Origin of the sequence: Seohaeicola saemankumensis (assembly GCF_021021435.1) — a bacterium.
GTDB lineage: Bacteria > Pseudomonadota > Alphaproteobacteria > Rhodobacterales > Rhodobacteraceae > Seohaeicola.
The window spans coordinates 1-227,245 of record NZ_JAINWI010000013.1; the positions used below are offsets into that span (position 1 = coordinate 1).

213 protein-coding genes, 2 tRNA genes and 1 pseudogene (1 of these 216 cut by a window edge) are annotated in these 227,245 nt (G+C 60.0%); 117 read left to right on the plus strand and 99 right to left on the minus strand.

Translation table 11 applies throughout. The features are described 5' to 3' along the window. Nucleotides 1–160: 160 nt before the first annotated feature. From K7H22_RS11210 to K7H22_RS11230, 5 genes are all read right to left on the minus strand, one after another. A complete protein-coding gene (locus K7H22_RS11210) occupies nt 161–1,186 on the minus strand; it encodes a DUF2793 domain-containing protein (RefSeq protein WP_230800914.1) in 1,026 nt (341 codons plus the stop codon). Between the two features lie 168 nt (nt 1,187–1,354). Next, complete coding sequence (locus K7H22_RS11215; protein ID WP_230800915.1) at nt 1,355–4,069, minus strand: calcium-binding protein; 2,715 nt, start codon at nt 4,067–4,069, stop codon at nt 1,355–1,357. A 132-nt stretch (nt 4,070–4,201) separates the two neighbouring features. Further along, on the minus strand, nt 4,202–4,810 hold the full coding sequence (locus K7H22_RS11220) for a sugar transferase (protein WP_230800916.1): 609 nt from the start codon (nt 4,808–4,810) through the stop codon (nt 4,202–4,204). Continuing rightward, complete coding sequence (locus tag K7H22_RS11225) at nt 4,807–5,715, minus strand: NAD-dependent epimerase/dehydratase family protein (protein ID WP_230800917.1); 909 nt, start codon at nt 5,713–5,715, stop codon at nt 4,807–4,809. The genes K7H22_RS11220 and K7H22_RS11225 overlap by 4 nt, the downstream gene beginning before the upstream one ends. Before the next feature lie 143 nt (nt 5,716–5,858). After that, nucleotides 5,859–5,935, minus strand: a tRNA-Pro gene (locus K7H22_RS11230). Between the two features lie 168 nt (nt 5,936–6,103). Here K7H22_RS11230 and K7H22_RS20245 point away from each other — a divergent pair. After that, a pseudogene (locus tag K7H22_RS20245) lies at nt 6,104–6,304 on the plus strand (Na/Pi cotransporter family protein); the annotation flags it as partial. A 217-nt stretch (nt 6,305–6,521) separates the two neighbouring features. Here the strand turns inward: K7H22_RS20245 and leuB are convergent. Both leuB and K7H22_RS11240 read right to left on the minus strand, forming a co-directional pair. Beyond that, nucleotides 6,522–7,628: a 3-isopropylmalate dehydrogenase gene (leuB, locus tag K7H22_RS11235; protein WP_230800918.1), complete on the minus strand. Its 1,107-nt coding sequence runs from the start codon at nt 7,626–7,628 to the stop codon at nt 6,522–6,524. 84 nt (nt 7,629–7,712) lie between these two features. After that, complete coding sequence (locus K7H22_RS11240) at nt 7,713–8,615, minus strand: LysR family transcriptional regulator (RefSeq protein ID WP_230800919.1); 903 nt, start codon at nt 8,613–8,615, stop codon at nt 7,713–7,715. A 97-nt stretch (nt 8,616–8,712) separates the two neighbouring features. Between K7H22_RS11240 and K7H22_RS11245 the strand changes: the two genes are divergently transcribed. Together K7H22_RS11245 and K7H22_RS11250 are read left to right on the plus strand one after the other, a co-directional pair. Next, nucleotides 8,713–8,901 carry a hypothetical protein gene (locus K7H22_RS11245; protein ID WP_230800920.1) on the plus strand — a complete coding sequence of 63 codons (189 nt, stop codon included), beginning with the start codon at nt 8,713–8,715 and terminating at the stop codon, nt 8,899–8,901. Continuing rightward, nucleotides 8,898–9,611, plus strand: a complete 714-nt coding sequence (locus tag K7H22_RS11250) for an epimerase (RefSeq protein WP_230800921.1) — start codon at nt 8,898–8,900, stop codon at nt 9,609–9,611. Before K7H22_RS11245 ends, K7H22_RS11250 begins: the two co-directional genes overlap by 4 nt. Before the next feature lie 9 nt (nt 9,612–9,620). Here K7H22_RS11250 and K7H22_RS11255 read toward each other — a convergent pair whose 3' ends face one another. The 5 genes from K7H22_RS11255 to K7H22_RS11275 all read right to left on the minus strand — a co-directional run bounded on the left by K7H22_RS11255 (nt 9,621) and on the right by K7H22_RS11275 (nt 14,227). Next, nucleotides 9,621–10,583, minus strand: coding sequence for an endonuclease/exonuclease/phosphatase family protein (locus K7H22_RS11255; protein WP_230800922.1), 963 nt, complete (start codon nt 10,581–10,583; stop codon nt 9,621–9,623). Between the two features lie 170 nt (nt 10,584–10,753). Then, complete coding sequence (locus K7H22_RS11260; RefSeq protein WP_230800923.1) at nt 10,754–11,587, minus strand: hypothetical protein; 834 nt, start codon at nt 11,585–11,587, stop codon at nt 10,754–10,756. A 331-nt stretch (nt 11,588–11,918) separates the two neighbouring features. Then, nucleotides 11,919–12,524 (minus strand): 3-isopropylmalate dehydratase small subunit, encoded by a 606-nt coding sequence (gene leuD / locus K7H22_RS11265; RefSeq protein WP_230800924.1) that lies wholly within the window; start codon nt 12,522–12,524, stop codon nt 11,919–11,921. A gap of 89 nt (nt 12,525–12,613) precedes the next feature. After that, the gene (gene leuC / locus K7H22_RS11270) at nt 12,614–14,017 is read right to left on the minus strand and encodes a 3-isopropylmalate dehydratase large subunit (protein ID WP_230800925.1); all 1,404 of its coding nucleotides are present in this window, start codon (nt 14,015–14,017) and stop codon (nt 12,614–12,616) included. Between the two features lie 63 nt (nt 14,018–14,080). After that, nucleotides 14,081–14,227, minus strand: a complete 147-nt coding sequence (locus K7H22_RS11275) for a hypothetical protein (RefSeq protein WP_230800926.1) — start codon at nt 14,225–14,227, stop codon at nt 14,081–14,083. A gap of 56 nt (nt 14,228–14,283) precedes the next feature. On the opposite strand from K7H22_RS11275, the gene K7H22_RS11280 reads away from it, so the two are divergent. The 3 genes from K7H22_RS11280 (at nt 14,284) to rlmH (ending at nt 16,636) form a co-directional block, all read left to right on the plus strand. Then, nucleotides 14,284–15,618 (plus strand): mechanosensitive ion channel family protein, encoded by a 1,335-nt coding sequence (locus K7H22_RS11280; RefSeq protein WP_230800927.1) that lies wholly within the window; start codon nt 14,284–14,286, stop codon nt 15,616–15,618. A 74-nt stretch (nt 15,619–15,692) separates the two neighbouring features. Next, complete coding sequence (rsfS, locus tag K7H22_RS11285; RefSeq protein WP_419248174.1) at nt 15,693–16,166, plus strand: ribosome silencing factor; 474 nt, start codon at nt 15,693–15,695, stop codon at nt 16,164–16,166. Continuing rightward, entirely contained in the window at nt 16,166–16,636 is a 471-nt protein-coding gene (gene rlmH / locus K7H22_RS11290) for a 23S rRNA (pseudouridine(1915)-N(3))-methyltransferase RlmH (protein WP_230801168.1), read from the plus strand. The genes rsfS and rlmH overlap by 1 nt, the downstream gene beginning before the upstream one ends. Before the next feature lie 17 nt (nt 16,637–16,653). On the opposite strand, the gene K7H22_RS11295 is transcribed toward rlmH, so the two are convergent. Beyond that, nucleotides 16,654–19,005 (minus strand): aldehyde dehydrogenase family protein, encoded by a 2,352-nt coding sequence (locus K7H22_RS11295; RefSeq protein WP_230800928.1) that lies wholly within the window; start codon nt 19,003–19,005, stop codon nt 16,654–16,656. Nucleotides 19,006–19,051: 46 nt separating this feature from the next. After that, complete coding sequence (gene deoC, locus K7H22_RS11300) at nt 19,052–20,050, minus strand: deoxyribose-phosphate aldolase (protein WP_230800929.1); 999 nt, start codon at nt 20,048–20,050, stop codon at nt 19,052–19,054. 188 nt (nt 20,051–20,238) lie between these two features. On the opposite strand from deoC, the gene K7H22_RS11305 reads away from it, so the two are divergent. From K7H22_RS11305 to K7H22_RS11320, 4 genes are read left to right on the plus strand one after another with little or no spacing between them, the layout of a single operon-like run. Beyond that, nucleotides 20,239–21,201, plus strand: coding sequence for a metal ABC transporter solute-binding protein, Zn/Mn family (locus K7H22_RS11305; RefSeq protein ID WP_230800930.1), 963 nt, complete (start codon nt 20,239–20,241; stop codon nt 21,199–21,201). Continuing rightward, a complete protein-coding gene (locus K7H22_RS11310) occupies nt 21,201–22,052 on the plus strand; it encodes a metal ABC transporter ATP-binding protein (RefSeq protein ID WP_419248175.1) in 852 nt (283 codons plus the stop codon). Before K7H22_RS11305 ends, K7H22_RS11310 begins: the two co-directional genes overlap by 1 nt. Beyond that, a complete protein-coding gene (locus tag K7H22_RS11315) occupies nt 22,049–23,251 on the plus strand; it encodes a metal ABC transporter permease (RefSeq protein ID WP_230800931.1) in 1,203 nt (400 codons plus the stop codon). The genes K7H22_RS11310 and K7H22_RS11315 overlap by 4 nt, the downstream gene beginning before the upstream one ends. Beyond that, nucleotides 23,248–24,177 (plus strand): metal ABC transporter permease, encoded by a 930-nt coding sequence (locus K7H22_RS11320; RefSeq protein ID WP_230800932.1) that lies wholly within the window; start codon nt 23,248–23,250, stop codon nt 24,175–24,177. Before K7H22_RS11315 ends, K7H22_RS11320 begins: the two co-directional genes overlap by 4 nt. 66 nt (nt 24,178–24,243) lie before the next feature. Here K7H22_RS11320 and K7H22_RS11325 read toward each other — a convergent pair whose 3' ends face one another. Together K7H22_RS11325 and K7H22_RS11330 are read right to left on the minus strand one after the other, a co-directional pair. After that, nucleotides 24,244–24,951 (minus strand): 2-dehydro-3-deoxygalactonokinase, encoded by a 708-nt coding sequence (locus K7H22_RS11325; protein ID WP_230800933.1) that lies wholly within the window; start codon nt 24,949–24,951, stop codon nt 24,244–24,246. A 62-nt stretch (nt 24,952–25,013) separates the two neighbouring features. After that, nucleotides 25,014–26,780, minus strand: a complete 1,767-nt coding sequence (locus K7H22_RS11330; RefSeq protein WP_230800934.1) for a SulP family inorganic anion transporter — start codon at nt 26,778–26,780, stop codon at nt 25,014–25,016. 364 nt (nt 26,781–27,144) lie between these two features. Between K7H22_RS11330 and K7H22_RS11335 the strand changes: the two genes are divergently transcribed. Then, complete coding sequence (locus K7H22_RS11335; protein WP_230800935.1) at nt 27,145–27,579, plus strand: universal stress protein; 435 nt, start codon at nt 27,145–27,147, stop codon at nt 27,577–27,579. A gap of 19 nt (nt 27,580–27,598) precedes the next feature. Beyond that, nucleotides 27,599–29,143, plus strand: a complete 1,545-nt coding sequence (locus tag K7H22_RS11340; RefSeq protein ID WP_419248176.1) for an alanine/glycine:cation symporter family protein — start codon at nt 27,599–27,601, stop codon at nt 29,141–29,143. A gap of 90 nt (nt 29,144–29,233) precedes the next feature. Here the strand turns inward: K7H22_RS11340 and K7H22_RS11345 are convergent, their stop codons facing one another. The 6 genes from K7H22_RS11345 to K7H22_RS11365 form a co-directional block, all read right to left on the minus strand. Then, nucleotides 29,234–30,085, minus strand: coding sequence for an ABC transporter permease (locus K7H22_RS11345; protein WP_230800936.1), 852 nt, complete (start codon nt 30,083–30,085; stop codon nt 29,234–29,236). Between the two features lie 8 nt (nt 30,086–30,093). Continuing rightward, nucleotides 30,094–30,951 carry an ABC transporter permease gene (locus tag K7H22_RS11350; protein ID WP_230801171.1) on the minus strand — a complete coding sequence of 286 codons (858 nt, stop codon included), beginning with the start codon at nt 30,949–30,951 and terminating at the stop codon, nt 30,094–30,096. Between the two features lie 5 nt (nt 30,952–30,956). Beyond that, on the minus strand, nt 30,957–32,066 hold the full coding sequence (locus K7H22_RS11355) for an ABC transporter ATP-binding protein (RefSeq protein WP_230800937.1): 1,110 nt from the start codon (nt 32,064–32,066) through the stop codon (nt 30,957–30,959). Nucleotides 32,067–32,147: 81 nt separating this feature from the next. Further along, nucleotides 32,148–33,218, minus strand: coding sequence for an extracellular solute-binding protein (locus K7H22_RS11360; protein ID WP_230800938.1), 1,071 nt, complete (start codon nt 33,216–33,218; stop codon nt 32,148–32,150). A 28-nt stretch (nt 33,219–33,246) separates the two neighbouring features. After that, nucleotides 33,247–33,381, minus strand: coding sequence for a hypothetical protein (locus K7H22_RS20070; RefSeq protein WP_269063095.1), 135 nt, complete (start codon nt 33,379–33,381; stop codon nt 33,247–33,249). Further along, nucleotides 33,378–34,250, minus strand: coding sequence for a MurR/RpiR family transcriptional regulator (locus tag K7H22_RS11365; RefSeq protein WP_230800939.1), 873 nt, complete (start codon nt 34,248–34,250; stop codon nt 33,378–33,380). Before K7H22_RS11365 ends, K7H22_RS20070 begins: the two co-directional genes overlap by 4 nt. A 178-nt stretch (nt 34,251–34,428) precedes the next feature. On the opposite strand from K7H22_RS11365, the gene K7H22_RS11370 reads away from it, so the two are divergent. The 6 genes from K7H22_RS11370 to K7H22_RS11395 all read left to right on the plus strand — a co-directional run bounded on the left by K7H22_RS11370 (nt 34,429) and on the right by K7H22_RS11395 (nt 41,453). Beyond that, nucleotides 34,429–35,025 (plus strand): TRAP transporter small permease subunit, encoded by a 597-nt coding sequence (locus K7H22_RS11370; RefSeq protein WP_230800940.1) that lies wholly within the window; start codon nt 34,429–34,431, stop codon nt 35,023–35,025. Then, nucleotides 35,025–36,347: a TRAP transporter large permease gene (locus K7H22_RS11375; RefSeq protein WP_230800941.1), complete on the plus strand. Its 1,323-nt coding sequence runs from the start codon at nt 35,025–35,027 to the stop codon at nt 36,345–36,347. The genes K7H22_RS11370 and K7H22_RS11375 overlap by 1 nt, the downstream gene beginning before the upstream one ends. A 75-nt stretch (nt 36,348–36,422) precedes the next feature. Then, complete coding sequence (locus tag K7H22_RS11380; protein WP_230800942.1) at nt 36,423–37,454, plus strand: TRAP transporter substrate-binding protein; 1,032 nt, start codon at nt 36,423–36,425, stop codon at nt 37,452–37,454. Between the two features lie 103 nt (nt 37,455–37,557). Then, the gene (locus K7H22_RS11385; protein ID WP_230800943.1) at nt 37,558–38,922 is read left to right on the plus strand and encodes a glutamine synthetase family protein; all 1,365 of its coding nucleotides are present in this window, start codon (nt 37,558–37,560) and stop codon (nt 38,920–38,922) included. A gap of 15 nt (nt 38,923–38,937) precedes the next feature. Continuing rightward, complete coding sequence (locus K7H22_RS11390; protein WP_419248182.1) at nt 38,938–40,311, plus strand: aldehyde dehydrogenase family protein; 1,374 nt, start codon at nt 38,938–38,940, stop codon at nt 40,309–40,311. Beyond that, complete coding sequence (locus K7H22_RS11395) at nt 40,308–41,453, plus strand: iron-containing alcohol dehydrogenase (RefSeq protein ID WP_230800945.1); 1,146 nt, start codon at nt 40,308–40,310, stop codon at nt 41,451–41,453. Before K7H22_RS11390 ends, K7H22_RS11395 begins: the two co-directional genes overlap by 4 nt. A 66-nt stretch (nt 41,454–41,519) precedes the next feature. Here the strand turns inward: K7H22_RS11395 and K7H22_RS11400 are convergent, their stop codons facing one another. The 4 genes from K7H22_RS11400 to puuE form a co-directional block, all read right to left on the minus strand. Further along, nucleotides 41,520–42,869, minus strand: coding sequence for a uracil-xanthine permease family protein (locus K7H22_RS11400; RefSeq protein WP_230800946.1), 1,350 nt, complete (start codon nt 42,867–42,869; stop codon nt 41,520–41,522). Between the two features lie 56 nt (nt 42,870–42,925). Further along, complete coding sequence (locus tag K7H22_RS11405) at nt 42,926–43,414, minus strand: ureidoglycolate lyase (RefSeq protein ID WP_230800947.1); 489 nt, start codon at nt 43,412–43,414, stop codon at nt 42,926–42,928. 61 nt (nt 43,415–43,475) lie between these two features. Then, a complete protein-coding gene (locus tag K7H22_RS11410; RefSeq protein WP_230800948.1) occupies nt 43,476–44,288 on the minus strand; it encodes a bifunctional allantoicase/(S)-ureidoglycine aminohydrolase in 813 nt (270 codons plus the stop codon). After that, nucleotides 44,285–45,697, minus strand: coding sequence for an allantoinase PuuE (puuE, locus tag K7H22_RS11415; protein ID WP_230800949.1), 1,413 nt, complete (start codon nt 45,695–45,697; stop codon nt 44,285–44,287). Before puuE ends, K7H22_RS11410 begins: the two co-directional genes overlap by 4 nt. Nucleotides 45,698–45,863: 166 nt before the next feature. Between puuE and uraH the strand changes: the two genes are divergently transcribed. From uraH to K7H22_RS11435, 4 genes are all read left to right on the plus strand, one after another. Continuing rightward, nucleotides 45,864–46,223 (plus strand): hydroxyisourate hydrolase, encoded by a 360-nt coding sequence (gene uraH, locus K7H22_RS11420; RefSeq protein WP_230800950.1) that lies wholly within the window; start codon nt 45,864–45,866, stop codon nt 46,221–46,223. Nucleotides 46,224–46,277: 54 nt separating this feature from the next. Next, nucleotides 46,278–46,751 (plus strand): SsrA-binding protein SmpB, encoded by a 474-nt coding sequence (smpB, locus tag K7H22_RS11425; protein ID WP_230800951.1) that lies wholly within the window; start codon nt 46,278–46,280, stop codon nt 46,749–46,751. Nucleotides 46,752–46,855: 104 nt separating this feature from the next. Beyond that, a complete protein-coding gene (sseA, locus tag K7H22_RS11430; protein ID WP_230800952.1) occupies nt 46,856–47,713 on the plus strand; it encodes a 3-mercaptopyruvate sulfurtransferase in 858 nt (285 codons plus the stop codon). A 7-nt stretch (nt 47,714–47,720) separates the two neighbouring features. Continuing rightward, nucleotides 47,721–48,905, plus strand: coding sequence for an aromatic amino acid transaminase (locus K7H22_RS11435; RefSeq protein WP_230800953.1), 1,185 nt, complete (start codon nt 47,721–47,723; stop codon nt 48,903–48,905). A 70-nt stretch (nt 48,906–48,975) separates the two neighbouring features. Here the strand turns inward: K7H22_RS11435 and K7H22_RS11440 are convergent, their stop codons facing one another. Then, nucleotides 48,976–49,125, minus strand: coding sequence for a hypothetical protein (locus K7H22_RS11440; protein ID WP_230800954.1), 150 nt, complete (start codon nt 49,123–49,125; stop codon nt 48,976–48,978). 112 nt (nt 49,126–49,237) lie between these two features. Beyond that, entirely contained in the window at nt 49,238–50,113 is an 876-nt protein-coding gene (gene dapA, locus K7H22_RS11445) for a 4-hydroxy-tetrahydrodipicolinate synthase (protein WP_230800955.1), read from the minus strand. A 146-nt stretch (nt 50,114–50,259) separates the two neighbouring features. Between dapA and K7H22_RS11450 the strand changes: the two genes are divergently transcribed. Beyond that, nucleotides 50,260–52,224, plus strand: a complete 1,965-nt coding sequence (locus K7H22_RS11450; protein WP_230800956.1) for a lytic transglycosylase domain-containing protein — start codon at nt 50,260–50,262, stop codon at nt 52,222–52,224. Here K7H22_RS11450 and K7H22_RS11455 read toward each other — a convergent pair. After that, nucleotides 52,198–53,064: a DMT family transporter gene (locus K7H22_RS11455; protein WP_230800957.1), complete on the minus strand. Its 867-nt coding sequence runs from the start codon at nt 53,062–53,064 to the stop codon at nt 52,198–52,200. The genes K7H22_RS11450 and K7H22_RS11455 overlap by 27 nt on opposite strands. Next, nucleotides 53,061–53,738 (minus strand): tRNA (5-methylaminomethyl-2-thiouridine)(34)-methyltransferase MnmD, encoded by a 678-nt coding sequence (gene mnmD / locus K7H22_RS11460; protein WP_230800958.1) that lies wholly within the window; start codon nt 53,736–53,738, stop codon nt 53,061–53,063. Before mnmD ends, K7H22_RS11455 begins: the two co-directional genes overlap by 4 nt. 65 nt (nt 53,739–53,803) lie before the next feature. On the opposite strand from mnmD, the gene K7H22_RS11465 reads away from it, so the two are divergent. After that, a complete protein-coding gene (locus K7H22_RS11465; protein ID WP_230801172.1) occupies nt 53,804–54,838 on the plus strand; it encodes an NAD(P)/FAD-dependent oxidoreductase in 1,035 nt (344 codons plus the stop codon). Between the two features lie 3 nt (nt 54,839–54,841). Here K7H22_RS11465 and K7H22_RS11470 read toward each other — a convergent pair whose 3' ends face one another. Then, on the minus strand, nt 54,842–55,606 hold the full coding sequence (locus tag K7H22_RS11470; protein WP_230801173.1) for an FAS1-like dehydratase domain-containing protein: 765 nt from the start codon (nt 55,604–55,606) through the stop codon (nt 54,842–54,844). 90 nt (nt 55,607–55,696) lie between these two features. Between K7H22_RS11470 and K7H22_RS11475 the strand changes: the two genes are divergently transcribed. Continuing rightward, on the plus strand, nt 55,697–56,128 hold the full coding sequence (locus K7H22_RS11475) for a VOC family protein (protein WP_230800959.1): 432 nt from the start codon (nt 55,697–55,699) through the stop codon (nt 56,126–56,128). Here the strand turns inward: K7H22_RS11475 and K7H22_RS11480 are convergent. The 3 genes from K7H22_RS11480 to K7H22_RS11490 all read right to left on the minus strand — a co-directional run bounded on the left by K7H22_RS11480 (nt 56,113) and on the right by K7H22_RS11490 (nt 60,107). Beyond that, entirely contained in the window at nt 56,113–57,003 is an 891-nt protein-coding gene (locus tag K7H22_RS11480) for an acyl-CoA thioesterase (protein ID WP_230800960.1), read from the minus strand. The two genes, K7H22_RS11475 and K7H22_RS11480, sit on opposite strands and share 16 nt — an antisense overlap. Before the next feature lie 22 nt (nt 57,004–57,025). After that, on the minus strand, nt 57,026–59,830 hold the full coding sequence (polA, locus tag K7H22_RS11485) for a DNA polymerase I (RefSeq protein ID WP_230800961.1): 2,805 nt from the start codon (nt 59,828–59,830) through the stop codon (nt 57,026–57,028). Nucleotides 59,831–59,927: 97 nt separating this feature from the next. After that, nucleotides 59,928–60,107 (minus strand): zinc-finger domain-containing protein, encoded by a 180-nt coding sequence (locus K7H22_RS11490; RefSeq protein WP_230800962.1) that lies wholly within the window; start codon nt 60,105–60,107, stop codon nt 59,928–59,930. Between the two features lie 75 nt (nt 60,108–60,182). Between K7H22_RS11490 and K7H22_RS11495 the strand changes: the two genes are divergently transcribed. After that, nucleotides 60,183–61,112, plus strand: coding sequence for an ABC transporter ATP-binding protein (locus K7H22_RS11495; protein ID WP_230800963.1), 930 nt, complete (start codon nt 60,183–60,185; stop codon nt 61,110–61,112). A 57-nt stretch (nt 61,113–61,169) separates the two neighbouring features. On the opposite strand, the gene K7H22_RS11500 is transcribed toward K7H22_RS11495, so the two are convergent. Further along, a complete protein-coding gene (locus K7H22_RS11500) occupies nt 61,170–61,553 on the minus strand; it encodes an HIT domain-containing protein (protein WP_230800964.1) in 384 nt (127 codons plus the stop codon). Nucleotides 61,554–61,561: 8 nt separating this feature from the next. Continuing rightward, nucleotides 61,562–63,139, minus strand: coding sequence for a DUF5928 domain-containing protein (locus K7H22_RS11505; protein ID WP_230800965.1), 1,578 nt, complete (start codon nt 63,137–63,139; stop codon nt 61,562–61,564). Between the two features lie 142 nt (nt 63,140–63,281). On the opposite strand from K7H22_RS11505, the gene K7H22_RS11510 reads away from it, so the two are divergent. After that, nucleotides 63,282–64,100, plus strand: a complete 819-nt coding sequence (locus K7H22_RS11510) for a sulfotransferase family protein (protein WP_230800966.1) — start codon at nt 63,282–63,284, stop codon at nt 64,098–64,100. An 8-nt stretch (nt 64,101–64,108) separates the two neighbouring features. Here K7H22_RS11510 and K7H22_RS11515 read toward each other — a convergent pair whose 3' ends face one another. After that, a complete protein-coding gene (locus K7H22_RS11515) occupies nt 64,109–65,329 on the minus strand; it encodes a UbiH/UbiF/VisC/COQ6 family ubiquinone biosynthesis hydroxylase (protein ID WP_230800967.1) in 1,221 nt (406 codons plus the stop codon). 88 nt (nt 65,330–65,417) lie between these two features. Between K7H22_RS11515 and K7H22_RS11520 the strand changes: the two genes are divergently transcribed. From K7H22_RS11520 to K7H22_RS11535, 4 genes are all read left to right on the plus strand, one after another. After that, nucleotides 65,418–66,746 (plus strand): amidase, encoded by a 1,329-nt coding sequence (locus K7H22_RS11520; protein ID WP_230800968.1) that lies wholly within the window; start codon nt 65,418–65,420, stop codon nt 66,744–66,746. A 157-nt stretch (nt 66,747–66,903) separates the two neighbouring features. Further along, a complete protein-coding gene (locus K7H22_RS11525) occupies nt 66,904–68,082 on the plus strand; it encodes an aminotransferase class I/II-fold pyridoxal phosphate-dependent enzyme (protein WP_230800969.1) in 1,179 nt (392 codons plus the stop codon). Between the two features lie 16 nt (nt 68,083–68,098). Continuing rightward, complete coding sequence (locus tag K7H22_RS11530; protein ID WP_230800970.1) at nt 68,099–71,218, plus strand: DNA translocase FtsK; 3,120 nt, start codon at nt 68,099–68,101, stop codon at nt 71,216–71,218. Nucleotides 71,219–71,313: 95 nt separating this feature from the next. Then, nucleotides 71,314–71,922, plus strand: coding sequence for a LolA family protein (locus tag K7H22_RS11535; RefSeq protein ID WP_419248177.1), 609 nt, complete (start codon nt 71,314–71,316; stop codon nt 71,920–71,922). A gap of 15 nt (nt 71,923–71,937) precedes the next feature. Here the strand turns inward: K7H22_RS11535 and K7H22_RS11540 are convergent, their stop codons facing one another. From K7H22_RS11540 to K7H22_RS11555, 4 genes are all read right to left on the minus strand, one after another. Then, a complete protein-coding gene (locus K7H22_RS11540) occupies nt 71,938–72,483 on the minus strand; it encodes an NADPH-dependent FMN reductase (protein ID WP_230800971.1) in 546 nt (181 codons plus the stop codon). Between the two features lie 179 nt (nt 72,484–72,662). Continuing rightward, a complete protein-coding gene (locus K7H22_RS11545; protein WP_230800972.1) occupies nt 72,663–73,325 on the minus strand; it encodes an OmpA family protein in 663 nt (220 codons plus the stop codon). A gap of 161 nt (nt 73,326–73,486) precedes the next feature. Then, nucleotides 73,487–74,347 (minus strand): methylated-DNA--[protein]-cysteine S-methyltransferase, encoded by an 861-nt coding sequence (locus K7H22_RS11550; RefSeq protein WP_230800973.1) that lies wholly within the window; start codon nt 74,345–74,347, stop codon nt 73,487–73,489. 194 nt (nt 74,348–74,541) lie between these two features. Continuing rightward, nucleotides 74,542–75,198 carry a Hint domain-containing protein gene (locus K7H22_RS11555; protein ID WP_230800974.1) on the minus strand — a complete coding sequence of 219 codons (657 nt, stop codon included), beginning with the start codon at nt 75,196–75,198 and terminating at the stop codon, nt 74,542–74,544. 157 nt (nt 75,199–75,355) lie between these two features. Here K7H22_RS11555 and nth point away from each other — a divergent pair, with 157 nt between their 5' ends. Together nth and K7H22_RS11565 are read left to right on the plus strand one after the other, a co-directional pair. Further along, complete coding sequence (nth, locus tag K7H22_RS11560; protein WP_230800975.1) at nt 75,356–76,000, plus strand: endonuclease III; 645 nt, start codon at nt 75,356–75,358, stop codon at nt 75,998–76,000. Further along, nucleotides 75,997–76,983 carry an adenosine kinase gene (locus tag K7H22_RS11565; RefSeq protein WP_230800976.1) on the plus strand — a complete coding sequence of 329 codons (987 nt, stop codon included), beginning with the start codon at nt 75,997–75,999 and terminating at the stop codon, nt 76,981–76,983. Before nth ends, K7H22_RS11565 begins: the two co-directional genes overlap by 4 nt. 18 nt (nt 76,984–77,001) lie before the next feature. On the opposite strand, the gene K7H22_RS11570 is transcribed toward K7H22_RS11565, so the two are convergent. The 4 genes from K7H22_RS11570 to K7H22_RS11585 form a co-directional block, all read right to left on the minus strand. Beyond that, a complete protein-coding gene (locus K7H22_RS11570) occupies nt 77,002–77,670 on the minus strand; it encodes an RluA family pseudouridine synthase (RefSeq protein ID WP_230800977.1) in 669 nt (222 codons plus the stop codon). Between the two features lie 10 nt (nt 77,671–77,680). Continuing rightward, nucleotides 77,681–78,310 carry a LysE family translocator gene (locus K7H22_RS11575; protein WP_230800978.1) on the minus strand — a complete coding sequence of 210 codons (630 nt, stop codon included), beginning with the start codon at nt 78,308–78,310 and terminating at the stop codon, nt 77,681–77,683. A gap of 24 nt (nt 78,311–78,334) precedes the next feature. Then, the gene (locus K7H22_RS11580) at nt 78,335–78,793 is read right to left on the minus strand and encodes a GAF domain-containing protein (protein ID WP_230800979.1); all 459 of its coding nucleotides are present in this window, start codon (nt 78,791–78,793) and stop codon (nt 78,335–78,337) included. Nucleotides 78,794–78,891: 98 nt separating this feature from the next. After that, on the minus strand, nt 78,892–80,064 hold the full coding sequence (locus K7H22_RS11585; RefSeq protein ID WP_230800980.1) for a thiolase family protein: 1,173 nt from the start codon (nt 80,062–80,064) through the stop codon (nt 78,892–78,894). Between the two features lie 95 nt (nt 80,065–80,159). On the opposite strand from K7H22_RS11585, the gene K7H22_RS11590 reads away from it, so the two are divergent. The 3 genes from K7H22_RS11590 (at nt 80,160) to K7H22_RS11600 (ending at nt 82,788) form a co-directional block, all read left to right on the plus strand. Then, nucleotides 80,160–80,498 (plus strand): STAS domain-containing protein, encoded by a 339-nt coding sequence (locus K7H22_RS11590; RefSeq protein ID WP_230800981.1) that lies wholly within the window; start codon nt 80,160–80,162, stop codon nt 80,496–80,498. Beyond that, nucleotides 80,488–81,033, plus strand: a complete 546-nt coding sequence (locus tag K7H22_RS11595; RefSeq protein WP_269063107.1) for an ATP-binding protein — start codon at nt 80,488–80,490, stop codon at nt 81,031–81,033. Before K7H22_RS11590 ends, K7H22_RS11595 begins: the two co-directional genes overlap by 11 nt. 177 nt (nt 81,034–81,210) lie before the next feature. Next, complete coding sequence (locus K7H22_RS11600) at nt 81,211–82,788, plus strand: gamma-glutamyltransferase family protein (protein ID WP_230800983.1); 1,578 nt, start codon at nt 81,211–81,213, stop codon at nt 82,786–82,788. Between the two features lie 46 nt (nt 82,789–82,834). On the opposite strand, the gene hspQ is transcribed toward K7H22_RS11600, so the two are convergent. Then, a complete protein-coding gene (hspQ, locus tag K7H22_RS11605) occupies nt 82,835–83,161 on the minus strand; it encodes a heat shock protein HspQ (protein WP_230800984.1) in 327 nt (108 codons plus the stop codon). A gap of 273 nt (nt 83,162–83,434) precedes the next feature. Between hspQ and K7H22_RS11610 the strand changes: the two genes are divergently transcribed. The 11 genes from K7H22_RS11610 (at nt 83,435) to K7H22_RS11660 (ending at nt 94,323) form a co-directional block, all read left to right on the plus strand. Continuing rightward, on the plus strand, nt 83,435–84,025 hold the full coding sequence (locus K7H22_RS11610; protein WP_230800985.1) for a lytic transglycosylase: 591 nt from the start codon (nt 83,435–83,437) through the stop codon (nt 84,023–84,025). A gap of 89 nt (nt 84,026–84,114) precedes the next feature. Beyond that, nucleotides 84,115–85,245, plus strand: coding sequence for a M24 family metallopeptidase (locus K7H22_RS11615; protein WP_230800986.1), 1,131 nt, complete (start codon nt 84,115–84,117; stop codon nt 85,243–85,245). A gap of 140 nt (nt 85,246–85,385) precedes the next feature. After that, entirely contained in the window at nt 85,386–86,534 is a 1,149-nt protein-coding gene (locus K7H22_RS11620; RefSeq protein WP_230800987.1) for an NADH:flavin oxidoreductase/NADH oxidase, read from the plus strand. A 143-nt stretch (nt 86,535–86,677) separates the two neighbouring features. Continuing rightward, nucleotides 86,678–87,466, plus strand: coding sequence for a putative hydro-lyase (locus K7H22_RS11625; RefSeq protein ID WP_230800988.1), 789 nt, complete (start codon nt 86,678–86,680; stop codon nt 87,464–87,466). A gap of 59 nt (nt 87,467–87,525) precedes the next feature. Continuing rightward, the gene (locus tag K7H22_RS11630) at nt 87,526–88,584 is read left to right on the plus strand and encodes a TRAP transporter substrate-binding protein (RefSeq protein WP_230800989.1); all 1,059 of its coding nucleotides are present in this window, start codon (nt 87,526–87,528) and stop codon (nt 88,582–88,584) included. A 37-nt stretch (nt 88,585–88,621) separates the two neighbouring features. Next, nucleotides 88,622–89,200 carry a TRAP transporter small permease subunit gene (locus K7H22_RS11635; RefSeq protein WP_230800990.1) on the plus strand — a complete coding sequence of 193 codons (579 nt, stop codon included), beginning with the start codon at nt 88,622–88,624 and terminating at the stop codon, nt 89,198–89,200. After that, nucleotides 89,197–90,474 (plus strand): TRAP transporter large permease, encoded by a 1,278-nt coding sequence (locus K7H22_RS11640; RefSeq protein ID WP_230800991.1) that lies wholly within the window; start codon nt 89,197–89,199, stop codon nt 90,472–90,474. Before K7H22_RS11635 ends, K7H22_RS11640 begins: the two co-directional genes overlap by 4 nt. 44 nt (nt 90,475–90,518) lie before the next feature. Further along, complete coding sequence (locus tag K7H22_RS11645) at nt 90,519–91,211, plus strand: DUF2848 domain-containing protein (RefSeq protein ID WP_230800992.1); 693 nt, start codon at nt 90,519–90,521, stop codon at nt 91,209–91,211. A gap of 14 nt (nt 91,212–91,225) precedes the next feature. Continuing rightward, entirely contained in the window at nt 91,226–92,536 is a 1,311-nt protein-coding gene (locus tag K7H22_RS11650) for an amidase family protein (protein WP_230800993.1), read from the plus strand. Next, complete coding sequence (locus tag K7H22_RS11655) at nt 92,533–93,342, plus strand: hypothetical protein (protein ID WP_230800994.1); 810 nt, start codon at nt 92,533–92,535, stop codon at nt 93,340–93,342. Before K7H22_RS11650 ends, K7H22_RS11655 begins: the two co-directional genes overlap by 4 nt. A 57-nt stretch (nt 93,343–93,399) precedes the next feature. Next, a complete protein-coding gene (locus tag K7H22_RS11660) occupies nt 93,400–94,323 on the plus strand; it encodes a LysR family transcriptional regulator (protein WP_230800995.1) in 924 nt (307 codons plus the stop codon). Between the two features lie 22 nt (nt 94,324–94,345). On the opposite strand, the gene K7H22_RS11665 is transcribed toward K7H22_RS11660, so the two are convergent. Next, nucleotides 94,346–94,422, minus strand: a tRNA-Arg gene (locus K7H22_RS11665). Nucleotides 94,423–94,513: 91 nt separating this feature from the next. Between K7H22_RS11665 and K7H22_RS11670 the strand changes: the two genes are divergently transcribed. Next, on the plus strand, nt 94,514–95,533 hold the full coding sequence (locus tag K7H22_RS11670) for a LacI family DNA-binding transcriptional regulator (protein ID WP_230800996.1): 1,020 nt from the start codon (nt 94,514–94,516) through the stop codon (nt 95,531–95,533). Between the two features lie 3 nt (nt 95,534–95,536). After that, nucleotides 95,537–96,742, plus strand: coding sequence for a winged helix-turn-helix domain-containing protein (locus K7H22_RS11675; protein WP_230800997.1), 1,206 nt, complete (start codon nt 95,537–95,539; stop codon nt 96,740–96,742). A gap of 15 nt (nt 96,743–96,757) precedes the next feature. Here the strand turns inward: K7H22_RS11675 and K7H22_RS11680 are convergent, their stop codons facing one another. Further along, nucleotides 96,758–97,462 carry a winged helix-turn-helix domain-containing protein gene (locus tag K7H22_RS11680; RefSeq protein WP_230800998.1) on the minus strand — a complete coding sequence of 235 codons (705 nt, stop codon included), beginning with the start codon at nt 97,460–97,462 and terminating at the stop codon, nt 96,758–96,760. After that, complete coding sequence (locus K7H22_RS11685) at nt 97,434–97,724, minus strand: hypothetical protein (RefSeq protein WP_230800999.1); 291 nt, start codon at nt 97,722–97,724, stop codon at nt 97,434–97,436. Before K7H22_RS11685 ends, K7H22_RS11680 begins: the two co-directional genes overlap by 29 nt. A gap of 192 nt (nt 97,725–97,916) precedes the next feature. On the opposite strand from K7H22_RS11685, the gene K7H22_RS11690 reads away from it, so the two are divergent. From K7H22_RS11690 to K7H22_RS11700, 3 genes are all read left to right on the plus strand, one after another. Further along, nucleotides 97,917–98,417 (plus strand): hypothetical protein, encoded by a 501-nt coding sequence (locus K7H22_RS11690; protein ID WP_230801000.1) that lies wholly within the window; start codon nt 97,917–97,919, stop codon nt 98,415–98,417. A 106-nt stretch (nt 98,418–98,523) separates the two neighbouring features. Further along, nucleotides 98,524–99,156: a ribonuclease HII gene (locus K7H22_RS11695; RefSeq protein ID WP_230801175.1), complete on the plus strand. Its 633-nt coding sequence runs from the start codon at nt 98,524–98,526 to the stop codon at nt 99,154–99,156. Between the two features lie 88 nt (nt 99,157–99,244). Then, a complete protein-coding gene (locus tag K7H22_RS11700) occupies nt 99,245–100,360 on the plus strand; it encodes a site-specific DNA-methyltransferase (protein WP_230801001.1) in 1,116 nt (371 codons plus the stop codon). A 170-nt stretch (nt 100,361–100,530) separates the two neighbouring features. Here K7H22_RS11700 and K7H22_RS11705 read toward each other — a convergent pair whose 3' ends face one another. Both K7H22_RS11705 and mutY read right to left on the minus strand, forming a co-directional pair. Further along, nucleotides 100,531–101,673: an alkane 1-monooxygenase gene (locus K7H22_RS11705; RefSeq protein ID WP_419248178.1), complete on the minus strand. Its 1,143-nt coding sequence runs from the start codon at nt 101,671–101,673 to the stop codon at nt 100,531–100,533. A gap of 27 nt (nt 101,674–101,700) precedes the next feature. After that, nucleotides 101,701–102,789, minus strand: coding sequence for an A/G-specific adenine glycosylase (gene mutY / locus K7H22_RS11710; RefSeq protein WP_230801002.1), 1,089 nt, complete (start codon nt 102,787–102,789; stop codon nt 101,701–101,703). Between the two features lie 82 nt (nt 102,790–102,871). Between mutY and K7H22_RS11715 the strand changes: the two genes are divergently transcribed. Genes K7H22_RS11715 through K7H22_RS11725 form a run of 3 tightly spaced genes read left to right on the plus strand, consistent with a single transcriptional unit; the run spans nt 102,872 to nt 105,211 of the window. Beyond that, on the plus strand, nt 102,872–103,381 hold the full coding sequence (locus tag K7H22_RS11715) for a DUF721 domain-containing protein (RefSeq protein WP_230801003.1): 510 nt from the start codon (nt 102,872–102,874) through the stop codon (nt 103,379–103,381). A gap of 49 nt (nt 103,382–103,430) precedes the next feature. Next, the gene (locus tag K7H22_RS11720; protein WP_230801004.1) at nt 103,431–104,093 is read left to right on the plus strand and encodes a DsbA family protein; all 663 of its coding nucleotides are present in this window, start codon (nt 103,431–103,433) and stop codon (nt 104,091–104,093) included. After that, nucleotides 104,093–105,211: a CaiB/BaiF CoA transferase family protein gene (locus K7H22_RS11725; RefSeq protein ID WP_230801177.1), complete on the plus strand. Its 1,119-nt coding sequence runs from the start codon at nt 104,093–104,095 to the stop codon at nt 105,209–105,211. The genes K7H22_RS11720 and K7H22_RS11725 overlap by 1 nt, the downstream gene beginning before the upstream one ends. 187 nt (nt 105,212–105,398) lie before the next feature. On the opposite strand, the gene lpxK is transcribed toward K7H22_RS11725, so the two are convergent. From lpxK to K7H22_RS11755, 6 genes are all read right to left on the minus strand, one after another. Next, nucleotides 105,399–106,400, minus strand: coding sequence for a tetraacyldisaccharide 4'-kinase (gene lpxK / locus K7H22_RS11730; protein ID WP_230801005.1), 1,002 nt, complete (start codon nt 106,398–106,400; stop codon nt 105,399–105,401). Next, a complete protein-coding gene (locus K7H22_RS11735) occupies nt 106,400–107,635 on the minus strand; it encodes a 3-deoxy-D-manno-octulosonic acid transferase (RefSeq protein WP_230801006.1) in 1,236 nt (411 codons plus the stop codon). Before K7H22_RS11735 ends, lpxK begins: the two co-directional genes overlap by 1 nt. Nucleotides 107,636–107,641: 6 nt before the next feature. Beyond that, a complete protein-coding gene (locus K7H22_RS11740; protein WP_230801007.1) occupies nt 107,642–107,884 on the minus strand; it encodes a DUF4170 domain-containing protein in 243 nt (80 codons plus the stop codon). Between the two features lie 103 nt (nt 107,885–107,987). Further along, a complete protein-coding gene (locus K7H22_RS11745) occupies nt 107,988–108,767 on the minus strand; it encodes an inositol monophosphatase family protein (protein ID WP_230801008.1) in 780 nt (259 codons plus the stop codon). Beyond that, the gene (locus K7H22_RS11750) at nt 108,754–110,103 is read right to left on the minus strand and encodes a TldD/PmbA family protein (protein WP_230801009.1); all 1,350 of its coding nucleotides are present in this window, start codon (nt 110,101–110,103) and stop codon (nt 108,754–108,756) included. The genes K7H22_RS11745 and K7H22_RS11750 overlap by 14 nt, the downstream gene beginning before the upstream one ends. A 152-nt stretch (nt 110,104–110,255) precedes the next feature. Next, nucleotides 110,256–111,779 carry a DUF2125 domain-containing protein gene (locus tag K7H22_RS11755; protein WP_230801010.1) on the minus strand — a complete coding sequence of 508 codons (1,524 nt, stop codon included), beginning with the start codon at nt 111,777–111,779 and terminating at the stop codon, nt 110,256–110,258. A 123-nt stretch (nt 111,780–111,902) separates the two neighbouring features. Here K7H22_RS11755 and K7H22_RS11760 point away from each other — a divergent pair, with 123 nt between their 5' ends. Both K7H22_RS11760 and K7H22_RS11765 read left to right on the plus strand, forming a co-directional pair. After that, nucleotides 111,903–112,655, plus strand: coding sequence for an SDR family oxidoreductase (locus tag K7H22_RS11760; RefSeq protein ID WP_230801011.1), 753 nt, complete (start codon nt 111,903–111,905; stop codon nt 112,653–112,655). Continuing rightward, nucleotides 112,652–113,260 (plus strand): enoyl-CoA hydratase/isomerase family protein, encoded by a 609-nt coding sequence (locus K7H22_RS11765; RefSeq protein ID WP_230801012.1) that lies wholly within the window; start codon nt 112,652–112,654, stop codon nt 113,258–113,260. Before K7H22_RS11760 ends, K7H22_RS11765 begins: the two co-directional genes overlap by 4 nt. Nucleotides 113,261–113,309: 49 nt before the next feature. Here the strand turns inward: K7H22_RS11765 and K7H22_RS11770 are convergent, their stop codons facing one another. Then, nucleotides 113,310–113,612, minus strand: a complete 303-nt coding sequence (locus K7H22_RS11770) for an HNH endonuclease (protein WP_230801013.1) — start codon at nt 113,610–113,612, stop codon at nt 113,310–113,312. Between the two features lie 44 nt (nt 113,613–113,656). On the opposite strand from K7H22_RS11770, the gene K7H22_RS11775 reads away from it, so the two are divergent. Further along, nucleotides 113,657–114,844 (plus strand): TIGR03862 family flavoprotein, encoded by a 1,188-nt coding sequence (locus tag K7H22_RS11775; protein ID WP_230801014.1) that lies wholly within the window; start codon nt 113,657–113,659, stop codon nt 114,842–114,844. 24 nt (nt 114,845–114,868) lie between these two features. On the opposite strand, the gene K7H22_RS11780 is transcribed toward K7H22_RS11775, so the two are convergent. The 4 genes from K7H22_RS11780 to leuS form a co-directional block, all read right to left on the minus strand. After that, complete coding sequence (locus K7H22_RS11780) at nt 114,869–115,453, minus strand: glutathione S-transferase family protein (RefSeq protein ID WP_230801015.1); 585 nt, start codon at nt 115,451–115,453, stop codon at nt 114,869–114,871. Between the two features lie 126 nt (nt 115,454–115,579). Next, on the minus strand, nt 115,580–116,605 hold the full coding sequence (holA, locus tag K7H22_RS11785) for a DNA polymerase III subunit delta (protein WP_230801016.1): 1,026 nt from the start codon (nt 116,603–116,605) through the stop codon (nt 115,580–115,582). Then, on the minus strand, nt 116,602–117,102 hold the full coding sequence (gene lptE, locus K7H22_RS11790; RefSeq protein WP_230801017.1) for an LPS assembly lipoprotein LptE: 501 nt from the start codon (nt 117,100–117,102) through the stop codon (nt 116,602–116,604). The genes holA and lptE overlap by 4 nt, the downstream gene beginning before the upstream one ends. Then, nucleotides 117,089–119,641, minus strand: coding sequence for a leucine--tRNA ligase (leuS, locus tag K7H22_RS11795; protein ID WP_230801018.1), 2,553 nt, complete (start codon nt 119,639–119,641; stop codon nt 117,089–117,091). Before leuS ends, lptE begins: the two co-directional genes overlap by 14 nt. A gap of 169 nt (nt 119,642–119,810) precedes the next feature. Here leuS and K7H22_RS11800 point away from each other — a divergent pair, with 169 nt between their 5' ends. Continuing rightward, on the plus strand, nt 119,811–121,070 hold the full coding sequence (locus K7H22_RS11800) for a glycosyltransferase family 4 protein (protein ID WP_230801019.1): 1,260 nt from the start codon (nt 119,811–119,813) through the stop codon (nt 121,068–121,070). Between the two features lie 4 nt (nt 121,071–121,074). On the opposite strand, the gene K7H22_RS11805 is transcribed toward K7H22_RS11800, so the two are convergent. Then, entirely contained in the window at nt 121,075–121,557 is a 483-nt protein-coding gene (locus K7H22_RS11805) for a DUF3576 domain-containing protein (protein ID WP_230801020.1), read from the minus strand. Nucleotides 121,558–121,842: 285 nt separating this feature from the next. Here K7H22_RS11805 and K7H22_RS11810 point away from each other — a divergent pair, with 285 nt between their 5' ends. The 3 genes from K7H22_RS11810 (at nt 121,843) to K7H22_RS11820 (ending at nt 124,009) form a co-directional block, all read left to right on the plus strand. Then, complete coding sequence (locus K7H22_RS11810; protein WP_230801021.1) at nt 121,843–122,802, plus strand: porin; 960 nt, start codon at nt 121,843–121,845, stop codon at nt 122,800–122,802. Nucleotides 122,803–122,910: 108 nt separating this feature from the next. Further along, nucleotides 122,911–123,564, plus strand: coding sequence for a YggS family pyridoxal phosphate-dependent enzyme (locus K7H22_RS11815; RefSeq protein WP_230801022.1), 654 nt, complete (start codon nt 122,911–122,913; stop codon nt 123,562–123,564). A 55-nt stretch (nt 123,565–123,619) separates the two neighbouring features. Next, a complete protein-coding gene (locus K7H22_RS11820) occupies nt 123,620–124,009 on the plus strand; it encodes a hypothetical protein (protein WP_230801023.1) in 390 nt (129 codons plus the stop codon). 1 nt (nt 124,010) lies between these two features. Here K7H22_RS11820 and K7H22_RS11825 read toward each other — a convergent pair whose 3' ends face one another. Further along, nucleotides 124,011–124,490, minus strand: coding sequence for a L,D-transpeptidase family protein (locus K7H22_RS11825; RefSeq protein WP_230801178.1), 480 nt, complete (start codon nt 124,488–124,490; stop codon nt 124,011–124,013). Between the two features lie 20 nt (nt 124,491–124,510). Further along, on the minus strand, nt 124,511–125,602 hold the full coding sequence (gene ribA, locus K7H22_RS11830; RefSeq protein WP_230801024.1) for a GTP cyclohydrolase II: 1,092 nt from the start codon (nt 125,600–125,602) through the stop codon (nt 124,511–124,513). Between the two features lie 159 nt (nt 125,603–125,761). Between ribA and K7H22_RS11835 the strand changes: the two genes are divergently transcribed. From K7H22_RS11835 to K7H22_RS11885, 11 genes are all read left to right on the plus strand, one after another. Further along, entirely contained in the window at nt 125,762–126,448 is a 687-nt protein-coding gene (locus K7H22_RS11835; protein WP_230801025.1) for a response regulator transcription factor, read from the plus strand. Between the two features lie 561 nt (nt 126,449–127,009). Continuing rightward, the gene (gene urtA / locus K7H22_RS11840) at nt 127,010–128,293 is read left to right on the plus strand and encodes an urea ABC transporter substrate-binding protein (RefSeq protein ID WP_230801026.1); all 1,284 of its coding nucleotides are present in this window, start codon (nt 127,010–127,012) and stop codon (nt 128,291–128,293) included. A 76-nt stretch (nt 128,294–128,369) separates the two neighbouring features. Further along, nucleotides 128,370–130,328, plus strand: a complete 1,959-nt coding sequence (gene urtB / locus K7H22_RS11845) for an urea ABC transporter permease subunit UrtB (RefSeq protein WP_230801027.1) — start codon at nt 128,370–128,372, stop codon at nt 130,326–130,328. 4 nt (nt 130,329–130,332) lie between these two features. After that, complete coding sequence (gene urtC / locus K7H22_RS11850) at nt 130,333–131,562, plus strand: urea ABC transporter permease subunit UrtC (RefSeq protein WP_230801028.1); 1,230 nt, start codon at nt 130,333–130,335, stop codon at nt 131,560–131,562. Next, the gene (gene urtD / locus K7H22_RS11855) at nt 131,559–132,299 is read left to right on the plus strand and encodes an urea ABC transporter ATP-binding protein UrtD (protein ID WP_230801030.1); all 741 of its coding nucleotides are present in this window, start codon (nt 131,559–131,561) and stop codon (nt 132,297–132,299) included. Before urtC ends, urtD begins: the two co-directional genes overlap by 4 nt. Nucleotide 132,300: 1 nt before the next feature. Then, the gene (gene urtE / locus K7H22_RS11860) at nt 132,301–132,996 is read left to right on the plus strand and encodes an urea ABC transporter ATP-binding subunit UrtE (protein WP_230801033.1); all 696 of its coding nucleotides are present in this window, start codon (nt 132,301–132,303) and stop codon (nt 132,994–132,996) included. 131 nt (nt 132,997–133,127) lie between these two features. After that, nucleotides 133,128–133,904 carry a transglutaminase-like domain-containing protein gene (locus K7H22_RS11865; protein ID WP_230801035.1) on the plus strand — a complete coding sequence of 259 codons (777 nt, stop codon included), beginning with the start codon at nt 133,128–133,130 and terminating at the stop codon, nt 133,902–133,904. Nucleotides 133,905–134,008: 104 nt separating this feature from the next. After that, nucleotides 134,009–134,797 (plus strand): exodeoxyribonuclease III, encoded by a 789-nt coding sequence (locus K7H22_RS11870; protein WP_230801037.1) that lies wholly within the window; start codon nt 134,009–134,011, stop codon nt 134,795–134,797. A 76-nt stretch (nt 134,798–134,873) separates the two neighbouring features. Then, nucleotides 134,874–135,785 (plus strand): thioredoxin family protein, encoded by a 912-nt coding sequence (locus tag K7H22_RS11875; RefSeq protein WP_230801038.1) that lies wholly within the window; start codon nt 134,874–134,876, stop codon nt 135,783–135,785. Nucleotides 135,786–135,811: 26 nt separating this feature from the next. Next, nucleotides 135,812–136,456: an LON peptidase substrate-binding domain-containing protein gene (locus tag K7H22_RS11880; RefSeq protein ID WP_230801039.1), complete on the plus strand. Its 645-nt coding sequence runs from the start codon at nt 135,812–135,814 to the stop codon at nt 136,454–136,456. Then, nucleotides 136,453–136,635 (plus strand): Trm112 family protein, encoded by a 183-nt coding sequence (locus K7H22_RS11885; protein ID WP_230801040.1) that lies wholly within the window; start codon nt 136,453–136,455, stop codon nt 136,633–136,635. The genes K7H22_RS11880 and K7H22_RS11885 overlap by 4 nt, the downstream gene beginning before the upstream one ends. A 90-nt stretch (nt 136,636–136,725) precedes the next feature. On the opposite strand, the gene K7H22_RS11890 is transcribed toward K7H22_RS11885, so the two are convergent. Continuing rightward, nucleotides 136,726–138,165 (minus strand): aldehyde dehydrogenase family protein, encoded by a 1,440-nt coding sequence (locus K7H22_RS11890; protein WP_230801041.1) that lies wholly within the window; start codon nt 138,163–138,165, stop codon nt 136,726–136,728. 240 nt (nt 138,166–138,405) lie between these two features. On the opposite strand from K7H22_RS11890, the gene K7H22_RS11895 reads away from it, so the two are divergent. The 4 genes from K7H22_RS11895 (at nt 138,406) to K7H22_RS11910 (ending at nt 141,740) form a co-directional block, all read left to right on the plus strand. Continuing rightward, nucleotides 138,406–139,053, plus strand: coding sequence for a peroxiredoxin (locus K7H22_RS11895; protein WP_230801042.1), 648 nt, complete (start codon nt 138,406–138,408; stop codon nt 139,051–139,053). A 177-nt stretch (nt 139,054–139,230) separates the two neighbouring features. Next, the gene (locus K7H22_RS11900) at nt 139,231–139,743 is read left to right on the plus strand and encodes an ATP-dependent zinc protease (RefSeq protein WP_230801043.1); all 513 of its coding nucleotides are present in this window, start codon (nt 139,231–139,233) and stop codon (nt 139,741–139,743) included. A gap of 48 nt (nt 139,744–139,791) precedes the next feature. Next, nucleotides 139,792–140,697, plus strand: coding sequence for a 30S ribosomal protein S6--L-glutamate ligase (rimK, locus tag K7H22_RS11905; protein ID WP_230801044.1), 906 nt, complete (start codon nt 139,792–139,794; stop codon nt 140,695–140,697). After that, complete coding sequence (locus K7H22_RS11910; RefSeq protein ID WP_230801047.1) at nt 140,697–141,740, plus strand: succinylglutamate desuccinylase/aspartoacylase family protein; 1,044 nt, start codon at nt 140,697–140,699, stop codon at nt 141,738–141,740. The genes rimK and K7H22_RS11910 overlap by 1 nt, the downstream gene beginning before the upstream one ends. 27 nt (nt 141,741–141,767) lie before the next feature. On the opposite strand, the gene K7H22_RS11915 is transcribed toward K7H22_RS11910, so the two are convergent. The 10 genes from K7H22_RS11915 to rbfA form a co-directional block, all read right to left on the minus strand. Next, nucleotides 141,768–142,169, minus strand: a complete 402-nt coding sequence (locus tag K7H22_RS11915) for a hypothetical protein (protein ID WP_230801048.1) — start codon at nt 142,167–142,169, stop codon at nt 141,768–141,770. A 4-nt stretch (nt 142,170–142,173) separates the two neighbouring features. Beyond that, nucleotides 142,174–142,932: an esterase/lipase family protein gene (locus tag K7H22_RS11920; protein ID WP_230801049.1), complete on the minus strand. Its 759-nt coding sequence runs from the start codon at nt 142,930–142,932 to the stop codon at nt 142,174–142,176. A 151-nt stretch (nt 142,933–143,083) separates the two neighbouring features. Further along, on the minus strand, nt 143,084–145,222 hold the full coding sequence (gene pnp, locus K7H22_RS11925) for a polyribonucleotide nucleotidyltransferase (protein ID WP_230801050.1): 2,139 nt from the start codon (nt 145,220–145,222) through the stop codon (nt 143,084–143,086). Between the two features lie 170 nt (nt 145,223–145,392). Beyond that, nucleotides 145,393–145,662 carry a 30S ribosomal protein S15 gene (rpsO, locus tag K7H22_RS11930; RefSeq protein WP_230801052.1) on the minus strand — a complete coding sequence of 90 codons (270 nt, stop codon included), beginning with the start codon at nt 145,660–145,662 and terminating at the stop codon, nt 145,393–145,395. Between the two features lie 154 nt (nt 145,663–145,816). Continuing rightward, nucleotides 145,817–146,860, minus strand: coding sequence for a calcium-binding protein (locus K7H22_RS20075; protein ID WP_269063100.1), 1,044 nt, complete (start codon nt 146,858–146,860; stop codon nt 145,817–145,819). Between the two features lie 91 nt (nt 146,861–146,951). Next, entirely contained in the window at nt 146,952–147,266 is a 315-nt protein-coding gene (locus tag K7H22_RS11945) for a DUF5665 domain-containing protein (RefSeq protein ID WP_230801053.1), read from the minus strand. Nucleotides 147,267–147,301: 35 nt separating this feature from the next. Then, nucleotides 147,302–147,829 carry a DUF1643 domain-containing protein gene (locus tag K7H22_RS11950; RefSeq protein ID WP_230801055.1) on the minus strand — a complete coding sequence of 176 codons (528 nt, stop codon included), beginning with the start codon at nt 147,827–147,829 and terminating at the stop codon, nt 147,302–147,304. 46 nt (nt 147,830–147,875) lie between these two features. Then, on the minus strand, nt 147,876–148,787 hold the full coding sequence (gene truB, locus K7H22_RS11955; RefSeq protein ID WP_230801059.1) for a tRNA pseudouridine(55) synthase TruB: 912 nt from the start codon (nt 148,785–148,787) through the stop codon (nt 147,876–147,878). Nucleotides 148,788–148,906: 119 nt separating this feature from the next. Beyond that, nucleotides 148,907–149,659 carry a phosphodiester glycosidase family protein gene (locus K7H22_RS11960; protein WP_419248179.1) on the minus strand — a complete coding sequence of 251 codons (753 nt, stop codon included), beginning with the start codon at nt 149,657–149,659 and terminating at the stop codon, nt 148,907–148,909. Further along, nucleotides 149,656–150,045 (minus strand): 30S ribosome-binding factor RbfA, encoded by a 390-nt coding sequence (gene rbfA, locus K7H22_RS11965; RefSeq protein WP_230801180.1) that lies wholly within the window; start codon nt 150,043–150,045, stop codon nt 149,656–149,658. Before rbfA ends, K7H22_RS11960 begins: the two co-directional genes overlap by 4 nt. A 102-nt stretch (nt 150,046–150,147) precedes the next feature. Here rbfA and dapB point away from each other — a divergent pair, with 102 nt between their 5' ends. Beyond that, nucleotides 150,148–150,966, plus strand: a complete 819-nt coding sequence (gene dapB / locus K7H22_RS11970) for a 4-hydroxy-tetrahydrodipicolinate reductase (protein ID WP_230801061.1) — start codon at nt 150,148–150,150, stop codon at nt 150,964–150,966. Nucleotides 150,967–151,083: 117 nt separating this feature from the next. After that, the gene (locus K7H22_RS11975; protein ID WP_230801068.1) at nt 151,084–151,461 is read left to right on the plus strand and encodes a dihydrodipicolinate reductase; all 378 of its coding nucleotides are present in this window, start codon (nt 151,084–151,086) and stop codon (nt 151,459–151,461) included. A 52-nt stretch (nt 151,462–151,513) separates the two neighbouring features. Here the strand turns inward: K7H22_RS11975 and K7H22_RS11980 are convergent, their stop codons facing one another. Beyond that, nucleotides 151,514–151,717, minus strand: coding sequence for a DUF1674 domain-containing protein (locus K7H22_RS11980; protein WP_230801069.1), 204 nt, complete (start codon nt 151,715–151,717; stop codon nt 151,514–151,516). Nucleotides 151,718–151,783: 66 nt separating this feature from the next. Between K7H22_RS11980 and K7H22_RS11985 the strand changes: the two genes are divergently transcribed. The 13 genes from K7H22_RS11985 to K7H22_RS12045 all read left to right on the plus strand — a co-directional run bounded on the left by K7H22_RS11985 (nt 151,784) and on the right by K7H22_RS12045 (nt 169,148). Beyond that, entirely contained in the window at nt 151,784–153,061 is a 1,278-nt protein-coding gene (locus K7H22_RS11985) for an RsmB/NOP family class I SAM-dependent RNA methyltransferase (protein WP_230801070.1), read from the plus strand. A gap of 173 nt (nt 153,062–153,234) precedes the next feature. Then, nucleotides 153,235–154,983, plus strand: coding sequence for a heparinase II/III family protein (locus tag K7H22_RS11990; RefSeq protein ID WP_230801074.1), 1,749 nt, complete (start codon nt 153,235–153,237; stop codon nt 154,981–154,983). Between the two features lie 44 nt (nt 154,984–155,027). Continuing rightward, a complete protein-coding gene (gene purH / locus K7H22_RS11995; RefSeq protein WP_230801076.1) occupies nt 155,028–156,620 on the plus strand; it encodes a bifunctional phosphoribosylaminoimidazolecarboxamide formyltransferase/IMP cyclohydrolase in 1,593 nt (530 codons plus the stop codon). Between the two features lie 86 nt (nt 156,621–156,706). Next, nucleotides 156,707–157,177 carry a signal peptidase II gene (gene lspA, locus K7H22_RS12000; protein ID WP_230801078.1) on the plus strand — a complete coding sequence of 157 codons (471 nt, stop codon included), beginning with the start codon at nt 156,707–156,709 and terminating at the stop codon, nt 157,175–157,177. A gap of 53 nt (nt 157,178–157,230) precedes the next feature. Further along, nucleotides 157,231–157,752, plus strand: a complete 522-nt coding sequence (locus tag K7H22_RS12005) for a DUF3035 domain-containing protein (RefSeq protein ID WP_230801080.1) — start codon at nt 157,231–157,233, stop codon at nt 157,750–157,752. Between the two features lie 91 nt (nt 157,753–157,843). Next, nucleotides 157,844–159,190, plus strand: coding sequence for a M16 family metallopeptidase (locus tag K7H22_RS12010; RefSeq protein WP_419248180.1), 1,347 nt, complete (start codon nt 157,844–157,846; stop codon nt 159,188–159,190). Next, nucleotides 159,190–160,503 carry a M16 family metallopeptidase gene (locus tag K7H22_RS12015; RefSeq protein ID WP_230801081.1) on the plus strand — a complete coding sequence of 438 codons (1,314 nt, stop codon included), beginning with the start codon at nt 159,190–159,192 and terminating at the stop codon, nt 160,501–160,503. Before K7H22_RS12010 ends, K7H22_RS12015 begins: the two co-directional genes overlap by 1 nt. A 115-nt stretch (nt 160,504–160,618) precedes the next feature. Then, nucleotides 160,619–162,136, plus strand: a complete 1,518-nt coding sequence (gene gpmI, locus K7H22_RS12020; RefSeq protein ID WP_230801083.1) for a 2,3-bisphosphoglycerate-independent phosphoglycerate mutase — start codon at nt 160,619–160,621, stop codon at nt 162,134–162,136. After that, nucleotides 162,133–163,278, plus strand: coding sequence for a murein hydrolase activator EnvC family protein (locus tag K7H22_RS12025; RefSeq protein WP_230801084.1), 1,146 nt, complete (start codon nt 162,133–162,135; stop codon nt 163,276–163,278). The genes gpmI and K7H22_RS12025 overlap by 4 nt, the downstream gene beginning before the upstream one ends. A 2-nt stretch (nt 163,279–163,280) precedes the next feature. After that, the gene (locus K7H22_RS12030) at nt 163,281–164,615 is read left to right on the plus strand and encodes a S41 family peptidase (protein WP_230801091.1); all 1,335 of its coding nucleotides are present in this window, start codon (nt 163,281–163,283) and stop codon (nt 164,613–164,615) included. A 61-nt stretch (nt 164,616–164,676) separates the two neighbouring features. Further along, entirely contained in the window at nt 164,677–165,165 is a 489-nt protein-coding gene (locus K7H22_RS12035; RefSeq protein ID WP_419248181.1) for an RNA pyrophosphohydrolase, read from the plus strand. 83 nt (nt 165,166–165,248) lie between these two features. After that, entirely contained in the window at nt 165,249–166,109 is an 861-nt protein-coding gene (locus tag K7H22_RS12040) for a class I SAM-dependent methyltransferase (protein ID WP_230801092.1), read from the plus strand. A gap of 120 nt (nt 166,110–166,229) precedes the next feature. Further along, entirely contained in the window at nt 166,230–169,148 is a 2,919-nt protein-coding gene (locus tag K7H22_RS12045) for an error-prone DNA polymerase (RefSeq protein WP_230801093.1), read from the plus strand. Here the strand turns inward: K7H22_RS12045 and K7H22_RS12050 are convergent. The 4 genes from K7H22_RS12050 to dapE all read right to left on the minus strand — a co-directional run bounded on the left by K7H22_RS12050 (nt 169,063) and on the right by dapE (nt 175,109). Beyond that, nucleotides 169,063–170,082, minus strand: coding sequence for a 4Fe-4S dicluster domain-containing protein (locus K7H22_RS12050; protein ID WP_230801094.1), 1,020 nt, complete (start codon nt 170,080–170,082; stop codon nt 169,063–169,065). The genes K7H22_RS12045 and K7H22_RS12050 overlap by 86 nt on opposite strands. 127 nt (nt 170,083–170,209) lie before the next feature. Continuing rightward, the gene (locus tag K7H22_RS12055) at nt 170,210–171,481 is read right to left on the minus strand and encodes a lytic murein transglycosylase (protein WP_230801095.1); all 1,272 of its coding nucleotides are present in this window, start codon (nt 171,479–171,481) and stop codon (nt 170,210–170,212) included. A gap of 134 nt (nt 171,482–171,615) precedes the next feature. Beyond that, nucleotides 171,616–173,868 carry a ribonuclease R gene (gene rnr, locus K7H22_RS12060; RefSeq protein WP_230801096.1) on the minus strand — a complete coding sequence of 751 codons (2,253 nt, stop codon included), beginning with the start codon at nt 173,866–173,868 and terminating at the stop codon, nt 171,616–171,618. An 89-nt stretch (nt 173,869–173,957) separates the two neighbouring features. Further along, entirely contained in the window at nt 173,958–175,109 is a 1,152-nt protein-coding gene (gene dapE, locus K7H22_RS12065) for a succinyl-diaminopimelate desuccinylase (RefSeq protein ID WP_230801183.1), read from the minus strand. Nucleotides 175,110–175,446: 337 nt separating this feature from the next. Here dapE and K7H22_RS12070 point away from each other — a divergent pair, with 337 nt between their 5' ends. Further along, the gene (locus K7H22_RS12070) at nt 175,447–177,045 is read left to right on the plus strand and encodes a Hint domain-containing protein (protein WP_230801097.1); all 1,599 of its coding nucleotides are present in this window, start codon (nt 175,447–175,449) and stop codon (nt 177,043–177,045) included. Between the two features lie 2 nt (nt 177,046–177,047). Further along, complete coding sequence (locus tag K7H22_RS12075; RefSeq protein ID WP_230801098.1) at nt 177,048–178,148, plus strand: Hint domain-containing protein; 1,101 nt, start codon at nt 177,048–177,050, stop codon at nt 178,146–178,148. 35 nt (nt 178,149–178,183) lie between these two features. Here the strand turns inward: K7H22_RS12075 and K7H22_RS12080 are convergent, their stop codons facing one another. After that, a complete protein-coding gene (locus K7H22_RS12080; protein WP_230801099.1) occupies nt 178,184–178,528 on the minus strand; it encodes a hypothetical protein in 345 nt (114 codons plus the stop codon). Continuing rightward, nucleotides 178,521–179,348: a 2,3,4,5-tetrahydropyridine-2,6-dicarboxylate N-succinyltransferase gene (dapD, locus tag K7H22_RS12085; protein ID WP_230801100.1), complete on the minus strand. Its 828-nt coding sequence runs from the start codon at nt 179,346–179,348 to the stop codon at nt 178,521–178,523. The genes K7H22_RS12080 and dapD overlap by 8 nt, the downstream gene beginning before the upstream one ends. A 165-nt stretch (nt 179,349–179,513) precedes the next feature. Here dapD and K7H22_RS12090 point away from each other — a divergent pair, with 165 nt between their 5' ends. Further along, on the plus strand, nt 179,514–180,362 hold the full coding sequence (locus K7H22_RS12090; RefSeq protein WP_230801101.1) for a TIGR00730 family Rossman fold protein: 849 nt from the start codon (nt 179,514–179,516) through the stop codon (nt 180,360–180,362). Nucleotides 180,363–180,460: 98 nt separating this feature from the next. Further along, nucleotides 180,461–181,693, plus strand: coding sequence for an META domain-containing protein (locus K7H22_RS12095; protein WP_230801102.1), 1,233 nt, complete (start codon nt 180,461–180,463; stop codon nt 181,691–181,693). Between the two features lie 92 nt (nt 181,694–181,785). On the opposite strand, the gene K7H22_RS12100 is transcribed toward K7H22_RS12095, so the two are convergent. The 3 genes from K7H22_RS12100 to K7H22_RS12110 form a co-directional block, all read right to left on the minus strand. Then, nucleotides 181,786–181,998, minus strand: a complete 213-nt coding sequence (locus tag K7H22_RS12100) for a hypothetical protein (protein ID WP_230801103.1) — start codon at nt 181,996–181,998, stop codon at nt 181,786–181,788. A 175-nt stretch (nt 181,999–182,173) separates the two neighbouring features. Beyond that, on the minus strand, nt 182,174–183,355 hold the full coding sequence (gene rlmN, locus K7H22_RS12105; protein ID WP_230801104.1) for a 23S rRNA (adenine(2503)-C(2))-methyltransferase RlmN: 1,182 nt from the start codon (nt 183,353–183,355) through the stop codon (nt 182,174–182,176). A 124-nt stretch (nt 183,356–183,479) separates the two neighbouring features. Further along, nucleotides 183,480–184,031: a hypothetical protein gene (locus K7H22_RS12110; RefSeq protein ID WP_230801105.1), complete on the minus strand. Its 552-nt coding sequence runs from the start codon at nt 184,029–184,031 to the stop codon at nt 183,480–183,482. A 194-nt stretch (nt 184,032–184,225) separates the two neighbouring features. On the opposite strand from K7H22_RS12110, the gene K7H22_RS12115 reads away from it, so the two are divergent. Further along, nucleotides 184,226–185,221, plus strand: a complete 996-nt coding sequence (locus K7H22_RS12115) for an asparaginase (RefSeq protein ID WP_230801106.1) — start codon at nt 184,226–184,228, stop codon at nt 185,219–185,221. Nucleotides 185,222–185,236: 15 nt separating this feature from the next. Here the strand turns inward: K7H22_RS12115 and serB are convergent, their stop codons facing one another. Then, nucleotides 185,237–186,115 carry a phosphoserine phosphatase SerB gene (serB, locus tag K7H22_RS12120; RefSeq protein ID WP_230801107.1) on the minus strand — a complete coding sequence of 293 codons (879 nt, stop codon included), beginning with the start codon at nt 186,113–186,115 and terminating at the stop codon, nt 185,237–185,239. 158 nt (nt 186,116–186,273) lie between these two features. Between serB and K7H22_RS12125 the strand changes: the two genes are divergently transcribed. The 4 genes from K7H22_RS12125 (at nt 186,274) to K7H22_RS12140 (ending at nt 191,246) form a co-directional block, all read left to right on the plus strand. Then, entirely contained in the window at nt 186,274–187,428 is a 1,155-nt protein-coding gene (locus tag K7H22_RS12125) for a phosphoserine transaminase (protein ID WP_230801108.1), read from the plus strand. 73 nt (nt 187,429–187,501) lie between these two features. Then, a complete protein-coding gene (gene serA / locus K7H22_RS12130; protein WP_230801109.1) occupies nt 187,502–189,097 on the plus strand; it encodes a phosphoglycerate dehydrogenase in 1,596 nt (531 codons plus the stop codon). Between the two features lie 135 nt (nt 189,098–189,232). Next, entirely contained in the window at nt 189,233–189,961 is a 729-nt protein-coding gene (locus K7H22_RS12135; RefSeq protein WP_230801110.1) for a metallophosphoesterase family protein, read from the plus strand. A 109-nt stretch (nt 189,962–190,070) separates the two neighbouring features. Beyond that, on the plus strand, nt 190,071–191,246 hold the full coding sequence (locus tag K7H22_RS12140; RefSeq protein ID WP_230801111.1) for an acetyl-CoA C-acyltransferase family protein: 1,176 nt from the start codon (nt 190,071–190,073) through the stop codon (nt 191,244–191,246). Here the strand turns inward: K7H22_RS12140 and pbpC are convergent, their stop codons facing one another. Further along, nucleotides 191,247–193,277: a penicillin-binding protein 1C gene (pbpC, locus tag K7H22_RS12145; protein WP_230801112.1), complete on the minus strand. Its 2,031-nt coding sequence runs from the start codon at nt 193,275–193,277 to the stop codon at nt 191,247–191,249. It abuts the gene before it with no gap. A gap of 4 nt (nt 193,278–193,281) precedes the next feature. Beyond that, nucleotides 193,282–198,753 carry an alpha-2-macroglobulin family protein gene (locus tag K7H22_RS12150; RefSeq protein ID WP_230801113.1) on the minus strand — a complete coding sequence of 1,824 codons (5,472 nt, stop codon included), beginning with the start codon at nt 198,751–198,753 and terminating at the stop codon, nt 193,282–193,284. 162 nt (nt 198,754–198,915) lie between these two features. Between K7H22_RS12150 and K7H22_RS12155 the strand changes: the two genes are divergently transcribed. Beyond that, a complete protein-coding gene (locus K7H22_RS12155; RefSeq protein ID WP_230801114.1) occupies nt 198,916–201,153 on the plus strand; it encodes a response regulator in 2,238 nt (745 codons plus the stop codon). Nucleotides 201,154–201,162: 9 nt separating this feature from the next. Here K7H22_RS12155 and yaaA read toward each other — a convergent pair whose 3' ends face one another. The 3 genes from yaaA to K7H22_RS12170 form a co-directional block, all read right to left on the minus strand. Then, the gene (yaaA, locus tag K7H22_RS12160) at nt 201,163–201,939 is read right to left on the minus strand and encodes a peroxide stress protein YaaA (protein ID WP_230801115.1); all 777 of its coding nucleotides are present in this window, start codon (nt 201,937–201,939) and stop codon (nt 201,163–201,165) included. A gap of 33 nt (nt 201,940–201,972) precedes the next feature. Continuing rightward, nucleotides 201,973–204,012 (minus strand): DNA helicase RecQ, encoded by a 2,040-nt coding sequence (gene recQ / locus K7H22_RS12165; RefSeq protein ID WP_230801116.1) that lies wholly within the window; start codon nt 204,010–204,012, stop codon nt 201,973–201,975. Nucleotides 204,013–204,120: 108 nt separating this feature from the next. After that, nucleotides 204,121–204,405: a YggT family protein gene (locus tag K7H22_RS12170; protein ID WP_230801117.1), complete on the minus strand. Its 285-nt coding sequence runs from the start codon at nt 204,403–204,405 to the stop codon at nt 204,121–204,123. Nucleotides 204,406–204,538: 133 nt separating this feature from the next. Between K7H22_RS12170 and K7H22_RS12175 the strand changes: the two genes are divergently transcribed. From K7H22_RS12175 to K7H22_RS12210, 8 genes are all read left to right on the plus strand, one after another. Then, a complete protein-coding gene (locus K7H22_RS12175) occupies nt 204,539–205,087 on the plus strand; it encodes an acyl-CoA thioesterase (RefSeq protein ID WP_230801118.1) in 549 nt (182 codons plus the stop codon). A gap of 100 nt (nt 205,088–205,187) precedes the next feature. After that, complete coding sequence (locus tag K7H22_RS12180; protein WP_230801119.1) at nt 205,188–206,543, plus strand: MFS transporter; 1,356 nt, start codon at nt 205,188–205,190, stop codon at nt 206,541–206,543. Further along, on the plus strand, nt 206,522–207,403 hold the full coding sequence (mepA, locus tag K7H22_RS12185) for a penicillin-insensitive murein endopeptidase (protein ID WP_230801120.1): 882 nt from the start codon (nt 206,522–206,524) through the stop codon (nt 207,401–207,403). Before K7H22_RS12180 ends, mepA begins: the two co-directional genes overlap by 22 nt. Next, on the plus strand, nt 207,376–208,296 hold the full coding sequence (locus K7H22_RS12190) for an esterase-like activity of phytase family protein (protein ID WP_230801121.1): 921 nt from the start codon (nt 207,376–207,378) through the stop codon (nt 208,294–208,296). The genes mepA and K7H22_RS12190 overlap by 28 nt, the downstream gene beginning before the upstream one ends. A 76-nt stretch (nt 208,297–208,372) precedes the next feature. Beyond that, entirely contained in the window at nt 208,373–208,996 is a 624-nt protein-coding gene (locus tag K7H22_RS12195; RefSeq protein ID WP_230801122.1) for a queuosine precursor transporter, read from the plus strand. A 278-nt stretch (nt 208,997–209,274) separates the two neighbouring features. Next, nucleotides 209,275–209,697 carry an alternative ribosome rescue aminoacyl-tRNA hydrolase ArfB gene (arfB, locus tag K7H22_RS12200; RefSeq protein WP_230801123.1) on the plus strand — a complete coding sequence of 141 codons (423 nt, stop codon included), beginning with the start codon at nt 209,275–209,277 and terminating at the stop codon, nt 209,695–209,697. 145 nt (nt 209,698–209,842) lie between these two features. Continuing rightward, nucleotides 209,843–210,937, plus strand: a complete 1,095-nt coding sequence (locus K7H22_RS12205; protein ID WP_230801184.1) for a carboxynorspermidine decarboxylase — start codon at nt 209,843–209,845, stop codon at nt 210,935–210,937. 43 nt (nt 210,938–210,980) lie between these two features. Then, a complete protein-coding gene (locus K7H22_RS12210; protein WP_230801124.1) occupies nt 210,981–212,225 on the plus strand; it encodes a saccharopine dehydrogenase family protein in 1,245 nt (414 codons plus the stop codon). Between the two features lie 29 nt (nt 212,226–212,254). On the opposite strand, the gene K7H22_RS12215 is transcribed toward K7H22_RS12210, so the two are convergent. From K7H22_RS12215 to K7H22_RS12225, 3 genes are read right to left on the minus strand one after another with little or no spacing between them, the layout of a single operon-like run. Further along, nucleotides 212,255–212,920 (minus strand): ATP-binding cassette domain-containing protein, encoded by a 666-nt coding sequence (locus K7H22_RS12215; protein ID WP_230801125.1) that lies wholly within the window; start codon nt 212,918–212,920, stop codon nt 212,255–212,257. 3 nt (nt 212,921–212,923) lie between these two features. Then, a complete protein-coding gene (locus K7H22_RS12220) occupies nt 212,924–214,618 on the minus strand; it encodes an ABC transporter permease (RefSeq protein ID WP_230801126.1) in 1,695 nt (564 codons plus the stop codon). A 57-nt stretch (nt 214,619–214,675) separates the two neighbouring features. Beyond that, nucleotides 214,676–215,890, minus strand: a complete 1,215-nt coding sequence (locus tag K7H22_RS12225; RefSeq protein ID WP_230801127.1) for an ABC transporter substrate-binding protein — start codon at nt 215,888–215,890, stop codon at nt 214,676–214,678. A gap of 178 nt (nt 215,891–216,068) precedes the next feature. Between K7H22_RS12225 and K7H22_RS12230 the strand changes: the two genes are divergently transcribed. After that, on the plus strand, nt 216,069–219,281 hold the full coding sequence (locus tag K7H22_RS12230) for a 2Fe-2S iron-sulfur cluster-binding protein (RefSeq protein WP_230801128.1): 3,213 nt from the start codon (nt 216,069–216,071) through the stop codon (nt 219,279–219,281). A 138-nt stretch (nt 219,282–219,419) separates the two neighbouring features. After that, a complete protein-coding gene (locus K7H22_RS12235) occupies nt 219,420–219,821 on the plus strand; it encodes a RidA family protein (RefSeq protein WP_230801129.1) in 402 nt (133 codons plus the stop codon). On the opposite strand, the gene pncB is transcribed toward K7H22_RS12235, so the two are convergent. Together pncB and pncA are read right to left on the minus strand one after the other, a co-directional pair. Beyond that, nucleotides 219,818–221,110 carry a nicotinate phosphoribosyltransferase gene (pncB, locus tag K7H22_RS12240; protein WP_230801130.1) on the minus strand — a complete coding sequence of 431 codons (1,293 nt, stop codon included), beginning with the start codon at nt 221,108–221,110 and terminating at the stop codon, nt 219,818–219,820. The two genes, K7H22_RS12235 and pncB, sit on opposite strands and share 4 nt — an antisense overlap. A 62-nt stretch (nt 221,111–221,172) precedes the next feature. Continuing rightward, complete coding sequence (gene pncA / locus K7H22_RS12245; protein ID WP_230801131.1) at nt 221,173–221,778, minus strand: bifunctional nicotinamidase/pyrazinamidase; 606 nt, start codon at nt 221,776–221,778, stop codon at nt 221,173–221,175. 109 nt (nt 221,779–221,887) lie between these two features. On the opposite strand from pncA, the gene K7H22_RS12250 reads away from it, so the two are divergent. After that, on the plus strand, nt 221,888–222,802 hold the full coding sequence (locus K7H22_RS12250) for a rhodanese-related sulfurtransferase (RefSeq protein ID WP_230801132.1): 915 nt from the start codon (nt 221,888–221,890) through the stop codon (nt 222,800–222,802). Between the two features lie 3 nt (nt 222,803–222,805). Here K7H22_RS12250 and K7H22_RS12255 read toward each other — a convergent pair whose 3' ends face one another. Next, complete coding sequence (locus tag K7H22_RS12255; RefSeq protein WP_230801133.1) at nt 222,806–224,020, minus strand: MFS transporter; 1,215 nt, start codon at nt 224,018–224,020, stop codon at nt 222,806–222,808. Nucleotides 224,021–224,159: 139 nt separating this feature from the next. On the opposite strand from K7H22_RS12255, the gene K7H22_RS12260 reads away from it, so the two are divergent. Further along, on the plus strand, nt 224,160–224,765 hold the full coding sequence (locus K7H22_RS12260; protein ID WP_230801134.1) for a CDP-alcohol phosphatidyltransferase family protein: 606 nt from the start codon (nt 224,160–224,162) through the stop codon (nt 224,763–224,765). A 29-nt stretch (nt 224,766–224,794) separates the two neighbouring features. On the opposite strand, the gene K7H22_RS12265 is transcribed toward K7H22_RS12260, so the two are convergent. Continuing rightward, a complete protein-coding gene (locus K7H22_RS12265; protein WP_230801135.1) occupies nt 224,795–225,820 on the minus strand; it encodes a zinc ABC transporter substrate-binding protein in 1,026 nt (341 codons plus the stop codon). Nucleotides 225,821–225,936: 116 nt separating this feature from the next. Between K7H22_RS12265 and K7H22_RS12270 the strand changes: the two genes are divergently transcribed. The 3 genes in view from K7H22_RS12270 to K7H22_RS12280 are tightly spaced (each overlapping or abutting the next) and all read left to right on the plus strand, a layout consistent with a single transcriptional unit that may run on beyond the window. Further along, entirely contained in the window at nt 225,937–226,419 is a 483-nt protein-coding gene (locus K7H22_RS12270; protein WP_230801136.1) for a transcriptional repressor, read from the plus strand. Beyond that, nucleotides 226,416–227,213 carry a metal ABC transporter ATP-binding protein gene (locus K7H22_RS12275; RefSeq protein WP_230801137.1) on the plus strand — a complete coding sequence of 266 codons (798 nt, stop codon included), beginning with the start codon at nt 226,416–226,418 and terminating at the stop codon, nt 227,211–227,213. Before K7H22_RS12270 ends, K7H22_RS12275 begins: the two co-directional genes overlap by 4 nt. Next, nucleotides 227,213–227,245, plus strand: the 5' portion of a protein-coding gene (locus tag K7H22_RS12280; RefSeq protein ID WP_230801138.1) for a metal ABC transporter permease. Its footprint extends 765 nt past the window's final position; only the first 33 of its 798 coding nucleotides appear in the window; its start codon is at nt 227,213–227,215; its stop codon lies off the right edge, out of view. The genes K7H22_RS12275 and K7H22_RS12280 overlap by 1 nt, the downstream gene beginning before the upstream one ends.

Sequence of the window (227,245 nt, forward strand, 5' to 3'; positions counted from 1 at the left end):
CAAGGCCCACATAGCCCGTGCCAATCATCGCGATCTTCATAAAAAACCCTTTGCCAATCCAAATACCCGAAGCAATCTTGTGCGCGTAAATACGGGGTCGGTCAACGGCGCAGCGGTATCCGCAGCGATGCAAATGCACGTTCTGTGTGGTTTGTACCTGCTATGAGATCAACCAGCCAGAGAAGGCTGTATGTGCTCTGGAATAGTTTAGTGCGGCGTTCACATTACCGGTTCGGCATGTCACATATTGGCCTGCAGACAGGCCGAGAACAGCCGAGAAAGACAAAGGACTTACCCCGCTAAGTGCCTGCATCTGTAGCAGTTGAGTTTCGTCATTAATGGCAAAGCAGATCCGTCCATTTGTACTGCTGCCAAGAAATCCATTGATCAGGAAGCAGTAGAAGCCATCGACAGGGGCTGTAAAACGCGATGTCAAAGGGTCGTAGTGCCCGCCACGGTTCAGAACGGGCGTGTCAAAAATCAGATCGGTATGCGGGGTAGTGATGTTGAACCAGCCGCCAGCTGTGAAGGCCGTGAAAGCTGGGTTGCCCGGTGCCTTGACCGCGCCGCTGTGACGGTCGACGACAATGGCTTGGGTAAAACCCACTCCGTCTGCTGATACCTTTATTTCGAAGTCGTCGGATGCGGTGGTCCCCATTTCCGCACGACCTGACCATCCGGTTTGAAACAGCAAGCTGGCCGTATCTTCGGTTGCGGCCTTGTTGATTTTCAGCCTGTGATCTGATCCGTCATGTGTCAGAAGGCTAGCCTGCGCTGACACGGCTAGGCGATTTACTGTATCCGCAGTCGTGCCGACACCAAGTTGGGTCAACTCTTCCAATACAGGTATGACACTATCCCAATCGGTGCCGTTGAATCGGATTTGTCCACCGGATGACAGGTCGTCAGCCCGCCATCCGGTTTGCGGGACGTAAAACAGCCACCCTGCCGCATCGGCCACGGCAATCGCCCCATCCTGACCGGACCAAGATCCCGTCGCACCGGCGGCTACGATATAGCGGGCACCAACTTGGGGATTGACGGGTGGGTCAGTCAGGTCTGCCGAGGTCACGACAAGCTGGACAATTGCATCCAGAAGCTGGAGCGCGTCGTTATGGGTCACATGTTTCTGTGCCTGTGAAGGCTGGATATAAGGCAGGGCCAGAATCGGGGATGTGTCGGGCATCTTTGGTGTCCTTGTTTTCCTGTCCGGCAAGCAGCGCAATACCGCTTGCCCGAACCCGCGATGGGGGCGGCAATCTCGCGCTTAGCAATGCCCCGAACTGTGTAAACAGCGGGTAAGAGGGTCGTTCACCCTCTTGAGGAAATGTTGAGATCCCAACGATATCGACGGTCAGAAAGCAAAGTCGTCCGCCGTCAATTGCAACACATCTATCCCTGCCACAACCAGCAGATCAGAGCCGCCTGACCCTACCCGGATAAGGGCATCATCCTTGAACTGTGTGATGCCAAGATCGGTGAAGCGGCTTGCATCGGTCACTGCGCTGAAGTCGATCAGATCGGCGCCTGGCTCGAAATCGGCGATCACATCGCGTCCGAATCCGGGACGGAAGATGAAATCATCCGCGCCTAGGCCCCCGACCAGAAAGTCGTTGCCGGCTCCTCCGTCAAGACTGTCATCGCCGGGCCCGCCCAGCAATGTGTCGCGGCCGCCCCCCCCGATCAGAAGATCATGACCGCGCTCCCCGAACAGAAAGACGGGGTCGGCAAGCGCGCTTGCATCAATCGTATCATTGCCGGAATAGCCGTTGATCTGCTCGACCCCGCTCCACCCTGACAGGTGCAGCGCTACGCCGGAGGCTTGATAGATCTGCGCGCGGTCATAGCCCGTGTGCCCGCTATCGTTGATTTGGTCCAACGCATTGACCATGTAAAGGTCCGATCCTTCGGCACCATCCATGACGTCGGCACCCAGCCAGCCGATCAGAGTGTCGTCACCGTCACCGCCGAAAAGCGTGTCGTCGCCATTTATCCCTGACACCCAGTCGTGGCCATCGCCGCCAAAAAGGACATCGTCGCCCGGACCGCCCAGAATTGTATCGTCGCCCGTGCTGCCGATCAGAACATCATCACCGCGCTCACCGAACAACAGCATCGGATCACCGAGCGCGCTGGCATCAATTGTGTCATTACCCATATAGCCATTGACCCTTTCGATCCCGCTCCACCCTGATAGATCAAGCGTCACGCCAGACGCCTCGTAGATCTGCGCGCGGTCGTTTTCTGTCCGCCCGCTGTCGTTGATAAGGTCCAGCGCATCGACCATGTAGAGGTCAGAACCTTCGCCACCGTCCATGACGTCGCTGCCCAGCCATCCGATCAGGCTATCGTCACCGTCACCGCCAAAGATCGTGTCGTTCCCGACCGCACCCGACAGCCAGTCATGGCCCGCATCGCCGATCAGCAGATCGTTGCCCGCACCGCCAAAGATCGTATCTGGTCCGTAGCCTCCCGTCAGCGTTTCGTTGCCCGCGCCTCCGGTTAGGGCTGTTCCCGCCGGCAAGGTAGGATCAGTAACATCAGCAGGAACCGCAGGCAGTGATCCAGTTAGTAGGCGTGTCAGGTTCAAGACCGGGGTCCACAACACCTCTGACCGGCTGAGTCCCGTCCCTGTCTCGCTCCGAAGGTCCAGCACTTCGTCACGAAAACGGATTTCCGCACCCCAGTTCCTTGTAGTGACAGAAAGTTGGGACGGATCGGTTAACCCGACCCATGCGCTTAGGTCTAGACGGTCCAGACCTGTCTGGAAGTCGGTGATCACATCCGCTTGCCCGTCGGCTGCAAGAACGAACAGATCGGCACCTTCTCTGCCTGTCATCCTGTCGCTGCCGTGACCATCGAACAGAATGTCATGTCCCGTCCCGCCGGATAGCGTATCGTTTCCCCCCTTTCCGATCAGGATGTCGTCAAGACCACCTCCGGTCAGGTTGCTTGATTCATCATTGGCGATAAGGCTATCGCCGATAGAGACGATGTTGACGGATAGTTGGGTGATCCCCTGCTCGCGTTCACCGGTTGCAAAAATCTGCAGGTTCTGGCCGATGTGGACACCAGTCAGTGCCGCGACATTCGCCAGTGTTGACGTCGTGGTGTCGGCAAAGCTGTCCAGATGAACAAGCCGCCCCCCCGGTAGCAGAAGGAATAGCGACACGCCGTCATCACCGCCGCCAGCAAAGACAAAAACGCGGTCACTGACCGTGACGGTTTCCAGCGCGGAAACGCGTTGGAAACGTGTGTGCAGGTCGTCAATCACATGATCGACCGGGATCAGAATGCCACCCGCCCCCAGTTCGAAAACGCTGAGCGACCCGCTGAGTGTCGAGGCAGCGATAATGTATTGCGTCTGACCAATGGTGGCGGCGGTCAGGGCGGTTGGCGCGTCGATCCCAAGCCCCTGTGCCGCACCATAGTCAGATGTCCGTTGCAGCGCGCCGTTTGCATTGACGCGGAACACGGAAAGCGCATCGGCTGTGGCAAAGCTTGTGACGATGTAATCCTGCCCGCCTAGGTTTACCGACAGGATATCGCTGACTATATGTCGGGTGCCAAAGCCACTGAGGGCAAGATGCGGCGCTGCAAATGTCGTGTCGCTGGTTGGTTCAAGCCGCAGCAGACCTGTTCCACGGATACTGCCATAGTGAAATATGTTACTATCCGTCTGCGCGGTCACAAGCCCTGTCAAAAGCCCCAGATCCTGACCCGAGGATTCAAGCCGACTGCTTAGGCCAAGGGCACCGGATTGCGGTATCGTCACTGTCTGAATTGCTTGATCGCGCAGACCGAGGATTGCGAAGCGGGTGTGTGTCCCGCCGAGTACCTCGAACAGTTCTGGCGCGGTCAGTTGCGCCAGATCTTGCGACAGGCCCACCGTTTGCAACAGGGTGCCGGTTGTGGCGTCGAACGCTGCCAGTCCACCGCCCGCCCGTGTGGTTGACAACAGTATCGGACCATCCGGTCCATTGTGGATCGCAAGATCCGTGATACCCGAAACAAATGGCTGCACTCCTGCACCCAGCACACCGCTGAACGCGATCTGGTAATTTTCCATCCCGATTTCCCCCGGCCCCCCGGCCGTTAACTCACCACGTTCAGGATGGTGGCTGACAGGTTAACGTCACCTTGCGGTACTGTGGCGGAACTGGGGCCTTTGGCTTGGATTTGATCGACTCGGACCGGTCTGTCAGCGGGAAAGCACCTTGAGCACAGTCGCCGCGATCAGGCGGAGATCCAGCCAGAGAGTCCGGTTCTCAGCATAGATCAGATCAAGCCGCGCCTTGCGGGGAATGCACCTGCGTATGTAGACATCCTCGGTTTGCGCTGCTGTTGCACATCGCGACAGCAACCTTGTTTCACTCTTGTGAAACACAATCGTGGCAAGCCCTGTCAGTCCGGGGCGTTGCTGGAGAATTTGGGCGTAAAGATCGGGGAAACGCTCGACATAGCGGCGTAGTGGCGGACGCGGGCCAACCATACTGATATCACCACGCAAGACGTTGAAAAGTTGCGGTAGCTCGTCAAGTCTGGCGCGGCGCAGGATATGGCCCAGTTTGGTGATCCTGTCGTTCTTGTCGCCGCCAGATACCCCTGTGTCCATCTCGACAGGGCGCATGGTGCGGAATTTCCAAAGCAGGAATGCCTGCTCCGGCGTCTTCATCCGCTCGGACAGATAAAGCACAGGTCGACCGTTGCAGATCAGTATTGTCAGGGCCACAACGACGATGACCGGCGCCAGAATAAGCAACAGCCCCAATGCAACAACGATGTCCAGAGCCCGCTTTGCTGGTGTCACAGTTGCGGCCCTTTCAGATGTGCCCTGTCCCTTGCCACGACTTCCGTCCAAGGCCAATCGGCCAGCAAATGTGCAGGCGTCGCGCTTGCGGGTCCAAGATCCAGTAGCGTCCGCAACCGCGCAGTCTCAAGCTCTACCCGAGGGGCGGCTTGCGAAGGGGCGTCCTTCCAGGCGAACTCAAGCCCTGCATGGCGCAAGACTGCGTCCATCGCGGTGGCTTGCGGCGCGGCCAGATTGATGAGTTCCGGCAATTCCTTGATCGGGCATTCTGTCAGAGCGGTCAGACAGCGGGCCAGATCAGCACCTGACAGAAAGCTGCGACAGGCGGCGCGCCCGTTGGCAAAGCGGTCCAGTGTGATCTTTTGGCCTGTTTCACCGGCCGCGCGCATGGAGGCAGACAAACTGTCCGCCCCCATCACATTGCCGATACGCATCACGCAAATCGACGGCTTTTCGCCGGAAGTGCCGCGCCAGGTTCGCAGCGCCTGCTCCATCGCCAGCTTTGAATGCCCGTAGGCACTTTGAGGGCGGGGCAGGGTGTCTTCCCTCAAGGGCGCAGGCGCAGGTTGATAGACGGCCGCGCTGGAGCAATGAAGAACACGGTTCGCGCCCAGTTTGCTGGCGACCTGCATGGCGCGCAGGGCGAGGTTCGTATTGTCTTGCAGGTCTTGGCCACTATCAGGCACGACGCCCCAAAGGGACAGAACCGCGCTGATCCGCAGTTTGCCACGACCTGCGTCGTTCAACAGGTCTTCTTCGGTTCGAAAAGGAAACGAGTCTTCATAGCAGCGTCGCGCCTGCCAGATCACATCCGGCCGATTGCGCCAATGCTTTCGCAGAATCAAACCCAAACGACCGGTGCTTCCCAGCACCAGCACCGAAGGGGCTGCTTGATTGCCTGTCACGTCACGTCACCGGGTCAACTCTCTACACAGATGATGTTTAGCATTCCGGTCGCGTTGCAAAAAGCACAACTTTTGCAACGGCCAAGGTGTTGAATCCGGCCAAGTCGAGGGCGGTTTCATAAAAAAGAAAGGGCATTTTGCACTGGTCGGGCTGAGAGGATTCGAACCTCCGACCCCCTGCTCCCGAAGCAGGTGCGCTACCAGGCTGCGCTACAGCCCGACCGTGTGAGAGGCGATTAAACCCGTCACAGTGGATTTGCAAGGGTCGAGTTGGGACATGACTCCCGACCTTGCAGTGTTCCTTGGCGGGTTCGGAATGTTCCTGTACGGCATGAAGATCGGGACTGAAGCTCCGCGCGAGGCTGCAGACGGCTGAATACGCAAGCTATTGGCACGCTTTAAGATAACCCCTCCGGTTAGCGTCGCAACGGAAGATGCGGCGACGGCGCTTGTCCAGTCGTCCAGCACCACAACAGTGATGACCACCGGATCCGCGCGTACCGGCCTGTCGGGGTTTCCGCAGGCTGCTGGTGTGGTCTATTGCGCGAATGGCGGCACCAAAGCTATTGGCTGGATGGTGACGCTTTTGGGGTTCACGCTGAAACTGGGTGCGCTTGTCGGATTTTCACAAATCTGGAGCTGCTATAAACCGGAGCGTTGGGTGAGATGTTTGATCGTAGCGATCCGATGTGGTGATTGCATCGGGTCAGGGACCACGCGTCGCGCATTGCTATTTTACAACGAACGGTTGCCTGAAGCAGTAGGGTCACCGACCCCGGACGAACCAGAGCCGGTGTTAGAGAATATCAGAGCGATGCGTTCAAAGCCGCGACAATCGCGTCGCCCATCTGGCTTGTTGTTACATGCGCGCCGCCTTCGGGGCCCATCAGGTCCGCAGTGCGCAAGCCGTCGGCCAGCACCTCTTCGACAGCCTTTTCCAGCCGGTCCGCCTCGGTACCCATGTCGAAGCTGTAGCGCAGCGCCATCGCGAAGCTGAGCACGCAAGCGATGGGGTTTGCTTTGCCCTGTCCGGCAATGTCGGGGGCAGAGCCGTGCACGGGCTCGTAAAGCGCCTTGGGCCGTCCATTGGCCATCGGCGCGCCAAGGCTGGCCGATGGCAGCATGCCCAGCGATCCGGTCAGCATGGCCGCCAGATCGGACAACAGGTCACCGAACAGGTTGTCGGTGACGATCACGTCGAACTGCTTTGGCCAGCGGGTCAATTGCATTGCGCCTGCATCCGCATACATGTGGCTCAGTTCGACATCGGGGTATTCGGTGTCACCGATGCGCTGGACGACTTCACGCCACAGCACACCCGATTCCATCACATTTGCCTTTTCCATAGAGCACAGCTTGTTGCCGCGCTTGCGGGCCAGTTCGAAGGCGGAACGGGCGACACGCTCGATCTCGGATTCGGTATAGCGCTGGGTGTTGATGCCCACACGCTCGTTGCCTTCTTTGAAGATGCCGCGCGGCTCGCCGAAATAGACACCTGAAGTTAGTTCGCGTACGATCATGATATCAAGACCGGCGACCACATCCTTTTTCAGGGACGAGAAATCGGCCAGCGCATCAAAGCACTGTGCGGGGCGCAGGTTGGCGTACAGGTCCATTTCCTTGCGCAGACGCAGCAGGCCGCGTTCCGGCTTGACGCTGAAATCAAGGTTGTCATATTTCGGGCCGCCCACGGCACCCAGCAGAACAGCGTCCACGTCCTGCGCCTTGGCCATCGTATCGTCATGCAGCGGAGTGCCGTGTTTGTCATAGGCGCAGCCGCCCACCAGATCCTCGGACACATCGAAGGTCACACCGCGCCTGGCACCATACCAATCGATGATCTTGCGCACTTCGGCCATGACTTCGGGGCCAATGCCGTCACCGGCGAGGATAAGAAGCGAGGGGTTGGTCATTGCGGTCTGTCCCTTGTGACATTTGTTCGTCACTGGCCTAGCGATTGCCGGACGCAGGGTCAAGAAACCACGCGAAAAAGGGCCTTATATCGGGATCAAACGGGGGGACAAACCCTCTGCCAGCAAGTCCCAGATCCGTTTGATCCGCGGAGTTGACCGCATCACTTGCAGGGCGGCCAACCAAAGGGGAAGGCGAGGCAGTTCAAGCCCCAATTCAAGTTCAACCATGTCGGGGCTATCCACCATAAGATTTGCCTGTGTAAAACCGATTCCACACCCTGCGCGGATCAGTTCCAGATAGGCGGTCTGGCTGTCGCAACGCACGGCAAACATTTCGCGGGTCGCTGGCCATCCAAGGCTTCGCATATGGCGCAGGATCAGGTCGTTGCAGTCATATCCGATCAGGTCATGTTGCAGCAGGCACTCGATGTTTTCCGGTGTACCGCAACGCTCCAGATAGGAGGGGGCGGCAAAGACACCCAGCCTCAGATCACCCAGATGCCGTGTGACGATATCGAGTTGCGTACTGCGATACATCCGTAGCGCGATGTCCGCCTCGCGGTAGAGCAGGTTGTCGCTGCTGTCTGAGGCGACAAGCTCTATCTGGATTTGTGGCTCGGCCTGCCGGATCTGGGCGATGATCGGGGGCAGAAGGGTTTGGGCTACAACGGTGCTGGCGGTCAGGCGCACCGTGCCTTGCAACGCATCGTTCCGGCCTGCGGCAGTCAATGCAATTGCGCGCAAGGCGTCGGCCATCCGTCTGGCTTGTGGCAATAGGGCCAAACCCGCTTCGGTCAGAGCCAGACCGCGCGGCTGACGGGTAAAAAGCGCAAGATCAAGATTCTTCTCAAGCTGACGGATCTGTCGCCCCAGTGTCGGCTGGCTGGTTCCGATCCTGCGTGCCGCAGCGGACAGGCTGCCGGTTTCCGCGACCCCGAGAAAAGCGCGAATAAGAGACCAGTCAAGGGTATCAGGAATAATTGCCATTCGTTATTGAATACATAATATACGAAAACAGGCAATTTTTTATTCATTTATGCATGTGTACTTTGTTCCCTCGGACCTATCGAAAATGGAGGCGGCAATGACGGGAACGGTTCTTATCCTTGGTGGACGTGGAAAGATCGGACGGCATAGTGCGAAGGCCTTTGCCGCTGGAGGCTGGACGGTGCGCCACTATCGTCGTGGTACGGACATGACGCAGGCGGCAAAAGGCGCGGATGTTATTGTGAACGGGTTGAACCCGCCGCATTATCACAACTGGGCCGTTTGATCCCGCAGATCACGGAACAAGTGATCGCCGCGGCAAAGGCCAGCGGCGCGATAGTGATCTTGCCCGGCAATGTTTACAATTCCGGAGCTGAAGGTGGGATCTGGTCGCAAGAAACACCACATCGTCCTGTCAGTCGCAAGGACCGTATCCGTGTCGAGATGGAAGCGGCCTACGGCTTGGCGGGCGTGCAGACCATCATCCTGCGTGTGGGCAATTTCATCGACCCTGAAGGTCAGGGCGATATCATGTCCATGTTCATCCTGCGCGACATCTCACGCGGAAAGATCGTCGGCGGGGGTGCGCCCGATGTCACGCAGACGTGGTGTTATCTGCCTGATTGGGCGCGGGCGGCAGAACTGTTGGCACGTATGCGCGCCGATCTGCCCAGCTTCGAGGACATTCCTTTTCCAGGACATAGCTTCACCCTGACAGACCTGCGGGCGCAGCTTGAGGAGCATCTGGAAAGGTCTTTCCGGATCGTTCGTTTTCCATGGCGGCTGATGACAATGGCCGCACCATTCTGGGAGCTGGCGCGCGCATTGCGCGAGATGCGCTACCTTTGGGACACCCCGCACAGTTTGAGCGACAGGAAATTCAACCGTCATTTGCCTGACTTCCGGCATACGCCTGTGGCTGATGTCATGCTGGATAGCCTATCACCCGTTTTGAGGGCCGTTGATCAGGCCGATGCTATGGCACGGTCAGCCTGATGGTGCAATTCACGGCCAGTCCAATGTGACGCTCACCAAATTGTGGCGGCTTGCCTGCTTCACGGTTTCAGCCATCGGATCGGTCTTGTCAGGCCAGTAGACTTGCGCGTCCTGCACGGTGAGGTCAGCTGAAGGAAGGATGTATTCTGCCCGCAAATTTCCTGGTCCAGGTGCTGGCCATCTGGCCGTATCAAGCGCCGGATCGCCGTTCTGCCCGGCGGTTGGCTCTTGCCATCCGCCGCCGCGTGGACGCGGGTCAGTCAGCCTTGGATCGGACAGAAGCGCGCGCATCGCTTGTGGCATGCCGTGGCTATCCGCGATGTCCATATTGCTGCCACCGATGATAACAAACCGCTTCGAGGGCGGCGGGCCTGTCAGCCCGTCAAGAAATAGCGACCAGAAACGCGTCTCGTCATGATTGCGGCGTTGGTTTCTGCCTTCGACCCCGTCAAAGACCGGTGGCGTGGCGTGAAAGGCCAGGAGCCATAACTCGTGATCCCGCACGCTGACGGGAACGACCCAATGCGCGGTGTTTGACAGGCGCAGCATGGCCGACTCATCACGCATCAACAAGGGCGTGTTATCCGGCCCTGTCAGTAAGGCATCCGGCAGGTCGCGCCAGAGAAAGGTGCTATGATCCTGCACCCCTTCCTTGCGGATCGGATAGCGCGCGAGAATGGCCATGCCGCCCTGACCGGAAAACCTCCCATAGCCTTGCGCGTCCCTTGGGCCACCCAATCGACCATCCCCGTCCAGATCGAAACCTGTGGCGCGTCCAGTATTGGGAGGAAGAGCAAACACATGCGGATAGGTCATACCTGCGTCCGATAGCGTATCGCGCAAGGCCGTAAGCGCGACCAGATCATGATCATAGTCGAAATCCAAAAGCAGCAGAATATCGGCGGCGGCTTGAACGATGACCTGCGTGACAGCAAGTACCTGCGGGTCAATGCCAGTTCGGATATCCCGCAAAAGCAATCCTGGTCCAGGCCTTGCAAGGCTTGTGTGATAGACGGCGACAACAAGAGGGTCAGCCAAAGCCCGCTGGGGCAAGGCTGCAAGGATCAACATTGCCCCTAAGCCCACAATATGGGCTGAAAAGAACCAGCTAATTCCATTTTTTCGGGAATAGCGGCCGCCGTTCAGATTGCCTGCAAACCTTCGGCTGCCGCATAGGTGCGGCGCCGCTTGTTTTCGATCATGCTGGCGATACGGGCCATCGCTATGCCGCGCATCATCAGACTGGCAGGCAGAAAGGCCCATAGGCACATCACCCAGATCAAAATTTGCGGTGTCGCCAAGGCCCCGATTTCAAGTTTTTCGGAGGCGGCGGAAACCAATGCTGGAATCAAGAATGGTAGCAAAAACCCTAAAACCAGATTAATGCGCGCATGTCTTTTCAGCCGTGCGATAACATCGCCACCCGAAGTGGCGTCAAACATCGGCAAATTGACCCAGACGTTGAAAGCCCCGCTGCGGGTTGGCCACCCGTAGACATGGACCAGTACCACAAATGCCAGCACCATCATCATTGACAGTGTGTAGCAAACTCCGGCCGCCAGACGCACAGCGTTCACAAGCCCATCCGAAGTCTCGAGAGGCAGCATCAACACTGCAAGACGGACTGGGGAATAAGGGAAATCAGCTGAATTACCAAGGATCACACCGATCGAGGTCATGATCTGCGTAACCGTGTCAGGGTCCTGGAAGCCGCGGAACGCAAGCGTCAGGATCAGAACGGCCAGAAAAATCATGCCGAACCGCAGACGGTTATAGGGTGGGGCGTGACGAAAGGTGATCAGGCTGGGATAGGCCGAGTTGTATTCGACCATCACAAGTCCTGCGGTCAGCAGCGCCAGCAGCATGACAAATTGCGATGCGTCAACGCCAACGCCTGAGATCAGTAGGGACGGCAAAGCAATCAGCAGCGCCACAAGCATGGCGCGCAGGGCCGCGCCTGTCAGTTGTCCGATCACGTTCTGCCCCTTCCAAACTGGCCGAGCGCGATGCAATGCCGCGCTCTGTTTCCAACTTGAATCCGCCGATAAAGGCGATTTGCCTCATTATTGCCCAAGTTTTGCCTTCTTTCATGAGAGGCCACAACTTACCATTTTAGTTAACTACGATTTTTGGGCTATTTGATGGTTTCACTGGTGCGGAAATGTACCATCACAGTGACAATTTCTGGATGATATTCAGGTATTTACAACATCTTGTGTTCAAAGGCGGCGCCTACACAAGATGAGAAAGGCCATCCTTTGCAGATGGCCTTTCAGGTGGAGCGTGCAATTTAAAGCAGGGACGTGATCAGACCCACGGCCGTTCTGACGCCAGTTTCGCCTCGTAGGACGTGATCGAGGACTTCTTTTCAAGCGTCAGCCCGATGTCGTCCAACCCGTTCATCAGGCAATGTTTCTTGAATGGATCGACATCGAAAGTGAACACCTCGCCATCCGAGGATGTGATGGTCTGCGCGTCAAGATCGACTTCGATACGCGCGTTCGCACCTTTTTCGGCATCCTTCATGAGGATATCGACTTGCTCTTGCGGAAGCACAATCGGCAAGATGCCGTTCTTGAAGCAGTTGTTGAAGAAAATATCAGCATAGCTGGGCGCGATCACGCAGCGGATACCAAAATCCAGCAGTGCCCAGGGCGCATGCTCGCGTGACGACCCGCAGCCGAAATTGTCGCCCGCAACAAGAATCTCTGCGTTGCGGTATTGCGGTTTGTTCAGCACGAAATCGGGGATCTCGTTGCGGTCGTCGTCATAGCGCATCTCGTCAAACAGATTCACGCCAAGGCCTGATCGTTTGATCGTCTTCAGAAACTGCTTGGGAATGATCATGTCTGTATCGATATTGATCAGTGGCAGTGGCGCGGCGATGCCGCTGAGTTTGTTGAACTTATCCATGGTTTTTTCCTGTCTATGGGCGCTCGGTCCGCCCCTCCGGGACGTCCTCGCGAGGACGCCTGCAAGGGCGGATCGAGCAGCGGCCAAAATCACATCATCTCGCGTATATCGGTCAGGTGCCCCGTTACTGCGGCAGCAGCAGCCATGGCAGGGCTCATCAGATGCGTACGGCCACCACGTCCCTGACGGCCCTCGAAGTTGCGGTTGCTCGTCGCTGCACAACGCTCGCCCGGGCTCAACTGGTCAGGGTTCATCGCCAGACACATCGAGCAGCCTGCCAGCCGCCATTCAAAGCCCGCGTCGATGAAAATCTGTGCCAGTCCTTCCTCTTCGGCCTGAGCGCGCACAAGGCCCGATCCAGGCACAACCATGGCCCGCATTCCGTCCTTGACCTTCTTGCCTTTCAGAATCTCGGCAGCAGCGCGCAGATCCTCGATCCGGCCGTTGGTGCAGGACCCGATGAACACGGTGTCGATCTTGATCTGGTTCAGCGGTGTGCCGGGCTCCAGACCCATGTATTCCAAAGACCGTTTGGCTGCTTCGACTTTGCCCCCTGTAAAATCAGCGGGAGCAGGCACGGTGCCGGTAATCGGCAATACATCTTCCGGTGAGGTGCCCCATGTCACGACTGGCGCGATATCCTCGCCCTTCAGGGTCACGACCTTGTCCCAATGCGCGTCATCATCGGAATAGAGCGTCTTCCACCACGCCAGTGCGGCTTCCCATTGTGCGCCCTTGGGGGCATGCGGACGGCCCATCACATAGGCAAAGGTCTTGTCATCCGGGGCGATCAGGCCGGCACGCGCGCCGCCTTCAATCGCCATGTTGCACACCGTCATGCGACCTTCCATCGACAGATCACGGATTGCCTCGCCGCAATACTCGATCACATAGCCGGTACCGCCGGCCGTACCGGTTTTGCCGATCACCGACAGGGTGATGTCTTTGGCTGTCACACCGGGAAGCAGTTTGCCGGTGATTTCGACCTTCATGTTCTTGGATTTTTTCTGGATCAGCGTCTGGGTTGCCAGCACATGCTCGACTTCCGACGTGCCGATCCCGTGCGCCAGCGCGCCGAATGCTCCATGCGTTGCCGTGTGACTGTCACCGCAGACAACCGTCATACCAGGCAGGGTCCACCCCTGTTCGGGGCCGACGATATGCACGATCCCCTGACGGATATCCGAGACAGGATAATAGTGGATGCCGAAATCCTTCGCGTTCTTGTCCAGCGCCTCGACCTGAATCCGGCTTTCCTCGTTCTCGATGCCTTTGGCGCGGTCCAGCGTGGTTGGCACGTTGTGGTCCGGCACGGCAATCGTCTTGTCGGGGGCATGGACGGTGCGGCCTGTCATCCGCAATCCCTCGAAGGCTTGCGGGCTTGTCACCTCGTGAACAAGGTGGCGGTCGATATAAAGAAGGCAGGTGCCATCCTCGGCTTGGTGGGCGACATGTGCGTCCCAGATTTTATCATAGAGCGTTTTGGGGGACATTGGTCCTCTCCCTTTGGCTGGTGTTCTGGCTGTAGGCGTATGAAAAAGACGAAGGAGAGGCCGTTATAGACGGGCCAGCACCGTCAGGGATGCCCCGAAGAAGCGTTCGCGCAGGCGCGCGCGGTCATCCATGTCGAAAATGCGTATCATGCCATGCGGAATACTATGCCTATCCGAGTCTATCAAGGCCCGCGACATAAGGCTGCTCACGCGAGACTTGTCCAATAGGTTTGGCCATGCGACGCTTGCACCGATACGGGAGACACATGAACGAGGAATTCAACACCGACGACGCGATGGAGGTTGCCCTTGGCATGTTGGGGCAGCTTGAGCTGTTCCTGACAAGTATCATGCGACCTTGGAACGCCTACCAGATCGGCATGGCATTCGCATTGCTACTGGTGGCGCATCTTCTAGCACATGTTCTGGCCCCACGATTCAGCGAATGGCTGCGCGGTCAGGAAGGCTGGCCAAAATGGCGCATGCGACTGGCGGTGACATTCCGCAACCGGTTGCGGCTGATCCTGTTTGTGGGAATGATCTGGCCGCTTGTCTGGATTCTGCGTGAAGTGACATGGCCAAGCCGCTCGTATCTGCTGGCAATCGTGGGCCAACTGGCGGTCGCGTGGCTGCTGATAGCCATTCTGACACGGATCATCGGCAATCCCGTTGTACGCGCGCTGGTGCGCTATATCGGCTGGGCTTGGGTCTCGTTGTCGATTCTGGGTCTGACCGACGATACGCGGAGAATCCTTGACGGGATCGCGGTCGAAATTGCTGATTCCCGCATATCTGTCTGGCTGGTCGTGCAGGCTGTCCTGCTGCTTGCGGTTCTATTTGCGCTAGCGCGGTTTATCACAAAGCAATCCACGCAGCGCATCCGCGCGAACGAGGATATCAGCCCCTCGATGCAGGTTCTGGCGGTCAAGGCCCTGCAGGTCGGGCTATACGGCGCCGCGTTCTTTATCGGCTTGCGGACGGTCGGTGTCGATCTGACCGGTCTTGCCGTGCTGTCGGGGGCCATCGGGCTGGGCCTTGGGTTCGGTCTGCAGAAAGTGGTGTCCAATCTTGTGTCGGGCGTGATCATCCTGTTGGACAAGTCGATCAAACCCGGTGACGTCATCAGCCTTGGCGAAACCTTTGGCTGGATCAACGCGCTGGGCGCGCGCTATGTCTCGGTGGTGACGCGGGACGGGCGTGAATACCTCATCCCGAACGAGGATCTGATCACTGGACAAGTGGTGAACTGGTCCCATTCCAACGAATTTGTGCGGTTGGACATTTATTTCGGAACCGCCTACGGCGACGATCCGCATTTGGTGCGACGTGTCGCGACAGAGGCCGCACAGAAGGTCGACAGGGTTCTGGATTTCAAAAAACCCGTCTGTCACATCGTAGGGTTCGGCGACAGTTCCGTTGATTATATCCTGCGTTTCTGGATCAGTGATCCGACACAGGGGCTAACCAATATCCGCGGGAATGTCTATCTGGCGCTTTGGGATGCGTTCAAGGAAAATGGTATCTCGATTCCCTTCCCGCAACGCGAGGTTCGTATGCTGGAACGTGAAATCATACAGGCTCCGGAACCGACAGTCGATTGACTCCACCGGCAGAGGCGTGCACAGGGCATGCGCCGCTCATTGAGATTTGCCCTGCGCGATGCTATATTTGGAATATGCCCAGCGCCGGGGCCCTGTCGGCGTGCCACAAGGAGGACAATGTCCTGTCACTCAACTTTGAAGCGGCATCTGCCGTTCCTGTCGGTGCCCCGATGACCGCAGCCCCGACACAAGTCACAAGCGAAGAGCTTTTGGCGGCTATCCTGACCCAGCTTGAAGACGACAAGGCCGAAGACATCGTGCAGATTGATTTGCGCGGCAAGACGGCTATTGGCGACTATATGATCATCTGCTCGGGCCGGTCCTCGCGGCAGGTTTCGTCCATTGCCGAGAAATTGGCGGACCATCTCAAGCAGGATTTCGGCCGGCTCAGCCGCATTGAAGGCAAGGAAACCGGCGATTGGGTTTTGATCGACACGGGCGATGTGATCGTTCACGTGTTCCGGCCCGAAGTGCGCGATTTCTACCAGCTTGAGAAGATGTGGTCGCCCAGCGGCGTCACGCAATCGGCGGCTGCTACGACAGTCTGATGCGGGTGCATATCTGTGCTGTGGGCCGGTTGCGAACTGGCCCCGAGCGCACACTGATCAACGATTACCTGACGCGGCTAGACCGGAGCGGGCGGGCCTTGGGCCTTGGTCCCGTGCAAGAGCACGAAGTCGAAGATAAAAAAGGTGGCGGCATGGCGGCAGAGGCGGCCCTGCTGGAGCGCGCCATACCGACCGGTGCCGTGATCTGCACGCTGGACGAGCGTGGGTCTGTTCTGTCCTCCCCCGAATTGGCCGAACGGATGGCTGGATGGCGTGACGCGGGGCGCGGCGATCTGGCGCTGGTCATCGGTGGCGCGGACGGTATCGATCCTGCTCTGCGCGCGCGTGCGGATTTCAGCCTTTCCTTTGGCAAGATGGTCTGGCCGCATATGCTTGTGCGCGTGATGCTGGCCGAGCAACTCTATCGCGCGGCCTCGATCCTCGCAGGCTCACCCTATCACAGGGTTTGATCTGCGGGCCTGCAGTATTATTCGCCGTAGGGCACCCATATTGTCTTGGTCTCCGTCGCCTGTTCCAGAAATGCACGACCCTCGCCGGACGTTCCCATCCAGTCACGCGCCTTGCCATCATTCACCCAAGTGCGCTTGAGGTTGCCGGCGCTGGCGGCCTCGACCATCTGTGACAGCGGGGTGGAGGAAAAACACCAGACCGCATCCACATCCATATGGGCGGCCAGTGTCGGTGCCAGTTCCGCGTGACAGCCTGTCAGGATATTTACAACCCCGCCCGGCACATCGGATGTATCCAGCACCTGATAGAAATCTGTTGCTGCCAGAGGGAAGGCTTCGGATGCGACCAGAATTGCGCGGTTGCCCATGGCAATGGCAGGGGCCATCGCCGAGACAAGGCCCAATAGCGGGGACTCGTCAGCGCAAATCGCGCCGATCACACCGACGGGGGCGGGCATGGCCATGGCAACCCCGCGCAGCGGTACACCTTTGACAGAGCCGTCGTATTTATCGGCCCATGCAGCATAGGTGAACAGTCGGCGGATCGCGGCCTCGACCTCTGCCGTGCCTGTCTTGCCGCCCTGCAACGCATTCAGGGTAGCTGCGAATTCGGATGCACGGACCGACAGGTTTTCCGCAATGTAGTAGAGGATTTGCGCCCGCAAATGGCCCGTTGTTGCGGACCAGCTTGCAGCCCCGCGCGCCGCTTCGACCGCGTTGCGGATATCCTTGCGGCTGGCGATTGGCACCTGTCCCAGAATGCGACCCGATTTGCCAAATACCGTGCGCGAATACCCGCTATCGGGGCGCGTCTGCTTGCCACCGATGTAAAGCTTTGGGGTGCGGTCCATAGAAAAGTCTGACGGATCATCATTCCTGCCGCTGAACGGAGCGATCCGCGCCAGAGACTTCACCTTTCCGCGCGGCTTTGAATATGCGGTCAGTCCTTCCCGTCCACCTTCCCGACCAAAACCGCTTTCACGCATTCCACCGAAAGGTGCAGCGGCATCGAACATGTTGCTGCCGTTCACCCAAATCACACCGGCTGCCAGCTTGGGGGCCACATCCAGCGCAAGGTTCACATTCTCGGACCAGACTGACGCGGCCAACCCGTAGCGGGTGTTGTTGGCCAGTTCTACAGCCTCGGACGGGGTGCGGAACGTCGTCGTTACAAGGACGGGACCAAATATTTCTTCCTGCATCAGCGGGGATGCTGCCGAAAGACCTGTGATCAATGTTGGCGGATAGAAACACCCAGTTTCCGGTACTGTTGCAGCACTGCGATACACCTGTCCGTCCGCGCAGGCATCGACCATCGCACTGACGCGTGCCAATTGTTCGGGACTGACCATCGCGCCTATGTCGATACTTTTGTCCAGCGGGTTGCCGATCCGCAGCTTGTCCATCCGCGCGCGCAGCTTGGCATAGAACGGCTCAGCCACACCCTCTTGCACCAGAAGGCGCGAACCGGCGCAGCAGACCTGTCCCTGATTGAACCAGATCGCATCGACCAGACCCTCGACGGCTGAATCAAGATCGGCATCGTCAAACACGATATAGGGGGACTTTCCCCCCAACTCCAATGTCAGAGCCTTGCAGCTGCCTGCCGTGGCTTGTCTGATGCGGCGTCCCACCTCGGTCGAGCCGGTGAAAGCGATCTTGTCGATGCCGCTGTGGTTTACGATCATCTCGCCCACGGCACCATCGCCTGTGATAATGTTGACCACACCTTTGGGCAAACCGGCCTGACGGCAGATATCCGCAAACAGAAGCGCCGTGAGCGAGGTTTGTTCCGCTGGTTTCAAGACCACCGTATTGCCCGCCGCCAACGCAGGCGCGATCTTCCATGCCAGCATCAACAACGGAAAATTCCACGGGATGATCTGCCCGCAGACGCCCAGCGCCTGACGGTCGGGTTGTTCCGTGTCCATCAACTGCGCCAATCCGGCGTGGAAATAGAAATGCCGGTGCACCAAGGGCACGTCGATATCGCGCGACTCGCGGATAGGTTTGCCATTGTCGAGGGTTTCCAGAACTGAGAACAAGCGCGCGTTCTTCTGCACCAACCGCGCCAGGGCATATAGATGCCGCGCCCGCCCGTGCCCGCCCAGCGCCTCCCATTTGGCCTGCGCGCGTCGCGCTGATGCAACGGCGTCATCCACGTCGGCTTTCGTTGCCTGGGTCAGGGTTGCCAAAACCTCGGATGTGGCGGGATTGCGTGCCTCGAAGCCTTCGCTGGCAGCGGTGAATTTGCCACCGATGAAATGGCCGAAACGGTCACCCTGATCGACCAGCCATGCCAGCGCATCGCCTGCCGCTTCCGGTGCGCTGCCATAGTCCATCGACTCGAAGATATCCTTGACGCTCATGCTTTCATAAATCCCTTGATAAGCATTGCCTTGACGCCTGCCGATCTTAGGCCAGCGCGTGCCGCCACGCGGCGGAATAGGCGCCTGTGACATGATGTTCGAGTTGACGCTCGATATCACCAAGCAGGCTGGACGCCCCGAAGCGGAAAAGATCGGGCTGCACCCAGCGCTGCCCCAGCTCTTCCTTGATAAGGCTCAGATAGACCAGCGCATCTTTGGCCTTGGATATGCCGCCAGCGGGTTTGTAGCCGATCCTGATGCCCGTGCGCTCGTGATAGGCGCGGATCGCACGGATCATCACCAGACTGACTGGCAGGGTGGCGTTCACGCTTTCCTTGCCGGTGGATGTCTTGATGAAATCGGCACCTGCCATCATGCAGACAAGGCTTGCGCGGGCTACATTGCGCAGACTGCCAAGTTCCCCTGTAGCAAGGATCGCCTTGACATGCGCGGCACCACAAGCCGCGCGCATCTGGCGCATCTCGTCGTAGAGGGCCTGCCAGTTTCCAGTCAGAACGTGACGCCGCGAGATGACGATATCTATTTCCTCAGCGCCTGAGCGGACGCTTTCACCGATCTCGGCCAGTCGCAGATGGAAAGGTGACAATCCCGCCGGAAAGCCAGTCGATACGGCTGCAACGGGAATGCCGCTGCCCTCCAGCGCGCGCACCGCAGCCGGAACCATCTCGTGGTAGACACAGACGGCTCCGGTAGTGATGGCGGACATCCCCAACGCGTCCAACAGGTCGGAACGCACCGGTTGCCGCGCTTTGGCGCACAGCCTTGCCACCCTGCCTTCGGTGTCGTCGCCAGCGAGCGTTGTCAGATCAATGCAGGTGATCGCCTTGAGAAGCCACGCTGCCTGATAGTCCTTTTTCACTGATCTGCGTGCACCAAGACCGGCCGCCCGCCTTTCGATAGCCGGACTATTCGCCTGTACCCAGCGCACCCAGTCCATATCAAGCTCCATCCCCGGATTGCGCGCATCCTGCATGGGCAGGGTTTGCGGCAAAAGATTTGCTTGCGGAGCATCTGTTTTCTGCATGTCACACTCTGTCTGTCTCTAGTGGCAAGGTTGCATGTGCCCGATCCCGAGGCAAGTGAAGGCCTGAAATGGACGCAAAGGTAGTTTGTTTTGCGAATAATTCGCAATAGCATTGACAAAGGTGCGAACCGTTCTCATTATTAGAACATCATTCCTGAAAGCCTGACTGTATTTGACTGGGTGACCACATGACACTGACCCGACGCTCTGTTTTGTCGGCCTTTGCTGCAAGCATTCTTTTACCGCGACACGGCATGACCGCGGACGCGCCTTTGTCGGTTGTTGCCACGACCGGTATGGTGGCCGATGCTGCCCGTCAGGTCGGGGGTGATCTTGTGACGGTGCAGGCGTTGATGGGGCCGGGCATCGACCCGCATTCCTACCGGCAGACACGGAGCGATATCGTCGCCATGACACGGGCCGATCTGGTGCTCTGGCACGGCCTCTATCTCGAGGCGCAGCTTGAGGAAGTCCTGCTTGATCTTGGTCGGACCCGCAGCGTGATCGCCGTGGGTGAGGCTGTTCCCGAGGCCAAGCGCATCGCCCATCCCGATTATCAGGACCGTTTTGATCCACATGTGTGGATGGACCCTGATCTGTGGCGTTACGTGGTTATTGCCGCGCGCGACGCTCTGACCACCGCGCGCCCTGATCATGCCGGTATTTTTGCTGCAAACACTGAGCGCCATCTGGCCGATCTGGCGCGGCTTGCGGATTACGCAGCGCGCAGCCTTGCCTCGGTGCCCGCCGATGCGCGGGTTCTGCTGACAGCACATGACGCCTTCGGGTATTTCGGTCGCTCGCACGGGTTCGAGGTTCTGGGCATTCAGGGGATATCGACCGAGTCCGAGGCAGGTCTGAACCGGATCGGCGCTTTGGTCGATCTGCTTGTCGAGCGCCGGATCGGGGCTGTTTTCGTGGAAAGTTCGGTCTCTGATCGCAACATCCGTGCCTTGATCGAAGGCGCCGCCGCGCGCGGCCACGCGGTGCGTGTCGGCGGCGAGGTCTATTCGGACGCGATGGGCCCCGAGGGGACGTATGAAGGCACTTATCTCGGGATGCTTGACCACAACGTCACTGTGATTGCCGCGGCACTGGGCGGTGATGTGCCTGCGCGCGGTATGGATGGTCTGTTGAGTGCGGGCATCTGATGATGGGACCGGATGCAGTATCCCGACAACGGATCGAGTTGGCATCGTCGGCGCGCCAACGCCAAAGCGCGGCCGCGCCGCCGCCAGCACTGGCCGTGTCCGGCCTGACTGTCGCCTATGGCGAAAAACCAGCGGTTTTTTCGGTGGACATGACCGTTGCCCAGGGCACGATGACAGCGATTGTCGGGCCAAACGGCGCGGGGAAATCGACACTGCTCAAGGCAGTTCTGGGGCTGGTGAAACCCTTGTCCGGCGAAGTCCGCCTGTTCGATCTGCCATTGTCACGGGTCCGCGACCGTTTGGCTTATGTGCCGCAACGAGCCAGCGTCGATTGGGATTTTCCCGCCCGCGTGATTGATGTCGTACTGATGGGTCTGCACCGTGAGTTGGGCCTGCTGCGTCGCGTCCGGCCTGAACATCTGGATCGCGCACGCGCCTGTCTTGCCCGCGTGGGTATGGAGGATTTTGCCACCCGCCAGATCGGTCAGTTGTCAGGTGGACAGCAGCAGCGCGTTTTTCTGGCGCGCGCCTTGGCGCAATCGGCGGATCTCTATCTGCTGGACGAGCCCTTTGCGGGGGTTGATGCCGCGACAGAAAAAGCGATCATCGCCGTACTCAAGGATCTTCAGGCCGAAGGGCGCACCATCGTTGCCGTGCATCATGATCTGTCGACGGTACGCGCCTATTTCGACCATTTGTTCCTGATCAACACGCGCCCTATCGCCGCCGGACCGGTTGCCGAGGCGTTTACCAGCGCCAACCTTCAACGCGCCTATGGCGGGCGTCTGGGCGAGGCGCAGGTGGCCGGCATGCAGGCTGACGGCGTGCAAGGCCAAGATACAATCCGATGATCTGGCAGGCCCTGACGTTCCAACTTGGTTATAACGCCACGCTGGTGGCCATTGGCGCAACCTTGCTCGGGATCGCGTCAGGGGTGACCGGCAGCTTCCTGTTCCTGCGCAAGCGGGCTCTGGTATCGGATGCCGTGTCGCATGCCACGCTTCCGGGCATTGCTCTTGCTTTTATCGTGATGGTTGCGCTTGGAGGTGAGGGGCGGTTTCTGCCGGGTCTGATGCTGGGGGCTGCTTTGTCGTCGGGTCTTGGGCTGATCGTGATCGGCTGGATGATCCGCAACACGCGCCTGACCGAGGATGCGGCGATCGGGGCTGTCCTGTCCGTTTTCTTCGGGGCGGGTATCGTGCTGATGACCGTGATCCAGTCGATGCAATCGGGTCGTCAGGCAGGGCTGGAATCCGTGTTGCTGGGATCGACCGCAGGCATGTTGCGGGCTGATGCGCTGGTCATCGGGGCTGGTGGCGCGCTGGTGCTACTGGCCGTGCTGATCCTGCGCCGCCCGATGCTGGCGGTCGGTTTTGATCCTGATCATGCGGCGGTGACAGGTCTGAATGTCGCGCGCACCGATCTTGCGATGATGGGGCTGGTGATGGCCGTCACGGTCCTCGGTTTGACCACAGTCGGTCTGGTGCTGATTGTGGCACTGCTGATCATCCCTGCGGTGACAGCACGGCTCTGGACAGAGCGCGCCGAGGTGATGGTCGCTTTCGCGGGCGTTGCGGGCGGGCTGGCCGCCTATTTCGGGGCTGCGTTCTCGGCCTCCGCGCCGGGCCTGCCGACGGGACCGATCATCGTTCTGGCAAGCTTCACGCTTTTCGCGCTGTCCCTTGCGATTGCGCCAACACGCGGCGGTCTTGCCTCGCTTCTCAAGCAATCCCGCTTCCGGCGCAGGGTGCACAGGCGGCAGGGCCTGCTTGCGCTGGCTTTGGGGCAGCCGATCCATGAAAGCTTTACCCTTGCCCTGCTCCGGCGCGAGGGTCTGGCCAGAGCGGATGGAGAGCCTACGGATACCGGTCGCGCTGCGGCGGCCAAAGCGTTGTTGGACGAGGCGCGCTGGGCTGCGCTGCGCGCCGATCCGGCGCATGGGCTGACCGCCACACGCTATGACGGGTTGACCCCGATCGAGACAGTTCTGACGCCAGACCAGATTTCCGAGTTGGACCGCCATTTGCCGCGTCCGCAGAAGGTGATATGATGGGGGCTGAATTTGTCGCACTGTCGCTGACGCCCATGCTGATCGGGACTATGGCCGCGATCGCCTGCGCTTTGCCCGGCAATTTTCTGTTGCTCAGGCGGCAGGCGCTGATCGGCGACGCCATCAGCCATGTCGTTCTGCCGGGGATTGTCGTTGCCTTCCTGCTGACCGGAACTGTTGCCGCCCTGCCGATGATGCTGGGCGCCGCCGGTGCAGCCCTCCTCTGCGTCGGGATGATCGAGGCAGTCCGCCGCATGGCAAGGATCGAGGCGGGGGCCGCAATGGGTGTGGTGTTTACCACGCTTTTTGCAGCCGGCGTCTTGCTGCTTGAACAGTCCGATACCAGCGGCGTTCATTTGGATGTCGAACACGCGCTTTACGGTAGTCTGGAAAGCCTGATCTGGCTGGATGCAACAGGCTGGTCTTCGTTGCTGGACCCTGTTGCCTTGGCGGGAGTGCCTCCGGAACTCCCACGTATGGCTTTGGCATTGGCTGTGGTGACGCTGGTGATCGGACTGGCTTGGCGACCGCTGGCCTTGTCGACATTCGATGAAGGCTATGCCGCGACGCTGGGTCTTCCCGTTCGCGCGCTGGGACTGGGGCTGGTGATGCTCGCAGCCCTCGCGGCTGTCGCTGCCTTTGATGCGGTCGGCTCGATCATCGTCATCGCAATGTTCATCTGCCCGCCGGCAGCAGCGCGGATGATGACGGACCGGCTGTCGCGGCAAGTTGGATGGAGTGTGGTTTTCGCGACCCTGTCAGCGGTCGTCGGCTATACACTCGCAGGCTATGGTCCGCTCTGGCTTGGATACAACAATTCGGTCAGTGCGGCAGGCATGATCGCGACTGTATCCGGCCTTATCCTTGGCGTTGCGATGGCTGCGGGCCCTTGCCGCCGCCGCGCAGGTGCCGCTTCTGCTGTCTGAACCTGCCATTCTACCTGCGGTAAATATCCCCGCCGGAGGCATCCGTCCGCGCGGCAGTTCTCTGGCTTAGCCGATGGCCGCGCGCAGGGCGATCAGGCCTTCACGGGTGGCATCCTGTCCGTCCACCATGTTGACGGGCACTCCTTGCGCCGAAATCGCGGCTGAATAGAGACTGTTTTGTCCGATTACGATCACCTGCTGACCCAGCCAATAGGGTCGCATCGCCGCCAGTTCCGCCCCGACCAAATGACCCGCAACCGCCTCCGGATCTGCTTTGAGCGTCGCGCTACGAAGATGCAGCGACAGCCGCTCTGGTCGTGACATCGTATCGGCCAGAGCCTCCGGATCTGCCTTTTCCGATGCGCCAAGCGCTTGCGCCAGACGCGGTGTAAGCGCGGATTGAAAGCTTACCACCTCATCCGCGCTGACCTGGCACCAGTGGGTGACATCGCTCATAGGCAGGCAGATCACCCCGTCCCATCCTTTGTTCAGCGCCAGTGCACCTGCAATCCGCAGCCTAGCGGTGTGGCCTAGCAGCCCTTTGGGTTTATCCTGATGCAGGGCGCCGAAAGGAAAGGTGGCGGGCAAAACGAGGGCTGGTACGCTTTGCGATGCAGGTCCGTCCTTGATGATCAGGGCAGACGTGTCACTGATGTCACGCAGCACATCCGCAGCAAGACCCGATATTCCGGTCTGTGCCGTGTTACCGTCAAAGCGCCAGCCCTGCGCCCTGTCATTCTCGATTTCGATGCCGATCCAGATATCCTGTGCCATGACGCTGCAATTAAGGTGCCTGTCAGGCTACGTCAATCAAGGTCGCCGTGGCATAGGAAGGTTCAGGCCTTGGCCGGGCTGGTCAGGGCGATCATTGCGTCATATTGCGACAGGAAAACCTGCCCCGTCAGGTCGTTAAGGAAGTGGCTGCGTTTCAGGCGGTCCATGACAGGGCCTTTCACCTCGGACAGGTGCAGCGAGATACCCATATCCCGCAGGCGCGCATTGATTGCCTCAAGACTTTCGAGCGCGGACATGTCGATCTCGTTGACAGCAGAACACATCAGCACGACGTGACGGATCGGTTCGTCGCAGGTCACGCGGTCTGTCACGTAATCCTCCAGAAAGCGCGCATTGGCAAAGTAGAGACTTTCATCAATGCGCAATGTGACCAGATGCGGATAGGTTTCGACCTTGTGGCGCAGGATGTTGCGGAAGTGCTGAGTGCCCGGAACAAGGCCGACCTCTGCCACATGCGGGCGCGAGGTTTTGTAGAGAAACAGGCCGATTGACAGGATGACCCCTGCCGAGACTCCCATCTCGACCCCGAGTCCCAATGTGATGGCGATGGTGGTCGCCACGGCTGCAAAATCCAGCCGAGAGTAGCCCCAACTGCGTTTCAGGATGGACAGATCCACAAGGCTGAGAACCGCAATGATGATTGTCGCTGCCAATGTGGCCTTGGGCAGGAAGTACAAAAGCGGGGTCAGGAACATCGCCGCCATAAGGATGCCGATGGCGGTGAAGGCACCTGCTGCGGGCGTTTCTGCGCCTGCGTCGAAGTTCACGACAGATCGTGCAAAGCCACCGGTGACCGGGTAGCCACCAGACAGCGAGGCTGCGATATTGGCGGTGCCAAGGCCCACAAGTTCCTGATCGGGGTCGATCCGCTGGCGCTTGCGTGCCGCGAGGGTTTGGGCAACCGAAACGGATTCCACGAAGCCGATTACCGATATCAACAAGGCCGAGACAAACAATTGCCCCCAGATATCGCCGGAAAAGCTGGGCAGGCTGAAAGGGGGTATGCCGTTCGGCACATGTCCGACTATAGCCACGCCTTTCTCGTCCAGATCGAAGACCCAGACAGCCAGCGCAGTGACTGCCACGGCGGCCACCGGCCCCGCTTTTGCCAGAAGGTCGGCAAGACGGGCGCGCAGACCGATGCGAACCAGAATTGGTTTCAGACCCTTGCGGACCCAGAAAAGGAAGGCCGTTGTCGTAGCGCCAATAACAAAGGTGAGTGGGTTCACAAGATGCAGGCTTCCAGCCAGATTGCGCGCCAGCTCGATCAACGAGTGACCGCCTGCATTAATGCCCATCAGTGTGCCGATCTGACTGGCCGCGATCAGCAGCCCCGAGGCGGTGATGAAACCCGCGATCACCGGATGCGACAGGAAATTCGCCAGAAACCCCAGACGGAACAGGCCCATGACAGTCAGGATCAAACCCGAAATAAAGGCCAGCGTTATGGCCGCCACCCCATATTCCGCAGTCCCCTCCAACGCCATGTTGCCCACAGCGGCAGCTGTCATCAACGAGATGACCGCGACAGGACCAACCGCCAAGGCGCGACTGGTGCCGAAGACGGCGTAGGCGACCAGCGGCAGGATCGAGGCATAGAGGCCCATTTCAGGCGGCAAACCTGCAAGTAGGGCATAGGCCAGTGACTGCGGGATCAGCATGATGGTCACGATCACAGCAGCCACGCTGTCCGATGTCAGGGCGTCGCGGTCATATGTTTTGGCCCAGGTCAGGATCGGGAAATAACGCGCAAACCCATTGGAACCGGCGCGGCTCTGGGGGCGGTCGGAGTGTCGGGATGTGCTCATGAACGTGCCGGTCCTGTAATTATGCCAGCAATGTATAGGCCAGCGTGATAGGTCATATAATGTATTTCGAATGTGATTTTCAACTGGTCTGGCGCAAACGGTTTCATGTCGGTCTCGGTGGGCAAGGGACACCTTTCTGCGTCGTGAACTCAAGATTCTGGCGTTTCCTGCCTGCCCGAATTCTTGCAGGCTATAATTTCGCAATTTTCTATCTGGCAGGCATATGACCTGCGAAACTCGGAAACAAAGGCCAGAAAGGGGGTTCGCGGGGCCAATACGGGAACCAGTCATATATGTTTTGCACAACTGCTGCGCTAAACTGTCGCGGCATCACGGAATGCAAGCCAACACGCAGGAGGGACAAATGTCTGCAAAATTCGTCGTCGGCTATGACGGTAGCGAGGCCTCTCGACGGGCGCTCGACTTTGCCGTGGGTCGGGTAAAGCTTCAGGGGGGCACGGTGGTCCTCGTTCACGTTCTGGAATGGTCGCCTTATTCGTTCCTGAGCGCATCTGAACTGGAAGAGCGTCACAAGCGCCGCCGGGAAGAGTTGGAGCGGGCCGAGAAGGCGCTGATCTCTCCGGTGTTGGAAAAGATCCGCGTTGAAGGAATCGAGGCGGAAAGTGCAATCCGTTACGGGCATATTGCCGAAACGATCTGCAAGATTGCCGAAGAGATGGCAGCGGTCCAGATCGTGATCGGACGCAACGGACACACACAGCTTGGTAGCCGGATTTTCGGCTCGGTGGCTGGACATCTGGCGCAGGCGGCCCCGGTGCCCTGCACCATTGTACCATGAGCAGGGACAGGGAACACAGATGACACATAAATCATTCTCCGCAGCCTTCGCTGCAGTTGTTGCCTTGATGCTGTCGGCGATGTCAGCACAAGCGCAAACCGTCGACGAGACCGTTAACCGGGTTTTCGCAGATTCGACCGGCTGGTTCGTCAATTTCATTTTCGCCTCGATCCCCGGAACATCCATCGCATGGATCGTTGTCTGGCTGGTTGTGGCGGCAACGGTTTTCACAATTTACTTCGGTTTCATCCAGTTCCGTGTGGTGGGTCACTCGCTGGCGCTGGTCAGCGGAAAATACTCCGATCCGAATGACGCGGGCGAGGTCAGCCACTTTCAGGCGCTTGCTACCGCATTGTCCGGCACTGTCGGTCTGGGCAATATCGCAGGTGTGGCGGTCGCGGTCAGTATCGGCGGGGCAGGTGCAACCTTCTGGATGATCCTTGCGGGTCTTCTGGGGATGGCATCCAAGTTCACCGAATGTACGCTGGGTGTGAAGTATCGTAACGAATATCCCGACGGGCGCGTATCCGGCGGCCCGATGTATTACCTGACCAAGGGCTTTGCCGAACGTGGCCTGCCGGGTGGCAAGTTTCTTGCGGTTCTGTTCTCGATTTTCTGCGTGCTGGGTGCTTTGGGCGGCGGCAACATGTTTCAAGCCAATCAGGCGCATCAGCAGTTGTCGGGTGTGTTCGGTGAGTATCCGGGGTGGATCACGGGGGTGGTTTTCGCGGTCGTCGTCTTCGCGGTGATTGTTGGCGGGATCAAATCCATCGCCCGCGTGACCGAGAAAGTAGTGCCGTTTATGGGCGTTCTCTACGTCGGTACGGCGCTTGTGATCATATTGATGAATTTCGACATGGTCGGTGCAGCTTTCGGTCAGATCTTTAACGGCGCCTTTACCGGAAACGGTATCGTCGGCGGTATGATCGGCGCGCTGATCCAGGGCTTCCGCCGTGCCGCCTTTTCGAACGAGGCGGGGGTCGGTTCTGCGGCTATCGCGCATTCGGCAGTGCGCACCAAAGAGCCGATCACCGAAGGCTTTGTGTCGCTTCTCGAGCCGTTTATCGACACGGTTGTGATCTGCACGATGACCGCCTTGGTCATCATCATCAGCGGTCAACTTCTGACCGATCCTGAAACCGGCCTCTATATCATCAACGAGGCAGGGCAGGTTACTACGGCAACAGGTGCAACAGGTGTCGGTCTGACATCGGCTGCGTTTGAATCCGCCTTTTCATGGTTCCCCTATCTTCTGGTAATCGCGGTCGTGCTGTTTGCCTTTTCGACCATGCTCAGCTGGTCCTATTACGGTCTGAAGGCGTGGACCTACATGTTCGGTGAAGGGCAGACGCAGGAACTGACGTTCAAGGTCATATTCTGCATCTTCATCGTGATCGGTGCCGCCGCCAGCCTTGGGCCGGTCATTGATTTCTCGGATGCGGCGATCTTTGCGATGGCGGTGGTTAATATCGCTGGGCTTTACTTCCTGATGCCTATCGTCAAGCGCGAGCTTGACAGCTACCTCAGCCGGTTGAAATCGGGTGAGATCAAGCGCTTCAAATAAAACCCAAAAAACGCATATTTCAGAAAGGGCCGGAGCGAAAGTTCCGGCCCTTTCTTGTGCCTGCGCGGAACCTCTTGAACAGGTGTAGTCTCAGCTTCTGCGCTGGAAGGCGATCATCAAAAGCGCCAACACGCTGGAGCCCAGCATCAGCAGAAGAGACACGGCATTCAGGAGCGGGGTTGATCCAAGTTTCAGGCGGTCAAACATGGCAATGGTCAAGGGCGAGTCCGATCCGACCAGCATCAGCGTCGTGTTGAAATTCTCAAAGCTCATCAGGAAAGACACGACAAAGGCGCCGATCATGGCGGGGGCCAGATAGGGCAGGGTAATCGTTCGAACGGCTGTCAGGTGATTGGCCCCAAGGTTCAGCGCGGCCTCTTCCAATGTGCGGTCGAACTTCTGCAGGCGGGCTGCAATGACCAAAGTGGCAATGGTAGTGACAAAGGAAAACTGTCCTAGAATGACCAACACCAGACCTGGCCGCAGCGCTTGAAGGTCGATTTCCGCTGCATCCCATGCGCTATTCGCCAATGTGCTGGAGAAGACGAGGATCGAGATACCCAGCACGATACCGGGAATGACCAGCGGCAGAAGCATCAGCACATAGAGCAGCCCGCGCCCGCGAAACTGGTAGCGGTTGAACAAGAAGGCGTTGGTTGTACCAACGGCAACCGACAGGGTTGATACGGCAAGCCCGATCGTAACCGATGTACCGATTGCGCGCAGGATCGGGTCTTCGTGGAACACCCCGATCACGGGCCGCTCGGACCCGAAGAACCAACCCAGCGTAAAGCCTTCCCACGGAAGCGACGGGAACTGGCTGTCGTTGAATGCAAAGACTGCCACGACCGTCAAAGGCAGCGCGAGATAGAGGAAGAACAGCGCAACATAGGCGCCATAGGCGACGCGGATCAGCGGGTTTTGCGGGATTGTCGGGATCATGTCGCTACCTACCCCATCGTCTTTTCAAGCGTTTGACCGGTCATCCGCAGCACCACCCAGACGATCAGGGATGACAATACAAGCAGCATGAAACCAAAGGCAGCGCCCAGCTCCCAATTGAAGCGGACGATGAACTGGGAATAGATCATTTGCGTGAACCACAGACTGTCCTTGCCACCCAGCATGGTCGGGGTCAGGTAATTGCCAAGGCTTAGCATGAATACGACGATGCTGCCCGAGACAATACCGGGAACGGCGTGGGGGATCACGATTTCACGCAGGATACTGGGGCCGGACCCGCCCAGATCATAGCCCGCCTCGATCACCGCATCGTCCAGACTGTCCAATGTCGTGACCAAGGGCACGACCATGAACAGCATGGATGTGTAGACAAGGCCCACCATGATGGACGCGTCGTTATAAAGCATCTCGACCGGCCCCGCCGCCAGCCCTGCCCATTGCAGCAAGCCCGAGATCACACCGCTTTCGCGCAACAGGATCATCCAACCGAAGGTGCGTACAAGCTCGGACACCCAAAAAGGTATCAAGCACATCAGAAACAACACCGACCTTGCACGGCCACGGACCATCTTGGCGATATAGTAGGATACGGGAAAGGCGATCAGCAACGTCAGGGCCGTGGCGAGGATCGACATGATCGCGGTGCGCGCGAAGGTGACCATGTAAAGCGGTTCGGTCAGGATCGTAGTGTAGTTGGCCAGGCTGGTTTCATACTGGCGCACACCCACCCGTTCGCGCAGCGACAGCAGGAACAGGTCGATATGCGGGATGATGATCAATAAGGATAACCACAGCAAAAGCGGTGTCAGCAGAAGGATCAGCCCGAGTTTCTGTCCCGCCCGCATCCGGGTCACCGCCCCTGCGCGGCAAAGCAATTGCCCTGCTCGCCGGACCATCCGATATGTACGGTCATACCGCGTGACAGATGCGCGAACTCGCCGGATTGCGGCAGGGTCACCTCAATCTCGGCGCCGCTGGCATCTGCCACGATCACGCGGCTGGCGGCCCCGTTAAACAGGATTGTGCTGACATGGCCGCTGATCTGCGTGTCGAAATGGGACAGTTGCGCGGTGTTCTCGGCCAGCCGGATCGCTTCGGGTCGTACAAATACCTCGGCTTTGTCGCCAATGCCAAGGCCGCGTCCGGGACCGACCCCGCGCAGGATCAGGCCGCCATCGGTCTTGATCTCCAGCGCCTCACCTTCAGCCCTGATCACACGGCCCTGCCAGCGGTTCGCATCACCTACGAACCCCGCCACAAAGGCGGTCTGCGGACGATAATAAAGGTCGCGCGCAGTGCCCATCTGCTCGAACCGCCCAGTGTTCATCACGGCAATCTGGTCGGACATGACCAAGGCTTCGGACTGGTCATGCGTTATATAGACAAAGGTGGTGTCGAATGCGGCCTGAAGCGCCTTCAGCTCGATCTTCATATGCTCGCGTAGTTTCAGATCAAGCGCGCCTAGTGGTTCGTCCAGCAGCAGAACATCCGGCTCCAGCACCATGCAACGGGCAATGGCAACGCGCTGTTTCTGCCCGCCTGACAGTTCGTCGACACGGCGCGTGCCAATGCCGGGTAGCCCGATCCGGTCCAGTACCTCGTCCACCTTGCGGGCGATTTCGCCTTTGGCCATGCCCTTGCGGCGCAGACCGTAGCCGATATTGTCGGCAATATTCATCATCGGGAACAGCGCCAGATGCTGGAACACCATGTTCACAGGGCGCTTGTTGGGCGGTACATCCAGAACCGAGCGGCCCTTGATCCGGATATCGCCGCTGGTCGGTTCCAGAAAGCCTGCGATCATCCGCATGATCGTTGTCTTACCGCAACCGGATGGTCCGAGAACCGAAAAGAACGATCCCGCCGGTACCGAGAATGAAACGTCATCCACCGCGACTGACGCGCCGAAATGCTTTGTCAGACAGTCACATTCAAGATCGGGAAGGGTGGAAGCAGTCATTTTGGTGATCCGGTCCTGATGTGTCGGCAAAACGAAAGCGGCACCCGAAATCTGCGGGTGCCGCCCTCTGACGTCAAATGATCAGCGTGCGGCCTGAACGCGGTCCAGTACGGCACCCTCCAGTGCTTCCAGTCCTGCGGGAACGGGCGGATACCATTTGATGTTATCCACAGCCTCTTGCGGGAAGCTGGCCTGATAGCGGGCCTTCAGCGCGTCCGAGACAAATTCATCCGCACCTTGCGACGCAGTAAAGTTGCCAGCGGATTCGGTGATCATCGCAGCGACTTCCGGCTTCATTACGAAGTTGATCCAGGCATAGGCGGCATCATCTGCCTGACCTTTGGCAGGGATCACGAAAGTGTCGATCCAACCCAAGGCACCCGATGCAGGTGCAACAAACGTGACATCCGCGTTATCCTCGTTCAACTTCCAGCCGCCGGTATCCCATGCCATCGCAGCCACGACCTCGCCCGAGCGGACAAGTCCCATTAGCTCGTCACCGCCAGACCAGTAGGTTTTGACATTGGGTTTGCACGCGATCAGCGTTTCTTCGACCTTGGACAGCATTTCGGTATAGGCGGCCTCGTCCGCATAAGCCTCAAAGGGGTCCATTCCCATCGAGAAGGCAAAGCCGATCAGCGTTGGACGGCGCATGCGATAGGAAACCTTGCCTGCCACCTCGTCGCTGCAAAGGTCGGTATAATCCTTGATCGAAGCAGCTTCGGCTGTGTTCAGAACCAGACCATCGGTGCCCCAGACATGCGGGACGCCGTAAACCTCGCCGCTGACGGTAGTGTTGGCTTTGGTGGCCTCAAGCATCGAGGGAATGAACAGGGCCGCGTCGATCTTGGACAGGTCCATCGGCTTGTAGATGCCGAATTCTTCCTGCGGACCGGCGATGCGGTCTTGGCTGGGCTGGGCCAGATCGAAGCCACCGCCGCCGGTGGCGCGCAGCTTGGCGATCATTTCCTCGTTGTTGGAAGTGGTCACTTCGACCGTGTGGCCGGTCTCGGCCTCGAACATCTCGATGACATTCTCGGGGGCGTAGCCGCCCCATGTCAGCAGGCGCAGCGTGTCGGCGTTTGCAGGTGCGGCCAGCCCGAGAGCCAAAGCCGAGGCGGTAAATTTCAATCCGAAGGAAAGCGTTTTCATCTTTTATCCCTGTGTCTGGAGAACGGTTCTACCCAAGGCGACCTGCCACAATTTCGAAACAGTTTTGCGAAGGCATTCCGTTTTCATGTTCTTTTTTGATCGTTTGGTAGAATTTAGACATTCGGATCGCGCCAAAGTCAACTTTTTCGCGCATGGCTTTCATGTGAATTTCCGAAACAGCTTGGAGCGGTCAAACATGTCCTCCAGTTCCTGCATTCTTGCGCGGGTGCTATCCCATGTGCGTTCCTGCACTTCGGCGATCACCGCTTCAAGCATCAGCATCAGGGTTACCAGACTGTCCCATGCGCTGGGCACCACGATCCGCCCGCAGAAGGTGCAGGCCGCGAATTCATGCACGGGCGAGCGCCACTGGTCGGTGAACAGGATGATCTTAGCGCCTCGATCGCGCGCCAGTTCCGCCAGTTTGAGTGTACTGTTCTCGTACCGGCGCACGTCGAAAATCACGACAACATCTCCGGTCCGCAGATCAAGCAGGTCATGCGCCCAACTGCTGGACATTGCGTGGACATGGGTCACACCTGCCCGCAGAACCTGCATATGCAGGAAAAGATACTCGGCCAGCGCATGGGTGATACGCCCCCCTGCTACGAAAATCCGCCGGTCGGGGTGGGCCAGTAGAGTGCAAGCCTTCTCGAATGTCTCAAGGTCGATCTGGGTCAGGGTCTGGCTGATATTGCCGATCACGGCATCGGTGAACCTGTTAAGGATATGACCCTCGGGCGCGGATTCCACCCAAGTGTCGCGTTTGCTGATCGGGTCCGAGATCCGCGCCTCAAGCTCGTGGCGGAGCGCAGTCTGGAATTCGGGAAATCCGGAAAAACCCAGTTTCTGCACCATCCGGACAACGGTCGGGGTGGACACTCCGGCGGCTTTGGCAAGATGCGTGATCGAGGCCAGACCGGTGACAGGATAGTTCTGCAGCAAGGTATCAGCCAGTTGCCGCTCTGCCCGCGTCAGCGTGTCGAAGGCGGCTTGCAGCCGTTCTGCGATGGTCTGGCTGTCGTCGGTCACGGCGGCTGATCCTTTTTTGTTCAATATATGCACAGACCGATTCGGGGTGAAGAAAATCTTTCAGAAACATCGTTGACAGGTCGGGGGGGCTTGGATCACGCTTGCCCGACAGGGGGCCTTACATGACCTTTTCGCCGGATCATTCAGTCGTGACGTGCCACATCGCCAGGCAGGTATCATGCACAAGGTGATGCGTGGCTATATCCGCGCGGTGGACGCTGTAAACTACCGGCTGGGGCGGTTGGTGATGTACGGCATCTTCGTCATGGTGGCCATTCTGCTCTGGTCATCCTTGTCCAAGACGTTTTTCACGCCGACATTGTGGACGCTGGAAATGGCCCAATTTGCCATGGTCGCCTATTACATGCTGGGCGGTCCCTACGCGCTGCAAATGGGTGCCAATGTGCGGATGGATCTTTTCTATCACACATGGGACGACCGCCGGAAAGCTTGGTTCGACGCCTTTACCGTGCTTTTCCTTCTGTTCTTTCTGGGTGTACTTCTCTGGGGCGCGCTGAGTTCAACTGCCTACGCCTTGGGATATTTCGGGCGTGATCCACTGGCGTTCTATGGCGATCTGGTCTGGTCCTTTGTCACGGGTGGCCTTGCGGGGGCATCCGAGGTGCTGGGCCGGTTCGAGCGCAGCCCGACCGCGTGGCGCCCCTATATGTGGCCGATCAAGGTACTGATGACCCTCGGTATCTTCCTGATGCTTCTGCAAGCGATGTCGGAGTTTTTCAAAGACGTGTTGCGCCTGCGCGGTGAGGCTGCGTGATGTCATACGAGATGATCGCGATCTTCATGTTCTCGCTGATGATGCTGATGCTTTTCACCGGCCAGCGCGTGTTTGCGGCTATCGGTGGTGTTGCGGCGGTTTCGGCGATGATGTTGTGGGGTACAGGCGGAGCGGAGATTCCGTTCTCTGCCGCGATGAAGCTAATGAAATGGTATCCGCTGCTGACGCTACCGATGTTCATTTTCATGGGCTATATCCTGTCCGAAAGCAAACTGGCCGACGATCTTTACAAGATGTTCCATGTCTGGATGGGGCCGGTGTCCGGGGGACTGGCTATCGGCACCATCGGGTTGATGGTTCTGGTCTCGGCGATGAACGGCCTCAGCGTGGCAGGCATGGCGATCGGGGCGACTATCGCGCTGCCCGAACTGCTGCGGCGCGGCTATGACAAGCGGATGGTCACGGGAGTTATTCAGGCGGGATCAAGCCTTGGCATTCTTGTGCCGCCTTCGGTGGTGCTGGTGCTTTACGCCATGATTGCGCGCCAGCCCGTGGGACAGTTATGGCTGGCGGGTGTCGTGCCGGGGTTGATGATGGCCGCGATGTTTGTCGCGTATATCTATATCCGCTGCCGGTTGAACCCTTCACTTGGCCCAGTGCTTCCGGTCGAGGAACGCAACGTGCCTACGGCCGAGAAGTTGCGGCTGCTATCGGCGGGCCTGCTGCCGCTGGTGATCTTTGCGGCTATGATGGTGCCCTTCGTGAACGGTTGGACCAGTCTTGTCGAAAGCTCGGCCATCGGGGCGATGACCGCGTTCTTCGCCGCGGTCCTGAAAGGCCGGATGACCCGTACGGTTTTTGAAACCTCGGTTCGGCAGACCTTGATGATTTCGTGCATGTTCATGTGGATCATTCTAGCGGCACTGGGGTTCGGCGCGATCTTTGACGGGTTGGGCGCGGTGCGGGCTATCGACATGCTGTTTACCGACAGGCTTGGCCTGAATCCTTGGGTCATCCTGATTTTGATGCAGTTGTCATTCCTGCTGATGGGCACCTTTCTGGACGACACCGCGATGCTGGTGATCGTCGCGCCGCTATACGTGCCGCTGGTGGGTGCGCTGGGGTTCGATCTGATCTGGTATGGTATCCTTTACACAATCACGACCCAGATCGCCTATATGACACCGCCCTTCGGCTATAACCTGTTTCTGATGCGCGCGATGGCCCCGCCCGAGGTGACATTGCGCGACATTTACAGTTCGATCCTGCCTTTTGTTCTGGTGATGTTGGGTGCGCTGACGCTGATCATGGTCTTTCCGCAGATCGCGCTGTGGCTGCCCGAACTTGTTTACGGAAAATAGAACTCCGCGAGGAGCAAGACGAAGAGGAATGGCAAGAACCACCCTTTTGAAACAGACCAACAGGAGATGACGACGATGACAACAAGACGCAAATTCCTGACAACCGCTGCCCTTGCAGGGCCTGCTGCCCTTGCCACTCCCGCATTGGCGCAATCAACCATACGTTGGCGTATGCAAACCTATGCCGGTGCTGCCTTGGGCGAGCATGTGATCAAGCCTGCAGTTGATATGTTCAACAAAATCGCGGGCGACCGCATGCAGATCGAACTGTTCTATGCGGATCAGATCGTTCCTACGGGCGAGCTGTTTCAGGCGCTGCAGCGTGGCACAATCGACGCAGTACAGTCCGATGACGATTCGATGGCCTCACCAACAGAGGTGACGGTGTTCGGAGGCTATTTTCCCTTTGCCTCGCGTTATTCGCTCGATGTGCCGGTGCTGTTCAACCAATATGGCCTGAACGAAATCTGGGATGCGGAATATTCCGCTGTCGGCGTCAAACATATCAGCGCGGGCGCATGGGACCCCTGCCATTTCGCCACCAAGGACCCGATCAACAGCCTTGCCGATCTGCAAGGCAAGCGGGTTTTCACTTTCCCCACAGCTGGCCGCTTTCTGGCGCAGTTCGGCGTCGTGCCAGTGACGCTGCCTTGGGAGGATATCGAGGTTGCAGTCCAGACTGGCGAACTGGACGGTATCGCATGGTCCGGCATCACCGAAGACTACACAGTTGGTTGGGCGGATGTGACGAATTACTTCCTGACCAACAATATCTCGGGCGCCTGGGCCGGGTCGTTCTTTGCCAATATGGATCGCTGGAACGAGTTGCCCGAAGATCTGCAAACCCTGTTCCGTGTCTGCTGTGACCAATCCCACTATTATCGCCAGTGGTGGTATTGGGGCGGTGAAGCGAACCTTCGCGTCAACGGGACCAAGTTGCAACTGACCACGATCCCGGACGAAGAATGGAAAACGGTTGAGGATGCCGCGCTTGTCTTCTGGGATGAAATCGCCTCGGAGTCCGAGGTGAAGGCCAAGGTGGTCGATATCTTCAAGAAATATAACGCCGATATGCAAAAGGCCGGACGGCCCTATCGTTATACCTGATCCCTCTTGCGGGCGGGCGCGTCCCTATCAAAGATAACATGCGGCCCCGGCTTTGGCGCGGGGCCGCATGCGGGAAAGACAAAGTGCAAGAGGAGGCCGCGACATGGCTGGTTTGATGACATTCGAGGCGCTGAAATCTGCTGTTACGGCAGGCACGGTTGACACGGTTCTGGCTTGCATGGTCGATATGCAGGGCCGTTTGCAGGGCAAGCGTTTTCTGGCCCAGCATTTCGTCGAAAGTGCTTGGGAGGAAACCCATTGCTGCAACTACTTGCTGGCGACCGATATCGGGATGGCCACGCCTGACGGCTATGCCGCGACAAGTTGGCAGGCGGGTTACGGCGATTACATGATGAAGCCGGATCTTGGCACAATCCGGCCCATGCCGTGGCTGGATGGCACGGTGATGGTGCTTTGCGATGTGATGGATCACCACGGGCATCACGAGATCGGCCATTCCCCACGCGCCATGCTGAAAAAACAGATAAAGCGCGCCGAAACGATGGGTCTGACGCCGATTATGGCGACCGAGTTAGAGTTCTTCCTGTTCGCGCGCTCATTCCGCGAGATCGCTGCCTCAGGCTTCCGCGATCTTGAGCCGATCAGTGATTACAACGAGGATTACAGCATCCTTCAAACAACCCGCGAAGAGCACGTGATGCGGCCTTTGCGGAACCATCTCTATGCTGCAGGCATTCCCGTCGAGAATACCAAGGGCGAGGCCGAGGCAGGGCAGGAAGAATTGAACATCCGCTATGCTCCTGCGCTGGATACCGCAGATCATCACACGATCGCCAAACATGCCACCAAGGAAATCGCCGATCAGCACGGTCACGCGGCAAGCTTCCTGCCGAAATGGCATCACGACCGTGTTGGCAGTTCCTCGCATGTGCACCAGTCGCTCTGGAAAGATGGCGCGAACGCGTTTTTCGATCCTGACGCGGAATATGGCATGTCCGACCTGATGCGGCAATATATGGCCGGATTGATTCGCTATGCGCCTGAAATAACCGTCTTCATGGCCCCCTATATCAACAGCTACAAACGGTTCTCGAAGGCGACTTTTGCACCGACCAAAACCGTCTGGTCCGTCGATAACCGCACGGCAGGCTTCCGCCTTTGCGGTGAGGGTAGCAAGGCGATCCGCGTGGAATGCCGTATTCCCGGCTCGGATATGAATCCTTACGTTGCAATGGCGGGCATGCTGGCCGCTGGACTTGCTGGAATCGAGGAAGGGTTGGAGTTGCAGCGCCCGACGACTGGTGACATCTATCAGGCCGCACAAGGTGGCGAGATTCCCAAAACCCTGCGCGATGCCGTGGACACGTTACACCACTCGAAAATGCTGCGCGCCGCAATGGGGGATGACGTGATCGATCACTATACCCGCGCCGCTGCATGGGAGATCGAGGAATTCGACCGCGTGGTGACCGACTATGAAATAGCCCGCGGCTTCGAGAGGGCCTGACCGGAAATGACCAAGATGATCAGATGTATCTCGCCTATTGACGGATCGGTCTATGCCGAGCGTCCCGCACTGACGCTGGGCGCAGCACAGGCCGCCGTTGCCCGCGCCCGCGCCGCGCAAAAAGGCTGGGCTGCGCGCCCCTTGTCCGAGCGGATCGCGCTGGTGCTGAAAGCGGTCGAGGCTGTGGGGGCGATGAACGACGCAATCGTGCCGGAACTGGCGCATCAGATGGGCCGGCCTGTGCGCTATGGCGGCGAATTCAAAGGCTTCAACGAGCGTGCTACCTTTATGGCCGAGATCGCTGAGACTGCGCTTGCTCCCATCGTGCTGGAAGACAGTGCCGCCTATCGGCGTCACATCGCACGCGAGGCATATGGCGTCGTGCTGGTGATTGCACCTTGGAACTACCCCTATATGACGGCGATCAACACTGTCGCCCCCGCGCTGATTGCAGGCAATACCGTCGTGCTGAAACATGCCAGCCAGACGCTGCTGGTAGGCGAACGGATGGCGCAGGCGTTTCACGCGGCCGGTATTCCTGAAGATGTGTTCCAGAACGTGTTTCTGGACCATGACACGACATCGGCACTGATCGCGGCGCGAGCCTTCAATTTTGTGAATTTCACCGGTTCGGTCGCCGGTGGTCGCGCGATCGAACGCGCAGCGGCAGGCACATTCACCGGTTTAGGCTTGGAACTGGGCGGCAAAGATCCGGGCTATGTGATGGAAGACGCCGATCTGGACGCTGCCGTCGATACGCTGATGGATGCCGCGATGTTCAACTCGGGCCAATGCTGCTGCGGGATCGAACGGATCTATGTTGTGGAAAGCCTTTTCGATGCGTTTGTCGAGAAGTCGGTTGCGCTGGTATCCGGCTACAAACTGGGCAATCCGCTGGAGGCGGACACGACTCTGGGGCCGATGGCGCAGGTGCGTTTCGCCGATCTGGTGCGGTCGCAGACCGCCGAGGCTGTGGCGGTCGGCGCCAAGGCTCTGATACATCCTGCGCAGTTCCCGACGGATGGTGGCGCGTATCTGATGCCGCAAATTCTGGTCAATGTGGACCATTCCATGCGTGTGATGCGCGAGGAAAGCTTTGGTCCTGTCGTCGGGATCATGCCGGTCAAGGATGATGCCGAGGCACTGCGCCTGATGAATGACAGCGATTATGGTCTGACAGCCTCGCTCTGGACCGCCGATGTGGACCGTGCCGAACGTTTGGGCGCGCAGATCGAAACCGGCACCGTGTTCCTGAACCGCGCCGATTATCTCGATCCCGGCCTATGCTGGACCGGATGCAAGGACACCGGACGCGGTGGCGGATTGTCGGTGATCGGCTATCACAACCTGACCCGCCCGAAATCATACCACTTAAGGAAACAGCAATGACTCTGCGCGCCAACTGGTCCTATCCCACCGCTATCCGTTTCGGGGCGGGCCGTATCGCTGAACTGGCCGAAGCCTGCGCGGCGGCAGGCATCCGCAAACCACTGCTTGTGACTGACAAGGGGCTGGCCGGTCTGCCCATTACAGCATCCACGCTGGATCTGATGGAGGCCGCAGGTCTGGGCCGCGGCATCTTCGCAGATGTCGATCCCAACCCGACTGAGATCAATCTTGCCGCCGGAGTAGCCGCATACAAGGCGGGCGGACATGACGGGGTGATTGCGTTTGGCGGTGGCTCTGGCCTTGATCTTGGCAAGGCGGTTGCCTTCATGGCAGGGCAGACGCGCCCCGTCTGGGATTATGAGGATATCGGCGACTGGTGGACGCGTGCCGATGCCTCGGCTATTGCCCCTATTGTCGCGGTCCCGACTACAGCGGGCACAGGGTCCGAGGTCGGGCGGGCTTCGGTGCTGACCAATTCGATGACGCATGAGAAAAAGATCATCTTCCATCCCAAGATCCTGCCAGCGGTCGTGATCTGTGATCCGGAACTGACCCTAGGGATGCCGCCCGCGATCACAGCGGGTACGGGCATGGATGCTTTCGCGCATTGTCTTGAGGCCTATTGCTCGCCGCATTTTCATCCGATGAGTCAGGGGATCGCGCTGGAAGGGATGCGGCTAGTCAAGGAATATCTGCCGCGTGCCTATGCGGATGGCACCGATATCGAAGCGCGTGGCCAGATGATGGCGGCGGCGGCAATGGGGGCTGTGGCGTTCCAGAAAGGCCTGGGTGCGATCCATGCGATCAGCCATCCCATTGGAGCGGTGCACAACACGCATCACGGTACGACAAACGCTGTCGTGATGCAGCCGGTGCTGCGGTTCAACCGTGCCGCTATCGAGGCGCGCATCGAACAGGCGGCAGCCTATCTGGAGATTTCCGGAGGGTTTGACGGGTTCTATGCCTTCGTTGGCGCGTTGAATGCGGAACTTGGCATTCCCGCCAACCTGACCGCCTTGGGCGTTACAAATCCGGATCTTGCGGGTTTGACAGCTTCGGCACTGCAAGACCCCAGCACGGGCGGTAATCCCGTCGAGATGACGGCCGCCAACACCAGAGAGCTGCTGGAAGCCTGCCTGTAATTCTGGTCAACCAATGATAAGGCCTGCCTTCGGTTCAGAAGGCAGGCTTTGACTTTTCAAAGGCGATCAGTCCAACTCTTTCGGCAATACCAGATTGAGCAGGATCGACAGGCCAGCCGCAGGCAGAAGGCCCGAGGTTAGCAGGATCTGCAGCGTCCTTGGCAGATGTTGCAGGGCAGTGGGTTCAAGCTGAAGGCCAAGCCCGACGGACAAAGATACTGCAAAGATCACCATGTTGCGCCGGTTCCATGCGACATCTGACAGCATGTTCACACCCGCCGCGCAGACCATGCCGAACATGACGATCACGCCGCCACCCAGAACGTTGATCGGCACTGTCGACACGATGGCGCCGAACTTCGGCACCAGACCGCAGACGATCAGGAAAACGGCGCCTATGGTCACGACATGGCGGCTCATCACGCCGGTCATGCTGATGAGGCCCACGTTCTGGCTGAAGGATGTGTTCGGCAACCCGCCAAAGATACCTGCGACTGCTGTGCCCACACCATCGGCATAGGTTGCGCCCTGAATCTCGGTATCTGTCGCCTCGCGCCCCGCGCCGCCTTTGCAGATACCCGACACGTCACCCACGGTTTCGATAGCTGATATAACGGCCATGAAGCACATGCCGATGATGATGGCGGCGTTGAATTCGATACCCCATTTGAAAGGTGTCGGCAGTTCGAACAGACCTGCGCGCGCCACGTTGCCGAAACTGACCTGACCCATCAGATAGGCGACCGCATAACCTGCGATCAGGCCAATCAACACGGCTGCGACCGACATCATCCCGCGCGTGAAGAACTTAAGTGCCAGGGTGACGACAATCACCACCAACGCCGGTGTCCACATTGCCAGCGAACCGAATTCCGGCTTGCCCATCAGGGGTACGCCGCCAGCGGCATACTGGATGCCGACCTTGACCAGCGCCAGTCCTATCATCAGCACGATCAATCCGGTGACGAGCGGCGGCAGGGCAAAGCGCAGCTTGCCGATGAACGTCCCGATCAGGATGTGGAACAATCCGCCGATCACAACGCCAGTCATCAAACCGGCTAGTCCCGCCGTACCCATTCCCGCAACAGCTGGGATCATGACCGGCAAAAAGGCGAAAGATGTGCCCTGTACGATTGGCAGGCGCGAGCCCACCGGGCCCATGCCGATTGTCTGAAACAGCGTGGCGATTCCGGCGAACAGCATCGACATTTGGATCATGTAGATCATGTTCGGAAAATCGGGCGAGTTCGATCCGAAGCCAAATCCCGCCGCGCCAGCCACGATAATCGCGGGTGTCACGTTGGATACAAACATCGCCAGCACATGCTGGATGCCCAGAGGCACGGCCTTGGCAAGGGCCGGAGTATAATTGGGGTCGCGCAATTGTTCGGGCGTGCCCAGTGAAGTGTCAGCCATCCCAGAAGTCTCCTTGTTGATACATGGGGGAACCCTCTTGACGGGGTCTTGTGTTTTCAGCGCTTGATCGTGCGGGGCACCTCAAGCGGAAATTCTTCAAGGTTCGTGGTGTCACCGATCCGGTCGACCACGACGAAAAGTCCGGGCGCATGCAGCGGTGTCAGCACCCCGTGCCACGTGCCACGGTACAGGTTGATGCCTTGCCCCGGCGCGGCAATGAACGCTTCGATACCGCTCGGTGCTCCGCGATCGTCTTCGGCGACAATCACCAGCCATTCGGTCATCGACATGGGAATGAACGCCTGACACCCGTCCGGATGCCGCTCCAGCAGATCAAGCTTGTAGGGCATGTCGCGTGGTTCGGCCTTGAATATGCTGATACCTGCGCGGCCATCGGTGCCGAAATCCAGTTCCGCCCGATTATGCCAGCGTCCGCAGAAGCCCTGATTGATGATCTTGTCCGGCTGGCCTGCCGCCTCAAGCACGTTGCCGTAAGGGGCGAAGTCCTGCGCCGTGAGGGGGCGGGCCGTGATGGTTGTCTGCATCTGATCCTCCTGTGGCATGGCGAGGGTGGATTTGAGTATTTGTGGCAAGATGAATCAGGCGTCAGAGCGTCAGGGATACGTGGCGGTTCACGTCCTTGTATAGCAGGTAGCGGAAATCCTCGGTTCCGGTGGCGATGCAGGCTTGCGGGCAAAAGGCGCGCAGCCACATGAAATCACCGGGGCCAACCTCGACCCAGTCGGTGTTCAGCAGGTAACGCGCCGTGCCCTGCAAGACATAAAGCCCGTGTTCCATCACATGGGTTTCGGCAAAGGGGATCAAGCCTCCGGGACGGAATGTGACGATATTCATATGCATGTCGTGCCGCAGGTCGCTGGGTTCGACAAAACGGGTGGTGCCCCATTTGTCGGTGTTCGGCATCCAGTTGACAGGCGTATCCTGATCCGAGGTTACGAAAGCTGTCGGTCGGTCGATACCCTGAGCCGCCTTGTAGCGTTTTCGTATCCAATGGAATTGGAGCGGCGTTTTGCCGGAATTGGTCAGCGCCCAAGTGCAGCCAGCAGGGATATAGGCATAGCCGCCTGCCGTCAGATCATGCGCGGTGCCGTCGATGGTCAGGCGCATCCGGCCTTTGGCGACAAGGATGGTTCCTTGCGCAGTCTTGTCTGGTTCCGGCTTTTCGGACCCGCCGCCGGGCGCGACCTCGACCGCGTATTGGGCGAAGGTTTCGGCAAAGCCGGACAGGGGGCGCGCGATGATCCAGGCCCGCGTAGCGGTCCAGCCGGGAAGATAGCTGGTGACGATGTCGCGCATCGTATTGGCGGGGATGAAAGCATAGGCGGTGGTGAAGACAGCCTTGCCGTCGGGCAGTACATCCTGCTCGGGCAGTCCGCCGGGGGGGAAGGCATAGGTCATAGCAGTTCCTCGAGACGCAGTCGGGCGATCCGTTCCACCTGTGCGCAGGCGGTGGCGAATTCGGTGGCGCGGTCATTGTTCAGGCGCGCCTCGAAGGCTGCCATTATGCTGGCTTTGGTATTGTCGCGGACTGCGATGATGAAGGGAAAGCCGTGCCGCGCGACATAGGCGTTGTTCAACTCGGTGAACCGCGTGCGTTCGGCGTCGGTCAGCGCATCAAGGCCCGCGCTGGCCTGTTCGGCGGTTGATTCCGCCGTCAGACGCTTTGCTGCGGCCAGTTTTCCCGCAAGGTCGGGATGCGCTGTCAGGACACCCAAACGTTCATCTTCGGACGCGCTGCGGAACATCCGTGCCAGCGCGTTGTGCAAGCCTGCGGACGTGTCATGTGCCGGACCCAGTTCCAGTTCCCATGCACGTTCGGCGATCCAAGGTGAATGCTCGAAGATACCGCCGAAACGCGCGACGAAACCGTCGCGGTCCATCTGGCTGGGGCGCGTGCGCCGCTGATGCCGATGGGTCCTGGCCCAATGCTGCGCGATGTCGATCCGGCGCGGACACCAGACATCATCAAACCCCGCGACATAGTCGATGAACCGCTTGAGGCCTGCCAGCTTTCCGGGACGGCCGATCAGGCGGCAGTGCAGCCCCACGGACATCATCGCAGGCCGGCCTTGCGTGCCTTCGGCGTAAAGCACATCGAAGGCATCTTTCAGATAGTCGAAGAACTGCCCCCCAGTGATGTAACCCGGTGCCGTGGCAAAGCGCATGTCATTGGCTTCCAGCGTATAGGGGATGATCAACTGGTCGCGTTCTCCTGCTTCCAGCCAGTAGGGCAGATCGTCATCATAGGTGTCGCTGATCCAGTCGAACCCGCCTTCTTCGGCCACAAGCCGTACCGTGTTTTCCGAACAGCGCCCCGTATACCAGCCGCGAGGACGCTCCCCCACGACTTCGGTGTGCAGGCGGATCGCCTCGGCTATGGTGGCGCGTTCCTCGTCTTCGGGCATGTCGCGGTGATCGACCCACTTCAGCCCGTGACTGGCGATTTCCCATCCGGCGGATTTCATCGCCTCGACCTGTTCGGGGCTGCGCGCCAATGCCGATGCGACGCCAAAGACGGTGACGGGGATATTGCTGCCAGTAAACAGGCGGTGCAAGCGCCAGAACCCTGCCCGCGCGCCATAGTCATAGATTGATTCCATGTTCCAGTGGCGCATTCCAGGCCAAGGGGCGGCCCCTGCAATATCGGACAGAAACGCCTCGGACGCGGCATCGCCATGCAGGATGCAGTTCTCGCCGCCTTCCTCGTAGTTCAGCACGAATTGCACGGCCACTTTGGCGCCGCCCGGCCATTGCGCGTCAGGGGCGTTGGCCCCGTATCCGGTCATGTTGCGTGGGTAGCGGTTCATTGCAGTGTCCTTGCTTTGCATATTCAGACTCTATGACAGTCGTTGCATTTGGATTTTCAAGAAATCCGATAAAGACTTATCTGACAATCTCTGCGCGGCTTTTGGCCCTGACCTGCGCTATGACTTTGGCTAGACTGTAGCGCAGTGCCACAAGAAGGAGCATCCAATGTCCGAGGGCTATCTGACCACACATGTTCTGGATACCGCACGCGGCTGTCCCGCTGCTGGGCTGGCGATCGATCTTTACCGGATCGAAAACGGCACCCGGGTGCATCTGGCGCGCAAGGTGACCAACAATGATGGTCGCACTGACGGACCGATCCTGCCCAAAGGGGCTTTTGCGGTCGGCACCTACGAGCTGGAATTCCATGCAGGAGCCTATCTGGATGCCACAGGCACCCCGCCGGAAGCGCCCCGCTTCCTTGACGTTGTGCCGATCCGCTTCGGGATCTCGGACGCCGCGGCGCACTATCATGTGCCGCTGCTGCTGTCGCCTTTCGGCTATTCCACCTATCGGGGCAGTTAGGGGTGTTTAGCCCGCCGGATGGACAGTGCCGCGCGCACGGGATATTCAGCGCGCATGGCCCAGACGAAATCAGACCCCAATTACAAGATCATCGCCGAGAATCGCCGTGCGCGGTTTGATTATGCGATCGAGGAAGATATCGAATGCGGTATCATCCTTGTCGGGTCCGAAGTGAAATCACTGCGCGAGAACGGCGCGAATATCGCGGAAAGCTATGCCTCGGTTGAGGATGGCGAGCTGTATCTGATTAATGGCTACATCGCGCCTTTCCAGCAAGCGCGGGTCTGGAAACACGAAGAGCGGCGGCGGCGCAAACTTCTGGTGTCGCGCAAGCAACTGGCGCAGTTGTGGAACGCGACGCAGCGCAAGGGTATGACGTTGGTGCCGCTGGTGATGTATTTCAACGATCGCGGTCTGGTAAAGTTGAAGATCGGTGTCGCCAAGGGCAAAAAGAACCACGACAAGCGCGAGACCGAGGCCAAGCGCGACTGGGCCCGCCAGAAACAGCGGCTTCTGAAAGAGAACTGATTCCGCTTGAAAAGGCGTTGATCCGGTCTGATTTGACGGGCCTTTGACTTGCCAGCAGGGGACCCCCGATGTAGGCAGGATGTGACGCATCGACAGGGGTTCCCATGGCAAATGATGATCCAAGAACGCTGGTGTCTACCGACTGGCTGGCGGCACATCTGAAAGATCCGGATCTGAGGATTCTGGATGCGACCTTTGTCATGCCGGGCGATCCGCGCGACGCGAAGGCGGCCTATACGGCGGCTCACATTCCCGGCGCGCGTTATTTCGACATTGATGAAATCAGTGATCACCGCTCGGACTTGCCGCATATGGCGCCGCCGGTTGAAAAATTCATGTCGCGGATGCGTGCGATGGGTATCGGCGACGGGCATCAGGTCGTCGTCTATGACGCCGAGGGCCTGTTCTCGGCGGCTCGCGTCTGGTGGCTGTTTCGCCTGATGGGACAGATGGATATTGCCGTGCTGGACGGTGGCTTTCCCAAATGGCTGGCCGAGGGGCGCGAGGTCGAGGACATGCTGCCGATGGTCCGCGACCGCCACATGACGGTGCGGCGCCAGAACCAGTTGGTCAAGGATGTTACGCAGGTCTCTGCCGCGTCTAAACTGGGCGATTACGAGATCATTGATGCCCGCGCCGCCGAACGCTTCCGTGGTGAGGTTGACGAGCCGCGCCCAGGTTTGCGCAAGGGGCACATTCCGGGTTCGAAGAACCTGCCGTTCAAGGACATCCTCAATCCGGACGGCACGATGATGGACGCCGACCACCTGCGCGCGGCTTTTGCTTCTGCCGGTGTGGATCTGTCCAAGCCGGTCATCACAACATGCGGCTCTGGCGTGACCGCCGCCATTCTGAGCCTCGCACTGGAACGGATCGGCAAGACCGACCATTCGCTTTATGACGGATCATGGTGTGAATGGGGCGCGTTCCCCACATTGCCCGTCGCCACCGGAAAGGCCTGATACAGACATGTTCTCGAATCTCAAAGAACACCCAGCCGACAAAATTCTTGCGCTGATGCAGCTTTACAAGGACGACCCACGTCCGACCAAGATTGATCTTGGGGTGGGCGTCTACAAGAATGCCGAGGGCGTTACGCCCGTGATGCGCGCCGTTAAGTTGGCAGAACGCAAACTGGTGGAAGAGCAGACGACTAAATCCTATGTCGGTCTGGCGGGGGATCCCGCTTTTTCGGATGTGATGATTGATTTGGTGCTAGGCGGCGTTGTGCCGCGTGACAGCATCGCGGCGGCGGCGACCCCGGGTGGTACGGGGGCTGTGCGGCAGGCCTTTGAACTGATCCGCATGGCAAACCCTGAGGCACGGGTTTTCGTGTCGAACCCGACATGGCCGAACCACGTCACCATCCTGAACTATCTGGGGATGGATGTCGCCGAATACCGCTATTTCGACGCCGAAACACGCGGTGTCGATTTCACCGGCATGCTGGAAGATCTGGCTGATGTGCGCGCAGGCGATGTGGTGTTGCTGCATGGCTGCTGCCATAACCCGACGGGGGCCAACCTGAACCTGACCGAGTGGAAAGCCGTGGTTGACCTGCTGCTCAAATCCGGTGGCGTCCCGATGATCGACATTGCCTATCAGGGCTTTGGCGATGGTCTTGACGTTGATGCGCAGGCCGTGCGGTTGGTCGCATCGTCGGTGCCAGAATGCTTGATTGCGGCAAGCTGCTCCAAGAATTTCGGGATCTACCGCGAACGGACCGGTTTGCTGATGGCTGTAGCGCAGGACAAGAGGTTGCGCGGGCTGACGCAAGGCTCGCTGAATTTCCTCAACCGACAGAACTTTTCATTCCCGCCGGATCATGGCGCGCGGGTCGTGACGGAAATTCTGACCGATCCGGTGCTGCGCGCTGACTGGACTTCCGAACTGGAAGAGGTGCGCCTGTCCATGCTGGAATTGCGCAAACAACTGGCGGCGGAACTGCAGCGGCTTTCAGGCTCTGACCGGTTCGGCTTCATCGCACAGCATCGTGGCATGTTCTCGCGTCTTGGCACCACCCCTGAAATGGTGGCTCGCCTGCGGGAAGAGCATGCAATCTACATGGTGGGCGATAGCCGCCTGAACATCGCCGGTTTGAACAAGACCACGGTGCCGATCCTTGCCAAGGCGATTGTCGATACCGGTATCTGATCCGGAAAAGGGCGGGGTTTTCCCGCCCTTTCTTACTCTGCCTCGACTGCGCGCGAACACCAGTAGGAAATCAGCGCATTGCGCGACATGCCGCGACCTTGTCGATATTAGTCAGCAGATCGGCATTGAAGCGCAACGCGACAGGAACCTTGACCGCGCGTTGCGGTGCCTCAGGCGGCTTTTCGGCTTTTTCAACGGCTTTTTTGGATTTCTTGGCCATTTGCTCCTCCTGCCTTCAAGCTGAATGATAGGAAAAGTATATCACAAAAATGGCGTATAGGCATGAAAAACCCCCGTTGAACCATCGGGGGTTTTTTGAAAGAGCGAGCCAGTCAGTTGATCAGGCCGGCAAAACGCATCGCATCGTCCATCCGCGCCTTGACCGCATCAGTCAGTCCGACCAAGGGCAGACGCACTTCGTCGCTGCACATGCCCAAACGTGACAGACCGTATTTCGCGCCCGCCACACCCGGCTCGGCAAAAATTGCCTCGTGCAATGGCATCAAACGGTCCAGCAAGGTCAGCGCTGTGGCATAATCGCCCTTGAGCGTGGCTGTCTGGAATTCGGCACAAAGTCTTGGTGCGACATTGGCCGTGACCGAGATACAGCCCACCCCACCATGTGCGTTGTAACCAAGTGCGGTTGCATCCTCGCCAGAAAGCTGGATGAAATCGGGCCCGCAGGTCATCCGCTGCTTGGGCACGCGGCTTAGATCGCCTGTTGCGTCCTTGACGCCGACAATGCGCGGGAGCTTGGCCAACTCACCCATCGTGGCGGGCAGCATGTCGACAACGGACCGTCCGGGAATGTTGTAGATGATGATCGGCAGGTTGCAGCAATCGTGGATCGCCTTGAAATGCGCGATAAGTCCGGCCTGCGTGGGCTTGTTATAATAGGGCGTCACCACCAGCGCGGCATCGGCCCCGACCTCTTCGGCATGCTGGATCAGGCGGATGCCTTCGGTGGTATTGTTCGAACCGGCACCGGCAATCACGGGGATACGTCCGGCGGCAGCCTTGACGACCTCTTCGATCACAGTCTCATGTTCGCGATGCGATAGGGTGGGGCTTTCTCCAGTCGTGCCAACGGGCACCAGACCATGCGAGCCTTCGGTCACGTGCCAATCTACAAGTTTCTTAAGCGTCTCGATATCCAGCGCGCCGTTCTTGAACGGCGTGATGAGGGCGGGTATGGAACCCTTGAACATGACACGCTCCTTTTCTGTTGTCGTGATGGCATGGCGCCGTTGGTTGAAGCCTAGGTAGGAGTCTGTCACCAACGTGATTTGAAGCGCCAGACTCAAGGCTGTAATCTGGCGCTGTCTATCCTTTGTCCCTCTGGAAAAAGCAAGTGATGTTGCGAAAAGCAATCCAAAACGCCCTGTTCGTCGGCCTGATTATGTCATCTGCATTGCAGGCGCAGGATACCGGGCCGCAGCCGCTGGCCTCTGCGCTTTCAGCCGTGCGCGCGGGGAACTGGGATAACGCGGCCACTCTCGCTTTGCGCGCCGGACCCGAGGCTGTCGATCTGGTCGAATGGCACCGTTTGCGGGCGGGTCGCGGGCGTGCCGAGGATGTACTGGCTTTTCTGGAACGTAATCCCGATTGGCCGGGGCTTGCGCTGCTGCGGCACCGCTCGGAAGAGGTATTCGTGACCGCCAGCGATGATCAGGTCTTGCGTTTCTTTCAGAACCAGACGCCACAAACCGGTGTCGGCTTGCTGCGCTATGCCGATGCCCTGACGGCCAAGGGCCGTGCAGGTGACGCCGAAGCCAGCCTTGTTCTGGGGTGGCGGACGCTGGCGATGGATCAGAGAGAGCACGACACCTTTGTCCAAAGACATGGTCCCCTTCTGACACCGCATCACGCGGCGCGGCTTGATATGGCTTTGTGGCGGGGTCTGAACAGTGATGCGGACCGTGTTTTGCCGCTGGTCGATGCCGACCGGCGCGCACTGGCGATCGCCAGACTGGCGTTGAAAGCCCAGCGTGACGGGGTGAACACGCTGATTGATGCGGTTCCCCAACCGCTTGTGTCCGATGCCGGTCTGGCCCATGACCGTTTCAACTGGCGTATCCAGAAAGGATTTACCGACAGTGCCATCGAGCTTTTGCTGGAACGCTCGACCTCGGCTGCTGCATTGGGAGAGCCGCAGCGCTGGGCCGGTTGGCGCAGCTATCTGGCACGGGCGCAAATGCGGGCGGGCAACAGCGACCTAGCCTACAGGCTGGCGGCCTCGCATCAACTGGCGGAAGGGTCGGACTATGCCGATCTGGAATGGCTGGCTGGCTATATCGCCCTGACCTACATGAAAGACACCGATCTGGCGCTGGACCATTTCCAGAGGTTCCGGATGGCTGTCGCAACGCCGATCTCGTTGGGGCGGGCGGGTTACTGGATCGGGCGCGCGCAGGATGCTGCGGGCGATACCGAAGCGGCAGCCCAAGCCTATGCCGAGGGGGCGCAGCACCAGACAAGCTTTTACGGATTGCTGGCGGCGGAACGTGCTGGCCTTGCCTCCGATCCGTCCTTGAAGGGTGCCGACGTGCCGCCCGATTGGCGCAGTGCGCCGCTGGCGTCCTCATCCGTTTTTCGCGCGGGCCTGTTGTTGCAACGCGCGGGCGAAGCGGGGCTGGCCAAGCAGTTTTTCACCCATCTGGCCGAAAGCCAGTCCGAGATTGGATTGGCCCAGCTTGGAGAGATGGCACTGGATCTGGGTGAGCCGCATCTTGCTGTGATGATCGGCAAGGAAGCGGCGAACAAGGGTGTTGTGCTGCCCCGTCCTTATTACGCGCTGCATCCGATGCGCGAGATGGGGCTGCCTGTCCCGATGGAGTTGGCCAAGGCGATTGCGCGGCGCGAAAGCGAATTCAATCCGGTGGTTGTCAGCGGCGCAGGGGCGCAAGGCTTGATGCAACTGATGCCCGGCACCGCCGCCGAAGTGGCGCGCGATCTGGGGCTGGAGCATGATGCCGGGCGGGTCCTGTCGGATTGGGCCTATAATGCGCGGCTTGGCAGTGGCTATCTGGCGCGGCTTGGGGCAGATTTCAGCGGCAATATCGTTCTGGTCTCGGCCGCCTATAACGCGGGCCCCAGCCGCCCGACCCGCTGGATGGCAGAGCAGGGCGATCCCCGCGGCGCGTCCGAGGAAGCGGTGGTCGACTGGATTGAACATATCCCGTTCACTGAAACGCGGAATTACGTGATGCGCGTGGCGGAATCCCTGCCGATCTATCGGGCCCGTCTGGGGCGTGAACCGCATCCGGTCCCGTTCAGCCGTGAATTGGCCGGTTCAACGGTTCTGCCGCTCGCGCCATAGGGTGAACAAACCCGCGGCAACGATCAGCGCCGCACCTACCGCGACATTTGTGCGGATCGTTTCCGAGAATACCGCGATGCCCAGAACCGAGGCAAAGACCAGTTGCAGATAGGCAAAGGGCTGCACTGCGCTTGCCTCGGCAACCTCATAGCATTTGATCAGCAGCCAGTGACCCAAGGCACCTGTGATGCACAAAAGGCCCATCCAGCCCCAATCCGGGCCGGTCATGGGTTCCCAGAACCACACGCCGACAATGGTCATCGCCAGCGATCCGACTGTCCCTGTCCAGAAAAAGCTGGTGGCGGTGCTGTCCTTGCGGGCAGCATAGCGTGTCAGCAAGCCATAAAGTGCGAACATCAACGCCGCGATCAGTGGCACGATCGCCTCGATCCGGAAGACACCAAAGCCGGGTTGCAGGATGATCAGAACGCCGATGAACCCCACGCCGATCGCTGCCCAACGACGCCAGCCGACTGTCTCGCCCAGCACAGGTCCTGACAGGGCTGCGACCAGCAACGGATAGCAGGTGAACACCGCATGGCTTTCGATCAGGCCAAGCAAGGTGAAGGCCAGCACCATAACGCAGATCTCGGTGACCAACAGAACCGCGCGAAACGCCTGCAACACAGGCTGTGATGTTTTCGCCGCCGCCCGCAGACCGCCAGCCTTACGCGCAGCTATCGACATGACGAACGCGGCAAAGAACCAGTAACGGATCATGATGACCATGAAGACGTTGTATTCCCCCGCAAGATGGCGCGAGATTCCGTCCTGCATGGCAAAGACAAATGTGGTTGCAATCATAAGCATGATCCCAAGGCGGGTGTTCTGTTCGGTCATGCTTGGGCCTTCCGTGCCACGGTCATATGTCTTTTGGTGCCGTATCCCTGCCGTCTTTGGACGTCAAATCCGGCCGCTTGCAACCCGCGCCTGACAAATCCGGCGGCTGTATAGGTGGCGGCTGTTCCGCCGGCGTGGGTGTGGCGCCCCACTTCTGCTAACAGAGATTCCTGCCACATCTCGGGATTTTTCGCGGGCGAAAAGCCGTCCAGAAACCACGCATCGGCCTGTCCGGTCCAATGCGGAAGGGTTTCGCGCGCATCGCCGGAAACCATTGTGAATTGCAGGTCGGGCAGGGTGAATCCTGCGGGGTTGTCGGTCCAGAACGGTGCGAGTTCGCTGCTGAGCGGTTCCAAAACCGGAAAGGCCGATTGCGCGCGCAGCATGTCGGCGGCGCGGAGCGGGAATGCCTCGAATGTGGTGAATTGCAATTGGCCGGACTGCCCGCTGCCACGCCATAGATGAAGCGCGGACAACAGGTTCAATCCGGTACCAAAACCAAGCTCTGCGATGTGAAAACCGTCACGGAAACGCGCTGGCAAGTCATTGCCCGCCAGAAATACATGTGCGGTCTCGGCAAGCCCGCCCTGCAGCGAGAAATAGGGATCGTCAAACCTTGTAGAAACGGGCAGATCCCCGTCGCGCCAAGCGATTAGTGCGGTCTGGTCTTGCAAGGGGGCATCCCTTAGGAAGGGCATTGAAAACAGCGCGACAATGCAAAGGATGTCAGGGAATGGCAATGGCGGATGTGACCGTGCTGGGAGCCGGAATTTTCGGCCTGTCGGTTGCCTGGGCCTGTGTCGGGCGCGGTGCAAAGGTGCGTGTGATAGACCCTTACGGACCGGGTGCGGGCAGCAGTGGCGGCATCGTTGGGGCGCTTGCGCCGCATGTGCCTGAACAGTGGAATGACAAGAAGGCGTTCCAACTCGACAGCTTGCTGATGGCGGCGTCTTTCTGGTCGGGGGTCGAGGCGTCTTCCGGCATGTCCACAGGCTATGCGCGTCTGGGTCGCTTGCAGCCCGTCACGGACCTTGCAGCGCTGGATCTGGCCAAAGCGCGCGCACTGTCGGCCGCGGAGTTGTGGCAGGGACAGGCGGTATGGGAGGTGCTGCGCGCCGATACGCTGGGTGACTGGTCGCCGCATAGCCCCAGCGGTTGGGTGATCCGCGACACGCTGTCGGCGCGGCTACATCCGCGGCAGGCCTGTGCGGCGCTTGTGGTTGCATTGCAGGCGCATGGCGCCGATGTGGTAAACGAACACCGCGTTGAAGGGCGTGTTATACATGCCAGCGGTCTGGCGGGACTAGAGGCGATCAGTGCCGATCTGGGGCGCAGCTTCGGTAATGGCGTCAAAGGGCAAGCGGCGCTGCTGGCCTATGATGCGTGTGATCTGCCGCAGCTTTTTGTCGATACGGTCCATGTTGTACCGCATGCCGATGGAACGGTCGCTGTCGGATCGACCAGCGAGCGGGATTATGAAGATGCCTCCGTCACGGACGCACAGCTCGATCAGGTGATCGCCCGCGCCCGTGACGCCGTTCACGCCTTGCGCGATGTCGAAGTGATCGAGCGTTGGGCCGGTGTGCGCCCCCGCGCCCGCAGCCGTGCGCCGGTTCTTGGTGTGCATCCGGTTTACAGCGACCATTTTATCGCCAATGGCGGTTTCAAGATCGGTTTTGGCATGGCCCCGAAAGTGGCAGAGGTTATGGCCGATCTGGTGCTGGACGGGATCGACACGATCCCTGCGGGTTTCCGTCCAGAGGCGAGTCTCTGACCCTCAGCTTGCCTGGGCTTGCATACATTGCCGCCCATCCGGACCGCGCACCCACATCGTTCCATCGGCACACCAGCACAGATCTGCGGCTTCGAAATGCATCAGGGGGGCGGTTGCCCGAAAACTGAATGTGCGCAGCGTGCCCAGTTGCTCGGTCGCCAGCAGAATCAAATGCTGCGCCAGCAAAGGGCCATGGGTCACCAGGCCCGCGTACCCCTCGACATCGCGGGCATAGTCCAGATCATAGTGGATACGGTGCCCGTTGAATGTGAGCGCCGAATAGCGGAAGAGCAGGGTACTGTCGAAATGCACGGTCCGGCAAAGATCTTCATCGCGTCGTGCGATCGGTGCCGCGGGACTTGGCGCATCCGACGACAGGTCTTCGCGATAAACCAGATCCTGCGATTCGGTCACGCAGACCCGCCCGTTCTGGACGATTTTGTGCCGCAAGGTGACAAACCCAAGCGGACCGGTGCGCCCATCCTTTCGTGTCACGCTATCGATGGTGGTTGTCTTGTGCGCGGGCTCTCCTGCCATCATCGGCGTATCGAATGCCAGCCGTCCACCTGCCCACATCCGGCGCGGAAGGCCCAGATCGGGGATAAGGCCAAGCCCCGTGGCGGGATGCCCGTCGCGTCCCAGTTTTGCGGGTGGCTGGGGCTCCCAGAAATACAGTTGATGGAAGAAGGGCGGCAAGGTTGCGCCTGCGATAATCGTTGCCGGTTGCCCCAAAGCGACCTGCAAGGCAGCGCTGCGGGCGGGGTCCATCACATCCGTGACGGTTTGACTGTCGGGGTGGGCTGGCACATGTTCCATCCGCGCAGATTAGGCATGCTTGGGACAAGGAACAATCGTGAAATGACACCACGGATCAAGGCATTGGACCATCTGGTTCTGACGGTTGCTGACATTGCGGTGACTGTCGATTTCTACACGCATGTCCTTGGCATGCAGGCAGAAAGCTTTACGCCTGCAGGGGGTGCCCCGCGTATGGCGCTGCGCTTTGGCAGCCAGAAGATCAACCTGCACCGGACAGGGGCCGAATTCCGCCCGCATGCAGGGAATGTGCAGGCAGGTTCAGCCGATCTGTGCTTTCTCAGCGATACGCCGCTTGCGGATTGGCAGGCGCATCTTTCCGCAAAGGCGGTGCAGATCGAGGAAGGTCCGCTTCGACGCACAGGCGCTGAAGGGCCGCTCATGTCGATCTATCTGCGTGATCCGGATGGCAACCTGATCGAAATTTCCAACCGTTTGCCGGCGTCATGCTATCTGCCTCACGGTGTGACCTGACGTACCAGCCCTTCTTGTGCGACATTTGCGACCAGTCGCCCGTCGCGGGTGAAAACGCGGCCACGGTTGAAGCCGCGTGCCCCTCCGGCCCACGGGCTGTCCATCGTGTAGAGCAACCAGTCGTCCATGCGGAAGGCATCATGCACCCAAAGCGCGTGATCCAGACTGGCGAATTGCATATCGGGATCGGTAAATGTTTTGCCATGCGGCATCATCGAAGTGCCTAGCAGCCCCATATCCGAGGCAAAAGCCAGTGCCGCGCGATGCATGGCGGGATCATCCGACATGCGCCCCTTTACCCTGATCCAGATGGTCTGCACCGGTTCCCGATGGCTGCGGTCAAAAGGGGGGCGCGGTGTGATCGACCGCATCTCGACCGGACGGGGAGTCTTCAGCCAGACCCGAAAGGCTTCGGGCAGTGCGTCGCCCATCCGCGCGGCCATAGCTTCCTCGGTTTCCAGTTCCTCGGGGCTGGGCACATCTGGCATCGCATCCTGATGGGCCAGTCCCGGTTCGGGCGCATGGAACGAGGCAGCAAGGTTCAGGATCGGCTTGCCATGCTGGATCGCCACAACGCGACGGGTGGTAAAGCTGCCGCCGTCGCGGTCGCGTTCGACACGGTAAAGCACTGGTTGCGTCGCATCACCCGGACGCATGAAATATCCGTGCAGCGAATGGTTGGGCCGCGCGGCATCAACCGTCATTGTCGCTGCCATCAAAGCCTGCCCAATCACTTGCCCGCCGAAACTGCGCCCGCGCCCCTGTGGTGTGGCGATGCCGCGATAGAAATCCTCCTCGATCCGTTCGACAGTCAGAACACTGATCAGACTGTCAGCCAGTTGCTGGTCTGTCAGTTTCGATTCGGTGTCGGTCATCGGGTCTTTCCTTCATATCGGTTCAATGTGCTTCGGCCCAGTTGTTGCCGGTGCCCCCATCGACGATCAGCGGCACATCCAGCCTCAGCACAGGCTCGCAAGCCGATTGCATGATGTCCCGCGCGGTCTCGATCAGTTTGTCGGCGGCATTTTCATCCACCTCGAAAATCAGTTCATCATGGACCTGTAGCAACATTCTGGCAGGCTGGTTCTTGATGGCCGCAGGCATGCGGATCATCGCGCGGCGGATGATATCGGCGGCAGTGCCCTGAATAGGGGCGTTGATCGCCGCGCGCTGGGCAAATCCGGCTGTCGGGCCTTTGACGTTGATATCAGGAGTGTGGATCTTGCGCCCGAACAGAGTCTGGACATAGCCGTGCTCTTTCGCAAAACCCTTGGTCGCGTCCATATAGTCGCGGATACCCGGAAACCGCTCGAAATAGCGGTCGATGAACCCCTGTGCCTCGGCCCGCGGGATTCGCAGGTTGCGGGCCAGACCGAAGCCCGAAATACCGTAGATCACGCCGAAATTGATCGCCTTGGCGCGGCGGCGCACTTCCGATGTCATCTGGTCTATCGGCACGTCGAACATCTCGGACGCGGTCATCGCGTGAATGTCCTGTCCCTCGCGGAAGGCTTGTTTTAGGGCGTCGATATCCGCGATATGGGCCAGAATACGCAGCTCGATCTGGCTGTAGTCCAGACTGACCAGCACGCGCCCCTGTGGTGCGACGAACGCCTCGCGGATGCGGCGGCCTTCCTCGCTGCGCACGGGGATGTTCTGCAGGTTCGGATCGGTCGAGGACAGCCGGCCGGTGTTCGCGCCGGTCTGCATATAGGACGTATGCACCCGGCCTGTTTCAGGGTTGATATGATCCTGCAAGGCGTCGGTATACGTCGATTTCAGCTTGGAAAGCTGTCGCCAGTCCAGCACCCGCCCGGGCAAGTCGTGCATCGTGGCCAGATCCTCCAGCACATCCGCGCCGGTCGCATAGGCGCCTGTCTTGCCCTTCTTGCCGCCTTCCAATCCCATCTTGTCGAACAGGATCTCGCCCAGTTGCTTGGGAGAGCCGACATTGAAGCTTTCGCCGGCCAGTTCGTGGATCTCGGCCTCCAGAGCCGCCATTTTCTGGGCGAAGGCATTGGACATGCGGCTCAGCGTGTCGCGGTCGACCTTGACGCCGGTCATCTCCATCTGCGCCAGAACAGGCACAAGGGGACGTTCCAGTGTCTCGTAGACCGTAGTCACGCGGGTGCGGTGCAGTTGCGGGCGGAATAACTGCCACAGGCGCAGGGTAATATCGGCATCCTCGGCCGCATAGGTGACTGCCTCGTCGATCGGTACGCGGTCGAAGGTGATGGCGGATTTCCCGCCGCCCAAAAGCGATTTGATCGGGATCGGCTCATGCCCCAGATAGCGCTCGGACAGTGTGTCCATGCCATGGCCGTGCAGGCCTGCATTCAGCGCGTATGACATCAGCATGGTGTCATCTATCGGCGCCACGGCAATGCCGTTGCGGGCAAATATCTTGGCATCGTATTTCATGTTCTGCCCGATCTTGAGGATGCTGTCATCTTCGAGCACGGGTTTGAGCGCGTCCAGAACCGGCTGGAACGGCAACTGCCCTTCGGCCAGCGCGTCCGAGCCGAACAGATCATCCGCGGCACCCGCTTTGTGGCCCAGCGGGATGTAGCAGGCGCTGCCAGCTTCCACGCAAAGCGAAATCCCCACCAATTCGGCGCGCATCTCGTCCAGACTTGTCGTCTCGGTATCCACGGCCACATAGCCACGGTGTCGGATCAGGGCGATCCAGCTTTCCAGCGCAGCCATATCCGACACACGCTCATATGCCTTGGGAAAAGGAATGTTCTCGGGTTTGTCACTCTCGCCGGCCGGTTCGGCACCGGCGGGGTCGGTATCTATCATCACAGGTGCCGCAACACCCAGCGCGGTCGAGATTCGTTTGGTCAGTGTGCGGAATTCCATCTCAGCCAGAAAATCCAGCAGCTTTTCCGGCTCAGGCTCGCGGATCTCCAGATCGTCCAGCGTGAATTCCAGCACCATGTCGCAATCCAGTTGCACCAACCGTTTGGACAGTTCGATCTGCGCGCGGTGCTGTTGCAACACCTCGCGCCGCTTGGGTTGCTTGATCTCGTCCGCGCGGTCCAGCAGCGCCTCCAGAGAGCCGAATTCGTTGATCAAAAGCGCCGCCGTCTTGATCCCGATCCCCGGCGCGCCCGGCACATTGTCGACCGAGTCGCCTGCCAGTGCTTGCACATCCACTACATGTTCAGGACCGACCCCGAATTTCTCGATCACACCCTCGCGGTCGATGCGGCGGTTTTTCATCGGGTCCAGCATCTCGACCCCGTCGCCCACCAGTTGCATCAAATCCTTGTCCGAACTCACGATGGTCACGCGCCCGCCCGCCGCGCGGGCCTGACAGGACAAGGTGGCAATGATGTCGTCAGCCTCGAAACCCTCAAGCTCCTTGCAGGCGATGTTGAACGCCTCGGTTGCGGCACGGGTCAGGGGGATTTGCGGACGCAGATCTTCGGGCATCGCTTCGCGATTGGCCTTGTAGAGGTCATACATGTCGTTGCGGAACGTGTGGCTGCCCTTGTCGAAAATCACGGCTACATGCGTTGCCGCGTCCGCACCGCTGTTATTCTCGACATAGCGCTGCAGCATGTTGCAAAAGCCCGACACCGCCCCGATCGGCAAGCCATCGGATTTGCGCGTCAGCGGTGGTAGCGCGTGATAGGCGCGGAAAATGAAGGCCGAGCCGTCGATCAGATGAAGGTGGCAACCTTTGCCGAATGTCATGCGCACCCCTTTCGCCGGCGTAGCGCCCGCTGCTTCTTCTTGCACAAATATCCCCGCCGGAGGCTTCCGACGGATCATCCGGTTCCGCGATCAGCGGTCAGACCTTGCCTTCGAAATCCCGATGGACGTATTTGCAATCGCAATATGGGCATTCCACCCAACCGTGTTCATGGGGAATCTGAAGCCAGACACGCGGGTGGCCAAGCGCCCCTTCGCCCCCGTCACAGGCTATACGATAGCTGTCGACTAGCTTTGTCTCTGGTGCCTCGATCGTCATCTCGGGACATTTCCTTTTCCGGTCAACTGGATTAGGACCGTTATGAGCGATGAGACGGGCAGGAGCAAGTAGACCATGAGCGCCAATGCAATCGAAATCCGCGGTCTGGTGAAAACCTATGCCGGTGCCAAAGGTCAGCCCGAGAAAAAGGCGTTGCAAGGCATTGATCTGGATGTTCCGGCAGGCTCGGTCTTTGGGCTTCTTGGGCCTAACGGGGCCGGAAAATCGACGCTGATCAACATTCTGGCCGGTCTGGTTGTCAAGACGTCAGGTGATGTGAAGATCTGGGGCTTCGATCAGGATGTGAATCCGCGCCAGTCGCGCGCGGCTATTGGTGTGATGCCCCAAGAACTGAACCTTGATCCATTCTTCACCCCGCGTGCGGCGCTCGAGGTGCAGGCGGGTCTGTATGGCGTGCCAAAGGCGCAACGGCGCAGTGATGAAATCCTTGCTCTGATCGGACTTGAGGACAAAGCCCAAGCCTATGCACGCACGCTATCGGGCGGGATGCGGCGGCGGCTTTTGCTGGGCAAGGCACTGGTTCATCATCCGCAGATCCTGGTGCTGGACGAACCCACCGCCGGTGTGGATATCGAACTGCGCCAGATGCTTTGGACCAATATCCGCAAGCTCAATCAGGACGGTATGACCATCATCCTGACCACGCATTATCTGGAAGAGGCCGAGGAGATGTGCGACCAGATCGCCATTATCAATCAGGGACAGGTCGTCGCGCGCGACAGTACCTCGGCGTTGCTTGGGCGTATGGACCGCAAGACAATGGTGATTCATCCTGCAAGCCCCGCCGCGCAGATGCCGGAAGGCGCGGGTCTGGACGTCACGCAGCGCGCTGACGGATCACTGGCGATCAGTTACCACACCCGTCAGACGACGGCAGAACAGGTGCTTGAAGCGGTGCATGACGCGGGCGTGTCGATCCGTGACGTCAAGACGGAACAGGCCGACCTGCAGGATGTTTTCCTGAACCTGACAAGTTCTGCCTGAACCCCGGGCGCGCTCCGCGCGGGGATATTTAAGGCAAGAAGAAACGGGCACAGCGCTTCAGTCAGCGCGTTGCAGCATCCGCCCCAGAATGCGACCGCCAAGGATGTGGATATGCAGGTGCGGAACTTCCTGCACACCTGCTTCGCCAGCGTTGGAGATCGCGCGGAAACCGCCCCCGCCCATACCTGGTTGGACCTCCATGATACGGCAGACCTCGCCAATGGTGCGGGTAAAATCCACGATTTCAGCTTCCGATGCGGCCTGTGCGAAATGGTCGTAGGTGACATAGGGGCCTTTGGGGATCACTAGCACATGCACCGGCGCCTGTTCCGAGATGTCATGGAAGGCCAGCGAATGCTCGGTTTCCAGCACTGTGCGGTTCGGGATTTCGCCGCGCAGGATTTTTGCAAATACGTTTTGGTCGTCATAGGTATAGGCCATGGGGCACCTCAGTCTGCGTAAAGATAGTCGGTTGAGGCGATTTCATGCGCCTTGTCGCTGGAAATGGCAAGAAACTGCGCCAGTTTTCCCGTGTTTTCCTCGACTGGATCGGCCTCACGAATGCGCTGGTAGTTCTCGAAACCCTGATCGCGGATCTGATCGCTTTCAAAGGTCATGTCATTGCGGATCGTGGGAAGCAGCCGCGCCAATGTGTCGGGCGGTGTCTGGTCGCCCGCCAGTCCGACACGTTTGGCATGGCCGACCAGATAGTCGTCCGAAAACTGGCATTCGACCTCGAGAAGGCGGGTGGTCGAGCGGTCGCCACAGAAATCCTGCAGAAGATCAAGATTTCCCGGGTCCATGCAGACGATCAGACGATCGGTGTCGTAATAGTCGAACAACATCCGCATTAGCGCGCGGCGGTGACGGGTGCGTTTTCCAAGACTGGACTGGATGCCGCCTAGATCGGGTAGATAGGTGCTTTCCTCGTTGAACAGGTATTCGATGGCAGGCATGTTGGTGACCTGCCGTATACGGTGCAGAAGGCGCTTGGCGACGTGCCATTTCTTGCAGATCACGATCAGAAGTTCGCGCTCGCGGCCAAGAGTGCTTTCGGTTTCCCAGAACCGCGAGGCAAAGCGCCGCCCGATCCGGCCTCGACCCGCCAGAAATTTGTAAAGGCTGCGCCCCTCATTCGAGATCTGGAAGCGCACACCCTCGGCGGCATAAAGATCGCCCAGACGTTCCTTGAGGTCGATGGCACCCGGACTGATCTTGCGCGCGAACAGAAAATCCTGACTGAGCAGCAAGTCATAGTGATCATTGTAGAACGTGACGGGCATCCCGTAATCCGAGAACATCAGGAATGTCAGGGTGCGGGATCTGATTTCGTTCTTGGGAATCAGATGGCGCACCAGAGTCTGGAAAAAGGTTTCGTCCGGAATCCATGTCGTGCGGAAAAAGCGCATCACGTCGGGACGCTTGCGGGTGAATTGCAGGATCTGTTCAATTGTCCGGCGGCGCAGGCACCACCACTGGCTGCCAATCTGGACCTGAATGTCCTGCGGTATCGCCCGCTTGAGCCCGAGTTTCCGTTGCAAGTTGAAGGCTGCGTAGAAAAGCCGCTTATGGGTGCGTTCGTTGAAGAAATGGCGGTAGGTCAGCCGCTCTTCCTTGATGCCGGTCTTGATCCAGTCGCTTTCGAAATAATCGAAGCTTTCGATATAGTCGGCATCGGCCGAGTCCAGAAAGCTATGGGCATATTCAGCTGATTTGATGGCCATGCAGTCGCCAGAGAGCATGTAGAAATGCGTGGCACGCGGAAAAGCCTCGACCGCCGATTGGACGGCGTTGAGGGTTGCCTGCACCAGCGACCATTCGCCCCAACCGCATTTGATGCGGCGTTTGGCGAAAGTGACGTTCGGATTGTCCTGCAAGGCGGTCCGGATCATCCGGTAATGCGCTGCGCTGGCGCGGGCATCGAAATGAATCGCCATATAATCGCCCACCGCCGTCAGGCGGTTCGCCTGGGCGATGATCGCTTCTGGGTCCTTGTGGCACAGAAGAATGAATGCAATTCTTGCCATTAGGGGAACCGGAAGCCTTTGGTTACAAGTATAGGGAAGGGTGATACCGACCCTTGCGGTATGAATAAACAGGCTTTCTTTCGTTTTTGCAAAGTTGGTATAAAGCGTCGCAATAAAAAGACGCATTTTTGGAGGCGGGTCGATGGGATTTCCGGGCACATGGATGACGGAAAGCGAAAGCGTGGTCTATCGTGTGGTGCCGAAATGCGCCTGCTCGACCATCGGTCAAATCCTTTACTATTCGGATCACGGCACGTTTTTTGACGGGGACATTCACGACTCGACGGCTGGTCTGCACAAATGGGCGCAACCCGACAGCCAGACGCTGATCGAAAAAAACGTCAAAAGCCACGGATCCTACGCCTTTACCTGTGTCCGCAATCCCTACACACGTATTCTGTCATCCTTCTTTGACAAGATTTGCGGAATCCAGCGTAATGGGCGGCGCTACCGTGGCAATCTGGTGCCGATGCTGACCCAGAAATACGGCGTCGAAGTCGGCGGAGAGGACGGGACAACCGAGTTTGACCAGATCCGCAGTTTCCGCCGCTTCCTGCTGTTTGCGCGCGATACCATCCGTTGGCGGCGCCCGATGGAACCTGATATCCACTGGTCCGCGATGTCGGGCCATGTGTCGACCTTCATCGTGAATGGCGGCAGCTATGACAGCATTTTCTGGACCGAAGCGTTCAATGACGGGATGCAGAAGGTTCTCGATGCGATCGAGACACCGCATCAGGTTGATCTGAAAACAATCCCGCGCTTCAACGAATCCGAAGGCCACGGCCCCAAGCGGTTGCATCCGGTCGAGGATTATTTTGACGATTTGTCGATGCATCTTGTCTATGAAATCTACAAACGCGATTTCGAGTTGTTCAAATACGATTTCGAGAACCCTGCCAACAAGATGCCGCTGGGTGAAATTGATCTGGACGAGGTGCATGCCAAGCTTGGTGACTGACGGTCCTGTCAGCCGCGCATCAGGTCAGGTAAATCACCCGTCAGCCCTGCCGCCTCGCGGATGAAACCGCGACGCAATCCGGGCAGCGCGTTGATCACACCCATGCCGATATCGCGGCCAAACCGCAGCAACGGGTTGTCGCTGGCAAAAATCCGGTTTGTCAGATCGGTCGCCACGGCCAATGTCGCTGTGTCGAAACGGCGCCATTGCTGATAGCGTGCCAGCACCAGTTCCGAGGCGATATCCTCGCCCCTCTTGCGGGCATCCGACACAACCTGTGCCAAGGCCGCAATGTCGCGCAGACCTGCGTTCAGCCCCTGTCCGGCAATTGGATGCACGCCATGCGCGGCATCTCCCACCAGTGCAAGTCGGGGAGCGACAAAACTGTTGGCCAGCGTCAGGTTCAACGGATAGGTATAGCGCGCGCCGGACAGACGGATTTCCCCCAGAAAGTCGCCAAACCGCGGGCGCAGCATGTCGAGATAGGCGTTATCCTCAAGCGCATGGAATGCGGCTGCATTGGCATGGGTTTCCGACCAGACGATCGAGCTGCGATTGCAGGTCAGCGGCAGGATTGCCAATGGTCCGGGGGGCATGAAGAACTGGTGCGCGATGCCGTGATGGGGCAGATCATGCTCGATCGCGCAGACCAGCGCCGTTTGTCCGTAGTCCCATCCCGTGCGGGAAATCCCTGCGCGTTCGGCCGTACCGGATGTGCGCCCGTCAGCCCCGACCAGAACGCGTCCGGTCAGCCTGCGGTCATCCTCCAGCGTAACACTGATCCCTTGCGGACCAGTTGCCTGACGAACAACGCGCGTATCATTCAGACGTGTTATCAGCGGGTGTCGGTCTAGGGCCTCCAGAACGGCCTTCCGCAAGTGGCGATCCTCGACCATGTGACCCATCGGGCCTTCTTCGATCTCGGCATGGTCGAAATGCAGGTGGAACGGCGATAGCGGCCCCTCGCCTGCGCGCCCGTCACTGACCTTGATTTCCAGCATGGGCTGGGCGTTGTCTGCGATGCTGTCCCACAATCCCAGATGCCGCAGCAACCTGACCGAGGCCAGCGCCAGCGCATAGGAACGACCGTCAAAGCCCTCGGCTGCGAGTTTTGCTGCCGGTTGCGCGTCGATCACGGTGGAGGTCAGGCCGGAGCGGGCCAGTGCAAGAGCCAGAACAGGACCGTTCAGTCCGCCGCCCACAATCAGGAAATCGCTGTCATATGTCATGGGGCAAATATGGGGGAAGAGGCGGGATTGTCCATGCGCCTCTGTGCCGCTACCGTCCGCCCTGTTACATTCAGGGAGGGGGCTGGGAATGCAGGAATGGTTGGGCCGCATGGCAGCGGAACAAGGGCGGGCGATTGGAGCCGGTGAACTTGATCCGGTGGATCTGACACAGGCCTATCTGGATGCGATTGCCGCGCATCCCTTGGCAGACAGGATCTATGCCCGCCTTATGCCCGAACGCGCCCTGGCCGAAGCAGGCGCTGCGCGCGACCGCGCGCAGTCGGGGCAGCGCCTGTCGGTGCTGGATGGAGTGCCGATCAGTTGGAAAGACCTGTTCGATACAGCAGGCGTTGCGACCGAAGCAGGGTCTGCCCTTTTGAAAGACCGCGTGCCGGATCGGGATGCCGATGTCTTGCGAAATGCCACCGCCGCAGGTTTGGTCTGCCTTGGCAAAACGCATATGAGCGAGTTGGCCTTCAGCGGCTTGGGTTTGAACCCTGTGACCGCCACCTCGCCTTGTGTGAACGATCATGCTGCGGTGTCGGGCGGATCAAGCTCGGGTGCGGCGGCCTCGGTCGCGTTCGGACTGGCAGCCTGCGGGATCGGCACAGATACGGGCGGGTCGGTGCGGATTCCGGCGGCATGGAATGATCTGGTGGGCCTAAAAACAACTGCGGGGCGGGTCTCGTCGCGCGGGGTCGTGCCGCTTTGCGCGAAGTTCGATACCGTCGGGCCACTTTGCCGCTCGGTCGAGGATGCAGCGCTGATGCTAGCCGCACTGGAAGGCAGGCGGCCTGCTGATTTGCGCGGGACCAGCCTGAAAGGACGGCGGTTTGCCATCCTCAAGACTGTCGTAATGGATGATCTGCGCGACGCGCCGGCCAGCGCTTTCGCCTCGGCTGTCGCACGACTTGAAGCCGCAGGCGCGCTTATTTCCGAGGTAGAAGCACCGGAACTGGCGGCCTCCATGACGCTGGCGCCAGTCCTGTTCACGGCCGAGGCCTACGGCATTTGGCGCGATGTGATCGAGGCAAATCCGCATCTGATGTTTGACCAGATACTCGAGCGGTTTCGTGGCGGGGCAGGGGTGAAAGCTTCAGATTACGTAGCAGCATGGCGCAAGCTGGAAGAGACCCGTCGCACATGGCATGCGCGTATGGCCGGATTTGATGCCGTGATCTGCCCGACCGCACCGAACCTGCCGCCCGATCTGGACAAGTTGATGACCGATCACGATTACTACGTGACCGAAAATCTGCTGACCCTCCGCAACACACGCGCAGGCAATCTGATGGGGCTGAGCGCGGTTACATTGCCGACAGGGACGCCAAGTTGCGGGATGATGCTGATGGGTGCCCCCCTGGCCGAAGAACGCCTGTTGCGCCTTGCTGCCGCCGTAGAAACCGCTCTGCGATGATCGGTTTGCGGCTTTGCAGACAAATTTGCCGCAACGATTTTGCTGAAATGCCACAAGAGTCGGGAATCCCGCTGCTTTTTCTGGACGCAAGCGCCGCAGTTGGATAGTTTGCAACCAAACGGGGCGCAATGATCCCGATGATTGAGGCAGTATAAGAATGTTCCCCGAGCGGTTCTCGAACCTACCGGCCTATGCGTTCCCGCGTTTGCGGGCGCTTCTGGACGCGCATGCGCCCGGTGGTCCGGTCGTGCATATGACCATCGGTGAACCGAAACACGCCTTTCCCGACTGGATCGGACGGGTGATTGCCGAAAACGTCGCGGATTTTGGCCGTTACCCGCCCAATGAAGGCGCGCCGGAACTGTTGAATGCCATCGGCGACTGGATCAAGCGGCGCTACGATGTGCCCGTTGATGCACAACGTCAGGTGATGGTTCTGAACGGCACGCGCGAGGGACTCTACAATGCCTGCATGGCGCTTGTGCCCGAACAAAAAAACGGGACAAAGCCCGTCATCTTGATGCCGAACCCGTTCTATCAGGTCTACATGATCAGCGCGATTTCGGTTGCGGCAGAGCCTGTGTTTGTTCCTGCGACGCGCGACGGGGGCTATCTGCCTGATTACACCGGGCTGCCTGCGGATGTGCTGAACCGTACAGCGGCTGCTTATATCTGTTCGCCTGCCAATCCGCAGGGCGCAGTTGCCAGCCGCGCCTATTGGCGTGATCTGATCGGCTTGGCCGAGCAGTATGATTTCAAGATATTCGCGGATGAATGCTATTCCGAGGTCTACCGTGACGCAGCCCCCGCTGGCGCGCTTGAGGTCGCCGCCGAGATGGGGGCCGATCCTGAACGCGTAGTGATTTTCCATTCGCTGTCCAAGCGATCGAACCTTCCGGGGTTGCGGTCCGGCTTCATGGCGGGCGGACCGGACAGCATCGCGCGTGCGCGGCAGCTTAGGGCCTATTCCGGTGCGCCCGTTCCCTTGCCGCTGCAAAAGGCGTCAGAAACCGTGTGGGCGGACGAGGCCCATGTAGTCGAGAACCGCCGCCTTTACGGAGAGAAGTATCTGGCCGCCGACAGGATTTTTGCCGGCGTAAACAGCTACAAAGGGCCTGAGGCGGGCTTTTTCCTGTGGCTGCCGGTTGAGGATGGAGAGGTTGCCGCGCTGAAGCTTTGGCAACAGACAGGTGTGCGGGTTTTGCCCGGTGCCTATCTCAGCCGCGATGTGAACGGGGACAACCCCGGCAAAGGTTATATCCGGGTCGCTATGGTGGCCCCAATCAACGAGATGCAGGCGGGGCTGATCGCCTTGCGTGACTGCATTTATGGGTAAAAGGACGAGGGCAGGCATGGCATATCAAACCCGTGGGCGCGATCCGCTGTTTGACAGCAACGTTCAGGCAGCAATCGAGAAACGCGGCAAGGAATTGCTGGGTTTGGCGTTGCTTGTGCTGGGATGTGCAGCAGCGGCGATGGTCATGTCCTATAATCCCGAAGATCCGTCTTTCCTGTCGGCCACCGATGCGCCCGTCCAGAACTGGATGGGTCGTTTGGGGGCCACGATTGCCGCGCCGTTGTTCATGATCGCAGGCTGGGGTAGCTGGGCCATCGCGATTGTGCTGTTTGCCTGGGGCGTCCGCTTTACTTTGCATCTCGGTGAAGAGCGCGCTGTCGGGCGGCTAATTTTTGCGCCCATCGCGGTGGCGCTCTGCTCGGTCTATGCGGCGACGTTGAATCCCGGCGAGATATGGCAGGATACCCACCATTTCGGCTTGGGCGGCGTGTTCGGCGATATGATCATGGGCATGATCCTGACGGCCATCCCGCTTGGCAGCACGGTCGGGATCAAACTTGCCTCGCTGGTGATGGCGGTTGTGATGCTGGCCTTGGGCGCTTTTGTCATGGGCTTCACGCGACCCGAATTGAAGCGGATCAGTCGCTTCCTTCTGGTCGGTATGATCCTCTCCTATGCCCGTCTGATGCACGTGATGGGGCGCGGTGCCTCGGGCACGGTGCAAATGGCGCAAGGGTTGCAAGCTCGCGCAGCCGAACGCCGCCTGATCCGGGAGCGTGAGTCCGAAGATACCGCCGCTTGGGCGGCAACCAATATGCGGGAGACTGCGACACCCCCGATGGCGCAGTCCGCCCGCGCGCCATTGGTGGCGCGCCGTCATGACGTGCCGCCCGCGCCCGTCCAGCAATGGGACGAGCAAGACGATTGGCCGGAGGAGGAATATCATACGCCTGCAGCCGGTCCCGTCGAGAAGATCAAGACTGGTCTTCTGGCGCGTGTCCCCGGCTTTGGTCGCCGCGTTGAGGCGATGCCGGAACCCGAACTGGTCGAGCAGTATCCATCGGACACCTATCTCCAGCATGACCTCGCGCCGGGGGATGACCGTATCCGCGCCAAGATTGCCGATGTGATCAAATCGCGCGTCCGTCCTGTGGCACCGATGGCACCTGTCCAGCATGCGCCGCTGACCCGTGGACGCGGGCGCGGGCCTGACCCCTTGTTGTTCAATCCGGCCCGCAGCGGTGCTTTGAAAGCCGAACCTCCTTTGACAGCGGCGCATCGCCCTGCTGTAGCGGCGACCGCGGCAACAGCCGCAAGGATGATACCGCCGGTCGTGGCAGCCGCTGCGCCTGTCAGTCAGAATTTCGCGCATCAGGCCGATGATGATGACGAGGGTAATATCTTCGATGATTCCTATGACGCGTCGTTCGACTCCGCATATGACCTGCCCGAAGATACACCATTCGACATGTCTGATGGCGTCGAGGATGACGGATACACAGCCTACGCTGCTTCGACGGATATGCAGGCCGCACCGTTACAAATTCCCGTCGCCCAGCCGCGCAGTGTCGTCCAGAACCCCGTCCGCAAGCCGCTCCAGCCTTCGACCCGCGCCAAGGCCGAGGCGCAGCCGACGCTGAAGTTTGACGCGTCCGAGGCGGTTTACGAGCTTCCGCCGCTTGCATTGTTGTCAAACCCCTCGCTGATCACGCGCCATCACCTGAGCGACGAGGCACTGGAACAGAATGCCCGCATGCTGGAATCCGTGCTGGATGATTACGGCGTGAAAGGCGACATCGTATCTGTCCGTCCCGGTCCTGTTGTGACCATGTACGAACTGGAACCCGCGCCCGGCCTCAAGGCCAGCCGTGTGATCGGTCTGGCCGACGACATCGCGCGCTCCATGTCGGCCCTGTCTGCGCGTGTTTCGACCGTGCCGGGCCGCACCGTGATCGGTATCGAATTGCCCAACGAGAACCGCGAGAAAGTGGTCCTGCGCGAGATCCTGTCCGCACGTGATTATGGCGACAGCAACATGAAACTGCCGCTTGCCCTTGGCAAGGACATCGGCGGAGATCCGATGGTGGCCAACCTTGCCAAGATGCCCCACTTGTTGATCGCGGGAACCACGGGATCGGGTAAATCGGTGGCGATCAACACGATGATCCTGTCGCTGCTCTATCGTCTGACGCCCGAAGAATGCCGGTTGATCATGATTGACCCCAAAATGCTGGAATTGTCTGTTTATGACGGAATTCCGCATCTGCTGTCCCCCGTTGTGACCGATCCGAAAAAAGCGGTCGTCGCCCTGAAATGGGTCGTCGGCGAGATGGAAGAGCGTTACCGCAAAATGTCCAAGATGGGCGTCCGCAATATCGACGGCTATAACAGCCGCGTAGCGGATGCGCTGGCCAAGGGCGAGATGTTCAGCCGCACGGTGCAGACCGGCTTTGACGACGAAACCGGCGAACCAGTCTTCGAAACCGAAGAACTGATGCCCGAAAAGATGCCCTATATCGTTGTCATCGTCGACGAGATGGCCGACCTGATGATGGTCGCAGGCAAGGAGATCGAAGCCTGCATCCAGCGTCTGGCGCAAATGGCGCGGGCGTCCGGTATCCATCTGATCATGGCCACACAGCGCCCCTCGGTCGATGTGATCACCGGTACGATCAAGGCGAACTTTCCCACGCGGATCTCGTTTCAGGTCACCTCGAAAATCGACAGCCGCACAATTCTTGGTGAAATGGGTGCCGAGCAGCTTCTGGGGATGGGTGATATGCTGTATATGGCTGGCGGCGCCAAGATCACGCGCTGCCACGGTCCTTTCGTCAGCGACGAGGAAGTCGAGGAGATCGTGAACCACCTCAAAGCTTTCGGTCCGCCGAAATACATGAACTCGGTTCTGGATGGTCCTGACGAGGACCGCGAGGCCGATATTGATGCGGTGCTTGGTCTGGCCAGCGGCGGCAACACCGATTTGGAAGATGCGCTTTATGACACGGCGGTCGCTATTGTTGTGAAAGATCGCAAATGTTCGACCTCCTATATTCAGCGGAAACTGGCGATCGGCTATAACAAGGCCGCGCGTCTGGTCGAGCAGATGGAGGAGCAAGGCGTTGTCAGTTCCGCGAACCATGTTGGCAAACGCGAGGTGCTGGTGCCCGAACACTGAAAGGCGGGCACTTCACAAACCCCTCTCGGTGGTGTCTCGCTTTCGTGACGCAAGACTAGGGTGCAGAAGGCGCATATAGCGTTTATATTGATACTATGAACATGATGCGAATTTTGCTGGCCCCTGTCCTTGTGGTGGTGATGGCCCTTCCGGCAGCGGCAGAGAAACTGTCTTTGTCGACTTTGTCCCAATATCTGAACAACCTGCGGACAGCGACCGGCGCCTTCACCCAGATCAACGGGGATGGCACGATCTCGACCGGAACGATCTATATCAACCGTCCGGGGCGGATCAGGTTCGAATATGCCCCGCCGGACGATACGCTGGTGATTGCCGGTAGTAGCAGCGTTGCGATTTTCGATGCCAAGTCGAATACGGGGCCGGAAACCTACCCTCTGGCACGCACGCCCTTGTCGATCATTCTGGCCGACACGGTCAATCTTGGACAGGCCCGTATGGTCGTGGGACATACCTATGACGGCACTGCGACGACCGTGACAGCGCAAGATCCGGACAATCCTGACTATGGCAATATCCAGCTTGTTTTTACCGGAAACCCGATCCAGTTGCGGCAATGGTTGATCAATGATGATGCGGGTAACAGCACAACCGTGGTGCTGGGTGACATGCAGACAGGCACCGCGATGTCTGCATCCCTTTTCAACATCCAGCTTGAGGCGAACCGGCGGTCAAGCAACCGCTGACTGCTTTGGCACGGCTTATCCCCGCCCGATCTCGGCGCGCAGAGATGCCATCAGGTCTTTCAAAGTTTTGATGTAAAGATCGCCCTTCAGATGCCCGTCCTCATCGAACTGCACCGAGGTTTCGGCCAGAAACATCTCTGGGCCTTGCAGTATACGCGGACGAAACGCGACCATACTGTTGCGCAACATCACTTGCGCGCGTTCACCGCCAGCGCGCCCTGCTGTGGCAGACAGAATGGCGACCGGCTTCCCGGACCACGGCGTACCTTTGGTCCGGCTGACCCAATCCAGTGCATTTTTCAGAACGCCGGAAATACCCTTGTTATACTCGGGCGTCGAAATCAGAACCGCGTCGGCTGCAACAATCTGATCTGACAAAAGCTGCACGGCTGCAGGGATACCTTCGGCGTCTTCCAGATCTCCATTATAGAGAGGCAGATTGAGATTCGCCTCGGTATAGTTGGCCTCGCCAAAAAGGCGTGCGGCCTCGGCCAAAAGTTTGCGATTGAAAGACCCGCTCCGCAGCGAGCCCGAAATTCCCAAAAGGGTCGGATTGGGCATGAAAACTACCTTTGCTTGGTGCACATTTCAGGCCAGGACCTAAACCTGATGCCCACCAAGACAAGTCGCGGTGTTGCGCATAAGCTGTTGAAAAACGCATGCGATCGCCAGGACAGCACGAAAACGCCCCGCCAGTCAAGGCAGGGCGTTTCCAAAGCGTTAAGGCTGTCAGGGGCCTATCAGGCGTTGGGCACGATCACGATTTCAACGCGACGGTTCTGGGCGCGGCCCTCGGGCGTCAGGTTCGATGCGATCGGCTGATCCTCACCCGCACCGAACGTGCGGACGCGTCCGGCAGAAACACCGCCGCTGATCAGGACGCCAGCAACAGCGCCGGCACGACGCTCGGACAGCGCCTGATTATAACTTGCGGCACCGGTATTGTCGGTGTGGCCGACCACCTGAACGGTTGTATTCGGATAGCTATTCAGGCTGCTTGCGATCGTCCGCAGATCACCCTGCAGATCGGAGCGCAGCGTCGCGCTGTCAGTGGCGAAAAGAATATCCTGCGGCATCGACACGATCAGGCGATCACCTGTGTTGGTGATCCGGGCCTGGTTGCCCAGATCGCGGCGCAGTTCCGCTTCCTGCTTGTCCAAATTGTTGCCGACAACGGCACCAGTTCCGGCACCCAGAATGCCGCCGATCACGGCCCCGCGTGCACGGTTGTCACTGACGAGCGCACCGGTTGCTGCGCCCAGCATCCCGCCAACAACTGCACCCTGACGGGTGTTGCGGTTCGGATCGTTGGGATCACCCATCGTTCCGGGTTCGGTGCAGGCTGTCACGGCGACCAGCGAAAGACCTGCCAGCAGCAGGAAGGGTTTTTGAGCTCGGATCATGTTATGCCTCTTGGTTTCGTCCATTCATCGGACCTATAACGCTTATAAAGCATGGATGGTTCCCACCCAAGAGAATGAAAACTCCTGTTTGGCAAGAAACCGCCGATTCTCAAGGCATTGTGAAAGCAAATTGTCAGTACTCGCCTTCCGGCTTGACTTGGTCATGCTTCGGCACGCGCTGCCTCATAGGCCAGCATGGCGCGCTTGACGGGAAGACCCCAATGATAGCCGCCAAGACCGCCTGATTTCCGCAAAGCCCTGTGACACGGGATCAACCAACTGACCGGATTGCGCCCTACCGCGGTTCCGACCGCCCTCACAGCGCGCGGGTGGCCTACGGCGCCTGCCAACTCGGAATAGGTTGTGACATGTCCTGAAGGTATCGCGAGCAACGCTTCCCATACCTTGATCTGGAAGGGGGCCCCGATCAGATGAAGTGCTGTCTCGCCCGTGCCGGCAAAGGCCGAGGTCACCCATCCTGCCACGTCTGAGGGCTGCTCGACATAGCGCGCCAAAGGCCAGCGGGCGACCATGTCGGCCATCGCGGCGTCGCGCCCAGTTTCTTCGGAGAACGCAAGCCCGCACAAGCCGCGGTTTGTCCCCATCGCCAATACCTCGCCAAAGGGGCTGTCAAACCAGCCATAGCGGATCTGCAAGCCTTCGCCACGCTTCGCAAATTCGCCTGGGCTCATGGCTTCCCAGCGCAAAAAGAGGTCGTGCAGTCTCCCCGAACCTGAAAGGCCGGTGCTTATCGCGGTCTCGAGCGTGGTCATCCGCCCCGCCAGAAGCGATTTGGCGTGATCGAGTGCAAGATACTGCTGATATCGTTTTGGGGATACGCCGACCCAAGCCGAGAACAGTCGTTGGAAATGGGCGGCGCTCATCCCCATCTGCGTAGCAAGTTCGTCCAGCGCCAGCGGTTCCTCGGCCAGGTCGATCGCTTCGATCGCGCGGCGCATGACATGGTAGTGATAGCCGCGATCCTGCTCCGCAGCGGATATAGAAGAGTTGATATCTGTCATCACGTCGCTGCTTTCCTTGTTGTTTACAAAGACTAGCGCAGTGGGCTGGTGTCTTTCGACCCGAATATTGCGGTTTAGGCAGGCTGGTGTCTATTGATTGTCCAGGTCCATGATCGCGCCGCGCGGTTGAATCTTTGCTTGATGACCGGGACCAAGACACCCTGTCGCTTATCGAATTCAGGCACGGGCCTTGGTCACGCAGCAAGAAGTTCCCGCAAAGATAATGACTGCGGCATTGTATGACGCAGAAATGCTGCCTCCGCGCTGGTCAGCGAAGGGCGGGCCAGGCGCCGGTTGCCTTGTGTCAGCGGTGCAGAGGCATCCTTGGGAAGTGCGGCCCCCAGACTGTCCGCGATGTCCGGACAGGTGCTTTCGACCCATATACCGCCCACCAGTATAAGCTCATGTCGGGCAAGGATTAGATGATGGTATGTCAATTGCCCCAATTCCGGATCAGGTCGCGCAATGCGCCTGCGGGTCAGATCGCAGGGGCGGGCCAATGCCTCATCCAGTCCGAAATTCAGTTGAAGCGCATAGTTCATGACCAAGACACGGTGGCCTGGTGCCAAGCGTAGCCTGTCCCAAGGTTTAGTGTCGGTATGGTCGCTACGGGGGCCGAGGGTCGCGGGGTCCGGTAGTAGTGGTGCACCATCGCCTGCGCTGTTGCGTTGCCGGACCAAGCCGCGCAACGGTTGCGCGCCATGGTCGCGCGTGATTACCCTGTCGCCCGCTGCCAGCCATTCGACCGGCAATTCGCCATCCGTCGTCATGACCATAGAGCCGGGTCCAAGACCGGACATGCTGTCGTCCACATGACCTGCGGCGCGCAACGCTGTTGTGGTCCGGTCCATTTTCTCTCCGCTATGCTTTGAAACTTGAACGGGGATACGTCGGATCGGGTTAATCCTCCCTGAAGACTTGCGAAAAAATGTAGCGGTTTTGAACGATCAGGCGGAACGGTGCCCCGGCCCCCTTGCCCGATAGTGGCAGTCAGGGCATAGACCTAGAATGGTCAAGCAACTCGGTTATCACGACATACGCGCGATATTCACGCGCTTTCAGGAAAGCGATCCGGAACCGAAAGGGGAACTGGAGCATGTGAACGCCTATACGCTGGTCGTGGCTGTCGCGCTCAGCGCGCAGGCGACCGATATCGGTGTGAATCGCGCCACGCGCGCCTTGTTCCAGATTGCCGATACACCGCAAAAAATGCTGGATCTGGGCGAAGAAGGGCTGATCGAGCATATCAAGACGATTGGCCTGTTTCGCAACAAGGCCAAGAATGTCATTAAATTGAGCCGAATTCTGGTTGATGACTACGACGGAGAGGTGCCCAATTCCCGTGCGGCTCTTGAATCGCTGCCCGGTGTGGGGCGAAAAACTGCCAATGTGGTGCTAAACATGTGGTGGGGCATGCCGGCACAGGCGGTCGATACCCATATTTTCCGTGTCGGCAATCGCACCGGCATCTGCCCTGGCAAGGATGTGAATGTGGTCGAACGTGCGATCGAGGATCATATTCCCGCTGATTTCCAGCATCACGCGCATCACTGGCTAATCCTGCATGGCCGCTATACCTGTGTTGCCCGTAAACCCAAATGTAATGCCTGCCTGATCCGTGATCTGTGCAGATTCGAGGATAAGACCCCATGAAAACCTATCAGGTTGTCGGCATCGGCAACGCCATTGTCGATGTGATCAGCCAGTCCGATGAGTCATTTCTGGATCTGATGGGCATTCAGAAAGGCATCATGCAACTGGTCGAGCGCGAGCGCGGCGAACTGCTGTACGATGCGATGGAAAACCGTCGTCAGGCACCGGGTGGATCGGTGGCCAATACGTTGGCAGGACTGGGCAATCTGGGTCTTGATACGGCCTTTATCGGGCGTGTGCGCGATGATGCCTTGGGACGGTTCTATGCCGACGAGATGGCCAAGGGCGGAACGGATTTCGTGAACGATCCTGTGGCGGGAGGGGAGTTGCCCACCTCGCGCAGCATGATTTTTGTCTCGCCGGATGGCGAGCGGTCGATGAATACATATCTGGGGATTTCCGCTGAGCTTGGGCCGGATGATGTCTCGGACAACGTTGCCGGACGTGCCGCGATCCTTTTTCTCGAAGGGTATCTTTATGACAAGCCCAAAGGCAAAGAGGCGTTCGAGGCTGCAGCCTCGGCCTGCCGAAAGGGTGGCGGAAAGGCGGGGATTGCGCTCTCCGACCCGTTCTGCGTGGATCGTCACAGGGTAGATTTCCGGCGTCTGGTCAAGTCGCTGGATTATGTGATCGGCAACGAGCACGAGTGGAAATCGCTCTATCAAACCGACGATCTCGGACGGGCGCTTGAGCAGGCGGCAGCAGAGTCCGGTTTGATCGTCTGCACGCGTTCGGGCCACGATGTTGTTTTGGTCGAAGGCGATCAGACCGTGGCTGTCCCGGTCAATGAGATCGTGCCGGTCGATGCGACAGGCGCGGGCGATCAGTTTGCTGCAGGTTTTATCTTTGGGATGGCAACCGGACAGCCGCTTGATGTGTCAGGCCGAATGGGATGCGTCGCCGCGGCCGAGGTGATCAGCCATTTCGGTGCCCGCCCTGAGGCGGATATGAAGGCCTTGTTCAAACAGGCGGGACTTATCTGACGAGAGAGAGAAGCAGCCTTAAAACGGAACCGGCGCGCGAAAGACCATGCCACGACCGGACTCTGGATGGTTCAAGCGCAACTCTTGGGCATGCAACATCAGACGGGGATGATCCGCCGCCTGACCGGTCGCATAGATCGAATCGCCAAGGATCACATGCCCCAAAGCCAGCATGTGCACGCGTAGCTGATGCGTGCGCCCTGTGCGCGGCATCAGGCGCACTCGGGTGGTGCCGTCCTCGTGTCGCAGCACGCGCCAGTCGGTGGTCGCAGGGCGGCCTGTGTCATGGCAGACCATCTGGCGGGGGCGGTTTTCCCAATCCACGATCAGAGGAAGCTCTACGGTGCCTTCCCGTGGCTCAAGCAAACCATCCAGCCGCGCCTGATAGGTCTTTTTCGTGCGCTTCTCCTCGAACTGCATGGACAGGTTTCGCTGGGCATGCGGGGTCAGGGCAAAGACGATCAACCCCGATGTATCGCGGTCCAGCCGGTGCACCAGCAAGGCTTCGGGGAAAACGGCCTGCACCCGTGTGATTAGGCAATCAGCCAGTTCCGGTCCACGACCGGGAACCGACAAAAGGCCGGCCGGCTTGTCCAGAACGACGATCTCGTGATCCTCGTGCAGGACGGTCAGCGGATCGGTCGGGGGGGAATAGGCGCTTTGCATGCTCTCCCAGTGCCGCATCATCGCGATGTGTTCAAGCCCCGCTTGGCGGCGCAGGGGGCAAGGACAGGCCCAGCAGGATGCCGTAAAGGATGAAACACAAGGCCATGCCGCGCCTGAGCCAGACGTTGAACACGGCACCCAAGGCAGCGCGGCCCAGACCTGCGCCCAAGGCTGTGTAGGTCACATAGCTTGCCGCCGTGATTAGCAAGGCTGTGGGAAAGATCGTCAACATCTGCAGCGCGATAGGGACATCGGGCTGCACGAACTGGCTGAAGGCGGCCAGATAGCCCGCAACGCTCTTGGGATTGATCGTGGCGATCATGAAGGCACGTGTATAGATTGAACCGGCATGGGGCATGACGGCTGGTGCAGGCTTGGCCGCATTCAGCCAGCCGCGCAGCCCTAGCCAGATCAGAACGGCGGCTCCAGCTAGCTTGGCGATCCCGAAGGCTTGCGGCGAGGCTGCGATCAGGGCGGTCACACCCAGCGCCGAAAGGGTTAGAAACAGCGTAGATTGCGTCAGGATGCCCAGCACACCCCACAGGCTGCGGCCAAAGCCATGTGTCATCCCGTTGGTGATACAATTGACCGCATTCGGACCGGGTGTTGTGACAAACACGACCCAGAACAGGGCAAAAACAGTCCAGCCTTCAAAACTCATAGAGTGACATCCCCGGGCTGCGAGTCATTCCGCATGCCCGAAGACATCCGCAAGGATGGATTGAAGCGCCGTTGCATCCTGCGTGGTGAAAGCGTCCGGTTGGTCGCTGTCGATATCGAAGACACCCACCAGCACGCCGGACCCGTTGAAAACGGGCAATACCAGCTCGGATCTGGTCGAGGACGCGCAGGCGATGTGGTCCGGAAATGCGTCGACATCGGGCACAAGCTGCACTTGGCCCGTGCGCGCCGCCGCACCGCAGACACCGCGTGAAAACGGAATGACAAGACAGCCATGCCCGCCCTGATAAGGCCCGATCTTGAGAAGTTCCGGCGCGGTCACACGGTAGAATCCTGTCCAGTCAAAGCGCGCATCGCTGTGATGCACCTCGCAGGCGACCGTCGCCATGAGGGCGACGGTGTCGTTTTCACCTTCGGTCAGCGCCGAGATCGTGGCGGCTAGCGTAGTGTAATTGACCCTCATGTTCTCTCTTTCATAGCAGGTGGGGGGCTTTCCGCCCCTTGTCGCCGAACAAGGGCTCGACGTCTCCCCTCGATGATATTTCCTGCAAGAAAAAACGTTCAGGCCAATTCGATCGCAATGGCTGTGCCTTCGCCACCACCGATGCAAATAGCCGCGACGCCGCGTTTAAGTCCGCGCGTCTCCAATGCGTTCAGCAAAGTGACCATGATCCGCGCCCCCGAGGCCCCGATCGGATGACCCAGCGCGCAAGCACCGCCGTTTACGTTCAGCTTCTCGCGCGCGATACCCATTTCCTGCATGAAGGCCATCGGCACAACGGCAAAAGCCTCGTTCACCTCCCACAGGTCGACATCGGCGACGCTCCATCCGATCTGTTCCAGCAGTTTGCGGGCCGCAGGGACCGGAGCGGTTGTGAAAAGGCCTGGTGCCTGCGCGTGGCTGGCATGACCAAGGATGCGGGCGCGGACCTTGAGGCCCTGTGCCTGTGCAGCCTCCTCCGAGGCCAGAACCAGTGCCGCCGCCCCGTCAGAGATAGACGAGGAATTGGCCGCTGTCACCGTGCCATCCTTGCGAAAGGCCGGTTTGAGTTGCGGTATCTTCTCGGGCTTGGCTTTGGCGGGCTGTTCATCAGCCTCAACCATGATCTGGCCGCTGCGGGTCGCAAGCGCCACGGGCGTGATCTCGCGGGCGAAGGCACCGGATTTCTGGGCCTCCAGCGAATTGGACAAGGATGTCAGGGCAAAGTCGTCTTGCGCCTCGCGGGTGAACTGGAAGGTTTCGGCGCAATCCTCGGCAAAGGTGCCCATCAGGCGGCCCTTGTCATAGGCGTCTTCCAGCCCGTCCAGAAACATGTGGTCGACGACCTGCCCATGCCCGATCCGAGCGCCGCCGCGCATCGCGGGCAGCAGATAGGGCGCGTTGGACATGCTTTCCATACCGCCTGCGATCATCGTGTCGGTATGGCCAAGCGCGATCTGGTCGAAGGCGATCATCGCGGCTTTCATGCCTGATCCGCACATCTTGTTGAGGGTGGTCGCGGGCACCTCTTCGCCCAAGCCGCCCGCGAATCCCGCTTGACGCGCGGGCGCCTGCCCTTGTCCGGCGGGCAGAACGCAGCCCATCAGCACTTCGTCGACGGTGCTGGCGCCGGCGTCGCTCAAGGCCGCCTTGATTGCGGCCCCGCCCAGAACGGCGGCCCCGATTCCATCGAATACGCCTTGAAAGCCCCCCATCGGGGTGCGGGCTGCCCCTGCAATCACAACGGTTTTCATATCTGGTCTCCCTCTTATCTGCGGCCTCTGAATACGGGATGGTAAGGAATTCCGTTTAGCCTTGCGAGGTCGAAATTAGAACGGGGTAGATGCAGATGCGACTGATATCGCAGGTCAGGCAAGGGTGGTGTGTTGTTCTGGTTGAGGAAAGCCGGATCGATGCGGCCGGTGCCATCGCCTTTAAGGAAGCCATGCGACGGGAAACAGACGGGGGGCAGGGTCCGGTCATTCTGGACTTGAGCAAGGTCGAATTTGTCGATTCCAGCGGACTTGGCGCTATCGTGGCTGCGATGAAACATCTGGGGGACGCGCGTCGTTTGCACCTGGCAGGGCTTTTACCCAATGTGGACAGGGTGTTCCGGCTGACGCGGATGGATACAGTTTTTCCCATCCATGCCAATGTCGATGCCGCGATCGACCCTGATGTCTGCTGAACGGTTGCCGCGGAATGGTGCCGTGTTGTCAGATCAAGGGCATGAGATCCGGCTGCGCTGCCGGACAAACCCGCCGGATATCCGCGCTACATTACTGGTGTGGCGGTATAGGTTGGCACAGATTGAACCATGCGAGGATCTTCTGGGGCGGAGCGAGATCGTTTTGGCCGAGATATTGAACAATATTGCGGAACATGGGCGGGGAGACGGGCAAAAGCAGGGGGAGGGCGACTGGATCGAACTCTGTTGTCACGGATCACCTGAGGGTATCCATATGCTGGTGAAAGACCGTGGCCGCGCCTTGCCGCAGCACCTTCTGTCGGGTGAGAAATACGTGGCCACCCCACTGGCAGGAGTGGCGCTTGATGATCTTCCCGAGGGAGGATTCGGGTGGTTCATGATCCGTGCGCTGTCATGCGACCTTCACTGCCAATGGACGGCAACAGGCAATCTGCTCAGCTTGACGGTGCCACGCAATCACAGCACGGGTGCAGCGGATGGGCAAACATCGCAGAAAAGCCCCAATCCAACCTGAACATCGCCCGAATCGCGAAGGATAAAGGCCTTTGTAGCTGCATAGCTTCTCCCGGCGTTGCGTTTAAAATTGCCCCCACCCAGTGCGTAGCGTCGGGAACTTCACCCTCTCCATCAGCTAGTTGGCATTCTTGTGCGCCGCTCCTACTGTGCGTGCAGAACAAACGGAGGGTTCCCCATGCGAGATTTCCAGATGCCAGGCCGGTCTACGGTCATGGCGACAAACGGGATGTGTGCCACATCACATCCGCTGGCTGCGAAAGTGGCTGTTGAAACGCTGGAACGCGGCGGCACCGCGATGGATGCCGCCATTGCCGGCGCCGTCCTTCTGGGGATTTGCGAGCCGCATATGTGCGGAATCGGTGGCGATTGCTTTGTGCTGATTTCCAAGCCGGGACAACCCGACATTGTGGCACTTAACGGGTCAGGGCGCGCGCCTGCGGCAACTGATGCTGAAGCCATGCGCGCCCGTGGCATGGCAACAGTGCCAATTCACGGCGTCGAGGCCGTGACAATCCCCGGTGCCGTGGATGCCTTTTGCGCCTTGTCCGAAGATCACGGCAAGCTTGGAATAGATGCGCTTCTTGCGCCTGCGATCCGCTATGCCGAACAGGGTGTCCCGGTCGGGCCGCGTGTGGCGATGGATTGGCCCGGTGCGGCAAAATCCCTTCAGGGGCATGCGCCGCAATTCTACCTTCCCGATGGCAAGGTGCCTGCGCAAGGACAGATCTTCAGCCTGCCCGCGCAGGCGCAGGCGTTGCGCCGCATCGCCAAGAACGGTCGCGCCGGTTTTTACGAGGGCGAAGTTGCCGAGGATCTTGTGGCGGCGTTGAAAGCAGCAGGCGGTGTGCATGAATTGTCCGATTTCGCGGGCCAGCGCTGCAATTACAACGATCCGGTTAGCGGACTGTATAAAGGCACCGAGTTGGTCGAGCATGCGCCAAACGGTCAGGGGGCGACAGCAATCCTGATCCTGAACATCCTGTCGCATTTCGATGTCGCAGGTATGGACCCGCTTGGGACAGAGCGTCTGCATATCGAGGCCGAGGCGACGCGTCTGGCCTATGACGCCCGCAACCGTTTCATTGCCGACCCCGATCACACGACGCGGCTGGATCATATGCTGTCACCCGAGACAGCCAGAAAACTGGCGGGGCTGATCAACCCCAAGCGGGCCATGGCCTCGGCGCATGAGGCCAGCGAGGCGATCCACAAGGATACGGTGTATATTACTGTGGTCGATAAAGACCGTATGGCGGTCTCGTTGATCTATTCGCTGTTCCATCCGTTCGGGTCTGGTATCGCCTCCGAGAAGTACGGGATTCTGTTGCAGAACCGTGGCGCTGGCTTCACGCTCGAGGCGGGGCACCCCAACGAGATGGCTGCCGGCAAACGTCCAATGCATACGATCATTCCGGGAATGCTGCGGGTGGACGGACAAGTGACGATGCCTTTCGGCGTCATGGGCGGAGCCTACCAGTCAACAGGTCATGCGCGTTTTGTTTCGAATATAGTGGACTTCGGGATGGATGCGCAGACCTCTATCAACGCACCACGCGCCTTTGCCGAAGGGTCGCTGCTCAAAGTCGAAAGCGGCTATCCGGATACCGTGCGCGCCGCGCTTGCTGATATGGGTCATCAGGTCAGTCTGGCGGAAAGTCCGATCGGCGGGGCCCAATCCATTCTGATCCGCGAGGATGGAGTACTGGAAGGTGCATCTGATCCGCGCAAGGATGGCTGCGCATTGGGATACTGACACGCGTGTTCGGGGCAGGCCGATGGACTGCCCTGACAGCTTGTCGTCAATTCAGTTGGAAGTGCAACGGGTAGTGCCCGTCCTGAAACGGCCCGAACAGATCGGGGATGTCAGGGTGATCGACAGGCTCGCCTGAATAGTCCGCGATCAGGTTCTGCTCGGACACATAGGCCACGTAATAGCTTTGGTCGTTTTCGGCGAGCAGGTGATAAAAGGGCTGTTCTTTGACAGGACGACTGTCTTCGGGAATGGCGTCATACCATTCCTCAGTGTTGTTGAACTGTGGGTCCACGTCAAAGACAACACCACGAAAGGGATGCTTCTTGTGGCGGACTACCTGGCCCAAATGATATTTTGCGCGTGTTTTCAACATTGCGATGCGGCCCCTATTCCCCCTGATTAGACCTTTCAAGGGCTATTTGTCCAATACTAGGGCGTAAATGCAGGGAAACAGTGTGTGGTCACTGCCATAACAGTGCCACAAATGCGTGCAGAAAAAGAGTTTTTTCTGTGGGGTCACGTTTTTGTGCGGAATTCAGCGAAACTGCGCCACAGGTCGGCAGTTCAAACGCAATTGTCATTCCATCCTCTTGATCTTTCCGTTAGGGTTGAAGGAATAAAAATCGTTCAAAGAAACGAGAGGCAGATGAGCAGATATCTTCGCGCCTTGATCCTGTTGATGGTTCTTGCGTCCTGTGGCAGCCCTGAATTCTCGGCGCCGCGCAATCTGGACAACGCATGTGCCCTTCTGGGTGAGCGCCCCACTTACGCCCGTGCCCTGCGTGCGACAGAAAGGCGCTGGAATGTTCCGGTCGCCGTGCAGATGGCCACGATCTATCAGGAAAGCAAGTTTATCGGGAATGCTCGGACTCCGTTCCAGTATACGCTGGGTGTGATCCCGATGGGCAGGCAAAGTTCAGCCTACGGATATAGTCAGGCACTGGATGCGACTTGGCGGGAATATCAGGTCGATCAACGCCGGATGAGCGCAAAGCGTGACCGGATCGAGGATGCGACCGACTTTATGGGCTGGTACATGAACCGCACGCGTGAGCGTAACGGCATTGCCCTGACGGATGCGCGCAACCAGTATCTGGCATATCACGAGGGACACACGGGCTATGCCCGCGGTTCCTATAACGCCAAAAGCTGGCTGGTAAGGATCGCGGGCACCGTGCAGGATCGCGCTGTGATGTATGACGCGCAATTGCTCTCTTGCCCTAACCGCTTGCGTTGACGGGTAGGTCGCAAGCCACAGCCGGGCTGCGGGTTACGTCCCTGAAGGCGCTTGATCCGGATGTCTACGCTGGGCGACGGCGCGCGCTGATGGACGGTTTGCAGCGTCCTGTGATGGTCTTCGGTATGGGCAGTGCGCTAGGTGGCGGAACGAAATCGCATGGTGCCCTGCGATATCTGACCGGTTGGGACGGACATGAATCCGCATCACTTCTGGTTTTGTCACCTCAAGGCGCAAGGTTGATCGTCAATAGCCCTTTTATGGCGCCTCTTGCGGTCGACAGCGTGCCGGAACTTGCCCCCGTCTATGCGCCGCCCGCGAACTGGATGTCGCTGATCCGCCTGCAAGTGCCCACTGGTGATATCGGGCTGATCGGGATCGACGAATTGCCAACGGGGATGGCGGGTCAGCTAGCCTTGGTCTTGCGTGATGATGTGGAAGCAGCGGGTTTTCTGGACAGTATGCGGCTGATCAAAGAGCCGTCGGCCCTGCAGGTTCACCGGCAAGGAGCAGCGATTTGCGATACGCTTTTTGTGGCGTTGCCCAAATTCCTGAGGCCCGGCACATCAGCGCTGTCGGCCCAGCGGGAGCTTGAGGCGTTGGCCTTGTCGCAGGGTGCAGATTACTGCCGCACATGGCTGACAGTGCGTCCGGTTGCCGATCGTCCCCGCTACTGGCCCTCGGAAACCGGTGATTTTGTGGCCGAAGGTGATCAGGTTCTGTTCGGTATTGCGCTGACAGTTGACGGGCACTGGGCGCATGGCATCCGGACGGGGTCGGTTGGTCCTTTGCGGCAGGATCATGCCGCCTTGCTGCGGATTGTGTCTGATTGTCTGGAAGCAGGGCTGGCACTTGCCCGACCCGGAGTGGCGCTGGCCGATCTGGCTGACGCGATGGAGGCGGCTTTCGCGGCTGGCACGTCCGGTCTGGATATGCGCGCCGCCCAACGGTTCCGTTTCGGGCACGGACTTGGCCTGTCTTATGAGGATCCGATCCTGACGGATGCCTTTGTGCAGGGCTATGGCCTTGCCGAGTTTCCGGCGCGTCCTGCCGGCAAGGGCTGTATCCTGGCGTCCGGCATGGTTCTGGAATTGCATCCCAATCTGTTTCTGCCCCGACTTGGCGGTGCCGCTTTGGGCGAGATGGTGATTGTCACGGATCAGGGGCCGGAACGGCCGATCCGTTATCCGCTTGCCCCGCGAGTGTTTGGCCAAGATTAAGTGATCAATTAATCTGATCGCATTGGATAAAATATAAAAATTCGACTTATGGCGATTGTCCAAGCTACCAATGCGTCTGTCCGTGACAGTCGCAGCATGGTCCCTGTCAGGCTCCGCTGCATGTCCCTTAAGGAGGCATCATGTCTGAAACCAATGCATCTGCAGACTCGCGCGTCACCGGCGAGAATGCGCGCCGTATTCTGCGCCGCGACCCGAACCCGCATCTGTTCCGTCCGATCACTTTCCGCTCTGTCACGGTTCGCAACCGGATCATGCTGTCGCCGATGTGCCAGTATTCCGCACAGGACGGGACACCCAATGACTGGCATTTCACCCATCTTGGCGCGCGGGCGACGGGCGGGGCGGGGATTGTGTGCACCGAAGCCGTGCATGTCGCGCCGCGTGGCCGGATCACCGCGCATGACCTCGGGCTGTGGAATGATGCACAGCGCGATGCGCTCGCACGGATTGCGGGCTTTGTGGCAAGACAGGGGGCTGTGCCTGCGATCCAGTTGGGTCATGCGGGACGCAAGGCGTCGGTTGGGCGGCCATGGGAAGGCACGCGCCCTGTCCCTCCCTCCGACGGGGGGTGGACCACGGTTGGTCCCTCGGCGTTGGCCTATGCCGATGGTTGGCCGATACCGACCGCCTTGGACAGTGCCGGCATTCAGGCCGAGCTTGATGCCTTGGCGCAGGCGACACGCCGCGCTTTCGAGGCTGGTTTCAAGATTGTGGAACTGCATGCCGCGCATGGCTATCTGATCCATCAGTTTTATTCGCCCCTCAGCAATGACCGCAGGGATAGTTATGGCGGCAGTTTCGACAATCGCATCCGGTTCCTTGTTGAATCGCTGGATGCCATGCGCAGCGAATGGCCCGCCGATCTGCCGCTTTTCGTGCGGCTGAGTATCAGTGACTGGGTCGAGGGCGGCTGGACCGCCGAAGACAGTGTGCGACTTTGCAAGCTTCTGAAAGCGCGGGGAGATGTGGACCTGATTGATAGCTCGTCCGGTGGCAATGATCCGCGCCAGCAGATTCCGATCCATCCCGGCTATCAGGTGCCATTTGCGCGGCAGATACGGACCGAAACGGGTCTGGCGACCGGTGCTGTCGGGTTGATCAATGCGCCCGATCTGGCCGAATCCATCATCGCCAACGGTGATGCCGATCTGGTGCTTCTTGGCCGTGGCTTGCTGGCAGATCCGCATTGGCCGCTGAAGGCCGCGACCATGCTCAAGGCGCAAAACGTCGTCTGGCCGGTGCAATATGAGCGTTCCAATATCTTCTGAACCTCCACTTGTGATAAGTAGAATTGATCGAAAGCGATGAAAACTTAAAATTCGACTAATTCTCATCTTTCGGGCTTACTTGCTCAAGAACATCCGCTTGAGATCTCTCGCAAACCGGAAAGACATCAGGAGACCTGTCCGATATGCCGCAGCAAAAAGCACCCGTTTTCGATACTGCTGCCGATCTTCGGCTGGCCAGCCGCGAAGGCAGGTTTGCCGCACCGACAAGTGGTCAATCGAAAGGGTTTCAGCAGGGCAATGTCGTGATCCTGCCGCGCGATCTGGCAGCGGACTTCTTGCGCTTCTGTGTGGTCAACCCCAAGCCTGCGCCCATTCTGGGGGTGTCCGAGCCGGGTGATCCGGCCTTGCCGATGCTGGGTGAAGGCATTGATATTCGCTCGGACGTGCCGCGCTACCGTGTGTTCCGCAATGGCGAACCGGCCGAGGGACTGACCGATATCAGCGAGCTGTGGCAGGACGATTTCGTGACCTTTGTCATCGGCTGCTCGTTTTCCTTCGAGACAGCACTGCTGCAGGCCCGCATTCCTGTCCGGCATATCGAGGCCAGCCGCAATGTGCCGATGTATGTGACCAACATCCAGACCCATAGCGCGGGACCGTTCGGCGGGCCGATGGTCGTGTCGATGCGCGGCTTTTCGACTCGGGACGCGATCCGTGCCATGGTAATTTCGGCGCAAATGCCGCAGGCGCACGGTGCGCCTGTGCATTTCGGCGATCCTGCCGCGATCGGGATCAAGGATATCAACGCGCCGGAATTCGGTGATGCGCCGATCCTGTCGCCCGGTGATGTACCCGTGTTCTGGGCTTGCGGCGTGACCCCGCAATCCGCGATCCGCAAAGCCCGCCCCGAACTCGCGATCATGCACGAGCCGGGACACATGCTGGTGACTGACCTTCCGACCGACGCATGACGGCACAACGCCGTTCACGTGTTCAAGACCAAGAACCGACCTCAACAAGGAGAAAACAGATGAAACCCGTATTCCGTTCCCTGCTCGCTTCTGTCGCTCTGGTGCCGCTGGCATTGACCGCGACTGCACAGGATCTGCCTGAAACCGAGTTGTCGGTTGTCGGCAGCTGGAGCAACCTGCCGCTTTACAAGAATTTCGAGCGCAACTTCTGGGAAGTCGCTGTTCCGGAAGCATCCGGCGGCAAGGTGACCGTCAGCATGACGACCTTTGACCAGATGGGCGTCGCCGGTGGCGATGTGTTCCGCATGCTGGGTGACGGCGTATTCGACATCGGGATGACCGTGGGTGACTATACCGTCGCCGATGCGCCGGAACTGGAAGGTCTTGATGTGCCGCTGCTGGCCATTGATGCCGACTCTGCACGCCAGATGGTCGAAGCCGCCAAGCCGATGGTGGCCGATATCATGCGCGACCGTTTCAACTCGCACATGCTGGCCATCGCGCCCTATCCGCCGCAGATCGTGTTCTGTAATGCCGAAATCGCCAGCCTTGCCGATCTTGAGGGCAAGAAAATCCGTGGTTCCGGTCGTATGACAACACTGTTCCTCGAAGCGCTGGGTGCCGAAGGCATCACGATGGCCTTCTCGGAAGTGCCAGGTGCGCTGGAGCGTGGCGTGATTGATTGTGCCGTGACCGGTGCCGGTTCGGGTTATGCATCGGGCTGGTACGAATCCTCGACCCATCTGGTCAATCTTCCGCTGGGTGGCTGGGACCCTGTAATCACTGCTGTGAACCTAGATGCGTGGGAAGCGCTTGATCCTGCCGTGCAGGAATTTCTGACCGAGCAGGCCAAGACAGGCTTTGAAGATCCCGCATGGGACGATGCCGGTGGCGCACTTGCCCGCGATATCGCTTGCCTGACTGGTTCAGGTGAATGCGCCGCCGGTGCAGCAGCCTCGATGACGCTGGTGGAACTGGGCGAAGCCGATCAAGCCCGTGCCGTCGAAGTGCTGGAAGCCTCGATCCTGCCGGACTGGGCGGAACGTGCCGGTGGTGACTGGGCGCAGCGCTGGAATGACAGCGTCGGCGCGGCACTGGGCGTCAGCATCACCAACTAAGCGTCCTTGGTGACACAGCAAAAAGGAGCAGGGCAATATGACAGATTCGGATAGACTGGCCGGAGGGGCGATGCAGATCGCCGGCATCCTCAGGACCGCCAACCGATGGATTGCCCTGCTCTGCGGGACCGTTCTTCTGGCAGCCGTTGCACTGATCATGACCGAGGTTCTGGGCCGCCAGTTTCCCGCGATGCGGGTCGGTGGCGCTGATGAACTGTCAGGCTATGTGATGGCAGCGATTGCCACATGGGGATTTTCCTATGCGCTTGTCGAGCGGGCACATGTGCGGATCGACCTGATCCATTCCCGTCTGCCAGTGGCTGGTCGCGCCGTTCTGGATATCGTGGCCATGGCCAGTGTGTTGCTGGTGGCCGTACTGGTCGCATGGCACGCTTATGATGTCCTGGCCAAATCGCTGGCGCGGGGGTCGCGGTCGAACACGCCTTTGGGCGTGCCCTTGTGGATGCCGCAGATCGTCTGGTTCGGCGGCTGGGCCTGGATGGTCGTTACCTCGGGACTCCTGCTGGGGATCACGGTTTTCCTGACAGCACTGCGCCGCTTTGAACTGGTCGAGCAGATTGCCTCGATCCCGGTCGAGACAGGAGATGTCGAATGATCTGGTATGTCTCGATCGGCCTTGCCGTTCTACTGGCGCTCTCGGTGCCGGTCGGTGCGGCGCTGTTTATCCTTGGCTTCGGTCTGGATGAGTTTTTCTCGGCCATGCCGCTTATGCGTGGCTTGGGGCAGATGGTCTATTCCTCGTCCGACAGCTTCCTTTTGATCGCCATTCCCCTGTTCGTGCTGCTGGGCGAGATTCTGGTGCGCGCAGGTATCGCCGAGCGTACTTACGCGACGCTGGACACATGGTTCTCGTGGCTGCCCGGTGGTCTGATCCATGCCAATATTGGAACGGCCACGATGTTTTCCGCGACGTCCGGCTCGTCCGTGGCGACAGCGGCGACAGTGGCCACAGTGGCCATGCCGCAAGCGCGCAAACAGGGTTATGACCAACGTCTGTTTGCCGGTGCGATTGCGGCAGGCGGGGCGCTGGGCATTCTGCTGCCGCCCTCGATCAACCTGATCGTTTACGGCTTTCTGACGCAGACATCCGTGCCGCAGCTGTTCATGGCGGGGATTGTCCCGGGCCTTTTGATGGCTTTGGGTTTCATGATCATCACGGCGATCCTGTGCACCATCAAACCCGCTTGGGGCGGGCCAAGTCGCAGTTTCACATGGGCCGAACGAATGGCAGGCCTGCCGCATCTTATCCCTGTGCTGATGGTTTTTGCCATCATCATCGGCTCGATCTATAGCGGTTGGGCCACCCCGACCGAGGCTGCGGCCATCGGTGTTGTGATGGCGCTGGGCATTGCGGCTTTTTATGGGGCGGTCACGCTTGAAAACATGCGCGCCGCCCTTCTGGGCACGATCCGCACCACGTCTATGGTTATGTTCGTGATCGTCGGGGCCTATTTCCTGAACTTCGCCCTTGGTGCAACTGGCTTGAACCGGGCCTTGTCGGGCTTTCTGGAAGGTTTCGGCCTTGGTCCTTACGGCATGCTGTTGATCATCGTACTGATGTATATCGTGCTTGGCTTTTTTATCGAAACTCTGGCGCTGATGATCGCGACCATTCCGATTGTCGTGCCCATCGTGATCGACCTTGGTTTCGACAAGGTCTGGTTCGGTATCCTTTTGATCGTGCTGATCGAGATGGCACTGATCACCCCGCCTGTCGGTCTGAACCTTTATGTCGTGCAGGGCGCGCGCAAGGAGGGGCGTCTGAGCGATGTGATGATGGGCGCGATACCTTTCGTCTTCGTCATGCTGGTGATGGTGGGGCTGCTGATTGCCTTCCCGTCCATAGCCCTTTTGTTTGCCCCGGTCTGAGGCGCGACAATCAACCATCCAAACTGCAGGAGCAAAATGCAACTATGGGTCAAGAACTGACGTTTGAACGCGCAGGCCATGGGCCGGTCCGGATCGATATCAAGGCTGGCGTGATCGCGGGCTGGACTGGCCGCAATGCCGATGCCGTGGCCCACCATATCGCGGAACTGGCCGAGATCGGTGTGCCTGCTCCGACGACAGTGCCGCTTTATTATCGCGTGTCGGATCTGATGTTCACGACCGACCGCCAGATCCAGTGTCTCGACGAGACCGCGTCCGGCGAGGCCGAGCCGACCTTGGTTGACGATGGCAGCCGACTTTATCTGGGGCTTGGATCCGATCATACAGACCGTAAGCTGGAAGCTTATTCTGTCGCCCACTCCAAGCAGATATGTCCCAAGCCAATTGCCCCTGTCCTATGGGATTTCGACGAGGTCGCTGGCCATCTGGACGAAATCCGCATTCGGTCCTTCATTCGCGATGGGGGGGATTGGGTGCCCTATCAGGACGGAAAAATCGCCTCGATCCGTCCGCTGTCCGAGCTTCTTGCCGCGAACCCGTTGACGCAGGGCGGTGGCAGACTGATTGCTGGAACGGTCATGATGTGCGGTACCTTTGCCGTGCTTTCCGGCGGGGTGCGTCCGGCAAAAGAGTTTCGGATGGAAATGATTGATGACAAGCTGGGCCGGCGCATCGAACATGCGTATCACATGATAACCCTTCCCGTGATTGCCTGACCGCTAGGAACCCAATGACAAACTCGCCTCTGACGTCGCCCTGCGGGCGCATCACCTTCCGCGCCGAAGACCGTGCGCGCCATCTGATCGACCGTGCCATGGATATGCCCGCTGCGGTCATGTCGCGGATCTATACCAGATTTGACGCATCCCGCGTCATGCAGGATGCAAAGGCACTGGACGCGGATCAGACCCGCCGTGCCGGACCGCTGGCGGGCCAGTTCGTGTCGATCAAGGACCTTTTCGACGAGGCAGGGCATGTCACCACGGCAGGTTCGGTCATTCTGGCTGACACGCCTGCGGCACATTCGGATGCGCCTGCTGTTGCCAGGCTCAAGGCAGCTGGTGCGGTGCCTTGCGGGCGTACCACCATGTCCGAATTCGCCTATTCCGGTGTCGGTTTGAATCCGCATACAGGAAATACGGGCAATGCGCGTGACCCTCAGCGGATTTCGGGTGGGTCCAGTTCGGGCGGTGCCGTGTCGGTCGCCCTTGGTCTGGCGGATATTGCGCTGGGCACCGATACGGGCGGGTCGGTCCGTATTCCCGCAGCACTGAACGGTCTTGCTGGGTTCAAACCCACGCAATCTACCGTGCCACTGGAAGGAGCGTTCCCTCTGTCGCAAACCTTCGACAGCATCGGGCCGCTTGCAGCGCGTATCGCAACCTGCGCGGCGGTTCATGCAATTCTGTCTGCCGGCACAGCACCTGCCAAAGCCGTTGAGCGTCCGCTAAAGCTTGCCGTGCTGCAAGGCCCGCTAATGGAAGGGTTGGACAAGCAGGTAGCCGCAGATTTCGATGCGGCCCTTGTCGCGTTGCGCGCTGCGGGGCACACGATATCCGAGACGCATTTGCCTGCGCTCGAAGGGTTTGGTGATGTGAACCGCATCGTTGTTGCGACCGAGGCCTATGCCATCCACGCGCACCATCTTGAAGGCTTGAAGACCCTTGGCGATCCGCGTGTTCTGCGCAGGATATTGTCGGCCGAAGGTTTTAACGCGACCGAATACACAGACAGGCTGGCGCAACGCGCAATGGCCATCGCTGCGTTCGAGGGCTTGGCCGCCGAGTTTGACGCCTTCATCCTGCCGACTGTCCCAACCGTGGCGCCGCTGATGTCCGAGGTCGAGGCTGATTTTGACCGCCTGAACGCCTTGATGCTGCGCAATCCATCTGCTGTGAACTTTTTGGACGGCTGTGCCGCCACCCTGCCGATGCAACGGGCGAAACGGCTTGCAACCGGCCTGATGATTTTCGCGCCCGGCGGTCAGGACTGGCAGGTTCTGGATGCGGCACAGCGGATCGAATTGCTTTTGCAGTCGTGACCGATCCGGCGGTCTGGAGCGAATTTGCCGTCCGAATGGCGGGTACGGCCTTCATCGTTGTGATGATCTCGTGGATTGCAGCGCGCTTGGGCCCGAGCATTGGCGGCGTGGTTGTCGGTCTGCCCATCGTGCTGGCACCTGGCCTGGGTTTCATGCTTTTCGACCAGTCGCCGGAGTTTGTCTCCCAAGCTTCCGCCGGTGCGCTGTTCTCGCTTTGCGCCACGCAGGCCTTCCTGCTGGCCTTTGTAGCACTCGCTCGTGGCAACGGGCCTTTCAGATCGGTTGCGGGCGGGGCCTTGGCTTGGCTGATGCTTGCCCTGCCTCTGGGCATGATGCCGCATAATCCGCTGGTCGGTGCGGTATTGTTCGCAATTGTCACCTTGCTGGCGCGCAGGTTGGGGCGGCGCTTGATCTCGGGTCAGGTGACCCGCACGGCGGGCACCAATTGGGGTTTGCTCGTTCTGCGCGGCTTGCTGGCGGGCCTTCTGGTCGGGGCTGTCACCTTGGGAGCGTCAGCGCTGGGCGCGGGGTTTTCCGGTGCGATCATGGCCTTCCCCATCGGCTTCACCGTGATCGCCATATCCTTGCATCTGGATCACGGCGGTGATTTTGCCGGACAGACGGCCTATGCGGGTCTTAACGGCCTTAGCAGCCTTGCAACCTTCTGCTTTTGTCTGGCGCTGTTTCTTGTGCACCTTCCAGCAGGTCTTGCCTTTGCCGTGGCGCTTGCAGCATCAGTTCTGGCAACTGTCATCATGGCAGTGATCGCGGGCCGGAAGGGTCGGTCCAGCCATGGGCAGGCTTGACATGCCGCGCGGCACAGGGCTGGCTGACGCCCTGACCTGCCACATTGGATGGACCCGATGGTAGATTTCAAAGGGCTTGAAACCTTTTTATGGGTGGCCGCGCTGGGCAGCTTCCGTGGGGCCGCGCAGAAACTGAACACGACCCAACCGGCCATCTCGCACCGCATTGCGCAACTCGAGGCGGAAGTGGGTGCGAAACTGCTGACCCGCGAAAGCCGCAATGTCGCGCCAACGCTGCGCGGGCGTCAACTGCTGGTCTATGCCGAGAAAATCCTTGCGATGCGCGCGGAAATGCTGGCCAGCCTGCGCGACGCAGAAGCCGTGCGCGGTGTGATCCGTCTGGGTGTCGCGGAAACCATCGTGCACACGTGGCTTCCCGATTTCATCAAGGAAGTGCACCGGATCTACCCGAACCTGTCGATCGAAATCGAGGTTGATATATCCCCATCGCTGCGCGCGCGCCTGCTGGCGCAGGAAATCGACATCGGCTTTTTGCTGGGGCCATTATCCGCGCCATTGCTGCGCAACAGGCTGCTTTGCGAATACCCTGTCAGTTTTATCGCCAGCCCTGCCTTGCAAGTACCGAATCCAGCCGATGTGCGCGATCTGGCGCAATTTCCACTGATCACCTTCGCGCGCAAAACGCAGCCCTATGAGCAGGTGAAATCCCTGTTCAACCGGCCTTATCTTCCTCCTATCAACCTGCATGCCAGTGCCTCGATGGCGACGGTGGTGCATCTTGCTACCGAAGGCATCGGCATCGCCGTGATCCCGCATGAACTGGTCGAGGCGGAACTGCGCCAAGGGAAACTTGAGCGGATCGCCACCGAAGCGACCATGCCGCCGCTGTCATTCTGCGCAAGCTGGCTGGAATCGCCCGACACACTCGCCGTCGAGCTTGTGGTAGACATCGCCGCGCGCATGGCCAGCAACTGGAACAAACCCGAAAGCGCCGCACGCCAAGATCTGATCGGCTCGTAACCGACCGGCTGCGCGGGTTTTCTGGTGACCCCGGCAGGATTCGAACCTGCAACCTGCCCCTTAGGAGGGGGCTGCTCTATCCAGTTGAGCCACGGGACCACGCAAAAACCTCTTAGCCCGACCTGCGCGCTTGAACAAGTCCGGCACTTGTCGCAATGTTTGGTCAAGATCATTCTCAGAAAGCCATTACGTGAGCCGCAACGACCCCCGCCCCCTAACCCTGCGCGACGTGTCCGAGGCATCCGGCGTGTCAGAGATGACCGTTAGCCGTGTTTTGCGAAACCGTGGCGATGTCTCGGTCGCAACGCGTGATCGTGTTTTACGGGCTGCCAAGGCGCTGGGCTATGTGCCCAACAAGATTGCCGGGGCCTTGGCCAGTCAGCGGGTCAACCTTGTGGCGGTGATTATTCCCTCGCTGTCGAACATGGTCTTTCCCGAGGTGATGACAGGGATTAGCCGAGTTCTTGAGGAAACAGACCTGCAACCTGTTGTCGGCGTGACGGACTATCTTCCTGAAAAGGAAGAGAAGGTTCTCTATGAAATGTTGTCATGGCGACCGTCCGGCGTGATCATTGCAGGGCTGGAACATTCCGATGCCTCGCGGGCGATGTTGCGGGCATCAGGCATTCCCGTGGTCGAGATCATGGATACGGACGGCACGCCGGTCGATGCGATGGTAGGTATCTCGCATAGGCGCGCCGGTCGCGAGATGGGCGAGGCGATCCTGGCAGGCGGCTATCGCCGGATCGGGTTCATGGGGACGCAGATGCCGCTGGATCACCGTGCGCGCAAACGGTTCGAAGGGTTTACGCAGGCGCTGGCCAAAGGGGGCGTCGAGGTGGCGGATCACGAATTTTATTCGGGCGGGTCGGCACTGGCCAAGGGGCGCGAGTTGACGCAGGCGATGATCGCGCGGACACCGGATCTGGATTTTCTTTATTACTCGAACGACATGATCGGGGCCGGAGGCCTTCTGTGGTTGCTGGAGCAGGGATATGATATCCCCAACCGGATCGGCCTTGCTGGTTTCAACGGGGTCGAGTTGCTTCAGGGCCTGCCGCGCCAACTGGCCACGATGGATGCTTGCCGCGCCGAAATCGGACGCCGCGCGGCGCAAATAATCGTGGACCGGACAGGCGGGATCGAAACGGATGCGTCAGTCGTTCTTAAGCCGCAGATTAGCTATGGCGATACCTTGCGCCGGCCATAGGCGATGGTCATGCTCCGCCTGCCCAATGAAGCTGCCCGCCGGTTGTTTCTGGAGCGTCACGCCTTGTCGGGGCCTTCTTTTGGGCGCGGTCCTGCTGGCCTTGCAGAGCTGATCACCCGGCTGGGTTTCGTGCAACTTGACAGCATCGCCACGGTCGAGCGCGCGCATCATATGATCCTGTTTGCGCGGCGTCAGGGATACAAGCCACGCGAGTTGGATAATTTGCTGGCGCGTGACCGCGCAGTGTTCGAACACTGGACCCATGATGCCGCTGTAATTCCGATGGCGTTCTATCCCCATTGGCGTTTGCGCTTTGCCCGTGATGCCGAGACCCTGCGCGGCCGCTGGCAGAAATGGCAACGACATGGGTTCCTGGACCGGACCGCAGCGGTCATGAAACAAATCCGTCAGGACGGTCCTGTCTGTTCGGCTGATTTGCGGGGCGATACACCGCGCAAGGCAGGTGGCTGGTGGGACTGGCACCCCGACAAGACGGCGCTTGAATATCTCTGGCGTGCGGGCGATCTGGCCGTGACAGCGCGTAGCGGCTTTCAGAAATACTATGATCTGGCCGAAAGGGTAATCCCTGACCAGTTTCGCGCGATCGCGCATGATCCTGCCCACACTGTCGACTGGTGCTGTGGACAGGCGCTGGACCGGCTTGGCTTTGCAACACCGGGCGAGTTGGCCGCGTTCTGGGACACGGTCACACCGGCCGAGGCGCGAACATGGTGCAAATCGCAGGAAATGAACGGCCGCCTGATCCAGATCGAGGTGGAGGCCGCAGATGGCAACCTGCGCCGCAGCTATGCGCGCCCCGATGTAGCGCAACTGGCGTCGGACGCGCCCGATCTGCCCAAGCGCCTGCGCGTGCTTAGCCCCTTCGATCCGGCGCTGCGTGATCGCAACAGGGTAGAGCGCCTGTTCAATTTCCGCTACCGGATCGAGGTGTTTACGCCCGCCGCGAAAAGGATCTACGGCTACTATGTTTTCCCGCTTCTGGAAGGGGCACGTCTGGTGGGGCGGATCGACATGAAGGCGCATCGCGACGAATCCGTTCTGCGCGTGGCAGGTTTGTGGCCCGAGGCAGGGGTGGCTTGGGGCAAGGGCCGTCAGGCGCGGCTTGAGGCCGAACTGGACCGCGTCGCGTGTTTTGCGGGCTGCGACAGGGTGGAATTCACAATGGGTTGGCTGCGCGATACGGTTTGACGAATGGCAAAGGACTCAGACAACCTTTATAACGTCCTTGTCCACAGCCAGCATATAGCCGCGTCTTGCGATATTCTTGACCAGCAATTCACTGACCATCTGGTTACCCAACGTGTCGCGCAACCGTTTGATCCGCGTTGCGCCCGCCGCCTCGTCGCAATCGACGGCGTTCCGGCCCGATACGATGGCTTCGATTTCGGCACCGCTCAGGACATCGTCATCCAGACGCGCCTCGGCTAGAACCGACAGGGTTTCCATCGCGGCTTCGGTCAGTCTGAAACCCATATTGTTCAGATAAACCGTGTTTTCCTCGCGGCTGATCAGCAGCGAGGAGACCTGAATCCCGGCATCCTCGATCAGGGCCATGCGCCGGTTCAGCGCGACAAGCATCGCCAGAAGCGCAAGCGCTGCAATCAGCAAGGCGGTTGCAAATACCAGCAGCACAAAGATCGCAACACGGTAAGAGGTAAGGGTTTCCGAGAAAGCTGTCCCGCTCTGGGCCAGGATTTCGAGCAGTCTGATCTCGGTCTCGTTCGTCAGATCATCGTTCTCGATGAAAAGGCGCTCGACTTTCATGTTGAAAGCGTTGGCGTCGGGAAGATTGCGAAACAGCAAGACGGCGGTGATGCTCAGGATCGCGACGATCCCGACCAGTCCGAAGGTGACGATCCGGCTACCGGCCCGTCGCGCTTCAGAAGCGGAGGTAGAATTGTCCTGCACTGCGCTTTCTCTCTTCCAGACCAGAGGCATCGAATAGGGACAAAACGTTCAGAAGTGTCCATCCATTCCGCTGCAAACGCGCGGCAATCTCGTCGCGCGCCTGCGAGTTAGAGCATGGGCCGGTGACCTGCACCACGCCGTAGTGCAGCCGCAGCGGATTGTCGCGCTTGGCCTTGTAATCGGCAAAACATTCCGCGGCGCTGGCGGTAGCTCCCAGTCCAAGAAAGAACGGAACCGCAAAGAGGAGTAAAGCGTTTTTCATACTGGCGAGAATGCGCTTATCCCTAAGGTTATTCAATATCCATGAGGGGTTAGAGCCGCTGTTATCGGATAACCAAAGGCTGATATTGCCTGTCTTGGCCGGTCAGAGCTTTTTCGGGTCATGCGTTCTACCAACGGATCGGTCTGTGGTCTTCGTTGGATGATCAGCCAAACATGAGAAAAGGAAACAAGCATGGCCCTGAAATTCATTGCTTCAATTCTGACTGCTGCAATCGTTGTCACAGGCTTCAATGCGGCCCCTGCCCGCGCGGATGTGCGTGATCTGGCGACAGCCGCCGCGGGGATCGCGGCTGTGGCGATAATTGCCAATCAGTTGAACAAGTCACGTGATCGCAGCAAGGAAAGTGTGTCCAGCCGCAATCACCCCGGACAGTATTACGCGCCCGCCTATCGCGCGCCACAAAAGAACCACGGCACGCATTTCATCCAGCCGCGCCCCCTGCCGGATCGCGTCAGTCGCAAGGCATTGCCTGCCGCCTGTGTGCAACGTGTCGAGGACAACCGTGGCCGCGCTGTCAACGTATTGGGCCAGCGCTGTCTGCAGAACAACTTTCGCGGTGCCGGCAACCTGCCACGCGCCTGCACCGTGGACGTTCAGACCAACCGGAACTGGCGGACCGCCTATGACGCCGATTGTCTAGCACGGGCAGGATATACAATCGCCCGTCGCTGAGGCGAGCAGAGGTGTCGGGTCACAACCATGACACCGAAGGGGGAGGGCCTTGGGTGGCCCTCCCTTTTTCATTGCCAAAACGCTCGAACTGCGGTTTCTCGGATGCATGAATGCACCTGACTATACGTTCGAAGCAGCTTTGCATGAACGCGGTTTGTCCCGCGTTGCAGGCGTAGACGAGGTGGGGCGTGGCCCTTTGGCCGGACCCGTCACGGCGGCGGCGGTTGTACTTGATCCGGGGCGGCTTCCGGGCGGATTGAACGATTCCAAGGTCTTGAGCGCGCGCCGCCGTGCCGATCTGCTGGTGCAGATCACCGCAACAGCCGAGGTTTCGGTCGCGCATGCCTCGGTCGAGGAAATTGACGCGCTTAATATCCTGCGCGCCAGCCATCTGGCGATGGAGCGCGCCATCGCAGGGCTGTCCCGCCCGCCGGATCATGTGCTGGTCGATGGCAACCTGATCCCGCGCGGTTTGAAGATGCCGGCGCAGGCAATCATCAAAGGCGATGCGCTGAGCCTGTCGATTGCGGCTGCTTCGATCGTCGCAAAAATGACCCGCGATGCGATCATGTGGGATTTGGCGCAACAGTTCCCCGGTTACGGGTGGGAGACCAATGCGGGCTATCCGTCAAAAAGCCACAGGTTGGCGCTTCAAAATCTTGGTGTGACCCCTCACCATAGGCGTTCGTTCAAGCCGGTGCACAACATATTGTATCAACATAAAAATCTAAGTAGCTGATTCAAAAAAGAAATTGACCGCGAATCGCGTTTGAATCATCTTTGGCCCTAACCACAGAGCGCACAAAGCGCCGGGACAGAGGCAGAGAATGAAGACAATGACGGACGCAAAGGGTGCAGCCACGCTGCCTCTGAACCAAATCCTTGCGGGTGACTGCATCGAGATTATGAACAGCCTTCCCGAAGGTTCTGTAGATCTGATTTTCGCGGATCCTCCCTATAACCTGCAACTGAAGGGTGATCTGCACCGCCCCGACAACTCGCGTGTCGATGCGGTTGATGATCACTGGGACCAGTTCGACAGTTTCGCCGCCTATGACCGGTTCACGCAGGACTGGCTGAAGGCCGCGCGCCGCTTGCTGAAACCGCATGGTGCGATCTGGGTGATCGGCTCCTATCACAATATTTTCCGTGTTGGCGCGGCAATGCAGAACGCTGGCTTCTGGCTGCTGAACGATGTGGTCTGGCGCAAGTCGAACCCGATGCCGAATTTCCGCGGCAAGCGGTTCACCAATGCGCATGAGACGATGATCTGGGCCAGCAAATCCGAAGGTGCGAAATACACTTTCAACTACGAGGCGCTGAAATCGCTTAATGATGGTGTGCAGATGCGGAGCGACTGGGTTCTGCCGATCTGCACCGGCCATGAGCGGCTCAAGGATGACAATGGCGACAAGGCGCATCCGACGCAGAAACCGGAAAGCCTGCTGCACCGCGTGCTGGTCGGTTCGACCAATCCCGGTGATGTGGTTCTCGACCCGTTCTTCGGCACAGGCACGACCGGCGCTGTCGCCAAGATGCTGGGGCGCGAGTTTATCGGGATCGAACGCGAGGAGGCGTATCGCCGCGTCGCTGAGAAACGCCTGTCAAACACGCGAAAATTCGACCGTGACGCCCTGCAGGTTTCCACCTCTAAACGGGCAGAGCCGCGCATTCCTTTCGGCCAACTGGTCGAACGCGGCATGCTGCGCCCCGGAGAGGAACTCTGGAGCATGAACGGTCGCTTCAAGGCCAAGGTCCGTGCAGATGGCACGCTGATCGGCGACGATATCAAAGGCTCGATCCATCAGGTCGGCGCCCATCTGGAAGGCGCGCCAAGCTGCAATGGCTGGACCTACTGGTGCTTCCGTCGCGACGGGCAGACCATCCCTATTGATCTTCTGCGCCAGCAGATCAGGGCTGAAATGGAAAACGGCCCCTCCTGATCCTGTCAGGGAACAGAACACCGCCGGTGTTCATGGCCTGACATCATGAACACTACACTGCTCCGCCATATTACGGCGGAGCTTTTTTGCGTTCTCGCACTATCCTGCCCGCAATTCTTCTTGCGTCCAATATCCCGGGGTCCGGGGCAGCGCCCCGGTCTTGCTGCCTGTCACGGCGGCGGCGGATTGAGCGCCTTATTGTAGGGTTTCCAGTCGGTGATCTCGGGGTAATACATCTCGCGCCAGCGCCGCACTCGCGGGTTCATGAGGTGTCGCCAGACGGGCGGCACCATGGCCGCCATGGTCATCAGCGGATAGCCATAGGGCAGTTGAGGCGCCTCGGCTTGTGTGTAGTTTTGCAGCAGCGGGAAGCGCCGGTCGGGTTTGTAGTGGTGGTCGGAATGGCGTTGCAGGTTGATCAGCAGCCAGTTCGACGCCTTATGCGCGGCATTCCACGAATGGTGCGGTTTGACATGCTCGTATTTGCCGCTTCCCAGATGTTTGCGGGTCAGGCCGTAATGTTCGATATAATTCACCAGTTCCAGCTGCCAGATTGCGATCCATGCCTGCCAGATGAACAGCGCCAGACCGGACCAGCCGCCAATGACGAATGCCAGCAGCAGCATTGCCGCTTGCATGATCCAATAGCGGAAGAAAGGGTTGGACAGATCTGTCCATGGCAAATTGCGCCGTGCCAGCATGTCACGCTCTGCCTTGAAGGCCGAAGCCAGGGACTGCCGCAAAACACGCGGGAAAAAGCGGTGGAAACCCTCGTTGTAGCGCGCGGTTACAGGATCGCGCGAGGTGCCGACATGCCAGTGATGCACCAGCAAATGCTCGGACCGGAAATGCGAATAAAGAACCATCGCCAGCAGCAGGTCTGCCAACCGGCGCTCGGTCTTGTTCTTCTGGTGCATCAATTCATGGCTGTAGTTGATGCCGACTGTCCCCGTGATGACGCCCACGCCGAAGAACAGCAGGATCTTTTCCAGACTGGACAGATGGCCTGTGTGTGTCACGTACCATATCAGCCCGAACAGCGTCAGAAACTGCGCAGGAGCCCAGATCAGTGTGATAGCGCGATACCATGTCAGCTTGCTTTCTTCGATGTCGGGGTCGGCGTTTTCTTGGTAAAGCCCCAGTAAAGCATCCAGAAAACTGAAGAAATACCATGTCATCACCGGCAGCAGGATCACTGTCCATCCGCCTTGGACAGCACCAAGCCACGCAACTGGTATCAAGATCAGCGACATCCAGAAAGGAAGAGCACGCCCGATGCGGGCAACCTGTTCGGCAGGGATCAACATGGGCATCGGTGGCTCCCGCAACGGTTTATCTAATCACATATCAGTGTCGAACACCGGTCTCGCAAGGTCAAAGATCTTTCGCATCACCGTGGGCAGGTCCGAGGGCGTGAAAGCCTCGCGCGCAAGGAAGTGCCCCGTTTCGGGGTCTGCGTCCAGCGGAAGCTCCACGACATAAATCCGCAGTCGCAAATGGAAATGCGTGAAAGTGTGCCGCGCCTCGGCCTCAAGCGGTTGCCAGTCAGCCCTGATTGGCGGGGTTTCCTGTGGCATAGCTTCCGCCCAGTCACTGCCGGGCCAGCCCAGCATGCCGCCCAGAAGGCCGCGATCGGGGCGTCGTTCCAGAAGATAGGCTCCATCCTTGCGGCGTGCGACATAGGCCATCCCGAACCTGACAGGTTGCGGTTTCTTGGGCGTCTTGCGGGGCAGTTCCGCTGCGGTGCCGTTCGCCCTTGCCTGACAGGGGGTGCGCCACGGGCAAATCCCGCAAGCGGGCTTGCGCGGGGTGCAGATCGTGGCACCCAGATCCATCACCGCCTGTGCGTAATCGCCGGGTCGCGTTTCGGGCGTCATTGCGGCAGCGGCCTCGGTCAGTTCCGGTTTTGCGGCTGGCAATGGTCTGTGGATATCATGCAGACGCGCCATCACGCGCTCAACATTGCCGTCCACCACGGTTTCCGCGCGGCCAAATGCAATCGCGGCAATGGCCGAGGCTGTATAGGGTCCGATCCCCGGCAGGCGTAGCAGTTCCTCCCGCGTGTCGGGAAAGACACCGCCGTGATCGGCAACAACCGCGCGGGCGCATTTCAGCAGGTTGCGTGCGCGGGCATAATAGCCAAGGCCGGCCCATTCCCCCATGACATCGGCATCCTCGGCTGCCGCCAGATCGGAGACACGGGGCCAGCGTATTGTGAAACGTTCGAAATAGGCTTTTACGGCCGCCACGGTCGTTTGCTGCAACATGACCTCGGACAGCCAGATGCGATAGGGGTCGGGACGGGTGCCAACCTTGCTCTGATCCGGTGGCACGCGCCACGGCAGGTCGCGGGCATGCCGGTCATACCAGTCCAGCAGACCGGCAGAGAGATCCGGCACAGTGTCTACTGACGGTTGGGCGTCACGCAATCTTTATCCCCTTTGACCCGCTTATTGTCTGGTATCGGCTCATATGGCCATTAGAATAGAGCGCAAGCGAAGGATGCAAGTCATGGCCGCAAGGCGCCCCACAGCACATCAGTTTACCCGCGCCGCGACCTTGCTGCAGGGTCAAATCCGGCGTGCGGGCGAGACACGCGGATTCGCAGTGACGCGCCTTCTGACCCATTGGCCCGAAATCGTGGGCGAGGATGTGGCCCGCGTCGCAAGGCCCGTCGAGGTTTCCTACGGGCGGCAGGGCATGGGTGCGACCCTGTCGGTGCTGACGACGGGGTCGCAGGCCCCTATGCTCGAGATGCAGAAGGAACGCCTGCGGGAAAAGGTCAATGCAGTTTATGGCTACAATGCCATAGCGCGTATCCGTATCACGCAGACCGCACCCAACGGCTTTGCCGAGGGTCAGGCGGATTTCAGCTATGCGCCGAAATCGCGCCTGACATCTGCTCCTGATCCAGTCGTGACGCGCAGCGCGGCAGCAGTTGCCGAAGGTGTGGGCGATGAAAAACTGCGGGCAGCGATTGAATCGCTGGCCCGTAACGTTCTATCCAGACCGAAACAATAGGCGGCACATTCAGGTTGCCTCCCGATACTTGCAGAAAAGGTGTAGACATATGAACCGCAGAACCGCCCTGATTGGCATTTCCGCCGTGGCTTTGGCCGCTGGCGGCTGGTCGCTGGCTCTCACGTCCAGCGGCACCATGCCCGAACTTGGTATGGCTAACGCACAGACTGCAGATGTCGATACTTCGGGCATCGTCGAGATGGTGCTTGGTGCCGATGACGCGCCGGTCACCTTGATCGAATATGCCTCGTTCACTTGCCCGCATTGCGCGACATTCCATAACGGCCCTCTCAAGCAACTCAAGGCCGATTATGTGGATACCGGCAAGGTAAAGTTCATCTATAGGGACGTCTATTTCGACCGTTTCGGTTTGTGGGCTGCCATGGTCGCGCGCTGTGAGCCATCCAAGTTTTTTGGTATTGCCGATCTTCTCTACCAGCAGCAGTCCGAATGGATCGCGGGCGGCGGCGATCCGGCCCTGATCGCAGAAAACCTGCGCAGGATCGGACGTGTGGCGGGATTGGAAAACGCGCAGCTTGAGGCGTGCCTTGCAGACAATGACAACGCGCAGGCGCTTGTTGCGTGGTACCAACAGAATGCCGAGGCAGACGATGTGAACTCGACCCCGACGCTCGTGATCGACGGGGAAAAGCACGGCAACATGGCCTATGCCGACCTCAAAGCTATTCTGGACGAAAAACTGGGTGAATGATGGACGCTCCGCTTGCCGGCCTGAAGGTCATCGAACTGGCACGTATTCTGGCTGGTCCATGGGCTGGCCAGACACTTGCCGAACTGGGTGCCGAAGTCATCAAGGTGGAATCGCCCGAAGGCGATGACACGCGCCAATGGGGTCCGCCCTTTGTCGAGCGTGAGGGCGACAGGTCCGCGTCGTATTTCCATTCCTGCAATCGCGGCAAGTCCAGCGTCACAGTCGATTTCCGCACTCCCGAAGGGCAGAAGAAAGTCCTGGAGATGGTGCGCGATGCCGATATCCTGATCGAGAATTTCAAGCTGGGCGGTCTGAAGAAATACGGTCTGGACTATGCCAGCCTTTCGGCCATTAACCCCGGATTGATCTATTGTTCCATCACCGGTTTTGGGCAGACGGGGCCATATGCCCATCGTGCGGGCTATGACTACATCATTCAGGGCATGTCCGGTCTGATGTCGATCACTGGCGAACCCGACGGCCAGCCGCAGCGCGTGGGCGTGGCGGTGACGGATCTGTTCACGGGTGTCTATTCCGTGGCAGGCATCCTTGCCGCGCTTTACCAACGCAGCCGGACAGGGCGTGGCCAGCAGGTCGATATGGCCCTGATGGATGTGGCGGTTTCGGTCACGGCCAATCAGGCAATGAACTACTTGACCACTGGCACACCGCCCGGGCGAACAGGGAATTATCATCCTAACCTGACACCTTATCAGGTGTTCGATTGTGCGGACGGCCATATTATAATAGCGACCGGCAATGACGGCCAGTATCAGCGGCTATGCCAGCTGTTGGGGTTGGACTGGATGGTGACGGATGCGAAGTTCCTTAAGAACGCAGACCGTGTGGCGAACCGGCTCGAGATGATCGCGCTTCTAAGTGGTGAGATAGCTAAGCGGAGCAAGGCCGATCTGCTGGCGGGGTGCGAGGCCAGCGGGATTCCTGCCGGACCGATCAATGACATGGCCGAGGTCTTTGCCGATCCGCATGTCATCGCGCGCGGCATGCAGATCGAACCGGGTGGCATCCCGGGCGTACGGGGGCCGATCCGGTACTCGGACGCTGAACTGGCGTTGGACCGCCCCGCACCGAAACTGGGGCAGGAAAACGCAGGCTGAGGGGGCGTATCCCGTCGAGCGACATTTCTCTTGGGGGGAAAGGCCTCTTGCTCCACCGCTTGCGTCTGTTTTCGAGCGTCGGAGTTTGAGTATTTTTGGCAAGATGAGCCGAGTTTAAGGGCTTTGGGCGTGGACGCCTGTGGCGCAGGTTACGGCTGGTCATATGCGGCAGGAAGCAGATCAGCGCCTATCCGGATGAGGTCAGCAAGGACCGAAGACGGCCGCGCAGCAGGTCGGGCTGATCCAGCGAAAGACGCACTGGTAGCGTGATGACCTTGGACCGGAAAGCAGGCGGTAGGCGCACGGCGTCTTTCTCGGTGGTGACAAGCTGCGCGCCGCGCAGTTTTGCCTCGTTTTCCAGCCGTGTCATCAAGGCTTGTGTCAGGGGTTGGTGATCCTCAAGCGCTTCGGCACGTATCAGGTTGGCCCCAAGACTGCGCAGGGTGGCAAAGAACTTCTCGGGATGGCCGATCCCCGCGAAGGCGAGAAAGGGTGTGTCGGTCCATGTCATGCCGGTTTGCAAAGGCTCTAACTGTCCGGTGGCGTGGGGGATGGCCACAGCGTCATCCCATTGCGCGGCAAACACCGTCTGCGCTTGGGCGGGACCGATGGACAAAAGGATATCCGCGCGGGCCAGTCCGGTTCCGACAGATTCGCGCAGCGGTCCTGCGGGTAGGCATCGCCCGTTGCCAAAACCTTTGACAGCATCGACCACGACGATGGACAGATCCTTATGCAAGGCGGGGTCCTGAAAGCCATCATCAAGCAGGATCACATCCGCCCCCGCAGCCACAGCCGCCTCTGCACCTGCCACGCGGTCGCGCGCGATCCAAACCCGTGCGAAAGCGGCCAACAACAACGGCTCGTCGCCCGTCTGTGCCGCTTTGTGGTGACGCGGATCAACCTCGACAGGGCCTTGCAGCGTGCCCCCATAGCCTAGCGAGACAACATGCGGTTCCAGATGCAACTCCTGCAACAGCTGTATCAAGGCGATCACGGTCGGGGTCTTGCCGGTTCCACCCGCATTCAGGTTGCCAACGCAGACAACCGGCACCTTGACCCGCACTGTGGGCCGCTGCGCCAACCTGCGCGATGTTCCGCGAGCATAGAGTGCGCCAAGCGGGGCCAGAAGCCGCGCCAGCAATGCGGGTTTGTCGGGCGTGGTGAACCAGAAATCCGGCGCGCGCATCACAAGGCAACCTTGCGGTCGAGCGTGTCCTGAATAAGTTCCATCACGCGGTCGGTTACCTCGGCCCCCGAAGTGGTGACTTCCCAAGCGGCATGGGCCATCGAGGCCGCCTGATCCGGCGCGGTCAGCAGGGTCACAGCTGCTGCAAGTGACTCCGCGTCGCGGACCACTCTTGCTGCACCAGCATTGGCCAGCCGCGCATAGGTGGTTCGATGGCGGCTAATATTCGGACCATGCAAGATCGCCGACCCAAGGCCTGCCGGCTCGAACGGGTCTTGCCCGCCATGGCCTGCCTCCAGGGAACTGGCCATGAATGTGACCGGCGCAAGCCTGTACCACAGCCCCATTTCCCCCCGCGTATCGGCCACAAGGATCTGGCTGCTTTCATCGGGATGTTCTCCCCGCGACCATTGTGCGACACGCCAGCCTTCAGCGCGCAGCGCCTGTGTCATGTCCTCTCCATCGGTAATCGTGTCGGGCACGATGATCAGCAGGCGCCGATGCGCGCTACGCAAGGCGATGCGATGTGCGGCGACCACAAGCGGCATCTCACCGGGTTGGACCATCGCGGCCAGCCATACGGGACGACCGTCCAGAACGCGGGCCATCAGGTCGCGTGCAGCCTCGTTGCAGGGCAGGGCGGCGGTGCCTTCGATCAAAGGTCCGGTGATGGTGATATCCTGCGCCGCAACACCCAGTTTCAGAAGGCGGTTTGCGGAGTTTGCGGTGCTGGCCAGAACCTTGCCGAACCGGCGCAGGGTGCCGCGCGTCAGATCTGTCATCCAGCGCCATCTGCTGGTGCCAAACCCCGTTTCGTCTGCATCTATCAGAAACAGGGGGATGGCACGATCGGCGGCTTTGTTGATCAGGGCAGGCCGCAGATGACCGCCAGCCCAAAGGCACATGTCAGGGGTCCAGTGATCCAGAAAGGCCGCTATATTTTCGGGTGTTTCCGCAGGAACGGGCAGGACCGTGACGAACGGTCTTACATTATCAGGCGGTGGAAGGTCCGGCACAAGCGTCAGCAGCAGGTTCAGATCGGGACGATGAGCGCGCAGGCGCGTCGTGATCTGGATTAGTGCAGCCGCGCGGGTTTCCGAGGTGGCATGCCCCCAGATCAATTCACCCGACGGGCGCGCAACACCCCGGTTGGCGGTGTCGCCACCCGAGTTGCTCTCGCCGGATCGCTGGCGCGACAGGGCAAGATAGGCTGACAGGCTGATAGACCGTGTCATGAAGTTTCAGCCAATCTCCTTGGTCGGAGATGTTTCGGTTCCCTCGTCCAGCATACGGTGCATATGTGAGATAAAATAGCGCACATGTGCATCATCCACCGTCCGCTGCGCTTCTGCCTTCCAAGCGCGATAGGCGCTGGCGTAGTTGGGGAAGATCCCGACGATATGCAGGTTGTCGACATCGCGGAACTGGGTTGTGTCCGGACTGGTCAACTCGCCGCCGAAAACAAGGTGCAGACGCTGTGTCATCGGGTTCTCCTTCAGAGTATCTGCTTAGGGTAAGCGCTGTGCCGGTCGGTCGCAAGCTATGTCAAAACAGCCTGCCGGCCTCGGGGGGACTCGTTTTGCCCGATCACCGCGCCAGACGACTGGACAGCGCCTGATGCAAGCCAGCGCCAGCCGCGATCACACCGTTGACCTGTGGATGCGGGTTGTTGAACCGCAAGGTTCCCCCTGTCCGATCGGTGCCCAGTGCGCCCGCCTCTTGCAGAATCAACGCACCGGCGGCGATGTCCCATTCCCAGCTTGGGCGTAACGTCAGCATCGCGTCAAAGCGACCTTCGGCCACCAGTGACAACCTATAGGCCAGTGACGGGCGATGATGGCGCACCATCTGCGGCACCTCGCGCCCACGCCAGTTTTGCGGTTCATAGGACGGCTTGGTGGCCAGAATGGATGCGCCAGACAGGTTCTGCTGGTCCGAGGCGCGGATCGCCTGCCCGTTCAGAGATGCGCCAAGCCCCGCAGCGGCGCTGTAAAGCTTGGCCTTCAGCGGCAGAAAAACCACCGCCGCGATGATCCGCCCCTCATCCGCCACGGCAAGGGAATGCGCCCAAGTGGCAGAGCCTTCGATGAAACTGCGTGTGCCGTCGATCGGATCGACAATAAACACCCGCCGCCGCGACAGGCGGTCGGGGTTATCCGGTGTTTCCTCGGACAGCCAGCCGTAATCGGGGCGCGCCGACATGAGCCGTGTCCGTAACAAGGCATCCACGGCAAGGTCGGCCTCGGTCACCGGACCCTCATTCCCGCCTTTGTCCCAACGCTTGGCATCGGGACCGCTATAGCGCGTCGCCAGACTGCCCGCCTCATGCGCGGCAGAGATCAGCAGTTTGAGATCAGTCGCCGGCAAGGGTCATCCCTTCGACCAGAAGCGACGGCACGACGCGGCTGAGATGCGCGCGCGCGTCATTGGCGGGGATAATCCGTCGCAGCATGTCGCGCAGGTTGCCCGCGATGGTGCATTCATTGACCGGATAGGCGATCTGACCGTTCTCGATCCACAGGCCCGATGCGCCGCGTGAATAATCGCCGGTATTCGGATTGATCGTCGAACCGATCATCGACGTGACCAGAAGCCCCGTTCCCATATCGCGGATCAGGTCTTCGCGGCTGGTGCTGCCCTGAGTCAGTTCAATGTTCCAGTTCGACGGTGACGGCGGGGCTGATGTGCCGCGTGCAGCATTCGCGGTCGAGGTCATCCCCAGTTTGCGGGCGGTGGAAAGATCCAGCGTCCAGCCGGCCAAGATACCTTGATCGACAACGGCGCGTCGCTTCGTCGGCAGACCTTCGGCATCAAAGGGGCGTGACCCGTTGGCGCGCGGACGCAGCGGGTCTTCGATGAGGGATAGCGTATCGGGTAGCACGGGTTCTCCCAGATCATCCAGCAGCCATGACGAACCGCGCGCGATAGCAGAGCCACTGATCGCGGCCAGCAGATGCCCGATCAGCGATGACGATACCCGTTCATCAAAAAGAACCGGATAGCTGCCAGTCTTGGGCTTGCGCGGGTTCATGCGTTCAACAGCCCGCTGCCCTGCGCTTTGTCCGACATCCTCGGGGCTGCGCAGGTCTGACTGGAAAATCCGCATGTCGCCGTCATAGTCGCGTTCCATGCCTGTTCCGCTGCCGGTGATCGCCACACAGCTTATCGCGCGGTCCGATCGGGTGTAGCCACCTGAAAACCCGTTGCTGGCCGCCAGATGGATATGACGCAGCCCATAGGCGGCAGTGGCCGATTGCACCTGCGTCACACCCTGCACGGCCAAGGCGGCAGATTCCGCGCGCGCCGCGTCCTGTTGCAGCACATGGGCGTCTGGTTCCGGCGTCGCATCGTGCATTTCCAGCGCGGCAATGTCCCAGTCGCGTGCAAGCTGGGACGGATCGGCCAATCCCACATAGGGGTCCAGCGGCGCTTCGCGCGCCATAGCCACAGCGCGTTCTGCCATCGTCGCCAATGTTGCGGGGCTGATATCCGAGGCTGACACATTCGCCTGACGCTGCCCGATCATGACCCGCAAGCCAAGATCAATACCCTCGGACCGCTCGGCCTGTTCCAGAACGCCGCCACGCATGTCGATGGTCACAGAGGTGCCTTGCACAGCCATCGCATCTGCCGCGTCCGCGCCCGCGCGCTTTGCGGCTTCAAGCAAAGCGGCGGTCAGGCTTTCCAACGTCGGGGTCGTCATGGGTAGTTCTCCTTGCTGGCAGAGAGGTAGGCCGAGGGGTCGTGATCCGCAAGGGCCGGTGTTTCGCGCGCCGCGCGAAAAATGGCGGGGTTGCCCGCATTCAAGCGGACAACCCCGTTGATGGTAAAAAATTGCAACTGTGCCAAGCGGCCTTAGCGCAGCCGTTGCCCGTTGGCCAGAACCTGACCATCCTCGGTCACTTCGATGCGCGATGTCAGGCTGTCGGGGCCCGATCCGGGACGTGCGAACATACCCAGCATCATGCGTGCGCCCATGGCCTGCTCTTGCGGCAGAAGCCCCATTGCCACCAATGTATCCAGAAGCGCGTTGCCACCTGTCAGTTCCAAGTTGAGCGCGCCGGTTGGCTTGGGCATGCCCGGGAAGGTCGACAGATCGTCATTGTCGAAGGTGAAATCACCACCGCCGGTCAGCCGTGCCCCCGCTATGGCAAGGGTCAGGGCGTTCACGGTCAACGCGTGGATCTCGCCCGGTGGGCTTCCTGCGGCCATCATCATGGCTTGCTCGTCCATGATGTTCTGCGTCACCCGGGCCTTGCCGGTCAGATCAATTTCGATGGTTGCAGGGTCGCGCGGCAGTTGCCCTGCCGGATCGACCATGCCCCAGATCGCATCCGACACCGCGACATCGGCCAGTGTCAGACCCAGACCGAAATCGGTCGGCTCTTCGGTTTTACCGATGGGGAACAGCATGTTGAACGCAGCCTTGGCCATGCTGACCGATACGGGAAGCGGGATCTCGGTGCCGGCATAGTTCATGGTCACACCGGTGACTTCGCCAGTGTAGTTCATATTCGTGTCGTTCATCTGGAAGGTCAGGTTGCCTGCATCCGAACTGCTGTTGCCCTCGACATTCTGGCCCTGTCCTGTGATCGAGAATTCGGAATTGCCGGACGTGTAGGAATAACCGCCATCAATTGAGAAGCCCGCGGCCAGGGCTGAGGCCATATCCGTCATGTCGACATCGGCGGGCAGGCGCGCCTCGCCCTCGAAACCCAAATCCGACAGGCCGCCAGTGATTGCAACCCGCCCGCTTGGATCGTCGGGGTTGGCAATGTCGACGACATAATTCAGCGCTGTCGCTGTCATGGTCTGCGCGGTCACGCGCAGGTCGCTGCCTGACATGTTGCTGCGTCCGGCGATATCGCTCATGGACATGCGTGCCTGTTCAATTTCAACAGGTTCCCCGTCAACGATCAGGCTGGACAAGGCAAAGGCCATTTCTGCCGCGCCGTAATCGTATTGCATGTCCTCGGGCGCGCCCGAAACGATCATTTCAAAGCCCGATTGTGAGTATTCGACAACGCCTTGCACCTCCTCGGCCCCTTCTTCGGGCGGGCGGGCGGTAAAGGTTAACGGCATCGTTTCAGGCAACGCGACGCGTACGCGCCCGTCGCCGGTTTCGGTGAACGAGATGTTGTCCATAGCAATGCTGGCGGCGGTGCCGGAGGCATCTTCGTCCATATTCAGCGTCAGGTCGGTAATCGTGACCGTTCCACCGGATGCCTGTTCGTTGCCGTTGACGCTGTAGCCGAATGCCTCAAGATATGTCTTGAAATCGGTCCAGACCTGTTCGGCAGTCACATCCGCCCAAGCACTCGATCCCGTAAGAAAAATTGCGATTGTGCCGCTGCCAAGCCGGCGAGACCAAATGCCCATGAGATTAACCTTTCGAGAATTTTCGGGCGCAGTGTGACTTATGCAGCCCAAGGGTCAAGGCCTCTTGGTGCTGGACCCCGTGATTTGAGCGGTTTACCACAGGGAAAACAGAAAGAGGACAGGATGGACGCGACCAATGGTAGAACGGTTCTTATTACAGGTGCCAGCCGTGGCATCGGCGAGGCTGCGGCTCGCGCTTTCGCGGCGCAAGGTGCACATGTCGTGCTGGCAGCGCGCGACGGCGCGGCCGTCCAACGGATCGCCGCAGAGATCGGCGGGCAGGCCGCAGGTATTGCCTGTGATGTGACGGATTTTGCACAGGTTGAAGCCGCGATTGATCTTGCGGTCGGTCGTTTCGGCAAGCTGGACATCCTGATCGGCAATGCCGGTGTGATCGAACCGATCGCGCGGCTGGACGCGGCTGATCCCGCCGATTGGGGCCGCGCCATCGACATCAACCTCAAAGGTGTGTTCCACGGCATGCGCGCCGCGCTGCCGGTGATGCAGGCGCAGGGGCAGGGCACGATCATCACGATCAGTTCAGGTGCCGCGCATAACCCTCTAGAGGGCTGGAGCAGCTATTGCGCGTCCAAGGCGGGTGCCGCGATGCTGACAGCCTGCGCGCATCTTGAGGGGCAAAGCGCAGGTCTGCGGATCATGGGCCTGTCGCCCGGAACGGTGGCTACGGATATGCAACGTGTCATCAAGGCCAGCGGTGTCGGCCCGATTGCCCGTCTGGAATGGGAAGACCACATTCCGGCCGACTGGCCTGCGCGCGCGTTATTGTGGATGTGCAGCGCGGATGCGGATGACTGGCTGGGCAAGGAAATCTCGTTGCGCGATGAGGCGATCCGTCGTCGGGTGGGTCTGATATGATCGAGTTGGACAAGGACGGTGGCCTCTGGACGGTCACGATCAACCGGCCCGACAAGGCCAATTCCCTGACGGCAGCCATGCTCGAAGAACTGGCCGATATCGCCGAAGCTGCCCGCGAGGCGCAGGTTCTGATCCTGACTGGCCGTGGCAAGGTCTTTAGCGCGGGCGCGGATCTTGAGGCGGCGCGGGCAGGTCTTGCCACCAGCCCCCTGTGGGAGCGGTTGTCGGGTGCTGTCGCGGCACTGCCCGGTCTAAGCATTGCGGCGCTGAATGGCACTTTGGCCGGTGGCGCAATGGGCATGGCGCTGGCCTGCGATTTGCGGATTGCCGTGCCTGACGCAAAGTTTTTTTATCCGGTGATGAAGCTGGGTTTTCTGCCGCAACCCTCTGATCCGAAAAGGATGGTCGCCTTGGTCGGGCCGGCGCGGGCCAAGCTGATCCTGATGGGAGGCCAGAAAATCACCGCCGAGGAGGCCTTGTCCTACGGGTTGATCGACCGCGTTGTCGACAGCGTTGCCTTGCTGGATGTTGCCCGTGCAATTGCGGCGGATACGCTGGCGGCGAAGCCTGATTTTGCCGGCACCATCAAGGCGATGTGTCACTAGAGATGTCTGCCGGAGCGAATGTTCGGGGCAGGTGGCAGCACAGGGCACACTAGCGTTTGCGTCTTGCACCGGGACTTTTCGACAGAAAGCCCGGCGGGCGTTTGGCGACCCAGACTGCAAAGCGGGCAATGCGTGGATGGGCGCGGAGCGCATCAACCGTATTGAAGTTACGGGCCAGTTCCGCCTCGGTCAGGGTGGCATGGATTTCCGTGTGGCAGATGTGATGCAACAGAACCACTGGGCCGCCCTTGCCGCCCTTGAGCTTGGGGATCAGATGATGCAGCGATTGCGGCGCATCCGGCGGTATCGGGCGCAGACATAGCGGGCAGATCGGGGTAGCGGTGCTCTCCATGGCCGACAAGATTGGAACGGGTGGTGACAAAGGCAAGGACGGGAATGACGCAGGCTTTGGTGATCGGTGCGGGACCGGCAGGATTGATGGCTGCCGAAACGCTGGCCTCTGCGGGCCTGTCCGTGATTGTCGCCGACGCCAAACCTTCGGTCGGGCGCAAGTTCCTGATGGCTGGCAAATCCGGCCTGAACATCACCAAGGATGAAGCGCAGGTCCCTTTTTTGGAGGCTTTTTCCGAGGCCGCGCCTGTCTTGCGACCCGCACTTGAGGCATTCGCACCGGACGCCGTTCAGGACTGGGCCCGCGGCCTGGGGCAGGAAGTGTTCACCGGCAGTTCCGGACGGGTGTTCCCCGTGGCGATGAAGGCATCACCTTTGCTGCGCGCATGGCTGTTGCGGCTGGAAGCTTTTGGGGTCGACATCCGCACCCGCTGGCGCTGGACTGGATTCGACGACAGATTCAGGTTCGATACGCCCCAGGGTGTGCAGGTTCTTGCACCGGATGTCGCGATACTCGCCTGCGGCGGGTCAAGCTGGGCGCGTTTGGGGTCGGACGGGCGCTGGACCGCGTTGCTGCCTGATGTGCCTCTGGCGCCGTTCCAGCCCGCAAATATGGGCTTCGCTGTTGCGTGGTCGGGGCACATGACGCCCCATCTTGGCCATCCCGTGAAAGGTATCGCGCTACATGCGGGCGATACTGTGTCGCGCGGAGAGATCGTGCTGTCGGCAAGCGGAATCGAGGGCGGCGGCATCTATGCAGTCTCGCGCGCTTTGCGCGAGGGGGCGGGTCTGAGATTGGACCTGCTGCCCGACCTGTCCCTGGCGCAGGTGACCGAACGGCTTGCGCGCTCGCGTGGCAAGGCCACCCTGTCGAACCATCTTCGCAAGGTCCTGCGGCTTGATCCCGTCAAACTGGCGCTGCTGATGGAGTTTGGACAGCCTGTTCCAAAAGATGCAGTCTCGCAGGCGGCGCTGGTCAAGGATTTGCCTGTGCCCCTTTGCGGTCCGCGCCCTATGGATCAGGCGATTTCCACCGCAGGCGGGCTGCGTTTCGCGGCGCTGGACGAGGGTTTGATGATCCGCCAGTTGCCGGGCGTGTTTGCCGCAGGCGAGATGCTCGACTGGGAGGCGCCTACCGGCGGCTACCTGATCACGGGGGCATTGGCGACAGGGCGCTGGGCCGCACAGCACGCGGTTCGATGGGCGGCCGACCAAGGGGCGAAAGCCCCTTGATCCGGTTTGAACCTAGCGCTGCACCTATTTGGCGACAGCGCGTTTGAAGGCGTCACGGCTTCGCATGACCTTGGCATACGCTACCAGCCTGGGTTGGTCGATCTCGAATTTCGCGTTGAAGGCCCAGTTCAGGCAATGGGCTGCGATGATATCGGCGACCGTCATTTTGTCGCCCATCAGGAACGGGCCCTTCATCGTATCGGCCAGCCGCTCGATGTTGCGCGAGAATTCCCACTTCAGGCTGTCCTTGATCTCGGGCAAGCGCTTGTCTTCGGGCAAGATGAAGCTGTGCCGTGCCGCTGTCCAAAGCAGGGCATCCAGTTCGTCCAAAACCATATGCGTCAGCCCGTCCTGCCTTGCACGATCAACCGTGCCTGCCGGATAGGTCAGCTTGCCGTGCTTGTCCGCCAGATAGGTCAGGATAGCGGTTGAATCTGTCAACACGGCATCCCCGTCCCGCAAAGCGGGGATCTTGCCAGATGGGTTGGCGGCAAGGGCTTCGGGGCTGTGGGGTTTTACCGCGATGTGGTTGTAGGGTTGTTCAAGTTCTTCCAGCATCCACATCACGCGAAAAGCGCGGCTTTGGGTGCCTCCGATAACGTCATACATGGTATTCTCTCCCTCTCGACGCGTTTGCGTTGTCTCCGTTCCCATGTTGATCTGTTTTATTGGCGGATTTCCAGAGGGCGAAAGCAGAATGACAGGCCGCGACGCAAGGTTTCTGGATGGGAACGATCAACGCTTCGCCATCATGGCCAGTTTGATCAGCGTTCGCTCCACGAGCGCCATGGCTGGTGCGTGCTGTCCGGCAGAACGCAGTTGCAGATCCGTGTCGGTAATCAGACCCAGAGCCGTTTCCAGGCGTTGCACCCGCCAGCCTTGCGCCTGTCGCAGGATACGGTCGCGGCGGGGACCAAAAACGGGGGGGCGCAGTTTGCCGATTCCCTGAGCGGGACCGCCGGGGTCGGACGCGGCGGTATAAAGTGTGCGGAAATGGCGCGCGGCGGCGATGCACAGGCTGACGGGTTGCACACCTTGCGCCAGCAGTTTCCGCATGACTGGCCCGATCTGTTCATCCCGTCCTTCGGCCACGATGTTCAGGATATCATCCAGATCCGCCTCGGATGTGGCGGGGGCACAGGCTGCGATATCTGCGGCGCTAACCGGGCCAGCATCGCCCAGTTTGTAAAGCGACAGCTTTTCCAGCGTCTGGCGGAAATCGCCGGGTTCGATATCCTGCGCCAATGCGGTCAGCGCGTTTGTTGCGGCGTTTTCCAGATCGTTCAGCCCTGCGCGGGCCAGTTCGGCGGCAATCTCTTCGCGCGTGGGGGGATTGTCGTAAAGGCCTGCCGCATAGGTGTTGGGATGGGCCTCGAACAGGGTGCGAAGTTTGGATTTCGCAGTGAGCGCGCCAGCGGTGACGATGATCTGCGCGTCACCTGCCTGCCAGTCAGCCAATGCAGCGGCGACAACATCAGCCAATGTATCTGTTGCGTCCTCGACAAATGCGACACGCGGGCCGGGGAAGAAGCTGATAGCTTTGACGGCATCCTGAAGCGCGGCGGGGTCTTTGCGCAGATCGGCAGCGGGCAGGCGTGCCAGACGCATTTCCTCTTCGCCTGCGGGGCCGATCAGTGCGGCGATCACCTCTTGCCGTTTCAGGGCCACACGCATCGCGTCGGCCCCGTAAAGCAGTAGGCCCGTCTTAGCCGGATCGGGGTGGGCGAAATACCGTGTCGCGTCGCGCGGGTTCAGTTTCATGCCGGAAGATTGCCTGCAGCGGCGGTCAGGCGGATAACCATCTGGTCCGCAAGCAAGACGGCAAGGCGCGCACGGGCATCGCGGCTGGCCGCCTCTGTCGCCGTGGTCGACCCTGTTGTGGAGTAGCCGGTAAAGCCATCGACACTGCCGCGCAGCAGCACCGCATCTGTGACGCGGTCGCGCAGCACGAAACTGACGCGCCCGACCAGATTGACCCGCGCTGTCACGTTCTCCGCGGTTATCGCCATAGACGCGCCGCTGATGGAATAACTGTAGCCCAGCGCATATGGCCCGTCCGAGCCGCGCCCCAGACGGGACTCGAACTGCTGGATCAGCAAAAAGTCATCCCTGTTGGCGGGCGCGTCGGCCAGAATGCTATCCTGCAAACGGCTGCCCTGTCCCGTCGGGCCATAGGCGGGGGTAAAGCCGCAAGCGGCAAGCCCAAGACCCCAAAGCGCCAAGCCGCGCAGGACAAATCTGCGGTCAGATAACAACATTCACGATCCGTCCGGGGACGATGACCAGTTTCTTGGGCTGGGCCCCTACCAGCGCCTTGACCACAGCATCGTGGGCGAGAACGATCTTTTCAAGCTCTGCCTTGTCGATCTCGCGCGCGACGCTGATTTCCGCGCGACGTTTGCCGTTGATCTGGATCGGCAGCGTTATCGTGTCGTCGATCAGCATTGATTCGTCCGCCACGGGCCAAGAGGCGGCGGCGATCAGGCCTTCCCCACCCAGAAGGGTCCAGATTTCCTCGGACAGATGCGGGGTCATTGGCGACATGAGTTGCGCCAGTGTGCGGGCGGCTGTGCGCCGCGCCTCGGTGCCGGCGGTGGATTTGGCTAATGTATTGGTAAAGGCGTAAAGTCTTGCGATGGCAGCGTTGAAGCCGAAGGACTCAATACCGCCTGTCACTTCGTGGATGCATTTATGCATGGCCCGTAGCAGCGCCTCATCCTCGGCATTGGGGGATTCGCTTGAGGCGGCGATATCGGCCGCGATGCGGTAGACGCGGGCGAGGTGCTTGAACGTGGCCTCGGCACCGGAGGCTGTCCATTCGACGTCACGTTCGGGCGGGCTGTCCGACAACACGAACCAGCGCGCGGTATCGGCGCCGTAGGCCGAGATGATATTGACCGGATCGACCACGTTTTTCTTGGATTTCGACATCTTGGCAGAGGGGATGATTTCCACCGCCTCGCCTGTTGATTTCAGGTGACCGTTCTCCACGTCTTCCGGCAGATGATAGACGGGTCGGTTAAGTGCGTCGCGGGTCTGATAAATCTCGTGCGTGACCATGCCTTGGGTAAACAGCGCGTCGAAAGGTTCGATCGCCGATGCGGGCAGATGTCCGGTGGCGTGCATGGCCCGGGCGAAGAAGCGGGAATACAGCAGATGCAGGATCGCATGTTCGATGCCGCCGATATACTGGTCGACATTCATCCAGTATTGCGCCTCGGCCAGGTCAGTGGGCGTGCCTGCACGCGGAGCCGTGAAGCGTGCATAATACCACGAACTGTCCACAAACGTGTCCATTGTGTCGGTCTCGCGCCGCGCGGGGGCGCTGCATTTCGGGCAGATGCAGTCGCGCCATGTGGGATGGCGGTCCAGCGGATTGCCGGGCACGTCGAAGCTGACATCATAGGGCAGTTCGACAGGCAGGTTTTCCTTGGCTTCCGGCACCACGCCGCAGGTGTCGCAATGGATCACAGGGATCGGGCAGCCCCAGTAGCGTTGGCGGGACAGGCCCCAGTCGCGCAGACGGAACTTGGTCACGCCGTGACCGACGCCATTGCCCTCGCAGAATGTGATGGCGGCATCGACAGCCTGTTCGCCGGTTTGCCATGCCTCACCTGCGAAGCCTTTGGTGTAGAATACCTTTTCTGATTTGAGCGGAACGTAAGCCTCGTCCAGCTCGGTCGAGCTGTCCTCGGACGGCAGGAAGGTTGCGATGATGGGCAGATTGTATTTGGTGGCGAAGTCGAAGTCGCGCTGGTCATGCGCGGGGCAGCCGAAGATCGCCCCTGTGCCGTAATCCATCAGGATGAAATTCGCGATATAAACCGGCAGTTCCCATGCGGTATCAAAGGGATGACGCACGCGCAGGCCGGTATCAAAGCCCTTCTTCTCGGCCTTTTCCAAAGCTTCCTCGGTCGTGCCGCCCTTGCGACATTCGGCACAGAAAGCCGCAATTTCGGGATTGTCCCGTTCCAGTTGACGTGCCAGCGGATGATCTGGCGAGATGCCGATAAAGCTGGCTCCCAGAAGGGTATCGGGACGCGTTGTGTAAACCTCGATCCGGTCGGCGCCGTGTGGACCGTCGATCAGAGAAAAGGCGAATTGCAGGCCGCGCGATTTGCCGATCCAGTTGGATTGCATCAGCCGCACCTTGGCGGGCCAGTTGTCCAGCCCGTCCAGCGCCCCCAGCAATTCCTCGGAATAGTCGGAGATTTTGAAGAACCACTGCGTCAACTCGCGCCGCTCCACATCCGCGCCCGAGCGCCAGCCCTTGCCGTCGATGACCTGTTCATTGGCAAGAACGGTCATATCGACAGGGTCCCAGTTCACGACTGCGTTCTTGCGGTAGACCAGACCTTTTTCCAGCATATCGAGGAAAAGCGCCTGCTGCTGGCCGTAATATTCGGGATCGCATGTCGCGAATTCGCGGCTCCAGTCAATCGACAGTCCCAGCGGTTTCATCTGGGCACGCATGTCGGCGATGTTCTGGTATGTCCAGTCCTTCGGGTGCCCACCAATCGCCATTGCCGCGTTCTCGGCTGGCATGCCGAAAGCGTCCCAGCCCATCGGATGCAACACGTTGAAGCCTTTGGTCACCTTGTAGCGCGCGATCACGTCACCCATCGTGTAGTTCCGCACATGGCCCATGTGGATGCGTCCCGACGGATAGGGGAACATCTCCAGCACGTAATATTTAGGCTTGCTGGTCTGCGCGCCGGGAACCGCGCGGAACAAGGCGGCCTTGTCCCAGGCTTCCTGCCATTTCGCTTCGATCTGGGCTGCATCATAACGGGACATCGGGCTGACCTCTTGTTCATCCTGCGGGTCGCTGTGGACCTGTTCACAAGGGGTGATAGGCCCGCTTTTGCCCATGGTCTAGGGGCGGCGCGTAAAAATGCGGGTCTGGGCACGGGTAAATAGCCCTGTATAAAGGCACTGCATAAAGAGTAATGAGCGACTTGCCCCGTTGAAGATCCTGTTTATCCATCAGAACTTTCCCGGTCAGTTCAAGCACCTCGCCCCTGCGCTTGTGGCAAGCGGGCATGACTGCCTTGCATTGACCCTGCGCGTCAAAGAGCCCGGAACATGGAACGGGGTGCGGTTGATCCCTTACAAGATACAGCGCCGGTCAGGGCAAGGCGTGCATCCGTGGCTGGCCGATACCGAAACCAAGGTGATCCGCGGGGAGGCGTGCTACCGTGTGGCACGTGCCTTGCGGGACCGCGGCTACAGGCCCGATATCATCGTTGCCCATCCCGGTTGGGGCGAGGCGATGTTTCTGCGCGATGTCTGGCCCGACGCGCGGATCGGGCTTTACTGCGAGCTTTATCATCTGACGGATCGCGACCATCTGGGGTTTGATCCTGAATTCATACCGCAGGTCGATGAGGCAGAGCATCTTCGCATACGTTTGAAGAACCTCAACAACCTGATCCATCTGCCCCTGTGCGATATGGGGATCAGTCCGACACGGTTTCAGGCGGGCACTTATCCCGCTGCCTATCGCGACCGGATCAGCGTGATCCATGACGGAATAGATACGGACCATGTGCGTCCCGATCCCTATGTCCGCTTTGATCTGCCGGACGGCAGGGTGCTGACGCGGAACGACGAGGTGATCACCTTCGTGAACCGGAATCTTGAACCTTATCGCGGCTATCACATCTTCATGCGCGCTTTGCCCGCACTCCTGAAGAACCGGCCTGATGCGCGGGTGCTGATCATTGGCGGGGACGAGGTGTCCTATGGCGCGAAACCGCCCAAGGGTCAGACATGGAAGCAGGTCTTCATCGACGAGGTGCGCGCATCCATCCCTGATGCCGACTGGCAGCGCGTCCATTTTCTGGGACGAATCCCCTATGAGCGGTTCGTTCTCCTGCTGCAAGTGACGCGGGTTCATGTCTATCTGACCTATCCCTTTGTCCTCAGCTGGTCGCTGTTCGAGGCCATGAGCGCGGGGGCCGCTATCGTCGCCAGCGACACCGGACCTGTGCGAGAGGCGATCACGCATGGGCAGACAGGAATGCTGGTCGATTTCTTCGACGGGGTGGCTTTGGTCGAGCAGGTCTGTGCCTTGCTGGAGGATGCTGGATTGCGGGATGGTCTTGGGCAGGCGGCGCGGGCGCATGTGCAGGCGGGTTACGACCTGCGCAACATCTGCCTGCCGCAGCAGCTTGACTGGATCGACAAGCTGGCTGCGACCAAGGCGGGGGTAATGGAAGGCTAAAGGATCAGCGGCGACCGTCTGCGATGCGCAACTGGCGTGCACGGGACAGGATTGAATCCTCGACCGCGCGTTGCGTGCCGGCTGCCACCGGACCCGAGCGCGTCTGAAGTGCGACGGTCAGCGACCGCGCCTCAAGCGCGGGGTCCTTGACATAGACAGTACCGCGATAGGCCTGTCCCCCACCCGGAGGTGTGCCAAAGCCGAAGACGATTACGCCGGTAAAGGGATCAACCGATTCGATGGGCATGAAATTCAGCACATCCAGCGAGGCGTTCCACAGGTAGCGGTTCACCTCGACGGTCACATCAGGCTCGGAGCGGTTGAAGATATCAAAGATAGAGCTTCCGGTGTTGAAAGCGTTGGCGTCACGCCCGGCGTCGAAAATGACGGGACGATCCGCGTTTTCATCCTCGTCCTGGTTGGCGCAGGCGGCAACTGCCAGAAGCAGCGCCGCGCATGTGACGACCTTGGTAATGTGTTGTCTCATTCTTGGCCCAGTCCGATTTAGCGATCTGTTGCCACTGTCCTAGCCAAGCCAGTGCTAAGGGGCAAGCAATTTACTGCAAACAGCGGCTTTGGTGTATGGAACATCGCTTTGAAGCGGGGTGGAGGGGGTTTGGGTATGTGTGGCATAGCTGCACCATGTCCGGCGGCTTTGCGAATGTGTTTGCTGGGAAGCTTGCATCTGCGCCCCTAAAAGAGCGAAACGATTGAGCATACCCAAGGCAGACTCGCTGTTTTGGGCCATCTCTGAAAAACCGAGGGCAACGAAATGAAAAATATCCTTATCGCAACAACCGCGCTGGTCGCCACCGCAGGTGTTGCTGCAGCCGACGTGAACCTGTCCGGCTATGCACGCTTTGGTGCAACCTACAATGACAGCGCTGCAGCTGGCGCTGACGACGTGAACACATCCAGCCGTCTGCGTCTTCAGTTCGACATGACCACAGAGACCGATGGCGGCCTGACACTGGGTGCACGCATTCGCGCACAGTTTGAAGAAGACGGAAATGCGCAAGACACCGGTGAGTTCAACACCGCTCGTTTCTTCGCAACTTTCGGTGGCCTGACTGTTGCTATGGGCAACATTCTGGGTGTCGTCGAAGCAGCACCCGGCCTGTACATGGGCACGAAGTCGGCTGGCATGGGCCTGGAAGGCAATGGCTTCACCGCACTTGCAGCGAACACCGTTTCCAACGGCGGCTCGTTCGGCTGGACAGCGTTCCAGAGCGAGTCGGCGCTTGAAGACATCAACGGCAGCGTCGCAACTGATGGTGTTGAAGTGATCTACAGCATGAACGGCTTTGGCTTGCATGTGCACAGCACTGACAACAGCTACGCTGTTGGTGCAAATTACCGGTTTGCCGACTACGTCGCCGCCGTTGCTTACGAAGAATGGGACAGCGCCGCACGTGATGGCGATACCCTGTTGTTCGCTTCGCTGGGTGGCAAGTTCGGTGCATTCGACGCCACCTTGTCTTATGCTGACACTGAGTATGGCGCTACGTCTGCAGAGAAAATCGCTCTCAAAGGCGGCTATACTGTAAACGACGCGCTGTATGTCTATGGCTTCGTTGCTGACGAGAACAATGGCATCGATCCGGTCTATGGCTTGGGCGCATCCTACAACCTGGGCGGTGGCGCTTCGATCGAAGCTGGCTGGTCGTCCAACCGCAACGCGGCAAACGCAGAAACCAACCTGGTTTCCGCAGGTATCTTCTTCGCGTTCTGATCCAGAACAGGTTAGTTGAACAGGAAGGGCGGGTCTTTGGACCCGCCCTTTTCTTTTGCGCGGCGATGGTGTTTTCATGCGGCGGCAACGCACCATCAGGGGAAGTCAATGTCGCTGTTCGAAATCAAGGCCCGTATCGCCAAAGCCTGCCAAGCCGCAGGGCGCAACGCGGATAGTGTGACGCTGATCGCTGTTTCGAAGGTGCAGCCAAATGCGCGCGTTGCGGCCGTGCTGGACGAGGGTCATAGGGTGTTTGGCGAGAACCGCGTGCAAGAGGCGGCCGCCAAATGGCCGGATTTCCGTGAAACCTATGACGGGATTGACTTGCACCTGATCGGACCGTTGCAAACCAACAAGGCACGGCAGGCGATGGAGCTGTTTCAAGCGATCCATTCCGTGGACCGCCCCAAGGTTGCCCAAACCATTGCAAGATTGGCGCAGGAGTTGGGGGGGTGCCCTGACATTTTCTTGCAGATCAATACGGGCGAGGAGCCGCAGAAGGCTGGCGTCATGCCTGCCGAGGCGGATGCTTTCGTGACCGATGCACGCGCGCTGGACCTGCCGGTGCGCGGGTTGATGTGCATACCGCCGGTTGACGAAGAACCATCGCTGCATTTCGCGTTGCTGGCCAAGATCGCCGCCCGCAACGGGTTGGCGGGCCTGTCCATGGGCATGAGTGGCGATTTCGAATCCGCTATCGCTCTGGGCGCGACGCATATCCGCGTAGGGTCGGCTATTTTTGGCGAGAGAGAATATTCTTGACGTCAGTGGCTTAATCAGGCTGCTTTCAAGCGTAAAACAACTTTAAGGTAATATCATGCGGATCAGTTCGCTCGTGGTGGTTCTGTCGTTTTTTGTCGCGCCCGCCTTTGCAGATTTCAAAGTGTCATTCGAATGGGGCGATATCCCGCGATGCACCACGGGGAATCCCAATACGGTGGGCAACCCTGTTTTCAAGCTGGAAGGCGTTCCTGCGGGAACGACGTCCGTTCAATTCAAGCTGAAGGATCGTAACGTGCCGGGCTATGATCATGGCGGGAGCAAGCGCCTTGGCATCGGTGGCGATGGCACGGTGCCGACTGGGGTGTTCAAATATAAAAGCCCCTGTCCGCCCAATGGCGTTCACACCTATGAGTGGACCGCGACGGCAAGAAACGCCAATCAGGTGATCGGGCAGGCTGTCGCGCGGCGAAAGTATCCCGAGTAGATCACCCGACAATCAACCGACATCCGTGACGCAAATTCTGGGCGATCCAGAGAAGATGGTCGCGCCGCAGCGCCACGCAGCCTTCTGTCGGATATCCCGCGCGGCGTTGCTGGTGGATGAAAATGGCCGAGCCGCGCCCGCGTTCCGCACGGGGCCAGTTCCAGTCTGAAATCAGCACCAGATCATAAAGCGGATCGGCGCGGCGCAGTTTCTCGTGGCTGTGCGGGTAGGGCGCGCGGACCATGAGGTTGTAATCCTCGTGTTTCGGATCGTCCGACCACAGATCGCCGGGGTGGATCGGCACGGCCCAATCGGCGGGTTGCGCCATGCGGTCGGGACGGTAAAGCATGCCGACAATGCGGTGGATGCCGCGCGGGGTGGCGCCATCACCCTCGCGCTTGTCAGAACTGACGCCGCAGCGCCCGATTGTGCAGGGAAAGGTCCGGCTCTGAAAGCGCAGACCCATCGGGGTCAGAACCATATCGTGCCGTGTTGCGGCCGTCACAGCAGGTGCCCCGATTTGGCCGATTTGGTCGCAAGATAGGCACGGTTGAAGGCGTTCTCGCCTACTTTCAGCGGCACACGCTCGGTCACGGTGATGCCCTGTTTCTCCATCATGGCGATTTTGCGCGGGTTGTTGGTCAGCAATCGGATCGTGGAAAAACCCATGGATTTCAGGATCTCGGCCCCAAGGCGGAAATCGCGCTCGTCATCCTCGAACCCAAGGCGATGGTTCGCCTCGACCGTGTCAAAGCCCTGATCCTGCAGCGAATAGGCGCGCATCTTGTTTGCAAGGCCGATACCGCGCCCCTCCTGATTGAGATAGAGCAGAACGCCTGCGCCTTCCTGCCCCATCTGGTCCAGCGCTCCATGCAGTTGCGGGCCGCAATCGCATTTGAGACTGCCCAGCACATCACCGGTGAAACAGGCCGAATGCAGTCGCGCCAGCACCGGCTTGTCGCGGTCCGGTTGCCCGATCTCGAATGCATAATGTTCTTCGCCGCCATCTTCGGGGCGGAAGATGTGCAGGCGTCCGGCCTCTGCTGCCGAGACAGGCAAGCGGGCGCTGACCACCGGATGCGGTTCAGGCGCGGCAGCCAGTAAAGGCTTGGCGCGCGCCGCGTCGATCCGTGTCAGCCCGTGGGTTGCGGCAAAGCAGGCAGGATCGCCAAGCGGCAGTATCAGGGCGGCAGGTAAAAGCCGTGCTGTCTTGGTCAGGTTCACGGCCAGGCGGTGTAGGTCCGCCGCACCCTCGCGCTGGGTGATCAGCGGCCCTTTCATCGGCGTTTTCAGATCATCCGCCGGATCGGCCACACCCAGCACCCATGTCAGACCTGCTTCGGGTGGCAACAGCACGCGGGCGACATCGCCATCATAGGCGCGTGCCTTCAAGGTTGCGGCGCGTCGGGCCGTGAGCGCCAGAACAGGAGCCCCACCCAACGCGTGCAGATCGGCCAGACGTTGGGCGTTGAGTGTCTCGGCGGCCAGAACAAGCGCGCCGCCGCTGTTGTCAAACAGCACAACAGGCACACCCATCCGCAGATCCGCGCGGGCGCGAGCCAGAATTTCTGTAACATCCGGAGTGAAACTCATGCGGCGCCTGTTGCGTTGTCATGGTCAAAAATGGCCAATGACGGTGATAACTGAAACATTTGCACACTGCTTTACACGACAGCGTGAGAGAATGGCACCCCGACTTGTCGCTTGAGTCAACCGTAGTCATCTTCACATCAGGAACAGGAGGGAAACCCCATGGCTCAATTGAAGAAAATACTTCTGGTGGATGACGATGAAGACCTGCGCGAAGCGCTGAGCGAGCAACTTGTCATGACCGAGGATTTCGACGTCTTCGAGGCAGGCAACGGTGTGGAGGCGATGAAGCGCGCCAAGGAAGCCCTGTATGATCTGGTGATCCTTGATGTCGGCTTGCCCGATACCGACGGGCGCGAGCTTTGCCGCCTGATGCGCAAGCAAGGTGTAAAATGCCCGATCCTGATGCTGACAGGTCATGACAGCGATTCAGATACCATCCTTGGGCTGGATGCCGGCGCCAATGACTACATCACAAAGCCGTTCAAGTTTCCGGTCTTGCTGGCTCGTATCCGCGCACAGCTTCGTCAACATGAACAAAGCGAGGATGCTGTTTTCACTCTTGGGCCGTATACTTTCAAACCCGCGATGAAGATGTTGATCACCGAGGATGACAAGAAGATCCGTCTGACCGAGAAAGAGACAAATATCCTCAAATACCTTTATCGCGCGACCGAATGTGTGGTGCCGCGCGATGTGCTGCTGCATGAGGTTTGGGGCTATAATGCGGGTGTGACAACGCACACGCTTGAGACACACATCTACAGGTTGCGGCAGAAGATCGAGCCCGATCCCTCCAATGCGCGCCTGCTGGTGACCGAGTCGGGCGGATACCGTCTTGTTGCATAAGGGATGCAGTTACGCAGCGTAAGGAAAACCCTACTGTCTTGACGCAGATCAAAGTGGTATTCTGCAATCAGAATTAGTTTTGATGGCAAGAGATCCCGTCGCATATGCGGGTTATCATATGCACCTCCCTGTTGGACTGCCCCGGCCTGGTGCCGGGGTTTTTTTTGGAGCGCCGTTGCCGCACCGTTCCTTGCGTGACGGGTGTCTTGATTCTGCGAAAGGCGCCGCTTGCGTTTTCTTCCACCCGTGAATCTGTGCCCTCTATCGCTTAATAAATCGGCATTTGCCCAAAATTAGGCAGAATTGCTGTTGGTGCATTGAAAAATGCTGCGCCTGCAAAGACTGCAATTGCGCAACTGTTCGGCGATGTTCTCAATCATCCATGCGGATGCCGCTCGGGTGGTCCGCAAATGCCGCGCAGAGGTCCGATCCTGGCAGATTGCCCCTGCGCGACGGCAACAATGATGTTGCGGATGGATCTATGCCTCTGCGCGCGCAAGTGAATTGCCCGCTTCAGGCTAAAGACCCTTTCCGCAGGTATATGACTGGGGACATAATTCAATGACCAAAAAGACAAAATTCGCAGCCCTCGCCGCAGCTGCTATCGTGGCAAGCGCCGGAACAGCCTCGGCGCAAGATTGCCCGATCAAAGTCGGCGTGCTGCATTCGCTTTCAGGTAGCATGGCCATTTCCGAGACGACTCTGAAAGACGTGATGCTGATGCTGGTCGAGCAACAGAACGCCAAGGGCGGTTTGCTGGGGTGCCAGCTAGAAGCGGTTGTGGTCGATCCCGCTTCCGATTGGCCGCTTTTCGCTGAAAAAGCGCGCGAGTTGCTGACCGTGAACGAGGTTGACGTGATCTTCGGTAACTGGACCAGCGTGAGCCGCAAATCGGTGCTGCCGGTGATCGAGGAGTTGAACGGCCTGCTGTTCTATCCGGTGCAATACGAAGGCGAGGAATCTTCCCGCAACGTATTCTATACAGGCGCTGCGCCGAACCAGCAGGCGATTCCCGCCACAGATTATTTCCTTGAGGAACTCGGCGTCGAGAAATTCGCGCTGCTGGGGACCGACTATGTTTATCCGCGCACCACGAACAACATTCTCGAAAGCTACCTGATCTCGAAAGGGATCGCGAAAGAGGACATCTTCGTCAACTACACGCCTTTCGGCCATTCCGACTGGGCCACGATTGTGGCCGATGTCGTGGCGCTGGGCGCTGACGGCAAACAGGTTGGTGTGATTTCGACCATCAACGGTGACGCCAATATCGGCTTTTACAAGGAACTGGCCGCAGCGGGCGTGTCGGCGGAAGATATACCTGTCGTTGCCTTCTCGGTCGGGGAAGAGGAATTGTCGGGTCTGGATACATCAGAACTGGTCGGCCATCTGGCAGCGTGGAACTACTTCATGTCGGCTGATACGCCTGCCAATGCAGAATTCATCACCGCGTGGAAAGCCTTTGCTGGCGAAGACCGCGTGACCAACGATCCGATGGAAGCGCATTACATCGGCTTCAATATGTGGGTGAATGCCGTAACCGCTGCGGAAACAACGGATGTGGATACCGTGCGCTCTGCCATGTACGGGCAGGAATTTCCGAACCTGACCGGCGGCACCGCAGTCATGCTGCCGAACCACCATCTGGCTAAGCCTGTCCTGATCGGCGAGATCCGCGCTGACGGTCAATTCGACATCATTACCCAGACGCCCGAAGTCGAGGGCGATGCCTGGACGGATTACCTGCCGGAATCGGCGGTTCTGACCAGTGACTGGAAAGAACTGGGTTGCGGGATGTATAATACCGAAACCAAGACCTGCGTTCAGCTGACATCGAATTATTGATGTGGCGATCAGGGGGCGCGCCTTTCCGCGCCTCCTTTTCCGGCAAATCCTTCTGATTCCAGATCAAGGGCATCCCATGATTTTTCGCCTCGTCTGTGTCGCTTTCGCGATTTGCCTCGGGCTGTCCGCTGCGCGAGCCCAGGCTCCTGCCACGCCCTTGCAGGACGTCCTGCAGCAGAATGCCGATGCCGTCGCCAATCCGTCACGCGGAACCGTCGACAGCCTGATCGCGGCGCTGCTGGAAAGTGATCTTGACGGTGTTCCCGTGTTTCTGGAGCGTTGGCGCGACCGTGCCGTCTATCAACGGGTCAGCGACGGCCTTTTCTTCTTTGGTACTGCAACTGATGGCGGCTTTGACCTCACCGATGTTGACACCGGGGCAGACGCGGGGCGCGCGACAAGCACCGAAGTGTCGGAACTGCGACCCAACGCAGGTGTGCGGCGAGTGATCGGTGGTGCGCTGGTGGCGTTCCAGCTTCTGGACAATGATCCAGCCAGACGTGTTGCCGCCTTGGACGCGATTGCGCGCAGCCCTTCCGACGACCAGTTGGGCCCATTGCGCCGGTCCATCGAAGATGAACCCGATCCGGCGCTGAAAGATCGCAAAATCCGGCTGGAGCGCTTGCTAGCCGCCCGTTACGCCGAATCCGAAGCCGAGCGGATCACAGCGATTGAAAGCCTGCGCGGCGATCTTGGGGTGGATGCGCGCGCGGTGTTGAACCTGATCCTGACAAGCAGCCCAGCTGTTTTTGCGACCATGCCGACAGACCGTAACATTGCCGCTGTTCTGACGCCGGGCAGTGACGATCTGAGCGAGGAAGCTGCCTATGATCAGCTTGTCTCGGCTGATCTCGCGCCACCTCTGACGGGGGTAGAGCCGATCAAGGCGGCATTGATCGCCGCGATTGATGGCGGGCAGGTTGCGGGTATCCCCGTGGCCAGCCTGACAACCGATGATGCGCGCGAGTCAGCCTATGAAGCCTTGGCTGCAGCGGGTGCGGTGCCACCTTTGGTCACACTCGAGGATCAGGCGGCGTCCCTGGCCACGCATAGTTTCGTGCTGCTCTATGCCGAACCGAACAAGGCCATCACCGATGCCGCGCGCGAGACTCTTGACGCAATCGGGATGCAGGTGGCGAGGAATCAGGCCGCAGATCTGGCGCTGGACGGGTTGTCGCTGGCCTCTATCTATTTTCTGGCGGCTATTGGTCTGGCCATCACATTCGGGGTGATGGGCGTTATCAACATGGCGCATGGCGAGTTCATCATGATGGGCGCCTATACCGGTTATGTGGTGCAACTGTTCATCCCCGATTACACGCTGTCGCTGATCGTGGCGCTGCCTTTGGCCTTCGCGGTGACCTTTGGCGCAGGTGTCGCGATGGAACGGCTGGTGATTCGCTGGCTCTATCACCGGCCGCTGGAAACGCTGTTGGCGACATTCGGGATTTCGATTGCCTTGCAACAGCTTGCCAAGAATATTTTTGGCACGCAGGCGCGGCCTCTGACCTCTCCTGCATGGCTCAGCGGTAACCTGACCTTCAACGAGGTGGTCTCGATCAGCATGATCCGCGTCGCGATCTTCGTGCTGGCGCTGATGTTCCTCGGGCTGCTCATCTATATCCTCAAGCGGACCCGCCTGGGGCTTGAGGTGCGCGCGGTGACGCAAAACCCCGGCATGGCCGCGTCCATGGGGATCAATCCCGACCGGATCAATATGCTGACTTTCGGGCTTGGTTCGGGCATTGCAGGCATTGCGGGTGTCGCCATCGGGCTTTACGCCAAGGTCACGTCCGAGATGGGATCGGAATATATCGTGCAAAGTTTCATGACGGTTGTTGTCGGCGGTGTCGGCAATGTCTGGGGCACCCTGGCCGGGGCGACGCTGATCGGGTTCCTGCAAAAGGGGATTGAATTCTTCAACCCCAGCAACACGCTGGCGGCGCAGACCTTTATGATCCTGTTCATTATTCTGTTCATCCAATTCCGGCCCAAGGGCATCGTCGCCCTCAAAGGCCGCGCGGCGGGAGATTGACGCCATGACACGTTCGTTCATTGCCAAAAACCCGTCGGTCCTGTGGTTCCTGCTGGCGCTGTCGGTCTTTTCTATCGCGGTTACATTGCTGTCCGAGGCGACGGGTACGGGTCTGATCTCGACCTCCTTCGTCAAGACATTGGGCAAGACGTTGTGCCTGTGCCTGATCGCCATCGCGATGGATGTGGTCTGGGGATATTGCGGTATCCTCAGCTTGGGGCATTTCGCTTTTTTCGGGCTGGGTGGCTATGCTATCGGGATGTGGCTGATGTATGCGCGGACCGAATTGATCGTGGTCGAGTCCCTTGCCAATGCCGCCCTTCCGCCCACGGACAAAGAGGTGGTGGATGCCATAGCAAGCCAGATTTTCGGGGTAGTCGGCGCCTCGGAGTTTCCGCTGATCTGGTCATTTGCCCATTCGCTGACGCTGCAACTGGCGATGGTCGTGCTGGTGCCCGGTCTGCTGGCGTTGGTGTTCGGCTGGCTGGCCTTCCGCAGCCGCGTCACAGGCGTTTACCTGTCGATCCTGACGCAGGCGATGACACTGGCGCTGTCGCTCTATCTTTTTCAGAACGACAGCGGATTGCGGGGCAATAACGGGCTGTCGGGTTTGCAGAATATTCCGGGGCTTGATGCGGTGCCGCAATCAGTGATTTCCATCGCATTTTTCTGGGCCTCCGCCGTGGCGCTGGGCGTGGGCTATGTCCTGTTCGCATGGGTCGTGTCGGGCAAGATGGGTAGCGTGATCCGTGCCATCCGCGACAATGAAAGCCGCGTGCGGTTCCTTGGCTATCATGTGGAAAGCTACAAGCTTTTCGTTTTTACACTGACTGCCATTGTCGCAGCTATCGCCGGCGCGCTCTACTATCCGCAGGCTGGTATCATCAACCCTGCCGAGATCGCGCCTATTGCCTCGATCTATCTGGCGGTTTGGGTGGCTATCGGCGGGCGCGGACGGCTATATGGCGCGGTGATCGGGGCTGCGTTTGTGTCGTTGCTGTCGTCGTGGTTCACGGGTGGATCGGCCCCTGCGGTCAATCTGGGCTTCTACACGATCAACTGGACCGACTGGTGGTTGGTGCTGCTGGGCGTGTCTTTCGTGGCGGTCACGTTGTTCTTTCCCAAAGGCATTGGTGGTCTGTTCGACTTGATCGTGCTGAAACCCGTGGCCGACCGGCAAGGCGATTACGGCCCCGACAAGGGCGCGTGGCGCAAGGAGGAGGGTGAGCCATGAGCACGCTGCTAGAAGTCTCCGGTGTCAGCGTCACCTTTGACGGGTTCCGCGCGATCAACAACCTGTCCATCAGCATCGGACAGGCCGAATTACGCGCGGTGATCGGGCCGAACGGGGCGGGCAAGACTACCTTCATGGATATCATCACCGGAAAGACCAAGCCGGATGTTGGGCGTGTGATCTGGGGGCCGCGCAGCCTGTCGCTGCTGGATATGTCGGAAAGCGAGATCGCGCGGCAGGGGATCGGGCGCAAGTTCCAGAAACCGACGGTATTCGAGGCGCAGACCGTGCGCGAGAACCTTGCGATGGCGCTGAAGAACCCGCGCGGGCCGTTTGACGTGCTGTTCTACCGCAAAAGCCGCGCCACAGCGGCGCGGATCGACGAGATCGCGGAAGAGATCGGCCTGACCGACGATCTGCCCCGTCGTGCCGGAGATTTGAGCCACGGACAGAAACAATGGCTGGAAATCGGGATGCTACTGGCGCAAGACCCGCAACTGTTGCTGGTTGATGAACCTGCTGCCGGTATGACGCCAGCCGAGCGCGAGCACACAACCGCGCTGCTGGTGCGCGCGGCGCAGACGCGTGCGGTGGTGGTGGTCGAGCATGATATGGAATTCGTGCGGCGGCTGAACTGCAAGGTGACGGTGCTGCACGAAGGTTCGGTTCTGGCTGAGGGCAGTCTGGATCATGTGACCAAAAACCAAGACGTTATCGACGTCTATCTGGGACGCTGACATGCTGGAAATTTCCGATCTGACCCTGAAATACGGGCAAAGCCAGATCCTGAACGGGATCAGCATGACCGCCAAGCCGGGGCAAGTGACAGCTGTGATGGGCACCAACGGGGTAGGCAAGACAAGCCTGCTCAAGGCTATCGCAGGGCGGCATCCCTATTCCGGCGGCACGATCACCTTGGACGGTAGCGTTCTGGACCACGCCAGCGCGTTTCAGGCGGCGCGGGCGGGTATCGCCTATGTGCCGCAGGGGCGCGAGGTCTTTCCGCTGATGAGCGTGACCGAGAACCTGATGACGGGTTTTGCCTGTCTGCCCAAGGCCGACAAAGCCATCCCGCCGCGCATCTATGATTTGTTTCCCGTGCTGGCCGAGATGAAGGACCGGCGCGGCGGGGATCTTTCGGGCGGGCAGCAACAACAGTTGGCGATTGCGCGGGCGCTGATCACCAGGCCGCGCGTATTGTTGCTGGACGAACCGACCGAAGGTATCCAGCCCAATATCATCAAGCAGATCGGTCGCGTGATTGCCGCTTTGCGTGATGAGGGCGAGATCGCGATTGTGCTGGTCGAACAGTTCTTCGATTTTGCCTACGAACTGGCAGACGAATTTGTAGCGCTGAACCGCGGTACGGTGGTGTTGAGCGACCCCAAAGCCAAGGTGGATCGTTCGACACTCTTGTCCCGCGTTTCCATCTGACCACACGGCATCCGTCTGTTGCATGCCTTGATGCGGGTATTATCCCGTTGCATTTGCCGCTATACCCCCCGTTCCCGCGCTGGCTGTCCTGAGGGCTGCGCCACTGAATGCAATAACCGGATCGGAACCCCATGCGCCTCGAGATTGACGTCAATATGCAATATATGCTGGGCGACGGATCCATGGTTCTTCTGGTTATCGAGGCTGCGCGGACGCAAGGCCAGACGGTTCTGCACGAACAGCTTGATATTGCGGATGCCACGCTGACCCGTATCGCCGGAGAAGGCGGCGTGGGGCACCGTCTATGGGCGCAGGTCGCCACAGAACAGATGAACCTTCGCTACCGCGCCGAGGTCGAGATTACGCGCCCGCAGATCGCACTGGAAAGCCTTGGTCCGACCCCGATCCACGACTTGCCCGGCGATATCCTGACCTATCTGCGGCCATCGCGTTTCTGCCAGTCCGATCTGTTTCAGGACTTCACCGTGCAAAACTTCGGCGCGCTTGAGGGTGGTCGCAAGATAGTGGCCATCAGGGACTGGATCGCCAGCGAGATCAGGTATGTTCCCGCCAGTTCAAACCCCGAAACCACGGTTGTCGACACATTCGCAACGATGGAAGGGGTGTGCCGCGACTATGCCCATCTGGTTTGCGCCCTGGCGCGGGCTGCTGACATTCCTGCGCGCTATGCGTCGGTCTATGGGCCGGGTGTTGATCCGCAAGATTTCCACGCCGTGGCACAGGTCTGGCTTGAGGGTGGCTGGCACATTGTCGATGCCACGGGCATGGGGTCGGCGGCTGATCTGGTTCTGATTGCAGCGGGGCGGGACGCCTATGACATTGCTTTCATGGAAACACGTTCTTTGGCGCAACTGGTCAACCAGACGGTCGACGTACGGCGCCGGTAACCCCGTCCTTTCGCTTCGACAGGGGATGCTGTCTGGCATACCCCTTCCCCCTTGCGGTTTTCCTGTGCTAACCCTCGGCCCGAAACAAAGGATCGGAGACGCGCATGCCCTTTACCCTTGCAACCTGGAACATCAATTCTGTTCGGCTGCGCGAGGGGCTTGTTTGCAAGCTTTTGTCCGAAGAAGCGCCGGATGTCCTGTGCCTTCAGGAATGTAAAAGTCCGGTAGACAAGATCCCCCTCGAAGGGTTTCAAGCGCTTGGTTACAACCATATCGTGGCGCGCGGGCAGAAGGGTTATAACGGGGTTGCGATCCTGTCCAAGCTGCCGCTGGAGGATATGGGCGAGATGGATTTCGCAAGCCTCGGACATGCCCGCCACGTAGCGGCGCGGTTGCCCAACGGGGTCGTGGTCCATAACTGCTATGTTCCCGCAGGCGGCGATGTGCCCGATCGCATGGTGAACGAAAAATTCGGCCAGAAACTGGATTACCTGACCGAGATGCGGGACTGGTTTCGCGGTGACCGCCCCGAGCGGGCCATTCTTGTGGGTGATCTGAACATCGCCCCGCGCGAGGATGACGTCTGGAGCCACAAACAGTTGTTGAAGATCGTCAGCCACACACCGATCGAGGTGGACCATCTGGCGCAGGTGCAAGAGTCCGGAAACTGGATCGACGTGACCCGCGCCGATATTCCCGAGGGGCTATTGTATAGCTGGTGGTCCTACCGCGCGGCGGATTGGAACGCTGCCGACAAAGGGCGGCGACTTGATCATGTCTGGGCCACTAAGGACATTGCACAGGCAGGGCATTCCAGCCGCATTTTGCGGGATGCCCGCGGATGGACGCAACCCAGTGATCATGCACCGGTCTTTGCGACCTTTGACCTTTGAATTCACTGACACCCTGCCCCATATATGGGAAAAGCGATATGGCCCGTTGCGGGCCGCACAAAAAGGATGATGCAAGATGCTGGAACTGGGACAGAAAAAACCTGAGCCGCAGAATGATCTGATCAAGGACGTGACCGAGGCCGATTTCATGGCCGAGGTTGTCGATGCCTCGATGACCGTTCCCGTGATCGTCGATTTCTGGGCACCATGGTGTGGTCCTTGCAAGACATTAGGGCCACAGCTTGAAGAGGCTGTGACCGCCGCAAAGGGCGCTGTCAAAATGGCTAAGGTCGATGTTGACCGCAACCAGATGATCGCGGGGCAGTTGCGCGTGCAATCCATCCCCACAGTCTATGCCTTCTGGCAGGGACAACCCGTTGACGGATTTCAGGGGGCCGTGCCTGCATCCGAGGTGCAGGCCTTCGTCAAGCGCGTGGCTGACTTGGCCGGCGAAGCCGATGGCGGATTGGCGGACGCGATTGAAGCTGCCGAAACCATGTTTTCCGAAGGTGCCTTTGATGATGCGGCGCAAACCTTCGCGGCTATCCTCGAGGAAGACCCTCTTAACATCGCATCTTATGCCGGTCTTGTGCGCTGTCATATCGCCAAGGGAGAACTGGAAGAGGCTGAGGCGGTCTTGAACGGTGCCCCCGTCGAGATCGCCAAAGCAGCCCCGCTTGAAGCCGCGCATGCCCAGTTGGAGCTTGCCAAGCAGGCCGCTGGTGCTGGGCCCGTCGCCGAGTTGATTGCAGCTGTCGAAGCGAATCCTGATGATTTGCAGGCCCGTTTCGATCTTGCGCTGGCGCTTCAGGCGGCCAATCGCATGGAAGAGGCGGTTGAGGCGTTGCTGGAAATTTTCCGACGTGATCGCGAATGGAATGACGGGGCTGCAAAGCAGCAATTGTTTATGATTTTCGAAGCTCTCAAACCGAACGACCCCGTTGTGCTGAACGGGCGGCGCAAACTGTCCTCAATGATATTTGCCTGATGGGCATTCCGGTCTAGGTCAGGGTCATGGGCAAAAAAATTGACATGCCGGAAGTGATCGCGGTGTTCCCGCTGCCCGGGGCACTGATGCTGCCCCGGTCGCGCCTGCCTCTTCACATCTTTGAACCGCGTTATCTGGCAATGCTGGAAGACGCGCTGAAAACACCTGAACGCCTGATCGGGATGGTGCAACCCAACAAGGTGCCGGGTCGTGATGGTCACGGGTTGCATCAGATCGGTTGTGCAGGACGCGTCACCCAGTTTTCGGAAACCGAGGACGGTCGCTATCTCATCACCTTGTCGGGAATGTCACGGTTCCGTGTGATCAAGGAAGTCACAGGGTTTACGCCCTATCGCCGCTGTGAAGTGTCGTGGAGCGGGTTCGAACGTGATCTCGGGCGCGACGAAACAGATGATGGATTTGATCGCGAAACGTTCATGAATCTTCTGTCGCGCTATTTCACGGCACGTGACCTTCAGACGGATTGGGAAAGCCTGCAGGATGCGGATGACGAGTTGCTGATCAATTCGCTGTCGATGCTGCTGGACTTCGATCCCGAGGACAAACAGGCGCTGCTGGAAGCACCTTGCCTGTCAACGCGGCGCGAAACGCTGGTCACATTGATCGAATATTCGCTGCGCGGCGGCGATTCCGAGGAAATCATGCAATGATGGATGGTCCGCTGTTTGACCGTCGTATGCTTGAGGCCCTTGTGTGCCCCCGCACGGGCGCGCGCCTGAACTATGATGCAGAGGCGCAGGAACTGGTTAGCAAGCCAGCGCAACTGGCCTATCCGATCCGCAATGGCATTCCTGTGATGCTTGTCGACGAGGCGCGCAAGCTGGCGTGAACGCGCGCCCGGTTTTGCGCTTTTCCGGCCTATGAAAAAAACCGCCGCCCGGCGTCCCGGACGGCGGTTTTTCATTTCATTGCCGGTGGGTTACTCGGCGGCCCAGCCGGCGACCGATTTCACCTCAAGGAAATCTTCGATCCCCCAAACGCCACCTTCGCGCCCGTTGCCGGATTGCTTCATGCCGCCAAAGGGCGCACCTGCGCCGCGCGACTGGCCGTTGATCTCGACCATGCCCGAACGCAGTTGCAGGGCGACGCGGTTCGACTTGCTGCTGTCCTGCGTCTGGATGTAATTGGTCAGGCCATAGACCGTATCATTGGCGATCCGGATCGCCTCTTCTTCTGTCTCGAACGGGATGATCGACAGCACAGGGCCAAAGATTTCCTCACGCGCGATGGTCATGTCGTTGGTCACATCGGCAAAGACCGTAGGTTTGACAAAAAAGCCGCGGTTAAAGCCTTCGGGACGACCTGTGCCGCCTGCAACAAGGCGCGCCCCTTCGTCGATGCCCTTTTGGATCAGGCCCTGAATCTTGTTGAACTGCGCCTCGTTCACGACGGGTCCGATGTGGCGACCAGAGTCATGCGCGTTGCCGACCGTGACGGAATTGGCCACCTCAGCTGCGGTTTCAACGGCTTTTTCATAAACGCCCTTCTGCACCAGCATACGGCTGGGCGCATTGCAGGACTGGCCTGAGTTGTTCATCATATGCATCACGCCGCGCTTGACGGCTTTGTCGTCGGCATCTGCGAAAATGATGTTGGCCCCTTTGCCGCCTAGCTCCAGGTGCACCCGCTTGAGCGTATCCGCTGCCGCCTTGGAAATCGCGATCCCTGCGCGGCTTGAACCAGTGAAGCTGACCATGTCCACGTCCTTGTGGCACGACAACTGGCTGCCGACACCGACACCGTCACCGTTCACAAGGTTGAAGACGCCTTTGGGGAAACCGGCCTCATGCATCATCTCGGCAAAGATGATCGCGTTGAGTGGGCTTTCTTCGGACGGTTTCAGAACCATTGTGCAGCCAGAAATCGCCGCCGCGATCACCTTGAGGGTGACCTGGTTCATTGGCCAGTTCCAAGGCGTGATCAACGCGCAAACGCCGACTGGTTCCAGAACGATGCGGTCATTTGGGGCGTGATCGCCCAAAGGACGACTGAATTTGAATTCCTTGGCCGCTTTCAGAAAGTTACTGATATGCCATGTACCAGCCCCGACCTGCGAGGCGCGGGACATGTCGATGGGCGCACCCATTTCGGTGGTCATCGCCTGCGCCAGATCATCGCCGCGCGCCTTGTAGACTTCCAGCAGTTTTTCCACCAGCGCGATGCGCTCTTCCGGCGGGGTTGCCATCCATGCAGGGAATGCGGCTTTGGCAGCGGCAACAGCCGCATCGGTATCGGCCTGACCGCCCAGCGAGATAACGGCGCAAGGCTCTTCGGTCGAGGGGTCGATCACGTGGTGATCACGACCTTCAATAGGGTCGACCCATGCACCATTGATATAGAACTGACGTTTCTCGATCATCGTGGAACCTCCAATTGCAAGTGAGGTGCGGTGCCGCGTACTGCACGGGGCGCCGGACCTGTCCGGTATTCCCGCGCAATCTGTCAGTGCTTTCGCCCCGCTGCAAGAGTAAGGGACGGGCAGTTGAGAAATTTGATCAAATTACTCACGGTAACATGATGGAGCGCAGCCTTGCCTTGAGGGTGGTTGCGGGCGTATGCGTGCCGCGAATGCTTCGATGACAACAGAAGGGATTAGACCATGGGCCTGCGCATTAATGATATCGTTCCGAATTTCACCGCCGAGACAGATCAGGGCAGCATCACCTTTCACGACTGGATCGGGGACAACTGGGCGATTCTCTTCAGCCATCCCAAGGATTTCACGCCAGTCTGCACCACTGAATTCGGGGCCGTGGCGCAATTGGCCGAGGAATGGGCCAAGCGTGGCACCAAGGTGATCGGCCTGTCGGTCGATGGTCCTCAAGAGCATGTGAAGTGGAAATCCGATATCGAGGGCTTTTCTGGCGCCAAAGCGGGTTTCCCGATCATTGCGGACAAGGATCTGGCCGTGTCCAAGGCGTTCGACATGCTGCCTGCCGATGCCTATCTGCCGGATGGACGCACCGCGGCGGATTCGGCCAGTGTGCGGTCGGTGTTCATCATCAGCCCCGACAAGAAGGTGCAGTTGATTATGACCTATCCCATGTCGGTGGGGCGAAATTTTGCCGAGGTGCTGCGCGCGCTGGATGCCCTGCAAGCCAGTTTCGGCGTGCCGATCGCCACGCCCGCCAATTGGGTGCCGGGGCAGGATGTGATCGTCGCGCTAAGCCTGAATGACGAGCAGGCCCGTGCCCGTTTCGGCGCGTTTGACGCCAAGCTGCCCTACCTGCGGACAATCAAGCTTTAAGCGCAGGGGTAACCGCCCTTGCGCCAGACCCTGCGGATATTTTCCGCAGGGTTTTTTCATGGATAGTTCATACGGATGATGGACAAAGCCCAAGCGCGGGAATAGGCGGCGCGCCGGGGGATGCGCGGGCGACGTCGGACTGATAGACTCGGAGCGTGCACATCACGGGATCACCACATGCCGGAGACAACAGGCACCATGGCCACTACCAAATCCGGCAAGGTCAAACCGCCGTCCATACTGATCGGATGGCGTGAACGTATCGCGCTGCCTGAGCTGGGAATCACGCTGTTGCAAGCAAAGATCGACACGGGCGCACGTACGTCCGCGCTTCACGCCACGCGGCTCAAACGGTTCGAGAAGGACGGCGCCGAATGGGTGCGGTTCCATATCCCTCATGCCAGCGGTCTGGCGGCCCGCGACGTCGAGGCGCCGCTGGTGGACCGGCGGCAGATCAAGAACACCTCCGGCAAGGGCGAGAACCGGTTGGTGATCGAAACCCTGCTTGTTCTGGGAGCGCGCCAGTGGCGGATCGAGGTTTCATTGGCGGACCGTTCCGAGATGGCCATGCCGATCATTCTGGGCCGGACCGCAATCCGCAAGCGCGGCCTGCTTGTGGATGCGGGCAAATCCTTTCTGGCAGGCAAGCCCGCGCCTGCATCTGCTCTACATCCTCAGCCGCAAGGCTGATCAAGACGTCACAACGTCTGAATTCGTTTCTCCGGAAGGACATGTTCCATGAAGATCGCCATGATGACCCGAAATTCGGCCCTTTATTCGCATCAGCGATTGAAGGAAGCCGCTGAAGCGCGCGGTCACGAACTGGATTTCGTCAACACTCTGCGTTGCAGCATGAACATCGCCTCGCGCAGGCCCGAGATCTATTATGACGGGCAAAAACTCCCTCGCTATGACGCGGTGATCCCGCGGATCGGGGCCTCGGTCACGTTTTACGGGCTTGCCGTGCTCAGGCAGTTCGAGATGCAGGGCGTGTACCCCTTGAACGAAAGCGTCGCCATCGGGCGAAGCCGCGACAAATTGCGCTCGATGCAACTGCTGGCGCGCGACGGGATCGGCTTGCCGGTAACGACGTTCGCCCACGACCCCAAACAGACCGAGGAAGTCGTCAAGCTGGCGGGCGGCGCGCCCTTGGTCATCAAGCTGCTGGAAGGCACGCAAGGGATCGGTGTTGTTCTCGCGGATACCGACCGTTCCGCAAAATCGGTGATCGAGGCGTTTCGCGGCGCGGGTGTGAACATCCTTGTGCAGGAGTTCATAAAGGAAGCGGGCGGCACCGATATTCGCGCCATCGTCGTCGGTGGTAAGGTGGTCGCTGCGATGCAGCGCACAGGGGCAGAAGGCGAGTTTCGGTCCAACTTGCATCGCGGTGGCAGTGCAAAACCGATCAGAATTTCACCAGAGGAACGCTCGACAGCGATCCGTGCGGCGAAATCTATGGGGCTGAATGTCTGCGGTGTGGATATGCTCAGATCGAATCACGGACCAGTGGTGATGGAGGTCAACTCCAGCCCTGGTCTGGAAGGTGTCGAAAAGGCGACGGGAAAGGATATCGCGGGCATGATCATCGAATTCATCGAAAAGAATGCGCGCGACGGTGCCACGCGGACCAAAGGCAAGGGCTGATGCCGTCTGCGCCTGTGTTCGAACTGGGCGGTATCGCGGTTCCCGCGGGGACACGGCAGACCATAGACTTGCCGGTGTCGTCCCTGTCGGATCATACCCCCGTGTCGATGGCGGTGCATGTCGTCCACGGGCGCAAGCCGGGGCCAGTGATGTTCGTATCCGCCGCGATTCACGGTGACGAGGTGATCGGCGTCGAGATCGTACGCCGTTTGTTGCGGACACCGAACCTTGACCGCATGTCCGGCACTTTGCTGGCTGTGCCTATCGTCAACACGTTCGGATTTTTGAACCACTCGCGCTATCTGCCCGACCGGCGCGACCTGAACCGGTGTTTTCCCGGCTCTGCCGAGGGCTCGCTTGGTGCGCGACTGGCGCATATTTTCCTGACCCAGATTGTCAGCCGCGCCGATTTTGGCATTGATCTGCATTCAGCGGCGGTGCAGCGCGCGAACCTGCCGCAGATCCGCCTGACGCCCGGCAATACAAGGCTGGAGCATCTGGGTGAGGCGTTTGGCGCGCCGGTCATGCTGCATTCCAAACTGCGCGAGGGCTCGCTGCGGATGGCGGCCGAGGCGGCAGGCGTGGATGTCCTGCTTTACGAGGCTGGTGAGGGGTTGCGGTTCGACGAGTTGGCAGCGCGGGCGGGTCTGTCGGGTATTCTGAGGGTGATGCAGGTGTTGGGCATGATCGGCCCCAAAGGTGTGCCACGTCTGCGCGCGCGTCCGGTGATCTGTCGGCGCTCGAATTGGTATCGCGCGCCTGCTGGCGGGTTGCTGCGGGCGTATCGCGGGATCGGTGATCTGGTCGAGCCGGGAATGGTGTTGGGGGCGGTGTCTGACCCCTTCGGCGTGGCCGAGATGGAGATTGTCGGACAGTCCAACGGTATCATCGTCGGGCGCAGCAACATGCCCGTAGTGAACGAGGGGGATGCCCTGTTCCACGTGGCGGAAACCCCCAAGGTCTGGCATGCCGAGGCCGCAATGGAAGGCGTTGCCGCGCAGATGGAAGAGGCCCCCCTGTTCGACGAGGACGAGATTATCTGATCCAGTCAAGCCGTGGGCGATACGACTTCAATCGTCGTAGGGCATGCGGGTCGTATCATCCAGATCTTCGGGCAGAAACTTCTGGAAGAAGCATATATCGTCGAAGAACTGCTTGTGGTCTGTCTTGTTCGTCAGGCGACCCGTGGCGGTTACCTTCGTCGCACGATCAAATCCGCTGCGCTGGTCCACCTCGCATATGATCTGAAAGTTGGGGTTACGCGAGGTGTAGCTTTTCAGGTCTTGTGGCGGAATGTAGGGGGCCATCGCCATGTCTGCGCTGGGCAAATGCTCTTCGAACGGTTGAATTGCGATTAATAGCAGATTGATGTCCCATGTGATCATGCAGATCGCTTCAAAGTCGATCACGCTGCCGTCGAAACGAACTTTCGGCTGAAAGCGCCGTTGGTCTTCGGGGCTGGGTTCAAGCATCCCATCAGCCTTTCAGCACATCCCCGACAAACATCGAAAGCGCCGGTTCGATATCTGGCAGGTTCTGAACCGCGCCATGTGGGTCGAGGGGAAGTTGCGGCCCGACACGCATGGACAGCCAATGCACCGGCCGCCCGAATCCAAGGCCGACACCGGTGGCAGAATTGATGTCCACGACACCATCATGCAGTTGTGGTGACGGGTTGGCATGGCTGAACCCTATGGCCGTCACATTCTTGCGAAAGGCCGCTTCGGTAGCGCTTTTGTTCAGTTTGCCCAGATCCTGACTGACCGGCATCATGGACATTGCGCCGTGGTTGATCGGCGGCACATGTAGCATCGTCCCCAGATGCGGCGTGCAATAGGTGAACAGGCGTCTTGGTTTCAGACCATTGGCAATCATCTGTCGCGCGACCAGTCCTCCCATGGAGTAGCTGAAGATCGAAAGGTTGTTGGTGGGGATATTGTTATTCTTGAGATATGCCGCGATTTCTTGAGCGCCATAGACGAATGACTGGTGCGTATTGTATCGTCCGAAAATGACCTGATAGCCCTGCTTTTCCAATTTGAAGCGTAGCCAGTCCACGGCAACAAGCAAGGCCTGACCCGGCTGATGGTTCTTCATCAGATCAAATCCATGGAGCACCAGCGCCACGCCCTTTGGTGTGGACATCGTGCCCATGTCGGGCGTCATATCCGTGCTTAGACGGACGCCATCATAGATTTCTGCTGCGGGGATTACGTCAGGGTATTCTGTGGTCATAGCTACACGCTCACTCGTTAACCAAAAAAGTACGAACCAATACGCTGAGGATGTACAGCGCCGCGCAGGCTGTCAATCATCTTGAATAGCCACACGAAAAAGGCCCCGATGAAACCATCGGGGCCTGAAGTTTACTTGCGGTAGATGCGGCTTATTCGCCTGCTTCTGCCTGTTCCGGCGCGTTCTCTTCGCCGGTTTCCTGATTGACGGTCTTCATCGCCAGACGGACCTTGCCGCGATCATCGAAGCCCAACAGTTTCACATAGACTTCCTGACCTTCCTTGAGCACATCCGACGGATGGTTCAGGCGGCGGTTTTCGATCTGGGACACATGGACCAGACCATCGCGCTTGCCGAAGAAGTTCACGAAGGCACCGAAATCGACCAGTTTGACCACGGTGCCCTTGTAGATCTTGCCTTCTTCTGGCTCGGCCACGATGGACCAGATCATGTCATAGGCTTTCTTGATCGCTTCCCCGTTCGGCGAGGCGATCTTGATGATGCCATCGTCGTTGATGTCAACTTTGGCACCCGAGACTTCCACGATCTCGCGGATGACCTTGCCGCCGGAACCGATCACTTCACGGATCTTGTCGGTCGGGATCTGCATGGTCTCGATGCGCGGAGCGTGGATCGAGAAATCAGCAGCACCGGAAAGCGCTTTGTTCATCTCACCCAGAATATGGATGCGGCCGTCCTTGGCTTGCGCCAGTGCCTTTTCCATGATTTCCGGGGTGATGCCCGCAACCTTGATGTCCATCTGGAGGCTGGTGATCCCGTTTTCGGTGCCAGCAACCTTGAAGTCCATGTCGCCGAGGTGATCCTCGTCGCCAAGAATATCCGACAGGATTGCGTAGGAGCCATCTTCCTCGAGGATCAAACCCATTGCCACACCGGCAACGGGGGCTTTGAGCGGAACGCCTGCATCCATCATCGACAAGGAACCACCGCAGACCGACGCCATCGAGGACGAGCCGTTCGATTCGGTGATCTCGGACACGATGCGGATCGTGTAGGGGAAATCCGTCGAGGCAGGCAGTACGGCCTGCAGGGCGCGCCATGCCAGTTTGCCGTGACCGATTTCACGACGACCCGGACCCGACACGCGGCCAACCTCGCCCACCGAATAGGGGGGGAAGTTGTAATGCAGCATGAAGTTCGATTTGAAGTTTCCATGCAGCGCGTCGATGAACTGCTCGTCATCGCCAGTGCCCAGCGTCGTCACAACCAGACCCTGTGTTTCACCACGGGTGAACAGGGCCGACCCATGGGTGCGCGGCAGAAGGCCGGTTTCGCAGACAATGGGCCGAATGGTCGTTGTATCACGTCCGTCGATCCGCTTGCCGGTCTTGACGACATCGCCACGCAGAACGCTGGCTTCCAGTTTTTTCAGAGCGGTGCCCAGATTGGAATCGGCCAGTTGCTCTTCCGTGAGGCTTGCCTTGATGGCGGCCTTTGCATCGGAAACCGCCGTCGTGCGCGCCTGCTTGTCGGTGATCGCATAGGCGGCGCGAATCTGCGCCTCGCCAGCGGTTTTTACGGCGGCATATAGCGCGCTGTAGTCTGCAGGCTGGAAGTTGAACGGCTCTTTCGCGGCTGCTTCGGCCAGATCAATGATCAGGTCGATCACGGGCTGGATCTGCTGATGCGCGAAAACAACGGCACCCAGCATTTCTGCCTCGGTCAGTTCGTAGGCTTCCGATTCCACCATCATCACTGCGTCTTTGGTGCCAGCAACCACCAGATCAAGGCGTTGCTCGGGTGTCAGGCGCAGGTTCTGCATGTCATCCACCGATGGGTTGAGGACATATTCACCGTCGACAAAGCCGACGCGGCAGCCTGCGATCGGACCCATGAAAGGGGCACCGGACAGGGTCAGCGCGGCCGAGGCAGCGATCATGGCCACGACATCGGGATCGTTTACCAGATCATGCGACAGCACGGTGCACATCACGAGCACTTCGTGCTTGAAGCCATCCACGAACAACGGGCGGATCGGACGGTCGATCAGGCGCGCGGTCAGCGTCTCTTTCTCGGTCGGGCGCGCCTCGCGCTTGAAGAAGCCGCCCGGCACTTTACCGGCGGCATAGTATTTTTCCTGATAATGCACGGTCAGCGGGAAGAAATCCTGACCGGGTTTGGGTTCCTTGGCGAAGGTCACGTTGGCCATCACCGAGGTTTCGCCCAAAGTGGCGATGACAGAGCCATCGGCCTGACGGGCAACCTTGCCCGTTTCCAGTGTCAGCGTTTCTTCGCCCCACTGCATAGATTTTGTCGTAACGTTAAACATCTCGTATCCTATCATGGTCTCCGGGGCCCATCCCCTTTGACCGTTTCATCAGGGGCCGCATTGCCCCTTGGCTTTTGGTGTTCTCATCCAGATTCCCCACAAAGCCAGATGGGGAACCATGCGGATAAAGTCAAAACCGCGCCCTTTGCGGGGGCGCGGTCTGTGTTCGCTTAGCGACGAATTCCAAGGCGCTTGATAAGGTCCTGATAACGGGCCTCATCCTTGCCCTTCAGGTAATCCAGCAGCTTGCGGCGCTGGGCCACCATCATCAGAAGGCCACGGCGACCGTGGTTGTCCTTCTTGTGGGTCTTGAAATGTTCGGTCAGGGTCGTGATGCGCGAGGTCAGAATGGCAACCTGAACTTCGGGCGAACCTGTGTCGCCTTCTTTGGTTGCGAATTCCTTCATCACACGTGCTTTTTCTTCGACAGTAATCGACATCGGGGTCTCCTTTAATGAAAGGTGAAGGGCGCAAGCCGGGATGTCGTCCAGCAGGGTCCGTGGAGATATTCGGCGGGTCAACCGCTTCGAATGCCCCGCCTATAGGGGAAAATCCCCAAATAGGAAAGCAGAAATAGCATTCCTGCCCAGCGGGTCAGTCTTGCCAATGGCTGGTTCCCGTCACGCTGGCAAGTCCGGATTCGGCGATCAGGATGATGTCGGAAAGTTGCAGACTGCCCGTACCCGCAAACGAGGCGACATGAACACCGTCCAAATACAGTTCTGTCCTGTCTTCTGCAGGGCTTCCGTCGCGCAATTCGACATCTGGTTCCTCGTTTACGGTGTCGTCAAACAGGACAAGCAAGCTGTCTTCGGCAGTGTCGAAATCCATGACTTGCACGGGATCTGCAATCCAGTGGCCAAGTGTAAAAAGGTCAGCGCCACGGCCGCCGCTGACAATATCGCCGTTGCCCGAAGATATTGTGTCGTCGCCATCCCCGCCGTTAAGATAGCTGGGCGGGGACAGATCATCCCCGGTGGCCACATTTCCGACAAGCAGGTCGTTCCCTACGCCGCCAAAAACGGTGTCCGCGCCGGTTCCACCGATCAGCGTGTCATTGTCCAATCCGCCATGCAGTGCATCGTTTCCGTCGCCGCCGAACAGCAGATCGTTGCCGGGGCCACCTTGCAGGCTGTCCATGCCGTCGCCACCGTAAAGTGTGTCATCGCCGGATTGCCCGAACAGCAGGTCGTCACCCTCTTCCCCGAACTGCGTGTCATTGCCGTCGCCACCGTAAAGCGTATCGGCATCATGACCGCCCAACAGCCTGTCTTCACCCTCGGCACCGTGCAGATCATCGCGGCCAGCGCCACCGATCAGCGTGTCATCGCCGCGCCGCCCGCCGATCTGGTCTTCGCCTGCACCGCTTGGGATAAGGTCGTTGCCTGCGCCGCCGGCAAGGATATCATCCCCCGAACCGCCGGCGATCACCGTCCCGCCGCCCTGCAGATCATCCAGTGCAAGGGTCAGCATATCAGGCAGGCCGGTCTCCGCTTGCTTTGGCGATGCGTCCGTTCTGGATGGCGCGCTTGCGTCTTCCTTGCCGTCGGCCGGGTCTTCCGCGCCAAAGGGATCAGCAAGGCCAGTTAAAGCAACACCCGCAACCAGAAGGCCGATCACCCCCGTCAGAATCAGCATCGCCGAACCCTTCACCGCACATCGCCCAAAAAGGCACACTGCATAACGCCATGCCGTCCGGCCTCCGGTCAAACGCAATCAGGTGACTTGGTTAATCCTGCTCGGGCCTACCGACGTCCCGCGGCAATTCGATCTCGCTGGCCAAACGCGACGCCCAATCGCCGATGATGGGCAGGAACTCGATCTGCGACAGCCACCAGGCCAGAACGGAGACAAGAATGGACGCGCCCAGAACCGAGCCCAGACCGAAGGCCAGACCGCGTGCGAACTGGAATCCGATCAGACGCCAGACAGAGTTGTGCACCTTGATGAAACGATGGGCGTTGAGGCGCTCGACCTCACGTGCCAATTCGCGCAGGGCGTCGGCTTGATCAGAGACAGGTTTGTCACGTGCGTCGTTGGGCATGGGACGTCCTTTCGGGATTTGAACCAGTGCGTGGCTCAGCCTTGCGCAGGCCACGGGATCGGGGGCTGGCTGTAGGCAATATAGAGCGGATGCTTGGGATGCCCTTCTTTTGTAAGGCCAAGATGGTGAAGCGGGCGCTGGGTCGCGCGCAGCAGGTGTTCTACTGTGCTGCCGCGCGCCATATGGGCGCCGTGCGTGCCCCAAGCGGCAATAATGCGGTCCGTGAAGGCTGCTGCCCAGTCGCAACTGTCGGAAATAGCATTATCATTCGCGGGGCCAACCGGGTCAGCGGCGGCGCGCATCGCGCGCGGATCGGTGTCGCGCCATGCAAATATATTGGTGACGCGAAAGCTTCCGAACCCCAGCGCACGGGCGCGCCGCTCGCATCGCTCTACCGTCGGGTCATTCTGCTTTTCGGTGGCGGTCGACGGGTTCAGCATCACGAACAGCGCGCGGGGGCCGTCGGGGTTCCAGACCCGCGTCAGCAGGTAGCGGTAGCGTTCGCAATCCGAGTAAACAGCCGTGGAAAGAGCGTCGCCCTTGAGGAATTCACGCGTGATCATGGCCTGTTTGTGCCTGTTGCACAGTCGATTTGCAATGCGTCGCGCCCTAGCTCTGGTTGAAGACGCGGCTCGGGTGAAGCTCGCCTGCCTTGTAGACACCGACCGCGACGGCGCGACCATCCAGGCTGGCCCATGCCTCGTCGCCATATTCCACGCCACCGGCATTCAGAACCATGCCCGGATTGCCGTTACGCAGCCGCGCCGCACCTTCCGGCGTGCAATGCAATTCGGGCAGGTCCGCAAGTCCGGTTTCGAGGGGCAAAAGATGTGCGTCCAGTTCCGGCGTGCGGGCCAGCGCGTCGATTGTCTCAAGGCTCAGCCCTTCGGTCGCATCGAACGGACCCGACCAGACGCGGCGCAGGGTGACGACATGGGCATGACAGCCTAGCTTGTCGCCCAGATCGCGGGCGATGGAACGGACATAGCCGCCTTTGCCGCAGGTCATTTCCAGCACGACATGATCAGCGTCGGGGCGGTCGGTCATCACCAGCTCCTCGACCCACAGGGGCCGCGCCGCGATCTCGAATTCTGCATCTTCGCGGGCCAGATTATAGGCGCGTTCCCCGTCGATCTTGACGGCGGAGAAGCGGGGCGGCACCTGCATGACGTTGCCTACGAAGGCGTGCAGCGCTTCTTTGATGGTGGCGTCATCGGGGCGGATATCGGAGCTAGCAATCACCTCGCCCTCGGCATCGTCGGTATTGGTGGCCTGCCCCAGCCGGATCGTGAAACGGTAGGCCTTTAACGCATCGGTGATATAGGGAACGGTTTTGGTCGCCTCGCCCAACGCGATGGCCAGAACGCCCGTTGCCTCGGGGTCGAGAGTGCCGGCATGTCCGGCCTTGGTGGCCTCCAGCGCCCAGCGCACTTTGTTGACCACGGCGGTCGAGGTCAGGCCCGCGGGCTTGTCCACCACCAGCCAGCCAGAAATGTCACGACCCTTGCGCTTGCGTCCCATGGTTCCGTCCCGTTGCTGTCAGAGCGCGGGGCCTAGCCCAAGGGCAGCGATGTGTCAAACGCAGCTGTTCCGCGCGTGATCGGTGGTGGGAGCCGTATTTGGTGCGAGATCAAGCGGGGTCAGTCGCTTTTGGGAACCGGTAGGCCCACGATCGGCCCCATACGAAAGCCCGCATCCGAACGGTTCAGCGCAGGCGCGTGCAGACGCGATACATTGCCATCGAAATACAGGGCCTGCGGCAGACCAAGCGCATCGCGGAAGAAGCTACCGAACTGGTGGAACGTGACCGGATTGCGCGAGATCACAAAAACCGCCCTATCCCCTGCGTCCGAGGTGCCGACACCATTGCGAATATACCGCGAAGTGCTGTCGGGCAAAAATCGCGGATGCAATCGCCCGTCAATCACCAGCATTGGCCCAGATTGTGTGGCATCGCGGCAAGCGGGCTGGGTATCACGATAGCGCAATGTCTCGACCACGGTCGCGGTGGTGTCGGTCAGGCAGAGCACGCCATTCGGCAGTAAGCCGAAATTGCCATAGCTTTCCTTGGTCTGGAGGGGGGCAAGCGTCTCGCCGTCCTCGATATACAGGCCGACCGGACGGCGGTCCTGATGATACATACCTGCATTCATAGCGAAGGCCAGAGCCTGCCCATCGGCGTCCAGCGCTGTCTCGATTGTCGAGAAATGCGCGTAAGGCGTGCCCGACGGATCGTTCAGGAAAAGCTGTAGCTTTTCAGTGGCGGGATCGACCTCGCACAGGGCATAGCGAATGCCCTCGTAGGTCATTTCGCGGCAATCAAGGGCCAGGACAGGCGTGCCTGCTGTGACGGCCAACACAAAAGCCCACGGCGCGAACCGGCGCCGCATCATTCGTCAAGGTCGCGCCGGACCTCGTCCTGCGCGAAAAGGCGACGTGTTTCATCCATGCGATCAAAGGTTTCATCCAGTTGAAAGCGCAATTCCGGTGTGAATTTCAACGCAACCTTCTTGCCAATGATACGGCGCAATTCACCCTTGTTGCGGGCCAGCAGTTTGATCACCTCGTCCTTGCCATGACCGCCCAGCGGCAGGACATAGATCGTCGCCACCCGCAGATCCGTGGTGACGCGCACCTCGCCCACCGTGATGGACAGGCGGTTGAGGTCGGGATCATGGATATCGCCACGCATCAGCACCTCGGAAAGGGTGCGGCGGATCAATTCGCCGACGCGCAACTGTCTTTGGCCGGGGCCGGTGGGGGATGTGCTTTTTACCATGACGCTCATCTAAGGCCTCTGGCGGGCTTTGCCAAGCGGCGGTTGCTTGGATATGAGAGGGAAAAGCGGTGCAGCGTCGCGCAGGATGAAGGAGTGTGTGGGATGACGGATTTACCGGGTATCGTGGTGACGGGCGTATCGGGGCGTATGGGTCGGATGCTGGTGCAGGCGATTGCCGACAGCGATCAGGCGCATCTGGTCGGCGCTGTCGAACGGTCGGGACATGAGTGGATCGGGCAGGATCTGGGCACCGCGATGGGGCAGGGTGCAACCGGCGTTGTTGTGACTGACGATCCGCTGGAGGCATTCCGCCACGCGCAGGCTGTGATCGACTTTACCAGTCCGGCTGCCACTGTCGGCTTTGCTGCGCTGGCGGCGCAGGCGCGGGCCGTTCATGTCATCGGCACCACGGGGCTATCCGATACGGATCTCGAGGCGATCAAGGCTGCGGCGCGCCATGCTGTTATTGTCAGGGCCGGCAATATGTCGCTGGGTGTGAACCTGCTGGTCCAACTGACCAAGCGCGTTGCGGCAGCGCTGGACGAGGATTTCGATATCGAAGTGATCGAAGCGCATCATAACCGCAAGGTGGACGCCCCGTCAGGTACGGCCTTGATGCTGGGCGAGGCGGCAGCGATCGGGCGCGGTGTCAGGCTGGAGGATGTGCGCGACGCGGCCCGTGAAGGCATGACTGGTGCAAGGGCGCGCGGCCACATCGGATTTTCCGCGATTCGCGGAGGCGATATTGTCGGCGAACATGATGTGATGTTCGCCGCTGCGGGCGAGCGGGTGATCCTGCGCCATGTCGCGACGGACCGCGCGGTTTTCGCACGCGGCGCTCTCAAGGCGGCGCTTTGGGGGCAGGGGCGGCATCCGGGTGAATACGACATGGTGGATGTTCTGGGGCTTTCGGCACATTAGGTTGGCAGGGATTGGCAAAAAGCAGCCCAGCCTCTCGCGGATGTGATCCTGTTCATGATCCGCAAAGGCTTTCGGCGCGTATACTACCGAAACACCCCTAGCCAGATGAGGCCGATCATGAAGCCTGCCATCCTAATCTCGAGCCTGTTTTTGTCTGTGGCGAATGTCTCTTTTGCCATGGCAGAAGAGTTCACACCCATACCGGACCGGTCGACATTCCTGTCGCAGGTGGTGGGCAAGGATCTGCGACTCAAAGGGTATGGCCCGATCAATGTCAGCCTGACCGTTCTGCCGGACGGCGAGATTGAAGGCCGCGGACTGGGGCGCCCTGTAACAGGTGCTTGGCGCTGGCAGGACGGTTTCTTCTGCCGCGACCTGTATTGGGGTCAGCGCGATCTAGGCCCGAATTGCCAGGCCGTGCAGGTACAGGGCCTGACGGTTCGGTTCATCGCAGACCAAGGCAAAGGCGATTTTGCCGATTTCGCAGTTCAGTAAAGCCCAGCGTGGAGTCCCAGTCTGATTTTGACGTTAGGCCATAGCCCTGCCGTCAGAAATCTATGGCGATGCCCTTTTTCTCCCAGTCGCCGAAGCGCACAGGATCAAGACCGTCACGGCCACCGAATTCCTTCGGCAGTTCTTGTGCATTTGCGGTCCGGCGCCGTTCCTCTGCTTCGGCCAGTGCGCGTTGTGCGGCAGGCGGCAGATCGGCTTCATTCGGGCTTTGATCGGGTGTCGGGATATCGTCTGTCACGTCTGTCTTCCTTCTGGCGGATGCTCTTGATATACGGCGCAACCGCCTGCAAGCAAGGATATCGCGATGCCCGCCCCCATGACCACCCCCCGCCGTGTGGCGCATCATCTGCTGGACCAGATCACGGGTGAGGGACGGTTGATGCCCGAACTTGTGGCTGCCGGAAGCCTTGACCGACTAGACCCAGCAGATCGCGCCCGCGCACAACGGCTGGCGCTGGACACGTTGCGCGGACTGGAACGCGCGGATCGTCTGCTTGAAAAACATCTGCGGAAAAATCCCCCTCTGACAGTGCGGAACATGTTGCGGCTGGCCACTGTAGAAATCTGCATGGGCGGTGACGCGCATGGCGTGGTGAACGAGTCGGTCGCGATTATCGGACAGGACAAACGCGCAGGCGCGCTCAAAGGGCTGGTCAACGCCGTGCTGCGCAAGATCGCGGTCGAAGGGCCTGCGGCATGGGAGAAGCTGCGCGTGCCGCGTCTGCCGAAATGGTTGCGCGCGCCTTTGGTCGAGGCCTATAGGGCGGCCGTTGTCGCGGCGATCGAGTCGGTGCAGTTCGCCACACCGCCACTGGACCTGACACCGAAAGGTGATGCAGCGGCGCTGGCAGAATTGGTCGGGGGGGCGGTGCTGCCGACCGGGTCGGTCAGGCTTTCCACTGCGGGGCAGGTCACGGCCTTGCCCGGTTATGATCGCGGTGACTGGTGGGTGCAGGACGCGGCGGCGTCAATCCCCGCGCGTGTTGTGGCTGCAAGGCCCGGCGAAGCGGTTCTGGACATGTGTGCAGCGCCCGGAGGCAAGACCATGCAGCTTGCAGCAGCGGGTGCACAGGTCACAGCGCTGGATATCTCCGAGGCACGGATGGCGCGGGTTGCGGCCAATCTGGCGCGCACAGGGCTGCAATCCGCGATTGTGGTGGGCGACGCCATGACCCATCAGGGGCAGTATGACGCGATCCTGCTGGATGCGCCCTGTTCGGCGACAGGCACGATCCGGCGGCACCCCGATCTGCCCCATGCTAAGGACGGATCTGATTTTGGTACATTGATCGAGATGCAGACGCAGATGCTGGATCATGCCTTGAGCCTGCTGAAACCCGGAGGGCGGTTGGTTTATTGCACGTGCTCTTTGCTGCCCGACGAGGGCGAATGTCAGGTGGAAGAGGCGTTGGAGCGTCATCCCGACCTGACTGTGGACCGTGATGCGCTGGATCTTGCCGGAATTGACAAGACCTGGATCACCCCTGAGGGTGGTCTGCGTTTGCGCCCTGATTTCTGGGCGGATCAGGGCGGGATGGACGGTTTTTATATCGCCTGCCTGCGGGTTAAAGCTCGCGACTGACGGGTTTTTGTCCGCGTTTCCATGCGGAGCCGGACGCCGTTCGTGTGCGTGAGGCGCCGCGCTACGGATATTTGCAGCAAGAAGAAGCAGAGGCGGGAATTCGGCGGTGACTTGCGCGCATCGTCCCGCTATGGTGCTGCAAAGACGCGTCAATCCGCGCGAGAGGCAGAGCAATGTCACGACCCGACAGCTTTTCAGCGCGTCGCAGGCGCTGGATGCACCGCGTTCACGCAAGGCTGAGCGCGTTGTCGCGCCCTGCCACGGGATTTGTCAGCCAGCCGGAACCCCGCACCATCGGAAGTTTTGCGCGAGGCCGGCAACTGCTGGCCGGCAATTACCTTTTCGCAGGTCATCTGATCGAGGCTCCGGGGCGCACGCTTTGGGATATCGCTGCGCCCGATGACTTGTTCGAGGACGAATTGCACGGCTTTGGCTGGATGGATGATCTGGCGGCGGTCGGCGATGCCAGCACGCGCGCGCTGGCACAGGAATGGCTGTGGGCCTGGATTGCACAATTTGGGCGCGGGCGCGGTCCTGGCTGGACGCCTGATCTGACGGGGCGGCGGGTGATCCGCTGGATCCATCATGCGCTATTCGTGCTGCGTGGACAGGACCGCGACGCCTCGGAAGCGTTTTACCGCTCGCTAGCGCAGCAGGCGATTTTTCTGGGGCGTCGCTGGCGCACGGCCTCGCCCGGATTGCCGCGAATCGAAGCGCTGACAGGTATGATCTATGCGGGGTTGTCGCTGCAGGGGATGGAACGTCTGGTGGACCCTGCCATGCGGGCGCTGGCCAAGGATTGCCGCGTGCAGGTCGATGCACAGGGCGGCATTCCCACACGCAATCCCGAGGAACTGCTAGAAGTTTTCACGCTGCTGACATGGGTTGCCGCCGCGCTGGGCGAGGCAGGACGATCTGTTCCGCCCGATATACTGGCCGCCATCGACCGGATTGCCCCAAGCCTGCGGACATTGCGCCATTCCGATGGCGGGCTGGCACGGTTCCACGGAGGTGGGCGCGGGCTGGAGGGGCGGCTGGATTCGGCGCTGGCCTCGTCGGGTGCGAAGGGGCGGATGCCGGAGGGTCTGTCGATGGGCTTTGCGCGGCTGGGGGCGGGGCGTACCAGTGTGATCGTCGATGCGGCACCGCCGCCGACGGGGGCCGCTTCGGTCAATGCCCATGCCTCGACGCTGGCGTTCGAACTGACATCGGGGCGGCGTCCGGTTGTGGTGAATTGCGGATCGGGCGCTGCTTTCGGGGCCGAATGGCGACGCGCCGGACGCGCAACGCCCAGCCATTCCACATTGACGCTGGCGGGATATTCCAGCGCGCGGCTTGGCAAAGCCAAAGGCGGTGTGCCGGGGCGTGCAGAATGGCTGATGGATGCCCCGCGCAACGTGCCGGTCGAGATGTCGCAAGCGCCTGACGGTATCCGGTTTCAGGGCGGGCATGACGGCTATCTGCGCACGCATGGTCTGACCCATGCGCGCACACTGGAGATGACCTTCGATGGCAGTGGGCTGGCGGGCGAAGACTTGTTGATTGCGTTGAACGGTGCAGGTCAACGGACATTCGACCGTCAGATGGATGCGGTGCGATTGCAGGGGCTGCCTTTTGCCCTGCGCTTTCATCTGCATCCCGAGGTCGAGGCCGAGCTTGATATGGGTGGCACGGCTGTCTCGCTGGCGCTGAAAAGCGGCGAGCTATGGGTGTTTCGCCATGACAGCCGTGCGGAAATGTCGGTCGAGCCGAGCGTTTATCTGGAAAAAGGCCGCCTTGCGCCGCGTGCGACCAAACAAATCGTTTTATCCGGTCGCGCGATGGACTATGCGACCCGCACCCGGTGGTCTCTGACCAAGGCGCAGGATACACCGATCAGTATCCGCGACCTGAACCGGGACGAGATGGATGTGACAACCTGAGCTTTTGCATCGTAAGAGCCGAACCACCCCGGGGGCCAAGACCTATGACGACCAACCTGCATCCGGTGCGCCGCGCACTGATTTCCGTATCCGACAAAACCGGCCTGCTGGATCTGGGGCGCGCCCTTGCCGCGCGCGGGATCGAGTTGCTGTCTACCGGCGGATCGGCAAAAGCGCTGCGTGAAGCGGGGCTGGTGGTCAAGGATGTGGCAGATGTCACGGGGTTTCCGGAAATGATGGACGGGCGCGTCAAGACGCTGCATCCGGCGGTCCATGGCGGTTTGCTGGCATTGCGCGACAACGAGGCCCATCAGGGTGCGATGGTGATGCACGGGATCAAGGAAATCGACCTGCTTGTGGTCAATCTTTATCCGTTCGAGGAAACTGTAGCCAAAGGCGCGGATTACGAGACCTGCATCGAGAATATCGACATCGGCGGCCCTGCGATGATCCGCGCGGCTGCGAAGAACCATGCATTCGTGAACGTCGTGGTGGATGTCGAAGATTATCAGCCGCTGATGGAGGAACTGGCCGCAAATGACGGGGCGACCTCGCTGGCTTTCCGCCAGAAGCTGGCACAGACCGCCTATGCAAGAACCGGTGCTTATGATGCGGCTGTGTCGACTTGGATGGCCGCCGCGATCGGCGAGGCATCACCGCGCCGCCGCGTTGTGGCAGGCAAGCTGGCGCAAGGCTTGCGCTATGGCGAAAACCCGCATCAGGGGGCGGCCTTCTATGTTGATGGCAGTGCGCGGGCAGGTGTTGCGACGGCAAAGCAACTGCAGGGCAAGGAATTGTCCTATAACAACATCAACGACACAGACGCGGCATTCGAACTGGTCAGCGAGTTTTTGCCCGCTGATGGGCCGGCATGTGCGATCATCAAACACGCCAATCCTTGTGGTGTGGCGCGCGGGACGACATTGCGCGAGGCTTACGGGCGCGCCTTTGATTGTGACCGCACCAGTGCTTTCGGCGGGATCGTCGCACTGAACGCGCCGCTGGATCTGGCAACAGCTGAGGAGATCTCGCAGATCTTCACTGAGGTGGTGATCGCGCCGGGGGCCGATCAGGGTGCGCGGGACCTGTTCGCGGCCAAGAAGAACCTGCGTCTGCTGATCACGCCGGGACTTGCCAATGCAGCCGAGGCCGCGCTGACATGGCGTCAGGTCTCGGGCGGGTTTCTGGTGCAGGACAAGGATAACGGGCAAGTCCTGCCCGCCGATCTAAAAGTGGTGACAAAACGCGTGCCAAGTGATGCGGAACTGGCGGATCTGCTGTTTGCGTGGAAAGTGGCCAAGCATGTCAAATCGAATGCTATCGTCTATGTGAAGGATGGCGCGACCGTGGGTGTCGGTGCCGGACAGATGAGCCGTGTCGACAGTTGCCGGATCGCGGCGCGCAAGGCGCAGGATATGGCAGGGGCTTTGGGCCTGTCTGCACCGCTGACACAGGGCTCGGTCGTGGCGTCGGATGCGTTCTTTCCCTTTGCCGACGGTTTGCTGACAGCCGCTGAAGCCGGGGCAACGGCTGTGATCCAGCCGGGCGGGTCGATGCGCGATGACGAGGTGATTGCCGCAGCGGATGAGGCCGGTCTGGCGATGGTGTTCACGGGGATGCGCCACTTCCGCCATTAAGGCGCAAATCTGCGCGGCGCAGGGATGTTTGAGACAAGAAGAAAAGTCGGCAGACCTGTCGGGGTCACGGCAGGCAAGGAGGGTGGATGAGGCTGGTATTCTGGGTGGCTGCGGTGATCTTTGTTGCCGATCAGGTTGTGAAATACCTTGTGGTCCACATTCTGGACCTTGCCTTTGTGGGGGCGATAGATGTGTTTCCGCCCTATCTGAACCTGCGGATGGCATGGAATTACGGAATCAATTTCGGCCTTTTCGCACAGGCCTCGGATTCTGTGCGCTGGGTGCTGATCGCCGTCGCGCTGGTGATTTCAGCCGGTGTTTTGTGGTGGATACGCAAAGACCCGCCGGGACGCTGGGGGCTTGTTGCGGCGGGATTGCTTGTTGGCGGGGCGCTTGGCAATGTCGTGGATCGTGTGATCTACGGGGCTGTAGCGGATTTTCTGAACATGTCCTGCTGCGGGATCGAGAACCCCTATGCGTTCAACATCGCGGATATCTCGATTTTTGCAGGGGCGTTGGGCCTTATTCTTTTTACTTCCGAGAAAAAGGCCCCGTGACGATTGGCTGTCGATGGTCTAATGCTGGAAGCGAAAATGTCAGGAGGGTGGCAATGCGTCTGCCGCATGGGATAATCTTGGTCGCCATATTGGCTCTTTCGGCCTGCACGGAACGGCAGGGCGATTTGAACCTGCGGAATCTCGGCACGCCAGAGGCGGGGCCGGACGAGTTTTCTGTGCTTCCGGGCAAGCCACTCGAGATGCCCGAGCAACTGGCCAGTTTACCTGAACCTACGCCTGGCGGTGCGAATCTAACCGATCAGAATCCGTTGGCTGACGGTGTCGCGGCTTTGGGCGGGCGGCCCGGTACGCTTGTCGCACAGGGGCCGTCCGGCGCGGACTCAGCGCTGGTGCAGCACGTCGCGCGTAACGGGGTGAATGGCGATATCCGTATGACACTTGCCGCGGAGGATGAAGAATTCCGCCGCCGTCGCTCGCGCCTGACGCAATTCCGGCTGTTCCGTGATGTCGACCGCTATCACGAGGTCTATTCCGGGGAGATGACAGATCCCGCTGCCGAACTGCGTCGCTTCCGCCGTTTGGGTGTGGCGACGCCTTCGGCTCCCCCGTTCTGACAGGGCTGGCGCGTCACACTTGCGTCAACCCGACTTGAAGCGCGGCGGGGATCGCTTACCCTTGAGGCGTCATGTCAACAGGAGGACCGCCGTGTTTCGTCTGACAGCCCTTGTTTTGGGACTCTCTCTGGCATTTGTGCTTTTGCAGCCAAGCGCAGTGCTGGCCGATGATCAGGTCACGCATTTCACGCTGGAAAACGGTATGGATGTGGTGGTGATCGAGGATCACCGCGCCCCTGTCGCGGTGCATATGGTCTGGTATCGTGCTGGCTCGGCGGATGAGCCTGCGGGCGCATCAGGTATCGCGCATTTTCTGGAACATCTGATGTTCAAGCGCACCGAGAACATGGAGTCCGGTGAATTCTCGCGCACGGTGGCCAGCAATGGTGGGCGCGACAACGCTTTTACCAGCTATGATTATACTGCCTATTTCCAGCGTGTTGCAGCCGACCGTCTGGGTCTGATGATGCGGATGGAAGCTGACCGCATGGTCAATCTGCAACTGGACGATTCCGAGATCGCCACCGAGCGCGAGGTGATTATCGAAGAGCGCAACCAGAGGGTCGAGAACAGCCCCGCTGCGTTGTTTCGTGAACAAAAGGACGCGGTGCAATATCTGAACCACCGCTACGGTGTGCCGATTATCGGCTGGCGGCACGAAATGGTGTCGTTGGACCGCGATGATGCGCTGGCGTTTTACGACCGATTCTATGCCCCCAATAATGCCATCCTTGTTGTGGCGGGCGATGTCACGCCCGACGAGGTGCGCGCGCTGGCCGAGGAACATTATGGTGTGATCCCCGCCAATCCAGACCTGCCCGAACGGGTGCGCCCGTCCGAGCCGCCCCAGACAGCCGAGCGCCGTATGATCTATCGTGATGCGCGGGTGGCCCAGCCCTATGTCAGCCGGTCCTATCTTGCGCCCGAACGCGATAGCGGGGCGCAGGAAGACGCGGCTGCTTTGACCATCCTAGCCGAGGTGCTTGGTTCGGGCACAACATCCGTGATGTCCGAGGCGCTGCAGTTCGACAGCCAGATCGCCACTTTCACAGGGGCTTTTTACGGTGGCATGTCGCTGGATAGCACGACATTCGATCTTGTGGTGGTTCCGTCCGAGGGTGTCAGCCTTGAAGAGGCCGAAGCGGCGATAGACAAAGTGCTGGCCGATTTCTTGGAAACAGGTGTCCATGCCGAAGATCTGGACCGGATCAAGATGCAGTTGAAGGCGTCGCAAATCTATGCCCGCGACAGCGTTGAATCTCTTGCCAATCGCTATGGCAGGGCGATGACGCAGGGACTGACGGTTACGGATGTTCAGGAATGGCCCGATCTGTTGCAGGCCGTGACAGCGGATGATGTTCTTGCGGCGGCGCGTATGGTGTTGGACCGCCGACAAGCCGTGACGGGCTGGTTGATGGCCGAGGAGGTGACACAGTGATGTTGCGTTTGATATTGCCGTTCTTGCTGGCTTTTGCGGCGCTGCCGCTGCGGGCCGATGTTGCAATCAAGGAGGTCGTCAGCCCCGGCGGGATCACAGCATGGCTGGTCGAGGATCACACGATCCCCTTTACTGCGCTGGAGATACGGTTCCGCGGCGGCGCTTCGGTCGAGCCTGCGGAAAAGCGTGGCGCGACGAATCTGATGGCCGCCTTGCTGGAAGAAGGCGCGGGCGATCTGGATGCGCGCGCTTTTGCCCGCACCCGCGACGGGTTGGCCGCGTCGTTCCGGTATTCCGTTTCGGATGATGCGGTATCGGTTTCAGCGCAGTTCCTGACGGAAAACCGGGACGCGGCAGTCGAATTGCTGCGTGCATCGCTGGTAGCACCGCGTTTTGATCAGGATGCGATCGAACGTGTGCGGGCGCAGGTTATCTCTGGCCTGCGCTCGGACGAGAAGGACCCGCGTTCTCTGGCGACGCAACGGTTTGACGCCACGGTTTATGGCGCGCATCCCTATGGCTCTTCGCTGGATGGCACAATCGAGACTGTCAGCGCCCTGACGCGCGAGGACCTGGTGGCCGCTCATAAAGATAGCATGGCGCGTGACCGGATCTATGTCTCGGCTGTCGGTGATATCACAGCTGAAGACCTTGCAGCGCTTCTGGACAGTTTACTGGGCGAACTTCCTGAAACCGGTGCAGCGATGCCGGTTGCTGCCGAATTGAACTTTCCCGGTGGTGTCGATGTTGTGGAATTCCCCACGCCGCAATCTGTCGTGCAATTTGCCCAAGCCGGTGTCGCGCAGCAGGACCCGGACTTTTTTGCCGCCTTCGTGCTGGATCACATTCTGGGTGGAGGCGGATTTGAAAGCCGTTTGATGACCGAGGTGCGCGAAAAGCGCGGTTTGACCTATGGTATCTATACCTATCTGGCTGACCGCGACCACGCGCAGATCTGGGGCGGTTCGGTCGCATCTGCAAATGACAGGGTAGCCGAGGCCCTCGAGGTGATCCGCGCCGAATGGGCGAAGATGCGTGGCGAAGGTGTGACGCAGCAGGAGTTGGACGCGGCCAAGACCTATCTGACGGGGGCCTATCCCTTGCGGTTCGACGGCAATGGCACGATTGCCAATATCATCGTCGGCATGCAGATGAACGGGTTTCCCATCGACTATGCCGCGACCCGCAATGACAAGGTCAATGCGGTTAAGCTTGAGGATATCAACCGCGTCGCGGCAACGCGACTTGATCCCGAAGCGCTGACTTTCGTTGTGGTGGGGCAGCCGGAAGGTCTGGGGGCTACATCGAACTGAGGACGCCCAACCAAAAGTTGTTTGCGCGGTTTCGCGGCTCTCTTCTGTCTGAAAGCGGTTCACCCCTGCGTCACAACAGGCTAAGAGGCACCGTATCACGCAGGAGACTTGGAAGATGACGATCCCGAAACCGGTTGTTCTGTGCATTCTGGACGGTTGGGGCCACAGAGAAGATCGCGCCGCCAATGCGCCCGCGCTGGCGCATACGCCGACATTCGACAGGATCATCGCGACTTGCCCGCATAACCTTTTGATCACGCATGGCCCCGATGTGGGCTTGCCGACCGGTCAGATGGGCAATTCCGAGGTGGGGCATACCAATATCGGCGCGGGCCGTGTCGTCGCAATGGATCTGGGGCAGATCGACCTTGCGATCGAAGATGGATCGTTCTTTGCCAATGAAAGTCTGCTGGCCTTCATCGCGGCCCTCAAGGTTTCGGGTGGTACGGCGCATTTGCTGGGTCTTTTGTCGGATGGTGGCGTGCACGGGCATGTCAGCCATATGTTGGCCGCAGCCCGCACGATCGCCGAGGCGGGCGTTCCTGTTGCGCTGCATCTGATGACTGACGGGCGCGATGTGGCCCCTCGATCGGCTTATGGCTATCTGGAACAGTTGCAGGAGGCGCTTCCTCAAGGGGTGCGTATCGCCACGCTGACGGGGCGGTATTTCACGATGGACCGCGATAATCGCTGGGAACGCGTGGCCGAAGCCTATGGGGCGATGATCCTTGGCAAGGGAATGCGGGCGACCAATGCACATGCGGCGGTTACAGCCGGATACAACCGTTCCGAAAGCGATGAATTCATTACGGCAACCGTGATCGGCGATTACAGCGGCGCCCAGGATGGCGACGGGTTCTTTTGCCTGAACTTCAGGGCAGACCGCGCGCGCGAAATCCTGAGTGCGGTGGCTGATCCTGCCTTTGATGCGTTTGACACAGGCGCTAGACCCCGCTGGGCGGCGCTTTTGGGAATGGTGGAATATTCCGAGGCACACAACGCTTTCCTGTCCACGGTATTCCCTGCGCGCGAGATCACCAACACTTTGGGTGAATGGGTGGCCAAGCATGACAGGCGACAGCTTCGTCTGGCCGAAACCGAAAAATACCCGCATGTGACCTTTTTCCTGAACGGTGGCGAGGAGCAGCCCGAACAGGGCGAGGATCGCTATATGGCTCCCTCACCCAAGGTGGCGACCTACGATTTGCAGCCGGAAATGTCTTGCGACGAGGTGACAGACCATTTCGTGCAGGCCATCCATGACAGGTATGACCTGATCGTGGTCAATTATGCCAATCCCGACATGGTCGGGCATACCGGCGATCTGAAAGCCGCGATTGCAGCTTGCGAGGCTGTGGATCGCGGCCTTGCCCGTGTTGTCACTGCACTCGAGGCACAGGGTGGTGCCATGATCGTGACAGCAGATCACGGCAATTGCGAGGTGATGGTCGATCCCGAAACCGGCGGGCCGCATACTGCGCATACGCTGAACCCCGTGCCGGTGGCCCTTGTCGGCGGACCCAAGGGCGTTACACTCAGATCAGGCCGGTTGGCCGATCTGGCGCCCACATTGCTGGCGCTGATGGGTTTGCCAAAACCGCCCGAGATGACCGGAGAGAATCTGATCGTATGATCCGCACCGCTGGCCTTGTCTTTTTGATGATGGTTCTGATGCTGACGCATGCGTCAGCGCAGGAGCAGAGCGAGGCAGCCATGGCGGCGCGTGCGGCATCGGAACGTCTGGGGCAGGCTACGCGGCAACTGGATGCGGCGCAATCCGCACGCGACCGTGTGCGCGCCCTGACAGAAACGGTGTCGGCTTTCGAGGACGGACTAGAGGCGATGCGCGACGGATTGCGCCGCGCCAGCCTGCGCGAAGCGCGGCTGACCCGCGAGTTGCAGGCCCGCGAAGGTGAAGTGGCACAGCTTCTGGGAGTCTTGCAAAGTATGGGAACACGGCCCTCGCCTGTGATGTTGTTGCATCCGGCGGGGCCCTTGGGAACAGCCCGTTCCGGCATGATTCTGGCGGATGTGACACCTGCCCTCAATGCCCGCGCGCATGATCTGCGCTCAAGGCTGGCCGAAATCACGACCTTGCGCCTGTTGCAGCAGAACGCCGTTGAAACGTTGCAAAACGGCCTGAACGGTGTGCAAGAGGCGCGCACGGCGCTGTCGCAGGCTGTGGCGGAACGCACCGATCTGCCGCGCCGCTTTACCGAAGATCCGGTGCGAACCGCCATACTGATTTCCTCGTCCGAGACACTGGAAAGCTTTGCAAGCGATCTGTCAGAGATCACAACCGACGAGGATCGCAGCGACCTGCCTGACATATCGGGCTTGCGCGGGACGCTTCCCCTGCCAGTACAGGGCCAGATGCTGCGACGCTATGGCGAGGCCGATGCGGCTGGTGTTGCGCGTCCGGGGGTGTTGCTGGCGACACGTCCGCGAGCCTTGGTCACGTCGCCCACAGCGGCCACGATCCGCTATCGCGGCCCGCTTCTGGACTACGGAAACGTGATGATACTGGAGCCTCAAGCGGGCACTCTTTTCGTGCTTGCCGGACTGGATGTGGTCTATGGTGAAATCGGACAAGTCATTCCCGCCGCAAGCCCGATCGGGCTGATGGGCGGGCAGGAAGCGGAGATTGGCGAGATTATCGCGAATTCTGGCAATGGGACTGGCACAGGGCGGCCGGAAACGCTCTATATCGAAGTCAGGCAGGATGATGCGCCGGTCGACCCGGAAGCATGGTTTGCAACGCAAGAGGAAGACTAGGTATGAACAAGTTCGTGATGGCTGCCATTGGCGGCACAATGGTCGGGGTATTGGCGACAACGCAGTTGGCGGCACCCCTCCTGGCGCAGGAGACATCGAAGAACAGCAGCGTATACGAGCAGTTGGACCTGTTCGGCGACATCTTCGAACGTATCCGCGCCCAATATGTCGAGGAAGTGGACACAAGCGAGTTGATCGAGGCCGCCATCAACGGGATGCTGACCTCCCTTGATCCGCATTCCAGCTATATGTCGCCGGAAGATGCTGCGGACATGCGGGTGCAGACGCGTGGCGAATTCGGCGGTCTCGGGATCGAGGTCACGCAGGAAGAGGGTTTCGTCAAGGTGGTCTCGCCTATCGACGGCACCCCCGCTGACTCCGCCGGGATCGAGGCAGGCGACTTCATCACCCATGTCGATGGTCAAAGCCTGATGGGTCTGAACCTTGATCAGGCCGTGGACATGATGCGCGGTCCAGTCGGCAGCGAGATCGTGATTACGGTCCTAAGGGAAGGCACGCTTGAACCTTTCGACGTGTCGATCATTCGGGACACGATCAAGCTGACGGCGGTACGGACCCGCACCGAAGGGCAGGCTGTCGTGCTGCGCGTTACGACATTCAACGACCAGACCTTTGCCAATCTGGAAAGCGGACTGGCGGAAGCGGTTGAAGAGGCGGGTGGCGAGGAAGCCGTAAGCGGTATCGTACTTGATCTGCGTAACAATCCGGGCGGCTTGCTGACGCAGGCGATCCGTGTCTCGGACGCATTTCTGGACAGCGGCGAGATTGTCTCGACCCGTGGCCGCGCAGCAGAGGACGGCGAGCGCTACAACGCCACTCCGGGCGATCTGGCGAATGGAAAACCGATTGTCGTGCTGATCAATGGCGGCTCCGCCTCGGCCTCCGAGATCGTGGCTGGCGCCTTGCAGGACCATCGCCGCGCTATCGTAGTCGGCACGAAAAGCTTTGGTAAAGGCTCGGTGCAGACTGTGATGCCGCTGCGCGGTGATGGCGCGATGCGCCTGACCACAGCACGGTATTACACCCCGTCAGGCCGTTCGATCCAGGCGCTGGGCGTTTCCCCCGATATCGTTGTGGAACAGCCGCGCCGCCAGCCCGCAACCGAGGAAGAGGATGAAACGACCCGTCCCGGCCGTTCCGAGGCCGATCTGCGCGGCTCGCTGAACAATGACAGTTTGAGCGAGGACCAGATCCGCCAGATCGAGGAAGATCGCGCCAAGGCCGAACTGGCCGCCAAACTGCGCGAGGACGATTACCAGTTGGCCTATGCGCTGGATATCCTCAAAGGTCTTTCTGCCTTGGCACCCACACGTTGAGCCTGCCTTGCCTCGCATCGTTTCGGTGCGGGGCAATCCACCGGAGACCGGAATACATCGCATGACCCTGACCTCAGACCAGATCGAGCGCCTGCCCTACCGGCCCTGCGTGGGCGTGATGATGGCAAATGACCGTGGACAGGTCTTCGTGGGCCAGCGTCTGGATAATGACACGCCCGCATGGCAGATGCCGCAAGGTGGTATCGACGAGGGCGAAGAGCCTCGTGAGGCCGCCCTGCGGGAGCTGTGGGAAGAGACCGGCGTACTACCCGAACTGGTCGAATTGGTGGCTGAAACACGTGACTGGATTCCCTATGATCTGCCCCATGAGATCGTGCCGCGCATCTGGCAGGGCCGGTTCCGCGGGCAAAGGCAGAAATGGTTTCTGATGCGTTTTCACGGCAGTGACGACCAGATCAATATCCTGACCAGCCACCCTGAATTCGCGGAATGGCGCTGGCTTGATCCGGATGATCTTGTCGATCGCATTGTCCCGTTCAAGCGGGAGGTCTATGCCAGTGTTCTGGCGGAACTCGGCCCGCTGATCTAGTCCGCGACTGAGCTGCGCCATAAGCCTTTGATGCCTGTCGAAAGTTGCTTCCCAGATCGCATCCTTTCGGGTAACTGCGACGCATGGGTAAGACGAAAATCAACACACAGGCCATTGGCCTTGATGTCGGGCTGTCATTCACCAAATGGCTGACCGGCGCCGAAAACCTGCATTACGGCTTGTGGGAGGGGCTGGATGTCAGCGCCGCAAACCTGCGTGCCGCGCAGGAAGCCTATACGGACAAGCTTTTCGCTCTGTTGCCTGACCGGCCTTGCCGGATCCTCGATATCGGCGGCGGTGCGGGCGAGACCGCGAAAAAGCTGATCGCGCTTGGCCATTCGGTCGATATAGTTGTGCCAAGCCCTTTCCTTGCAGGGCGTTGCCGCGTCAATGCGCCGACGGCCCGCGTCCATGAATGCATGTTCGAAGCGTTCGAGGCTGCGCCGGCCAGTTTCGACATCTGCCTTTTCTCGGAAAGCTTCCAGTATATCCCGCTGGATCAGGGGCTGCCGAAATGCCTGACCCTTCTGGCGCCGGGGGGCGAGATTATCGTGGCTGACTGCTTCCGCAGCCCCGCCTATACGGGCGACCGGATGCTGGCCCCCGTTGGCGGTGGCCACCGCATCGCCGCCTTTCGCACAGCGCTTGCAAATCTGCCGCTGGACGTCGTCAGCGAAGAAGACGTGACCATGTCCGCCGCCCCTTCGGTCGAGATCGAGCAGGGTTTGTTTAATGTTTTCGGATACGGCCTGACCCGCGTGGATCAGGAGCTGTCCCTGCACAAGCCGCGCCTGCGTTGGGTCTTGCAGCGTGCGATACGCACGCTGATCGGTGAACGCAAACGCGCGCGGCTGGACCAGCGCCTGAACCAGCAAGCCCGCAACCGCGACAGCTTTGCCAAGTTCAACATTTACCTGCTGATGCGCCTGCGTCCGACAGGCTGACGCGTTCCGCCGACCTGGCCCCTTTCTTCTTGCCTGAAATATCCAAAGCGCATGATCTGCCGCAGGCAATCCCGTTGATAGGACTCGAAAAAGAACAAAACGTGAATATACTCTGGAATCATGTTTGCGGAACTTTGCATCACCTCCAATTTCACCTTCCTCACAGGGGCGTCGCACCCCGAGGAATATGTCCAGCGTGCCGCCAGTCTTGGCATCACCGTGCTGGCCATCGCGGATGTCAATTCGGTCGCGGGGATCGTGCGCGCCCATGCGGCAGCGCGGGATATCGCGCGCAGGGTCGCCGCGCGGCAGGCGCATGATGCCGAACACGGGCTGATCGGCCCGCCCGATCCCGCGCGCAGCCCCGACGATCAGGGGCCGCGCTTCATCTGCCCGCGCTTCATCCCTGCCACTACCTTGCATCTGGCGGACGGGCTGGTGCTGACCGCGCTTCCCGAGAATCGGAGCGGCTGGGCACATCTGTGCCGTCTGCTGACTCTGGGGCGTCGCCGCGCGCCGAAAGGGGGGTGCGACTTGTATCTGGCCGATCTGGACGGGCATACCGAGGGGCTGCAATTCCTGCTGCACCCGCCAACCCCTGACAGCGGCGCGGATGCATGGCTGCCGCTGGCGCGCGGGTTGACGCGCCGCTTGGGTGCGCGGATGCACCTGTTGATCTTCCCCTGCTATGACGGTCAGGATCGCCCCCGGTTTGATCGCCTTTCGCAAATGGCTGCCGGTCTGGGTATCCCCACGCTCGCCTCGGCCCGTCCCCTGATGCACGAGGGGCGTCGCCGCCAGATGGCCGATGTGCTGACCGCGATCCGTAGTGGTATCACCGTCGACCGGTTGGGCCGTGCCGCACTGGCCAACGGCGAACAACGCCTGCGCGGAGAAGACGACCTGCGCCGCCTGCTGGGCCCTCATGCCGCTGCCGTAGACAGGGCGGGCCTGCTTGCACAGCGTCTGACCTTCTCGCTGGACGAATTGCGCTATGAATACCCGTCCGAGGTGACAGGGGGCGAGACCGCCGCCGCCCGTCTGCGCCGTCTGGCCCTTGCGGGGTTGAACTGGCGCTATCCCGACGGTGCGCCCGACCGCGTGCGGGGAATGCTGGAACACGAACTGACCCTGATCACCAAGCTGAAATACGAACCCTATTTTTTGACCGTGCATGACATTGTCGATTTCGCGCGCGGGCGCGGCATCCTGTGTCAGGGGCGCGGATCGGCGGCCAATTCGGTGGTCTGCTATTGCCTTGGCGTCACCTCGGTTTCCCCCGAGATCGGCACGATGGTGTTCGAGCGTTTCGTGTCGGAAGCCCGTGACGAGCCACCCGATATCGACGTGGATTTCGAACATGAGCGCCGCGAGGAGGTGATCCAGCATATCTACGAACGCTACGGTCGCCACCGCGCGGGTCTTTGCGCCACGGTCATCCACTATCGCGGCAAGCGCGCCATCCGCGAGGTAGGGGCCGCGATGGGCCTGTCGCAGGATACGGTCGCGGCCCTCAGCTCGCAGCTTTGGGGTTTTTACGGGATGTCCGGAACCGAAGATGCCCGCCTGCGCGAGATCGGCCTTGATCCGACCGAGCCGCGTCTGGCCCGCACCATGGCGCTGATCCACGAGATCGTCGGTTTCCCCCGCCACCTGAGCCAGCATGTCGGCGGCTTCATCATCACCGAGGGTCGGCTGGACGAGTTGGTGCCCATCGAGAATGCCGCGATGGAAGGGCGCACTGTCATTTGCTGGGACAAGGATGACATTGATACGCTCGGTATCCTCAAGGTCGATGTCCTGAGCCTCGGGATGCTGACCTGCATCCGCAAGGCCTTCGATCTGATCGCGCAGCATCATGGCGTAAAGCACCGGCTGGCGACGCTGCCGCCCGAAGACCCGCGCGTCTATGACATGCTGTGCCGCGCTGATTCCGTAGGTGTGTTTCAGGTGGAAAGCCGCGCGCAGATGAATTTTCTGCCACGGATGCGACCGCGCACCTTCTATGATCTGGTGATCGAGGTCGCGATCGTGCGGCCTGGCCCCATTCAGGGCGATATGGTGCATCCCTATCTGCGCCGCCGCAACGGGCAGGAGAAGATGGAATTCCCCTCGGACGCTTTGGGCGCTGTGCTGGCCAAGACGCTGGGCGTGCCGCTCTTTCAGGAACAGGCGATGCAGATTGCCATCATCGGCGCGGGCTTCACGCCGGATGAAGCAGACCGCCTGCGCCGTGCGCTCGCCACCTTCAAGAAACATGGCAACGTGTCGGAATTCCGTACGCGGTTTTTGCGCGGCATGGCGCGCAACGGCTATGACACGGATTTCGCGGAACGCTGCTTCAGCCAGATCGAAGGCTTTGGCAGCTACGGTTTCCCCGAAAGTCACGCCGCCAGTTTCGCGCTCTTGGTCTATGCCTCGGCTTGGATCAAATGCCATCACCCCGGCATCTTTGCCTGTGCGCTGCTGAACGCGCAGCCGATGGGGTTCTATGCGCCTGCGCAGATCATCCGCGATGCGCGCGAACACGACGTGCAGGTGCGCCCTGTGTGCGTCAACAACAGCTACTGGGACAATGTGATGGAACCTGACGGTCTGGGCGGGCTGTCCCTGCGCCTCGGTTTCCGGCAGATCAAGGGCCTGCGCGAGGATGATGCCGCATGGCTTTGCGCCGCGCGCGGCAATGGCTATCTGTCGGTCCCCGAGGTCTGGCGCCGTGCGGGTCTGGCCCCCGCCGTGGTGGCGCGACTGGCCGAGGCGGATGTTTTCGCAAGTCTCGGCCTGTCCCGCCGCGAGGCCCTGTGGGAGGCCAAAGCCCTGACCGCCGATGCGCCCCTGCCACTTTTCGCGCTGGATATAGACGGCGAGGGGGTCATGGAACCCGTCGCCCATCTGCCGCAGATGAGTTTGGGCGAGGAGGTGGTTGAGGATTACGTCGCCATGCGCCTGTCGCTCAGGGCGCATCCTCTGGCATTGCTGCGTCCGCTTCTGTCCCCTGCATCCGCACCGCTCGGCGTGCCAGCTTGGCCGCAAGATTAAGGCCGACGCCCGGGCGTGACCATGGGCACACGGCAATGCAGATCGCGCAACCATTGGTCTGGTTGAAAAACGGCAGGCAGCGGTCGAAATCCACATACCATTTCTCGACGCCGCGCACGGTCTGCTTGTCAGGCGCGATGGCGAACGGTGGGCAGGCATCCTCGCAGATGCGGCAACTGTTGCAGAAGTCGTCAACGCCAAGATTCTGCGGTGGAGTCGGGGCAAAGGGTGCATCGGTCAGAACCGCCGACAACCGGAAGGATGATCCCATCGCGGCGTCGATGATCGAGCCGTGCTTGCCCAACTCGCCAAAGCCGCAGGCGAGCGCCGGCGGGATCAGCATCAGGGCGCCGGTCATCGGGCCGGTCACCGGTTCTGCCTCCCATCCCTGCTGGCGCAACCAGCTTGCCACGCCCTTGGCGGCACCTGCCGCGCGGCCATATTGGCGGATCACCTCGCCACCTGCACCGGCACCGGGCGCGGTGCTGATCGCGTCGAAATCATGCTGCACGCCCAGCACGATCACCCGCGATTGCGGGATGATCTGCCCCTCATAGGTCCATGCCGGGTCCATCACGGCAACGCCGGTTTTCTCGCAAAGGCCCTCCTCGACGAACCGCGTCAGGGACGCGGTCCACTCTTCGGGCTGACGCGCCGCCCGTTCCGGTGCAAGACCGGCCAAGGGCGCTGCAAGGATCACCTGCCGCTCTGCCCGCGCCGCCCTGATCGGGGCAGCATCGGGATCGACCGTGTAGAACCAGCGCTGCATCGCGCCATGCGGGATCGTATCCGGATCGGGTGCCCAGTAGACCATTCGCGCGGGTCGGGCGGCCACCTCGCCCAAGCCGTTGATTTTATTTCCGGATATCTGCGGTGCCAGCGCCATCTGCGCGGGATCGGGGGTGAAGGGACGATGCGGATTCTTGCGTGGCATAACCGCAGGCTACACCCGTCGCCACCCTTCCATGCAAGCGTTTTAACGCCTGCATTTCCTCTTGCCCCAAATAACTGGCATCACGACAACGGCAGCCCTGTGCCGCCGTCGTGAAGTTTCTAACCGGCTAGCGCTTCAGGAGGGCCAGCACATCCTGGCTGGGAAAGCCGTCTTGCGGCACGCCCACCGACGCCTGAAATGCGCGGATCGCATTCACGGTGTTTGGCCCGATGATCCCGTCGATCTTTTCGACAGGATAGCCCCGTGCCTGCAGACGTTGCTGCATCTCCATCCGTTCGTCGAAGGACAGCGGCGCATAGCCGCGCGGCCACGCGGTCTGGATCTCCGGCCCGCCCTTGATCCGGTCGGACAGGTGGCCCACCCCGATCACATAGGCCTCGGCGTTGTTGTAGCGCGAGATCACTTTGAAATTGTCGAAGATCATAAAGGCCGCGCCCGCTGTGCCCGCAGGCAGCAATATCGAAGCCGCGCCATGGTTGGGCACTGCGCGCCCCTGCATGTCGGTCACGCCCATTGCCGCCCATTCCGATGGCGCGCGCTTGATATCCCGTGAGGCCAAACCCGCGTTGAATCCCGAGGGCAGGCGCACTTCCACACCCCAAGGCTGGCCCTTGGTCCAGCCAAACCGCTTGAGATAGGCGGCGGTCGAGGCTAGCGCATCCGTCGGATCATCCGACCAGATGTCGCGTTTGCCATCGCCGCTAAAATCCACCGCATAGGCAAGATACGAAGTCGGAATGAATTGTGTATGTCCCATTGCGCCAGCCCAGCTGCCGGTCATGCTGCGCGGGTCCACATCGCCTGCCTGGATGATCTGCAAGGCCGCGATCAATTGCTTCTCGAAAAATGCACCGCGCCGCCCGTCATAGGCCAGTGTTGCCAACGATTCGATCACATCCAGCGTGCCGCGCCGCTCGCCATAGGTGCTTTCCATGCCCCAGACGGCGGTGACGACTTCCTTTTCCACGCCGAAGCGGTCTTCGATAGCTTGCAGGGTGCGGCGATGCTGTTGCAATGCCGCCTGTCCGTTGGCCACCCGCTTGGGCGAGGCGGCACTATCCAGATAGTCCCAGATTTCCCGTTTGAATTCGGATTGGTTGCGGTCGCTGGTGACGACATCGGGGTTATAGCCTATTCCGGCAAAGGACCGTGTCACGACATCATTTCGGATCCCTTGCGCCTGTGCGCGGCTGCGAAACCCGTCAACCCATTGGCTGAAGGCGGCTTGGGTTTCAGGGGCCACCTGACGCACGGGTTGCTGCACCACCGACAATCCCGAAGGACGCGCTTCTGGACGCAGCGAGCGGTCAACGGGACCGGCGCATGCGGCATTTGTCATCAGGATTGCCCCCGACAGCGGTAGAAGAAAGTATTTCATGTTCATTTTGCTCGGCCTCGCTTGTGCTTGGTCTTTTTCCAGCATCGTAGCGCAGACAGAGATTTTTCAAAAGCCTTCAATGGACGCGTGCAGTGCTGCCGCAACCTTCCGCTTATGGGCGAGCGCCGCCGGTGTTACCGGCGACGGTCAGCTTTGCGTTTCAGTTTGTCGGACTTGCGTTTGGCCTTGACCAAGGCCCGTTTCGGCGGCTTGCCGCGCGCACCGGGAGGACCTTTGGGCATGTCGCGCCCTTCGATGCTGATCAGCTCCAGTGCGATGCCGCCTGTCACTGGCGCGGCTTCGGTCAGTTTGACCCGCACGCGCTGGCCCAAGCCGATGATCATGCCGGTTTCCGAACCCATCAGCGTGCCGGCGTCGCGGTCGAAATGGAAATATTCGCGCCCCAGCGAGCGGATCGGGATGAGACCGTCTGCACCGGTTTCATCCAGTTTGACGAAGGCCCCGAATTTGGCAATCCCGCTGATGCGGCCCCCGAATTCCGCGCCCAAACGATCCGACAGAAAGGCCGCGAGATAGCGGTCATTGGTGTCGCGTTCCGCCATCATCGAGCGGCGTTCGGTATCGCTGATATGTTGTGCGGTTTTCTCCAGTCGGTCGATTTCCTGATGGCTCAGGCCATCATCTCCCCATTTATGCGCCGAGATCAGCGCACGGTGCACAACCAGATCCGAATAGCGCCGGATCGGTGATGTGAAATGCGCGTAGGCCAAAAGCGCCAGTCCGAAATGGCCGAAATTTGTCGGGCTGTAGTAAGCCTGCGTCATGGCGCGCAAGGTCGAGATGTTGATTAACTCGTCATGGTCCGTACCTTCGGCCTGTGCCAGCAGGGCGTTCAGATGCGCAGTTTTCAGAACCTGCCCTTTGGCCAGCACCAGACCGGCGGCTTGCGCCGTATCACGCAGGCTGTCCAGCTTTTCTGGGCTCGGCTCCTCGTGGACGCGGAACAGCAAGGGAGATTTGCGAGAGATCAGCGTTTCAGCGGCGGCGACATTGGCCAGCACCATGAACTCCTCGATCAGCTTGTGGGCATCCAGCCGGTCGGTGAAATTGACCGATGCAACCTTGCCATCTTCCGACAGGATCACCTTGCGTTCGGGCAGGTCCAGATCCAGCGGTTGGCGGCGGTTGCGGGCTTTCACAAGCGCATCATAGGCTGCGTAAAGGGGGTTGATCACCAGATCCATCAGCGGGGCGCATTTCTCGTTAGGGGCACCATCGCGCGCCTCTTGCACCTCGCGGTAGTTCAGCGATGCAGCGGACCGCATCAGCCCGCGCACGAAGCGGTGGCTGATTTTCTGGCCCTCGGCATCGACTTGCATCCGTACAGCGATACAGGCACGCGGCACACCCTCATGCAGCGAGCACAGATCACCGGACAGGCGGTCCGGCAGCATCGGCACAACACGATCGGGGAAATAGCTCGAATTGCCGCGCTTGCGCGCCTCGATATCCAGTTCCGAACCGGGATGGACGTAATGGGCCACATCGGCGATGGCGACCCATATCACATGGCCCCCTTCATTCGCCGGATCGTCATCGGCATGCGCCCAGCAGGCATCATCATGGTCGCGCGCGTCCCACGGATCAATCGTGATCAGGGGCATATCGCGCATATCCTCGCGCCCCGAAAGGCCTGCGGGTTTCATCGCGTCGGCCTCGGCCACAACCTCGTCGGGGAAATCGTCGGGAATGCCGTGCTGGTGGATCGCGATCAACGACACGGCTTTGGGGGCAGAGGGATCGCCCAGACGGTTGATGACGCGTGCGCGGGGCAGGCCCATGCGGGCCTTGGGACCTGCCTGCTCCGCCTCGACCAACTCGCCATCCTTGGCGCCGCCTGTGGCGCCTTCCGGGACCATCCATTCTTTGCCGTCGCCCTTGTCGATGGGCAGGATGCGTCCGCCCTCGGAGGTTTTGCGGAACACGCCAAGCACTTTCGCGGGATTGGTTCCGATACGGCGGATCAGCCTTCCCTCGTAGTGATGTGTCTGGCCGCGAACCTCGGTCAGTCGCGCCAGGATACGGTCGCCCTCGCCCAGGGCAGGATCGCTGCTGCGTGCGATCATCAGGATGCGGGGCTCGGGTCCTTCGCCTGTCCATTCCAGCGGGCGGGCTGTCATCTCGCCATCGGCATTGGGCGCACCAACCTGCACGATACTGACCGGCGGCAGGCGGTCGGGGTCGCGGTATGTCTTCTTACGCTTTTCCAGATGCCCTTCATCCTCAAGTTCCTTGAGGATACGCTTCAGATCAATGCGCGCAGCGCCTTTGATGCCAAAAGCCTTGGCAATATCGCGCTTCGCGGTGAGGGTCGGGTGGTCCGAGATCCATGACAGGATTTCAGGCTTGGTGGGTATCTGGCTCATGCTGTCCGGTTATCACAGGCGCAGGGTGTCGTCATGCGGGAATCGCTGCGCGACCGGCGACGATGCCCATCAGGGCAAAGAAGCAGCCCCTAGCCGAAATAGCTACGAAGGATTCGGGCGTAGATCGACTTGAGCTGGTGGATATGGGCAATCTCGACCCGTTCATCCACCTGATGCATGGTGCGCCCGACAAGCCCGAATTCCACCACTGGGCAGTGGTGCTTTACAAAGCGTGCATCCGATGTGCCGCCTGATGTTGACAGAACCGGCACCACATTGGTTTCGGCCTGCACGGCGGCGCTGACCATATCCGACAGATCGCCGGGGGGCGTCAGGAAGCTTTCGCCCGAGATTTTCACCGTCATGCCGATCTGCACACCGAATTCATCGGCCACCTTGTCTGCTTTGGCACGCAGCCAGTCGGTCAGGCTGGCCCCTGAATGGATATCGTTGAAGCGGATATTCACGCTGGCACGACATTGTGCGGGAATAACATTGGTCGCGGGGTTGCCGGTGTCGATCGTCACCACAGCAAGGGTTGACGCGTCAAAGTGGTCATTGCCCTGATCCAGTTCATGGCTCGACAGCCTGTCCATTAGGCGTGCCATCGCGGGCAGCGGGTTTTTGGCACGATGCGGATAGGCCGAATGGCCCTGCACGCCGGTCACCGTAAAAAAAGCCGTCAGCGATCCGCGCCGCCCGATCTTGATCATCTCACCCATGCGTTCGGGGCAGGTCGGTTCACCTACCAGACAGACGCTCATTGTCTCGCCCTGATCCCGCATCCAATCCAGCAGCGCGGTTGTGCCATCCACGGCGTCGCCTTCCTCGTCACCGGTGATGGTCAGGATCACAGCCCCGTCTGGTGGTGTCTGGCGCACGAAATCAACCGCTGCGGCGGCAAAGGCGGCGACACCCGATTTCATGTCTGTGGCCCCGCGCCCCCAGATCTGGCCGTCCTTGATCACACCGCCAAAGGGCGGGACAGTCCATGCGGTCTCGTCCCCGACAGGGACTACATCTGTATGCCCGTTGAAACCGAAGCTGTGGGCGTGCCCCTTGGCCCCCCAGCGGGCGAACAAATTGGACACAGCACCACGATCCACACGGGTGCAGGTGAAGCCTGCGCTCTCAAGCAAGCCCTGCAGCAGGACCAGCGCACCACCTTCCTGCGGTGTGACAGAAGCGCAGCGGATCAGTTGCACCGTCAGTTCGGCGGGATCAACGGGGCTGTGTGTCATGCTGTCATGTTGCATCCTGGACGGGTCCCTATGTTGCTGCGTGAAAGGACTATCCTTCTTTTCGGACAACGGCAAACAATCTGCGCACTGGAAGAATGTGTCAGAAATGGCGCAATTTCATGGCGATATGCCGCGCCTTTGCCCTAAAGGTTATCAGTCCTGCAATGAGGGTGCTAACGTCAGTCAAAATATAAAGACCCGAGGCAGGTCGAAAGCAGTCGGATCCAACGTGGTCCATTTCACCGGAAGGTATCGGGGAAACCCGATGCAGGACAGGTTGTCACCTGTCACCCGCTGCACGTCGTGCTGTCTTGGGCCATTTTGGGCAGGACAATAAATGGTTGCAGCGTCAAGACTACCCGTCAATACGAACGCCAACGCGATACAGATGGCCAACGCGATCTTCGGGGATGGTGTCACTGTCGTCAGCGCAAGCTACACCGGAGACAACCGGTCATCGGGCATCTACTCGAACGGTGATGCAGTATCGCCCGACGCCACCCCCGGCGATACCGGCGTCATACTTTCCACGGGCCTTGCGAACAACTTTACCAACGCGGCAGGCGGTTTCTTCTGGAGCCCCAATCAGGCCAACCAGAGCGATTCACGGTCGACCGATACGAACGGCGTCAACAACAACGCCCAATTCAATGCGGCAGCGGGTACAACTACCTATGATGCGGCATGGCTGGATGTGGATTTCATCCCGACCGGCAATGTGATGACGATGCAATTCGTCTTTTCCTCCGAGGAATATCCCGAATTTGCAAACGGCGCCTATCAGGATTTCTTTGGCGTCTGGGTCAATGGTCAACTGGTTCCGCTGGCGGTCGGTGACGGGGATGTCGACCCCAACAACCTGAATGCGGGCAGCAACCAGAATCTTTTCATCTCGAACGAAGGCAGCCCCTACAACACCGAGATGGACGGGTTCACCGTCACCATGACCCTGACAATGGTGGTCAATCCAGGTGAGGTGAACTCGATCCGCATCGGTGTCGCGGATGTTCTGGATTCGCAATATGACACCAATGTTCTGATCGCGGGCAATTCGGTTCAAACCGTTCTTGTCGCCACAACGGATACCGCCGAGATCTATCCCGAAGGCACCGTGACGCTGGATGTCCTTAGCAACGATGTGAACGCGACCGGTGGCGTGCTGACCATCACACATGTGAACGGTCAGGCCGTGGTGGCGGGTAGCGTGCTGACCTTGTCGACCGGACAACAGGTGACCATCAACGCCGATGGCACAATCACGGTTGTTGGCGATGGCAGTCTCGAAACCGCAAATTTCACATACACAGTCGCTAGCAGCACAGGCCAGACCGATACGGGCTTTGTCATCGTGGACTCCGTGCCCTGTTTCGTGGCGGGCACGCTTGTGCGGACACCTGCGGGCGAAGTGCCTGTCGAAAGCCTGTGCCCGGGTGATCTGGTGATGACCAAGGATGAGGGCGCGCAGCCCTTGCGCTGGATTGGCCAGCGCCGTGTCGAGGCGCAGGGCGAGTTTGCCCCGATCTGCATTGCGGCAAATACATTCGGGGATCATCGCCAGCTTCTGATCTCGCCGTTGCATCGTGTCCTGATCCGCGACAGCCTTGCCGAGATGCTGTTCGGCGAGAGCGAGGTTTTGGTCGCAGCACGCGATCTGGTCAATGACCATAGCGTGCGGCGCATCGAGGGCGGCACTGTCGATTACGTCCACATCCTGTTTGACCGGCATCAGGTCGTGTTTTCGGAAGGTCTGGAGACAGAAAGCTTCCTGCCCGGGCCGCAAATCGCCCATAGTTTCGAAGCCGATATGATTGGCGAGATCGTCGCACTTTTCCCCGATCTGGATCCGTTGACTGGGCACGGTTATAGCCCGTCAGCGCGCCGAACGCTTCGTAGTTTCGAAGCGCGCGTCCTGCGCGCAGATTTGCGCGTGGCCTGAACATGGCGTGGATTGCAATTGCCGACCGCGCTGATCCGCGGTTCTCCTGCTCTGGTCTCGGGGCTGATGCCGGACGCGCCGAAACCGCATTGCAGCGTGATGATCCGCATGCCTTGCTGACACGCGGCACCCTGCTGATCGAGGCGCGGCTGGCCCCTGACGGACGGCCGCAAACCCTTCTGGAATGGGATCACGCCCATCCGTGGCGGCGTGGCCTGTCATTGCAGGCCATTCCCGGAGGCGGAGTGGTGCTGGTCGTGTCGCAGGGCGGCGATGTCTGCCACGGGGTTGTCAGCCATGATGCGGTCAATGGCGATGATACATTGCGCATCAGCTATAGCTGGGACGCGCCCGCGCGAAAGGGGCGATTGGTGGTCGAAAAGGTCGGCATGCCAGGCTTTTTCCTGACCGAGCTCCGCGATCCGCCCCCCATGCTTCTGCGCGATGTACAGGCCGTCACGATGCATCCTGCCTTGCGGAAAATGGACCCCGATGTCAGTTTCTTTGCCGTGTCGACACGGGTCGAACCCGTCGGCCCCTTGCCCAGCCTCGACCCGCAGGTGCCGCTTTGCACGCCTTATGGATACCGCCCGCTGAACCGCATCGCACGGGGCGATATCCTCAGGCTTGCAGACGGCGGCAATGAGCCGGTGCTGCGGGTTCTGCGCCGTACCGTGCCTGCCTGTGGTATGTTGCGCCCTGTGCGTTTGCGCGCGCCCTATTTCGGGCTGCAGCAGGATATCGTGGTTGCCCCCGAGCAAAGGCTGGTAATCGGTGGTTCGGATGTCGAATATCTGTTCGATCAGGAATTTGTGCTGGTGCCTGCCCGCCATCTGGTCAACGGAACGGCAGCCCATTTCTGCGCTGCCGGGCCTACGGCCACTTATGGACAGGTCTTACTGCCGACGCATGAGGCGATCCTTGCCGCAGGGACCGTTGTGGAAAGCCTGTTTATCGGTCGTATCCGGCGGCATCAGGACAAGCTGGCGGCAAGTCTGCTGGCAGGGTTGGAACGTGCGCGGCTCCCCGATCATGCGGCTTCGGCCTATCCGGTGTTGCGCGCGTTCGAGGCCATCACTCTGTCAGAGCGGCGTGCCGCGTAGGGACAGGTTGGCACTATGCGGCAAGTGCGTTTGGATCAATCGTTGAACGGCGTGATCTGCGCCACGATAACCGCGTTTTCCTCAAGTGCGCGCGTCATCAGCGCGCGTTCTTCGGCTTCGATCTCCTGCCCGTCGGCAAGGCGTTCGTCCAGCGTTCCATAGCCGGTCACATCCAGCGGGGCCATGTCGGCCTGTTTCAGGATCGCCACGGTTTCGCGGACCGCCTCCGCCTCGTCCACGCCCGAAGCATAGATCATCAGTGCGGCCCCTGTCGATTTTGGCGGCAGTCCGTCCCCTTCTTTGCGGCCAACCTCGACCAGCAGGGTATAGACCTGCTGGCGCGAAGGTTTCTTGGCAGGCTTGGGCGCTTCTTCAGTCACGCAAAAGCTCGTTGATCGAGGTTTTGGAGCGTGTCTTTGCGTCGACTTTCTTGACGATTACAGCACAGTACAGATTGATTCCGTTCTTTGACGGCATGGTGCCTGCCACGACGACCGACCCTGCAGGCACTTCGCCATAGGTGACGGTGCCAGTCTCGCGGTCGACGATCTTTGTGGACTGACCGATGAATACGCCCATCCCAAGGACCGAGCCCTCGCGCACGATGCAGCCCTCAACCACTTCGGAACGCGCCCCGATAAAGCAGTTATCTTCAATGATCGTAGGGCCTGCCTGCATCGGTTCCAGCACGCCGCCAATACCGACGCCGCCGGACAGGTGTACGTTCTTGCCGATCTGCGCGCAGCTTCCCACGGTGGCCCATGTGTCGACCATCGTGCCGCTGTCGACATAGGCGCCAAGGTTAACAAACGATGGCATCAGCACCACGCCGGGGGCGATATAGGCCGAGCGGCGCACGACACAGTTCGGGACTGCGCGGAAGCCTGCGGAATTCCAGTCAGCTTCCTGCCAGCCCTTGAACTTGCTGTCGACCTTGTCCCACCAGCCACCACCTTGCGGCCCGCCGTCCTGGATTTCCATATCCTTGATGCGGAAACCCAGCAGCACGGCCTTTTTAGCCCATTGATTCACATGCCATGTGCCATCTGTTCCACGTTCGGCCACACGCAACTGACCGCTGTCCAGCGCATTCAGCGTCGCTTCGATCGCGTCGCGCGCTTCGCCTTTCGAGGCGGGTGTAATCGTGTCGCGCGCCTCCCAAGCGGCTTCGATTGCGGTCTCTAGGGCAGCATTGGACATGATGGTTACTCCGGCAGAAAGGATTTTGTGTTGCCACGCCTATAAGGCCAAGTCCGGCGTCGTGCAATCGCAAGGGTTCAGCTATAGCATGCGCCGGCTTCGTGACTGGCTTTGCTGTAGCAGCTTTGATAGTTCATCGGCCAAGCCAAGCAGAAAGCGACCCCGATGAGTAATGACCGATCAAGCCCGTTTCGTGACGCGCATACCGATATCGAGACAGCCACTGGTGTCCCCGCTACCGAGCAAACCCGCGCACCGGCATATCGGTTGGCCTTTGCGGATGATGATTTCCTGTGCCGTCCCGAACTGCGCCCTGTCCGGTTGCAGCTTGAACTGCTCAAGCCGCAGATGGCTCTGGATGAATACGGGGTGGAAAGCACTGTGGTTCTTTTTGGCGGTGCGCGTATTCCGTCCCCTGCCAACAAGGAAATGGCCAGCACCAAAACGCTGGCCGAACTGTCGTGTTATTATGAAGAAGCGCGTCGCTTTGCCTATCTGGTCACGACCGAGGCTCTCAAGACCGGCGCGCATCGGAACGTCATCACCACAGGCGGTGGCCCCGGTGTGATGGAGGCTGGCAATCGCGGTGCGAAAGAGGCAGGAGGCATCTCGATCGGGTTGAATATCGTGCTGCCGCATGAACAGGCGCCGAACACCTATGTGACGCCCGAACTGTGTTTCAACTTCCACTATTTTGCGATCCGCAAGATGCATTTCCTGATGAGGGCCAATGCGGTCTGCATCTTTCCCGGCGGCTTTGGAACGCTGGACGAGATGTTCGAGGCCCTGACCCTGATCCAGACTGGCCGGATGCGGCGCGTGCCATTCCTGCTGTTCGGGCAATCGTTCTGGACGCAGATCATCAACTGGGAAGCCTTGGCCGAGGCAGGCACGATCTCGCGCGAGGATCTGGCACTTTTCCGTTTCGTCGAAACAGCGGAAGAGGCGGTGGCTGCAATGGCCGACTGGGAAGGCGCAGGCGAAAAGCGCGGCGCGATTCCGGGTCGATCGTGACAAGACCGGTCTTTGCCGTGGATGCCTCAAAGAAATTGCCTGAGCCGGGCACTGATCTATAGTGTCAAAGCGGAACGGTCATCTTTGAGGAGACTGCAATGTTGCGTGCAGCCGGGCTATCACTTCTGGCCTTGTCAGTTCTGAGCGGTGCCGCACAGGCACGGTCTGTCGAGGGTGCGTTGACCTATCTGGCGCGGATGGCCCTGCCCGCAGGCACTGAAATCGTGATCGAAGCGCGCGGTCTTCAGGACACCTTGCTGGCTGAATCGCGGTTCCAGTCCGGTGGCAAGCAGGTTCCCTTTCCGTTTTCGATGACATTGCCCGATGATGTCAGCGCCACGATCCGCGCGGCGATGGTGCTGGACGGTCAGCCGATCTGGGTCAGCAACCCGATCACGGTGCAGGCTGGCAGTACCGCGCTGGATCTGGGCGAGATTGTGTTGACCAGCTTTCAACCGATGGGTTTTGCCAGCACGCTGCGCTGTGGTGAAGTGCGGCTGCGGGTCGGGTTCTTCGAGGACCGCGCGGTTCTGGAAACCGATGTGGACAGGTTCATCCTGTCGCAAGTGCCCGCCGCATCGGGCGCGAAATTCGAGGATGCGACAGATCAGGGCACGTTCTACTGGTCGCAGGGCGATACGGCCCTTGTGTCCCTTCAAGGGGAAGTTCTGCCAGAATGCGTGGCGGTTCCGCCTGAACCCGATCAGCCTTACCGCGCGCGCGGGACCGAACCGTTCTGGTCCCTGACCATCGCGGGCGGGCAAGTGGAACTGATCCCCAATATTGGGATGGCGCCGGTCAGGGCGCGACTTCCCCGCGCAGGGCTTGATGGGGCCGATTTTGTTTTCGACATGACCAGCGCGCAAATGCTGCTGCGACTGTCCGAGGTAATATGTCGTGATCTGATGACGGGAACGCCCTATCCGCAAACAGTCGTTGTGACATGGCAGGAGGGTGACTTGCAGGGATGCGGCGGAGAAACCATCGACCTGTTGGCCGGGTTGGAATGGAAGGTCGAGGATATTGGCGGTGCGGGAATTGTGGACAGGTCCGAGGTAACGCTCGAATTCGATGCGGTCACCCGACGTGTGGCCGGACGTGGCGGCTGCAACCGCTATAACGCGGCCTTCGACCTAAGCGGCGAAGGCCTGAGCATCGGACCTGCTGCGGCTACCCGTATGGCCTGCGTTGCCGCCCTGATGGAGCAGGAACAGCGGTTCTTTGAAGCGTTGCAACGCATCAGCCGGTTCGACATCCAACCAGATGGCGCATTGCTGCTTTATTCAAATGACGGTCAAGATCCCGTCATGACAGCGCGCGTTCCGGATTGAAACAACTGACCGCAAATAGTCGCATAAGCTCGCGAACTCTCAAAAATCGGCAAAAGAAATCATAAGAATAACGAATGCTTGTTTTTCTGATATCAAACCGCCGCTTCGCCAGGAACAGAGCAAACAGGCGTTCCGGTCCGTAGGCTTGTGACCAAGACACCGTCGTCAGACTGCACCAGATTGTAGCCATAGCCTGCAAGACGGTGTTTCCATTCGCGGGCCGACAAAGCCTTGCGACGTTCGCTGAGTACGAGATCAAGAACTTGGGCCGCCATGAAGGCGTCATTACTTTGGATAACAGACATGTTTTTCTCCCTGTGGATCAATCACTACAGGAAACAATCTGTTCGCAGATTCGGGCGTCAATTCTACCGGATCAGGGCAATTGCGTGGCGAAATGAAACAATTAAGGCAGGTCTGAGCTATTGGTTCCGATTGCGTGGCAATGGGTAAACGCGAACTATCCGAAGCGCTGAAAGATCAGCGTAATCCGGCTTCGGATTCGATCTGTGCACGGGACTTGCGCGCGCGTTCGGTGGCTGATTTCAACTGCCCGCAAGCCGCCATGATATCCTCGCCACGCGGGGTGCGGATGGGGCTGGCATAGCCGGCCTTATATATGATGTCGGCAAAGGCATGGATACGGTTGCCGGACGAGCGCTTGTAGGGCGCGCCGGGCCATTCGTTGAACGGAATCAGGTTGATCTTGGCCGGAATCCCCTCGATCAGCTTGACCAGTCGGTGGGCATCCGCGTCGCTGTCATTCACACCTGCCAACATCACGTATTCAAAAGTGATCCGCTCGGAATTGGACACTTTGGGATAGTCGCGCAGCGCCGCCAGCAGGGTTTCGATGTTCCAGCGCTTGTTGATCGGGACAAGCGTATCGCGCACCTCATCGGTGGTCGCATGGAAGCTGACCGCCAGCAAGCAGCCGATTTCCTGCGCCGTGCGAGCGATCTCAGGCACCACGCCGGATGTCGACAGCGTGATCCGACGACGGCTGAGGCTGATGCCTTCGGGGTCCATCGCGATCTTCATCGCATCTCGCACGTTGTCGAAATTATAAAGTGGCTCGCCCATGCCCATCAGTACGATATTGGACAGAAGCCGCGTTTCGTCCTTGGGATTGCGTCCGGGTTCCGGCCATTCCCCCAAATCGTCGCGCGCGACCATAACCTGCCCGATGATCTCGGCGGCAGTCAGGTTGCGGACCAGTTTCTGTGTGCCGGTGTGGCAGAAGGAACAAGTCAGCGTGCAACCAACCTGCGAAGAGATACACAGCGTGCCGCGCCCTTCCTCGGGGATATAGACCACCTCGACTTCATGCCCGCCCGCGATGCGGACCAGATATTTGCGCGTGCCATCCTCGGACAGTTGGCGGGTGACGACTTCGGGCACTTCGATCGTGAAATGCTCTGCCAGTTCCGCACGATAGGGTTTGGCCAGATTGGTCATCTGGCCGAACTCCCGCACGCCTTTCTGGTAGATCCACTGCCAGATCTGGCCCACGCGCATCTTGGCCTGCTTTTCGGGAGTGCCATGTGCGATCAGCGCCGTGCGCATCCCGTCGCGGGTCAGCCCGACAAGGTTCATCGGGCCCTCCGGCAGCTTGCGGGGGATGGTCATGACATCTTGTGTGATCGGTGCAGTCGCAGTCATCGGCGCGGATATCCTTGAGAACAGACACGGCACATACAGGATTCGTGAGACGAATCCAAAGGCAAGTTTCAAAAGCAAAAGGCAGCCCCTTGAGGGACTGCCCGTCAGGGTCGCATCGCTGCCTTTATTGGCAGCGGCGGCCCGCCTCTTCCGAGGCCGCAGTATATCCCAGAAGCGAGAACGTGTCTTTCGTGACCGTGCCACGGCTGGAACGTGCTGTCAGGATCGCCGAAGCACCACCTTTCATGGCCGCGATAATCCTTGCGTCATCCTCGGCCGAGGCGGGCCATGCCCATTCACCTTCGGTAAAAAGCTCGAACTGCGTGCCGCTGATATCCATGTTGACGGTTGATCCTGATGCGAACGGATAGCCGCCCGTAAAGGTGACCTGTCCGTTTACACCTGCGGCAGGACGGTAGAAGGTCATCAGAAGGATCTCGCCGCGCTGCACAGCGACCACGCGTCCGTCGCGTGTGTTGACTGTCTCTTTCGGGGATGACACGGCCCAGCATTCTTTCGGATCGGCATCCTCGAAAACGCTCCAATCCGTTTCTGCGGCAACCTGATTTGTGCTTGTCTGTTGTGCCCAAACCCCTGTGCCTGCCAATGCGCCGGTCAGGACGAACGCCGCCCCGACGCCTGCGCGGAGCCAACCGCGCGCCAATTTTGATGTCATCTGTCCAGCCTCCAAGCCGTACTCGCCTCAATTAACCGAGGGTTGCGGCCTACCGTTTTCGGCCTGTGCGCGCATCCCATTCCCTTCTCGACATTGCTACACTAGCCTGAAATCTGCCACATGCGAAAGAGTAGTTGGCGGAAAATCGCACAGCAAGGCGCGGTGATCGCGCAGAGTTTACGAAGGAAACCCTGATGATACCCCCCGTTCCCATGGCTGAGATCTGGCGCGGCCCGTTTCTGGAAAGTATCCACCACGGTCACGCAGTGATTTGTGACGCCTCGGGCGATATCGTCGAGGCGTGGGGCGACCCGCAGGCGGTGGTGATGCCGCGCTCCTCCTCCAAGATGTTGCAAGCCCTGCCGCTGATCACCAGCGGGGCCGCGGATGCGGCACGGCTGTGGCCCGAACATCTGGCGCTGGCCTGCGCCAGCCATCAGGGGGCCGCGATCCATACCGACCGCGTGCGCGGCTGGCTGGACCATATCGGCTGCACTGTCGATGACTTCCGCTGTGGCCCGCAGGAACCCGCAGACATTCCTGCACGCGATGCGCTGATCCGGTCGGGTCAGGCCCCGTGCCAGATTCACAACAACTGTTCCGGCAAACACGCGGGTTTTCTGACGCTGAACCGCCACCTGCGGGGCGGGGCCGACTATGTCGATCCCGACCATCCCGTGCAGCGCGCCTGCCTTGAGGTGTTTGAGGAGATCACGGAAGAGACCAGCCCCGGTTTCGGTATCGACGGCTGTTCGGCTCCAAACTACGCCACCTCGCTGCATGGAATGGCCCGCGCGATGGCGTTTTTCGCCGCAGCACAGGACGGGGGCACAGCCCAGCAATCCGCCGCCGCCCGGTTGGTGCAGGCCATGACGGTCTATCCCGAACTCGTCGCCGGAGAAGGGCGCGCCTGCACGGCCTTGATGCGCGCCATGAACGGGCGCGTGGCGCTGAAAACCGGCGCCGAGGCGTTCTTCATCGCGATCATCCCCGAGCGTAAACTGGGTGTCGCGCTGAAGATCACAGACGGCACGACGCGCGGCGCTGAATGTGCAATCGCGGCAATCCTTGTGCGTCTGGGTGTGCTTGCGGCCGATCATCCGGCCACGCGGACCTATCTCAACGCCCCGATCCTGAACCGACGTGGGATCGAAACAGGGATGATTCGCGCCGGTGCTGCCTTTGCCTGAAGCCAGTTTCCGCGATCAGGCCCCGACGAAATCCGTTCGTGCATAACCTTGGATATAGAGCAGCGCGGTCAGGTCGCCGTGATTGATCCGCACGTCGCATTGCGCGGCCACGCTGGGCTTTGCGTGTAGCGCGACGCCGGTGCCTGCGCGGGCCAGCATGCCCAGATCATTCGCCCCGTCGCCGACGGCAATGACATCTGCCTCGGCAATACCAAGCCGCGCGCTGATCTGCTCCAAAGCCTCAATCTTGGCCTGCCGTCCAAGGATGGGGCGGGCGACGTCGCCGGTCAGCTTGCCGGCCTCGACCAGCAGCGTATTCGCGCGGTTCTCGTCAAAGCCGAGTGTCTTGGCCACCTGCGCCGTGAAAGCGGTGAACCCGCCCGAGACAAGGGCCGCGTGACCGCCATTGGCCTTCATCGTCGCAAGCAAGGCGGCACCGCCGGGCATATAGGTGATCCGCTCGCGTAGCACCTGATCTATCACGCCTGCATCCAGTCCCCGCAGCAGGGCCACACGCTCCAGCAGTGCGGCCTCGAAATCCAGCTCGCCATTCATCGCGCGCGCCGTGATCCCCGCCACATGCGCGCCGACGCCCGCCATATCGGCCAGTTCGTCGATACATTCCTGCTGGATCATCGTGCTGTCCATATCGGCCAGCAGCATGCGCCTGCGCCGCCCCTGCGCGGGCTGCACCACCAGATCCAGACCCATGGCTTGCAGATCCTCCCAGACCTGCCAGCGGTTGTCCGGCATGGCGGGCAGCGGGAACTCTGCGGTCTCGTCAGGGTTCAGCCAGACCACGTCGCCCCCGCCCCAAGCATTCCGAAGCGATTCCAGCAAACTGCCTTCAAGATTGCGCGCTTGGGGATTGGCAAGAATGGTGGCGATGAACATGGGGCAAGTTTCCGATCGTGGATGGTGATGTCGCAAATTGCGTCAGATGCGGCGCTATAGCCTCATTTTCTCCGTTGTGAAAGCCGCTGAACCCTTCTATCTGCAGCGGTGGGACACCCCTCCCCAACGGGGGGCGCTTATCTGGAAGGATAGCATCAATGACGACGACGAAACCGGCATCGCGGCCGGAAAATCCGCGGTTTTCCTCTGGCCCATGCGCCAAAATCCCCACATTCTCGCTTGATTTGCTGGCAGATGCGCCTTTGGGCCGCAGTCACCGTGCAGGCGTTGGCAAGGCCAAGCTGAAAGCCGCCATTGACGGCACGCGCGAGATTCTGGGTGTGCCCGCCGATTACCGTATCGGAATTGTGCCCGCCTCGGATACCGGGGCATACGAGATGGCGATGTGGACCATGCTGGGCGAGCGCCCTGCCGAGATGGTTGCGTGGGAAAGCTTTGGTGCAGGCTGGGTGACCGATGCGGTCAAGCAACTTAAGATCGAAGCAACCGTGCACGAGGCGCCTTATGGCCAGATCGTGGATATGGCTGCGCTCAATTTTGATCACGACGTTTGCTTTACGTGGAACGGCACGACTTCGGGCGTGCGTATGCCCAATGGCGACGCCATCCCGTCCGACCGCAAGGGCCTGACGCTTTGCGATGCGACCTCTGCCGCTTTCGCGCAGGATCTGCCCTGGGACAAACTGGATGTGACCACTTTCAGTTGGCAGAAGGTGCTTGGCGGCGAGGCGGCACATGGCATCCTGATCCTGTCGCCCCGCGCTGTCGAACGGCTGGAAAGCTACACGCCAGCATGGCCGCTGCCCAAGATTTTCCGTCTGACCTCGAAGGGCAAGCTGATCGAGGGGATTTTTGTCGGCGAGACGATCAATACCCCGTCGATGCTGGCGGTCGAGGATTATCTAGTGGCGCTTGATTGGGCAAAATCCGTGGGCGGCCTCAAGGGGTTGATGGCACGAGCCGATGCCAACGCCGGCGCGATCTGGGATTTCTGCGAAACCCGTTCGTGGATTGCCAATCTGGCGGATAATCCGGCGACACGGTCCAATACCTCGGTTTGCGTCAAGTTCACCGATGACCGCATCGCTGACGGTGCGGCCTTCGCGAAGGCTGTTGCGAAGCGCCTTGAAGCCGAAGGTGTGGCGCTGGATGTCGGTGCCTATCGTGACGCGCCCGCCGGTCTGCGGATCTGGTGCGGTGGCACGGTCGAGACAGCGGATATCAAGGCGCTGCTGCCTTGGCTCGAATGGGCTTTCGAGACGGAAATCGCGGCCCAGTCAGTGGCTGCCTAACCTGCATTCCATTTCGGGTGCGCGCCAAAGCTGTGCGCGCCCGCTTCCCCCTTATTCATAAAGGACCACTGATATGGCTCCCAAAGTTCTCATCTCCGACGAATTGTCCGATGCCGCCGTGCAGATCTTCCGCGACCGCGGGATCGACGTCGATTTCCAGCCCAAACTGGGCAAGGACAAAGAAAAGCTGCTGGAAATCATCGGCAATTACGATGGTCTGGCGATCCGCTCCGCTACCAAAGTCACCGACAAGGTGTTTGAGGCGGCAACCCATCTCAAGGTCGTGGGCCGCGCCGGTATCGGTGTTGACAACGTGGACCGCGAAGCGGCCAGCAAGAAAGGCGTGATCGTGATGAACACGCCCTTCGGCAACATGATCACGACTGCCGAACATGCGATTGCGATGATGTTCGCCGTCGCGCGCCAGATCCCCGAGGCCTCGGCTTCGACCCATGCGGGTAAATGGGAAAAGTCGAAATTCATGGGGGTCGAACTGACTGGCAAGACCCTTGGCGTGATCGGCGCGGGCAATATCGGCGGTATCGTTTGCGACCGTGCACGCGGGCTGCATATGAAAGTGATTGCCTATGATCCCTATCTGTCCGATGAGAAAGCCGCCAAAATGCATGTCGAGAAGGTCGAGCTTGAGGATATTCTCAAGCGCGCGGATTTCATCACGCTGCATGTGCCGCTGACCGACAGCACCCGCAACATCCTCAGCCGCGAAAACCTACAGAAAACCAAGAAAGGGGTCCGCATCATCAACTGCGCGCGCGGTGGTCTGGTGGATGAACAAGCTTTGGCCGATCTGCTGACATCCGGCCATGTCGCAGGCGCAGCTTTCGACGTCTTCGCCGAGGAACCCGCAACCGAGAACCCGCTTTTCGGTCTGCCCAACGTTGTCTGCACGCCGCATCTGGGTGCTGCCACCACCGAAGCGCAGGAAAATGTCGCGCTACAGGTGGCTGAACAGATGGCCGATTACCTGCTGACAGGGGCCGTCACCAATGCGCTGAACATGCCTTCGGTCACCGCCGAAGAAGCCAAAGTGATGGCGCCATGGGTCAAGCTGTCGGGGCATCTGGGCAGCTTCATCGGCCAGATGACGGAAGAACCGATCAAGGCGATCAATATCCTCTATGATGGTGTCGTGTCGGACATGAACCTTGCCGCGCTGAACTCGGCCGTTGTGGCCGGGATCATGAAGCGGGTGAACCCCGATGTGAACATGGTGAGCGCGCCGGTCATCGCCAAAGAGCGCGGCATCAAGATATCGACCACAAATCAGGATAAATCCGGTGCCTTTGACGGGTATATCAAGGTGACAGTGGTGACCGAAAAGCGAGAGCGTTCCATCGCCGGTACGGTGTTCAGCGATGGCAAGCCGCGGTTCATCCAGATCAAAGGCATCAATATCGACGCCGAAGTGGGGGCACACATGCTCTATACCACAAACGAGGATGTGCCGGGCATCATCGGCAAGCTGGGTATGACCATGGGCGAGGCGGGTGTAAACATCGCCAACTTCACGCTGGGCCGTTCCGCTGCCGGAGGCGAGGCGATTGCGATCCTCTATGTCGACGAGGCTGTGAACGACACTGTCATCAAGCAGCTAGAGGATACCGGCATGTTCCAGCAGGTCAAACCGCTGGCTTTCGAGGTCAACTGAACCGCTTGATAATCTGATCAAGCCCGTAACGCCGCCTCTGTACGGGGCGGCGTTTTCCGTTTCTGGACAGCGGTCCTTTTCGACCGTTGTGATCTGCGCTATCCCGTTCATGCAAACACCGGAAAGGCTGATTTCATGAACCAACCGCTTTACGTGATCGGCGACATCCACGGGCAGATGGCGATGCTGGACGTCGCGCTGGACAGGATCGCAGCGGATGGCGGGGCGGATGCGCCGATGATCAGTCTGGGTGATCTGGTTGACCGCGGACCCGATAGCCGCGCCGTGATCGACACATTGCTGACGGGGCAAGCCGAGGGACTTGACTGGACCGTGCTGAAAGGCAATCACGACCGGATGTTCCAGAACTTTATCGAGGATGCGCGCCTGCATGATGCGCGGGTGCTGTCGGGAGTTGACTGGCTGAACCCGCGACTGGGCGGTGTTGCGACACTGGCCTCCTACGGTATAGACGGTGCAGAAAAATACATTCCGGAAGACTTGGCGACGGCAACCCGTCAGGCGGTGCCCGCCACCCATCTGGAATTCCTGCAAGCGATGCCGCTCTATCATCAGGTAGGCAATCTTCTGTTCGTCCATGCGGGTATCACCCCCGGTGTTCCGCTGGACAGGCAGACCGAGGATGACCTGCTCTGGATACGCGCGCCTTTTCTTGACCATACGGAGCCGCATCCATGGCTGGTTGTGCACGGTCACACTGCTTTGCAGGCACCCGCCCACTATGGCAACCGGATCAATCTGGATAGCGGGGCGGGCTATGACCGGCCCCTGACCGTGGCGGTTTTCGAGCAAGACAAAGTCTGGACTCTTGGGCCTGACGGACGCAAACCACTGCTGCCCTGAGGCTTGATATCAGCTGGTGACGATGCGTCACGACTGAGCTTGCCGTTGACTTTGAGGCCGATGGCACTGACAAAAACGCGATGGTTACCCCAATGAGACGAGGACACATATGACCGATATCGTTATTCTGGACGGCGCACGCACGGCAATAGGCACCTTCGGCGGTGCGCTTGCGGGCATTCCCCCTACACAACTGGGCGCGGTTGTCGCGCGCGAAGCCTTGGCCCGTTCCGGCGTCGAGGGCGGTCAGATTGGGCATGTTGTCTTTGGCAACGTTATCAACACAGAACCCAAGGACATGTACCTGTCCCGAGTGGCTGCCATGCAGGCCGGTATTCCCGAGACCGTCCCCGCCATGAATGTGAACCGGCTTTGCGGGTCCGGCGCGCAGGCGGTTGTGTCGGTGATCCAGTCGCTGATGCTGGGGGATGCACAGTTCGGTCTGGCAGGTGGTGCCGAAAGCATGAGCCGTGCACCCTATCTCGTGCCGGATCAGCGCTGGGGCGCGAAAATGGGTGATATCCGCACGCTGGACATGCTGCTTGGCACGCTGAACTGTCCCTTCGGATCGGGTCATATGGGTGTCACGGCGGAAAATGTTGCTGGCGAGCATGACATCACACGTGCCGATCAGGACGGTTTTGCGATGGAAAGCCAGATCCGCGCAGCGCGGGCGATTGCCGAGGGGCGTTTCAAGGATCAGATCGTGCCTGTCGAGGTGACGGTCAAGCGGCAGGCTGTGGCTTTTGACACGGACGAACATCCCAAGACGACAAGCCTCGAGGCGCTGGCAGGCTTGAAACCTGTGTTCAAGAAAGACGGCTCGGTCACGGCTGGTAACGCGTCGGGCATCAATGACGGAGCCGCTGCGATGGTTCTGGCGCGGGCCGAGGCTGCGGAGAAAGCGGGGCTTAAACCCCGTGCCCGTGTGCTGGGCTATGCCCATGCCGGTGTCCGCCCTGAAGTGATGGGCATCGGCCCTGTGCCTGCGGTCGAGTCTTTGTTGGCTCGGACTGGCCTGAAGGCCGGTGATTTCGATGTTGTCGAAAGCAACGAGGCTTTTGCGGCGCAGGCTGTCGCTGTGAACCGTGGTCTGGGTCTGGACCCTGCGATTGTGAACCCGAACGGTGGCGCGATCGCGCTGGGCCATCCGGTTGGCGCAACAGGGGCTATTCTGGTGATCAAGGCGCTGGCCGAGTTGGAACGGATCGGTGGAAAGCGCGCGTTGATCACCATGTGCATCGGTGGCGGGCAGGGTATCGCGCTGGCGATCGAACGTATCTGATCACTCCAGCACAATACGCACACGATCGGCGCGGCCAGCCGCGTCGATCACCGAGAGGGTCACATGTCCCGTGCCCAAACCGGTCAGCGCGACTTCGCGACGATGTGTTCCAACGACCAGCGGCGCGCCATCTGCCAGCCATGTGAAGGGGGCTACCCCGTCCCGCAGCTTCACCGTCAACGCCTGACCATGCAGCGGCAATGTGGCCCCGTCCGGCGGAAAAGCCAGTTTCGGGGCATCGGCTTGCGCCGCGCTGCGTGCACCGAATCTTTGCAGTGGCAACGGCAGGCTCGCATTGGGCAGGATCAGTGTTTCAGGTGGCGGCGGTGGCAGGGGCGTGGCGCGCGCTTTCAGCCGCTGGAAGGCTTGGAACAAGACGGGCGCTGCCAGATCGCCGCCGAAGGCGCCGGGTACCGGCGTGCCGTCAGGACGACCGATCCACACACCGATGACATGCGCCCCGTCAAAGCCCAAGGCCCACGTATCGCGGTGCCCGTAGGAGGTGCCGGTCTTGTAGGCCAGCCGCATCCGCGTGGCACCTGCCGGTGGCGCGATACCTGTCAGGATATGCGCGACCTGCCATGCGGCAGCACGGCTGGTAATGCGGGGTTGCTTTGCGTCATTATCGGGCGTGCTCCAGTGCAACGGCACTGCTTGGCCGCCATTCGCCAGCCCTGCATAGAGCTGCACCAGCCCCTCAAGACTGACACCCACACCACCCAAGGCGACCGCTAGTCCCGGCTGGCCACCGGTTAGTGCGGTCGTGACACCGGCGCGGGACAATCCGGCCATCAGATTGGCGGGGCCAAGCATTTCGGTCAGGCGGATGACAGGGATGTTCAGCGAGAGTCGCAACGCCTCTGACACGCGGATATCACCCCTGAACTGGCCGTCGAAATTCTGCGGTGCGTAGCTGTCAAAGGCGACGGGCCTGTCTTCAATCACCGTTTCGGGATGGGCCAGTCCACGGTCAAAGGCCAGTGCATAGACCAAGGGTTTCAGCGTCGATCCCGGAGAGCGCATGGCGGTGGTCATGTCGACATGGCCCTGTCGTGCATCCTCGGCCAGCCCCGCCGATCCGACCGAGGTGAGAACCTCGCCCGTGCGATGATCCGCGACAAGGATTGCGATGGACAGACGCTCGCCCATGCCGCGTAGGGCATCTGTGGCAAGGGATTCCAGCTTGCGCTGGAGGGTCGCATCCAGCGTTAGATCGTGGCGCAGCTTGTCAGGAAAGCTGTTGCGCGCGCGATCTGCCAGGTGTGGCGCAAGGGCCGGAAAAGCGATGCGCCGGTGTGGGACGGGTTCGCTTGTCGCCGCTTGCGCGGCCTCGTCGCTGATCACGCCATGTCGCGCCACCCGGGCAAGCACGCGGTCGCGGGCAATGCGCGCAGCATCCTGCGCACGATCTGGTCTGCGCGCCTCAGGCGATTGCGGCAACGCCACCAGCAAGGCGGCTTGCGCGGGTGTCAGACGGATGGGCTCCTTGCCGAACCACATCAGACTGGCGGCACGCAGTCCTTCGATATTGCCACCGTAAGGTGCCAGGATCAGATAAAGGTCAAGGATCTGTTCTTTGGTGAGTCGCCGCTCCAGGGCCAGCGCTACCCTGATCTGGCGCAGTTTCCCCGCCCATTGGCCGGTGCCCGACTCTTCCAGAAGGCGGGCAACCTGCATTGTCAGGGTCGATCCGCCTGACACGATCTGCCCTGTTTTGACTGCTTGAAGCGTGGCGCGGGTCAAGGCCAGCGGGTCAACGCCGGAATGGCGCAGAAAGCGCTTGTCCTCATAGGCCAGCAGCATGTCGATGAATCGCTTATCAACCTGATCGGGATGCAGCGCCAAGCGCCAGCGCCCGTCCGCAACGGTATAGGCACGCAATAGATCGCCATGCCTGTCGCGCATCTCGACCGAGGTGGCGGGCAGGACAGAGGGCAGTTGCGTTCCCTCGATCCAGCGATCTGTCGCATCGCGCGCGATGGCTGCAACAAACAGGGCAGCCGCAAGAGCAAAGGGCCAGAGGCGCTTCATCCTGTCAATCCGTGACCACGACCCGACCCGAAGCGGTGTTGGCCCGATATTCGGGGCGGTACATATCCTCGACCAGTGCGGCCGGGTGATGGAACTCACCCGGTGAAATCGCGCGCACGATATAGGCCAGTGTGAAGGGTTGATCCGATTGCCAGTCCACAGCGGCAAGAAAGCGGTCGCTGCGAAATTCCGCGTGTTCCGCATAGGCAGGGTTCAACCATTCAAGGGCTGCGATATCGCCCGCGTTCAGCAGGTTGGGGTTGTCGATCTCGAATCCGGAAGGCAGGGGATCGTTGACCATCAACCGCGCGCCGCTCCTGTCGGACGGGGAAACCGTAAGCACTACAACCATACGGGAGCCGACGGTCACCTGATCCGCAGCCACAGGCGCACCGTCCAGCGTGTAATAGCTGCGCGCGATCTGGTAGCCATAGCCGCTGGCCGTTGTCGCCCCTTCCGGCGCCCCGTAAGTGGTCAAGGTCACGTCGACCGGTGCATCAGAAACGTTGCGCAGGTTCACGGGTGCCAATGCCAATGCAGTATCGGTGCTGCGCAGAACCGGCCCGTCAAGAGGGAGGCCGTTCACCTCGAGGCCGGTCAGGTTTCCGTCACGCACCAAGGCATGGGCGGCCAGCAGGGACCATGATGCTTCCTGTGGCGAGAAAGGCCTGTTTGCTGCAGCGATCTGCTGCGCAAGGATGGACATATCGACAGCGTTGCTGCCGGCCTCTGCTGCTAGCGCCAGAACACCGGCTGTATCGCGCAGGCTGGTGCCGAAATCGGCGCGCCAGACAGGTGTTTCCACGCCGCTTTGCGCCTCGATCATGCCAGCGGCGCGGACAAACAGACGGTCTGCACGCGTCTGGTCGCCATATAGCGCAAGGGCCGCGCCAAGTTGTGCTGCGGCAAGCGGTGTCGCCAGCGCGTCGGCTTTCTGATCGGCATAGTAGCGCAAATCGCCCATATTCGCAGCACCTTCGCGGGCCAGCACCATCAGGGCATAGGCCAGATCCTCGCCGCCGCTGTCGAAATCAGGTGCATAGTTGATACGGTTACGCAGATTGTCGATGGCCAGCCGGAACGCAGTATCGGGCACGGTATGACCACCTGCGCGGGCGCGGGACAGAAGGTCGGTCACATAGGCGTCGAGCCAGAAATCACCGCTGCCTGCCTGCCACAGACCAAAGCCGCCATTGCCGGATTGCCGTGTCAGGATACGGTCGATGCTGCTGGCGATGCGGTCATTGATGCGGTCACGGTCGCCCAGACCCAGACGTTCGACCATGTCTTGCATCGACAGCAAAGGCATCGTCTGGCTGGCAAGCTGTTCCGTGCAGCCATAGGGGTAACGGTCCAGCATCGCCAGCAATGCGGGCGCGTTCAGCCGTGACAGCGGTCCGGCGCCTAGGGTGACCGAGCCGGTTCCGCTTTGAAATCCCGCAAAGCTGGCAGACGACAAATCAAGACTTTCACTTGGCGCGAGGGTCAGACGTGACGTGACCGAGGTTTCAGGATCATTGGCCCGTACCGGCAGAACGAGCGTTTTAACCAATTGCCGCCCGTCCGCTGTGGTCAGGGCCACGCGGATACTGTGATCGCCGGGTTCATCCGCGTGAATTGGAACCATAAGCGACTGCTGCTCACCCTGTGCAAGCGTCACGCCGGATGGCACAGTGCCTTCCAACATGATGCCGTCGGCGGTGATATCCAGACCCATCCGGCCAACAGGGCCTTCGGCATGGGTCAATTCCAGCAACAGCCGGCTGCTGTCACCGGGGGCCAGAAAGCGCGGCAGGCTGGCGGCCACAACCACCGGATCGCGCACAAGCACATCGGCCTCAGCCTGACCGACCGCATGCGGGGACCAAGCCATGGCCATCAGCCGGACTGTTCCATTGAAGCTTGGCAGATCAAAGCCGATCTGCGCCAGACCATCAGCCCCAACAGTGATGGGGCCACTGAAAAAGGCCAGCAGTTCCTCGGTTGGCGGGGGCGATTGCAGGCGCATCTGGCTGCCTGCATCGCCACCCGAACGGACCTGCCCCATCGCGCCGTCCATGCCGTCGATCAGACGGCCATAGACGTCGCGCAATTCCATTCCCAGACGACGCTGCCCGAAATAATGGGCGGAAGGGTCAGGACTTTGAAAGCCGGTCAGGTTGAGGATACCCAGATCGACAGCCGCCAAAGTGATATGGGCTGTCTCGCCTTCCGCGATACCGTCGACCTGTACCGACAAGTCCAGCGGCCCGCGTGGATCGGCGGCTTCGGGGGCTGCAATACTAACCTGCAACTGTTTGTCCGCAGGGCCAATGGCAGCATGCGCCAGTCCGAGCGCGCGGGCAGGCATCTGGCCTGCAGCCACATCCATCGGGCGGATCACGGTCGCTGTTACATAGGCTCCCACGCCCCATTCATCGGTGACGGTCAGGGGGATCAGGTTCTCGCCCTCGGTCACTGTCACGGTCTGCATGTCGATCAGGCGGTTTGCCATCACAGCGATACTGGCGATCCCTGCATGGCGTGGCACTATACGCAGCATTGCCGTTTCGCCGCTGCGATAGTTTGCCTTGTCCAGAGACAGTTCCAGCATATCCGGTGTTGTCGCGGTGTCGGCGGGGGCATACCAGCCCGCATCGAAACCGATGGAAGAGGCTGCATAGGCACTATCCAGAGTCTCGACGATCAACTCGAAGCGGCCCCAATCCACGGCGGTCGCGATCTCAAGCGGCTCGGTTCCCAGAGTGGCCGCATCGGTTGCAATACGGGTGCGGTTCGTGACCGGCTCCCACTGCCAGCTGCCGTCTTGCTGATACCATTGATAGCGCGTTTCGATCCTGTTCACGGTCCAGCGGACCCGCAGCGGGGCAGGGGCCAGATCGGGTGCAAGGCCGATCACACGGAATCTCGCTTGGCTGCCTTCGGGCAAGATATCGTCGAACAGCGGGCGGATGCCGATCATCGGCGTGTCGGGTGCCAATGCGCGGGTCAGTTCACGCTCGACCGGACGGTTCGAGGCTTCGCTGACGCGTAGAGTGACGCGTGCTTCAAGCGGGCTGCCTGCAGATTGTGTCTGTGGCAGTATCAGCGGCAGGGTTGCGCTTCCGTCCGCATCGGTGCGGGCAGGCTCTAGCGCGCGACTGCGCGGGCTGACCGGCTCATCATGGCGGCCAAAGCGGTACATGGGGAAGGTGTCGATCCGGTCGGTGCCGCGCAGTTGAACCTCGCCCTCGATGGCGAGATCCGCTGCCGGTGCCCCGAAAAGGTATCGGGCTGTGACGGAGAGGGGCGGGATGTCGTCAGTCCGCAAGGCTCCATCCGGCAGCCTTGCCTCGAAGTCGATGCGTTCGGGCAGAAAATCTTCGACCAGAACTGTGCGGCTGGCAAGGGGGGCGGCATCCACATCAGCCTTGATGTCCAGTCGCCATGCCCCGCGCGGGACCGAATTGCCAAGGGGAAGGGCGAATATATGCCCACCAGCAAGCTCTTCGGTGGAGAGCGCGCGGGAATACTCGACCCCGTCAGGACGCGTCAGAATAGCTGTGACGGGCAGGCCCGAAATCGCGCCAGCCTTGTCGTCGCGGGTCAGCGCGGTTGCGTGGATCGTTTCGCCAACGCGGTAGGCGCCACGATCCGTTGCCAGAAATACGTCGATCGGTGGTGCAGGCGTGCGCCCTTCGACGCCGCGATCGGACAGATCAAAGGACGGATCGGTCAGCGACAGAAAAGCGATATCCTGCGCCGCGTTGTTATCCGCATCATGTTTCACAACAATCAGGGCAGGGGCTGCCGCGCCATTGCCCCGCGTCAGTCCCGCATCAAAGCGAAGATATCCCTGATCATCGGTCACGCCCTCGGCAATCACGGCATTGGCACGGCTCAACAGTGTCACCTGCGCGCCGTCCAAGGCCGTGGCGTTTGAAAGCTGTCGCACCATGACGTGCAGGCCATCTGTGCCCGACATTGTCGACAGGCCCAGATCGGATAGCACGAACCATTGCGTGGCTCCGGGATCGTCATAGGGATCGGCCCCCGGCACCTTGGCGGTCAAGGCATAGATGCCTGCAGAAACATCCGACAGCACCTCGCCCAACGGCAGGCGGGTAATCATGTCGCGGTTAAGGGTGTTTCCGGTCTCGCCCTGTCCGGTCCAGACCTTTTCGGCGATATCGCCGGCAAAGTTGCGGGACTGCCATTCCGGCAGTGTCGTGCCAAAAAAATTGTCCTGCATGGCGCGCAACAGGTTGCGGTCGCTGATCCGGTACAAAGTCAGGTCGATCTTGTCCAGATTGACGGTTTGCACCGGCAAGGCCGCATCAGCGCTGCGCGGCAGAACATAAGCCCGGCCGGGAAAGACGATGCCCGGTGATCTGTCACGCACATAAAGCACCAGTTCGACATCGCGCAAAAGCGCCTCGCCGCTGGCGGCAGGCAGGCCTGCGCGCAGCACGACCCTGTAGCGCTCACCGTGGCGCACGCCGTCGATGCAAAGCTGATTATCTGCCGCCGATACCGACAGGGTTGCATCGGGCAAACCGACAAACGGGGTGTAATCCTGCCCCGCCTTGATCAACGATTCTGAGAATTGCGCGCAGATACGCGGTGTGGCGCTGTCGCTCTCGGTGCTGTTGCCGACAATGCGGAAGCCGTATTTTCCAGTAGCCTCTTCCAGCAGCGCATCCAGATCAGCACGCGGTGCGATGCTTTGGGCCAGCCGCAGGGCGGGGATCATGTCGCGGCCACGCTCGGCGGCCTCAAGCTGCTGGGCCATGACCTCCAGCGCGCTGACTTGCTGCGCGGTTGAGGTCGCCCGCAGATACCCGTTGATAGCGGCCCCGACGGCGCGCTCGCGCAAGCGCATCTGCTGGTCATAGCGTTGCGCGGTCAGTCGCGCTGTCAATCTGGCATATTCCACCCAGAGATCGCTGCGATCCACCACTGAGACCGCTGCGCCGATCCAATAGGCGGCATTGGCATCGTCGCCCGCATTCGAACGGTCCAATGCCGCTTGCAGGATCTGGTCCAGATCGAAGCCGCCCGCCGGATGCAGCACGCCGATCTCTAGCGCTAGATCGCGTGCCTTGCTTAGTGTTTGTGTCCCCAGCCAGCCAAGATCGCCTGCCCTGTCGGTTGCGGTCTGGCGCAAGCTCGGATCAGTCTTGACCACCTCGGCGGATGTGGCACCCGCAAAGGGGATACGGTCCTGCACTGCGGATTTCGGAAAACAGGCGCGCGAGCGGGTGTTGAAGGTGAAGGCTTGGCAACTGTCATTCGCCAGACATGTCGTCTGGCAGGCTTCGAACGTCGTGTCGAACAGCGGTTGCAGATCGCTACCCGGAAAATCTGTGTCCTGCGTGACGACAAGCCTGCGTTCGGGAACAAGATCCTGCGCTTTCGCAGGTTGGCTGAAAAGGCTGCCATGACCGACCAGTCCGACGACAAGTGCTGCGATGGTCATGTTTGAAAAACGGCGCATCGGGGCCTCCTTTTTGTCAATGGTCCATGCTGCCATGGTGCCGCTTTGTCACGCAAGGATTCCTGTGCAACGGGTGGTTTTGTTTACCGCGAATTCACCTCGTCATCCGATGCTGGCGCGAAACCTTTGCCTTGATGCGCCCGTGACCCCGAAAGGACAGGCATGAGCCTTGCCAACAAACTTGCCGAAGAACGCCGCGCAAGGCTGGCTGCGGAACGTATGCTTGAATTGAAACAGGCCGAACTGTTCGCTGCCAATCGTAAACTGGGGCGGCATGCCAAAGCCCTTTCCGAAGAAATCCACGAGACACGCGCGCAGGTCCAGACGATCGAGGATGAGAACAGGCGCGTCAAATCCGACCTCAGCATGGCGCATCAGAAGATCGAGATTGCAGAGCGGCGTCTGTGGCATTCCATCGAGACAATTCAGGACGGATTTGCCTTCTTCGACCTTGATGACCAGATGATCGCTGCCAATCATGCCTATCTGTCGGTGTTCGACGGTCTGGAAGAAGTGGGGCCGGGCGCAAGCTATTCGCGCATCCTGCAACTTCTAACCGAAGAAGGCATCGTGAATATCGGCGCGCAAAGCCCTGCCGACTGGCGCGCCATGATGCAGAACCGCTGGGAAAAGCCCGATCCCGAACCCACGGTCATCCAGCTTTGGAATAAGCAATATATCAAACTTATCGACCAGCGCGGCAAGGGTGGCGATGTTGTCAGTCTTGCGCTGAACATCACCGAAACTGTCCGCTACCAGAAGGTGTTGAAAACCGCCCGTGTCCGCGCCGAGGCGGCGAACAGGGCCAAATCCGCCTTTCTGGCGAATATGAGTCATGAAATCCGCACCCCCATGAACGGTGTTGTCGGCATGGCCGAGTTGTTGGGCGACACCGCGCTGAACGAGGAGCAGCGGCTTTATGTGAACACGATCAAATCATCTGGCGAGGCGCTGCTGGTGATCATCAATGACGTGCTCGACTATTCCAAGATCGAGGCAGAGCGTCTGACGCTGCATCCCGAACCTTTCGATCTGGAACGCGCGATTCATGAGGTGATCTTGCTGCTGCAACCCAGTGCGCGACAAAAGGGACTGGATCTGGTGGTGGATTACGATCTGTTCCTGCCCACGCTTTTCATGGGCGATCCTGGACGTATCCGGCAAGTTCTGACCAACCTGATCGGCAATGCGGTCAAGTTCACCCAATCCGGTCATGTCCTGATCCGCGTTGTCGGCATGCAAGCCGAAGGCAGCACGCAGGGACAGGTCCATGTGACCGTCGAGGATACGGGTATCGGTATTCCCGCCGACAAGATCCAGCATGTCTTCGGCGAGTTCAATCAGGTGGAAGACGAGCAGAACCGCCGGTTCGAGGGTACAGGGCTTGGGCTTGCCATCACGCAGCGCCTGATTGCCTTGATGGGCGGGCAAATCTGGGTCGATTCAGAGGAGGGGCGCGGCAGTGCTTTTGGCTTCCAACTGATGCTGCCTGTGGTGGATACGGAAAAAGGCGATCCCGCATATCTGCGTTTTGCCAAGCCAGAGAAAGGTTTGCGAAGGGCACTTGTTGTCGATCCGTCCGAAGTGAACCGCCGCATTCTGACGCGGCAGATGCAGGCCTTGGGTATCATGGTGGATGCCTGCGCTACAGGGGCCGACGCGCTGGAGCGGTTGACCTTGCGGCATGATCTGATCCTGACAGAACATGCGATGCCCGATATGGACGGCCTTGAACTGGCCGATGTCCTGCGTGCGCGGGGGTATTCGGTGCCGATCCTGCTGTTCACTGCCAATCCGGCCTTTGCAGAACAGGACCCTGCCCATGTCTATCTGCATGCGATCCTGCAAAAACCCACGCCACGGCGGCTTCTGTTTGCCGCATTGGGCGGGTTGGAAGAGCCTGCGCCTACAGCCGCGCTGGACATGCTGCCCGGTATCCCCGACCCTCCGCCCGCTGCTTCGCATGACGCACGTCTGATGCGCGTCCTCGCGGCCGAGGATAACCGCACCAATCAACTGGTTTTCTCGCGGATGGTGCAGCATCTGCGGATTGATCTGCGCTTTGCCGCCGACGGCGTTGAAGCGCTGCGCCTGTATGAGGATTTCGCGCCCGATCTGGTGTTTATGGACATCTCCATGCCTCGCATGGACGGCAAGGAAACGACACGCCAGTTGCGGGCCTTGGAGGTGGAGCAAGGCAAGACGCGCCTGCCGGTTGTCGCCATGACTGCCCATGCAATGGACGGCGACCGTGAGGAGATCCTTTCGGCAGGGTTGGACGATTACCTCTCGAAACCGCTGCGAAAGGCGGAACTTGTTAAGAGGATACTGACCTATTGTCCGGCAGATGCGCTGGCACCGACGGGAATGCCCGATCAGGCACGTGAGGTTTCGGCCTGATTGCCGATCTCAGGCGGCCTTGTCTGCCGCTACCGCCTGGCGCAGGAAAACCGGACGGTCGCCTTCGCTCAGGTCAGGGCGGTAGGCATAGCCGCCGCTGTCGAAATCGTGAAGCCCTTCTGGGCTGGTCAGGCGGTGCTGGATGATGAAGCGCGCCATCGCGCCGCGCGCTTTCTTGGCATAGAAGCTGACGATCTTGGCCTCGCCGTTCTTTTCTTCTAGAAAAACGGGCGTGATCACGCGCGGCTTCAAACTGTTCAGGTCAACCGCACCGAAATATTCCTGACTGGCACAATTGACCAGAACATCCGTACCTAGCGCCTTGGCCTGCGTGTTCAGCGCCTGCGCGATCCGGTCGCCCCAATAGTCATATAGCGATTTACCCCGCGCCGTTTTCAACCGGCTGCCCATTTCCAGACGGTAGGGCTGGATCGCATCAAGCGGGCGCAGAACACCGTAAAGCCCCGACAAGATCCGCAAGTGATCCTGCGCGAATGTCATTTCATCAACATCCAGCGATCCTGCCTCAAGCCCTTGATAGGTATCGCCTGCAAAAGCCAATGCCGCAGGCTTTTCGGCCATCGTGCCGAAGTCACGGAAACGGTCGGCATTCAGCCGTGCCAAAGACTCGCTGATCCCCATCAGCTTTTGCAGGTCTTTCACAGTCAGGTCACGGGCGGTTTCGGCCAGAACTTCGGCGTCCCGCGTGAAATCCGGACGTGTGGGCGTTACATCGGCAACGGCGGACATATCCAGTTTCTTGGCCGGTGACACGGTGATCAGCATTTCATTCCCCTCAAGTCCAATTTTGCTGATGATCTAGCCCGCATCACGCAGGACGTCCAGAAAAGTGGAGCCAAAACGCTCGGCGCGTTTGTCGCCTAGCAAGCGTTCCATCTCGGCATCATTGCGCGGGCGCAGTTGTGCGACCTTGGCAAGCAAAGCAGCAGAGCAACTCAGCGGCTTGTCCACGCCGTCGGCACCCCGCGCAAGATCGGCCTGTGCCGCCAGCAGACGGTCGTACACCGTGCCTGCTGTCTGACCTGCCATCTTGCGGCGCGTCGGGTGCATCTGTTCGACAGCGCCGGTGATCACCTCCAGAAATGTGCGGCTATAGCTTTCCAGCTTCTTGGCACCCACGCCGCCGACCCGCGCCATCGCATCCAGTGTGGCAGGGCGGGTTTCGGCCATCTCGATCAGAGTCTTGTCGGTGAAGATCACATAAGCAGGCACGCGCGCCGCCTCGGCTAGTGCGCGTCGCTTGGCCTTCAGGGCAGATAGTAACGGTGCATCTTCGTCCGAGACCAGCGTTTTGACAGCCGGACGGCGATCGGGCTTGGCGATGGAATCCGCCCGCAGCGTAATCGTCGCCTCGTCGCGCAGGATCGGACGGGCGCTGTCGGTCATCCTCAGCGCGCCATGGCGTTCGGGATCGGGGCGGATCAGGTCATGCCCCATCATCTGCCGGAAAATCGCCTGCCATTGCGGTCGGTTGTAATCACGCCCCACGCCGAATGTTGGCAAGGCGTCATGCCCGCGCTCGCGCACTTTGTCTGTGGTATGGCCTGTCAGAATGTCGATCAGATGGCCTGCGCCGAACCATTCCTCGGTCCGCAGGATCGCCGACAGCGCCTTCCGGACGGCCAAAGTGCCGTCAAACACTTTGGCAGGCGAGTCGCAAAGATCGCAATTGCCACAAGGCTCCGGTGCTTCGCCGAAATACCGCAGCAAGCTTTGCCGCCTGCATTGCAGCGCCTCGGCCAGACCGAGCAGGGCATTCAGTCGCGCATGATCCGCCATGCGGCGATCAGCGGGGGCCATCCCCTCGTCAATCTGGGAGCGGCGCAGACGGATATCGTCGGGTCCGAAAAGAGTCAGAGTTTCGGCAGGCGCACCATCGCGCCCGGCGCGGCCGATTTCCTGATAATAGGCCTCGATCGACTTGGGCAAATCGGCGTGGACGACCCATCGGATATCCGGCTTGTCGATCCCCATGCCAAAGGCGACCGTCGCCACGACGATCAACCCGTCCTCCTGCTGAAAACGGGTTTCGGTGTCGCGCCGCGCCTCGGCTTCCATGCCGCCGTGATAGTGACAGGCGACATGACCCGCCTCGCGCAGGGCTTGCGCCAGCGTTTCGGTCTTGGCGCGGGTGCCGCAATAGACGATCCCTGACTGCCCCTTGCGGGCTGCAGCAAAAGACAGGACCTGGCGGCGTGGGTTGTCTTTGGCAGCAAAAGCAAGGTGGATATTCGGGCGGTCGAACCCGCGTAGAAACTTGAGCGGGGCCTGCCCGTCAAACAGTCGCGCAACAATCTCGTCCTGCGTTTCGGCGTCAGCCGTGGCGGTAAAGGCTGCCAGCGGAACATCCAATGCGCGGCGCAATTCACCGATCCGCAGATAGTCGGGGCGGAAATCATGGCCCCATTGGCTGACGCAATGCGCCTCGTCCACAGCGATCAGGCTGACGCCCGCACGTTTGAGCATTCCGTAAGCGGAATGTGAGGCCAGACGTTCCGGCGCGATATACAGCAGCTTGAGGCGCTTTTCCTCCAGCGCAAGCCAAACGGCATCCGTTTCCTCGGGTGTATTGCCCGAGGTCAGTGCTCCCGCCTCGACCCCGGCTTCGCGCAAGGCACGCACCTGATCGCGCATCAGGGCGATCAGCGGCGAGATCACGACAGTGACCCCCTCGCGCATCAAGGCGGGTAGTTGGAAGCAAAGGGATTTCCCGCCACCTGTGGGCATGATGGCCAGCACGTTGCGCCCTTCGGCTACGGCATCAACGATTTCTGCCTGACCGGGGCGAAAAGCGTCGAATCCGAATACATCGCGCAAAAGCGGGATGGCACCTTGCATGTGAACCCCTGTCGATCTGTCTATATCTGCTCTTGCTTGAGTAATCCCATACCATGGGTTGTTGGGCAAGAGGTCTATAACCCGATGTTTGACAGAAAGAGTTTCACATTACCCCAACAGGATCGCGGGCAGGATAAAGTCGCGCAGCGCGATCACGGCGATAAAGGCCACCAGAGGCGCCAGATCCAAGGGACGGGTATCGGGAAGGATGCGGCGGATCGGGGTATAGACCGGCTCGAGCAGGCGATTCAGGCCCGTCCAGATCTGGCTGACGAACTGCTGGTTCAGGTTCAGCACCTGAAAATTGATCAGCCAGCTCATGATGATATGGGCCAGCATGATGAAAAACACCACGTCCAGTATCAGAGCAAGGGTCTGGTAAAGCGCTATCATCCGTGTCGATCCTCCAGTTTGCCTGCACACAAGTAAGGGTGTCGTGCGTCGCTGGCAAGGTCTGCCCCAACGTCGGGGTTGACGCTGCCGTGCTGCAACCGGACAAAAGCGGCAGATAACAGGAGTAACCCCCGTGTATCCCGTCTTTCGACTTGCCCAGGAATTCATCCGCTTTCGCAACGCGCCAGCTTTGCCGCTGACAGGAACGCATGTGTCGCGCCACATGTGCCTGCCGTGGGATATCGACCTGTGGATGGAATTGAACAATGGCCGAACCCTGACGCTGTATGATCTCGGCCGCCTGCCACTGGCCAAACGGGCGGGTCTGCTTGGGGCGATGAAAGCGAATGGGTGGGGGCTGACGATGGCAGGGGCCTGTGTGCGCTATCGCCGTCGCGTCCGCATGTTCGAGGTCATCGAGATGCGATCCCGCGCGCTGTGCTGGGATGCAAGGTTCATCTATCTTGAGCAATCCATGTGGAAGAAGAACGGCGACTGTGCCAACCATATCGTCTACCGCGCCGCGCTGACCGATGCAGGCGGCATTGTCGCCCCGTCAAAGTTGGCGCGGGTCATCGCGGGTGATGCACCCTCGCCCGCGATGCCCGACTGGATGGCAGCATGGGTCAAGGCCGAGGATCTGCGCCCATGGCCCCCGATGCAGGAGTCGTTGCCTGCCTGAGCCTGGATGCCGCGCGGCGTCAGGATTGACTTGCTCATGTCATGATTTGGCTGTCTTATCCGGCAAAAGGCCGTTGCAAGGGCTGATCCAGGGGGACGGAATGACAGTAATTTCCATGCGTCGGCGCATCTGGGGCTGGTTCTTTTTCGACTGGGCCAGTCAGCCCTATAATACCTTGCTGATTACCTTCATTTTTGCACCATACGTCTCGGAACTGATGCAGGACGGGACTGCGGCACAATCAGCATGGGGTTTCGGGATCGGGGCCGCGGGCTTCATTATCGCTATTTTTGCGCCCATTCTGGGGGCGATGGCCGATACATCCGGCAACCGCCTACGTTGGATCTGGTTGTTTTCGGTCATGTATGTGATCGGGTCTTTCGGGCTATGGTGGGCTGCGCCCGACAACTTCAATCTGGTGCTAACGCTGGTGTTTTTCGCCATCGGCATGATCGGGATGGAGTTTGCAACCATCTTCACCAACTCGATGCTGCCCGACCTTGGCACCAAGGAGCAGATTGGGCGTATTTCGGGCAATGGATGGGCCTTTGGCTATCTGGGAGGGATGGTCACTCTGATCATTATGCTGCTGCTACTGGCAGAAAATGCAACCACGGGAAAAACATTCATCGGGATTGATCCGATCCTCGGGCTTGATCCGGAACAGCGCGAAGGCACGCGGTCTGTCGGGCCGCTGACGGCGATCTGGTACGCGGTCTTCATGATCCCGTTCTTTTTGTGGGTGCGCGACCCCAAGCCAGCCCGTGCCGTTAAGGGCGCCGTAGGCGGCGCCCTGCGCGCGGTTGTTGGAACGGTGCGAGCCTTGCCGCGAACACCATCGCTTTTTGCCTATCTTGCCTCGTCGATGTTCTACCGCGACGCGCTGAACGGGATGTATGTCTTTGGCGGAATCTATGCGGCGGGTGTTCTGGAATGGTCGGTGGTGGATACCGGCGTGTTCGGGATCGTCGCGATCATCGCGGGCACCATCTTTGCATGGATCGGTGGCATGGCCGACGACCGCTTTGGCCCCAAAAAGGTGATCCGAGTCTGCATTCTGGTGCTGACCTTCGTGGCCATCTCGATCGTCTTTGTCTCGCGTGACAGCGTCTATGGCATTCCGGTCGAGCCGACATCAAGCCTGCCCGATATCACCTTTTACATTATGGGCGCGCTGATCGGTGCGGCGGGCGGTGTCATTCAGGCGGCCAGTCGCACGATGATGGTGCGCCAGGCCAACCCTGCCCGCATGACCGAGGCATTCGGCCTCTATGCGCTCGCGGGCAAGGCGACGTCCTTTATCGCACCCCTCTCGATCGGGGTGATGACAGCCGTGACGCAAAGCCAACAACTTGGAGTGACGCCGCTGATCGTACTTTTCCTTCTGGGCCTGTTTTTGCTAGGCTGGGTGAAACCCGAAGGAGATGCCGAACTATGGTCCGAGCGCGCCGCCTAGTCCTGAGCCTTGCCATACTGCTGGGCGTCACGCTGTCGGGTGAGGTGCAGGCGCAGGCCGCCAAGCAATTGTTCGGCGCGCAAAAGGGCCCTGCCGCAGCGCAGCCCGCACCATTCGGCAGCTATGCCAAGGGATGCGTCGCGGGTGCCGTGCAACTGCCCGAAACCGGTCCGACATGGCAGGCAATGCGCCTGTCGCGCAACCGGAACTGGGGCCATCCTGATACCATCGCTTTCCTGCAAGACCTGTCCGGCTTTGCGGCGCGCTTGCCCGGATGGCAGGGCCTTTACATCGGGGATATCAGCCAGCCGCGCGGCGGTCCGATGCTGACAGGCCATGCCAGCCATCAGATCGGGCTGGATGCCGATATCTGGATGTTGCCGCCCAACCGGTTGAACCTCAGCCGGAACGAGCGCGAGAATATCTCGTCCATCTCGCTGCGCCGCGCCGAAGGGGCCTATGTCAATTCAAGCTGGACCCGCCAGCATCACGAGGTGATCAAGGCTGCGGCCTCTGACTCGCGTGTGGCGCGGATTTTCGTTTTTCCGGGTGCCAAGGTGCAAATGTGCAAGGACGAGGCCGGCAATCGCGCCTATCTGCGCAAGATCCGCCCGTGGTACGGGCATCATTACCATTTCCATGTGCGTCTGAACTGTCCCCGCGGGGCGCGCGGCTGTCTGGATCAGGATGCGCCGCCCGCCGGTGACGGCTGTGACGAGGCGCAGGGATGGGTGAACAATATTCTGAACCCGCCGCCCCCTGCACCGCGTGACCCCAATGCGCCAAAGCCGCAGCCGCGCCGTGAACTGACCCTTGCCGATTTGCCAGACCAATGCGCCGCCGTCTTGCGCTCGCGCTAGGCGCGGTCTCTACACTTGGATTTGGCTTCGGTTTTGCAGGCAATGCAGGCCAGCCCGGTTTGGCGACCTATCTGGACAGTTATCTCTGGGTGCAGGACGACCCCACTTTCGGGGGCTTTTCCGCGATCGAGATGAAAGACGGTGGCGAGTCTTTCGTGGCGCTGACCGACAAGGGCCATGTTACTGAGGGGCGGATGATCCGCAATGATGCGGGGCGTATCACCGGTATCGGAACTGTCGATCTGGTGCGATTGCGTGCCATTGTCGGTGTGCCGCTGGAAGGTCGCGCTTCGGATTCCGAAGGGCTTGCCTTGGCGCCGGACGGTGGATTTTACGTGTCCTTCGAGGGGAACCATCGTGTGCGCTTCTTTCCGACTGCATTCAGTCCCGCAGAAAGGATCACAGGTCATCCTGATTTTGGAGGGATGCAGTTGAATTCATCACTTGAGGCGCTGGCCATAGACGAGCGCGGGCATTTGTTCACTATGCCCGAACGTTCGGGGGCGCTGGACCGTCCCTTTCCAGTCTATCGCTTTGACGGCCAAAGCTGGGATATTCCCTTCGCAATCCCCCGAAGTGAGGCGTTTTTGCCCGTCGGAGCGGATTTCGGCCCTGACGGATGGTTTTACCTGTTGGAGCGGGCTTTGACCGGTCCGGGGTTCCGCACAAGGGTGCGGCGCTTCGATGTGACGGGCGATACCGTGAACGCCGAGGAGTTGCTGATCCAGACGCGGACACGTCAGCATGACAATCTGGAGGGCATTTCGGTTTGGCAGGACGGTCAGGGCCAGACACGGATCACCATGGTCGCGGATGACAATTTCAAGTTCTTTCAGCGGACCGAAATCGTGGAATATATGGTGAAACCGCCCCTTGCCAGCGCGTCTGACTAGGCGTAAACGGCAGCCTTAAATCGTATTGCCCCGATCGGGGCCAAGTCGCCGCAACCTTGTCAAAACGGGCACAAACATGAACCGAACTCATCTTCCCGGCATTCTTGCCATGGCCGCCATCGTTGTGGCCTCGAATATCCTTGTCCAGTTCCTCTTCGGCCAATGGCTAACTTGGGGGGCATTTACCTATCCGCTAGCCTTTTTGGTCACCGATGTGATGAACCGTGTCTATGGCGCAGGGCCTGCGCGCCGCGTGGTCTTTACGGGCTTTGTCGTCGGTGTCATCTGCTCGCTGATCGGTACGCAGATCATGGGCGAATTCGGCCCGCTGGTCACAATCCGCATCGCCATCGGCTCGGGTCTGGCCTTTCTGACCGCACAACTGCTGGACGTTGCGATTTTCGATCGCCTGCGTGCGGGTCGTTGGTGGCGCGCGCCGCTGGCATCCACGCTGGTAGGGTCGTCGGTCGATACAGCGCTGTTCTTCACCATCGCCTTTTCTGCCAGCCTTTCCTTCATCGAACCAGCAAGTGACGTGTCATGGGCGGGTGAAATCCTGCCGCTGTTGGGCGTGGGCCCGATGGCGCCGCTCTGGGTGTCCCTCGCGGTAGCTGACTGGATGGTGAAACTTTCGCTCGCTTTAGTGGCACTTGTGCCCTTCCGCATCATCGTGGGTGCACTTACGCCGCGCACCACATGATTTTGTTTTTGACATCTGCTGATTTTGTGGCAACCTGATCTCAGGTGAAACAATTGAAAGGAGGTGCTCTAGTGTCTAACGGGATATTGGAGAGAGGTGTCGGAACAGTTCGGGGGGCGCAGTCCTGAGGCAGCCCTTGGGTTTGCAACATCCGAATTGGTGAGAGCCTAACCGGCCCCACCTCCGTAAATCTCAGAGGGTCGCCTGTATCGGGCGACCCTTTTTGTTTCCATCCAGATCGGGCTACTGTCCCGCAACCGACCGACCGGAACAGGCCCATGCTACGGATCAACGATGACATCGCCATTGAGGATTGGGAACTGACCGAGCAGTTCATGCGCGCCAGCGGACCGGGCGGGCAGAATGTCAACAAAGTGTCCTCTGCGGTCGAATTGCGGTTCGAGGCGGAACGCTCGCCCAACCTGCCCGCGCCTGTAAAAAACCGCCTGCGCCGTCTGGCCGGCAGACGCTGGACCAAAGAGGGGGCCATCGTGCTGCAAGTCGATGAAACTCGCAGTCAGGTCCGCAACCGCGAGATCGCGCGCGACCGTCTGGCCGACCTGATCCGCGCCGCTCTGACCGCACCCAAACGGCGGGTTGCGACGAAGCCGACGTTCGGCTCGGTCAAGCGCCGGATCAAAGCCAAGAAAGCAAGGGGCGAGGTCAAGGCCATGCGCGGCAAGGTCGAGGGCGAGGAGTGACCGCAACGGCACGAGATGGCCCTCCCGAACCGCCATCGTCATCAGATTTTTACTTGATAGATGCAGGATTTGGCCCTATCCACCCGTTTTCGGTTTGGACCTGTCCGGTGCGATGCACGGGCGCTCAACGGGGGAAGGCAGAATGCTGCACACGCCTTACTACCTGATCGACAAGGCACACCTGCTGCCGAATCTCGAGAAAATTGCCCATCTGCGAGAGGCGTCCGGCGCCAAGGCGCTACTGGCGCTCAAATGTTTCGCAACATGGTCGGTCTTCGATCTGATGTCCGAGTACATGGACGGCACGACTTCAAGCTCGCTGTTCGAGGTGAAGCTGGGCCGCGAGAAATTCCCGGGTGAAACCCACGCCTATTCCGTGGCTTGGGCGGATCACGAGATCGCCGAGGTTCTAGCAAACTCCGATAAGGTGATCTTCAACACCGCAGGACAGTTGACCCGTTTTGAAGAGATCAGCCGCGGCCATAAGCGCGGCCTGCGCGTCAATCCCGGTGTCTCGACCTCGACCTTCGATCTAGCCGACCCCGCGCGCCCGTTCAGCCGTCTGGGTGAACATGACCCTGCTGTGATCGCACCCGTGCTGGACCGGATCAGTGGCTTCATGTTCCACAACAACTGCGAGAATGACGATTTCGACCGGTTCGACGCGATGCTGGGTTCTATCGAGCAGCGTTTCGGTCATCTGATCCGCAAGATGGAGTGGATCAGCCTCGGCGGTGGCATCCATTTCACCGGCAAGGACTATCCGCTCGACCGTCTGGCCGAGCGCCTGAAGCGGTTTGCGGGGCAGAACGAGGTGCAAGTTTACCTTGAACCCGGCGAGGCGGCGATCACCAATTCCACCACGCTGGAACTGACCGTTCTCGACACGCTTTATAACGGCAAGAACCTCGCGATCGTCGACAGTTCGATCGAGGCGCATATGTTGGATCTGATCATCTACCGCGAAAGTGCCAAAATGACCCCGAACGAGGGGCCTGAAGAATGGATGATCTGTGGTAAATCCTGTCTGGCAGGCGATATCTTCGGCGAGTTCCGTTTTCCCGCCGCGCTGAAAGCAGGCGACCGGATCAGTATTCAGGACGCCGCCGGCTATACGATGGTTAAGAAAAACTGGTTCAACGGGGTAAAGATGCCCGCCATCGCCATCCGCGAGCTGGACGGAACCGAGCGCCTTGTGCGCGATTTCGGATACGAGGATTTCGCGGCAGCCCTGTCGTGATCACCCCCCTGCAACAAGAACTTCAAGGAGGTCTGGTGACACCATGAAACGCAACGTGCTTATCATCGGCGCCGGTGGCGTGGCTCAGGTCGTGGCGCATAAATGCGCGCAGAACAATGACGTGCTGGGCGATCTGCATATCGCCAGCCGGACAGTCACGAAATGTCAGGCGATCCTTGATAGCGTCGCGGAAAAATCCGCGATGAAGGTCGAGGGCGTGTTCAAGGCCCACGCGCTGGACGCCATGGACACCGCTGCTGTCGCGCAACTGATCCGCGATACAGGCTGCCAGATCGTGATCAATGTTGGTTCGCCTTTCGTGAACATGACCGTGCTGCAAGCCTGTATAGACACGGGTGCGGCCTATATGGACACCGCCATTCACGAAGACCCCGCCAAGATTTGCGAAACGCCGCCGTGGTACGACAATTACGAGTGGCAACGCCGCGACGCATGCAAGGAAGCGGGCGTGACCGCGATCCTTGGCATCGGGTTCGATCCCGGCGTGGTCAATGCCTATGCGCGTTTGGCGGCCGATGATTACATGGACACCGTCACCTCCATCGACATCGTCGATATCAATGCAGGCTCGCATGGCCGCTGGTTCTCGACCAATTTCGATCCCGAGATCAATTTCCGCGAGTTCACCGGCACGGTCTATAGCTGGCAGGACGGCGCATGGCAGACCAACACCATGTTCGAGGTGGGCAAGGAATGGGACTTGCCTGTTGTCGGCAAGCAGAAAGCCTATATGACCGGCCATGACGAGGTGCATTCTCTGGCCGCGAATTATCCGGATGCCGATGTGCGCTTCTGGATGGGCTTTGGCGATCACTACATCAATGTCTTTACCGTGCTTAAGAACCTTGGTCTTTTGTCGGAACAGCCGGTTAGAACGGCCGAGGGGCTTGAAGTGATCCCTCTGAAAGTGGTCAAAGCCGTTCTGCCCGACCCGTCAAGCCTTGCCCCTGACTACGTCGGCAAGACCTGCATCGGCGATCTGGTCAAAGGCACGAAAGACGGGCAGGAGGTCGAGGTGTTCATCTACAACGTCGCTGACCATAAGGACGCCTATAACGAGGTCGGTAGCCAAGGGATTTCCTACACCGCAGGCGTGCCGCCTGTAGCCGCCGCGATGTTGATCGCCAATGGCACATGGGACACGGGCACGATGGTGAACGTCGAAGAACTGGACCCCAAGCCGTTCCTGACGCTACTCGACCAGATCGGCCTGCCCACCCGCGTCAAGGATGCGTCGGGCGACCGCGCGTGGAACGCGCAAACCTAACAGGCGCGTAGAACGCCTAATCCCAAGCGTCAGGCAGACCCTTCGGTCTGCCTGATCTCGCCCAGCGGCGAGATCACCATGCCACCCGCGGCCAGCGCGTCCTCCAGATCATGGGTCACTAGAATCGCAGGGATACCTTCGGCCCGCACGCGGGCCAAGACAAATTCCCGCATCTGCCGCCGTAAATCCGCGTCCAGCCGTGAGAACGGCTCGTCCAGCAGCAAGGCGCGCGGTGCGCTCAGCAGGCACCGCATCAAGGCCACCCGCGCGCGTTGACCGCCCGACAAGGTGGCCGGATCACGCCCCGCGAAACCGCCCAGATCTGCCGCCTCCAGCGCCGCATCGATGCGCGCTTGCCGCACGGCACGCCCCTTGACCGCTGCGGGCAGGGCAAAGGCCAGATTCTCGCCAACCGTCAGATGCGGGAAAAGCAAATCGTCCTGAAACAGCAGCCCGATCCGGCGGGCCTGCGGCCCCAATCCTGTCAGGTCGTCCCCGTCCAGCGTCACGCGACCCTTCACGTCAAACCCTTCATCCGGCTTGCCGATCATGACCGACAGCAGGGTTGACTTGCCCGAGCCTGACGGCCCCATGACGCTGAGAACCTCGCCCGGGGCCACAGTCTCGTGCAGGTTCACCAGCAACCGACCGTTAAGTGTGATCCGCAGGTGATCCAGTTGTAGTCCCTTTGCCATCCGTCATCCCCTGTCCAAAACGCCGCGCCGGTTTCGGAACAGCAGCGCAGGTAAAGCCAGCGCGAGCGCGAACACTACCAGCGGCATCATCGTCTGCGATAGCGCATAGACGCCGATCAGCCGCCTGTCGCCGCCTGATGACAGGGCCACGGCCTCGGTCGTCAGCGTCGTCACACGGCCCATCCCGATCAGCAGCGTCGGCAGATATTGCCCGACAGACACGGCAAATCCCACCGCCGCCGCCACCAGCACAGGGCGCAGCAGCATGGGTAGGCGCACTTGCCACAAGATTCGGCCCTGCCCTGCGCCAAGGCTCGCCGCCACCAGCCCTTGTCGCGCATCCCATGCCCGCCACGGATCGGAGAGCGACAGAAAGACATAGGGCAGCACGAAAACTACATGCGCGGCGATCACCGCGCCTTGCATGCCGGTCAGCCCTGAGCCGATTGCCAAGGTCTGCAGGCCGATCAGGAAGGTGGCCTGTGGTACAATCAGCGGCAGATAGAGCAACCACAGCACGCGGTTGGTCTGGCGCAGGCGGTGGCGATACTCAGCCTCAAGGCAGGCGATGGTCAACGCCAGACTGATCAGCACCGATGCGACGCCGATCACCGCTGTTTCTATCGCGATCCGCGACAGTCCACCCGACTGGCGCGCCCAGTTGCGCCATGTGAACTGATCTGGCAACAGGTTCGGAAAGCTCCAGAAGCCCGCGACGGACCAGACCGCCAGGCCGAGGATACCCAAACCCACCGCCAGCGCCGCGACCAGCGCCAGAACCATCGAAAAGGCCCGCATAATGCTGTCCTGTGCCATGCGATGCCCCATCTGCACACAGGTGCAGCCCAGCCGCGCGGCCGCGTATTCGCCGGCCCGCCATAGCAGCAGCAAGCCCATCACCAGTGCCAGTTGCAGCAAGGCCCCCGCCGCCGCCTGAAACCGTAGGCTGAGATCAGGATCGGACAGCCATTCAAGCACCTGCACCGCAAGGGTCGAGGGCCGTGTGGGTCCAAGGATCAGCGCCACATCAATCACCGAACAGGAATAGGCGAGCACCGCGTAAACCGGCAGGCGGATTTGCGGATAAAGACGTGGAAAAACGGTCAGAACCCAGCCCGCCATACGGCCGTAGCCCATCGTCTGCGTCAGCAACACTGACCGCCGCGCCGGTACCTGCCCCAAAGCGGCCAGCGTCATCAACAGCAGAAACGGTACTTCCTTGACCACCAGACCCGCCATGAGCGCCAGCCCGTTCGGGTCTTGCGTGATCAGCAGATCGGGCGGTTGGTCCCAACCCGTTGCCCAAGGCGACAGTGCTCTTGATATCCAGCCCGAGGGAGCGATCAGAAAGGCCAGCCCGAAAGCCGCCGCCGCGTGGGGCACAGACAATAGCGGCGCCAAGGCCCGTTCGATCAGGCCAAAGGCCCGCGTGCCCTGCCACGCTGCGCAGATCATTACTGTGATGGCCAGCGAAACCAGTGTCGCGCCCAGCCCTGTCGCGATGCTTAGCCAGACTGCACCCGACAGGCCTGGCCATGCGAAAAGCGCGCGCCAGGGGGCCAGCGACAGACTCGTGCCGCCCAGCGCTGGAAACCAACCGAATGCGGGGGCAAGAACCCCAGCAAGCCCTGCGCCGACCGGAAGCAACAGGATCGTGATGGTCAGAAGGGGGGCAAGCGGTAGCCAAGACAACCGCATGCGGCGCGGCGCCTTTGTCCGGCCCATGACCGTTTGCGATGCCGGATCCCGCAAACCCTAGCGGGCAACGCCGAAGCGCGCCTCCCAATCCGCGGCGATGCGCTCCATCCAGCTTGGATGCGGTTCGGGCAGGGCTGGCCCCAGATCGGCGGGCGACAGCGTGGCAATCCCCAGATCAAGCGCTGCAAAACGTGCAGCATCTTCCGGCGTCAGCTTGCCCATCGACAGGACCGTGGGTGTGCCCATCACAGCGGCGTCCTGCTTGTGCAATTGCGCTTCGACGGACATCAGATAGTCGGCCACGACCATCGCGCCGGCCTTGGCATTGGCGTTGAAAGGAATGGCGAGGAAACTGGCATTGCCGATGGTTCCGCCTTCCAGAACCATGCTGCGCACGGTGTCGGGAAGTTCGAAATTCGCAATGGCGGCCGAGGCTTCGCCGGGGCTGAATGAAATGGCAATGTCGATCTCGCCATCCGCCATCAACTGGCGCTGCGCCGGTCCGTTCTGCGGATAGGCCTTGCCTTCACGCCACAAGCCTGGCGTCAAGGCTTCGATATATTCCCACAAAGGCGTGGTCACGGCTTCATAATTGGCTTCAGTAACCGGCGCGTAGAGTGCCGTGCGATCCGTCACCAATTCAAGCAAGGCCTGCTTCAGAAAAGTCGAACCCAGAAAATCGGGCGGCTGCGGATAGGTGAAGCGGCCCGGATTGGCCTGCGTCCAGTCCAGGAAGTCCAGCATCGTGCGCGGCGGTTCCGATACGCGGGCGCTGTCATAGTAGAATACGACCCGTGCCATGCTCCACGGGGCTTCCAGCCCTTCCACAGGAACGGTAAAATCCTCGACCAAAGCGGGGTTCTCTTGGGGATCGACCAGCGACCAGTTCGGCAGATCCTCGGCCCAGGGACCGAACAGCAGATCGTTTTCCTTCATCGCCGCGAAATTTGCGCCGTTGATCCAGATCAGGTCGATCGACCCGCCAGCGGTCTGGCCTGCTGCTTTTTCACTGATCACGGTGCTGACGGCTGTGGCTGTGTCCGACAGCTTTACATGCTCCAGCGTGACGCCAAACTTGGCCTGCACCTGCTCGCCAGCCCATGCAATATAGTCATTCGTGCGCGGATCACCGCCCCATGCGTTCCAATAGACTGTCTGCCCGCGCGCTTGCTCGAGCACGTCATCCCAATCCTTTGGATTGGCTGAATCGGCAAGAACGGGTGTGCAGAACCCCAGCAGCAGGGCGGCGGTTGCAGTCAACTTGGTCAACATTCAGGGACTTTCTCCGGTAGTGAACACATACGATCAGGTTATAGGCCGAGAAACACCGTCCTGAATACATTCGTCAACAAGCACGCCAACACATTATCGTGGAGCTTGGTCTGCTTGGCCCCTTTACACCCCCGCCGCATTGGCCTTGACTGCCCAGGGGGACGAACAGGGGGGATGGATGGGGCTGCGTTTTTTCTCGGATCGTGACAGGCCCGTGCATCTGGGTCCCTATCCGCTGGAGCGGTTGGCGCGGCGGCATGACCTGACGGATCTGTCGGCCATGCAGCCGATGCCCGCGCTGGCCTTTGAGCGGCCTCATACGCCGCAAAGCATTGTCAATGCGATGGGCGAATATCAGGCAATGCTGGACGCAATCCGCGACGGCCTGGTCAATCGTGCCAAAGCTGACATTCCTGCCGATCCTGCGGAGCGCGCCAACCATCTGAAAGCGTTCGGTTATTTCTCGGACGCCTCGATGGTGGGGATCGGCCCTGTTCCGGTTGCCGCCCTGTTGAACCAGCCCCGCCGCAATGCCGATATCGACCGGCTGGCGCATGATCTGAGAACCCGGCAGACCAAGACTCTTGCCTCTGGCATCGACATGATCATGGCCGATCTGAAAGAGTCGATGGAGTCGCCGCCCCGTGGAATCGAGGGGCACCATACAGCGCTGGTGTTGGTCTACGAGCATCACCGCGATCCGAACCCGGATGAAGCGGGGGCAGACTGGATCACAGATGCGCAGGCGCATCGCGCCTGTCTGCGCGGGGCCGAAACTGCTGTTGTTCTGGCCAATTACATCCGCCTTCTGGGTTTCGACGCTTGCGCCCATAGCGGCACGACAACCGATGTCGATCTGCACCGTCTGGGGGTTGCGGCAGGGCTGGCCACGGATGAAGCAGGCGCTTTGGTTGTGCCGTGGCTTGGTACGCGATTTGGTCTGGCGGCGGTCACCACCACGATGGATCTGGCCCATGACAGCCCGCTTGCCCCGATGGCGCAGCAACCGTGGTTCCGCACGCAAGGCCCCGCGTGGTGGCTGGGCAAGGGCTTCGCCAAATCGGCCTTGAACCGCGACCCCTATCGCAAACGCGCCTATGCGATGGGTGCGCATCCGTTCGAGACGTTGAAACGCGTAGATAGACCCACAACCTATATCGACGAGCCGCGTGTCGCCCGTGTGCCCAAACGCGCCGACCTGTTTGCCCGTGCGCAATTCGGCGATATGGGCAAAGCCGCGCAAAAGGGTGCGACGGGTGGGCACTATGTCCGCAAATCCGCCCCCAGTTCTGCACAACGCCGCGTTCTCGGGGCTTTTGTGCTGTTGCAGGATGGTGAGCCGGTGCGCGAAAGGGCTGTGCTTGATCCGGCGAAAGCTGCCGATCTGGTCAAAGCGGCCGCCTATTTCCTTGGCGTCGACGCGGTTGGCATTTCGCGCTGTCCCGACTGGGCGTGGTATTCGCATGACGCGACGGGCGCGCCGATTGATCCGCCCCATGATCAGGCGATCAGCATGATCATTGATCAAGGCTTTGAGACGATGGAGGGCGCGTCGGGCGACGACTGGATCAGCGTGGCGCAATCCATGCGCGCCTATCTGCGGTTTTCGCTGCTGGGCGGTGTCATCGCGCAGCAGATACGCAACCTGGGTTACAAGGCCAAGGCGCATAGCGTGATGGATGGAGAAGTGTTGCAACCGCCGCTGCTGTTGTTGTCAGGACTGGGCGAGGTCAGTCGCATCGGCGAGGTGATCCTCAACCCGTTCCTCGGCCCGCGTTTGAAATCGGGTGTGGTGAGCACCGATCTGCCATTGGCTCATGATCGCCCGATCGACTTTGGATTGCAGCGTTTCTGCGAGTCATGCAATAAATGCGCGCGAGAATGCCCGTCAGGCGCAATCACTGCCGGTCCCAAGCTGATGTTCAACGGCTACGAGATCTGGAAATCCGACAGCCAGAAATGCGCGACTTACCGTATCACGACACCGGGCGGTGCGATGTGCGGGCGCTGCATGAAAACCTGCCCTTGGAACCTTGAGGGCCTGTTTGCCGAAAAGCCGTTTCGCTGGGCGGCGATGACCATTCCCGCAGCGGCCCCCGCACTGGCGCGGCTGGATGATGCGCTGGGCAAAGGCGGGCTCAATCCGGTCAAGGCGTGGTGGTGGGATATCGAGATCGAAGAGGATGGTGGCTATCGCCCGACACGTCATCCGGTGAACAGACGCGATCTGCAAAAGGATCTGGTTCTGCGCTATGAGGACCAGACTTTGGCGGTCTATCCAGCCCCCTTGGCCCCGCATCCGTGGCCCTATCCCGATCCGATGGATCGCGAGGCTGGTATCGCGGCCTATCAGGCAATGGTTTCGGCAAGCGACTATCGCGCGCGGCTGGCATCGGGTGATGACAGCCATGTCCATCGCTACATCGTGCCGCAGGATGCGCCGGTGATCGCGGTCACCGTGTCGGACGTTGTGCGCATGAGCCCCGACGTAACCAAGTTCGAATTCATGCGCCCCGATGGTAGTGACCTGCCCGAATGGACCGCCGGCGCGCATCTGGATATCGTCGTGGCTCCCGAATACTTGCGGCAATATTCGATGTCGGGCGATCCGGCGGACCGGTCGCGCTACCAGATCGGGGTTCTGCGCGAAGATGGTGGGCGCGGTGGGTCGAAGCTGATGCACCGGATTTTCACGAAGGGGCGGCGGGTGTTCATCTCGAAGCCGATCAACCATTTCGAACTGGCCGAGGATGCGGTCAAGACGTTGCTGATGGGGGGCGGTATCGGGATCACCCCGATGATCGCATTCGCCCATCGCCTGCACGCGCTTGGCCGTGATTTTGCCCTGCACTATTCCTGCGCCAGCCGCGCGGCAGCGGGGTATCTGGATGATCTGGCCGCCGTAGATTGGGCCGACAAAGTCCATCTGCATGTCTCGGATGAAGGCAGTCGCACCGATCTGGATGCGGTGCTGTCAGGCTACAAAGCTGGTTGGCATGTCTATACCTGCGGTCCTACCCGCTACATGGATGCAGTGATCGCGGCCGCTGCGCGGCAGGGCTATCCGGACGAGGCGCGGCATCTGGAATATTTCGCGGTGCCCGAAGTGCCCGATCACGTGAACCACCCCTTTACCTTGCGTCTTGTGCGGTCGGGACGGGATCTGCCGGTGCCTGCAGATCGCAGCGCGACCGATGTGCTGTCCGAGGCGGGTATTGCCGTTGATGTCAAATGTGCCGACGGTATTTGCGGCGTATGTAAATGCGGGCTGGTGTCGGGTGCGGTCGAACATCGTGATTTCGTGCTGTCGAAAGCGCAGCGCAAAGGCGCGATCATCCTGTGCCAAAGTCGCGCGGCCGAGAAGGACGGTGTGATCGTCGTTGATCTGTAATCCTTATGCCTGCGGTTTGTGCAATTGCTGGCAAGCCCCTGCGATCCGCCCGGTCGGGCGTCCTCGGGCCTTGCGGGGCCATGCTGCGGCTGGCTAGGCTTGCATGGACATCCTTTGCCTGTCAGGACACCCCAGACCATGCGCCAGCTTGCGCCCGCCAGTATCGCCCCTCCTTTTGCCCGCTATGCCCACGGTGTCGAACTGCCCGCCGGTTGGCGCATCGCGCGTACCTCTGGCCAGTTGGGGCTGGCGGTGGATGGCACCGTTCCTGATAGCGCCTATGATCAGGCCTGCATCTGCTTTGACAATATCACTGCCATACTGGCCGAGGCCGGAATGGCGGCGGTCGATGTGATGCATCTGGCGGCTTATGTTACCGACCGCGCGCATATGGCGGGTTACATGCAGGCGCGGGATGAATTTCTGGCGCAAGCGACGCGCCTGCCCACATCGACCCTGCTGATCGTATCGGGCTTTACCCGCCCCGAATTCAAGGTCGAGATCGAGGTGATCGCAGCGGCCCCTTCAGGCTCTCGCTAAACAAGCACATCCATGGCCGTCTGGTCGCCGACGCCGAAAACGCGCTTGTAGCGGTCAATCTCGTCTGTCGGACCCATCGCCTTGTTGGGATTGTCCGAAAGTTTGACCGTTGGCCGCCCGTTGGCTGACACAGCCTTGCACACCAGACTGAACGGGGCCAGCGCATCATCGGCCACCAGTCCGCGAAAATCGTTGGTCAACAGCGTGCCCCAGCCGAACGAAGGGCGCACACGGCCTGCGAACTGCTTTTGCAGTTCGGCGATCTTGGCTACGTCCAGCCCGTCGGAAAAGATCACCAGCTTCTGGCGCGGGTCTTCGCCACGGCTTTTCCACCAGTCGATGGCGACCTCGGCCCCTGCCGCAGGATCGCCGCTGTCGATGCGGATGCCGGTCCAGCCCGCCAGCCAGTCGGGGGCGTGGTCAAGGAAGCCTTTGGTGCCGTAGGTGTCCGGCAGGATGATCCGCAAATTGCCGTCATGTTCCTCGTGCCAGTCCGCCAGGACCTTGTATGGCGCGTCACGCAAGGCCGTATCATCCTCGGCCAGCGCGGCATAGACCATTGGCAATTCATGGGCGTTGGTGCCGATCGCCTCGATATCGCGTTTCATGGCGATGTGGCAGTTCGAGGTGCCCACGAATTTCTCGCCCAAGCCTTCGATCAGGGCCTGCACGCAGCGATCCTGCCAAAGATAGGAATGACGCCGCCTTGTGCCGAAATCGGCCAGACGCAACCCGTCCACAGCACGCAGCGCTTCGACCTTTTCCCATAGTTTGGTCATGGCGCGGGCGTAAAGCACTTGCAGTTCGAACCGGCCCATCGTGTTCAGCACCGCGCGCCCGCGCAATTCCATCAGCACAGCCAAAGCGGGGATTTCCCACATCATCACCTCGGGCCAGTTGCCCTCGAAGGTCAGTTCATACTGGTCGCCCTTCCGCTCCAGATGATAGGGCGGCAGGCGCAACGCCTCGAACCATTCCATGAAGTCGGGGCGGAACATCTGCCGTTTGCCGTAAAAGGTGTTGCCACGCAGATAGGTGCTTTCCCCGCGGGTCAGCGACAGCGACCGGATGTGATCCAGTTGCTCGCGCAGCTCGCCCTCGTCGATCAGCTTGGCAAGCGGCACATGGGTCGAGCGGTTGATCAGGCTGAAGGTGACCTGCGTATCCGGCTTGTTGCGGAACACCGACTGGCACATCAGCAGCTTGTAGAAATCCGTGTCGATCAGGGACCGCACAATCGGGTCGATCTTCCAGCGGTGATTCCAGACGCGGGTTGCGATATCGACCATGGGGTGGCTCCGTTCATGTGCCTCGCGGTTAAAGCAAAGGCGGGGTCAGGGCGCAAGCCGCGTCAGACCAGCCTGACACCCGCCGCGCGCATCGCATTGGTTGCTTTGTCCAGCGAGCCGTTCAGGTCAATCGCGCGGCACAGATCCATCTGCACGGTGACATCAAAGCCAAGACCAGCGGCATCGAGCGCGGAAAAAGCGACGCAGAAATCGGTAGCAAGGCCCGCCAGCGTCAACCGCTTGATGCCGCGAGTCCTGAGATACCCTTCTAGCCCTGTGGGCGTGGTCTGGTCATTCTCGAAAAACGCCGAATAGCTGTCGATGGCACGGCGGAAGCCCTTGCGGATGATCAGGTCGGCAGGGTCGATCTCCAGATCGGGATGGAAGACCGCACCGGCGCTGCCCTGAATGCAGTGATCCGGCCAGAGAACTTGCGGCCCGTAGGGCATATCCACCATGTCATAGGCGGCCGCACCGGGATGTTCCGACGCGAAAGAGGCGTGATCCGAGGGATGCCAATCCTGTGTCAGGATCACACAAGGAATGTTCTGCATCAGGGCGTTGATACCGGGCACGATCTGGTCACCCTCGGGCACGGCCAATGCACCGCCGGGGCAGAAATCGTTTTGCACATCTATCACCAGCAGGGCGTGGTCAGTATCGGACATAGGGGTCTCCGTCTTTGCGGGATAGGGGTACGGTGCTGCGACAGAGGCGTCAATGGTGCGGCGTTGACATGGCTTGCGCGGCGCGTGATCCGGGATTACATCGCGGCCCATGTTCACCGTTGCCGCACTCTACCACTTCACCCGTTTCGACGACCCTGCCGCGATCAAACCCGCGCTGGCGCAACTGTGCTGCGCGCAGGGCGTCACCGGCACGCTGTTGCTTGCGCGTGAAGGGATCAACGGCACCATTGCGGGCAACCGCGAAGGGATTGACGCGGTGCTGGGGCATATCCGTGCCTTGCCGGGTTGTGCGAATCTCGAATGGAAGGAAAGCACCGCCAGTGCACCGCCATTTGCGCGTATGAAAGTGCGGTTGAAGCGCGAAATCGTGACGATGGGCCAGCCGGATGTCGATCCTCTGGCGCGCGTGGGCCACTATGTGGAGCCCGCCGCATGGAACGCACTGATCACCGCGCCCGATGTGGCCGTAATCGACACGCGCAATGACTACGAAGTGGCGATCGGCACGTTTCAGGGCGCGGTCGATCCCGAAACCGCCAGTTTCCGTGATTTTCCGGCATGGTGGGAGGCGAACAAGCACCGCTTCCACAACAAGCGAATTGCCATGTTCTGCACAGGCGGTATCCGCTGTGAGAAAAGCACGAACTACCTGCTGGGGCAGGGGGTCGAGGAGGTTTATCACCTGAAAGGTGGTATCCTGAAATACCTTGAGGAAGTGCCCGCCGACGACAGCACATGGCAGGGTGAGTGTTTCGTCTTTGATCGCCGAGTCTCGGTCGGGCATGGCCTCAAGGAAGGTCCGCATCTGCTGTGCCATGCCTGCCGGCGCCCGATCCTGCCTGCGGATCGTGACCATCCCGCATTCGAACAAGGCGTTGCCTGCCATCAATGCGTGGACGAGACCTCGGAAGAGGACAAGGCCCGCTTTCGCGAGCGCCAGAAACAGATTGCCTTGGCCCGCCAGCGTGGCGAGGCGCATCTGGGCGGTGTGCCCGGTCTTTAGCGTCTACGCTGCCGCCAACCGCATCGCGCGGCGCGAGCGCGTCAGGATCAACAGCATGATCCCGATATTCAGGAAGTTCCACGCGATCCCGTTGATGAAGGCCATCCGGTAACTGCCCGTCAGGTCATAGATCCAGCCCGACATCCAGCCGCCAATCGCCATGCCCACAATCGTTGCCATGATCACAAAACCGACCCGTGCGCCTGCTTCACGCGCGGGCATGTATTCGCGCACGATCACCGCGTAACTGGGCACGATCCCGCCTTGGCTGAGGCCAAAGACTAGACTGACCAGATAAAGCGATACCAGCCCACCAGCAGGCAGATAGAGAAACAGAGCCAGACATTGCAGGGCCGATCCGATCAGCAGGGTCATGACCCCGCCCAGACGGTCAGCCAGCAGGCCCGACACAATCCGCGACGCGACGCCGCCCAGCAGCATCAGCGACAGCATCTCGGCCCCGACGGCAGGCCCGTAGCCCAGATCGACGCAATAGGCCACGATATGCACCTGCGGCATGGACATTGCGACGCAGCAGCCGATCCCCGCCAGCCCCAGCAGCCACATCAGCGCACGCGGCGAAAATCCTGCCGATTTTGCCCGCGATGCCGTGATGCTGTCGGAATGCGCGCTGGCTTCCAGCGGGACGCGTTCGCGCAGCAGCAGCGATAGAGGGATCACCCCCGCAACGGTCACGAAAGCAAGCACCATATAAACAGCGCGCCAGCCGTTTTCCTCCAGCACACCTGCCAGCAGCATGGGCCAGATCGCCCCCGACAGGTAGTTGCCGCTGGCCGCAATCGCCACCGCGATCCCGCGCCGCTTGAGAAACCATAACGAGATATCGGCGATTAGCGGGCCGAAACTTGCCGCCGTGCCGAAGCCGATCACGAATTGCAGGAATGTCAGCGTCCAGACCGACCCCGCGACCGAAGCCAGTCCGAAACCCGAGCCGATCAGCAAGGCCGAAGCTGACAGCGCCAGCGTGATTCCAAAACGGTCCACCGCGCGCCCGATCACCAGATTGCCAAGCGCAAAGCCGATCATGGTCAGCGTGTAGGGCAGGGATGCATCTGCCCTTGCCGTCTGGAATTCAGCCTGCATCGCGGGCATGATGACAATGATCGCCCACATACCGACATTCCCGATCGTGGCGATCAGAAGCGACACGGCAAGGCGTGTCCATGAATAGCGGCTGTCGAGTGCGTCAATTCCCATGGCGCGACGCTAGACCGCCATTTCATGCTTGTATAGAGCGGTTTAGCCGTCGTGATGACGGAGATGTGTTGCATCGGACAAGACAGGTGGTGGCGCTTCGGGTTAGAAGGCGGCATTCCATGTTCCGGAGGACAAGACCATGATCGACGCGCTGATCCTGCCCGCGCAGCGCCGCCTGTTGCAGCCTTTGGCGCAGGCGTTGCATCGGCGTGGAATTTGCGCGGACCGGATCACGCTGGCGGGGTTCGGAATAGGTCTCTTTGCCGTGCCTGCGCTGGCGCTTGGCTGGTATGGTGTGGCGCTGGCGCTGATCATGCTGAACCGGCTGGCCGACGGACTGGACGGTGCGGTGGCAAGGTTGGGTCAGCCCACGGATCGCGGGGCTTTTCTTGATATCGCGCTGGATTTCGTTTTCTACGCGCTGGTGCCTTTGGGGTTTGCCTTGGCCGATCCAGCCAGCAATGCGCTGCCCGCCGCCGTACTGATCGCGGCATTCGTCGGGACCGGATCAAGCTTTCTGGCCTTTGCCGTGATCGCCGGACAGCGCGGTTTGCGGACCGAAGACTACCCCGCCAAGGGGATTTTCTACCTTGGCGGGCTGACAGAAGGCACCGAGACAATCGCGCTTTTCGTTACCTTCTGTCTTTGGCCCGCGCTGTTTGCCCCGCTCGCCTATGTTTTTGCCACAGCCTGCACCATCACTACCCTTACTCGCTGGCTACAAGGCTGGCGCAGCTTTGGCTGAGCTTTGGTCCCGCCAACCGGACTGGGTGTTTATGTGCCAAGGCACGAGACAAATTCGGCCGCCATGTTCCGCATCATCTGCGCATACAGCCGGGGGCCCTGATCAATCTGGAAACCCAGTGGGTCCAGCATGCCGACAGTGGCCGCGCCTGCGAATACAGAATCGACAACGCTGCGGTTGAACTGGGGTTCAGCGAAGACACAGATCGCCCCCATCTCGGCCACAGCGGCTTGCAATTCGGCAATGCGACCCGCGCTGGGGGATGACGCATCGCTCAGCGAAATGGCCCCCGACGCAGACAGGCCGAAGCGGCGTTCGAAATACTGGTAAGCGTCGTGGAAAACGACGTAGCCGGTATCACCAAGGTCGGCCAGACTCGCGCGCAACTCCTCTTCCAGCGCCTCGAGCTCCGCCTGACCTGCCGCGGCGTTTGCGGCATAGGTTGCTGCATTTTCAGGGTCCAGCTCTGACAATTCTTCGGCAATCACGCCTATCCAGAGGCGCGCGTTCACCGGATCAAGCCAGGCATGGGTGTCGGCGCCGGAATGGTCATGGTCGCGATGGTCGTCCGACCCGGCCTCATCGGCGTGATCATGTTCATGATCGTCGCCGTGCCCCTCCGCTTCTTTTTCGTGGTCGTGGTCGTGGTCGTCATGATCGCCGTGGTCATGTGCAGCAAAAGTTGCTCCCTCACGATATTCATGAAGGATTGTGCCCTTGACCGACATCAGTTCAATCTTGTGGGCATCGTCTGCAAGCGTTTCGATCGGGCCATCCAGCGAAGGGGTCAAACCCTCACCGATCCAGATGACCAGATCAGCCTCCTCTAGCGCTTGTGCCTCGGACGGGCGCATGGAATATCCGTGCGGCGTGGCACCAGGGCGTACGATCAAGGCAGGTGCCCCCAGATCGCCCATGACCGTCGAGACCAGAGACTGCACCGGAGCGATATCCGTGGCGACTTTCGGCACATCCGCGATTGCGGCGCTGGACAGCAAGGTGGCCATCAGGCCGATGCAGGGCATGGCAAAGACAGGGCGGAGCTTCTGGAACATGGGATTTCCCTTGGTTGGATATGTAACGGCAATGCACTAGCTGATATGTTATAACATTGCAAATCGAATGTTATAACATTGCAAATTCCTGCCTGATCACTTAGGTCGGACGGATCATGACTGCACACGGATTCGACCCGCACGATCACGACCACTGCATCGCCGACGCGCTTTCGGCGGCGGAAGATGCCTGCGTGCAACGCAAGTTAAACCTGACGCCGGTGCGCCGCAGGGTGCTTGAGATACTTCTGCAGCAGCACAAGGCGTTGGGCGCCTATGACATTCTGGCCCGTCTGGAAACGGAAGGGCTGGGATCGCAGCCGCCCGTGGCCTACCGCGCCCTTGATTTTCTGGTCAGCAACGGTTTTGCCCACAAGATCGAGGGGTTGAATGCCTATATCGCCTGCTCACATCCCAATGCGACACATGCACCGGCCTTCCTGATCTGCCGCAAATGCGGAGTAGTGCAGGAAACGCAGTCCGAACCGGCCAAGGGTTCGCTCGGATCGGTGGCGCGGGCTGCGGGTTTCGTGATCGAAAGCACAGTAGTCGAAGCGCAGGGGCTTTGCCCTGCCTGTCAGGACGGGGTCGCAGCATGAGCCTGATCGAGGTGCAGAACCTGAGCGTTCGCTATGGCGGGCATCAGGTGCTCGACCATGTGGATATGACCATCTCGTGCGGCGAGATCGTGACGATAGTCGGCCCGAACGGGTCAGGAAAATCGACATTGCTGCGGTCCCTGATCGGGGCTGTGCCTGTCGCTAGCGGCAAGCTGACGCGCGCCGAGGGTCTGTCGATTGGCTATGTGCCGCAAAAACTGGCGATTGATCCTACTCTGCCGATGACCGTCGCGCGCTTCATGTCGCTGCCGCGCCGCCAGCAGTCGCGTGATGTGGCTATCGCACTTGAGCAGGCGGGCGTGCCGGACCTGAGCACGCGGCAGATGACAGAGTTGTCCGGCGGTCAGTTCCAGCGCGTGATGCTGGCGCGGGCGCTTTTGGCCAAACCTGACCTTTTGCTGCTGGATGAAGCGACACAGGGGTTGGACCAGCCCGGCTCCGCCGCATTTTACCGCCAGATCGAAGAGGTGCGCGCCCGCCTTGGCTGTGCGGTTCTGATGGTCAGTCACGAGTTGCATGTGGTGATGAGCGCATCAGACCGCGTGATCTGTCTGAACGGCCATGTCTGTTGTCAGGGCACACCCGAGATTGTCGCCTCGGCTCCCGAATACCGCGCCCTTTTCGGCACCGGCACCCAGGGCGCGCTGGCGCTTTACCGGCATGACCATAATCACAGCCATGACGACGGGTGCGACCATGATCACGGCCACGGTCGCAGCCCGGATAGTGGCGCGATCCCGCTGCATCAGGCAACGCGGAGCAAGGTGCACTGATGCTGGATGATTTTCTGATCCGTTCCACGCTT

Coding starts and splice junctions, on each gene's coding strand:
- K7H22_RS12215 (WP_230801125.1), bottom strand. CDS start 212,920: ATGGCAAAGGGACTACAACTGGATCACCTGCGGATCACACTTAACGGT.
- K7H22_RS11525 (WP_230800969.1), top strand. CDS start 66,904: ATGTTCCCCGAGCGGTTCTCGAACCTACCGGCCTATGCGTTCCCGCGT.
- K7H22_RS11875 (WP_230801038.1), top strand. CDS start 134,874: ATGCTGGAACTGGGACAGAAAAAACCTGAGCCGCAGAATGATCTGATC.
- K7H22_RS12100 (WP_230801103.1), bottom strand. CDS start 181,998: ATGTCTGTTATCCAAAGTAATGACGCCTTCATGGCGGCCCAAGTTCTT.
- K7H22_RS11435 (WP_230800953.1), top strand. CDS start 47,721: ATGTTCTCGAATCTCAAAGAACACCCAGCCGACAAAATTCTTGCGCTG.
- K7H22_RS12140 (WP_230801111.1), top strand. CDS start 190,071: ATGACCGATATCGTTATTCTGGACGGCGCACGCACGGCAATAGGCACC.
- K7H22_RS11985 (WP_230801070.1), top strand. CDS start 151,784: ATGCCCGCCCCCATGACCACCCCCCGCCGTGTGGCGCATCATCTGCTG.
- K7H22_RS11590 (WP_230800981.1), top strand. CDS start 80,160: ATGCGACTGATATCGCAGGTCAGGCAAGGGTGGTGTGTTGTTCTGGTT.
- K7H22_RS12155 (WP_230801114.1), top strand. CDS start 198,916: ATGAGCCTTGCCAACAAACTTGCCGAAGAACGCCGCGCAAGGCTGGCT.
- ribA (WP_230801024.1), bottom strand. CDS start 125,602: ATGAGTTTCACTCCGGATGTTACAGAAATTCTGGCTCGCGCCCGCGCG.
- K7H22_RS12090 (WP_230801101.1), top strand. CDS start 179,514: ATGAGTAATGACCGATCAAGCCCGTTTCGTGACGCGCATACCGATATC.
- K7H22_RS11690 (WP_230801000.1), top strand. CDS start 97,917: ATGGCCCTGAAATTCATTGCTTCAATTCTGACTGCTGCAATCGTTGTC.
- K7H22_RS12230 (WP_230801128.1), top strand. CDS start 216,069: ATGGGGCTGCGTTTTTTCTCGGATCGTGACAGGCCCGTGCATCTGGGT.
- K7H22_RS11870 (WP_230801037.1), top strand. CDS start 134,009: ATGCCCTTTACCCTTGCAACCTGGAACATCAATTCTGTTCGGCTGCGC.
- pncB (WP_230801130.1), bottom strand. CDS start 221,110: ATGGTCGATATCGCAACCCGCGTCTGGAATCACCGCTGGAAGATCGAC.
- K7H22_RS11550 (WP_230800973.1), bottom strand. CDS start 74,347: ATGACAGATATCAACTCTTCTATATCCGCTGCGGAGCAGGATCGCGGC.
- deoC (WP_230800929.1), bottom strand. CDS start 20,050: ATGCAGAAAACAGATGCTCCGCAAGCAAATCTTTTGCCGCAAACCCTG.
- K7H22_RS11395 (WP_230800945.1), top strand. CDS start 40,308: ATGACTCTGCGCGCCAACTGGTCCTATCCCACCGCTATCCGTTTCGGG.
- K7H22_RS11400 (WP_230800946.1), bottom strand. CDS start 42,869: ATGGCTGACACTTCACTGGGCACGCCCGAACAATTGCGCGACCCCAAT.
- K7H22_RS12025 (WP_230801084.1), top strand. CDS start 162,133: ATGATCCGCACCGCTGGCCTTGTCTTTTTGATGATGGTTCTGATGCTG.
- K7H22_RS11340 (WP_419248176.1), top strand. CDS start 27,599: ATGACACATAAATCATTCTCCGCAGCCTTCGCTGCAGTTGTTGCCTTG.
- K7H22_RS12235 (WP_230801129.1), top strand. CDS start 219,420: ATGCGCCAGCTTGCGCCCGCCAGTATCGCCCCTCCTTTTGCCCGCTAT.
- K7H22_RS12075 (WP_230801098.1), top strand. CDS start 177,048: ATGGCGTGGATTGCAATTGCCGACCGCGCTGATCCGCGGTTCTCCTGC.
- K7H22_RS12270 (WP_230801136.1), top strand. CDS start 225,937: ATGACTGCACACGGATTCGACCCGCACGATCACGACCACTGCATCGCC.
- K7H22_RS12050 (WP_230801094.1), bottom strand. CDS start 170,082: ATGCCACGCAAGAATCCGCATCGTCCCTTCACCCCCGATCCCGCGCAG.
- K7H22_RS11495 (WP_230800963.1), top strand. CDS start 60,183: ATGAGCGCCAATGCAATCGAAATCCGCGGTCTGGTGAAAACCTATGCC.
- K7H22_RS11440 (WP_230800954.1), bottom strand. CDS start 49,125: ATGGCCAAGAAATCCAAAAAAGCCGTTGAAAAAGCCGAAAAGCCGCCT.
- K7H22_RS11595 (WP_269063107.1), top strand. CDS start 80,488: ATGTCTGCTGAACGGTTGCCGCGGAATGGTGCCGTGTTGTCAGATCAA.
- K7H22_RS12220 (WP_230801126.1), bottom strand. CDS start 214,618: ATGCGGTTGTCTTGGCTACCGCTTGCCCCCCTTCTGACCATCACGATC.
- K7H22_RS12170 (WP_230801117.1), bottom strand. CDS start 204,405: ATGATAGCGCTTTACCAGACCCTTGCTCTGATACTGGACGTGGTGTTT.
- K7H22_RS11315 (WP_230800931.1), top strand. CDS start 22,049: ATGATCTGGCAGGCCCTGACGTTCCAACTTGGTTATAACGCCACGCTG.
- K7H22_RS11865 (WP_230801035.1), top strand. CDS start 133,128: ATGCGCCTCGAGATTGACGTCAATATGCAATATATGCTGGGCGACGGA.
- K7H22_RS12255 (WP_230801133.1), bottom strand. CDS start 224,020: ATGGGAATTGACGCACTCGACAGCCGCTATTCATGGACACGCCTTGCC.
- K7H22_RS11305 (WP_230800930.1), top strand. CDS start 20,239: ATGACACTGACCCGACGCTCTGTTTTGTCGGCCTTTGCTGCAAGCATT.
- K7H22_RS11370 (WP_230800940.1), top strand. CDS start 34,429: ATGCACAAGGTGATGCGTGGCTATATCCGCGCGGTGGACGCTGTAAAC.
- K7H22_RS11380 (WP_230800942.1), top strand. CDS start 36,423: ATGACAACAAGACGCAAATTCCTGACAACCGCTGCCCTTGCAGGGCCT.
- serB (WP_230801107.1), bottom strand. CDS start 186,115: ATGTTCATCGCCACCATTCTTGCCAATCCCCAAGCGCGCAATCTTGAA.
- leuB (WP_230800918.1), bottom strand. CDS start 7,628: ATGACCAACCCCTCGCTTCTTATCCTCGCCGGTGACGGCATTGGCCCC.
- K7H22_RS11240 (WP_230800919.1), bottom strand. CDS start 8,615: ATGGCAATTATTCCTGATACCCTTGACTGGTCTCTTATTCGCGCTTTT.
- K7H22_RS11565 (WP_230800976.1), top strand. CDS start 75,997: ATGAAAACCTATCAGGTTGTCGGCATCGGCAACGCCATTGTCGATGTG.
- holA (WP_230801016.1), bottom strand. CDS start 116,605: ATGAAACTGAACCCGCGCGACGCGACACGGTATTTCGCCCACCCCGAT.
- gpmI (WP_230801083.1), top strand. CDS start 160,619: ATGACGATCCCGAAACCGGTTGTTCTGTGCATTCTGGACGGTTGGGGC.
- K7H22_RS11885 (WP_230801040.1), top strand. CDS start 136,453: ATGATGGATGGTCCGCTGTTTGACCGTCGTATGCTTGAGGCCCTTGTG.
- K7H22_RS12265 (WP_230801135.1), bottom strand. CDS start 225,820: ATGTTCCAGAAGCTCCGCCCTGTCTTTGCCATGCCCTGCATCGGCCTG.
- K7H22_RS11555 (WP_230800974.1), bottom strand. CDS start 75,198: ATGGACCGGACCACAACAGCGTTGCGCGCCGCAGGTCATGTGGACGAC.
- K7H22_RS11215 (WP_230800915.1), bottom strand. CDS start 4,069: ATGGAAAATTACCAGATCGCGTTCAGCGGTGTGCTGGGTGCAGGAGTG.
- rbfA (WP_230801180.1), bottom strand. CDS start 150,045: ATGGTAAAAAGCACATCCCCCACCGGCCCCGGCCAAAGACAGTTGCGC.
- arfB (WP_230801123.1), top strand. CDS start 209,275: ATGCTACGGATCAACGATGACATCGCCATTGAGGATTGGGAACTGACC.
- K7H22_RS11405 (WP_230800947.1), bottom strand. CDS start 43,414: ATGCAGACAACCATCACGGCCCGCCCCCTCACGGCGCAGGACTTCGCC.
- recQ (WP_230801116.1), bottom strand. CDS start 204,012: ATGCAAGGTGCCATCCCGCTTTTGCGCGATGTATTCGGATTCGACGCT.
- K7H22_RS12095 (WP_230801102.1), top strand. CDS start 180,461: ATGTTGCGTGCAGCCGGGCTATCACTTCTGGCCTTGTCAGTTCTGAGC.
- leuS (WP_230801018.1), bottom strand. CDS start 119,641: ATGTCCCGTTATGATGCAGCCCAGATCGAAGCGAAATGGCAGGAAGCC.
- uraH (WP_230800950.1), top strand. CDS start 45,864: ATGTCCGAGGGCTATCTGACCACACATGTTCTGGATACCGCACGCGGC.
- K7H22_RS11390 (WP_419248182.1), top strand. CDS start 38,938: ATGATCAGATGTATCTCGCCTATTGACGGATCGGTCTATGCCGAGCGT.
- K7H22_RS12035 (WP_419248181.1), top strand. CDS start 164,677: ATGACCCTGACCTCAGACCAGATCGAGCGCCTGCCCTACCGGCCCTGC.
- rnr (WP_230801096.1), bottom strand. CDS start 173,868: ATGAGCCAGATACCCACCAAGCCTGAAATCCTGTCATGGATCTCGGAC.
- K7H22_RS11295 (WP_230800928.1), bottom strand. CDS start 19,005: ATGAGCGTCAAGGATATCTTCGAGTCGATGGACTATGGCAGCGCACCG.
- dapD (WP_230801100.1), bottom strand. CDS start 179,348: ATGTCCAATGCTGCCCTAGAGACCGCAATCGAAGCCGCTTGGGAGGCG.
- K7H22_RS11805 (WP_230801020.1), bottom strand. CDS start 121,557: ATGAGACAACACATTACCAAGGTCGTCACATGCGCGGCGCTGCTTCTG.
- K7H22_RS11910 (WP_230801047.1), top strand. CDS start 140,697: ATGCCGTCTGCGCCTGTGTTCGAACTGGGCGGTATCGCGGTTCCCGCG.
- K7H22_RS11580 (WP_230800979.1), bottom strand. CDS start 78,793: ATGAGGGTCAATTACACTACGCTAGCCGCCACGATCTCGGCGCTGACC.
- K7H22_RS11915 (WP_230801048.1), bottom strand. CDS start 142,169: ATGCTTGAACCCAGCCCCGAAGACCAACGGCGCTTTCAGCCGAAAGTT.
- K7H22_RS12055 (WP_230801095.1), bottom strand. CDS start 171,481: ATGAAATACTTTCTTCTACCGCTGTCGGGGGCAATCCTGATGACAAAT.
- K7H22_RS12225 (WP_230801127.1), bottom strand. CDS start 215,890: ATGTTGACCAAGTTGACTGCAACCGCCGCCCTGCTGCTGGGGTTCTGC.
- K7H22_RS11735 (WP_230801006.1), bottom strand. CDS start 107,635: ATGACACGGTCTATCAGCCTGTCAGCCTATCTTGCCCTGTCGCGCCAG.
- lptE (WP_230801017.1), bottom strand. CDS start 117,102: ATGTTGTTATCTGACCGCAGATTTGTCCTGCGCGGCTTGGCGCTTTGG.
- K7H22_RS11700 (WP_230801001.1), top strand. CDS start 99,245: ATGAAGACAATGACGGACGCAAAGGGTGCAGCCACGCTGCCTCTGAAC.
- dapE (WP_230801183.1), bottom strand. CDS start 175,109: ATGACACACAGCCCCGTTGATCCCGCCGAACTGACGGTGCAACTGATC.
- leuC (WP_230800925.1), bottom strand. CDS start 14,017: ATGTCCCCCAAAACGCTCTATGATAAAATCTGGGACGCACATGTCGCC.
- K7H22_RS11740 (WP_230801007.1), bottom strand. CDS start 107,884: ATGACACAGCGTCTGCACCTTGTTTTCGGCGGCGAGTTGACCAGTCCG.
- rpsO (WP_230801052.1), bottom strand. CDS start 145,662: ATGTCGATTACTGTCGAAGAAAAAGCACGTGTGATGAAGGAATTCGCA.
- K7H22_RS11765 (WP_230801012.1), top strand. CDS start 112,652: ATGATCGAGTTGGACAAGGACGGTGGCCTCTGGACGGTCACGATCAAC.
- K7H22_RS11715 (WP_230801003.1), top strand. CDS start 102,872: ATGGCCGCAAGGCGCCCCACAGCACATCAGTTTACCCGCGCCGCGACC.
- K7H22_RS11535 (WP_419248177.1), top strand. CDS start 71,314: ATGAACATGATGCGAATTTTGCTGGCCCCTGTCCTTGTGGTGGTGATG.
- K7H22_RS11490 (WP_230800962.1), bottom strand. CDS start 60,107: ATGACGATCGAGGCACCAGAGACAAAGCTAGTCGACAGCTATCGTATA.
- K7H22_RS12180 (WP_230801119.1), top strand. CDS start 205,188: ATGACAGTAATTTCCATGCGTCGGCGCATCTGGGGCTGGTTCTTTTTC.
- K7H22_RS11355 (WP_230800937.1), bottom strand. CDS start 32,066: ATGACTGCTTCCACCCTTCCCGATCTTGAATGTGACTGTCTGACAAAG.
- K7H22_RS12135 (WP_230801110.1), top strand. CDS start 189,233: ATGAACCAACCGCTTTACGTGATCGGCGACATCCACGGGCAGATGGCG.
- K7H22_RS11625 (WP_230800988.1), top strand. CDS start 86,678: ATGCCGCAGCAAAAAGCACCCGTTTTCGATACTGCTGCCGATCTTCGG.
- K7H22_RS11755 (WP_230801010.1), bottom strand. CDS start 111,779: ATGGGCATTTGGTCTCGCCGGCTTGGCAGCGGCACAATCGCAATTTTT.
- K7H22_RS11450 (WP_230800956.1), top strand. CDS start 50,260: ATGTTGCGAAAAGCAATCCAAAACGCCCTGTTCGTCGGCCTGATTATG.
- K7H22_RS11750 (WP_230801009.1), bottom strand. CDS start 110,103: ATGACGACCCCGACGTTGGAAAGCCTGACCGCCGCTTTGCTTGAAGCC.
- K7H22_RS11345 (WP_230800936.1), bottom strand. CDS start 30,085: ATGATCCCGACAATCCCGCAAAACCCGCTGATCCGCGTCGCCTATGGC.
- K7H22_RS12195 (WP_230801122.1), top strand. CDS start 208,373: ATGAACCGAACTCATCTTCCCGGCATTCTTGCCATGGCCGCCATCGTT.
- K7H22_RS11480 (WP_230800960.1), bottom strand. CDS start 57,003: ATGACCGACACCGAATCGAAACTGACAGACCAGCAACTGGCTGACAGT.
- K7H22_RS12005 (WP_230801080.1), top strand. CDS start 157,231: ATGCGTCTGCCGCATGGGATAATCTTGGTCGCCATATTGGCTCTTTCG.
- K7H22_RS11620 (WP_230800987.1), top strand. CDS start 85,386: ATGTCTGAAACCAATGCATCTGCAGACTCGCGCGTCACCGGCGAGAAT.
- K7H22_RS12045 (WP_230801093.1), top strand. CDS start 166,230: ATGTTTGCGGAACTTTGCATCACCTCCAATTTCACCTTCCTCACAGGG.
- K7H22_RS11470 (WP_230801173.1), bottom strand. CDS start 55,606: ATGGACCCCGCCCGCAGCGCTGCCTTGCAGGTCGCTTTGGGGCAACCG.
- K7H22_RS11505 (WP_230800965.1), bottom strand. CDS start 63,139: ATGGCAAGAATTGCATTCATTCTTCTGTGCCACAAGGACCCAGAAGCG.
- nth (WP_230800975.1), top strand. CDS start 75,356: ATGGTCAAGCAACTCGGTTATCACGACATACGCGCGATATTCACGCGC.
- K7H22_RS11725 (WP_230801177.1), top strand. CDS start 104,093: ATGGACGCTCCGCTTGCCGGCCTGAAGGTCATCGAACTGGCACGTATT.
- K7H22_RS12210 (WP_230801124.1), top strand. CDS start 210,981: ATGAAACGCAACGTGCTTATCATCGGCGCCGGTGGCGTGGCTCAGGTC.
- K7H22_RS11515 (WP_230800967.1), bottom strand. CDS start 65,329: ATGACATATGACAGCGATTTCCTGATTGTGGGCGGCGGACTGAACGGT.
- puuE (WP_230800949.1), bottom strand. CDS start 45,697: ATGAACCGCTACCCACGCAACATGACCGGATACGGGGCCAACGCCCCT.
- K7H22_RS12150 (WP_230801113.1), bottom strand. CDS start 198,753: ATGCGCCGTTTTTCAAACATGACCATCGCAGCACTTGTCGTCGGACTG.
- K7H22_RS11820 (WP_230801023.1), top strand. CDS start 123,620: ATGCGGATCAGTTCGCTCGTGGTGGTTCTGTCGTTTTTTGTCGCGCCC.
- K7H22_RS11695 (WP_230801175.1), top strand. CDS start 98,524: ATGAATGCACCTGACTATACGTTCGAAGCAGCTTTGCATGAACGCGGT.
- K7H22_RS11635 (WP_230800990.1), top strand. CDS start 88,622: ATGACAGATTCGGATAGACTGGCCGGAGGGGCGATGCAGATCGCCGGC.
- K7H22_RS12030 (WP_230801091.1), top strand. CDS start 163,281: ATGAACAAGTTCGTGATGGCTGCCATTGGCGGCACAATGGTCGGGGTA.
- K7H22_RS11895 (WP_230801042.1), top strand. CDS start 138,406: ATGGGCCTGCGCATTAATGATATCGTTCCGAATTTCACCGCCGAGACA.
- K7H22_RS11385 (WP_230800943.1), top strand. CDS start 37,558: ATGGCTGGTTTGATGACATTCGAGGCGCTGAAATCTGCTGTTACGGCA.
- K7H22_RS11585 (WP_230800980.1), bottom strand. CDS start 80,064: ATGAAAACCGTTGTGATTGCAGGGGCAGCCCGCACCCCGATGGGGGGC.
- K7H22_RS11825 (WP_230801178.1), bottom strand. CDS start 124,490: ATGGTTCTGACCCCGATGGGTCTGCGCTTTCAGAGCCGGACCTTTCCC.
- K7H22_RS11500 (WP_230800964.1), bottom strand. CDS start 61,553: ATGGCCTATACCTATGACGACCAAAACGTATTTGCAAAAATCCTGCGC.
- K7H22_RS11410 (WP_230800948.1), bottom strand. CDS start 44,288: ATGACCTATGCCTTCCCCCCCGGCGGACTGCCCGAGCAGGATGTACTG.
- K7H22_RS11610 (WP_230800985.1), top strand. CDS start 83,435: ATGAGCAGATATCTTCGCGCCTTGATCCTGTTGATGGTTCTTGCGTCC.
- K7H22_RS11660 (WP_230800995.1), top strand. CDS start 93,400: ATGGTAGATTTCAAAGGGCTTGAAACCTTTTTATGGGTGGCCGCGCTG.
- K7H22_RS11630 (WP_230800989.1), top strand. CDS start 87,526: ATGAAACCCGTATTCCGTTCCCTGCTCGCTTCTGTCGCTCTGGTGCCG.
- K7H22_RS11545 (WP_230800972.1), bottom strand. CDS start 73,325: ATGATCCGAGCTCAAAAACCCTTCCTGCTGCTGGCAGGTCTTTCGCTG.
- K7H22_RS12250 (WP_230801132.1), top strand. CDS start 221,888: ATGTTCACCGTTGCCGCACTCTACCACTTCACCCGTTTCGACGACCCT.
- K7H22_RS11950 (WP_230801055.1), bottom strand. CDS start 147,829: ATGATCACGCGTGAATTCCTCAAGGGCGACGCTCTTTCCACGGCTGTT.
- K7H22_RS12275 (WP_230801137.1), top strand. CDS start 226,416: ATGAGCCTGATCGAGGTGCAGAACCTGAGCGTTCGCTATGGCGGGCAT.
- rsfS (WP_419248174.1), top strand. CDS start 15,693: ATGCCCAGCGCCGGGGCCCTGTCGGCGTGCCACAAGGAGGACAATGTC.
- K7H22_RS11640 (WP_230800991.1), top strand. CDS start 89,197: ATGATCTGGTATGTCTCGATCGGCCTTGCCGTTCTACTGGCGCTCTCG.
- K7H22_RS20070 (WP_269063095.1), bottom strand. CDS start 33,381: ATGAAAGCCATGCGCGAAAAAGTTGACTTTGGCGCGATCCGAATGTCT.
- hspQ (WP_230800984.1), bottom strand. CDS start 83,161: ATGTTGAAAACACGCGCAAAATATCATTTGGGCCAGGTAGTCCGCCAC.
- K7H22_RS12110 (WP_230801105.1), bottom strand. CDS start 184,031: ATGACATCAAAATTGGCGCGCGGTTGGCTCCGCGCAGGCGTCGGGGCG.
- K7H22_RS11330 (WP_230800934.1), bottom strand. CDS start 26,780: ATGAGCACATCCCGACACTCCGACCGCCCCCAGAGCCGCGCCGGTTCC.
- urtA (WP_230801026.1), top strand. CDS start 127,010: ATGACCAAAAAGACAAAATTCGCAGCCCTCGCCGCAGCTGCTATCGTG.
- K7H22_RS11815 (WP_230801022.1), top strand. CDS start 122,911: ATGTCGCTGTTCGAAATCAAGGCCCGTATCGCCAAAGCCTGCCAAGCC.
- dapB (WP_230801061.1), top strand. CDS start 150,148: ATGACGGATTTACCGGGTATCGTGGTGACGGGCGTATCGGGGCGTATG.
- dapA (WP_230800955.1), bottom strand. CDS start 50,113: ATGTTCAAGGGTTCCATACCCGCCCTCATCACGCCGTTCAAGAACGGC.
- urtC (WP_230801028.1), top strand. CDS start 130,333: ATGACACGTTCGTTCATTGCCAAAAACCCGTCGGTCCTGTGGTTCCTG.
- lpxK (WP_230801005.1), bottom strand. CDS start 106,400: ATGCGCGCGCCGGATTTCTGGTTCACCACGCCCGACAAACCCGCATTG.
- K7H22_RS11310 (WP_419248175.1), top strand. CDS start 21,201: ATGATGGGACCGGATGCAGTATCCCGACAACGGATCGAGTTGGCATCG.
- pncA (WP_230801131.1), bottom strand. CDS start 221,778: ATGTCCGATACTGACCACGCCCTGCTGGTGATAGATGTGCAAAACGAT.
- K7H22_RS12190 (WP_230801121.1), top strand. CDS start 207,376: ATGCGCCGCCGTCTTGCGCTCGCGCTAGGCGCGGTCTCTACACTTGGA.
- K7H22_RS11520 (WP_230800968.1), top strand. CDS start 65,418: ATGCAGGAATGGTTGGGCCGCATGGCAGCGGAACAAGGGCGGGCGATT.
- K7H22_RS11375 (WP_230800941.1), top strand. CDS start 35,025: ATGTCATACGAGATGATCGCGATCTTCATGTTCTCGCTGATGATGCTG.
- urtD (WP_230801030.1), top strand. CDS start 131,559: ATGAGCACGCTGCTAGAAGTCTCCGGTGTCAGCGTCACCTTTGACGGG.
- K7H22_RS11890 (WP_230801041.1), bottom strand. CDS start 138,165: ATGATCGAGAAACGTCAGTTCTATATCAATGGTGCATGGGTCGACCCT.
- K7H22_RS12040 (WP_230801092.1), top strand. CDS start 165,249: ATGGGTAAGACGAAAATCAACACACAGGCCATTGGCCTTGATGTCGGG.
- mepA (WP_230801120.1), top strand. CDS start 206,522: ATGGTCCGAGCGCGCCGCCTAGTCCTGAGCCTTGCCATACTGCTGGGC.
- purH (WP_230801076.1), top strand. CDS start 155,028: ATGACGACCAACCTGCATCCGGTGCGCCGCGCACTGATTTCCGTATCC.
- K7H22_RS11210 (WP_230800914.1), bottom strand. CDS start 1,186: ATGCCCGACACATCCCCGATTCTGGCCCTGCCTTATATCCAGCCTTCA.
- K7H22_RS11705 (WP_419248178.1), bottom strand. CDS start 101,673: ATGCCCATGTTGATCCCTGCCGAACAGGTTGCCCGCATCGGGCGTGCT.
- serA (WP_230801109.1), top strand. CDS start 187,502: ATGGCTCCCAAAGTTCTCATCTCCGACGAATTGTCCGATGCCGCCGTG.
- polA (WP_230800961.1), bottom strand. CDS start 59,830: ATGACATTCGGCAAAGGTTGCCACCTTCATCTGATCGACGGCTCGGCC.
- leuD (WP_230800924.1), bottom strand. CDS start 12,524: ATGGATAAGTTCAACAAACTCAGCGGCATCGCCGCGCCACTGCCACTG.
- rlmN (WP_230801104.1), bottom strand. CDS start 183,355: ATGACTGCGACTGCACCGATCACACAAGATGTCATGACCATCCCCCGC.
- K7H22_RS11540 (WP_230800971.1), bottom strand. CDS start 72,483: ATGCCCAATCCGACCCTTTTGGGAATTTCGGGCTCGCTGCGGAGCGGG.
- K7H22_RS11780 (WP_230801015.1), bottom strand. CDS start 115,453: ATGTATGACGTTATCGGAGGCACCCAAAGCCGCGCTTTTCGCGTGATG.
- K7H22_RS11455 (WP_230800957.1), bottom strand. CDS start 53,064: ATGACCGAACAGAACACCCGCCTTGGGATCATGCTTATGATTGCAACC.
- K7H22_RS11360 (WP_230800938.1), bottom strand. CDS start 33,218: ATGAAAACGCTTTCCTTCGGATTGAAATTTACCGCCTCGGCTTTGGCT.
- urtE (WP_230801033.1), top strand. CDS start 132,301: ATGCTGGAAATTTCCGATCTGACCCTGAAATACGGGCAAAGCCAGATC.
- K7H22_RS11325 (WP_230800933.1), bottom strand. CDS start 24,951: ATGGCACAGGATATCTGGATCGGCATCGAAATCGAGAATGACAGGGCG.
- K7H22_RS11775 (WP_230801014.1), top strand. CDS start 113,657: ATGACGCAGGCTTTGGTGATCGGTGCGGGACCGGCAGGATTGATGGCT.
- K7H22_RS11960 (WP_419248179.1), bottom strand. CDS start 149,659: ATGATGCGGCGCCGGTTCGCGCCGTGGGCTTTTGTGTTGGCCGTCACA.
- K7H22_RS11975 (WP_230801068.1), top strand. CDS start 151,084: ATGAAGCCTGCCATCCTAATCTCGAGCCTGTTTTTGTCTGTGGCGAAT.
- K7H22_RS11600 (WP_230800983.1), top strand. CDS start 81,211: ATGCGAGATTTCCAGATGCCAGGCCGGTCTACGGTCATGGCGACAAAC.
- K7H22_RS11920 (WP_230801049.1), bottom strand. CDS start 142,932: ATGACCACAGAATACCCTGACGTAATCCCCGCAGCAGAAATCTATGAT.
- K7H22_RS11280 (WP_230800927.1), top strand. CDS start 14,284: ATGAACGAGGAATTCAACACCGACGACGCGATGGAGGTTGCCCTTGGC.
- K7H22_RS12125 (WP_230801108.1), top strand. CDS start 186,274: ATGACGACGACGAAACCGGCATCGCGGCCGGAAAATCCGCGGTTTTCC.
- K7H22_RS11880 (WP_230801039.1), top strand. CDS start 135,812: ATGGGCAAAAAAATTGACATGCCGGAAGTGATCGCGGTGTTCCCGCTG.
- K7H22_RS12015 (WP_230801081.1), top strand. CDS start 159,190: ATGTTGCGTTTGATATTGCCGTTCTTGCTGGCTTTTGCGGCGCTGCCG.
- truB (WP_230801059.1), bottom strand. CDS start 148,787: ATGGGACGCAAGCGCAAGGGTCGTGACATTTCTGGCTGGCTGGTGGTG.
- K7H22_RS11645 (WP_230800992.1), top strand. CDS start 90,519: ATGGGTCAAGAACTGACGTTTGAACGCGCAGGCCATGGGCCGGTCCGG.
- sseA (WP_230800952.1), top strand. CDS start 46,856: ATGGCAAATGATGATCCAAGAACGCTGGTGTCTACCGACTGGCTGGCG.
- K7H22_RS12115 (WP_230801106.1), top strand. CDS start 184,226: ATGATACCCCCCGTTCCCATGGCTGAGATCTGGCGCGGCCCGTTTCTG.
- K7H22_RS11760 (WP_230801011.1), top strand. CDS start 111,903: ATGGACGCGACCAATGGTAGAACGGTTCTTATTACAGGTGCCAGCCGT.
- K7H22_RS11350 (WP_230801171.1), bottom strand. CDS start 30,951: ATGCGGGCGGGACAGAAACTCGGGCTGATCCTTCTGCTGACACCGCTT.
- K7H22_RS11685 (WP_230800999.1), bottom strand. CDS start 97,724: ATGAAAAACGCTTTACTCCTCTTTGCGGTTCCGTTCTTTCTTGGACTG.
- rimK (WP_230801044.1), top strand. CDS start 139,792: ATGAAGATCGCCATGATGACCCGAAATTCGGCCCTTTATTCGCATCAG.
- K7H22_RS11510 (WP_230800966.1), top strand. CDS start 63,282: ATGGGATTTCCGGGCACATGGATGACGGAAAGCGAAAGCGTGGTCTAT.
- K7H22_RS11900 (WP_230801043.1), top strand. CDS start 139,231: ATGCCGGAGACAACAGGCACCATGGCCACTACCAAATCCGGCAAGGTC.
- K7H22_RS11245 (WP_230800920.1), top strand. CDS start 8,713: ATGACGGGAACGGTTCTTATCCTTGGTGGACGTGGAAAGATCGGACGG.
- K7H22_RS11945 (WP_230801053.1), bottom strand. CDS start 147,266: ATGCCCAACGACGCACGTGACAAACCTGTCTCTGATCAAGCCGACGCC.
- pbpC (WP_230801112.1), bottom strand. CDS start 193,277: ATGAAGCGCCTCTGGCCCTTTGCTCTTGCGGCTGCCCTGTTTGTTGCA.
- K7H22_RS11575 (WP_230800978.1), bottom strand. CDS start 78,310: ATGAGTTTTGAAGGCTGGACTGTTTTTGCCCTGTTCTGGGTCGTGTTT.
- rlmH (WP_230801168.1), top strand. CDS start 16,166: ATGCGGGTGCATATCTGTGCTGTGGGCCGGTTGCGAACTGGCCCCGAG.
- K7H22_RS12260 (WP_230801134.1), top strand. CDS start 224,160: ATGATCGACGCGCTGATCCTGCCCGCGCAGCGCCGCCTGTTGCAGCCT.
- K7H22_RS11530 (WP_230800970.1), top strand. CDS start 68,099: ATGGCATATCAAACCCGTGGGCGCGATCCGCTGTTTGACAGCAACGTT.
- K7H22_RS11615 (WP_230800986.1), top strand. CDS start 84,115: ATGGACGGTTTGCAGCGTCCTGTGATGGTCTTCGGTATGGGCAGTGCG.
- K7H22_RS11475 (WP_230800959.1), top strand. CDS start 55,697: ATGACACCACGGATCAAGGCATTGGACCATCTGGTTCTGACGGTTGCT.
- pnp (WP_230801050.1), bottom strand. CDS start 145,222: ATGTTTAACGTTACGACAAAATCTATGCAGTGGGGCGAAGAAACGCTG.
- K7H22_RS20075 (WP_269063100.1), bottom strand. CDS start 146,860: ATGCTGATTCTGACGGGGGTGATCGGCCTTCTGGTTGCGGGTGTTGCT.
- urtB (WP_230801027.1), top strand. CDS start 128,370: ATGATTTTTCGCCTCGTCTGTGTCGCTTTCGCGATTTGCCTCGGGCTG.
- K7H22_RS11675 (WP_230800997.1), top strand. CDS start 95,537: ATGGTCATGCTCCGCCTGCCCAATGAAGCTGCCCGCCGGTTGTTTCTG.
- K7H22_RS12070 (WP_230801097.1), top strand. CDS start 175,447: ATGGTTGCAGCGTCAAGACTACCCGTCAATACGAACGCCAACGCGATA.
- K7H22_RS11465 (WP_230801172.1), top strand. CDS start 53,804: ATGGCGGATGTGACCGTGCTGGGAGCCGGAATTTTCGGCCTGTCGGTT.
- lspA (WP_230801078.1), top strand. CDS start 156,707: ATGAGGCTGGTATTCTGGGTGGCTGCGGTGATCTTTGTTGCCGATCAG.
- K7H22_RS11650 (WP_230800993.1), top strand. CDS start 91,226: ATGACAAACTCGCCTCTGACGTCGCCCTGCGGGCGCATCACCTTCCGC.
- K7H22_RS11720 (WP_230801004.1), top strand. CDS start 103,431: ATGAACCGCAGAACCGCCCTGATTGGCATTTCCGCCGTGGCTTTGGCC.
- K7H22_RS11570 (WP_230800977.1), bottom strand. CDS start 77,670: ATGATGCGGCACTGGGAGAGCATGCAAAGCGCCTATTCCCCCCCGACC.
- K7H22_RS11810 (WP_230801021.1), top strand. CDS start 121,843: ATGAAAAATATCCTTATCGCAACAACCGCGCTGGTCGCCACCGCAGGT.
- K7H22_RS11770 (WP_230801013.1), bottom strand. CDS start 113,612: ATGGAGAGCACCGCTACCCCGATCTGCCCGCTATGTCTGCGCCCGATA.
- smpB (WP_230800951.1), top strand. CDS start 46,278: ATGGCCCAGACGAAATCAGACCCCAATTACAAGATCATCGCCGAGAAT.
- K7H22_RS11990 (WP_230801074.1), top strand. CDS start 153,235: ATGTCACGACCCGACAGCTTTTCAGCGCGTCGCAGGCGCTGGATGCAC.
- yaaA (WP_230801115.1), bottom strand. CDS start 201,939: ATGCTGATCACCGTGTCACCGGCCAAGAAACTGGATATGTCCGCCGTT.
- K7H22_RS11320 (WP_230800932.1), top strand. CDS start 23,248: ATGATGGGGGCTGAATTTGTCGCACTGTCGCTGACGCCCATGCTGATC.
- K7H22_RS11835 (WP_230801025.1), top strand. CDS start 125,762: ATGGCTCAATTGAAGAAAATACTTCTGGTGGATGACGATGAAGACCTG.
- K7H22_RS11335 (WP_230800935.1), top strand. CDS start 27,145: ATGTCTGCAAAATTCGTCGTCGGCTATGACGGTAGCGAGGCCTCTCGA.